The sequence below is a fragment of the Candidatus Lariskella endosymbiont of Epinotia ramella genome (assembly GCF_964019805.1).
Classification (GTDB): domain Bacteria; phylum Pseudomonadota; class Alphaproteobacteria; order Rickettsiales; family Midichloriaceae; genus Lariskella.
Genome location: NZ_OZ026472.1, coordinates 230687 through 461372, shown reverse-complemented (window position 1 = coordinate 461372; position 230686 = coordinate 230687). Strand labels below are relative to the sequence as shown.

General features: G+C 35.0%; 196 protein-coding genes, 3 tRNA genes and 5 pseudogenes (1 of these 204 only partly in view). 86 read left to right on the top strand and 118 right to left on the bottom strand.

The features are described from left to right. From AACL20_RS01975 to AACL20_RS01960, 4 genes are all read left to right on the top strand, one after another. Window positions 1-369: the final stretch of an Rpn family recombination-promoting nuclease/putative transposase gene (locus tag AACL20_RS01975; protein WP_339052435.1), read on the top strand. The gene continues 567 nt to the left of window position 1, outside the view; 369 of the gene's 936 nt are visible here — the last part of the coding sequence; its start codon lies beyond the left edge, outside the window; it ends in the stop codon at window positions 367-369. Window positions 370-447: 78 nt separating this feature from the next. Next, complete coding sequence (gene coaBC, locus AACL20_RS01970) at window positions 448-1629, top strand: bifunctional phosphopantothenoylcysteine decarboxylase/phosphopantothenate--cysteine ligase CoaBC (RefSeq protein WP_339052434.1); 1182 nt, start codon at window positions 448-450, stop codon at window positions 1627-1629. Window positions 1630-2001: 372 nt separating this feature from the next. Further along, window positions 2002-2862 carry a motility-associated protein gene (locus AACL20_RS01965; protein WP_339052433.1) on the top strand — a complete coding sequence of 287 codons (861 nt, stop codon included), beginning with the start codon at window positions 2002-2004 and terminating at the stop codon, window positions 2860-2862. 21 nt (window positions 2863-2883) lie between these two features. Further along, window positions 2884-3792, top strand: a complete 909-nt coding sequence (locus AACL20_RS01960) for a flagellar motor protein MotB (protein WP_339052432.1) — start codon at window positions 2884-2886, stop codon at window positions 3790-3792. Between the two features lie 233 nt (window positions 3793-4025). On the opposite strand, the gene AACL20_RS01955 is transcribed toward AACL20_RS01960, so the two are convergent. Both AACL20_RS01955 and AACL20_RS01950 read right to left on the bottom strand, forming a co-directional pair. Then, complete coding sequence (locus AACL20_RS01955) at window positions 4026-5270, bottom strand: hypothetical protein (protein ID WP_339052431.1); 1245 nt, start codon at window positions 5268-5270, stop codon at window positions 4026-4028. Between the two features lie 493 nt (window positions 5271-5763). Next, on the bottom strand, window positions 5764-7095 hold the full coding sequence (locus AACL20_RS01950; protein WP_339052430.1) for a ComEC/Rec2 family competence protein: 1332 nt from the start codon (window positions 7093-7095) through the stop codon (window positions 5764-5766). A gap of 53 nt (window positions 7096-7148) precedes the next feature. Here AACL20_RS01950 and AACL20_RS01945 point away from each other — a divergent pair, with 53 nt between their 5' ends. Both AACL20_RS01945 and AACL20_RS01940 read left to right on the top strand, forming a co-directional pair. Continuing rightward, window positions 7149-7592, top strand: coding sequence for a hypothetical protein (locus AACL20_RS01945; RefSeq protein WP_339052233.1), 444 nt, complete (start codon window positions 7149-7151; stop codon window positions 7590-7592). Continuing rightward, window positions 7496-7729 carry an IS1 family transposase gene (locus AACL20_RS01940; protein WP_339052649.1) on the top strand — a complete coding sequence of 78 codons (234 nt, stop codon included), beginning with the start codon at window positions 7496-7498 and terminating at the stop codon, window positions 7727-7729. Before AACL20_RS01945 ends, AACL20_RS01940 begins: the two co-directional genes overlap by 97 nt. A 120-nt stretch (window positions 7730-7849) precedes the next feature. Here the strand turns inward: AACL20_RS01940 and AACL20_RS01935 are convergent, their stop codons facing one another. The 4 genes from AACL20_RS01935 to AACL20_RS01920 form a co-directional block, all read right to left on the bottom strand. Further along, window positions 7850-8707 (bottom strand): ComEC/Rec2 family competence protein, encoded by an 858-nt coding sequence (locus AACL20_RS01935; RefSeq protein ID WP_339052658.1) that lies wholly within the window; start codon window positions 8705-8707, stop codon window positions 7850-7852. Window positions 8708-10247: 1540 nt separating this feature from the next. After that, a complete protein-coding gene (locus AACL20_RS01930; RefSeq protein WP_339052429.1) occupies window positions 10248-11123 on the bottom strand; it encodes an IS982 family transposase in 876 nt (291 codons plus the stop codon). 1040 nt (window positions 11124-12163) lie between these two features. Further along, window positions 12164-12931, bottom strand: a complete 768-nt coding sequence (locus AACL20_RS01925) for a Bax inhibitor-1/YccA family protein (RefSeq protein WP_339052428.1) — start codon at window positions 12929-12931, stop codon at window positions 12164-12166. 185 nt (window positions 12932-13116) lie between these two features. After that, a complete protein-coding gene (locus tag AACL20_RS01920; protein ID WP_339052427.1) occupies window positions 13117-14874 on the bottom strand; it encodes a class I poly(R)-hydroxyalkanoic acid synthase in 1758 nt (585 codons plus the stop codon). A gap of 707 nt (window positions 14875-15581) precedes the next feature. On the opposite strand from AACL20_RS01920, the gene AACL20_RS01915 reads away from it, so the two are divergent. The 5 genes from AACL20_RS01915 (at window position 15582) to gltX (ending at window position 21354) form a co-directional block, all read left to right on the top strand. After that, entirely contained in the window at window positions 15582-16016 is a 435-nt protein-coding gene (locus tag AACL20_RS01915; protein WP_339052426.1) for a DUF3857 domain-containing protein, read from the top strand. Between the two features lie 7 nt (window positions 16017-16023). Beyond that, entirely contained in the window at window positions 16024-16638 is a 615-nt protein-coding gene (locus AACL20_RS01910) for a hypothetical protein (protein WP_339052425.1), read from the top strand. Further along, entirely contained in the window at window positions 16625-17497 is an 873-nt protein-coding gene (locus tag AACL20_RS01905) for a hypothetical protein (protein WP_339052424.1), read from the top strand. Before AACL20_RS01910 ends, AACL20_RS01905 begins: the two co-directional genes overlap by 14 nt. A 412-nt stretch (window positions 17498-17909) precedes the next feature. Continuing rightward, window positions 17910-20009: a DUF3857 domain-containing protein gene (locus AACL20_RS01900; RefSeq protein ID WP_339052423.1), complete on the top strand. Its 2100-nt coding sequence runs from the start codon at window positions 17910-17912 to the stop codon at window positions 20007-20009. Between the two features lie 4 nt (window positions 20010-20013). Further along, on the top strand, window positions 20014-21354 hold the full coding sequence (gene gltX / locus AACL20_RS01895; protein ID WP_339052422.1) for a glutamate--tRNA ligase: 1341 nt from the start codon (window positions 20014-20016) through the stop codon (window positions 21352-21354). Between the two features lie 230 nt (window positions 21355-21584). Here gltX and acpS read toward each other — a convergent pair whose 3' ends face one another. After that, window positions 21585-21968 carry a holo-ACP synthase gene (acpS, locus tag AACL20_RS01890; protein ID WP_339052421.1) on the bottom strand — a complete coding sequence of 128 codons (384 nt, stop codon included), beginning with the start codon at window positions 21966-21968 and terminating at the stop codon, window positions 21585-21587. Between the two features lie 419 nt (window positions 21969-22387). Here acpS and infB point away from each other — a divergent pair, with 419 nt between their 5' ends. The 8 genes from infB (at window position 22388) to tsaD (ending at window position 35375) form a co-directional block, all read left to right on the top strand. Then, a complete protein-coding gene (infB, locus tag AACL20_RS01885) occupies window positions 22388-25084 on the top strand; it encodes a translation initiation factor IF-2 (RefSeq protein ID WP_339052420.1) in 2697 nt (898 codons plus the stop codon). A gap of 105 nt (window positions 25085-25189) precedes the next feature. Beyond that, window positions 25190-26010 (top strand): IS5 family transposase gene (locus tag AACL20_RS01880; protein ID WP_339051669.1). Its coding sequence is split into 2 segments (ribosomal slippage): window positions 25190-25577 and window positions 25577-26010, totalling 822 coding nucleotides; the frame shifts between segments, so codons are not numbered across the junction. A 21-nt stretch (window positions 26011-26031) separates the two neighbouring features. Further along, window positions 26032-27288, top strand: coding sequence for a lipoprotein-releasing ABC transporter permease subunit (locus tag AACL20_RS01875; protein ID WP_339052419.1), 1257 nt, complete (start codon window positions 26032-26034; stop codon window positions 27286-27288). Between the two features lie 707 nt (window positions 27289-27995). Continuing rightward, entirely contained in the window at window positions 27996-29159 is a 1164-nt protein-coding gene (gene sucC / locus AACL20_RS01870) for an ADP-forming succinate--CoA ligase subunit beta (RefSeq protein WP_339052418.1), read from the top strand. Window positions 29160-29191: 32 nt separating this feature from the next. Continuing rightward, window positions 29192-30064 carry a succinate--CoA ligase subunit alpha gene (gene sucD / locus AACL20_RS01865; RefSeq protein ID WP_339052417.1) on the top strand — a complete coding sequence of 291 codons (873 nt, stop codon included), beginning with the start codon at window positions 29192-29194 and terminating at the stop codon, window positions 30062-30064. A gap of 877 nt (window positions 30065-30941) precedes the next feature. Continuing rightward, on the top strand, window positions 30942-33731 hold the full coding sequence (locus tag AACL20_RS01860; protein ID WP_339052416.1) for a sodium:solute symporter family transporter: 2790 nt from the start codon (window positions 30942-30944) through the stop codon (window positions 33729-33731). Window positions 33732-33768: 37 nt separating this feature from the next. After that, window positions 33769-33858, top strand: a tRNA-Ser gene (locus tag AACL20_RS01855). Window positions 33859-34364: 506 nt separating this feature from the next. Continuing rightward, window positions 34365-35375: a tRNA (adenosine(37)-N6)-threonylcarbamoyltransferase complex transferase subunit TsaD gene (gene tsaD, locus AACL20_RS01850; protein WP_339052657.1), complete on the top strand. Its 1011-nt coding sequence runs from the start codon at window positions 34365-34367 to the stop codon at window positions 35373-35375. Between the two features lie 185 nt (window positions 35376-35560). Here tsaD and sdhA read toward each other — a convergent pair whose 3' ends face one another. The 4 genes from sdhA to AACL20_RS01830 form a co-directional block, all read right to left on the bottom strand. Next, window positions 35561-37354 carry a succinate dehydrogenase flavoprotein subunit gene (gene sdhA, locus AACL20_RS01845; RefSeq protein ID WP_339052415.1) on the bottom strand — a complete coding sequence of 598 codons (1794 nt, stop codon included), beginning with the start codon at window positions 37352-37354 and terminating at the stop codon, window positions 35561-35563. A 61-nt stretch (window positions 37355-37415) separates the two neighbouring features. Then, window positions 37416-37802, bottom strand: a complete 387-nt coding sequence (gene sdhD, locus AACL20_RS01840) for a succinate dehydrogenase, hydrophobic membrane anchor protein (protein ID WP_339052414.1) — start codon at window positions 37800-37802, stop codon at window positions 37416-37418. Beyond that, on the bottom strand, window positions 37792-38220 hold the full coding sequence (gene sdhC / locus AACL20_RS01835) for a succinate dehydrogenase, cytochrome b556 subunit (protein WP_339052413.1): 429 nt from the start codon (window positions 38218-38220) through the stop codon (window positions 37792-37794). Before sdhC ends, sdhD begins: the two co-directional genes overlap by 11 nt. Before the next feature lie 627 nt (window positions 38221-38847). Further along, window positions 38848-39252, bottom strand: a complete 405-nt coding sequence (locus AACL20_RS01830) for an EVE domain-containing protein (protein ID WP_339052412.1) — start codon at window positions 39250-39252, stop codon at window positions 38848-38850. A 69-nt stretch (window positions 39253-39321) separates the two neighbouring features. Here AACL20_RS01830 and AACL20_RS01825 point away from each other — a divergent pair, with 69 nt between their 5' ends. Next, window positions 39322-39888, top strand: a complete 567-nt coding sequence (locus tag AACL20_RS01825; protein WP_339052411.1) for an HK97 family phage prohead protease — start codon at window positions 39322-39324, stop codon at window positions 39886-39888. A gap of 7 nt (window positions 39889-39895) precedes the next feature. Here the strand turns inward: AACL20_RS01825 and AACL20_RS01820 are convergent. Beyond that, window positions 39896-39972 (bottom strand) — tRNA-Val (locus AACL20_RS01820). 45 nt (window positions 39973-40017) lie between these two features. Then, complete coding sequence (locus AACL20_RS01815) at window positions 40018-41232, bottom strand: IS256 family transposase (protein ID WP_339051897.1); 1215 nt, start codon at window positions 41230-41232, stop codon at window positions 40018-40020. 639 nt (window positions 41233-41871) lie between these two features. On the opposite strand from AACL20_RS01815, the gene AACL20_RS01810 reads away from it, so the two are divergent. Continuing rightward, window positions 41872-43062, top strand: coding sequence for a phage major capsid protein (locus AACL20_RS01810; protein ID WP_339052410.1), 1191 nt, complete (start codon window positions 41872-41874; stop codon window positions 43060-43062). Between the two features lie 770 nt (window positions 43063-43832). Here AACL20_RS01810 and rpsE read toward each other — a convergent pair. The 26 genes from rpsE to secG form a co-directional block, all read right to left on the bottom strand. Next, complete coding sequence (rpsE, locus tag AACL20_RS01805; RefSeq protein ID WP_339042054.1) at window positions 43833-44360, bottom strand: 30S ribosomal protein S5; 528 nt, start codon at window positions 44358-44360, stop codon at window positions 43833-43835. 59 nt (window positions 44361-44419) lie between these two features. After that, window positions 44420-44785: a 50S ribosomal protein L18 gene (gene rplR / locus AACL20_RS01800; RefSeq protein ID WP_410519914.1), complete on the bottom strand. Its 366-nt coding sequence runs from the start codon at window positions 44783-44785 to the stop codon at window positions 44420-44422. A 22-nt stretch (window positions 44786-44807) separates the two neighbouring features. Beyond that, window positions 44808-45365: a 50S ribosomal protein L6 gene (gene rplF / locus AACL20_RS01795; RefSeq protein WP_339052409.1), complete on the bottom strand. Its 558-nt coding sequence runs from the start codon at window positions 45363-45365 to the stop codon at window positions 44808-44810. Between the two features lie 732 nt (window positions 45366-46097). Then, window positions 46098-46481, bottom strand: coding sequence for a 30S ribosomal protein S8 (gene rpsH, locus AACL20_RS01790; RefSeq protein ID WP_339052408.1), 384 nt, complete (start codon window positions 46479-46481; stop codon window positions 46098-46100). Between the two features lie 37 nt (window positions 46482-46518). Next, the gene (gene rpsN / locus AACL20_RS01785) at window positions 46519-46824 is read right to left on the bottom strand and encodes a 30S ribosomal protein S14 (RefSeq protein ID WP_339052407.1); all 306 of its coding nucleotides are present in this window, start codon (window positions 46822-46824) and stop codon (window positions 46519-46521) included. Between the two features lie 21 nt (window positions 46825-46845). Further along, the gene (rplE, locus tag AACL20_RS01780) at window positions 46846-47379 is read right to left on the bottom strand and encodes a 50S ribosomal protein L5 (protein ID WP_339042046.1); all 534 of its coding nucleotides are present in this window, start codon (window positions 47377-47379) and stop codon (window positions 46846-46848) included. A 22-nt stretch (window positions 47380-47401) separates the two neighbouring features. Continuing rightward, window positions 47402-47731 (bottom strand): 50S ribosomal protein L24, encoded by a 330-nt coding sequence (gene rplX, locus AACL20_RS01775; RefSeq protein WP_339052406.1) that lies wholly within the window; start codon window positions 47729-47731, stop codon window positions 47402-47404. Window positions 47732-47733: 2 nt separating this feature from the next. Continuing rightward, window positions 47734-48102 (bottom strand): 50S ribosomal protein L14, encoded by a 369-nt coding sequence (gene rplN, locus AACL20_RS01770; RefSeq protein WP_339042042.1) that lies wholly within the window; start codon window positions 48100-48102, stop codon window positions 47734-47736. Window positions 48103-48138: 36 nt separating this feature from the next. Then, window positions 48139-48369, bottom strand: coding sequence for a 30S ribosomal protein S17 (gene rpsQ / locus AACL20_RS01765; protein WP_339052405.1), 231 nt, complete (start codon window positions 48367-48369; stop codon window positions 48139-48141). Window positions 48370-48373: 4 nt separating this feature from the next. Beyond that, window positions 48374-48541 (bottom strand): 50S ribosomal protein L29, encoded by a 168-nt coding sequence (gene rpmC, locus AACL20_RS01760; protein ID WP_339052404.1) that lies wholly within the window; start codon window positions 48539-48541, stop codon window positions 48374-48376. Between the two features lie 3 nt (window positions 48542-48544). Further along, window positions 48545-48961, bottom strand: a complete 417-nt coding sequence (rplP, locus tag AACL20_RS01755) for a 50S ribosomal protein L16 (RefSeq protein WP_339052403.1) — start codon at window positions 48959-48961, stop codon at window positions 48545-48547. 18 nt (window positions 48962-48979) lie between these two features. Further along, the gene (rpsC, locus tag AACL20_RS01750; protein ID WP_339052402.1) at window positions 48980-49630 is read right to left on the bottom strand and encodes a 30S ribosomal protein S3; all 651 of its coding nucleotides are present in this window, start codon (window positions 49628-49630) and stop codon (window positions 48980-48982) included. A 4-nt stretch (window positions 49631-49634) separates the two neighbouring features. Further along, complete coding sequence (rplV, locus tag AACL20_RS01745) at window positions 49635-50003, bottom strand: 50S ribosomal protein L22 (protein WP_339042032.1); 369 nt, start codon at window positions 50001-50003, stop codon at window positions 49635-49637. A 9-nt stretch (window positions 50004-50012) separates the two neighbouring features. Further along, window positions 50013-50294, bottom strand: a complete 282-nt coding sequence (rpsS, locus tag AACL20_RS01740) for a 30S ribosomal protein S19 (RefSeq protein ID WP_339052401.1) — start codon at window positions 50292-50294, stop codon at window positions 50013-50015. 13 nt (window positions 50295-50307) lie between these two features. Continuing rightward, the gene (gene rplB, locus AACL20_RS01735; RefSeq protein WP_339042029.1) at window positions 50308-51135 is read right to left on the bottom strand and encodes a 50S ribosomal protein L2; all 828 of its coding nucleotides are present in this window, start codon (window positions 51133-51135) and stop codon (window positions 50308-50310) included. Between the two features lie 14 nt (window positions 51136-51149). After that, window positions 51150-51440, bottom strand: a complete 291-nt coding sequence (gene rplW, locus AACL20_RS01730; RefSeq protein WP_339042027.1) for a 50S ribosomal protein L23 — start codon at window positions 51438-51440, stop codon at window positions 51150-51152. Then, complete coding sequence (gene rplD, locus AACL20_RS01725; RefSeq protein ID WP_339042025.1) at window positions 51437-52054, bottom strand: 50S ribosomal protein L4; 618 nt, start codon at window positions 52052-52054, stop codon at window positions 51437-51439. Before rplD ends, rplW begins: the two co-directional genes overlap by 4 nt. Before the next feature lie 34 nt (window positions 52055-52088). Next, complete coding sequence (rplC, locus tag AACL20_RS01720; RefSeq protein WP_339052655.1) at window positions 52089-52760, bottom strand: 50S ribosomal protein L3; 672 nt, start codon at window positions 52758-52760, stop codon at window positions 52089-52091. A gap of 19 nt (window positions 52761-52779) precedes the next feature. After that, window positions 52780-53088, bottom strand: a complete 309-nt coding sequence (gene rpsJ, locus AACL20_RS01715) for a 30S ribosomal protein S10 (protein ID WP_339052654.1) — start codon at window positions 53086-53088, stop codon at window positions 52780-52782. 12 nt (window positions 53089-53100) lie between these two features. Then, complete coding sequence (tuf, locus tag AACL20_RS01710; protein ID WP_339052400.1) at window positions 53101-54276, bottom strand: elongation factor Tu; 1176 nt, start codon at window positions 54274-54276, stop codon at window positions 53101-53103. 33 nt (window positions 54277-54309) lie between these two features. Further along, on the bottom strand, window positions 54310-56412 hold the full coding sequence (fusA, locus tag AACL20_RS01705; RefSeq protein ID WP_339052399.1) for an elongation factor G: 2103 nt from the start codon (window positions 56410-56412) through the stop codon (window positions 54310-54312). 10 nt (window positions 56413-56422) lie between these two features. Continuing rightward, window positions 56423-56896: a 30S ribosomal protein S7 gene (gene rpsG / locus AACL20_RS01700; RefSeq protein WP_339042019.1), complete on the bottom strand. Its 474-nt coding sequence runs from the start codon at window positions 56894-56896 to the stop codon at window positions 56423-56425. 25 nt (window positions 56897-56921) lie between these two features. Next, window positions 56922-57293, bottom strand: coding sequence for a 30S ribosomal protein S12 (gene rpsL / locus AACL20_RS01695; protein ID WP_339052398.1), 372 nt, complete (start codon window positions 57291-57293; stop codon window positions 56922-56924). Window positions 57294-57501: 208 nt separating this feature from the next. After that, window positions 57502-58764 carry a serine hydroxymethyltransferase gene (glyA, locus tag AACL20_RS01690; RefSeq protein WP_339052397.1) on the bottom strand — a complete coding sequence of 421 codons (1263 nt, stop codon included), beginning with the start codon at window positions 58762-58764 and terminating at the stop codon, window positions 57502-57504. A gap of 117 nt (window positions 58765-58881) precedes the next feature. Continuing rightward, a tRNA-Leu gene (locus AACL20_RS01685) sits at window positions 58882-58967 on the bottom strand. Window positions 58968-59104: 137 nt separating this feature from the next. Further along, window positions 59105-59428 (bottom strand): preprotein translocase subunit SecG, encoded by a 324-nt coding sequence (gene secG / locus AACL20_RS01680; protein ID WP_339052396.1) that lies wholly within the window; start codon window positions 59426-59428, stop codon window positions 59105-59107. Window positions 59429-59889: 461 nt separating this feature from the next. Between secG and AACL20_RS01675 the strand changes: the two genes are divergently transcribed. The 3 genes from AACL20_RS01675 (at window position 59890) to AACL20_RS01665 (ending at window position 61764) form a co-directional block, all read left to right on the top strand. Next, entirely contained in the window at window positions 59890-60123 is a 234-nt protein-coding gene (locus tag AACL20_RS01675; protein ID WP_339042009.1) for a hypothetical protein, read from the top strand. Between the two features lie 147 nt (window positions 60124-60270). Further along, window positions 60271-60933, top strand: coding sequence for a heme exporter protein CcmB (locus tag AACL20_RS01670; protein ID WP_339052395.1), 663 nt, complete (start codon window positions 60271-60273; stop codon window positions 60931-60933). Between the two features lie 51 nt (window positions 60934-60984). Further along, a complete protein-coding gene (locus AACL20_RS01665) occupies window positions 60985-61764 on the top strand; it encodes an N-acetylmuramoyl-L-alanine amidase (RefSeq protein ID WP_339052394.1) in 780 nt (259 codons plus the stop codon). A 166-nt stretch (window positions 61765-61930) separates the two neighbouring features. On the opposite strand, the gene AACL20_RS01660 is transcribed toward AACL20_RS01665, so the two are convergent. After that, window positions 61931-62751, bottom strand: a protein-coding gene (locus AACL20_RS01660) for an IS5 family transposase (protein ID WP_339051669.1) whose coding sequence is annotated in 2 segments (ribosomal slippage) — window positions 61931-62364 and window positions 62364-62751 — 822 coding nt in all. Because the reading frame shifts where the segments join, the coding sequence is not laid out codon by codon here. On the opposite strand from AACL20_RS01660, the pseudogene tnpA reads away from it, so the two are divergent. Next, window positions 62750-63169: pseudogene (gene tnpA, locus AACL20_RS01655) on the top strand (IS200/IS605 family transposase); the annotation flags it as partial. The gene AACL20_RS01660 and the pseudogene tnpA sit on opposite strands and share 2 nt — an antisense overlap. 39 nt (window positions 63170-63208) lie before the next feature. Here the strand turns inward: tnpA and AACL20_RS01650 are convergent. Continuing rightward, entirely contained in the window at window positions 63209-63412 is a 204-nt protein-coding gene (locus AACL20_RS01650) for a transposase (protein WP_410519930.1), read from the bottom strand. 114 nt (window positions 63413-63526) lie between these two features. Between AACL20_RS01650 and AACL20_RS01645 the strand changes: the two genes are divergently transcribed. Continuing rightward, window positions 63527-64347, top strand: a protein-coding gene (locus AACL20_RS01645) for an IS5 family transposase (RefSeq protein WP_339051669.1) whose coding sequence is annotated in 2 segments (ribosomal slippage) — window positions 63527-63914 and window positions 63914-64347 — 822 coding nt in all. Because the reading frame shifts where the segments join, the coding sequence is not laid out codon by codon here. A 5-nt stretch (window positions 64348-64352) separates the two neighbouring features. On the opposite strand, the gene AACL20_RS01640 is transcribed toward AACL20_RS01645, so the two are convergent. The 3 genes from AACL20_RS01640 to AACL20_RS01630 form a co-directional block, all read right to left on the bottom strand. Next, window positions 64353-65324 carry an IS256 family transposase gene (locus AACL20_RS01640; protein ID WP_339052393.1) on the bottom strand — a complete coding sequence of 324 codons (972 nt, stop codon included), beginning with the start codon at window positions 65322-65324 and terminating at the stop codon, window positions 64353-64355. Window positions 65325-65411: 87 nt separating this feature from the next. Beyond that, the gene (locus AACL20_RS01635) at window positions 65412-65948 is read right to left on the bottom strand and encodes a DUF5394 family protein (protein WP_339052392.1); all 537 of its coding nucleotides are present in this window, start codon (window positions 65946-65948) and stop codon (window positions 65412-65414) included. Window positions 65949-67425: 1477 nt separating this feature from the next. Beyond that, window positions 67426-68246 (bottom strand): IS5 family transposase gene (locus AACL20_RS01630; RefSeq protein ID WP_339051669.1). Its coding sequence is split into 2 segments (ribosomal slippage): window positions 67426-67859 and window positions 67859-68246, totalling 822 coding nucleotides; the frame shifts between segments, so codons are not numbered across the junction. Here AACL20_RS01630 and AACL20_RS01625 point away from each other — a divergent pair. Then, window positions 68245-69495, top strand: a complete 1251-nt coding sequence (locus tag AACL20_RS01625) for an IS256 family transposase (RefSeq protein WP_339052391.1) — start codon at window positions 68245-68247, stop codon at window positions 69493-69495. The two genes, AACL20_RS01630 and AACL20_RS01625, sit on opposite strands and share 2 nt — an antisense overlap. A 93-nt stretch (window positions 69496-69588) precedes the next feature. Here the strand turns inward: AACL20_RS01625 and AACL20_RS01620 are convergent, their stop codons facing one another. The 4 genes and pseudogenes from AACL20_RS01620 to mfd form a co-directional block, all read right to left on the bottom strand. Further along, complete coding sequence (locus tag AACL20_RS01620; RefSeq protein WP_339052390.1) at window positions 69589-70005, bottom strand: helix-turn-helix transcriptional regulator; 417 nt, start codon at window positions 70003-70005, stop codon at window positions 69589-69591. Between the two features lie 518 nt (window positions 70006-70523). After that, entirely contained in the window at window positions 70524-71519 is a 996-nt protein-coding gene (gene lnt, locus AACL20_RS01615; protein WP_339052389.1) for an apolipoprotein N-acyltransferase, read from the bottom strand. Between the two features lie 198 nt (window positions 71520-71717). Next, a pseudogene (locus AACL20_RS06875) lies at window positions 71718-72347 on the bottom strand (hypothetical protein); the annotation flags it as partial. A 101-nt stretch (window positions 72348-72448) separates the two neighbouring features. Continuing rightward, a complete protein-coding gene (gene mfd / locus AACL20_RS01605; RefSeq protein WP_339052387.1) occupies window positions 72449-75955 on the bottom strand; it encodes a transcription-repair coupling factor in 3507 nt (1168 codons plus the stop codon). A 359-nt stretch (window positions 75956-76314) separates the two neighbouring features. On the opposite strand from mfd, the gene ccmE reads away from it, so the two are divergent. Beyond that, complete coding sequence (gene ccmE / locus AACL20_RS01600) at window positions 76315-76791, top strand: cytochrome c maturation protein CcmE (protein ID WP_339052386.1); 477 nt, start codon at window positions 76315-76317, stop codon at window positions 76789-76791. A 118-nt stretch (window positions 76792-76909) separates the two neighbouring features. Beyond that, window positions 76910-77787, top strand: a pseudogene (locus AACL20_RS01595) (IS630 family transposase). A gap of 271 nt (window positions 77788-78058) precedes the next feature. Here AACL20_RS01595 and AACL20_RS01590 read toward each other — a convergent pair. From AACL20_RS01590 to AACL20_RS01515, 16 genes are all read right to left on the bottom strand, one after another. After that, the gene (locus AACL20_RS01590) at window positions 78059-79357 is read right to left on the bottom strand and encodes a M48 family metalloprotease (protein WP_339052385.1); all 1299 of its coding nucleotides are present in this window, start codon (window positions 79355-79357) and stop codon (window positions 78059-78061) included. Between the two features lie 329 nt (window positions 79358-79686). Further along, window positions 79687-80370 (bottom strand): CADD family putative folate metabolism protein, encoded by a 684-nt coding sequence (locus tag AACL20_RS01585; protein ID WP_410519929.1) that lies wholly within the window; start codon window positions 80368-80370, stop codon window positions 79687-79689. A 38-nt stretch (window positions 80371-80408) separates the two neighbouring features. Further along, window positions 80409-81149 (bottom strand): ABC transporter ATP-binding protein, encoded by a 741-nt coding sequence (locus AACL20_RS01580; RefSeq protein WP_339052383.1) that lies wholly within the window; start codon window positions 81147-81149, stop codon window positions 80409-80411. A 168-nt stretch (window positions 81150-81317) separates the two neighbouring features. Next, window positions 81318-82091, bottom strand: coding sequence for an MlaE family ABC transporter permease (locus AACL20_RS01575; protein WP_410519928.1), 774 nt, complete (start codon window positions 82089-82091; stop codon window positions 81318-81320). 17 nt (window positions 82092-82108) lie between these two features. Further along, entirely contained in the window at window positions 82109-83227 is a 1119-nt protein-coding gene (gene alr / locus AACL20_RS01570) for an alanine racemase (protein ID WP_339052382.1), read from the bottom strand. A 355-nt stretch (window positions 83228-83582) separates the two neighbouring features. Next, window positions 83583-84515, bottom strand: a complete 933-nt coding sequence (locus AACL20_RS01565) for a hypothetical protein (RefSeq protein ID WP_339052653.1) — start codon at window positions 84513-84515, stop codon at window positions 83583-83585. Continuing rightward, the gene (gene mltG, locus AACL20_RS01560) at window positions 84472-85290 is read right to left on the bottom strand and encodes an endolytic transglycosylase MltG (protein ID WP_339052652.1); all 819 of its coding nucleotides are present in this window, start codon (window positions 85288-85290) and stop codon (window positions 84472-84474) included. Before mltG ends, AACL20_RS01565 begins: the two co-directional genes overlap by 44 nt. 343 nt (window positions 85291-85633) lie before the next feature. Beyond that, complete coding sequence (locus AACL20_RS01555) at window positions 85634-86650, bottom strand: NAD(P)H-dependent glycerol-3-phosphate dehydrogenase (RefSeq protein ID WP_339052381.1); 1017 nt, start codon at window positions 86648-86650, stop codon at window positions 85634-85636. Further along, on the bottom strand, window positions 86643-88436 hold the full coding sequence (gene recJ / locus AACL20_RS01550) for a single-stranded-DNA-specific exonuclease RecJ (protein ID WP_339052380.1): 1794 nt from the start codon (window positions 88434-88436) through the stop codon (window positions 86643-86645). Before recJ ends, AACL20_RS01555 begins: the two co-directional genes overlap by 8 nt. Window positions 88437-88569: 133 nt before the next feature. Further along, entirely contained in the window at window positions 88570-89802 is a 1233-nt protein-coding gene (gene hemH, locus AACL20_RS01545) for a ferrochelatase (protein ID WP_339052379.1), read from the bottom strand. A 527-nt stretch (window positions 89803-90329) separates the two neighbouring features. Continuing rightward, entirely contained in the window at window positions 90330-90833 is a 504-nt protein-coding gene (gene fliW / locus AACL20_RS01540) for a flagellar assembly protein FliW (protein ID WP_339052378.1), read from the bottom strand. A gap of 18 nt (window positions 90834-90851) precedes the next feature. Continuing rightward, on the bottom strand, window positions 90852-91913 hold the full coding sequence (locus AACL20_RS01535; protein ID WP_339052377.1) for a hypothetical protein: 1062 nt from the start codon (window positions 91911-91913) through the stop codon (window positions 90852-90854). An 88-nt stretch (window positions 91914-92001) separates the two neighbouring features. Further along, window positions 92002-94476 (bottom strand): FlgK family flagellar hook-associated protein, encoded by a 2475-nt coding sequence (locus tag AACL20_RS01530; protein ID WP_339052376.1) that lies wholly within the window; start codon window positions 94474-94476, stop codon window positions 92002-92004. 26 nt (window positions 94477-94502) lie between these two features. Next, window positions 94503-94976 (bottom strand): hypothetical protein, encoded by a 474-nt coding sequence (locus AACL20_RS01525; protein WP_339052375.1) that lies wholly within the window; start codon window positions 94974-94976, stop codon window positions 94503-94505. Between the two features lie 28 nt (window positions 94977-95004). Beyond that, window positions 95005-95316, bottom strand: coding sequence for a hypothetical protein (locus tag AACL20_RS01520; RefSeq protein WP_339052374.1), 312 nt, complete (start codon window positions 95314-95316; stop codon window positions 95005-95007). Between the two features lie 4 nt (window positions 95317-95320). After that, the gene (locus AACL20_RS01515; protein WP_339052373.1) at window positions 95321-96427 is read right to left on the bottom strand and encodes a flagellar basal body P-ring protein FlgI; all 1107 of its coding nucleotides are present in this window, start codon (window positions 96425-96427) and stop codon (window positions 95321-95323) included. 598 nt (window positions 96428-97025) lie between these two features. On the opposite strand from AACL20_RS01515, the gene AACL20_RS01510 reads away from it, so the two are divergent. The 4 genes from AACL20_RS01510 to AACL20_RS01495 all read left to right on the top strand — a co-directional run bounded on the left by AACL20_RS01510 (window position 97026) and on the right by AACL20_RS01495 (window position 111664). Further along, on the top strand, window positions 97026-102488 hold the full coding sequence (locus AACL20_RS01510) for an ankyrin repeat domain-containing protein (RefSeq protein ID WP_339052372.1): 5463 nt from the start codon (window positions 97026-97028) through the stop codon (window positions 102486-102488). Window positions 102489-102574: 86 nt separating this feature from the next. Next, window positions 102575-107245 (top strand): pentapeptide repeat-containing protein, encoded by a 4671-nt coding sequence (locus AACL20_RS01505; RefSeq protein WP_339052371.1) that lies wholly within the window; start codon window positions 102575-102577, stop codon window positions 107243-107245. A gap of 1686 nt (window positions 107246-108931) precedes the next feature. Then, window positions 108932-110386, top strand: coding sequence for an Npt1/Npt2 family nucleotide transporter (locus AACL20_RS01500; RefSeq protein ID WP_339041964.1), 1455 nt, complete (start codon window positions 108932-108934; stop codon window positions 110384-110386). 444 nt (window positions 110387-110830) lie between these two features. Further along, the gene (locus tag AACL20_RS01495; protein ID WP_339052370.1) at window positions 110831-111664 is read left to right on the top strand and encodes a hypothetical protein; all 834 of its coding nucleotides are present in this window, start codon (window positions 110831-110833) and stop codon (window positions 111662-111664) included. A 52-nt stretch (window positions 111665-111716) separates the two neighbouring features. Here the strand turns inward: AACL20_RS01495 and AACL20_RS01490 are convergent, their stop codons facing one another. Then, window positions 111717-111842: a hypothetical protein gene (locus tag AACL20_RS01490; RefSeq protein WP_339052369.1), complete on the bottom strand. Its 126-nt coding sequence runs from the start codon at window positions 111840-111842 to the stop codon at window positions 111717-111719. Between AACL20_RS01490 and AACL20_RS01485 the strand changes: the two genes are divergently transcribed. The 4 genes from AACL20_RS01485 to virB9 all read left to right on the top strand — a co-directional run bounded on the left by AACL20_RS01485 (window position 111841) and on the right by virB9 (window position 114845). After that, window positions 111841-112661, top strand: a protein-coding gene (locus AACL20_RS01485; RefSeq protein ID WP_339051669.1) for an IS5 family transposase whose coding sequence is annotated in 2 segments (ribosomal slippage) — window positions 111841-112228 and window positions 112228-112661 — 822 coding nt in all. Because the reading frame shifts where the segments join, the coding sequence is not laid out codon by codon here. The two genes, AACL20_RS01490 and AACL20_RS01485, sit on opposite strands and share 2 nt — an antisense overlap. 406 nt (window positions 112662-113067) lie before the next feature. Continuing rightward, window positions 113068-113535: a protein-export chaperone SecB gene (gene secB / locus AACL20_RS01480; RefSeq protein WP_339052368.1), complete on the top strand. Its 468-nt coding sequence runs from the start codon at window positions 113068-113070 to the stop codon at window positions 113533-113535. A 20-nt stretch (window positions 113536-113555) separates the two neighbouring features. After that, complete coding sequence (locus tag AACL20_RS01475) at window positions 113556-113828, top strand: flagellar biosynthetic protein FliQ (RefSeq protein WP_339041958.1); 273 nt, start codon at window positions 113556-113558, stop codon at window positions 113826-113828. Window positions 113829-114026: 198 nt separating this feature from the next. Next, a complete protein-coding gene (virB9, locus tag AACL20_RS01470; RefSeq protein ID WP_410519927.1) occupies window positions 114027-114845 on the top strand; it encodes a P-type conjugative transfer protein VirB9 in 819 nt (272 codons plus the stop codon). Window positions 114846-114935: 90 nt separating this feature from the next. Here virB9 and AACL20_RS01465 read toward each other — a convergent pair whose 3' ends face one another. From AACL20_RS01465 to queC, 6 genes are all read right to left on the bottom strand, one after another. Beyond that, window positions 114936-115760, bottom strand: a complete 825-nt coding sequence (locus AACL20_RS01465) for a TatD family hydrolase (RefSeq protein WP_339052366.1) — start codon at window positions 115758-115760, stop codon at window positions 114936-114938. 1146 nt (window positions 115761-116906) lie between these two features. Continuing rightward, on the bottom strand, window positions 116907-118367 hold the full coding sequence (gene gatB / locus AACL20_RS01460; RefSeq protein ID WP_339052365.1) for an Asp-tRNA(Asn)/Glu-tRNA(Gln) amidotransferase subunit GatB: 1461 nt from the start codon (window positions 118365-118367) through the stop codon (window positions 116907-116909). A 754-nt stretch (window positions 118368-119121) separates the two neighbouring features. Further along, window positions 119122-120900 (bottom strand): glutamine--fructose-6-phosphate transaminase (isomerizing), encoded by a 1779-nt coding sequence (gene glmS, locus AACL20_RS01455; RefSeq protein WP_339052364.1) that lies wholly within the window; start codon window positions 120898-120900, stop codon window positions 119122-119124. Window positions 120901-121712: 812 nt separating this feature from the next. Continuing rightward, entirely contained in the window at window positions 121713-122372 is a 660-nt protein-coding gene (locus AACL20_RS01450; protein ID WP_339052363.1) for a hypothetical protein, read from the bottom strand. A gap of 483 nt (window positions 122373-122855) precedes the next feature. Beyond that, window positions 122856-125912, bottom strand: coding sequence for a hypothetical protein (locus tag AACL20_RS01445; RefSeq protein WP_339052362.1), 3057 nt, complete (start codon window positions 125910-125912; stop codon window positions 122856-122858). Between the two features lie 802 nt (window positions 125913-126714). Continuing rightward, window positions 126715-127392 (bottom strand): 7-cyano-7-deazaguanine synthase QueC, encoded by a 678-nt coding sequence (gene queC / locus AACL20_RS01440; protein WP_339041936.1) that lies wholly within the window; start codon window positions 127390-127392, stop codon window positions 126715-126717. Between the two features lie 691 nt (window positions 127393-128083). Between queC and AACL20_RS01435 the strand changes: the two genes are divergently transcribed. The 7 genes and pseudogenes from AACL20_RS01435 to AACL20_RS01410 all read left to right on the top strand — a co-directional run. Next, window positions 128084-128809 carry an RMD1 family protein gene (locus AACL20_RS01435; protein ID WP_339052361.1) on the top strand — a complete coding sequence of 242 codons (726 nt, stop codon included), beginning with the start codon at window positions 128084-128086 and terminating at the stop codon, window positions 128807-128809. 17 nt (window positions 128810-128826) lie between these two features. Further along, complete coding sequence (locus tag AACL20_RS01430) at window positions 128827-129651, top strand: 2,3,4,5-tetrahydropyridine-2,6-dicarboxylate N-succinyltransferase (RefSeq protein WP_339052360.1); 825 nt, start codon at window positions 128827-128829, stop codon at window positions 129649-129651. Window positions 129652-130002: 351 nt separating this feature from the next. Further along, a complete protein-coding gene (locus tag AACL20_RS01425) occupies window positions 130003-130767 on the top strand; it encodes an MBL fold metallo-hydrolase (RefSeq protein WP_339052359.1) in 765 nt (254 codons plus the stop codon). A gap of 127 nt (window positions 130768-130894) precedes the next feature. After that, window positions 130895-131092, top strand: coding sequence for a hypothetical protein (locus tag AACL20_RS01420; RefSeq protein WP_339051839.1), 198 nt, complete (start codon window positions 130895-130897; stop codon window positions 131090-131092). A 21-nt stretch (window positions 131093-131113) separates the two neighbouring features. Next, window positions 131114-132328, top strand: a complete 1215-nt coding sequence (locus AACL20_RS01415) for an IS256 family transposase (protein WP_339051785.1) — start codon at window positions 131114-131116, stop codon at window positions 132326-132328. Window positions 132329-132549: 221 nt separating this feature from the next. Then, window positions 132550-132864: pseudogene (locus AACL20_RS06870) on the top strand (IS1 family transposase); the annotation flags it as partial. Then, a pseudogene (locus AACL20_RS01410) lies at window positions 132810-132962 on the top strand (IS1 family transposase); the annotation flags it as partial. The pseudogenes AACL20_RS06870 and AACL20_RS01410, both read left to right, overlap by 55 nt. Window positions 132963-133059: 97 nt before the next feature. Here the strand turns inward: AACL20_RS01410 and AACL20_RS01405 are convergent. The 3 genes from AACL20_RS01405 to AACL20_RS01395 form a co-directional block, all read right to left on the bottom strand. Beyond that, window positions 133060-134331: a pitrilysin family protein gene (locus tag AACL20_RS01405; RefSeq protein WP_339052358.1), complete on the bottom strand. Its 1272-nt coding sequence runs from the start codon at window positions 134329-134331 to the stop codon at window positions 133060-133062. 905 nt (window positions 134332-135236) lie between these two features. Beyond that, window positions 135237-136436 carry a 5-aminolevulinate synthase gene (hemA, locus tag AACL20_RS01400; protein WP_339052357.1) on the bottom strand — a complete coding sequence of 400 codons (1200 nt, stop codon included), beginning with the start codon at window positions 136434-136436 and terminating at the stop codon, window positions 135237-135239. A 484-nt stretch (window positions 136437-136920) separates the two neighbouring features. Then, on the bottom strand, window positions 136921-137208 hold the full coding sequence (locus AACL20_RS01395; RefSeq protein ID WP_339052356.1) for a hypothetical protein: 288 nt from the start codon (window positions 137206-137208) through the stop codon (window positions 136921-136923). A gap of 192 nt (window positions 137209-137400) precedes the next feature. Here AACL20_RS01395 and hisS point away from each other — a divergent pair, with 192 nt between their 5' ends. From hisS to tyrS, 4 genes are all read left to right on the top strand, one after another. Further along, entirely contained in the window at window positions 137401-138663 is a 1263-nt protein-coding gene (gene hisS / locus AACL20_RS01390) for a histidine--tRNA ligase (RefSeq protein WP_339052355.1), read from the top strand. Next, window positions 138664-139458 (top strand): division plane positioning ATPase MipZ, encoded by a 795-nt coding sequence (locus AACL20_RS01385; protein ID WP_339052354.1) that lies wholly within the window; start codon window positions 138664-138666, stop codon window positions 139456-139458. A 620-nt stretch (window positions 139459-140078) separates the two neighbouring features. Then, window positions 140079-140654 carry a demethoxyubiquinone hydroxylase family protein gene (locus AACL20_RS01380; protein WP_339052353.1) on the top strand — a complete coding sequence of 192 codons (576 nt, stop codon included), beginning with the start codon at window positions 140079-140081 and terminating at the stop codon, window positions 140652-140654. Window position 140655: 1 nt separating this feature from the next. Next, the gene (tyrS, locus tag AACL20_RS01375) at window positions 140656-141900 is read left to right on the top strand and encodes a tyrosine--tRNA ligase (protein WP_339052352.1); all 1245 of its coding nucleotides are present in this window, start codon (window positions 140656-140658) and stop codon (window positions 141898-141900) included. A gap of 347 nt (window positions 141901-142247) precedes the next feature. Here the strand turns inward: tyrS and AACL20_RS01370 are convergent, their stop codons facing one another. Next, a complete protein-coding gene (locus AACL20_RS01370; protein WP_339052351.1) occupies window positions 142248-143300 on the bottom strand; it encodes a hypothetical protein in 1053 nt (350 codons plus the stop codon). A 770-nt stretch (window positions 143301-144070) separates the two neighbouring features. Here AACL20_RS01370 and AACL20_RS01365 point away from each other — a divergent pair. The 3 genes from AACL20_RS01365 to bioD all read left to right on the top strand — a co-directional run bounded on the left by AACL20_RS01365 (window position 144071) and on the right by bioD (window position 148526). Continuing rightward, complete coding sequence (locus tag AACL20_RS01365; protein ID WP_339052350.1) at window positions 144071-146944, top strand: PD-(D/E)XK nuclease family protein; 2874 nt, start codon at window positions 144071-144073, stop codon at window positions 146942-146944. A 370-nt stretch (window positions 146945-147314) separates the two neighbouring features. Next, window positions 147315-147869 (top strand): Holliday junction resolvase RuvX, encoded by a 555-nt coding sequence (ruvX, locus tag AACL20_RS01360; RefSeq protein ID WP_339052349.1) that lies wholly within the window; start codon window positions 147315-147317, stop codon window positions 147867-147869. 54 nt (window positions 147870-147923) lie between these two features. Beyond that, window positions 147924-148526 carry a dethiobiotin synthase gene (bioD, locus tag AACL20_RS01355; RefSeq protein ID WP_339052348.1) on the top strand — a complete coding sequence of 201 codons (603 nt, stop codon included), beginning with the start codon at window positions 147924-147926 and terminating at the stop codon, window positions 148524-148526. A gap of 47 nt (window positions 148527-148573) precedes the next feature. On the opposite strand, the gene smpB is transcribed toward bioD, so the two are convergent. From smpB to dnaJ, 7 genes are all read right to left on the bottom strand, one after another. Then, a complete protein-coding gene (gene smpB, locus AACL20_RS01350; protein WP_339052347.1) occupies window positions 148574-149044 on the bottom strand; it encodes an SsrA-binding protein SmpB in 471 nt (156 codons plus the stop codon). A 21-nt stretch (window positions 149045-149065) separates the two neighbouring features. Next, window positions 149066-151105: an NADH-quinone oxidoreductase subunit NuoG gene (gene nuoG, locus AACL20_RS01345; RefSeq protein WP_339052346.1), complete on the bottom strand. Its 2040-nt coding sequence runs from the start codon at window positions 151103-151105 to the stop codon at window positions 149066-149068. 498 nt (window positions 151106-151603) lie between these two features. Further along, window positions 151604-152518, bottom strand: coding sequence for a ParB/RepB/Spo0J family partition protein (locus AACL20_RS01340; RefSeq protein ID WP_339052345.1), 915 nt, complete (start codon window positions 152516-152518; stop codon window positions 151604-151606). 310 nt (window positions 152519-152828) lie between these two features. Then, window positions 152829-153602: an AAA family ATPase gene (locus AACL20_RS01335; RefSeq protein ID WP_339052344.1), complete on the bottom strand. Its 774-nt coding sequence runs from the start codon at window positions 153600-153602 to the stop codon at window positions 152829-152831. Further along, entirely contained in the window at window positions 153589-154200 is a 612-nt protein-coding gene (rsmG, locus tag AACL20_RS01330; RefSeq protein WP_339052343.1) for a 16S rRNA (guanine(527)-N(7))-methyltransferase RsmG, read from the bottom strand. The genes AACL20_RS01335 and rsmG overlap by 14 nt, the downstream gene beginning before the upstream one ends. 221 nt (window positions 154201-154421) lie before the next feature. Then, window positions 154422-155330 carry an FAD-dependent thymidylate synthase gene (gene thyX / locus AACL20_RS01325; protein ID WP_339052342.1) on the bottom strand — a complete coding sequence of 303 codons (909 nt, stop codon included), beginning with the start codon at window positions 155328-155330 and terminating at the stop codon, window positions 154422-154424. 816 nt (window positions 155331-156146) lie between these two features. Next, entirely contained in the window at window positions 156147-157301 is a 1155-nt protein-coding gene (gene dnaJ / locus AACL20_RS01320) for a molecular chaperone DnaJ (protein WP_339052341.1), read from the bottom strand. 918 nt (window positions 157302-158219) lie between these two features. On the opposite strand from dnaJ, the gene AACL20_RS01315 reads away from it, so the two are divergent. The 3 genes from AACL20_RS01315 to AACL20_RS01305 all read left to right on the top strand — a co-directional run bounded on the left by AACL20_RS01315 (window position 158220) and on the right by AACL20_RS01305 (window position 160374). Next, complete coding sequence (locus tag AACL20_RS01315; RefSeq protein ID WP_339052340.1) at window positions 158220-159074, top strand: transglycosylase SLT domain-containing protein; 855 nt, start codon at window positions 158220-158222, stop codon at window positions 159072-159074. Between the two features lie 422 nt (window positions 159075-159496). Then, a complete protein-coding gene (locus AACL20_RS01310; protein WP_339051860.1) occupies window positions 159497-159910 on the top strand; it encodes an IS630 transposase-related protein in 414 nt (137 codons plus the stop codon). Window positions 159911-159918: 8 nt separating this feature from the next. After that, entirely contained in the window at window positions 159919-160374 is a 456-nt protein-coding gene (locus tag AACL20_RS01305) for a transposase (RefSeq protein ID WP_339051861.1), read from the top strand. 299 nt (window positions 160375-160673) lie between these two features. Here the strand turns inward: AACL20_RS01305 and AACL20_RS01300 are convergent, their stop codons facing one another. The 4 genes from AACL20_RS01300 to AACL20_RS01285 form a co-directional block, all read right to left on the bottom strand. Continuing rightward, complete coding sequence (locus AACL20_RS01300) at window positions 160674-161237, bottom strand: TIGR00730 family Rossman fold protein (RefSeq protein WP_339052339.1); 564 nt, start codon at window positions 161235-161237, stop codon at window positions 160674-160676. A 458-nt stretch (window positions 161238-161695) separates the two neighbouring features. Continuing rightward, on the bottom strand, window positions 161696-162388 hold the full coding sequence (gene uppS / locus AACL20_RS01295; RefSeq protein WP_339052338.1) for a polyprenyl diphosphate synthase: 693 nt from the start codon (window positions 162386-162388) through the stop codon (window positions 161696-161698). Between the two features lie 14 nt (window positions 162389-162402). Next, window positions 162403-164535 (bottom strand): ATP-dependent helicase, encoded by a 2133-nt coding sequence (locus AACL20_RS01290; RefSeq protein WP_339052337.1) that lies wholly within the window; start codon window positions 164533-164535, stop codon window positions 162403-162405. 134 nt (window positions 164536-164669) lie between these two features. Further along, window positions 164670-165212: a hypothetical protein gene (locus tag AACL20_RS01285; RefSeq protein WP_339052336.1), complete on the bottom strand. Its 543-nt coding sequence runs from the start codon at window positions 165210-165212 to the stop codon at window positions 164670-164672. Between the two features lie 75 nt (window positions 165213-165287). Between AACL20_RS01285 and AACL20_RS01280 the strand changes: the two genes are divergently transcribed. Continuing rightward, a protein-coding gene (locus AACL20_RS01280) for an IS5 family transposase (RefSeq protein ID WP_339051669.1) occupies window positions 165288-166108 on the top strand; the annotation gives its coding sequence in 2 pieces (ribosomal slippage) (window positions 165288-165675 and window positions 165675-166108; 822 coding nt in all). A gap of 5 nt (window positions 166109-166113) precedes the next feature. Here AACL20_RS01280 and AACL20_RS01275 read toward each other — a convergent pair. Beyond that, entirely contained in the window at window positions 166114-166689 is a 576-nt protein-coding gene (locus tag AACL20_RS01275; RefSeq protein ID WP_339052335.1) for a hypothetical protein, read from the bottom strand. Between AACL20_RS01275 and AACL20_RS01270 the strand changes: the two genes are divergently transcribed. Both AACL20_RS01270 and AACL20_RS01265 read left to right on the top strand, forming a co-directional pair. Further along, a protein-coding gene (locus tag AACL20_RS01270) for an IS5 family transposase (RefSeq protein ID WP_339051669.1) occupies window positions 166688-167508 on the top strand; the annotation gives its coding sequence in 2 pieces (ribosomal slippage) (window positions 166688-167075 and window positions 167075-167508; 822 coding nt in all). The genes AACL20_RS01275 and AACL20_RS01270 overlap by 2 nt on opposite strands. Before the next feature lie 65 nt (window positions 167509-167573). Next, window positions 167574-168659: an IS481 family transposase gene (locus tag AACL20_RS01265; protein WP_339051889.1), complete on the top strand. Its 1086-nt coding sequence runs from the start codon at window positions 167574-167576 to the stop codon at window positions 168657-168659. A 35-nt stretch (window positions 168660-168694) separates the two neighbouring features. Here AACL20_RS01265 and AACL20_RS01260 read toward each other — a convergent pair whose 3' ends face one another. After that, window positions 168695-169093: a hypothetical protein gene (locus AACL20_RS01260; RefSeq protein ID WP_339052334.1), complete on the bottom strand. Its 399-nt coding sequence runs from the start codon at window positions 169091-169093 to the stop codon at window positions 168695-168697. 168 nt (window positions 169094-169261) lie between these two features. Beyond that, window positions 169262-169648, bottom strand: coding sequence for a hypothetical protein (locus tag AACL20_RS01255; protein ID WP_339052333.1), 387 nt, complete (start codon window positions 169646-169648; stop codon window positions 169262-169264). 587 nt (window positions 169649-170235) lie between these two features. Here AACL20_RS01255 and AACL20_RS01250 point away from each other — a divergent pair. The 3 genes from AACL20_RS01250 to AACL20_RS01240 all read left to right on the top strand — a co-directional run bounded on the left by AACL20_RS01250 (window position 170236) and on the right by AACL20_RS01240 (window position 173629). Further along, window positions 170236-170688, top strand: coding sequence for a hypothetical protein (locus AACL20_RS01250; RefSeq protein WP_339052332.1), 453 nt, complete (start codon window positions 170236-170238; stop codon window positions 170686-170688). A gap of 506 nt (window positions 170689-171194) precedes the next feature. Then, window positions 171195-172979 (top strand): ABC transporter ATP-binding protein, encoded by a 1785-nt coding sequence (locus AACL20_RS01245; RefSeq protein ID WP_339052331.1) that lies wholly within the window; start codon window positions 171195-171197, stop codon window positions 172977-172979. An 11-nt stretch (window positions 172980-172990) separates the two neighbouring features. After that, entirely contained in the window at window positions 172991-173629 is a 639-nt protein-coding gene (locus AACL20_RS01240) for a CatB-related O-acetyltransferase (RefSeq protein ID WP_410519926.1), read from the top strand. Window positions 173630-173691: 62 nt separating this feature from the next. Here AACL20_RS01240 and AACL20_RS01235 read toward each other — a convergent pair whose 3' ends face one another. Together AACL20_RS01235 and AACL20_RS01230 are read right to left on the bottom strand one after the other, a co-directional pair. Further along, window positions 173692-174777 (bottom strand): IS481 family transposase, encoded by a 1086-nt coding sequence (locus tag AACL20_RS01235; protein WP_339052329.1) that lies wholly within the window; start codon window positions 174775-174777, stop codon window positions 173692-173694. A 176-nt stretch (window positions 174778-174953) separates the two neighbouring features. Beyond that, window positions 174954-175460: a hypothetical protein gene (locus AACL20_RS01230; RefSeq protein WP_339052328.1), complete on the bottom strand. Its 507-nt coding sequence runs from the start codon at window positions 175458-175460 to the stop codon at window positions 174954-174956. Between the two features lie 939 nt (window positions 175461-176399). On the opposite strand from AACL20_RS01230, the gene AACL20_RS01225 reads away from it, so the two are divergent. Together AACL20_RS01225 and AACL20_RS06865 are read left to right on the top strand one after the other, a co-directional pair. Then, complete coding sequence (locus AACL20_RS01225) at window positions 176400-176759, top strand: DUF2793 domain-containing protein (RefSeq protein WP_339052327.1); 360 nt, start codon at window positions 176400-176402, stop codon at window positions 176757-176759. A 22-nt stretch (window positions 176760-176781) separates the two neighbouring features. After that, window positions 176782-177111 carry a phage head closure protein gene (locus AACL20_RS06865; protein ID WP_410519913.1) on the top strand — a complete coding sequence of 110 codons (330 nt, stop codon included), beginning with the start codon at window positions 176782-176784 and terminating at the stop codon, window positions 177109-177111. A gap of 21 nt (window positions 177112-177132) precedes the next feature. Here the strand turns inward: AACL20_RS06865 and AACL20_RS01220 are convergent. Then, window positions 177133-177953 (bottom strand): IS5 family transposase gene (locus AACL20_RS01220; protein WP_339051669.1). Its coding sequence is split into 2 segments (ribosomal slippage): window positions 177133-177566 and window positions 177566-177953, totalling 822 coding nucleotides; the frame shifts between segments, so codons are not numbered across the junction. Here AACL20_RS01220 and AACL20_RS01215 point away from each other — a divergent pair. Continuing rightward, entirely contained in the window at window positions 177952-178416 is a 465-nt protein-coding gene (locus AACL20_RS01215; RefSeq protein ID WP_339052326.1) for a hypothetical protein, read from the top strand. The two genes, AACL20_RS01220 and AACL20_RS01215, sit on opposite strands and share 2 nt — an antisense overlap. A gap of 533 nt (window positions 178417-178949) precedes the next feature. Here the strand turns inward: AACL20_RS01215 and ftsH are convergent. The 4 genes from ftsH to AACL20_RS01200 all read right to left on the bottom strand — a co-directional run bounded on the left by ftsH (window position 178950) and on the right by AACL20_RS01200 (window position 182425). Then, window positions 178950-180893 (bottom strand): ATP-dependent zinc metalloprotease FtsH, encoded by a 1944-nt coding sequence (gene ftsH / locus AACL20_RS01210; protein WP_339052325.1) that lies wholly within the window; start codon window positions 180891-180893, stop codon window positions 178950-178952. Window positions 180894-181282: 389 nt separating this feature from the next. Next, complete coding sequence (locus tag AACL20_RS01205; protein WP_339052324.1) at window positions 181283-182137, bottom strand: pyruvate, water dikinase regulatory protein; 855 nt, start codon at window positions 182135-182137, stop codon at window positions 181283-181285. A 4-nt stretch (window positions 182138-182141) separates the two neighbouring features. After that, on the bottom strand, window positions 182142-182267 hold the full coding sequence (locus AACL20_RS06860) for a hypothetical protein (RefSeq protein ID WP_410519912.1): 126 nt from the start codon (window positions 182265-182267) through the stop codon (window positions 182142-182144). Further along, window positions 182267-182425: a hypothetical protein gene (locus AACL20_RS01200; protein ID WP_339052323.1), complete on the bottom strand. Its 159-nt coding sequence runs from the start codon at window positions 182423-182425 to the stop codon at window positions 182267-182269. The genes AACL20_RS06860 and AACL20_RS01200 overlap by 1 nt, the downstream gene beginning before the upstream one ends. Here AACL20_RS01200 and AACL20_RS01195 point away from each other — a divergent pair. Together AACL20_RS01195 and AACL20_RS01190 are read left to right on the top strand one after the other, a co-directional pair. Beyond that, window positions 182424-183244 (top strand): IS5 family transposase gene (locus tag AACL20_RS01195; protein WP_339051669.1). Its coding sequence is split into 2 segments (ribosomal slippage): window positions 182424-182811 and window positions 182811-183244, totalling 822 coding nucleotides; the frame shifts between segments, so codons are not numbered across the junction. The genes AACL20_RS01200 and AACL20_RS01195 overlap by 2 nt on opposite strands. Before the next feature lie 43 nt (window positions 183245-183287). Next, a complete protein-coding gene (locus AACL20_RS01190) occupies window positions 183288-184502 on the top strand; it encodes an IS256 family transposase (protein ID WP_339051785.1) in 1215 nt (404 codons plus the stop codon). A gap of 252 nt (window positions 184503-184754) precedes the next feature. Here AACL20_RS01190 and AACL20_RS01185 read toward each other — a convergent pair whose 3' ends face one another. From AACL20_RS01185 to AACL20_RS01175, 3 genes are all read right to left on the bottom strand, one after another. Further along, window positions 184755-186236: a UDP-N-acetylmuramoyl-L-alanyl-D-glutamate--2,6-diaminopimelate ligase gene (locus AACL20_RS01185; RefSeq protein ID WP_339052322.1), complete on the bottom strand. Its 1482-nt coding sequence runs from the start codon at window positions 186234-186236 to the stop codon at window positions 184755-184757. 258 nt (window positions 186237-186494) lie between these two features. Continuing rightward, on the bottom strand, window positions 186495-187220 hold the full coding sequence (locus tag AACL20_RS01180) for an ABC transporter substrate-binding protein (RefSeq protein ID WP_339052321.1): 726 nt from the start codon (window positions 187218-187220) through the stop codon (window positions 186495-186497). Next, window positions 187210-188007, bottom strand: coding sequence for a VacJ family lipoprotein (locus AACL20_RS01175; RefSeq protein WP_339052320.1), 798 nt, complete (start codon window positions 188005-188007; stop codon window positions 187210-187212). Before AACL20_RS01175 ends, AACL20_RS01180 begins: the two co-directional genes overlap by 11 nt. Window positions 188008-188961: 954 nt before the next feature. On the opposite strand from AACL20_RS01175, the gene AACL20_RS01170 reads away from it, so the two are divergent. The 3 genes from AACL20_RS01170 to AACL20_RS01160 all read left to right on the top strand — a co-directional run bounded on the left by AACL20_RS01170 (window position 188962) and on the right by AACL20_RS01160 (window position 191088). Further along, window positions 188962-189828, top strand: coding sequence for an RNA polymerase factor sigma-32 (locus tag AACL20_RS01170; RefSeq protein ID WP_339052319.1), 867 nt, complete (start codon window positions 188962-188964; stop codon window positions 189826-189828). Between the two features lie 679 nt (window positions 189829-190507). Further along, window positions 190508-190951, top strand: a complete 444-nt coding sequence (locus AACL20_RS01165; RefSeq protein ID WP_339052233.1) for a hypothetical protein — start codon at window positions 190508-190510, stop codon at window positions 190949-190951. Then, window positions 190855-191088 (top strand): IS1 family transposase, encoded by a 234-nt coding sequence (locus AACL20_RS01160; protein WP_339052649.1) that lies wholly within the window; start codon window positions 190855-190857, stop codon window positions 191086-191088. Before AACL20_RS01165 ends, AACL20_RS01160 begins: the two co-directional genes overlap by 97 nt. A 134-nt stretch (window positions 191089-191222) precedes the next feature. Here AACL20_RS01160 and AACL20_RS01155 read toward each other — a convergent pair whose 3' ends face one another. After that, complete coding sequence (locus AACL20_RS01155; protein ID WP_339052318.1) at window positions 191223-191576, bottom strand: hypothetical protein; 354 nt, start codon at window positions 191574-191576, stop codon at window positions 191223-191225. Between the two features lie 454 nt (window positions 191577-192030). Between AACL20_RS01155 and AACL20_RS01150 the strand changes: the two genes are divergently transcribed. Beyond that, window positions 192031-192540: a hypothetical protein gene (locus tag AACL20_RS01150; protein ID WP_339052317.1), complete on the top strand. Its 510-nt coding sequence runs from the start codon at window positions 192031-192033 to the stop codon at window positions 192538-192540. A gap of 137 nt (window positions 192541-192677) precedes the next feature. Here the strand turns inward: AACL20_RS01150 and AACL20_RS01145 are convergent, their stop codons facing one another. The 4 genes from AACL20_RS01145 to yajC all read right to left on the bottom strand — a co-directional run bounded on the left by AACL20_RS01145 (window position 192678) and on the right by yajC (window position 194882). Continuing rightward, on the bottom strand, window positions 192678-193472 hold the full coding sequence (locus tag AACL20_RS01145; protein WP_339052316.1) for an NAD kinase: 795 nt from the start codon (window positions 193470-193472) through the stop codon (window positions 192678-192680). Window position 193473: 1 nt separating this feature from the next. Then, a complete protein-coding gene (locus AACL20_RS01140; RefSeq protein ID WP_339052651.1) occupies window positions 193474-193914 on the bottom strand; it encodes a nucleoside deaminase in 441 nt (146 codons plus the stop codon). Between the two features lie 331 nt (window positions 193915-194245). Beyond that, window positions 194246-194593 carry a ferredoxin family 2Fe-2S iron-sulfur cluster binding protein gene (locus AACL20_RS01135; RefSeq protein WP_339052315.1) on the bottom strand — a complete coding sequence of 116 codons (348 nt, stop codon included), beginning with the start codon at window positions 194591-194593 and terminating at the stop codon, window positions 194246-194248. 19 nt (window positions 194594-194612) lie between these two features. Next, window positions 194613-194882, bottom strand: a complete 270-nt coding sequence (gene yajC, locus AACL20_RS01130; RefSeq protein ID WP_339052650.1) for a preprotein translocase subunit YajC — start codon at window positions 194880-194882, stop codon at window positions 194613-194615. A gap of 16 nt (window positions 194883-194898) precedes the next feature. Here yajC and AACL20_RS01125 point away from each other — a divergent pair, with 16 nt between their 5' ends. The 4 genes from AACL20_RS01125 to AACL20_RS01110 all read left to right on the top strand — a co-directional run bounded on the left by AACL20_RS01125 (window position 194899) and on the right by AACL20_RS01110 (window position 199476). Then, window positions 194899-195051 (top strand): hypothetical protein, encoded by a 153-nt coding sequence (locus tag AACL20_RS01125; protein ID WP_339052704.1) that lies wholly within the window; start codon window positions 194899-194901, stop codon window positions 195049-195051. 670 nt (window positions 195052-195721) lie between these two features. Beyond that, a complete protein-coding gene (locus AACL20_RS01120) occupies window positions 195722-197770 on the top strand; it encodes a hypothetical protein (RefSeq protein WP_339052314.1) in 2049 nt (682 codons plus the stop codon). A gap of 604 nt (window positions 197771-198374) precedes the next feature. Then, a complete protein-coding gene (locus AACL20_RS01115) occupies window positions 198375-198626 on the top strand; it encodes a hypothetical protein (RefSeq protein ID WP_339052313.1) in 252 nt (83 codons plus the stop codon). Window positions 198627-198655: 29 nt separating this feature from the next. Next, window positions 198656-199476, top strand: a protein-coding gene (locus AACL20_RS01110) for an IS5 family transposase (RefSeq protein ID WP_339051669.1) whose coding sequence is annotated in 2 segments (ribosomal slippage) — window positions 198656-199043 and window positions 199043-199476 — 822 coding nt in all. Because the reading frame shifts where the segments join, the coding sequence is not laid out codon by codon here. A gap of 405 nt (window positions 199477-199881) precedes the next feature. On the opposite strand, the gene AACL20_RS01105 is transcribed toward AACL20_RS01110, so the two are convergent. Beyond that, window positions 199882-200022: a hypothetical protein gene (locus AACL20_RS01105; protein WP_339052276.1), complete on the bottom strand. Its 141-nt coding sequence runs from the start codon at window positions 200020-200022 to the stop codon at window positions 199882-199884. Here AACL20_RS01105 and AACL20_RS01100 point away from each other — a divergent pair. From AACL20_RS01100 to AACL20_RS01090, 3 genes are all read left to right on the top strand, one after another. Continuing rightward, window positions 200021-200841 (top strand): IS5 family transposase gene (locus AACL20_RS01100; RefSeq protein ID WP_339051669.1). Its coding sequence is split into 2 segments (ribosomal slippage): window positions 200021-200408 and window positions 200408-200841, totalling 822 coding nucleotides; the frame shifts between segments, so codons are not numbered across the junction. The genes AACL20_RS01105 and AACL20_RS01100 overlap by 2 nt on opposite strands. 7 nt (window positions 200842-200848) lie before the next feature. After that, window positions 200849-201241: a hypothetical protein gene (locus AACL20_RS01095; RefSeq protein ID WP_339052312.1), complete on the top strand. Its 393-nt coding sequence runs from the start codon at window positions 200849-200851 to the stop codon at window positions 201239-201241. A gap of 478 nt (window positions 201242-201719) precedes the next feature. Then, complete coding sequence (locus AACL20_RS01090; RefSeq protein ID WP_339052311.1) at window positions 201720-202160, top strand: ribose-phosphate pyrophosphokinase-like domain-containing protein; 441 nt, start codon at window positions 201720-201722, stop codon at window positions 202158-202160. Here AACL20_RS01090 and AACL20_RS01085 read toward each other — a convergent pair. Together AACL20_RS01085 and AACL20_RS06855 are read right to left on the bottom strand one after the other, a co-directional pair. Continuing rightward, window positions 202123-202943 (bottom strand): IS5 family transposase gene (locus AACL20_RS01085; protein ID WP_339051669.1). Its coding sequence is split into 2 segments (ribosomal slippage): window positions 202123-202556 and window positions 202556-202943, totalling 822 coding nucleotides; the frame shifts between segments, so codons are not numbered across the junction. The two genes, AACL20_RS01090 and AACL20_RS01085, sit on opposite strands and share 38 nt — an antisense overlap. 42 nt (window positions 202944-202985) lie before the next feature. After that, window positions 202986-203150 carry an rRNA adenine N-6-methyltransferase family protein gene (locus tag AACL20_RS06855; protein WP_410519925.1) on the bottom strand — a complete coding sequence of 55 codons (165 nt, stop codon included), beginning with the start codon at window positions 203148-203150 and terminating at the stop codon, window positions 202986-202988. A 1011-nt stretch (window positions 203151-204161) separates the two neighbouring features. On the opposite strand from AACL20_RS06855, the gene AACL20_RS01075 reads away from it, so the two are divergent. The 5 genes from AACL20_RS01075 to AACL20_RS01055 all read left to right on the top strand — a co-directional run bounded on the left by AACL20_RS01075 (window position 204162) and on the right by AACL20_RS01055 (window position 208742). Next, window positions 204162-205349: a hypothetical protein gene (locus AACL20_RS01075; RefSeq protein WP_339052309.1), complete on the top strand. Its 1188-nt coding sequence runs from the start codon at window positions 204162-204164 to the stop codon at window positions 205347-205349. 531 nt (window positions 205350-205880) lie between these two features. Next, on the top strand, window positions 205881-206183 hold the full coding sequence (locus tag AACL20_RS01070) for a YerC/YecD family TrpR-related protein (RefSeq protein ID WP_339052308.1): 303 nt from the start codon (window positions 205881-205883) through the stop codon (window positions 206181-206183). Between the two features lie 38 nt (window positions 206184-206221). Continuing rightward, complete coding sequence (locus AACL20_RS01065) at window positions 206222-207151, top strand: ABC transporter substrate-binding protein (RefSeq protein WP_339052307.1); 930 nt, start codon at window positions 206222-206224, stop codon at window positions 207149-207151. Then, window positions 207151-207993 (top strand): ABC transporter permease subunit, encoded by an 843-nt coding sequence (locus AACL20_RS01060; protein WP_339052306.1) that lies wholly within the window; start codon window positions 207151-207153, stop codon window positions 207991-207993. The genes AACL20_RS01065 and AACL20_RS01060 overlap by 1 nt, the downstream gene beginning before the upstream one ends. Then, window positions 207987-208742 (top strand): ABC transporter ATP-binding protein, encoded by a 756-nt coding sequence (locus AACL20_RS01055; protein ID WP_339052305.1) that lies wholly within the window; start codon window positions 207987-207989, stop codon window positions 208740-208742. Before AACL20_RS01060 ends, AACL20_RS01055 begins: the two co-directional genes overlap by 7 nt. Before the next feature lie 129 nt (window positions 208743-208871). Here the strand turns inward: AACL20_RS01055 and AACL20_RS01050 are convergent, their stop codons facing one another. The 4 genes from AACL20_RS01050 to lptC all read right to left on the bottom strand — a co-directional run bounded on the left by AACL20_RS01050 (window position 208872) and on the right by lptC (window position 212320). Then, a complete protein-coding gene (locus AACL20_RS01050) occupies window positions 208872-209348 on the bottom strand; it encodes a GNAT family N-acetyltransferase (RefSeq protein ID WP_339052304.1) in 477 nt (158 codons plus the stop codon). Next, window positions 209345-210301, bottom strand: a complete 957-nt coding sequence (locus AACL20_RS01045; protein ID WP_339052303.1) for a GNAT family N-acetyltransferase — start codon at window positions 210299-210301, stop codon at window positions 209345-209347. Before AACL20_RS01045 ends, AACL20_RS01050 begins: the two co-directional genes overlap by 4 nt. Before the next feature lie 53 nt (window positions 210302-210354). Then, complete coding sequence (locus AACL20_RS01040; RefSeq protein ID WP_339052302.1) at window positions 210355-211647, bottom strand: pyruvate dehydrogenase complex dihydrolipoamide acetyltransferase; 1293 nt, start codon at window positions 211645-211647, stop codon at window positions 210355-210357. 76 nt (window positions 211648-211723) lie between these two features. Continuing rightward, complete coding sequence (gene lptC, locus AACL20_RS01035) at window positions 211724-212320, bottom strand: LPS export ABC transporter periplasmic protein LptC (protein ID WP_339052301.1); 597 nt, start codon at window positions 212318-212320, stop codon at window positions 211724-211726. Between the two features lie 418 nt (window positions 212321-212738). Between lptC and AACL20_RS01030 the strand changes: the two genes are divergently transcribed. Next, window positions 212739-213559, top strand: a protein-coding gene (locus AACL20_RS01030) for an IS5 family transposase (RefSeq protein ID WP_339051669.1) whose coding sequence is annotated in 2 segments (ribosomal slippage) — window positions 212739-213126 and window positions 213126-213559 — 822 coding nt in all. Because the reading frame shifts where the segments join, the coding sequence is not laid out codon by codon here. 213 nt (window positions 213560-213772) lie between these two features. Here the strand turns inward: AACL20_RS01030 and rsmA are convergent. Next, the gene (gene rsmA / locus AACL20_RS01025) at window positions 213773-214576 is read right to left on the bottom strand and encodes a 16S rRNA (adenine(1518)-N(6)/adenine(1519)-N(6))-dimethyltransferase RsmA (RefSeq protein WP_339052300.1); all 804 of its coding nucleotides are present in this window, start codon (window positions 214574-214576) and stop codon (window positions 213773-213775) included. Window positions 214577-214648: 72 nt separating this feature from the next. Between rsmA and AACL20_RS01020 the strand changes: the two genes are divergently transcribed. Continuing rightward, window positions 214649-215560 carry an aminotransferase class IV gene (locus AACL20_RS01020; protein ID WP_339052299.1) on the top strand — a complete coding sequence of 304 codons (912 nt, stop codon included), beginning with the start codon at window positions 214649-214651 and terminating at the stop codon, window positions 215558-215560. A 74-nt stretch (window positions 215561-215634) separates the two neighbouring features. On the opposite strand, the gene AACL20_RS01015 is transcribed toward AACL20_RS01020, so the two are convergent. Together AACL20_RS01015 and AACL20_RS01010 are read right to left on the bottom strand one after the other, a co-directional pair. Then, window positions 215635-216993, bottom strand: a complete 1359-nt coding sequence (locus tag AACL20_RS01015; RefSeq protein WP_339052298.1) for a S41 family peptidase — start codon at window positions 216991-216993, stop codon at window positions 215635-215637. A gap of 588 nt (window positions 216994-217581) precedes the next feature. Next, window positions 217582-218763 (bottom strand): YifB family Mg chelatase-like AAA ATPase, encoded by a 1182-nt coding sequence (locus tag AACL20_RS01010; RefSeq protein WP_339052297.1) that lies wholly within the window; start codon window positions 218761-218763, stop codon window positions 217582-217584. A gap of 53 nt (window positions 218764-218816) precedes the next feature. On the opposite strand from AACL20_RS01010, the gene AACL20_RS01005 reads away from it, so the two are divergent. Then, complete coding sequence (locus tag AACL20_RS01005; protein ID WP_339052233.1) at window positions 218817-219260, top strand: hypothetical protein; 444 nt, start codon at window positions 218817-218819, stop codon at window positions 219258-219260. Further along, complete coding sequence (locus AACL20_RS01000; RefSeq protein WP_339052649.1) at window positions 219164-219397, top strand: IS1 family transposase; 234 nt, start codon at window positions 219164-219166, stop codon at window positions 219395-219397. The genes AACL20_RS01005 and AACL20_RS01000 overlap by 97 nt, the downstream gene beginning before the upstream one ends. Before the next feature lie 120 nt (window positions 219398-219517). On the opposite strand, the gene AACL20_RS00995 is transcribed toward AACL20_RS01000, so the two are convergent. Continuing rightward, window positions 219518-219877 carry a magnesium chelatase domain-containing protein gene (locus AACL20_RS00995; protein ID WP_339052296.1) on the bottom strand — a complete coding sequence of 120 codons (360 nt, stop codon included), beginning with the start codon at window positions 219875-219877 and terminating at the stop codon, window positions 219518-219520. A gap of 357 nt (window positions 219878-220234) precedes the next feature. Here AACL20_RS00995 and AACL20_RS00990 point away from each other — a divergent pair, with 357 nt between their 5' ends. Next, window positions 220235-222487: an FtsK/SpoIIIE family DNA translocase gene (locus tag AACL20_RS00990; protein ID WP_339052295.1), complete on the top strand. Its 2253-nt coding sequence runs from the start codon at window positions 220235-220237 to the stop codon at window positions 222485-222487. Between the two features lie 610 nt (window positions 222488-223097). Here AACL20_RS00990 and AACL20_RS00985 read toward each other — a convergent pair. The 3 genes from AACL20_RS00985 to AACL20_RS00975 all read right to left on the bottom strand — a co-directional run bounded on the left by AACL20_RS00985 (window position 223098) and on the right by AACL20_RS00975 (window position 229970). Continuing rightward, window positions 223098-224537, bottom strand: coding sequence for a porin (locus AACL20_RS00985; RefSeq protein WP_339052294.1), 1440 nt, complete (start codon window positions 224535-224537; stop codon window positions 223098-223100). A 1254-nt stretch (window positions 224538-225791) separates the two neighbouring features. Next, window positions 225792-227069, bottom strand: coding sequence for a glycosyltransferase (locus AACL20_RS00980; RefSeq protein ID WP_339052648.1), 1278 nt, complete (start codon window positions 227067-227069; stop codon window positions 225792-225794). Between the two features lie 201 nt (window positions 227070-227270). Beyond that, window positions 227271-229970, bottom strand: coding sequence for an AsmA family protein (locus tag AACL20_RS00975; protein ID WP_339052293.1), 2700 nt, complete (start codon window positions 229968-229970; stop codon window positions 227271-227273). Window positions 229971-230686: the final 716 nt, after the last annotated feature.

The following is a 230686-nucleotide window of genomic DNA, read 5'->3' as shown; positions in this document are numbered from 1 at the left end:
GCAGATCAAACATCTGAGTCTGATTTGCAAAAGATAATAGAAAGCGATTTAATAATCAAAAGAGCATATGAAGCACTAGACCAGTTTGGTTGGTCAGAGCAAGAGTTGCTGTCATATGAAGAGCAGCAAAAACGTATCCTAGATCATCAATCTATGCTAGACGCGGCTCTGGATAAAGGAATGAATATAGGTCTTGAGAAAGGTATAGCCGAAGGCCTTGAGAAAGGCAAAGTAGAAGGCAAACTCAAAGAAAAAAAAGCCCTTGCCATGCGCTTGCTTGCTAAGAACACTGATATTCAGTTTATTTCAGAGGTTACTGAACTTTCTGAAGCAGAAATACTTAAGCTAGTATGCGCTGCAAATTCTTGAAGTATAGCATATATTGACCTTGATTCTATGTTTCAAGGTATACTTACTGATAGCTTTCAAACATATGACTTATGATAAATGCAACAAAAGATAATTTTGGGTGTTACTGGTAGCATAGCTGCTTATAAATCTATTGATTTAGCAAAACTGCTATTATCTGCCGGATTTGACGTGATTATAGTACTCACTGAATGCGCAGAGAGCTTTATTTCGTCTATGACATGGCGTGCACTTTTTCCAAATAGAGTATATACATATGATGCAACGCTGCAAAGTGATGCAATGCTTCATATAACGCTGGCAAAAGATGTAGATTTGATATTAATTGCACCTGCATCTGCAAATTTTATTGCAAAACTAGCACATGGTTTTGCAAACTGTTTGTTGTCATTAATATGTCTTGCGGCGCGCTCTAAAATCATGCTAGCTCCTGCTATGAACACCAAGATGTGGGAGAATTTTATTGTTCAAAACAATGTAAATATCTTATTAAATAACTCTATTAGAATTATTGGGCCAGAATTTGGATCTCAAGCGTGCGGAGATATAGGAATGGGCCGTATGAGTGAGGTTGATAATATATCACATCACTGTATTTTAGAAACACGAGATCAACTGCTAAGCGGTAAATCTGTTGTTATTACCTCAGGTCCAACTAGAGAAAAACTAGATCCTATTAGATTTATTAGCAATTATAGCTCTGGTAAAATGGGTTATGCGCTTGCATTATCATCTTTTTATGCAGGAGCTAAAGTTTCATTGATTAGTGGTCCTACTGATATAAATTATCCAAGCTTTTTAAATGTTACTTATGTTGAATCTTCAGAGAAAATGTTGGAAATATCATTATTAGAATGCAGAAATGCAGATATTTTCATAGGGTGCGCAGCAGTGTCAGACTATAAGCCACTAAATTATTCACGGCATAAGATCAAAAAGCTTGCTGGCAAATCTTCAATGAATTTGGGGTTGTCTGTAAATCCTGACATTATATCAGAAGTAAAAATTGCATTTCCTAACTTATTTTGTGTGGCATTTGCAGCTGAGACGAATGATCTCATTAAAAATGGCCATGAGAAGCTTGTAAATAAGAATGTTGATATGATTGCAATAAATGATGTATCAGAAAATAAAGTATTTGGAGAAGACTTTAATGAATTGCAAGTTATTACTAGAGACAAAATAATACACAATATACATAGAGCAAATAAAAATATGATTGCTGATAAGTTGCTTGAGATAGTAATGCAGTATCTTTGATTGGATACTAAATACAATTTGATGGCAAATTATAGAATGATTTGCAACTCACATTAACAAATAGCAAATCTTAGAAATATAGAAATCTCTCATATATAATTCTGTACACAATTTCTTGCTAAGCAATATGGCAAATTATATAGCATAAGAGTTGTGATAAAAGCATTGCAATTGTAGACAGCGCCAATTACAATCCAGGATTGAGGGTGGTGTATTTTTAATATAATTGGTGCTGCATGGTTTGTAGACCTTGTCAGTTCTCTTTTTGTTGTAAATTTTCTGCCTTGATTTGTCACGTTTGTAGGTTCGTTCTAGCTTTTGTTTTTTCTTTTACTAAAGAGTTAATCATTTAAATATAAGAGAGCTGAGAAAATGTCTTTTGGCTTAGGATTGTTTGTAGTTTTTGCGTCGATGATTACAGGCTATCTAGGTGGCGGTGGGAATATTATGGTTATTTTTCAACCATTTGAGTTGCTACTTATAATTGGTACTGCAATTGGTAGTTTTATTATTTCAACTCCTAAACATTTAAGGGCAGAAGTAATAAGTTGTTTGAAAAAAATTGGTGCAAAACACCAGTATCATAAAGAACACTATACAATACTCTTGTTGTTTTTGTTCAATTTTTTGAAAAAAGTTCGTACTGCTACAGCTATTGAAATAGAGAGCTATTTAGATAACCCTGAAAACAGCAGTTTATTCGATGACTTGAGAACATTACCTAATAGTGAAGCTATTACTACCTTCTTCTGTGATAGCTTCAGAATGGTTATGCTAGGAGTCGATAATCCACATGAAATTGATAACATGATTGAATGTGTTATACAACGTACTTTTGACAAGATGAAGGAAGCAGGTGCTGCAATTCATACGCTTGGTGAAGCATTACCAGGACTTGGAATTGTTGCAGCTGTAACAGGAGTGATTATAGCGATGGGAGCAGTTGGTGCTGATGCTGCTACACTTAGTATTAAAATAGCATCTGCTATGGTTGGAACGTTAGTAGGCGTCTTCCTCTCTTACGGAGTAGTATCTCCGATAGGGACGCTATTTGAAAAAATAGCAAGTGATAATATAGTGCCGCTGGAATGCATAAAAATGGCGATTATAACATATGTTGCAGGTCACCCACCGTCTCTTTGTATGGAACTTGCTAGACAGATATTACCAGCTGAATCTAAACCATCCATAATTGAGTTGGAGAATGCAGTAAATTTATTGAGTAATCAGTAACAAGATTAATAGAGCGCATATATGGCAGAAAAATCACCTCAAGATAAGCAGGTCATAGTGATTAAAAAGATCAAGCGCAATGTATCACATGGCAGACATGGTGGCGCTTGGAAAGTTGCATATGCCGATTTTGTCACAGCTATGATGGCTTTTTTCTTGTTACTTTGGTTATTAAATTCTACACCCTCTTCTAAACTTCAAGGCATCGCTCAGTTTTTTGAACCAACCATAGGTATAGTAGGCAGAAGTGGATATATGGATGGTAGCTCTCAGAAAAGCAATGAGACCGAAGTAGATTCTGAAGGCAGTACTGTGAAAGGAATAGTGTATGGAGTCAAGAAAGCTGGTGAAGTTATAAGTTCTGAACAAGGTAGACAAAATATTACAATTGAAGAGGAAAACGAAAAATTTACCACTATAGAAAATGAATTGAAAAGAGAGATAGAAAAAGATCCGCAGCTTAGCCAGTATAGAGGAAACGTATTGTTTGAACAAACGCCAGAAGGATTAATAATAAAAATAGCAGATAATGATGGCAAACCTATGTTTGAGCGCAGTAACGCTCAAATGACTCCTCAAGCACTTGTAATATTGAATAAAATAGCAAAGCTGATTAAATATGTACCTAATTTTATAGCGATAGGTGGTTATACAGAAAAGAATCCTGAGAATTTATTTGCAGATTATAGTAACTGGGAGTTATCAGCCGACAGAGCAAATTTAGCAAGGCGAGAACTTGTGAAAGATGGAATATCACCTGATAGAATAGCAAAAGTCACTGCGTTTGCTGATACAAATCCTGAGATTCCAAGTGATCCTTCTGCGTCTCCAAATAGGAGGGTATCTATCATGCTGCTTAGAAATTCAGTAATGCCATCGTATAAAGTATCAACACCTAGTGATTTTGACAAGAAAAGTACAGGAAATTAGTGTAGCTATGTAGTTGCTATATAGTACACACGCCAAAAATTAGCTTTTAGAGCGGCCCCTGTACTAATCTAATATACTTATGGCACTTGCTTGGCAGTGCATAACAAAATCCATAAGGTTTTTGGCAATTTTCTCACTTTTTCTGCTGAATTTTCCAGCGTGCCATAGTTGCTTGCAAGGCCAAGATCAATCCTCCTGCTTCTTAGAAAGTGATGATACATGCGACTTAAAACTCAATCAAACGTGAGCCAAGTGTAATTACTTGCAGCAATTTCATCTAATAATTCAAGTTCAACTGGCAAGTAATTATTAAATATATATCTACCAGAAGTCCAACCTGCTGTGAATTCGTGGTTAAGATACATGTTAATAGCCCCATTCCCATCTAGTTTAGGAGTTCCAGTAAAAGAACTGCAGATACGCGATAATATAGCAGGGAAACCTGTTCCTGAGCCTAGAATATTAATTATACTCACAGTATTTGTATTGATATCGAAAGCTTTCACACAAACATCAGAAAATTTATTACCAATATCTATTTGAGAAGTAGCAGAATTAAACTCAATACATGCCTCTCTAAGTCTCTGATGAAGTTCACCTGATTGATCGCTCGCAGCAGCAACATACCTCTTACAAGTAATATCCATAGCAAACATAGACTTCTGATAAGCACTGATCTGATTTAATATTGACGCAGCTTTAACTGGCAAATCTGACAGTTTATGCTTCTCATATAGCTCAGTATTTAATGCAATGTTCGAGAAAAAGTTCTTCTCAGCATCAATTAGGTTTTGTATTTCACTTGCAACATATGTAGGATTTGAATTTGCAGGAGTTGGTGTGATTCCAAGCTTTGCTAGTATACCATTTTCACCATAAGCACTCTCATTTGAGGCGACTTGAGCGGCGTAAAGCTGATTAAAATTTGACTCAATTTTAGATGCGGTATCTGCATAAAGTGCTTTTTTAGATGCATTTCCACTAAGAGTCTGACCAACTTTGTTTAAAGCATCTGTGAATATCTTTTTAGTTTTAGCATATACTTGAAAAAATACAGTATCAAATGACAAAGGGCCTTCTTGTGCCTTGCCTGTGATAAGCTCAAATGCACTATCAAAAGCCTCACTTTTGTAAGCTTTGTGTTTTATTACTTGATGTGCTGTGGAACTTGTGTTGCTTGCTTCAAGTGCGCTTAAAATTTTATTTGGTAATAATGAGAGTGTTTTAAGATGAAGATTGAGTTCGCTTAGATCAGACAAACTGCAATCATTTGGAAGCATAGAAATTTGTGAGCAAACACTTTGTTTTATATCATCCATAGACAAAGGCTCGAGCCGATTTGTCATAGTAAATATCTGAGAATCCGTAAGATTTGTTGCAGAAAAAGTCGCAAAATCCCGCCCAGAAGACTCAAATTCCTTGCGTACTGATGCTGCATTCCTTGCTTTAACAAAACCTGGATTACTATAATCTACCATGTTTTTACCTGTCCTTTATTGCAAATAGTTTTTTTAAGTCTTAAGCATTACGTTTAAGATCTCTTAATAAAATTATAAAACATGATGTTGGATATATAGTCAATTACTAAAATTATATGAATACGAATAATTTATAGTCGCTTGCGTCATCACTTCCTAAGAAGCGGAAGAATTTATCTTTGCCTGCAAGCAATTATGAGGCAAATGAATCCAGCAGGAAAAATACCAAAATTGCGATTTTTGATGGAAAGACTTCATATAGTCGATATTTTGCACCATGGATGGAATCAGAATAAGTATGCAAATCAGTTTTTGAAGCAGTGGATAAAGTGCATATTACCTGAGGTCAATGCAGAATTGCTCTTTTATTTATATTTCTACAAAGTGAGACTTCAAAAAGAGCTAGAAAGAATTGTAACGCAAGTGATAGTGAACATAAGGACCATTCTGCACTAAGCCAATTTTGAAAAATATGGCAAGTACATATAAGCAGTTATTTAAAAACTCTCTCATCCTCCACATTTACTATCACCATCTCAGTGCCAGAAATTTTCACTAAATGCGCACCTTTTTGATTCAAATCTGATAGATTTATACTTCTTTTCGCACTACTGCAGACAAAATTCTTATCTGCAAGGTTTACAAATAAATCTACAGCTTCACATTCCTCTTTCAAACTATCAAGTTTGCTTACTATAACAGCTCTAATACTATCTTTGGTATATTTACAAATATCAGCATTGCAGCCTTCTATTTTTGATTTTGCAAGTGTTTTGAGTGATTCTACTCCAAGCTCATTCATCCATATATTTCTTATATATCTCTCTTTAACACCACTTGAAAACAACACTTCATTCTTATCTCTAACTGCAAATAACTTCCCAGATTCACTAATTAATATAGAAGGCTGCTCGTGAAAAAAAAGCGTGGCGATAGAATATACAAACATCGGAATACCTAAATACCGAACTTTAGTTCTACAAAATGATATAAGCAAAGCGCCAAAAACCATTACTGCAATAGCATAATTGCTAAAACTAGGCACATAAAATGACGAATTTGGTAGAATATAAACTAAATTCGCAACATATAGCATTATGTTAATACCAAACTCCATCGGGATTATAGCAATTTTCTCAAGCCCAAGCGGCATTAAAAACATAGATAAAATTCCAAGTGGCATTATAAAAAAGTCATTTAATGGAATACAAATTAGATTTGCAATAACACTATATGTAGAAAATTGGTGAAAGTGATATATTATAAATGGCGCAGTTGCAAGACCTGCAGCAAGAGTAGAAACTGTAATATTAAGCAAATAGAAGAATACTCTTTTTACATAATTTTTTTGCTTCAAGTTAATAAATAAAAACTTACCAAGAAACCTGTAACATACTATTAGACCAAGACAGGCACTAAGCGACATCTGCAAGCTCGGACTAAAAATAGCTTCTGGTTGAAATAATAATATTAAAGAAGCACCTATACATAGTGAATTTAACGCGTTTGGCTTTCTATCTATGATAATACCAATTAGAAATATGTAAGAAACAACCAATGCACGCTGCCCAGAAACAGGCATTCCAGCAAGCACAAGATACATAGCAGAACCAATCATTGAAATGAACGCTGCTATTTTATCACTATAATATGTACCTACTACTTCAAAAATTGCTATTCTTGTATATTTGCCATTTTTATTATTTAAATTGCTTTCTGCTTTTATATCTCTAGATTTTTTATGCTGATAAGCTGCAAACCTTGCTTGTATCACAAGTATTCTGATAATTATAAACCTTGTGCTTATAAAAAGGAGAGTTTTCACAATTAGATAGAGATATGATATGATCACTGTTTTAAGAACTAAATGGTGGTTTTATGGTTTGTTGTAAGGGATGTGGTTCCGATAGCTTTATAAAAAACGGCATTGTGAGGGGTGTACAGCGTTATAAGTGCAGATCATGCCTTCTAAATTTTGTTGAGGGCGATCTGCGCAAAAAGCCTCAAACAGCCGTTAAGAAAGCACTATGTGTTATGCTATATAGCCTTGGCAAGGCCTCTTTTTCTATGTTAGGCAGGATATTAGGACACTCACCGTCCATAATTTATCGCTGGTTAGTAGAGGCGATGAACAAGACTCAGGAGCCAATCATCTCTTCGGATATTATGGAGATGGAATTTGACGAGATGTGGCATTTTATTGGTTCAAAAAAAACAAGCTTTGGATCATCAAGGCGGTTGATCGTAGCACAAGGAGAACTGTTGCATGGGTTACAGGCAATCGTGATACTGCAACATTCCAAAAGCTCTACGACAAAGTGAGTCATCTGAAAGAATGTCATTTTTATACGGATGATTGGAATGCTTTTTCTAAAGTTTTACCAAAAAAGCGTCATACGATTGGCAAGTCTGGCACAGTATCTATCGAGAGAGATAATAGTAACACGCGACATCATTGACACGGCGTACTAAGATCGTTTCAAAGAAGGAGTCAATGGTCTACGGATCCATCAAGCTTTGGTGCGCTCTTACAACACCACAAATATTTACACAATATCAAGAACAAACCTTATCTATCTTTATGTGAAAACTCTCATAAAAAGTATTGTAGAAATTAGTACGATATGCATACCTGAGATCGCAATTATATGCGCTATCCCAGCTATTCTGAGAGCTTTAAAATCACTATCTGTTATGCTTGATGCATCTCCAACTAAAAGCCCAGATGCAACACCAGTAGTTCTTTTTTGCATATGTGAGGATAATATGCCAACAATCTTTGCTCTTACTTTATTAACAAAAACTACCAACTCTATAAAAATGCCATGTCCAAATGCAAGTTTTTCATATAACTCTTCTTCCACTTCTTTGAACTGAACATCATGTTCACCAAATAAAGCTTCATCATTTAACTTATCATCTATATACAGCTCATCTTGTTGTTCATTTTGATGTCTCTGTGACTTAGACAGCACTCTAACTTTACCAGTCGCATAACCAACAGCACCTATTTGTTTAAAATACGCATGTCTACTAAAATCAAAGCCCCAAGGTAACATCGGCCTTGGAGGTGGCAATATATTACACCTAACCTCTATTTTATCACCGACATTCAGAGCTAAATTTTTCTCCCTTGTATTAATCCTGATCTTCACAGGACTGTTAGCCTGCTCCACTTTGTCTATACTTAAATCATAAAGATATAATCTCAAATCTCTCGATCTTACCTCTATATTTTCTATCTTGCCAATCACTAATACAGAATCAATCTTTGTATCTATCATATGTGTAAAAGCACTGTCACTTCTAAATCTTGCAGCTAGATAGCCGATAGATATACAAAGTACTGCAGCAAGAACGCAATAAAGAATTACATTTCTTTTTGAGCACATCATCAGTATATATAAACACACTAAAAGTATGAGTAGCTGGTACATTTTCATAAATGCACCAACATAGAAGAAATAGAGTATTCCGAGTCCTGCGAAGAAAGGAACCCACAGCAGCCTATTTTTTATTTCTTCAGAGAACCAAGACAAGTTTTATAGTACAAGAGTTAATTGATATTAAAGCTTCACAAGTATAGTCAAGAAGATTGAAAGTATTATAGAGTAAGTATGTAGCACAATCTGAAGTTATATCTTTAGCACACAATTTTCAAACATTTTAGCAAGCTGCTGATTTTGCTTTCATAAATAATATAATGCCTTCAAATTCCCTGACTATATTTTAAAAATTAGGCTAAAAAAGTCTGCGCAAATAGCTTTGATGAGCAGTGCTATTATATATTGCAATTTTTTCAAGTACAGAGACCAATTATCTTAATTTTACAAAAAAATATCAAAACTACGAAAGCATCTCTATTTATAATAAGGCAGCATGACCTCTCCTAAAGCACTATATTTTATAGATTGCTTGCTATGATCTTGATTTTCTATTTCGATTTCAAAATTCCAATATATAATGTCACTTCCTATAGTAGAAATTTTCATATACATTTCTTTCGTCACTTTTAAAGCATTTTTACACCTTCGCAGTCTCCATATAATCAGATTGATCAAAAAAAGGACTAGTTGCTTGGACTATATTTAGCTCTTCATTTATTGCATTTATATCAATATCAAACGTATTATTTACCTTATTAAATTAGCACGAGTTGCCAATTAATATTAAGCATCTAAGCTACTAATTACCGGTAATGCGGATCAATAGATCTTTCATCAAATCATCAAAACCAGTACCTTGATGCAAAAACCTTTTTCATATGTTATTTTTATTTATTTGCAAAAACCCTCAAGCAACATATAGGGCTCTAAAATCTGCCACACAGCAAGCAATTAATTGACAACTCGCGTTAAATTATATCAACACATATACTGCCGCTTTATATTAGACCTCTTTTGAAACTCTACTTCCCTTTTTGAGAACTGGTGCGTTGATTTCGTACCTAGGATCCTAATGTATATCAAATACACTCCTATCCTTCTTGCGCCTAAATCTCCTGCCATTTCTTTGCCAGAAGCTAGTTTCAAAAGAGGTCTATTATTTATGTTATTGAGATGAAGGCATAATGGGCAATATTCTGCTGATTTTCTCATAAGCAGCATAATATTTAAGCGGCCAATAGAATGCACAAGCACAGACTAGTGGATCATCTCCCATATCTCAATATTTTTGCTCGCAAATGAGCTTAAAAACTCATCTTTTTTTAGAATATGTTAAATATTTGCGATATTTGCAATGCTAGGCTGTATCTTGCAATCATTACATATGATAAATTAAGTTGTAGTTTATGTATATACATAGATATGCGTTACACCCAAAGGAAAATAGCATCCTCATCCAGCGAAGATTTTTGGAAAAAGTAATAACACATGTATGTTTTGGTTCAATTCTTTAATGCGCAAACCTCAGCTCAATTTACTATATAGCATTGCCGGCAAAGTGCACAAGCATATCGCTTAATATAAACCCGAATTATGGATTAGCAATATGGTATGTATTAGTAATAGATGGTTTTTTATCCTTTAGTTGATAAGCAATTAAAGTAGCAATTATATGAATAAAAGCATTAACTGGTGACCTATGCCTTGAATGTTCTAGTTGTAGTTTGTTTTTTAGATAGTCAAAAACAGTTTCTAAGGTAGAGCGCTTTCTTAGGAATATTTTTTCTTCTAGAGATAAAAGACAGTTTTTCATCCCTTTTTTTAATCCAGTGACTAATTTGAGTCCTCGCTTATATAAAGCTAAAAATAACGATTTGGAGATATAACCTTTATCACCAAACAAGAGTCCTTTGATATTATTACTCATTATCATAACTTGCGATCTATCATCTTTGTTACCTTTGCTCATTGATACTTTTACTAATCCTCCTTTTTCATTAATGATAATATGCAGCTTAAAACCAAAAAACCATCCCTTCGTAGTCTTTCCTAATGCTGCTATCCCTTTGAATACTTTGTTTCTAGAGATTCTTTTATAGTGACAAACGGATATGGAGGTAGAGTCTATATAAGAAATGTTGCTACTTTTAGAAAGTAAAGTATGTAACAAAACAGATAATGTAATTACTACCCTTGGCATTAATGCTACAAATCTTTCATAACTTGGCATCAATGGAAATTCTGCTCTATATAACTGCAAATATGAGTTATAGAAAAATTTAAAATTTTTACACGGCGATTGTTGAAATAGTATTATTATTGTTATTATTTCAGACTCATAAAGTCCTGGTACTCTAGTCGGATTTACGCTTGTGCCATCTGAGATCGATCTTTTATCCATCTCTTTTTTACACTCGTTGCTAAAATCATCGATGAAACAAAATAAATTTGTGATATCTTTTTTCATAGGTAGGTCTCGATTGTTTACTCAAACCTTATCTTTACCTACCTATTCATATGATGGCAACCTCTCTTAATCCATAATTCGGGTTATAAGCAAAGGCCTTGCCTTTGCTTGCACGCACTTTTAAAGAACAAGGTTTTTAGAAATTCGTTTTAGTATGCTGCTTAAGGTGAGCTAGCAAGAGAGTCACTGAATATTCTCAGAATATTGTAGTGTTAGAGGCAATCGATAGCTTTCATTCTGCATGCAACACACAGATTCCTTATGTCAAACTTGGATTTTGATAGGAAAATTAAGATGAGATTTAAAATGAGCTATACTAGAATTACAGCGACAAAGAGCACACTTAAATTAAAAAAAAGACGAAGCTAAAGTGTTCTGTTATTTGTGTGATTTTGTATAAGCTATTAGCATGTATAGCAAAGGAAGTTAAAGATATGACAAACTGACATATGGTTTTAAACTTCAACTTCCTTGACTATAGTACAGCCCTATCATTCTCTTTCAGCTAGAGGATACTCGCCATACTTTATAAAATTGGTGCCTTTTAAAGACCACTCGTTATAGATTATTACACACATACCACAAAGTTCTTCCTAGCTCTTATTTGAAGTCTAACTTCGTATGTGCGTATCATTAAATAACCAACTCTTCATTTTATCTGTGGTATATAGATCTCTTCCTATGAACGCACGAAACACACAAAGAGAATAATAAATAGAAACTTTTAACAAGCAGACTTTTCACACTAACAACAATATTACTTGGATGAGCTTGCTACCAATGAAAACTACCTATAAATCACACGTCTACATGTAAGTTAATCATCTTCCTGAGTTTTTCAAATGATGGCAAGAAAAACCGCAATGGCATACAACAATTAAATAATGAACAATAAGGCTACCTACTTTTGTTGTCACTGACAAAGCTATAACTATTAAAACCCTAAGCAGCAGAGAAAGCATCATTTTCCCTGCCGCCCTTAGAAATGCCAAAAGATACAAACATGTTATGAAAAAAATAGAAAAGACCTCTATATAGATTTAATCTCTTCTGTTTCCCATGATGCGCAACAAGGATATAAACAGATTTATGAAATCCATGTATAGGTTTAGAGCTCCAAATACAGCAACCTTTGAAACGTCAGCACTAGCACCACCAAGAGCATAGTAAGAATCCTTAATCTTACGAACATCATAAGCAGTAAGACCAGTAAATATCAATACACATATGAATGATGTAATGTAATGCAGCCCACTACTACGCAAGAAAATATTCACTAAACTAGCTATAATGACCCCAAACAAGCCCATCATTAAAAATGAGCCAAAGTTAGTCAAATCTCGCTTGGTTGTATAACCATAAATGCTCATGGCACCAAAAAGTGAAGCAGTAATGAAAAAGACACGAGCTATGCTCTCACCAGTATAAGAATAGCATATTATAGCAACTGACACACCAAGCGATGCAGCATACGCGAACAAACAAGCTCTAGCAGCTTGAAAACTTATTGTGGCAGACTTTATACTCATGAACATCACAATGCCTATAGGAGCAAAAACCGCAACCCACCACATAGCACTCGACATAAGAGCCACAACCAACTGCGGAGAGGAAGCTATATAAATAGCAACAGCACCAGTTACAGCAAGCGCAAGCATCATGTAATTATAAACAGACAACATATAAGCACGCAAGCCCTCACCGAAGGTCGTATGCTTATCTGCTGCAACACTAGAAATATTCGATTTTAGCTTTATATAATCCATACCCATATCACAAAATAAAATTTTACAACAACAATCTAACATAATCTATCACAATTTGCAATCAGCACATTGATCAAAATTCCCATGCATTTCTAAATTTATAAAAATACAGCGCCATTTTTATTCTATTCAGCTTTTTAAGCTATGTTTTATTCATAAAAGCTTAGGCAAACTAGATTGCTCAAAACACTGCAGGACACCAGTTGTGATTGATCGGCAACTCAATGTTAAAAAGATAATTTCTTTTTAACATAGCTACCCGGCGCATCTTCTACTACCATTTTTTTATCAATTGATCTCTGTGGAATTTTAGCAGCCCCATGTTTTTGCATCCAGACTAACCAATCGTTCCACCAAGAGCCTTTAAATTCTTTAGCTTGCTCTAACCATGCTTCTGGCTCTTTCCCCAGCTTTTCATTGGTCCAGTAGCAGTATTTCTCCTTGCTAGGGTGATTAATGGCACCTGCAACGTGACCTGAACCACTCAACACAAATCTCTTATCGCCTGAATACACCGAAGTTGCTTTATAAGCTGATTTCCAAGGCGCTATATGATCATCCTTTGTAGAAAGTATATAAGCTGGAATTTTTATATTTCTCAAGTCAATAGATATATCACCAAACTTAAGCGCGTTTGGCACGACAAGCGCATTGTCTTGATACATTCTCCGCAAATATAATGAATGCATTGCAGCAGGAAGGCTCGTAGAATCAGAATTCCAGTAAAGTATATCAAATGCTCTAGGTGATTTTCCAAGCAAATAGTTATTTATAAAGAATGACCATATCATATCGTCAGCTCTTAGCATGCTAAACGTTTGATATAGATAATATCCATCAAGAATCCCATCCTTTGCCATTATACTTTCGATAAAGCGGAGCTCAGGCTCATCTATGAATACTCCAACATCTCCACATTCAGCAAAATCCACCAGCGTCGTCAAAAATGTTACTGACTGTACTATATCAATTTTCTTTGCAGATAAATACGCCAAAGCTATAGCAAGGAGCGTTCCACCCAAACAATATCCTGCACAGTGTATTTTCTGTTCTTTTGTGATTTCTGCAACTTTCTTGATTGCAGTCACAGCGCCATCCATCAAATAATCTTCAAAAGTTTTATGCGCAAACGATTTATCAGGATTCACCCAAGATATCATGAAAACTGTATAACCCTGTTCTGTTAGCCATTTAACATATGAGTTGGCAGGCTGCAAATCTAAGATATAAAACTTGTTTATCCAAGCTGGAATTAGAAGCAGTGGTGTTTTATGCACTTCTTTTGTAACAGCTTCATACTGAATCAGCTGTATTAATTCGTTCTGATATACTACTTTTCCAGGTGTAATAGCTAAATTTTCTCCAACTGCAAATGCAGTTTTATCAACAGTTGGTATACTAAACTTACCATTTTTTTGTGCAGCTTTTAAATCTTGAAGAAGGTTTTCCATACCTTTCACAAAATTCTCGCCGTTGCTTGCAATCGCTTCTCTCATTACTTCAGGATTAGAAAAAGCGAAATTTGCTGGAGATATTGCATCACTAAAACGTTTTGTATAAAATTCTAGCTTTTTCTTTTGTTTCTCATCTGAGATATTTGAGCATTTGGCGATGTTGTTTAGCCAATCGGATTGCTTTATGTAAGTATCTTTCATAAATGCAAAAAATGGATTGTTTGTCCATTCTGAATCTGCAAATTTTCTGTTGTTTGAATCTGTGCTTTTTACCGAGGACAAGTTATTCAATGCACAAGAGGATGCAAACTGCTGAATCATAGGCATGATAATGGCAGGATTTGACCAAAACTGCATCACAGGAAGCATTACTTGCGAAAGCTCTTGTATCATAGAGCCTGGAGCATCGGCCTCTTGATTTGCGCAAATTGACATAAATATTCCCATCACTTCCTGATATTTTAGGTAAGCTGACGTAAGATTTGAGCTAAATTTTTGAAAATCATATACGCTTGGATCCATTGTCTGCATAACTTCCACTTCCTGGTATCTTGTGTTAAATCAAATTTTTGCCTTGAAGCCTTCTAAACGCCTTAAAATAAAAGTTGGCAGAGAATTTCAGGCAGCAAAAATGGCTTCCTAAATCCAATGAGGCATTAGCTAGTACTGGAGTTTATATAAAAACAATAGGAGCTGCAAGCAATAACAAACTATTCATGAGTACGCATGAATATTATTATGTAAATATCAAAAAGATATAAATACTTAAAGTTTTGATACTTGTTTTCTGCAACCAAACATCTTAAGTTTTCTTTGCAATAATTATTTGCCTGTAACAATAGACCTCTTGCATAACCTCATTCTGAGCTAGAAATTTTTTGCAAAACGTCGCAACAATGATCTCCGTGAGTATTTTTATGTATTGGTGACAATAAAATCATAGTTTTGAACAGGTTATGCAAGAGGTCTAATGGAGAAATAAGGCCTTATCGTGTTAAATTTATTTTGCTAAATTATTAGCAAATTGATACAACCATATGGTGAATGTTGTTTCGCATGCTTGGTATTGGCATGTGCTTGCGCTTCACTATTGCTAATTAAGTCGTTGTTAAGTGACGTGTTCTTGAAAACTGGCGGCGCTTGTGTACTTGCGCGTGGCTTGATCTACCACGTGCAAATTATGCACTATGCAATAACTCAAAAGTATTAACGTGTAATTAAATAAGAGGATTTAATATATGCTTGCTCCAATTTTACTTTTTACTACACTAAATGGCCTTTGTTATGCGAGATTTACTTCATTTGATGATGCAGCAACGCTAACATCTACATCAGAAATTACCACAATTGCAGAAGATGGAAGCAGTGTAATATTATACGAGAGAAAATCTAAAATCCTCAAAGAACAAGGAAGAGCCGTATATACAAATTTTCACTTTAATTATAATGCTGGAAGAAGTGAAGTTGAAATAATAGAGGCAAAAACTATATTTAATGGTAGTGAATACCATGTACCTAAAGAAAATATAGAATTTAAGCCACTTGCTAGCTCTCCACATGGGTTTGATCAGCAAATGCAAGTCCTGATAGCATTTCCAAATGTTGAGGTGGGTGCTGAGATATACATAAAAGACGTAAAAAAACTCAAATCAATATTTGATGGCTTACTTTAGCACGAGTATGTTGCTTAACTCTCCACTACAGAGCTTTAGCAGCAAATTCATCTCAAAGATTCCATTACATATCAAAGTTAATGATCCGGAAAATGTACTAGATATCGCGACAGGCAAAAGTAATTTCTTTCATGAATTGGATATATCTTTGAAAAAGCCTGTATACAGAGATTTTATAGGAAAATCAGAAAATCGTGGGATCATAAACGACGAAAAGCTAATATCCGTTTCTCTCTCAAGTGAAAAGAATTGGAATACGCTAAACGATAGAATAGTCCCTCATTATGAGAAAGTCTTATCACAAAAACTTCCAACAATTTTTGAGGAGATTGCAAAGCAAGCCGCTGAGTTTCAGAATGACATTGATGTGATCAATGCTGTCACATCATTGCTAAGTGAAAAAATCCAATATATGGGGGATTGGCGCTCTATATCTGGAGGATATTTCCCAAGAGATCTAGAACAAATAGCTTCTTCTAAGATAGGTGATTGTAAAGATATGTCTTCAAGTGCAGGAGCAATCTTGCGCAGCTTAGGCTTTAAAGTAAATTCTGCACTAGTTGCAAGAGGCTCAGATATACATCCAAATTACATAGGACTCCCCCTCTTTGGGCGCCTTTAATCATGCTTTTCTTAAAGTAACTGCAAAAGATGGAAGTGTATATTGGATAGAACCAACTCACGATATCAGCATGGCGCAAAGTACCTTCAAAGACACAGCTGGAAAAATGGCGCTTGTGCTTGATACGCAGAGCCCATCATATGAACGTGTTTCTTATATAGATTATGAGAACGCTGTATCTTTTACCGAAAAAAACATAACATTACTTAGCGAGTCAAGAGCACTTTATGATATTGAGCTCTCGCTACAAGGAGCATCTGCATCAAGATATACAGCAGCTGCTCTTTACTCCTCTAATGATGTGATAAAAGATGGGCTTACTACAAGATTAAGCGGAAAAAGTTTGAATAAAAAGGATATAAAGTATGTAAAACTTCCAGATCTCAAGTCAAGGATAGTGCAGGATTTGCTGTTTAAATTTTCTTTTAATACAACGAATGCATTTTATAAAACCAATTCTGGCTTTGGAATGATGTTTGCATATTTTGATGATCTTGAAACGTTATTTAAGAATTCAGAAGAAAGAGTCACAGATATTTTAATGACTCCGGGGACAACAATACAAAAAACATTATTAAAAGGAATGGTTGTGCCTAATACCGAGTCTCTGAACTTCAATGCTAGCAATGACTGGTTTGATTTAAGTCGAAATATAAGCCACAGCAGCAACGGCACAGAAGTCCTGACTAAGCTAGTTATGAAGCATGCAATAATACCAAGTGAGTTTATAGCAACAGAAGATTTTCAAGAATTAAGAAATGATTATCTGGAAAATTTTTCAGATTCTTTCATTTTTGTTGAGCCGCAAATCCACCTAGATCAGTGTAGTATGGTGGATCAGTGTGGTATAGCATTATAGTGTAGATTTATTCTAATAAAGCTTTAACGCTAGTACTAAGCTGCATACTAATGTAATTTGTCCAGTGCCTAAAACACTACTTTTGCAAAATCCGTAAGTTTTTGTGCTTGTTAGAACATTTGCTTACGGATTTAAAGCGCTATTTTGACACTCTGAGCAGCATTTTATGCTTGCTCCGAGACTTATGACGCGCGTGCAATTGTAAAAATTGATATTTTTAGCAAAATCCGACGCTTGAAGTTGTTATAGCTAGATGTTATAACAACTTTTCAATTATGCAATTTTTTCTGATTTTTCAAATATTTATAGAAGAATAGTGGCAATGACAAAAGTGGTATTGTTTTGTGCGAGTTTACGAGTGACTCAACTTTTTATTACAACATGTGATATTTTCCTAAAGCATGTTTTTCAAATGTTACAATATTGCGCCGCTAGCTTTCTGAGAGTTCAAGCTGTATATAATAGATCTTTTTCGAAGCAGGCTTCTGGCAGAGGAATGGTAGGGGATTTATGCGCAGAGTGCGGGAGTGTATTTGATATACATGAGAATCTTAGCACGAAATTGACGCGCCAATTATTATCAGAAGTAGAGTTGCGAAAGAGGTCTAATGTTGCATCTTATAGGATATTTATCTTAATTCTGTTTCTTGCTACGCTAAGCAGTAATTGCTACGCTAGATTTACATCGCTTGATGACGCTGCGGTTATGCAATCAACATCTAGAATTACAGAAATTGCGGAAGATGGAAGCTACACTACCTTATCTACAAACAAATTTAAAATTCTCAAAGAACAAGGAAGACAGTTCGCGAATTTTCACCATCATTACAACGCTGGAGACACTGAGATTGAAATAATAGAAGCAAAGACAATCGTAAATGGGCGAGAGTATAATGTACCTAAAGAGAGTATAGAATTTAAGCCGCTTGCTAGCGCTCCACATGGATTTGATCAGCAAATGCAAATCCTAATAGCATTCCCAAATGTTGAAGTAGGCGCAGAAATACAATTGAAGACTGCTTCAAAATCCAAAGCGCCACTTGAAGGGTACTTTTCTGACTACATTGTACTTGATGCACCATTCCATAGTTTAAACCATAAGTTTATTTCGAAAATTCCATTGCATATCAAGATTAATGATCCAGAAAATGTACTAGATATTAAGAAAGATAAAAGCGATTCTTTTAACGAACTGGAGATATTTTTGAAAAGGCCTGTGTACAGAGGTATCATTGGACAATCAGAACAAGGTGGAATCATAAACGAAGAAAAGCTGATAGTTGTTTCTATCTCTAGTGAGTCGGATTGGGAAGTATTAAACAAAAGAATAGTATCTCATTACGAGAAAGTCTTATCACAAAAACTCCCAACAGTTTTTGAAGATATTGCAAAGAAAGCTGCAAAGTTCAAAAATAACGTTGATGTGATAAATGCTGTCACATCATTGCTAAGCGAAAAAATCCAATATATGGGAGATTGGCGCTCTATATCAGGAAGATATTTCCCAAGAGATCTTAAAACAATAGCCTCTTCTCAAATAGGTGATTGCAAAGATATGTCTACCAGTACCGGTGCTATCTTGCGCAGCTTAGGTTTTAAGGTTAATTCTGCGCTAGTCAATAGAGGCTTTATGCATCCAAATTATATAGGACTTCCTGATCTGGATGCCTTTAATCATGCATTTCTGAAAGTAACCGCGAAGGATGGGAGTGTATATTGGGTGGATCCAACTAACGACATTAGTATGGCACAAGGTATATTCAAAGACATAGCTGGAAAGATGTCGCTTGTGCTTGATACGAAAAGTCCATCCTATGAGCGTGTTCCTTATATAGATTATAAACGTAATATATATTACAACAAACAAGATGCAAAATTGCTTGGTGAATCAGGTATGCTTTTGGATATTGAGCTATCGCTACAAGGAGAAGATGCATCAATGTATACAGCAGCTGCTCTCTACCTTTCTGATGATGAGATAAAAGATAGGGTTATTGCGCAATTTGCTGGAAGAAGTTTAGATAAAAAGGATATTAACTATGTTGAGCTTCCAGATCTTAAGTCAAGGGTAGTGCAGGACTTGTTATTTAAATTTTCTTTCAATGAAAATAACTTGTTTTCTAAAACAAATTTTGGTCCTGGAATATCACTAGAAAGTTTTGATATACTTGATGCATTGCTTAACGCTCCAGAAGAGAGAGTAACTGATGTTTTAATGCCAGGGCCAGAAACCACAATACATAGAACATTATTTAAAGGAATGATTATACCTAATCTTGATGCTTTGAGCTTCAATATTAGTAATGATTGGTTTGATTTAAGTCGCAGCCTCAAGTATAATGGCGCCGATACTGAACTGCTAACTAAATTTGTGATCAAGCGTATGATAATACCAAACGAATTCTTGAAAACAGAGGAATTTCAATCTTTGAAAAATTATTATTTGAATGCTTTCTCAAATGCTTTTTTAATCCTAAAGCAGCAAAACAGTGAATATAAGGATAGAAAATAGGTAGTTGTTTATGCTGGTCACTAGGTTTGCTCCAAGTCCAACGGGTTTATTGCATGTGGGAAATATAAGAACTGCACTAATAGCTTGGCTCAATGCTAGATCAAGTGGTGGACGATTTATTCTTAGAATAGATGATACAGATAGCGTTCGTTCATCAGTTGAATATATTGAGGCGATAAAGGAAGATCTGAGCTGGTTAGGAATCACTTGGGATGCTTTCTTTATGCAATCTGAGAGGGTTGAAAAGTATGAAAAAGCAAAGCAAAAGCTGATAGAAACTGGGCGACTTTACCCATGTTATGAAACACCAGAAGAACTAGAGATTAAGAGAAAAACTCTGCTTTCTAGAAATTTACCACCTATATACGACCGTGCCTCTTTGCATCTGACAGAGTCAGAGAAAGGAAAATTAGAAAGCACAGGAATTAAACCACATTGGAGATTCTTGTTGCAAGGCAATAGGATATGCTTTCATGATAAGGTGCGAGGATTAATCGAGTTTGATACAAATAAATTGAGTGATCCTATTCTCGTTAGAGCAGATGGCACAATGACCTACGCAATAGCATCTGTGATAGATGATATAGAATTTGGCATTACAGATATAGTACGCGGCGAAGATCATATATCAAATAGTGCAATACATACTCAGATGTTTGAAGCTCTAGGGTCTGTTGCTCCTCACTTTGCACATATCTCACTTTTAAAATCCAAAGAAGGGGAAATGTCGAAACGTGTAGGTGGATTTGACATACGTTCTATACGAGAAAAAGGTATAGATCCTATGGCAATCAACAGCTTTCTCGCAAAGCTAGGAACATCAGAGGCGCCAGAAAGCCCATTTACTATGGAATCGTTGATAGATCAATTTTCTCTAGGTAAATTCGGAAAATCTGCAGCAAACTATGAATATCTAGATCTTGAAAGAGTAAATCGCAAACTGCTGCATGTTGCAAAATATGATGATGTAAAAGATAAGCTTATCACTCTTTGCATGCTTGACGTTGATGCAACATTTTGGCAAAGCGTTCAGTTAAATATTACGACGCTTCAAGATGTGAAAATTTGGCATGATATATGCAAAGCAGTTGTGAAACCTGTAATCATAGATTCAGATTTTACTGCAGCAATTGTGGAATTATTACCTGAGTCTGAATTTTCTAATGACACTTGGGATTTATGGATAAAACGCATAAAACAAGAAACCGGAAAAGCTTCAAAGGATTTATTTTTGCCGATTCGTCTTGCATTAACAGGAATGGATAATGGACCGGAGCTGCAAAATCTGTTGCCACTTTTAGGGCGCAACAAAGTCATAGCTAGACTAAGCGGTATTGCTGCTTAAAATAGACAATAACCTCGGAAGGGCTATAAAATGCTGCTCGGAGTGTCGAAATAGCGTTTTCAATCCGTAAGAAAATTGTTATAATAAGCGCAAAAACCTTACGGATTTTGTGAAAGTAGTGTTTGCTAGCATAGGACCAATTAATATATCCAAAAATTAGCGCAGTGTAGCTCTAATGGCTAATTTTTGCACATTTCACTTCTCTACAAAAATTTATTTGCGCAAGCGAATCAATTTTTTGCGGATAGAATTGCTATGACATATGCAAGCGCTATATCATTTTCGTCAGAAAGCGATAAGTGGAATTTGTAGTTGCTCCACACTCTGCTTTCTATGTTGATGTATGGCGCACCAACTTCATCTTTTCGCACCTCTATTTCTTTAAATGATAGCTTACCTATTCCTATACCAAGTGCCTTGGCACATGCCTCCTTTGCTGCGAATCTTTTTGCAAAATAAGAATAATACCCCAAATTCTCAATTTTTGGTCCAAACTCTATCTCATAATTTGAAAATATTCTACTTATAAATCTCCTACCAAACCTCTTGATACACCCTTCTATTCTCGATATACTCACTATGTCACAGCCTATCCCAACAATCTGTATTTGCACCTCTACCTCATAAAATGCAGCATATTTTTAGTTATCTATAATATTTTAGTCCTTTAACACATCAAAATGCTTGGAATCAAAGCCGTAGTTATTCACAACTAAGCACTTGCTTTGATAAAGAATAAGGAAAAATGCGATTAACTAGGGCCACATCTAACTTCCATTTTCAAGTTTTTAGTGTATCATATACACTGGCTGGACTTAATATTAGATTTTTAACTGTCTTGATCTTCCTAAACGAAATAACAAGTCTTAGTGTTTTTATTCCATTAATACTTTTGACTTAGGTATATCTTGCATTGTTAAATTTTAACAAATAGGACGCGAGAATTTTATGATTTCCGGCTTTTTCGCAGCTCTACATTCCATTAAAAATCTATGTAGAGACGCTAAGTTATTTCCCAAATAGGCTTGATTGCATGACACAAGAAAAGAAAAGTGACAACAAAAAAACCCTAAGTATACATTCTGGCAAGCTCGGACTTGCCAGTCAAGATGCTTCTCGAAATTTTGGTATGAAGACCGATGTGACTTATTCTAGAGTACAAACTGGAAAAAGCAATAACAACACAGTAATGATTGTGACCAAAAATAAAGGGACTAGAAGTGGTGTCGCTGCTCATTCTATAAAAACATCACTCACGCAGCGTGAACAAGAAGATCGCATAAATGCTCTGCTTTCAGCAGAACGGGAAAAACGCGAATCAGCTTTGTCTCATGAATCTAAAACAGCATCTGATACTCAAAACCCTGAAGTTACTGCTGCACCTGAAGAATTTACAAACGTAGAGCTAAGTGAAAACTTGCAGTCTGACTTAAAGAATGATGTTCATGAGCAAGACACTCTTCCTAAAGAAAGCGAAGCTGATGTAATAGATAAGTCAAGCGAAGCTGATTGCACTGTACAACAAAAAACTGCCGATTTAGAGGAACCAGCTAAAAAAATAGTAGATGCTTTCGACTCAAAAAGAAGTGATAGCATCAAACTAATGATTAGTAGCAAAGGTAAAGTTAGAAATCTCAATAATATCAACGTTGAATCTAAAACCTCATCTCATTCCGATGAAAGCTCTTCGAGCACACAGCAAACGAAAGAGCAAATAGAAATCAAGAAACCTGTGAGCAAAAAGGATTCCGAGCTGTCAACCATAAGAGAGAAAGATAAAGATGTCGAAAGTACGACTGCATCAAAAAAACATGTTGCTGTTAAACGCGCAAGTAAAAAGATTTCTGTGGCAAGCTTACGTATATTAGAAAGAGAAGATGACGTTGATGGCATAACGATAGGACATCACGCACGTTTCAGAAAATTAAAAAACAAAGCTGCTAAACAACAGAAAAATGTTGTTATTGAGAAGGTAATTCGCGAGGTTATGATTCCAGATGCCATTACAGTACAGGAATTATCTAATAGAATGGCAGAAAAAGCCGCAGATTTAGTCAAAGCTTTGATAAAATTGGGAATAATGGCAACAATCAATCAAGCAATAGACGCTGATACTGCTGAATTAATAGTTTCAGAATTTGGTCATATACCAAAACGCGTGACAAATGCTGAACTTGAAAGAGCAATTTTCTCAGAAAGTGAGGATTTTGAATCCACTCTTGTACCAAGAGCACCAATAGTTACAGTGATGGGGCACGTTGATCACGGAAAAACTTCGCTTTTGGATGCACTCCGCTGTACAGACGTTGTGACCGGAGAATTTGGTGGGATTACACAACATATTGGTGCTTATCATGTATCTTTGGAAAGTAAACACAGTATCACGTTTTTAGACACTCCAGGTCACGAAGCGTTTACCGCAATGCGTATGCGCGGTGCTAAAGTGACAGATATAGTTGTACTTGTAGTAGCTGCAGATGATGGAATCAAAGAGCAAACAGTTGAGGCAATTAGCCATGCGAAAGCTGCAAACGTTCCAATTATTGTCGCAGTAAATAAGATCGACAAAAAAGAAGCTGATGTTCAAACTGTAAAATCTGCAATGCTCGTTCATGGTCTTATTCCAGAAGAGATGGGTGGAGATACTATGATAGTTGAGGTATCTGCAAGAAATAAGATTGGACTGGATAAACTAGAGGAAGCAATATTACTACAAGCTGAGCTGTTATCTCTGAAAGCAAGAGAAGAAGGCTCTGCAGCTGGAGCTGTTGTAGAAGCAAAAATGGATAAAAACAAGGGTGCTTTAGCGACACTTTTAGTTCTAAAAGGCACTTTGAAGGTAGGAAACATAGTGGTCGTCGGAAATTCGTATGGTAAAATACGAGCGCTGATTAATGATAAAGGCGAACACTTAAAACAAGCAGGCCCATCTATTCCAGTTGAAGTACTCGGTCTAAATCAAGTACCATCCGCAGGAGATGAATTTATTGTTGTTCAAGATGAACGCCACGCTAGAGAATTGGTTGATTTCAGAATCCAGAGAGAAAGAGCTAAAAAATTCATTGCAGGTCACTCTTCAATGGATCAGTTATTCCATAAAGTACAACAGGCTAAAATAGAAGAATTACCGCTGATAGTCAAAGCAGATGTAAACGGCTCTATAGAAGCAATCGTCTCTAGCCTCATGAAATTCTCTAATGATGAAGTCAAGATACGATTAATGCATTCTGGCGTAGGTGCAGTAAATGAATCTGATGTAACACTCGCTGCAACATCAAACGCACTTATACTAGGCTTCAACGTTAGAGCAAATCATCAAGCTAGAAATCTAGCAAAACAGTTCTGCGTTGATATTAAATATTACTCTATAATATATAATTTGATTGATGATATTAAGGCTGCTGTTTCTGGCATGCTTGCCCCTACCATCAAAGAAAAATTACTAGGTTATGTAGAAGTACGCCAAGTATTTGATCTAACTAAAGTTGGTAAAGTAGCTGGTGGATATGTTACCGAAGGCGTAGTACAACGCAGTGCAAATGTAAGATTAATTAGAGATAACATAGTTATACATGAAGGAACGCTGAAAACTTTGAAACGCTTTAAAGACGATGTCAAAGAGGTAAAAAGCGGATTTGAGTGCGGACTTGCGCTTGATAGATATGATGATATAAAGAGCGGTGATAAACTTGAAGTTTTCTTAGTCACTGAAGAAAGCAGATCTTTATAAAAAGGAATTTTATAAATTTAATTGAACTATTTATCTTTCCAATGTAATAGACCTCTTGCATAACCATATAAATTGATTAAAATCCTTGATTTTATCAAGGATAACATGAAGTTTGAAAACATCAAAGATGAATACGCAGAAGAGTTTCGCAGGCTTACTGGCATTAAACGAGGAACGTTTGAAGTTATACTAAGTATATTAAAAGAAGCTGAAGCTATTTTAAAGTCTCAAGGTGGAAAACCCAATAAATTGGCTTTAGAAGATCGATTACTCATGACGCTTGAGTACTTGCGTGAATACAGGACATATTTTCATATTTCCCGCAGTTATGGAATAAGTGAAAGTGCCTGTTATCGTAATATACGTTGGATTGAAGATACTCTAATTAAAGATAAACGATTTTCACTACCTGGACGTAAAGCATTACTAAAAAGCGATTCTGAATACGAACTTGTGTTAATTGATGCTACTGAAACACCGATAGAACGACCTAAAAAAAACAGAAGCACTTTTATTCGGGAAAAAAGAGGCGACATACTCTAAAAACTCAGCTTATTGTGGATAAAAGGAAAAAAGAAATCATTTGCACTAATTTTTCTAATGGCAAGCGTCATGATTTCAGGTTATTTAAAGAATCCGGAGTTCACATCCACCCTGAGATTAAAGTTCTTACAGATACTGGTTATCAAGGCATTGATAAGTTGCATTATAATTCAGAGTTACCAAAGAAAAAGACAAAAAAGCGACCACTAAGCAGGAAAGATAAAAAGAAAAATCGTCAATTGTCTAGTGAACGTGTTTTAAATGAAAACGTCATAGGCATGATCAAACGATTTAAAATTATCGCTGATCGTTATAGGAACAGAAGAAAACGATTCGGTTTAAGGTTTAATTTACTTGCTGGTATCTATAACTTTGAGCTTTAAATAGGTTATGCAAGAGGTCTAATGATAAAAAATTTTGAGTGGCAGATTGCATGCCGCTATTTATTAACAAAAAAAAAAGACGGTTTTATTTCTGTTATCAATACCCTTTCATTAATTGGAATCGCGATAGGTGTTAGTGTTTTAATTATAGTAATGTCTGTAATGAATGGATATGAAACTGAGCTTATTAAGAGGATTTTAGGCATCAATGGCCATATCACTATTATGGCACCAGGTAATAGACTTATGTCATTTGATAAGTCACTATCTCAGCAAATTCAGGATATTCCAGGCATAAAATTTGTAGCGCCAATCATCACTGATCAAGCTATGGTTATGGGTAGAAATGCAACAGGCGTGATTATTCGGGCAATTGATGGAGTGGATTTAGAACAAAAGCCAATCATGACAAATTCTTTATTAGGTGAAGGATTTAGTCCTTACAGGCGTGGAGAAGGCATTCTCATCGGAGTAGAACTTGCTAAACAACTTGATGTTTCTGAAGGGGATAGCATTAAACTAATATCGCCTGAACTTGATAACCTTGCAATAGGTGCTATACCAAGAGCAAAAACCTTTAAGATCGTTGGGGTTTTTGATGTTGGTATGTGTGAGTATAATAGTAGCATTGTATTTATGCCGCTAAAGTCTGCTCAGTTATTTCTAGGAATCAACCAAAAAATTAGTGGTATAGAGGTTATATTGCACAAACATACCGATCTGCAGCATATAAAAAAGGCAATATCTCAAGTTCTAGAAAGTAATTCTAAAGATCTTGCAATAGTTGATTGGACGCAGCAAAATGATTCACTAATGAATGCATTGCGTATAGAAAGAAATGTTATGTTCTTCATACTTTCCCTCATTGTTGTTATAGCCGCATTCAATATTATAACTAGCTTAACAATGCTAGTTAATGATAAAAAAACAGGAATCGCTATATTTAAAACAATAGGGATGGATCAATCTTCAATAGTAAAAATATTCATGTTATGCGGCTCTATAATAGGAATTACAGGGACTATAATTGGCTGCGTTTTGGGAGTGCTTTTTGCGGTCAATATTGAAAAAATCAGAGAATTTCTTGAATCTTTAACAGGCATTACATTGTTTGACCCTGTAATATACTTTCTAACTAGTCTTCCGTCAGAACTCTCTTTTGTAAATGTAATGTTTATTTTCTTAATTTCAGTATTGCTATCACTTGTTGCCACAATTTATCCTGCTATAAAAGCATCAAAGCTCTCTCCAGTCGTGATATTTAGATCTAGTAGCTAAGATTGGTATTTCATGATTATTGTCACTATTTGTGCTTCTTAATTTAAGGCACTGCAGGCAAAATAATTGTATAGACCTTTCTATCCTGATTCTCTATATTACTTCGTTAATTTCTTCGCAAATATATAAAAGTATAAAAGTATTTGATTCAGAAATTAACTGGTACTCTAAAAAATCGTACTATTAAAATTCATGCGCTTGCATTTACTTGAGCACAGAGCCATATTTTTACTATGATTTTTACTGAAATTAGAATATTATTGATAGTATACTCGTCACACTTCAAAAATTGGCGTCATCAAAATGTTTCTTTAATAAATACTAACTCTTCATATATCTGTGGATATTTAACTCTCAAGTATTACTTGAATTATATTGATTTATTACTCATTATATCCTCAACAAAATTGTAGTTTTTTGATTCACGCTATAAATACCGAAACTTCATAAAGTGTTTCAAAAATATTTTTTAGAAGTATGAAATTTTTAAAACATTGATCATGTTTTTTTTCCAAGATATGCTTCTAAAATTTATTTTTTGTTGCGCATAGTATAACTACTGATATGACGAAATTTTGCGTGAATATAAATAGCATTACATATTACAAAATATTCTTGTTATAAATAGTTATAATGTGAATGTGTGTAAAACGCGCTATCTTAAAATTATAGGCTGTTTTATTGATCATGACCGAAATGAGGTAAAAATGGATATACACGAATATCAAGCAAAAGAGATACTTAAAAAGTACAACATTAATGTTCCAAGTGGAGGGCTTGCGCTAAGCGCTGATGCTGCAGTTGATGTCGCAAAAAACTTACAGGGTAATGCCTGGGTAGTTAAAGCACAGGTCCATGCAGGCGGCAGAGGAAAAGCTGGTGGCATAAAACTTGCAAAAAGCATTGATGAGGTGCACTCCTTAGCAAGTCAGATACTTGGCATGCGTCTTGTCACAAAACAAACTGGTAAAGAAGGAAAACTTGTTAGGAAGGTATACATAGAATCTGCTTCTGAGATAGATAAAGAATATTATCTTTCTTTGGTCTTAGATCGTAATAGCGCATCCATCGCCATAATATTCTCTTTGGAAGGAGGGATGGATATAGAGGAGGTAGCACACAAAACTCCAGATAAGATTATTAAGGTGCACGTTGATCCTGCTATAGGACTGCAAGATTTCCATATTAGGAAGCTAGCTTTTGGCGCTGGATTTGATGTTGCAACTGCGAATAAATTTGCATCTGTGCTAAGACCGCTTTATAATGCTTTTTTAGAAAATGATGCAAGTCAAGTTGAAATAAATCCGCTTATTGTTTCAAAAGCTGGTGACTTCATCGCACTTGATGCAAAATTTAACTTTGATTCTAGCGCACTATTTAGACATAAAGATATAGCAGCATTAGACGATATAGATGAGAAAGATCCGCTTGAGGCAAGAGCTGAGTCGAGCGATCTTAACTATGTCCGCATGGAAGGAAATATAGGTTGTATGGTAAATGGCGCTGGTCTTGCGATGGCGACTATGGATATAATCAAGCTGTTTGGAGGGTCTCCGGCAAACTTTCTAGATATTGGAGGAGGCGCAGATACAGAAAGAGTACGTTCAGCATTTGATATCATTGTATCAGATAGTGGCGTACGTGGGATTCTTATAAACATATTTGGTGGCATCGTTAAATGTGATATCGTCGCAAACGGCGTAATACAAGCAATGAAGGATTGCAAAGTTACTGTCCCAGTAGTTGTAAGGCTTGAAGGAACGAATGCAGATGCTGGAAGAGAAGTGATCGAAAAAGCTGGCATTGGTAATATCCAAGCAGCAGAGAACTTATCTGATGCAACACAGAAAATAGTCAATGCTATAAAATAACACGCAATGCAAAACAGATCATAAGGAGATTTATGTCAATACTTGTTAACGCCCATACAAAGGTCATATGCCAAGGGTTCACAGGCCGTAACGGTACTTTTCACTCAGAGCAAGCTATCGAATACGGAACGCGTATGGTAGGAGGTGTGACGCCTGGTAAAGGTGGGACAATGCACCTGAATTTACCTGTCTTTGATACAGTTTACGATGCAAAAGCGAAGACTGGTGCTGATGCATCAGTTATATACGTTCCTGCTCCATTTGCAGCTGATGCTATACTTGAAGCGATAGATGCAGAGATTCCGTTAGTAGTTTGTATTACAGAAGGTATTCCTGTGCTTGATATGCTGAAAGTGAAGCGAGCACTTCTAAGATCAAAAACACGCCTAGTTGGTCCAAACTGTCCTGGTGTTATAACAGTTGGTGAATGTAAAATAGGAATCATGCCAGGGTATATACATAAGAAAGGAGTCGTGGGTATCGTTTCAAGGTCTGGTACATTAACTTATGAAGCTGTCGCTCAAACAACTGCAGAAGGTTTAGGTCAGACTACTTGTGTTGGAATAGGTGGAGATCCACTCAACGGAACAAATTTTATCGACGTCATAGAGATGTTTTTAAATGATGCAGAAACACAAGCTATAGTTATGATAGGAGAGATCGGTGGGAGTGCAGAAGCTGATGCTGCGCATTTCATAAAAAATCATAAGATTAAAAAACCAACTGTTGGGTTTATAGCTGGAAGAACAGCTCCTCCCGGCAGAAGGATGGGACATGCTGGCGCCATTGTATCAGGGGGAGATGATACGGCAGAAAGCAAGATAGAAGCATTAAAAAGTGCTGGAATCAAAGTCGCTGATTCTCCAGGCTTGATAGGCAAAACTATGTCCGAATTGTTAAAGTAATATCAGTAGATAACATACTTGATGTAATAAGCTGCAGCTTCTTTTCTCAAAATACACGTTACTTTCTAACTTTAAAATAGTGCTAAAAACACGTAATTTTGAGAATTTGAAGCGCTAATTGCACTTGAGCTTATCAAGCTCTATTATTCAAGAAAGGTATATTGAACCACCTTAAGTAAGTGCACGCGTGTGGATTTTGATGGCATAATTTTTTAGTGTACAAAGTTAATTTCTGAATCAAATACTTTTATACATTTGCGAAGGAATTAACGAAGTAATAACCAACTCCTTAAATAACAGCGTATATTTGCTGCGTATTCTTTAGAAAAATTAAGATGAGATTTGAGTTTAGCTGTACTAGAAGTAAAGCTGCCATAAGCGCATTTAAATTTTAAAGAAAAGACGAAGCTAAAGTGTTCTGTTATTTGGGAGAGCTAGTATAATATGGAAAATCAGGCCCAAAAAAGTCTGCACAAGTGACTTTGCCGGCAGCACCATATCACAGGTAAAATGAAGAGTTGGTATTTCATGAGACTTCAAAAATAGCTAGGAAGAATTTAGGCGCAATACGTTTAACGAAATACATAAGACGCATTCTCACAAAGCGCCAATTTTGAAAAGCATGACGAGTATACAGCACTTTTGTATAACACACATAGGTTGCATCATTGTTATATGGGGGTATTGCGTATGCAAGATAAAAATAAATTAACAACACATTACAATGTTATTAAAAATGCTCGAAAAACTAATCAAAAGAGTCTATTCTTTAATGTTACGCAGGGCATGCTACGCTTTACTTTTAATACTAACATAGTCAGACTTAGAGTTGTTTTATTAAAAACTGTATAAAATACCATTTATAAATTTTCAAACTATGATTAAGGGATTACATACAACCGATATTGTCATAATAGTGCTGTATCTTGCTGTATGCTTGATTCTTGGGCTTTATAAATCTAGAGCAGTATTAAACATCAAGGAATATGCCGTTGGAAAGGGCTCTTTTCACGATGTGCTGATGGTTTCTACAATCTTTGCAACTTTCGCTGGAGCAGCCTATACAATAGGGACAGTAGATAAAGTATATAGTATTGGACTCTTATTTGCTGTACCTAGAATGTTTGCACCGCTGTTTTGGCTCATTACTATTCGTATTTTTGCAGTCAACATAGAGAAATTCCATGATTGTATTACAATCAGCGATATAATGGAAAAACTTTATGGTCATGTTGGCAAATGGGTTACTAATTGTACAGCTCTAATTGTTGCAATAGTTGCAACATCAATTCAAGCACTAGCAATTGGTCAAGTTCTCAATTATTTCTCTGGCATTGCACTACACTATTCCGTTATAATCGGCATGATGGTAACAATATTATACTCTGCTTTTGGTGGTGTAAGAGCTATTGTACTAACAGACGTATTACAATTTGCAATCTTTATGATTGCAGTACCAATTGCATGCTCGTTTCTATATCATGATCTTGGCGGCTATTCAAACATTATAGATAAAATTCCACCACAGCATTTAGAGCTTAATTTATCTTCTGCACAAAACCTTATTTTTTTTGTTAGCCTTATAATATACGGCTTAGTACCAGATGTAGGTGGGGCTTTTATACAACGCTTTCTTATGGCATCTAGCAGGAAACAGCTAAGCAGGGTACTGAAGATAGTTGCACTTGTCAACTTTCCATTTTTAGGCGTCTTATGTATTATAGGGTTCCTAATACAAATAAAAGCACCCGATATCGCATCTGACACTGTATTTGTCTATTTTATAGACAATTATCTCTCACCAGGTTTAAAAGGCTTATTGATCGTTGCACTGCTCGCGATTTTGATGTCAACTGCAGATTCATGGCTGAATTACTCAGGTGTACTGACGGCTCGTGATATAATCAAGCACTTATTTCCAAATTTAAGCGATGCTCAAGAATTACTTGTTGCAAGAACAACAACAGTCTTGATTGGTTGTATTGCTATATATCTTGCTCTCTATGGGAAGGGATTGGTAGAACTTGATTGGATAGCTAGCAATTTTTGGGAACCTCTGGTTTTAGTTCCGTTAATAGCAGGATTCTTGAGTCTCAAAACAAACTATATATCATACATAGCCTCCGCAATATTTGCAGTCATTTCTACGTCATCTATTGCTTACTTCAGGCAGGACTTTGATCTAATCAGTTTTATAGGAGGATTAGTTGGTAGCACAATAGGGTTATTTGGATCACATTACCTGCAGTTGCACACAGGGCTTTTGAGACAAACTCTCGAAGATGATGAACTAAGTAACTCTCATCCTAACTTTGTAGAAGTGATGAAATTTTACAGCACACTATCTAGAAATTTGTTTATGTCATCGCTATTTTACCTAAGCAACTTTCGCATAGTACTGGATATAGTAAGAAATCGTATAAAACGTAATGAGATAAGAAATTATACTTTTAGTATTTTTGTTATTTTTCATTATCTGATTCCATTTTTTATTACTAATATCACATTTAACGACCCAGATAATGCATTAGTATACTTCAGAACTATTGCAATATTCTTATGTGTAGGCTTAATATTTGCAGATTACTGGCCTCACAACATTAAGAAGAAATTTTTCGCATTTTATTGGTATATATCTCTTCTGTTTTGCCTTCCATTTGTCGCAACTTACACTTTTTTTGTAACTGAAATGGATGAGTTTTGGTTACTCAATACAGTACTTTCTGTAATTCTTCTTGGACTTCTAGTTGATTCTCTAAGCTTTGTAGTTTTAACCTCAATAGGAGTCGCTCTAGGTTATGTCTGCTTTTATGTAATCAGCCCAAACCAGATCACAAGCAACCTTACATCACATGACATATATCTCATAGGATATTTGTACGCATTTTTGATGCTTATAATCATAGTGTTTATAAGAGGAAAAGAAAAGGCTGCTGCTCACAAAGTAACACAAATGGAAATATTTGGAGGCGCGATTGCTCATGAAGTGAAAACACCACTTGCTGCAATACAGATGCTTGCTGAGACTTTGGATATTGTAACAGCAGATTTTAAAATCAGAGCTCAAAAAGTTGAATCTGAAAAAGGTGTAGAATATCACTGTGCATTTGATGAAAGAGATTTCCATATTTTATTTGATTTTTTGCCAAAGAATCTTGTAAACACTTCAAGAGAAGGACAAAAAGTTGTTGAACTTCTTCTACTGTTGCTCAAACATAAGGTAGCGCAAGATGATAAAGTGCATTCAATGCGAGAAACTATAAATAGTGCACTTGATGATTATATAATGACATACTCGCTTAGCAAGGCACAGCGAAATAGGATTATCTTTGATAAAGCAAACGACTTTTACTTTTGTGGTCCAAAACAGTATATTAAACAAGTCTTTAACAATTTAATGACAAATGCTCTGAAATACGCAGGAGATCATGCAACCATTAAGATATGGATCGCAGACAATTCTCTGCATTTTCAAGACGACGGCTACGGAATTAAACCTGAGATGCTATACAAATTATTTCAGCCTTTTTATAGCGGCAACGCTGCAGGTAATGGTATAGGCCTGGCCTTCTGTGAAATACTGATATCTAACATGGGTGGTTCTATAGAATGCATTTCTGAACAAAATGTATTTACAGAATTTGTAATTAAGTTGCCTTCTGTGTAGTAATTTTATATAATTCCATTGGTTCAAGCTAACTGTTGGAAGAATGGCCGAGTGGTTTAAGGCGCACGCCTGGAAAGCGTGTTTACCCGCAAGGGTATCAAGGGTTCAAATCCCTTTTCTTCCGCCATATGTAATGTTTGTTTTCCCTTTGTACTATAAAAAATCTGCCATACATTCGTGTTAAGAAGAATAGGTATGCGCATGTGTATATAAAATACATAATGAGCATTTTAAGTAGTACGCGCGCCAAAAATCTCAGAAGCGGCATAAAATAATGTTTAGAGTATCAAAATAGTGTTTTAAATCCGTAAGGAAATGTTATAACGGATTTTGTGAAAGTAGCATTTACAGCATATGGCCATTAATATATCCGAAAATTCGCGTAGGGCAGATCTACAAGCTAATTTTTGTACATTTAACTTATCCGCAAGAATTGATAACATCAATTTTGAAAAGTATTATGAGTATCCAATGAGTAGCTTACTAGTTTTTTAATCTGCTAAAACAATTTTACTACTTGAAAACTCAAGGCTCAAACACGCTTATAGACATCTTATCGTTTACAAATGTATTAGCATGTCAATTTGTAGTGATACATTTAGTACTAATTCAAATGTATTAGAAGTTTATTATATGATAGTTCTTGGAATCGAGAGCAGCTGTGATGATAGTGCAGTTGCAATAGTTGACTCAAATCGGAATATAATCAGCAACCAACTTTTCTCGCAAATCGAGGAACATATAAATTTCGGTGGTGTAGTTCCAGAAATTGCAGCACGTAGTCATATGAAGATGTTGCCAGAGCTTATGATTAGAGCACTAAATGAATCTTGCATCCCTCTTGATAAATTAGATGGTGTAGCCGCAACTGCAGGCCCAGGACTAATAGGAGGTGTAATAGTTGGCCTTATGTTTGCAAAGGGTATTGCATCTGCAATAAAAAAACCTCTAATTGCTATGAATCATTTAGAAGGACATGCTCTTTCGATTAGGCTGCTTGAGGACATACAGTTTCCATATCTATTGATGATGCTTTCTGGTGGACACTGCCAAATTTTAATAGCAGAAGGCATTGGTACTTATAAAAAGCTGGGACAAACTAAAGATGACGCTGTTGGCGAAGCTTTCGATAAAATATCAAAAATGTTAGGGCTCGGATATCCAGGCGGCCCAATTATTGAAAAAATTGCCAAGACAGGTGATCCACATTCATTTCGTCTTCCAATGCCACTCTGTTCTTATCGCACGTGCGATTTTTCATTTTCTGGACTTAAAACTGCAGCTCGTCATGTAATACTAAAGTTAGACCTCAATAATCAAAAAGATGTTGCAAATATGTGTGCCTCCTTACAGCATACAATTTCAGAAATATTGGCTAAAAAACTAGATGTTGCAATCGAAATTTTCAGCTCACTTTACCCTCATTCAAAAGATGTAGTCATAGCAGGTGGAGTTGCTGCTAATAGATATATATATTCAAAATTAGAGAATTTTTGCCAAAGCCATGGTTTTACATTACATTCCCCACCTATTCACTTATGTACAGATAACGCTGCCATGATAGCTTGGGGTGGAATTGAAAGGTTAAAATTAGGAATGCACGATAATCTTGATGCTATACCAAGGTCAAAGTGGTCACTCTAATAGGTCCATCCGCCAAAAGTATGTATTTTAGCTTTTGCAATGCATTGATATAACTTTATATTCTGTATTTTATTACTCAGCCGATGCTATTTGTGTCAATTTATTGTGATTTTTTTGTCGTACGCGCGCCAAAAATTGATTTGTGCAGCAAATTAATTTTTGATAATTAATTTTTGATGGATAGACTAGTACACTCTTTTCTTTGGAGGAATTGATGGGACTTCACCAGTCAGTGTTTCCAAATGCACTGCCCTATAGTCTATAGAAGTCTTTGCATTTTCTAAATCCACACTAGTTAAAGTATGCTTTAGCCAATTCTTGTCATCACGCTCAGGAAAATCCTCCCTTGCATGTGCGCCACGGCTTTCTTTCCTATTTAGCGCAGAACTGATAGTAGCAAGAGCTTGCAATCTCAAATTATCGAGCTCAAGTGCCTCTACCAAATCACTGTTCCAAACCATCGTTCTATCTTGAATTGAAATATCAGCATATGACTTGAAAATCTCAGTAACTTTTTCTACGCCTTCCAGAAGCACATCATGTGTCCTAAAAACACTAGCATGGGCCTGCATAGCGCTTTGCATTTCTGCACGAATTTTTGCAGCGGGCATTGCACCACTTGCATTTCTTATACAATCAAACCTTGTAAAACTTTCCTCCCAAACAGATCCAGGAAGTGGAGCATGAGACTTACAATTACTCAAAAGTTCAGCAGCTCTAATGGCAGCAGCCCTTCCAAAGACTATCAAATCTAATAATGAATTAGAGCCAAGTCTATTTGCACCATGCACAGAAACACATGCTGCCTCTCCTATTGCCATCAGCCCCTTAACACATTTCATCGAACCATCTGCTGCTTTCTGAACAACTTCACCATGGTAATTTGTTGGAATACCACCCATGTTATAGTGTACAGTTGGGATAACGGGGATTGGAGATCTAGTCACATCGACACCTGCAAATATTCTCGCGCTTTCAGATATTCCAGGCAGCCTTTCATGTATGGTCTTTTGATCAAGATGTGATAGGACAAGATGTACATGATCTGCCTTAGGCCCACACCCTCTCCCCTCTCTTATCTCTATTGTCATAGCTCTACTCACAACATCACGAGAGGCTAAATCTTTTGCACTTGGAGCATAGCGCTCCATAAAACGCTCACCTTCTGAGTTAATCAAGTAACCACCCTCACCGCGCACTCCCTCAGTTATCAGACATCCAGCGCCATATATTCCAGTTGGATGAAATTGTACAAATTCCATATCCTGAAGAGAAAGACCAGCTCTTAAAACCATACCATTACCATCACCAGTGCAGGTATGTGCAGATGTTGCTGAAAAATATGCTCTGCCGTACCCACCTGTTGCAAGCACCACAATGTGAGCTTTGAATCTATGCAGCGTACCATCTTCTAAAGAGTAAGCTGTGATTCCCCTACAAGCCCCCTCATCATCCATTACTAAATCTAAAGAGAAGTACTCGATAAAGAACTTTGCATCTAATCTAAGGCACTGTTGATAAAGCGTGTGGAGTATAGCATGACCAGTTCGGTCAGCTGCAGCACAAGTTCTTTGAGCTGCTTTACCTTCTCCAAAATGCGTTGTCATACCACCAAATGGCCTCTGGTATATTTTACCATCTGAGGTTCTTGAAAACGGGACACCATAACGCTCCAGCTCTATAACAGAGTCTTTTGCATGCCTGCACATATATTCTATTGCATCCTGATCGCCTAGCCAATCTGAACCTTTGACGGTGTCATACATATGCCACCTCCAATCATCTTCTCCCATATTGCCAAGAGCAGCACTAATCCCGCCTTGTGCAGCTACCGTGTGACTGCGAGTAGGAAAAACTTTCGTAATACATGCTGTCTTCATACCTTTCTCAGCCATACCGAGCGTTGCGCGAAGACCTGCACCACCTGCACCAACAACTACAACATCATATTCATGATCAAATATCTGATAAGAAGACATTTATTCCTCTAAAATACACAAAACAAAATATAAACGAATACAAATGGCGGAATGAACGCACCTAAATACTTCGCATTATTATAAAATGCAAGTATATCAACGTCACTATTGCAGCAATAAATGAAATAAGGCACACAAAAGTCAAACAAATGCGTAAAAACTTTTTTAGACATGGAAGATGAACATAATCATCTATTATAATTGATATCCCCAACTTTGCGTGATACAAGCCTAATGTTAGGAATAACAATAAAAACGTTCCATTCCAAGGAGATAAAATAAGATTACCTACCTCTCGAATATTACCAGCACTAGAAAGCTTCACAATAAAAAACACAAGCCAAAGCGCGCATGGCACAAGGCCAATTGCTGTCACACGTTGCGCTATATAATGTCCCGTCCCTTTCATACCATCAATACGTCTTACAATTGTTAACCTAAACAACATACCAAAGAACTATCGTCATCAAAAGCGACAACGACAAGATTAACCAAGCTGAGCAATTTACAGCAGAAAGTGAAAACCCTTTTCCGCAACTCCAAAATAGATATCTCACTCCAGCACACATGTGAAAAAATAGACAATAGGAAAGCACAACTAAGATGCACTTGAAAAACATACTCTCCATAACTATCGCAAGACATGGAGACATTTTCAGCATAAAAGGATGCGGTATACCTCTAACCATAAAGCTGTGCAAAGCTTCCACAGAATATACAACCAGTATTGAAAACCATAAAAGAAATAACATCCCAAAGAACAATGCCACACCCGTTATCCTATGCGATATCGACATAACAGAGGTTATTTGTGGTTTATATATGCTAAGGTGCGGAGAAATAGGCCTAGATTCTTCGTTTTTCATACTGCAAACAGATATTCATTTTACATGTAATATGAGGCCAGAATGCAAGGGATACGATACTCTTTTCAAACCGTACTAACCTCAAAGAGCAAGCCACACATGACAGGATATGTTTTTCAATAAGAAAGCGCAAGCAATAATGTTCTATATTCCTTAGTCGCATGCGCCATAGCTCTAAGAAGCGCAGGGTTTGTCTCGGTTACAAGCAACTATGGCGCACAGAAATCCAGCAGAAAAAGTGGTAAAATTGCCAAAAACCTTATGGATTTTGCTAAGCACTGCCTTCAGTAAGTGCACGCGCGAGGATTTTTTAGAATACCAGTTAATTTCTGAGTTAAATATTATATATATTTGCGAATAAATTAATGAAGTAATACTTGAAAATCAGGCCATAAAGGTATGCGCAAGTGGCATTCCCGACTATACTTAAGTAGTATTTGCAAATATCGAACAAATTATATATCAGAAAATTAGCGCAGGACTGCATCTTTAGGCTTATTTTTATACATTTAATTTTCTGCAACATTTATTTGCGCAGCAAATCAATTTTTGACTGATAGACTACATAAAGAGCATTTTAAAAGCGCCAATTTTGAAAAATATGATGATTATACTACTCACACTTATCTAAAACACTTCTGATAGCTCAATTATTCGCTTCCAATTCCACTCAGAAACAGGCATAACAGAGAGTCTCGGCTGCGTTGTCAGTATTAATCCTTCGATCTCACAATCTTTTTTTATCTGCTCTAACCTCACTTGTTTTCTGAGAGATTTAACATATTGCACATCTACTACAACAAAATTCTCATCATTTTTGTCTTGATAATATGTTTTTATCACTTCAAGCACTCCCATAATAGCTTTTGTTGGACTAGACTCGTAAAAAAGACATAAATCTCCAATTTGCATCTGTTTCATAAAATTTCTTGCTTGAAAATTTCTAACACCATCCCAAACCGTGGTTTTGTCAGATTGTATATCAAGCCAAGAATAACACGCAGGTTCTGATTTTAAAAGCCAACATTGCATATAAAGTGTAAATTTATGAAAGATTTTCTGATAAACTCGCAAAACTTAAATAATAACGCAAATTTCCGTATGAAACATACATATACAACATACGGAGCATCAATCCAATATGATAATAAAACTCTTATTAAACAAGCAAATAAAATAAATGAACAATCCAAAGCCATTGATGATGAAGGAAGATTTTCAGGATACGCAAGTGTATTCAATGTCAAAGACAATACAAATGATTTAGTCATGCCAGGAGCATTTAGAGACAACCTCAAATATCCAGAGAAAATACGACTACTTTGGCAACACGATACATTAAAGCCAATAGGAAGAGTAAATACGCTATATGAAGATAAGCACGGACTCTATGTCGAATGTCAAATATTATTAGACCTGTCACAAGGAAGAGAGGCATATTTTCTTATAAAAAAAGGCGTAATAAAACACATGAGCATAGGATATAACGCAGAGGACTTTTTTCACAAAGGAAACATTAGATATATACGCAAGATAAAATTATGGGAAGTAAGCCTCGTGACTTTCGCAGCTAATAAAGAAGCAAAGATTACAGATATAGATCTAAAAGCATTAAGCGAGAACGCAAAAAAGCTTGAGCAAGCTGCAACGAAACTAAATTGGATTTAACAATAAATGGTGGGCGGTAGCGGATTCGAACCACTGACCTCTACGATGTCAACGTAGCGCTCTAACCAACTGAGCTAACCGCCCCAAATTAGGGTCTTTCTCATTGATTGTGTAAATTTTTTAGAGCCATTAAATTCTACCATCAAATTTGATTATAAAATGAGCCATAGCTTCATTCCAGTTAGAGATAGGCATGGTCCATTTCTTGGTAATATAATCAATCGTTAGGTATAAAACCTTGAATACCGAATCATCATTTGGGAAAACACGCTTATTTCTTGTAACTTTTCTCAACTGACTATTCAGCGATTCTATAGCATTTGTAGTGTAAATTATCTTACGGATACTCTCTGGATATTGCAGAAATATTACAAGATTCTCCCAATTATTATACCAGGATTTTGCTATATGTGGATATCGTTTACTCCATTTCTTATCAAAAGATTCTAGGGCAAGATGCGCTTCATCTTCAGTAGCAGAGCTATAAATAAGCTTTAAATCTGATGCCAATAATTTTCTGTCTTTATATGATACATACTTCAGGCTATTTCTAATTTGATGTACTATACAAAGCTGATGCTCAGTTTTGGGATAACTTGCGCATATAGCTTCAGACATACCAGTCAGGTTATCACTACAGGCAATTAATATATCTTTTAATCCTCGATTCTTCAATTCAGTAAAATTACTAAGCCAGAATTTAGATCCTTCATTCTCACTTATCCATAATCCTAAAATATCTTTCCGGCCCTGTAAATCTATACCCAGCGCAACATATACTGATTTATTAATTATCTGTTTATCTTGCCTTACCTTAACTATTAAACAATCAAAATATACTATAGGATATAATGGTTCAAGAGGTCTACTCTGCCAAATTCTAACCTCATCAATTACATCATCTGTAACCCTACTAATTAAACTCTCACTAACTTCTGCTCCATATAATTCTTGTAATTGGATCTTGATATCAGACAAACTCATCCCCTTGGCATACAGAGATATTATCTTTTGATCTAAACCATCTATTCTTGTTTGATTCTTGGAGACAATTACAGGTGCAAATTTACCTTCTCTATCTCGCGGAATATTTAACTCGATACTGCCATTCTCAGTAATCAAATTCTTATTATAATGACCATTCCTGCAATTCTCAGTTTCAGACCTATCATATTTGTTATAACCTAAGTGTTCAGACATTTCTGCCTGCAAGGCTCTCTCCAAAATACTCTTCGTTAATTCCTTAATCAATCCATCCTGCTTCAGTACTGTCTTTAAATCCGCTCCTCCTTCTATCAGTAAATCTATCGCTTCATTTATTTTCTTATTCTTTTCTGTCTTCATTCTAATTACCTATATTCTTTATTAATTCCAAATATAGGCTCTACTATAATTTACACAATCTTTGATAAAGACTCCAAATTATTTACATATATACTAAAAGAGTATGTAGTCTACCCGTCAACAATTGATTTTCTGCACAAATAAATTTTTGCAGAAGGTTAAAATTACCCTAAATAATGAAACATTCGCAAATCAAATGCTTAATTAACACAAGCCACTGTTTTAGATCAACTTTATTATTTCTGCAACTAAAAATTAGAAATATCACAAATGAAGTTTGAACACCAATTCTAAAAAATAACTTAGTGAATGACTAGTTACTTACTTGTTCTTTATACAACTCTTTGAAATACATATACATCGCAGGCAACTGAATAATTTGTATTTATTCAGTATACATACGAAGTCAGACTTTAAAAAGAACTAGGAAGAATGGTGCGCAAGTATGAATGAATACATAAGGAACATTTTTACGATGCTAATTTTGTAAGGTATGACTAGGCACTATTAACAAAAGAATAGTATGAGAAACTTTTAAGCAATATAATTAAAGCACTAAGTTATTTTTAGAATTTATAAAAATATACAATTAAACATCAGATATCACTTTATCACTCAACATAAAAATATCCATAATCTATGAATTTACAAGAAATAAACGAAACAATAAATAGAATTGCATCTGAATGGGAATATTTCAAATCAATAAATGATAGAAAAGAAAAAGAGATTGAAAAAAAAGGAAGTGCAGATCCTCTCACCCTAGAGCATATAAAAAAGATTAACGATTCAATAGATGAACACAAAACGAGCTTGGAAAGAATTGAAACAGCCCTTGCTCGTCCACGCTTTAATACTGCACCAATGTATAATCTCTCTTCATCAGAATTAAAATATCAAAAGGCATTTAATAGTTATATTAAAAAAGGCACAGAAAGTGAAATATCTTCACTTGAAACTAAAAGCTTCAATGACTTTAGTGATGCAGGATATAGCATTACCAATCAAATGTCTTCACAAATGTCAAATTTCATGGAATCTATCTCTCCAATGCTCAAAATATGCAATGTTATGGAGATATCTACTGATTCACTTGAACTAATATCTGATGATTCAAACACATCAGCCAGCTGGACTCAAGATTTTGAATCGAATTCTGACAAAACAGACACAGTAAAAATAAGGAAAAAATCCATAGTTGCACACAGAATATATGCTCAACCAGAAATATCACAAGCCATTATAGACGATCCAAGAATAGATATAGAAGAATACATAGTAAGAAAACTATCTAACATATTAGCTTCAAAAGCAAACTCAGCTTTCATAAATGGAAACGGAACTGGCAAGCCTATGGGAATACTTTCGTATCCAAATGGCTCTAGCAATAGTAAAGTAGAACAAATAAACTCTGGGATAGCTGGTAATTATAACATAGACAGCATTTTGAAGCTATTTTTTAGCATTGATGAGAAATATGCGCATAACGCAAAATTTTTGATGAGTAGAAGCGCACTTCAAACTATCAGAATGCTAAAAGATAAAAACGAGAATTATATATGGCAACCTAGCACTAGCTCAGGCTCACCTGATACACTTTTTGGTGCCGCAGTTTTACAATCATCTGATATGCCACAACTCAAAGAAGGAAGTTTATCTATAGCATTTGGCGACTTTTCTAGGTTTTACACTATAGTTCGAAGGGGAGAAGTAAAAATACTACGAGATAACTTAACAAGCAAACCCAATATCAAGTTTTTCGCTAGGACTGCTATTGGCGGAGATATTGATGATTTTTCTGCTGTAAAACTTCTCAAAGCAAGCGCTTAGATCACATCAACTGATCAACAACGGCACTGCCGGTACAGTGCCATTGCTAAAAAAATCTGCTATATACTCACATTATTAATTAGAATGCACCGCACACCAAAAATCTCAGAAGCGGCATAAAATGATGTTTAGAGTGTCAAAATAGTGTTTTAAATCCGTAAGGAATTTTATGAAAGCAGCGTTTACAGGGCACATGAGTAATAATATATACAAAAATATATCCAAAAATTAGCGCATGGCTAAATCCTGAGCTAATTTTTGTACATTTAACTTCTCCACAAAAATTGATTTGCTACGCAAATAAATTTTTGGCGGATGGACTAATTAGCAATTCATGTTAGCTACGGCACTACTGGCAAAGCCACTTGCGCAAACATTTATGGCCTAATTTTCAAGCATTACTTCGCACGCGCAAAAAAACTTAGGGATTTTGTGAAAGTAGTATTTGCTAGGCATAGGGCCATTAATAATCTCGGAAAATTAGCGCAGGACAGATATAAAAGCTAATTTTTGTATATTTAACTTCTGCGCAAAATCAATCTTTACGGATAGATTCATTAATTTCTTTGCAAATATAGTTAAGTAAGTTGAAGACATTATATATTGTGAAAGCAAAATCGGCAGCATGCTGAAGCGTTTGGAATCTATGAACTAAAGATCTCACTTTAGATTTAAAATTTCAAGCTATACGCTCACTCTATAATGTTTTCAATTTCCTTAAGCAGATTAAGGCAGCATAAAAGAGTTATGCTGCCTTAGCTATCATAACACTAAACAGATTTTTCTCTACTTCCAACAATTTCAGATATTTTCTTTCCACGCTTCTCAGCAACATAGCGAGGTGACTTCATCTTTTTCAAGCCAGCAAAAGTAACTCTAATTAGGTTATGCGGATTTGTAGAACCAACAGACTTTGCAACAACATCTTTCACTCCTAAAAGCTCAAATATCGCACGAACCGCTCCTCCAGCTATTATACCAGTTCCAACAGGAGCCGCTCTCATTTCAACTTTACCAGCACCAAATTTAGCTTTTATATCATGATGCAAAGTCCTACCTTCTCTCAAAGGAACTTTAATCATACTTTTCTTAGCAACAGATAAAGCCTTTTCTCTAGCATCCACAACCTCCGCGGCTTTCCCAAGACCAAATCCTACTTTACCCTTTCCGTCTCCTACTACTACAACCGCTGCAAAAGTAAACTTACGCCCACCTTTTACAACTTTTGCACACCGCCCGACATATACCAGCTTCTCCATAACATCAGCAGATGCTGAGCCACTCTTACTTTTAACCATTCAATTTCAACTCCAAACTCACAGTAAATAATAAGAAACAAAAAATAAGTTACGCACAACTAAAATAACAAGCCACCATCACGCGCAGCATCAGCTAAAGCCTTTACTTTACCATGATAAATATAACCACTTCTATCAAACACAACTTTCGATACATTCAACTTTTTCGCACGTTCAGCAACCATCCTACCAACAGCTTTGGCAGCTTCCATATTATTAGTAGAACCTTTTATATCAAGTTGCTTATCTAAAGTAGAAGCAGAAACAACAGTAGAAGACTTAGAATCGTCTATCAACTGAGCATAAATATGTTGATTTGAGCGAAAAACAGTAAGCCTCAATCTAACAGAGCCAGCTTTTTTCTTCAAAGCAAATCTTATTCTTTGCCTACGCTTTACAAATAAACTTCTTACCTTACCTGACATCAGAACTACCCATCGCACTAAATTATTTTTTCTTACCTTCTTTACGTCTTATGACCTCATCATCATACTTGATGCCTTTGCCTTTATATGGCTCAGGTTTTCTAAGCTGCCTAATCTCAGCAGCGACTTGCCCAACAAGCTGCTTATCACAGCCTGAAATCAATAGCAAAGTAGGCTTTTCACACTTTATCTCAATCGAAGGAGGAATAGCATAAATGACCTCATGACTATAACCCAAGCTCAGAACTAAAAAACCCTCAGATGCAGTAGCTCTATAGCCAACGCCATTAATCTCCAAACGCCTAGTCCAGCCTTCACTTACACCTTTTACTGCATTAAATAGTAAACTCCTAAATAACCCCCACATAGCACGTGATACAGAGGATTCATCAGACGGTATGATTGTAACCTGGTTACCACTCATATTCACAACGATATTACGCACCTGAAGAGACAAAGAACCCTTTGGACCAGTTAAATTAATATCACTACCATCAACCTGAAATTTCACAGAACCCGGTATACTGATCGGTAATTTACCTACTCTAGACATAATAAAAGATACTCTCAAGTTATGCACATTAAGCTCTGCTCTCGCGAAGCCTAATGTAATATATAGAATAACACAAGCAATCTCAACAAAAAATCACTGTGCAAACGAAAAATCTGTGCCACCATCCAAATCTTCAATTATTCACAAAACAGAAAAAATAGAAGACAACGATATGGCAACAACACCTCAAGTCATTATATACTTCAAATCACTCAAGCAATGTCGTTCAAAATTATCACTCCAGCAGGAGTATAATTAGTCTGTCCGTCGAAAATCAATTTGCTGCACAAATAAATTTTTCGGAAGGTTCACTGTATAAAAATTAGCTTTTAAAACTGTCCTACACTAATTTTTGAACATATTAATTTGTTTGATAATTATAAATATTACTTAGGCACTGCCTGGAATGCCTAACAAAATTCATAAGGTTTTTAGCAATCTTGCCACTTTTTATGCTGCGCTTCAACAGTTATGACGCATGCGACTAATAAAACAGCTATCTCAGGAAATATAAATTTATAATGAAATATTATAAGTTTAATAAATTAGCTCATAAAACGAAAGATACAGCAAATCTCTAGTAAAAGAGCAAACTATGTAACACAGCAGCTTTACAGGCAATCTACGATATCAAACTATCATAATAAGTAAATGTACTAAGGATAAAAATCAGTCAAAACACAACATCTTTAACAACCAAAGCGTATTAACAAAATCCAAATAACACCAAATGATGCCTGAAAAATATATTCAGTATCTTTAAAATACCTGACAAAGCACTTCACCACCAACCTTCAATGATCTAGCTTCAACATCAGAGATAACACCTTTAGAGGTAGATAATACAAAAATGCCTAATCCTCCATAAATTTTTCCCAAAGACTCTATAGAAGAATAGACTCTTCTACCAGGCTTTGATACCATTGACATTTCTTGTATAACTGGAAGCCCTTTATAATAACGAAGATCAATCTTCACTCTTTTTACGCCTTTTCTTTCTTCAAATTCTTCATACCCCTTAATATATCCTCCGGATTTTATAACTTCCAAAACAGAAGTAATAAATTTAGAAGTACTAGAAACAACAAAAGGATGCCCAGCCTTCTGCCCATTACGCACTCGAGTTAAGACATCAGATAACAAAACAACATTAGACATTTTTATACCAAATAATAAAAACTTACCAACTAGACTTAACAACTCCAGGCAAAGCACCCATAGCAGCATATTCCCTAATGCAGATACGCGACATCTTAAATTTTCTATAATATCCACGCCCTCTACCAGTAATCAGACACCTATTTCTCACTCTTACAGGAGAAGCATCGCGTGGCATCTCACTCAACGCAAGCTGAGCTTCAAACCTTTCTTGCAAAGGGAGTGATCTGTTATAAGCAATAGACTTTAGAGTGGCACGCTTCTTAGCACAACTCTTTACCAATTTAATTCGCTTAAGATTTCTTTGCACAACACTAGTTTTAGCCATAAAGTAAAAACTCTATAATTCTTATTTAATAAAAGGCATATTAAAAAATTCCAAAAGCGCTTTGCCTTCAGCATCAGTTTCAGCAGTTGTAACAATCACCAAGTTCATGCCACGAGTCTTATCCACCTTATCATAGTTAATTTCAGGAAACACCAGCTGTTCTTTTAAACCAAAAGCAAAATTTCCTCTTCCATCAAACTGCTTTGAGATTAGACCTCTAAAATCACGCACTCTAGGCAACGCTATATTTACAAAGCGATCCAGAAAATTGTACATCATATGCCTACGTAATGTCACAACACAACCAATTGGCATACCTTGTCTTAGCTTAAAACCTGCAATAGATTTCTTCGCATTAGTAACTACAGGTTGTTGCCCTGTTATTAATTTCAGCTCTGAGCTGACTACTTCAGCGTCATTACCATCCTTAATACTGCTACTCACAACAATCTTTACAAGCTTTGGAACCTGCATTGAGTTGCTATATGAAAACCTACTTCGTAAAAAGCTCACTCCCTCTTTGAGGTAATGGCTATATAACCTACTATTACTCATAAAAACGCTCCACCGGGAAAAATTAATTAGCGATATCTATAATTTCGCCAGATCGCTTAGAGTATCTAACTTTTCTGCCATCTTCAAGCACTTTATATCCCACTCTAACTGGTATACCAAGCTTCGGGTCATCATGCATCACATTTGATACATGTATTGGCGATTCCTTTCTTATAACTCCTCCAGAACCATGTGCGACAGAAGGCTTCACATGTTTACTAACAATATTTATACCAGAAACAAGAACCCTAGATTCTTTAGGAAATACATTTAAAACTACACCTTTCTTACCTTTATCTCTGCCAGCAATAATGACAACCTTATCATTTTTTTTCACTTTTAACTTTAACATCTTTACAAAACCTCCGGGGCTAAAGAAACAATTCTCATGAATCCAGCTGAACGTAATTTTCTATCAACAGGTCCAAAGACACGAGACCCCATTGGCTCACCTTGCTTATTGATAAGCACTACAGCATTTTCATAAAATTTTATCGAACTTCCATCATGTCTTTTTACTTCTTTAGCAACACGCACCACCACTGCTCTACAAACATCTCCCTCTTTCACTCTAGCATTAGGAACAGCATCTCTAATCGAGACAACAATCACATCCGCTACACTAGCACAGTCTTTATGAGATCCACCAAGTACCTTAATACATTGCACCTTCTTAGCGCCCGTATTATCAGCTACCGCCAAATTTGTCTTCATATATATCATCTGTCATCCATCAAAAACTAATAGTTCTCACCCAGCCTATACTTTATAAACCACCCAACGCTTAGTCTTAGAAAGCGGACGAGACTCTATTATTTTTACTGTCTCTCCCTCGCTATACTCATTCAAAGCATCATGAACAGCATACCGCTTACTCCTTTTTATCATCTTACGATATCTAGGATGTTCAACATAACGATCAACCAAAACAGAAATAGTCTTATCCATTTTCTTGCTGATAACGGTTCCCTGTAATATCTTCTTAGGCATCTTTTCACTTCATATTTAACGTAGTATAAAACCTAGCAACTTCTTTCTTCAAACGCCTTATTTTGCTAGTATCCTTTAACTCACCAGAAGCTTTCTGGAAACGCAAGCCCATCAACTGCTTCTTTAAGCTCAATAATTGCGAAGCCTTTGCCGCGCTAGAATTCTCACTCATATCCTAATCCTCACCTAACCTCTTAATAAACTTGGTCTTTATAGGCAACTTAGCAGATGCTTTCTCAAACGCTCCCCTAGCTTGCTCTTCATCCACACCATCTAACTCAAACATTATATGACCTGGCTTAATTCTACATACCCAAAACTCAGGACTACCTTTTCCACTACCCATCCTAACATCAGCAGGCTTTCTTGACACTGGAATATCAGGAAACATTCTGATCCACAACTTTCCTACACGACGCAAATGCCTCATTACAGCTTTTCTAGCAGCCTCTATCTGCCTGGCAGTAATACGTTCTGGCTCCATTGCTTTTAGACCAAATATACCAAAGTCTAACTTTGTAGCACCTTTGGCACTACCATGAATCCTTCCTTTGAATGCTTTTCTAAACTTAGTTTTTGCTGGACTTAACATATAAATAACTTACCACTACTAATCATCATATAAACCGTCGGAAGAAACTCTTTCTCCGCGATAAATCCAAACTTTCACTCCAAGCACGCCATAAGTTGTGTGCGCTGAAGCACAAGCATAACCAATCTTTGCTCTTAAAGTATGCAGAGGCACCCTTCCTTCTTTATACCACTGAGTCCTAGCAATTTCAGCACCACCTAGCCTACCTGAAATATTTAAACGCACACCTTTAGCACCAAGCCTCATAGCAGACTGAATAGCTCTCTTCGCAGCTTTTCTAAAAGCTGTACGCTTTTCAAGTTGCTGCGCCACACTAGTAGCAACAAGATTTGCATCAATTTCTGCTTTCTTTACATCTACTATGCTTACTACCACCTCGTCAGTAGTAGTAATTTTTTCAATCATAGATTTAATTTTTGCTATATCTTCACCCTTCTTACCTATTATCATTCCAGGCCTAGCACTTTTAATTATTACACGTACCTTTTTGGCCAATCTCTCTATTTTTACTTTACTAATTCCAGCAATAGCAAAAGATGAAGTAATATACTGCCTAATTTTAAGATCTTGATGCAACTTATCAGCATAGCCTCTATCAGCATACCATATCGAATCCCAAGTATTTATTACTCCAAGCCTAAACCCAACAGGATTTACCTTTTGCCCCATACAATTAACCTCTTGCTTTTAAAATAATTTCTACACGGCTATAAGGCTTGCTTATCCTAGCCGCACGTCCCCTAGCTCTAGCATGTAAACGCTTTAAAACGAAAGCTTTTCCAACTAAGACAGAAGCAATATACAGTTTATCAATATCAATACCAAAATTATTCTCTGCATTAGCAACTGCAGAATTTAATATTTTCTTCAAATCATACGCAACTTTCTTCTTAGAAAACTGCAATTGTAGAGAAGCATCCGCAACACTTAAACCTTTAATCATTTTCGCAAGAAGGTTCACCTTCCTTACACTAGACTTTATTGCTATGTGCTTAGCATTTGACTGTTCAGAATCAAAAAAATTCGATGTACTACTAATCATATAACAACCTCATGCCCTATTAGCTTTCCTGTTTGCGCTGTGACCCGAGAACACTCTAGTCGGGGCAAACTCGCCCAATTTCTTTCCAACCATACCTTCAGTTACCAACACAGGTATAAATTTCTTACCATTATACACGTAAAACGTAAGACCAACAAACTCTGGCAATATAGTCGAGCGCCTAGACCAAGTTTTTACGACTTTATATCCATCTGAATTTAAAACCTCATTTACCTTTTTCAAAAGATGACTATCTATGAAAGGTCCTTTCCAAGCAGCTCTTTTTCCCATGATACCCTATTAATTAATTTTTATGCCTCGAACGCACAATCCATCCGTCAGTGCGTTTACTGTTCCGCGTATGCTTACCCTTTGTAGGTTTACCCCAAGGAGTAACAGGATGTCTACCGCCAGAAGTTTTTCCCTCACCACCACCATGTGGATGATCAACAGGATTCATCGCTACACCTCTAACAGTAGGCCTAACACCAAGCCATCTGTTTCTTCCAGCCTTACCTATCTTTATATTTTGATTATCAGGATTAGAAACAGCTCCTATAGTTACCCTACACATTAAAGGAATCTTTCTTATTTCTCCCGAACGCAATTTAAGTAGAGCATAAGCAGCATCCTTTCCTATTAACTGTGCATATGTACCAGCGGCCCTAGCAATCTGCGCTCCTTTTTTAGGTTTCAACTCTATATTGTGTACTATAGTACCAATTGGCACATTTCTAACTAACATTGAATTTCCTACCTTCACATCAGCCAGATCTGCGGAAATAACACTATCTCCAACACTTAACTTCTGTGGTGCAATTATATACGAAAGCTCACCATCCTCATACTTAATAAGCGCAATAAAAGCACCTCTATTTGGATCATATTCAAATCTTTGAACAACCGCAGATTGATCCAATTTAACACGAAAAAAATCTATTAATCTATACTTTCTCTTATGCCCACCACCTTTCTTCCAAGATGTTGTACGCCCTAAGTTGTTTCTACCACCAGTAGAACTCAATCCAACAGTCAAAGACCTTTCTGGCTTTCCTTTCCATAATATCGCTTTATCAACTGACACTAAGTGTCTCATGGAAGGTGTAACGGATTTATAAACTTTAAGCCCCATATCTTTACGCTAATTTACATTTTTAAAAAATCAATTGCAGCACCTTTCTCGACACTTACTACAGCTTTTTTAAAAGCGCCGACCACACCACGTATACCCTTAAAAGTTCTTGTGTAAGGTTTTACATTCAAGATATTTACATGCCTAACCTTAACATCAAAAACCTTTTCGACAGCCAACTTTACCACATCTTTAGAAGCTCTCGGATGAACCTTAAACACATACTTAGAAAAAGCAGTACAATTCACAGCCTTCTCCGTATTGATCGGAGCTAATAAAACATCATATAAACATTTACGCGTCATAATACTCTATCCTCTACCCCCTTCACTGCATCAACGGTAAATAATACCTTTTCTGCTTTTAGCACATCCAACACATTTAAACCTACTACAGGCAGTACTCTACAATTTTTTAAATTATGAACTGCAACCCATGACTTCTTATCAACACTAACATCAACTATTAATACTGATTTAAAATTTAAATTTCTCAACAGTGATTGAAACTCAGAAGTTTTTGCTGGCACTTTCAAATCCTTAGAAACTAACACTCCACCTTCACCATACTTCAATGAAAGTGCAACTTTCAACGCCAACTTTCTAAATTTTTTATTGAGCTTAAACTCATGCGACCTAGTATGCGGCCCAAAAATTACCGCACCACCACGAAACTGTGGAGCCCTATTACTTCCGTGTCTAGCTCTACCACCACCTTTCTGATTATATATCTTCCTAGTAGAACCAGAAATCTGAGTTACGCCTTTCGTACTATGATCTCCACACCTACTCTTAGCAAGCTGCCAAGTGACCATTTTATGTAAAATGTCCAACCTTATTTCTTGCCCGAAGATATCATCACTAACCTCAATATTTTCTTCAACTATAGAGGTAGACAAATCTATCACGTCCAACTTCATTTTAATACTCTGCGCTCCACAAAAATATTATCTATCACTCAAATGCAGCAGGCATCTCTGTACCACAAGGCACAGACCTTTTGACAGAATCACGCAATACAAGCAACCTGCCTTTCTTTCCTGGAACACAACCTAAAACAGCTATAATACGCAAAGACAAATCAACATCAGCAATCTTCAAGTTTTGTACCGTAACAGATCTGCATCCCATATATCCAGCCATTTTTTTATTCTTAAAAACTTTTCCAGGATCTTGCCTCTGTCCAGTAGAACCATGTGCCCTATGACTTATTGAAACACCATGACTAGCCTCAAGCCCACTAAATCCATGCCTTTTCATAGCACCAGCAAAACCCTTACCAACACTCTTTCCAGCAACATCTATATACTGTCCCATGACAAAATGCCCAACAGAAATTGCTTTGCCTAAAGCAGTAGAATAGTCCGATGAAACCACAAACTCCTTTATACCCTGTACAGGAGAAACCGAAATCTTCTTAGTGACACCAAGTAAAGGCTTTGACGTCTTAGACTCCTTTGCCTCGCCATACCCCACTATTACAGCATTATACCCATGCTTTTCAATACTCTTCACACCGAGTATAACGTTGCGTGGCACATGCAGCAGAGTAACAGGCAACAACTTGCCATCTTCGTTGAAAATCTGTGTCATACCTATTTTCTTAGCAACAAGACCACACCTCATCATAAATCACTCATTACCATTAATAATTAACCTCCGCATCTACCCCTGAAGGCAAATCCAACTTCATTAATACATCTATAGTTTGAGGAGATGACTCTATAAGCAAGAGACGAGAATGCTCCCTCATCTCAAATTGCTCACGCGACTTCTTATCAACATGAGTAGATCTATTCACAGTGATCTTGAAAATATCATTTGGCAAAGGCACAGGACCACTTATCTTAGCACCTATCAGTCTCAAATTATACACTATATCAGCTACTGCATGATCTAGCAAACGATGATCAAAGGCCTTAAGCTTTAGCTTGATCTCTTGTTTTATAGCCATCTCTCTCACCACTTATTTTATAATCTCTAGAACAACTCCTGCCCCAACAGTCTTACCACCTTCTCTAATAGCGAACTTTAATCCTTTATCCATAGCAATTGGGGCAATCAATTCAACGGTAATCTCTGTATTATCGCCAGGCATCACCATTTCAACACCATCTTTTAAAGTAATGGTACCAGTTACATCTGTAGTTCTAAAATAGAACTGCGGCCTATAATTTCCAATAAACGGAGTATGACGCCCACCCTCATCTTTAGATAAAACATATATCTCAGCTTTAAAATGAGTATGAGGAGTAATACTACCAGGCTTAGCTAATACTTGCCCTCTTTCGATTTCCTCTTTATCAACACCACGCAATAAAATACCAGCATTATCACCTGCCATACCTTCATCAAGCTGCTTTCTAAACATCTCGATACCAGTACAAACAGTCTTCTTAACAGGCTTTAAACCAACTATCTCAAGCTCTTCACCCAGTTTTACTTTCCCCTGCTCGATCCTACCAGTTGCGACAGTACCTCTACCTGAAATAGAGAATACATCTTCAACAGACATCAAGAATGGTTTATCCACTGCACGCTCAGGAGTAGGAATATGGCTATCAACTGCATCCATCAACTGCTTCAATGCTTCCGCTCCAAGCTGTGGATTACTTCCTTGAAGTGCACATAAAGCAGAGCCCTTAATTACAGGAATCTTATCACCATCAAAACCATACTTACTAAGCAATTCTCTAACTTCCATCTCCACAAGATCTACAAGCTCTGGATCATCCACCATATCTACTTTATTGAGAAACACAACTATAGCAGGAACTCCAACTTGCTTAGCAAGCAGAATGTGCTCTCTTGTTTGAGGCATTGGACCATCTGCTGCACTAACAACTAAGATTGCTCCATCCATCTGCGCAGCACCAGTTATCATATTTTTTACATAATCAGCGTGTCCTGGACAGTCCACATGCCCATAGTGCCTATTATTAGTTTCATACTCAACATGCGCTGTATTAATTGTGATCCCCCTTGCTCTCTCTTCAGGAGCTTTATCTATCTCATCATATGCAACAGCACTCTTACCATAGATAGCTGTCAAAGCTGCAGTCAAACTCGTTTTACCATGATCAACGTGTCCTATAGTTCCCACATTGACATGCGGCTTATCGCGCAAAAATTTCTCTGCCATAAAATCTCCAAATTAATAATAAAACATATCTCTTTATTTATTCTTTGCAATAATTTCATCTGCAACGAACTGAGGTACTTGCTCATAATGTAGGAATTGCATGCTATACTGAGCTCTACCTTGAGTCATAGAACGCAAAGTATTCACATATCCAAACATCTTAGCCAGAGGCACTTTGGCATTTACAACTTGTGCATTACCACGTGGCTCCATACCAGAAATTTGACCACGAATACTATTCAGATGCCCTATAACATCCCCCATAAACTCTTCCGGGGTTACTACTTCAACCTTCATTATAGGTTCTAGCAGCTTAGGACCTGCACGCATTACACCCTCTTTGAAGGCAGCTTTAGCAGCTATCTCAAATGCAAGAGCACTGGAATCAACATCATGATAAGCACCATCCAATAACGTGGCTTTAAAATCAATCATAGGATATCCAGCTAAAACACCAGTCTTGCTAATAGCATCTATCCCTTTATTAACAGCGGGGATATATTCCCTAGGGATATTCCCGCCAACAACCTTATTTTCAAATTGATATCCCGTCCCCTGCTCAACAGGTTCAAATAATATTTTTACCCTGGCATATTGCCCTGCACCACCAGTCTGCTTCTTATGAGTATAATCAACTTCATAACTAGATGTGATAGTTTCACGATAAGCAACCTGAGGCGCTCCAACATTTGATTCAACTTTGAATTCACGCTTCATCCTATCAACTATAATCTCCAGATGCAATTCTCCCATCCCAGCAAGAACAGTCTGATTTGTTTCAGGATCAATCTTCACTCTCAAAGAAGGATCTTCCGCAGCTAGCCTAGAGATCGCTATCCCCATTTTTTCTTGATCTGCAGTAGTCTTTGGCTCAATCGCAATCTCTATCACAGGCTCTGGAAATTCCATTTTTTCCAAAATAATATCATATCCATCTTCGCACAGAGTGTCTCCAGTTGTAGTATTCTTAAGACCTGCAAGCGCTACTATATCTCCAGCATGAGCTTCTTTCACATCCTCTCTATTGTTAGCATGCATAAGTAACATTCTGCCAACACGCTCACGCGTACCACTACGAGTAGTATTAACAACAGCAGTTCCAGACTTGAGCACACCACTGTAAATTCTAATAAATGTCAAAGACCCAACGAAAGGATCATTCATAATCTTAAAAGCAAGCGCAGACATCTTTTCACCATCATCCGCCTTCACCAACACTTCTTGCTCAGTCTTATTATCTATTCCCTTAATTGATGCGACATCAACTGGGCTAGGCAAATAATAAACCACCGCATCCAAGAGAGGCTGCACTCCTTTATTTTTAAAAGCAGAACCACAAAAAACCGGCACTAGCTTACTAGCAACAACCCCAGCTCTAATACAGCGCCTTAAATCTTTAATTGAAACTTCTTCTCCGCTCAGATATGACTCCATCAATTTATCGTCAAACTCAACAGCAGCCTCTATTAACTTCGCTCTATATTCCTCAGCCTTCTCTTTTAAATCTTCAGGGATTTCTTCATAGCTATACTTTGCACCTAAATCATCACCCTTCCAAACAACAGCCTTCATCTTACAAAGATCGATCACACCTACAAATGCGTCTTCCGAACCTATAGGAAGCTGCATAACAACAGCACTAGCACCAAGCCTATCCACTATCATATCTACACATCTGTAGAAATCAGCACCTGTTCTATCCATTTTATTGACAAAACAAAGCCTAGGGACACTATATTTATCAGCTTGTCTCCAAACCGTTTCAGATTGCGGCTCAACACCAGCAACACCATCAAACACTGCGACCGCACCATCCAATACCCTAAGAGATCTCTCAACCTCAATAGTAAAATCAACGTGACCAGGAGTATCTATAATGTTAATCTTGTAACTCTTCTTTGGCTCATCTTCATCAGACCAAAAACATGTAGTAGCAGCAGAAGTAATTGTAATGCCGCGCTCCTGCTCCTGCTCCATCCAGTCCATTGTCGCTGCACCATCGTGCACCTCACCAATTTTGTGAGATCTACCGGTATAAAATAAAACACGCTCAGTAGTAGTAGTCTTACCGGCATCAATATGGGCCATTATACCTATATTACGATAATCTTCAATTCTAGTAGCTCTGCCAGACATAAACACCCAATTACCACCTATAATGCGTAAACGCTCTATTCCCTTCAGCCGTCTTATGGACGTCCTCTCTTTTCTTCACAGCCGCACCGCGCTCATTACAAGCATCAACTAATTCAGCAGCCAACTTTCTAATCATAGTTCTCTCAGCCTTTCTAGAGTGTGCAGCACGCACAATCCACCTCAAAGCAAGAGCCAGCCTTCTCTCTGGACGCACTTCAGTAGGAACTTGATAAGTAGCACCACCAACTCTTCTGGAACGAACCTCTATCAATGGAGTAACATTAGCAACAGCCTTCTCTAAAACATCAGCAGGACTAATACCTAATTTTTCAGAAGCACCTTCCATAGCGTTATACGCAATCCGCTCAGCTACGCTTTTCTTACCAGCAAGCATTATAACATTGATTAGCTTTGCCACCACAAGATGACCATACTTGGCATCTGGCAACAAACGCTCCCTCTTAGCTGCTCTACGACGTGACATAAATAAAAAATTCCAAAATATTCAATTACTTAGGCTTTTTAGAGCCATACTTAGAACGCCCCTGCTTACGCCCGTTTACACCGTGTGTATCCAAAGCACCACGTACCACATGGTATCTAACACCCGGAAGATCTTTCACTCTACCACCTTCTGCAAGCACAACAGAGTGATCCTGAAGATTATGCCCTTCGCCACCTATATAGCATGTCACCTCATATCCATTTGTCAACTTAACCCTAGCAACCTTACGCATCGCTGAATTTGGCTTCTTTGGAGTAGTAGTGTACACACGCACACAAACCCCCCTCTTTTGAGGACATCTCTCAAGAGCAGGAACGTTGCAACTAACCGGCTTACGTTTCCTAGGCCTCGCTATCAACTGATTAATTGTTGGCATAAAGCCCCCACTTCTTACTTCTCATACCGCAATCACACATATTCACAAGCGCTAATCAATATAAAACAAAATAAACATCCACAATCCATGGACATCAGTTGAGTGATAATACTTGAAAACCCTCAAACTGGTCAAGGCTTTTTTAGCATGAACTAACCATATACCACTTTAAGAAACAATCAAAGCAGTACACAATAGAGAACACTACTTAAACTAACTCTCCATAGATTGGAAAAGCAGTACATATCTCTATGACCTTCTCAGCCAAAGCATCCTTAAAGCCTTGATCTAACTTTCCAAATCTCAATCTATCCATTACATCGGCGATCATAGCGCCTATAATTCTAAGCTCACTAGCCCCCATCCCACGAGTAGTCACAGCAGGAGTCCCCAGCCTCACACCAGAAGTAACCCACGGCTTTTCTTCATCAAATGGCACACTATTTTTATTGCATATTAAACCAAGCTCACAAAGCGCCCTTTCAAGAGCAACACCAGTGATACCATATCCTCTCAGATCTAGCAACATTAAATGATTATCAGTACCACCACTAACTAAAGAATACCCTCGTTCTATTAGAACAGAAGACAGAACACTAGCATTCTCAACAACACGCTTTATATATACTCTATACCGCTCACTTAAAGCTTCTTTAAAAGCTACAGCTTTAGCAGCTATCACATGCATTAATGGCCCTCCCTGCAAACCAGGAAAGACCGCAGAATTTATACGACTTGCAATGTCAGGGTCGCTCATCAAAATCAATCCACCTCTCGGCCCACGAAGCGTTTTATGAGTTGTTGAAGTAATCACATGCGCATGCCCAACTGGAGTTGGATGAACGCCACATGCAATAAGCCCAGCAATATGGGCCATATCAACCATTAGATATGCACCAACACCATCTGCAATTTCTCTAAATTTCGCAAAATCTATCTCACGAGGATAAGCAGAATAACCGGCTATAATCAACTTCGGTTTATGAGCATGAGCAAGTGCATCAATTTGATCATAGTCCAAAAGGCCAGTCTCTTTTGAAACACCATAATGAACTACATTAAACCACTTCCCAGACTGATTCACTGAAGAGCCATGTGTAAGGTGCCCGCCACAATTCAAAGAAAGACTCAAAACCACGTCATATGGCTTTAAAAGAGCCATAAAAGCCGCTTGATTAGCTTGAGACCCAGAGTGCGGCTGCACATTAGCAAATTCAACACCAAAAAGCGCTTTTGCTCTTTCTATAGCCAGATTTTCGACAACATCAACATATTCACAGCCTGCATAATACCTTTTGCCAGGATATCCTTCAGCATATTTATTTGTCAAAACAGACCCTTGCGCAGCTAAAACCGCAGGACTAACAATATTTTCCGAGGCAATCAATTCAATTTCATAGCGCTGCCTATTTAGCTCTTTAGAAATAGCGGCAGCAACCTCAATATCAAAATCTTGCAATATCTCTTTCAAGTCAGCAACTCACCATTTAACAAAATCATTTCACCAAAACCCCCTAACACCCAAAAGCAGCTACGCTCTACTAAAAAGCAAGCATAAAAGCTTATACAAAGAAGCTTGGAGTGCATATGGTACCCGCGGCCGGACTTGAACCGGCAAGAGATTGCTCTCCACGGATTTTAAGTCCGTTATGTCTACCATTCCATCACGCGGGCATGAAAAATTCACACCTGAGATATTATCAGAAAATGCACAAAGATTGCAATCATTTTTTCACATTTTTCACAAAATAAAATTTGAAAATTATTGCAAGTCAATCAGCTAAGGCAATAGATTCGAAAGAAACAAGAGCCTATTCAATACTAGGGACAGTCGGCTCAACATGCAGAGTACTATCTTTCTCAGCTTCTTTTTCTATATCCGAGATAATGGCACTAGCAGCATTAGAATCTCGCATGATTCCTCTAGCAAGTAGTAGGCTATTCATCATAAATGCAATTGCTAGAATTATCGTCACCTTTTTCAGCAAACCACTAGATGACCTACTAGAAAAAACGCTTGGACCAGCTGAAGAAAGCCCAGAAATAGTATCATTTCCCGTTTTTTGCAGTAGCACCACAAAAATCAACAACAACGTGATAATAACCTGAAAAATACACAGAAGATCTACAATCATTTCACCCTTCGAATTTTCACACTTTTTATTTATGGAAAAACAAAGACAACTTATAACGCTTTATACTCATCTTTGCAAGCACAACACTTGCAAACCAATATTATTTAAACAAAACGTAAACATATATCCTATCTCTCAGGTATAGCAAAAGTAATATGACAAAATAACGTGCTATACTACAAACCTTCTTTAGCTTAGTTTATCTAGTCTGCCCATCCAAAATTAGCCTAAAGACGGGACCACCCTGGGCTTATTACGCATCTGGCCGGAATATAACACAAATTTAGTAAATAGAGGTAACATTTATTTTTTATTCGAAAAGCAATAGATCATCCAATTAAATATTATGGCAAAGGATATCGTAATAATATAAAAACGGTAAAACGCCATCTGGATTAAAGTTTGCTTACTATAACCTTGGTTTAGCAACATTTAAAGATTTGAATGAATCGATTAAGTATATGAAAAAGCATAAAGATAAAAAAGAAGGATTAAAGCTTTGGAAGCGAAGTACTGGCTATCATAGACGTTCAAGAATAAAAGCATATTTTGTCAGCTTTAAGCGAACTTTTGGTAGATATTTTGCTGCTAAATATGATATCACAAGACAAATTGAGATGATTATTAAGGTCAATACTCTAAATCTTTTAAGAAAAGACTTTATACTTCGCTCTTCTAAAGTAACTTCAGACTAGACGATTTATACTACGCGCCTTTATAAAATATAATAGCATAGCTGCTTTTGCAACAAAGCCGGGCCGCACCTAAAAGCTAATTTTTGTATATACTTCGTATCAAAAGTCCGAAATGCCAACTCTTCATTTATCAAAGGTATATATTGCATGAAGGAAGTGAGAGTAAGAGATCTGTTTGTTGCGATTTTAAAACGCGATGTCAAACTTATGTTTAGTAACAGACAACAAGTTACTCATACTTTGTTATTTTTTGTTATATCAATTACTATACTACGTATTGCAAATGAACAAAGTGTTATCAGCATTTCTTCTGCTCTAGGTTTTTCTGCTATAATGCTTTTATTTAGTCTTATACTCATTAACCAAAATCTATTAAATGATGAATATAAAAATGATTTTATTTCTCAGTATATATTAACAGGAGTTGGGCTTGAAATAGTGATTATCGCTAAATGGCTTGCATATATGATAACTATAATTGTTCCAGTTATGCTTGCTGTTCCAATTGGAGTTTACATGCTATGTAATGAGATAATGAATTTTGAGCTTTTCTGCGCTGTATTCGTCTTTTCAGCAAATTCCAGTTTGATTTTGCTTTGTACCGCGTCTTTACTACCAGATTATAAAAAATTCTTGATCCTTGTCATTGCTACACTACCATTTCATATCCCAAATATAGTTTTTTTGCTGCTAATATGCCAAAATTATCAATATATATGGGCTTCCGCGTCATTATTTTTGTTTTATTTCCCTGTATGCATAATATTATCAAATTTATCAACAAAATTTATTGTGCGTCTATCGCAATAGTGATACACTAAAACTCCCGGTGGTATATTAACTTATAACATGAGGTAAATAATGGATATACAATATAAACCTTCACCCAATTTTGGTGATCGCAAACCGCAAGATGCAGATGTTAACATACTTGTTTTACATCATACAGCAATGAATTCTTTTAATTCTGCTGTGGACTGGCTTTGTAATAAAGAAGCTGGAGTTAGTGCACATTACGTGATAGGAAAAGATGGGGAAATTGCAAAACTAGTTGATGAAGATAAAAGAGCATGGCATGCTGGTCGTGGTAGCTGGAATGAAAATAATGATGTTAATAGTTATTCAATAGGTATAGAGCTTGATAACAATGGCTTTGAACCTTTCTCAGCTAAGCTGATGAAGTCTTTAATAGAGCTTTCTAAGGATATAATGGCACGCCATAATATTCCACAGTATAATGTTATAGCTCATGCTGATATGGCGCCAGCTAGGAAGGAAGATCCAAATCCTTACTTTCCGTGGAAAGAGTTAAAAGAGAATGGTGTTGGGCTATTTCCGGAAGTGCAAAAGTCTGAGCGTGTTCTTTTTGAGCCGGGGTCTAAAGGGTTTCTACCAGTTCAGACGAAGCTGAATAATTATGGGTATGATATACCTAAAAATGATGTTTTTGATGGAGACAGCCAAATTGTTGTTACCGCATTCAAGCGACACTTTGATTCTGATGCTTGTACTTTATTAAAGAATGAAGACAATAAACCGTATTGGAAGGTTGATTTGAGTTGGACAGAGTATGATGATAACATGTTAAATGCACTATATGATTTAAAGCAGCAAGCGCTAGATACTAATACTGAACTTTAGTTTTTGATTTTAATGCCTCGGTGAGTATTTGTCTTACCGAGTAGTTTTATTGTCCCACTTTGGGAGAAAAACCCTGCACTTGCAGTGCATCGTTTCAACATATAGAATGTAGGAATGGAGTATTATAAAAAAACAAATCATACAATAGACCTCTTGCATAACCTATTTAAAGCTCAAAGTTATAGATACCAGCAAGTAAATTAAACCTTAAACCGAATCGTTTTCTTCTGTTCCTATAACGATCAGCGATAATTTTAAATCGTTTGATCATGCCTATGACGTTTTCATTTAAAACACGTTCACTAGACAATTGACGATTTTTCTTTTTATCTTTCCTGCTTAGTGGTCGCTTTTTTGTCTTTTTCTTTGGTAACTCTGAATTATAATGCAACTTATCAATGCCTTGATAACCAGTATCTGTAAGAACTTTAATCTCAGGGTGGATGTGAACTCCGGATTCTTTAAATAACCTGAAATCATGACGCTTGCCATTAGAAAAATTAGTGCAAATGATTTCTTTTTTCCTTTTATCCACAATAAGCTGAGTTTTTAGAGTATGTCGCCTCTTTTTTCCCGAATAAAAGTGCTTCTGTTTTTTTTAGGTCGTTCTATCGGTGTTTCAGTAGCATCAATTAACACAAGTTCGTATTCAGAATCGCTTTTTAGTAATGCTTTACGTCCAGGTAGTGAAAATCGTTTATCTTTAATTAGAGTATCTTCAATCCAACGTATATTACGATAACAGGCACTTTCACTTATTCCATAACTGCGGGAAATATGAAAATATGTCCTGTATTCACGCAAGTACTCAAGCGTCATGAGTAATCGATCTTCTAAAGCCAATTTATTGGGTTTTCCACCTTGAGACTTTAAAATAGCTTCAGCTTCTTTTAATATACTTAGTATAACTTCAAACGTTCCTCGTTTAATGCCAGTAAGCCTGCGAAACTCTTCTGCGTATTCATCTTTGATGTTTTCAAACTTCATGTTATCCTTGATAAAATCAAGGATTTTAATCAATTTATATGGTTATGCAAGAGGTCTAATATACGACTGTACCTATCACATTGTTTGGGTCACGAAGTATAGGTATAGAGTATTGGTGGGTGATATCGGTAGAAGAGTAAAAGATCTTGTTCAAGAAGTATGCAAAGATAATGGAGTTGAAATAATAAGAGGTAAGGTTGCGTCGAATCACGTTCATATATACGTGTCAGTTCCACCATATCAAAGTATAAGCAAGTTAGTGCAATATCTCAAAGGTAAGAGTTCGAGAAAGATACAGCAAGAATTTCCAGAATTAAAGAAGAGGTATTGGGGAAAACATCTGTGGGCTGTAGGATATTTTGTGAGAACTACTGGTAATGTAACTGATCAAATGATTAAAGCTTATATAGAGAAACATGGGGTCTTTCTCATTGATTGTGTAAATTTTTTAGAGCCATTAAAATCTCCCATCAAATTTGATTATAAAATGAGCCATAGCTTCATTCCAGTTAGAGATAGGCATGGTCCATTTTTTGGTAATATAATCAATCGTTAGGTATAAAACCTTGAATACCGAATCATCATTTGGGAAAACACGCTTATTTCTTGTAACTTTTCTCAACTGACTATTCAGCGATTCTATAGCATTTGTAGTGTAAATTATCTTACGGATACTCTCTGGATATTGCAGAAATATTACAAGATTCTCCCAATTATTAGACCTCTTGCATAACCATATAAATTGATTAAAATCCTTGATTTTATCAAGGATAACATGAAGTTTGAAAACATCAAAGATGAATACGCAGAAGAGTTTCGCAGGCTTACTGGCATTAAACGAGGAACGTTTGAAGTTATACTAAGTATATTAAAAGAAGCTGAAGCTATTTTAAAGTCTCAAGGTGGAAAACCCAATAAATTGGCTTTAGAAGATCGATTACTCATGACGCTTGAGTACTTGCGTGAATACAGGACATATTTTCATATTTCCCGCAGTTATGGAATAAGTGAAAGTGCCTGTTATCGTAATATACGTTGGATTGAAGATACTCTAATTAAAGATAAACGATTTTCACTACCTGGACGTAAAGCATTACTAAAAAGCGATTCTGAATACGAACTTGTGTTAATTGATGCTACTGAAACACCGATAGAACGACCTAAAAAAAACAGAAGCACTTTTATTCGGGAAAAAAGAGGCGACATACTCTAAAAACTCAGCTTATTGTGGATAAAAGGAAAAAAGAAATCATTTGCACTAATTTTTCTAATGGCAAGCGTCATGATTTCAGGTTATTTAAAGAATCCGGAGTTCACATCCACCCTGAGATTAAAGTTCTTACAGATACTGGTTATCAAGGCATTGATAAGTTGCATTATAATTCAGAGTTACCAAAGAAAAAGACAAAAAAGCGACCACTAAGCAGGAAAGATAAAAAGAAAAATCGTCAATTGTCTAGTGAACGTGTTTTAAATGAAAACGTCATAGGCATGATCAAACGATTTAAAATTATCGCTGATCGTTATAGGAACAGAAGAAAACGATTCGGTTTAAGGTTTAATTTACTTGCTGGTATCTATAACTTTGAGCTTTAAATAGGTTATGCAAGAGGTCTATTATACCAGGATTTTGCTATATGTGGATATCGTTTACTCCATTTCTTATCAAAAGATTCTAGGGCAAGATGCGCTTCATCTTCAGTAGCAGAGCTATAAATAAGCTTTAAATCTGATGCCAATAATTTTCTGTCTTTATATGATACATACTTCAGGCTATTTCTAATTTGATGTACTATACAAAGCTGATGCTCAGTTTTGGGATAACTTGCGCATATAGCTTCAGACATACCAGTCAGGTTATCACTACAGGCAATTAATATATCTTTTAATCCTCGATTCTTCAATTCAGTAAAATTACTAAGCCAGAATTTAGATCCTTCATTCTCACTTATCCATAATCCTAAAATATCTTTCCGGCCCTGTAAATCTATACCCAGCGCAACATATACTGATTTATTAATTATCTGTTTATCTTGCCTTACCTTAACTATTAAACAATCAAAATATACTATAGGATATAATGGTTCAAGAGGTCTACTCTGCCAAATTCTAACCTCATCAATTACATCATCTGTAACCCTACTAATTAAACTCTCACTAACTTCTGCTCCATATAATTCTTGTAATTGGATCTTGATATCAGACAAACTCATCCCCTTGGCATACAGAGATATTATCTTTTGATCTAAACCATCTATTCTTGTTTGATTCTTGGAGACAATTACAGGTGCAAATTTACCTTCTCTATCTCGCGGAATATTTAACTCGATACTGCCATTCTCAGTAATCAAATTCTTATTATAATGACCATTCCTGCAATTCTCAGTTTCAGACCTATCATATTTGTTATAACCTAAGTGTTCAGACATTTCTGCCTGCAAGGCTCTCTCCAAAATACTCTTCGTTAATTCCTTAATCAATCCATCCTGCTTCAGTACTGTCTTTAAATCCGCTCCTCCTTCTATCAGTAAATCTATCGCTTCATTTATTTTCTTATTCTTTTCTGTCTTCATTCTAATTACCTATATTCTTTATTAATTCCAAATATAGGCTCTACTATAATTTACACAATCTTTGATAAAGACTCGTGAAAAATAGTATTATAACCCTCTACCTTTTCCTCTGAATCCAGTTTCTTTTAGCATCTCAACAAAGCTTTGCCTATGTGATTCTAGATTCTCAAGCTCATCTTTTGTAAACATTCCAGCATTTTTCGCTCCTTCATATTGTAGCGCAACTTCAAGGCCTCTAGTTTGCACGTTATTTATGAAATTTTCTAGAGCAGTTTCTCCAGCTAACTGGTGAGGATTCGTAATTTTGTAGATTTCGTATATAATTAGCCGTATCACTTGTTTTTTCCTTTCCTCAGATAGTTCTTCTTCCTGTTCGAGTTCCTTTTCATTTTCTCTTTTCTTTTTTACAGCTCGCATACTAATTCCAAGGATCTGCATAACTATGCGTAGTAGGTTACTATCGATGTTTGGATTCTCCATATTCATCACTAGATAATCAAACAATGCTGAGAGCGTTGGTATTGAAGCATTCCATTCTTCTTTGCTAAGCTTGCCTCCAGCTGCAATTTTATCATTAATCTGACGAAGTAATTTTAAGGCAACAGAGAGAGAATGAGCATCCATACTTAGACCTCGCTCAATATAATATGACAAAAATTAACACAATTTAAATAATGATAATCCAGATTTCTAGGAGGTGCTATGGCTCTGTTTATTAAGTCATTATACGGACTCTTTTGGCCTAATTTTCAAGTATTCTTCGTTAGTTTCTTTACAAGTATGTAAAAGCATCAGGCATAGAAATTAACTAGTACTCTAAAAAATCTTCACACAAGCACTTTGCCAGCAGCGCAATATATAAAATCTCCTTCAAGAAACAGTAAGAATTATACTTGTTAAAATAGTTAAGCAACTTCACTTTGAGTATACGTATCATCGTTATACTTCAACAATTAGAGTTATCAAAGTCTTTATGTATTTTTGTTTATACATGCACTTTTCCTAGCTCTCTTTGAAGGCTAACTTCGTATTTATAATTCAATACCAACTCTTCATTTATCATAGGTATATCACATACTTATTATACTAATATATTGCAAAATCATTTACTAAGTCCAGCATTCAAAATTGTTTTTGAAAAAGCAGTCTAGCTTATGGAAATTTAGATAAGCAATCTGAACATGTGACTATACAGTATTTCTTGCTACTTGTAAGACATAACAGTACAAAGCATAGACAGCATTTTTTATATAAAATATGTGAGGAGAATAATTTTGTTTCACTTCACAATAAATCCTGCAGTATGGAAGCGCTGAGTATACATATAAAAAATTGCATATCGTCATACTTTGCAAAATTGGCACCTTTAAAATGATCACTTATGTATTTTGTATATAGCGGTTGCCGGCAAAGTATTACTTATTAATTTTTTCGTAAATATATATATAATATTTGATTTAGAAATTAACTGGCACTCTAAAAAATCATGTCATTCAAATCCTCGCGCGTACACTGATGAAGGTAGTGCGATAGTCAAGGAAGTTGGAGATATTATATATTTCAAGCGAAATCTATTATGTACTAGAAGGCGTAGAAATCGTGGATTAAGGCACTAAATTTTAGCTTCAAACTTAAAAGCAATATTAGTCTATAACATATTTAACCTTCTTTACTATATAATAAATATACTTGAGTTGCTGGTTAGTAATACAAGTATATAGTGGATTTTTTGTAATACAAAGAGGAGTATATATGCTATTTTGTCACTTTAGTAGCAGCTACAATATATTTGTTCTTACAAAAATGGTTGAATTTTGTATTTCGAAAATTGAAGCATGCAGCTCTGGACTCACCTTTCGAAATATTGAGACAAGTTGCCAATTATAAAATAATTGGCAACTCGCGTTAAATACTAACCCTTTATTTTACCTGCGGTACATAACCTGCAACAGCAAAGAATAACACGCTCTACAGCAAAAAGGAGTCTTTATCAAAGATTGTGTAAATTATAGTAGAGCCTATATTTGGAATTAATAAAGAATATAGGTAATTAGAATGAAGACAGAAAAGAATAAGAAAATAGACCTCTTGCATAACCTATTTAAAGCTCAAAGTTATAGATACCAGCAAGTAAATTAAACCTTAAACCGAATCGTTTTCTTCTGTTCCTATAACGATCAGCGATAATTTTAAATCGTTTGATCATGCCTATGACGTTTTCATTTAAAACACGTTCACTAGACAATTGACGATTTTTCTTTTTATCTTTCCTGCTTAGTGGTCGCTTTTTTGTCTTTTTCTTTGGTAACTCTGAATTATAATGCAACTTATCAATGCCTTGATAACCAGTATCTGTAAGAACTTTAATCTCAGGGTGGATGTGAACTCCGGATTCTTTAAATAACCTGAAATCATGACGCTTGCCATTAGAAAAATTAGTGCAAATGATTTCTTTTTTCCTTTTATCCACAATAAGCTGAGTTTTTAGAGTATGTCGCCTCTTTTTTCCCGAATAAAAGTGCTTCTGTTTTTTTTAGGTCGTTCTATCGGTGTTTCAGTAGCATCAATTAACACAAGTTCGTATTCAGAATCGCTTTTTAGTAATGCTTTACGTCCAGGTAGTGAAAATCGTTTATCTTTAATTAGAGTATCTTCAATCCAACGTATATTACGATAACAGGCACTTTCACTTATTCCATAACTGCGGGAAATATGAAAATATGTCCTGTATTCACGCAAGTACTCAAGCGTCATGAGTAATCGATCTTCTAAAGCCAATTTATTGGGTTTTCCACCTTGAGACTTTAAAATAGCTTCAGCTTCTTTTAATATACTTAGTATAACTTCAAACGTTCCTCGTTTAATGCCAGTAAGCCTGCGAAACTCTTCTGCGTATTCATCTTTGATGTTTTCAAACTTCATGTTATCCTTGATAAAATCAAGGATTTTAATCAATTTATATGGTTATGCAAGAGGTCTAATAAATGAAGCGATAGATTTACTGATAGAAGGAGGAGCGGATTTAAAGACAGTACTGAAGCAGGATGGATTGATTAAGGAATTAACGAAGAGTATTTTGGAGAGAGCCTTGCAGGCAGAAATGTCTGAACACTTAGGTTATAACAAATATGATAGGTCTGAAACTGAGAATTGCAGGAATGGTCATTATAATAAGAATTTGATTACTGAGAATGGCAGTATCGAGTTAAATATTCCGCGAGATAGAGAAGGTAAATTTGCACCTGTAATTGTCTCCAAGAATCAAACAAGAATAGATGGTTTAGATCAAAAGATAATATCTCTGTATGCCAAGGGGATGAGTTTGTCTGATATCAAGATCCAATTACAAGAATTATATGGAGCAGAAGTTAGTGAGAGTTTAATTAGTAGGGTTACAGATGATGTAATTGATGAGGTTAGAATTTGGCAGAGTAGACCTCTTGAACCATTATATCCTATAGTATATTTTGATTGTTTAATAGTTAAGGTAAGGCAAGATAAACAGATAATTAATAAATCAGTATATGTTGCGCTGGGTATAGATTTACAGGGCCGGAAAGATATTTTAGGATTATGGATAAGTGAGAATGAAGGATCTAAATTCTGGCTTAGTAATTTTACTGAATTGAAGAATCGAGGATTAAAAGATATATTAATTGCCTGTAGTGATAACCTGACTGGTATGTCTGAAGCTATATGCGCAAGTTATCCCAAAACTGAGCATCAGCTTTGTATAGTACATCAAATTAGAAATAGCCTGAAGTATGTATCATATAAAGACAGAAAATTATTGGCATCAGATTTAAAGCTTATTTATAGCTCTGCTACTGAAGATGAAGCGCATCTTGCCCTAGAATCTTTTGATAAGAAATGGAGTAAACGATATCCACATATAGCAAAATCCTGGTATAATAATTGGGAGAATCTTGTAATATTTCTGCAATATCCAGAGAGTATCCGTAAGATAATTTACACTACAAATGCTATAGAATCGCTGAATAGTCAGTTGAGAAAAGTTACAAGAAATAAGCGTGTTTTCCCAAATGATGATTCGGTATTCAAGGTTTTATACCTAACGATTGATTATATTACCAAAAAATGGACCATGCCTATCTCTAACTGGAATGAAGCTATGGCTCATTTTATAATCAAATTTGATGGGAGATTTTAATGGCTCTAAAAAATTTACACAATCAATGAGAAAGACCCGCAAAAAGTGAATTTTACTTATAAAAAAGTCTCTTACTTTTTTAATAAAAGAAAACTAATTTAGTGCTAAGTTTTGCACTATATTTATTATACTTTTCTTCAACTCTTTCTGCTTTATAGAATCGAATGCATCTTGTAATTCTGCAAAGTCTGAATTATGAGATTTATACTGAGATCCATTCTCATGCAAAGCAGCTCCGCTTGGAACGTTTAGCAATCTACTGTTATCATATTCTTCTAGACCACTAAAGAAATACTTGATATCAGTTTTCAAAAACTTCGCAACGTCATGTAGCTTGCTACAGCTGATTCTATTTAGACCCTTTTCATATTTTTGAATTTGTTGAAAAGTAAGATCAACAGCATTAGCCAAAGTTTCCTGGCTAACGCCTAAATCTTGTCTTTTTTTACGTAGTCTCATGCCAACATATATATCGACTGGATGTGCTGATGTAGCCTTCTTTTTACTCATAAAATTAAATTCCCCAAAAAAACCTTCCCTTGGTTTGACTCACATGATACTTAACAAAAAAGAAAAATGCACGAACAATTATTCATAATATTGTAATAAGATATTAACATAATATTCATTTATATATGTGCATTTTCTATATAGGCGATATAAGCTAAGATGGAGAGCTATTTAAAGCATTGAGCAATTATACGCAGCCAGCTTCCATGTAAGAAATTTAACCGTAGTATGAAAAGCTGCAAATACGCTCTCGAATTTTATTAGTATCTGTATGTACTTGTAATACTTTGCAAAATTTGTGCTTTACAAAATGCTCTTGATGTATTGTGTTTTTGTATACACATGCACCTGCATTCTTCCTAGCTCTTTTTGAAGTCTCACTTCGTATATACATAATCAAATATTAACTCTTAATTTTTCAAAGGTATCTCCAGGTTTCTTACTACTTTTTGCATTCTTTAGTTATATTTCGCCTATACCGCTTTCTTTTTAGTAAAAACAATCAGCAATAATATATATTATTGCATATTATAAAATGACTTATATTTAATAAGCTTCTTATACACTCTAATCTTCAGTACCAGTAGGCAAGTACACATAATAAAGATAAAAGATATTGTGATTATTATTAGCAAACTGTTTTTATCATAAAAAGTTTTTTGTTCAACTATAGGTAAGTACAAATCAATGGAACATTTTGTGTTTAAATCACTTTGTAGTATAGGTATACCATATGAATCTATGACTCCAGATATACCATTATTTGCAACACGTAAAAGTGTTGAGCCTCGCTCTATAGCACGTATTTTTGTCATTGAAAAGTGTTGAATCGGCCCTAAGGTCTCTCCAAACCAAAAATCATTGGTAATATTTAACAAAAATATTACATTTTCTGGATTTTGCCTGAAAAATAAAGTGCTAAAAATTCCTTCATAGCAAATTAGCGGCAAGATATAGCCAAAGCCAGATAATTCCAGAGGTTTTGGCGATGAATTGCTGCTAAATGAAATAGAGCCATATGTTATTTTATCTAAAAATATGAAGAGATTTTGGAATGGAATATATTCTCCAAATGGCACAAGTATGCTTTTATCGTAGAAACCCATTATAACTCCTTCATTATCAATTACAACCATAGAGTTAAATACTTGTAGTTTGTTATTTTGATCTTTTGTGAATCTATCTGTGCCTGTAATTAGAAATCCATTTTTTGGTACGACATCAGATAAGGCTTGGAATATCTCATGATTTACTCCAGTGAAGCCAAATGGAAAGGCTGATTCTGGCCAAACTATTAAGTCTAAATCATATTCGCTTTTCCTTTTAGATAATTCTACGAGAGTTCTTAAAGCCGCAAGTCCGCGTTGTTTGTCTCCATTATACAGTTCATGAATATTGGGCTGCACCATCCTTACATAGATTCCTTTTTTCATATCTGATTGATTTAAAGAACGTTCTATGATTTCTGGTTCGTTATTATATTCTGTTATTTTTTCCTTCTCGTCTTCTGTCAAGCATACTTGTTTTCCATAGATTGGATCCAGGTTCATCTCCCTCCCTCTTTCTTGCAGCCTGAATTCTCCATATATATAAGCAAAGATCATTATTGATGAAAAAATTGCTATGGTTGCTATGTTTCTTGTATAAAATGCGAAACCAAAGCAAGATATAATGAAGCTAAGGCCATATATACCAACGACTGAAGCAAGCTGCATAATTTTATTAGAAGCATTACTTGTATATCCTATTAAATTCCATGGGAAATCAAAAGCATAGCTTCGAAATAGTTCAATCAGCGTCCAAGAGCTTCCAAAAAATAAAACGCACGTTAGTGAGAATATAACTTTTTTGCTGTATGTAAGATTTTCCTGCTGCTTTGTGTCAATTAGAAAAATCTTAATAAATGGATGCCATATTATAGGTAAAATACTAATAATGCAGGATAATCCAGCTGGAATTCCAAATAGTGCAAATGGTATAAGCCAGAGAAATTTGTCAGGCTCAACAAGAAGTGAGTTTGATATCCAGTATAGACTTGTAGTAAAATGTCCAAATCCAAAGCAAAATCCAATCATGAATCTTTCTTTTATGCTGGATGTTTTGCATGTGATAAATAGAAGTGACGATAAGCAGATCGGTACAAATATAAAAAGATCGAAAGGCGGAAATGCTAAAGAAAAGAAGAAACCTAGAAATATAGATGATATATAGCGGTATAACCCAATATTTTTTACATTAAACCGCTTCGGAAACTTTATGCCAGTAGCCAATTGCTTTGTTGATCCTGCGTTCAGATGCTCATGTACTTCGTGTACAACTTGAGCTCCTTGCACTTGTCTCATTGGAATAAGTTTCAGAAGAAATCTATTGGAAATAAAACGGTGAAAAAATTTGAAACCTGTTTCTTTAAAGAATAGTTTGAGAAGGAGGGAATTTTGTCTTTTCATTTTGTCTTAACAAATTGCATAGTTAACGAAGCTATGAGTTCTTTTATCATCTCAATATTTTCTATATGATTTTCTTTTCGTACAAACTCCACAAAAAGAGAATTATCAGGTCTTAATTTACAATCATTGCGTAGTGTAATAAAACTCATAATCCTCTCATGATCAATTAAATCCTTATCATGAAACTTTAAAAGCATCCCATTCTTTCCAAGGTCAAGCTGTGCAATATTTGCATCTTTGAGATATTGCTTCAGCTCTACGACTTTAAAGAGATTTAATGTTTCTTGCGGGACTTTGCCAAATCTATCAGTCATTTCAGATATCAACGATTCTATCTCTTGATGATTTGCTAAATTTGATATCCTGCGGTATAAAGAAAGCCTGAGAGAATCATCAGCTATATATGACATTGGAATTTGTATTGCGATATCAAGGTTAATTACAGGACTCCATTCCTCTTTGATACTAGTACTTTCTGGGTCTGACTTTAGTGCTTCTATAGCTTCTGCTAGCATCGTTTGATATAATTCGATTCCTACCTCTTTAATATGTCCAGATTGTTCCTGGCCAAGTAAGTTTCCAGATCCTCTAATATCCATATCATAACTTGCGAGATTCATGCCAGATCCAAGCTCACTTAGTGATTGCATTATTGATAATCTTTTCTCTGCCATATCAGTAATTTTGCCGCCTTTTTGTATAGTAAGATATGCAAACGCGGGTATGTTACTTCTACCGACTCTTCCTCTTATTTGATAGAGCTGCGCAAGTCCAAACATATCTGCGCGATCTATAATTAGTGTATTTGCAGAAGGGATATCAAGTCCAGATTCTATGATAGAAGTACTTAGCAATATATCATATTTACCGTCATAAAAATCATTCATTATATCATCCAGTGCCTTTGCATTCATCTTGCCATTTGCAATCGCAATCTTCATATCAGGCACAAGTTTTGATAACTGCAGCGCTATTTTGTCTAGATAAGCAATTCTAGGGGTGATGTAAAATACTCTACCATTTCTTGCTTTTTCGTTAAGAAGAGCAGTTTTAATCGTTATTTCATCGTATGGAATGACAAATGTCTTCACTGCTTGTCTTTCTACTGGTGGAGTTGCTATAATACTAAGTTCCTTAATTCCAACAATAGACATTTGTAGGGTTCTTGGTATAGGTGTCGCAGAAAGCGTTAAAATATGTGCATTCTTTTTGAGTTGCTTAAGTTTTTCCTTTTGTTCTACCCCAAAATGCTGTTCTTCATCTATTATTACAAGCCCTAAATTTTTGAATGCTAGATCTTTTGCAAGCAGTGCATGAGTGCCTATTACTATATCAACTTCACCTTTCTTAATAGATTCTTTAATCTTCTTTGCTTCACTGTTTTTTGTAAATTTTGAGAGTTGTGCTATTGATACATGCCATCCTTCAAATCTTTTTTTGAAAGTTGACATGTGTTGTCTTGATAAAAGCGTTGTTGGAACGACTACTGCAACTTGTACATTGTTTATCCCCAAGACTGCAGCAGCTGCAGCTCTTAGTGCAACCTCAGTTTTCCCAAATCCAACGTCTCCGCAGATTAGTCTATCCATTGGAGTATCGGATGCTATATCGTTTAGTGTATCCTCAATAGCACGCTTTTGATCATTGGTTTCGGTGTGAGGAAACCCTAAGCAGAACTTTTCATATATTTGGCTATCTATATTGATAGGTGTTGCTGTAGATTCATTTCTAAGCGCAGCTGTTTTTATTAATACTTCCGCTGCAAGTTTGATTCGCTCTCTGAGTCTTGCTTTGCGCATTTGCCAACTAGCAGCGCCGAGCTTATCGAGTTGTATATTTGATTCGGTTTGTCCGTATTTACTGAGCAGTTCAAAATTTTCTACCGGAAGGTAAAGCTTATCGTCATTGAAGTATGATATCTCAAGAAAATCGTGTATAACATGATTAATTTCAAGCTCTTTTAACCCTTTAAATATACCAAGGCCGTATTCTGAATGTACAACAGGTTCTCCTACTTGTAGCTGACTTAGTTCTTGTATAATACGTTTTGCATCTTTTTGTTGTTTATTCTTCCTATAATGTTGATTGGATGGAAATATTGCATGATCTGCTATGACCAATATCAGATTCTTGTCTAATTGATATGTGAAGTTTTCATCCACATGCATTTTTATGATGCCAACTTTTTTTCCAAGCAATGAAATTTCATCAATGTTGCAAATCTCTAAAACTTCAGTGCCATAATGCAGAAATTCTCCCTTTATTCTTTCTATGCTGGTTATATTGGCACTTGCTATTAAAACGCATGAATAGGGATTCTCTTGTATAAAGCTATTGATGTACTCTGCATATTTCTCAATGCGTGTCTTATTTTCCGAGTTTGTATATGCAAGATGCACTTGTACAGCAGTGATATCTGTGTTTTCACTGCGCGCGCTTGGATTCTTGGTAAATAATACCGTCTTATTCTCCAAATTTTCTAACTTCTCTTTCAGCTCTGTTTCCATCAAAAAAAGCTTAGACGGAACAATTGGTCTGTATGTTAGTTCCTGTGGTGGAGTTGCTATTCTAAAATTGTAATTTTCAACTATCTTATTATAAAGAGGCTCTATTTTAGAAAGTATGTTGTTATCAAAAATACAGAGATATTGTTTTGGCATGTATTCAAGCAGACTTTCTGCTTCTGTATAAAACAGAGGTAGCCAATTCTCTATCCCGTATTCCCTTACTTTAGAAATAGTTGAGTTATGTGATGGGTTGCTGCCCATGCCGAAGTATTTCTCATACTCCTTTTGAAATGTAGAGATGTTCTTGTTATTAAAAACAATCTCACTCATAGGTAATATAGTTATTTTGTCTACTTTTTTATTACTCAGCTGCGAAGCTGGGTCAAATAATTTTATACCTGATATGGAGTTTCCGAAGAAATCTATCCTATATCCATGGCCAGTTTCATCAGATACTATGTCAATTATGCTGCCTCTCGATGCAAATTGACCAGAATACATTGCAGTATCTGATCTAATGTATCCAGCTTCTGCAAGATACTCTGTTGTAAACTTGACGGATTTTGATGAGTCTTTGGTAGAAAGCTCAAGTACGTTATCTATAAGTGACTCTCTTGGCGGGAGTTTTTGTAGTAAATTATTGATCGTAGCAATGACTATGAATTCTGAGTTTGATCTTTGCTGCAATATATCCCAAAGAGCACGTATTTTTAGATGTGCGTCGATAAGATTTGGTGAAATTGGTTCATAGGGATAAAAGCCTGAGTCTGGTATCCTGATTATTTTTGAGCAATCTATAAAGCATGCAAGGCTTTCTTCGATAGATGATGCTATTTCATCTTTTTCTACTATGTACAATATACGTTTGTGCTTCTTATATAGCTGAAATAATACAAATGGTTCAGCGCCAGTTATCATATTCGATTTGATATCTTGCCTATCTTGTGAAATCAAAAAATCCTGCATTTTTAGTAACTCATTTAACTCTTCGGTCATACTAATTGTGTATATAGAAAAAGTCTAAACACTAATAACGATAAAATCATTTGTATGCAAGTTAATAAAATCCTAGTTGAGTGTGTCTTTTAAATCTGTCATATAAGTTACTGATGCTTAGAACTTTATGTTTTGGCATAGAGCTTTGATTTGAAATTTTCATCATAATAAAAATCGCATAATTTTTTGTGTCTTGAAATGTTTTAAGTTAATTTGGATGCAGCAAATTTACTGAAAATATAAAGTTATACTGATGTAGTCATTACGTCATAATTCTAAAAGGATAGGTGTCTCATCTGCAAGCAAATGATGATACACCAAAAGTCCTGCAGAAACAGTGAAAAATTGCCAAAAACCTTATGGATTTTGACGGACAGACTATGTGGTTATGTGATATATTACAACATAAATTCTATAATGTTCCTAATATGAGGAGATCAACCTACAGAAAATTAATAGTCATTAGTGCTTTGTCGATGGTGTGTATAGCAGTATTCATAATATTGAAAGTATTTGATGATAACATAGTGTTTTTTCTATCACCATCTGAAGTATATGCGGAAAAAAGTGGCTCAGATAAAAGCTTCAGAGTTGGTGGACTTGTAAAAAAAGATTGTGTTTCTTATCTCAATGATGGAGCCATCAAATTTGTTTTAACTGATAACTTAGCGGAAATTACTGTTATATACAATGGAGTCGTGCCGAGTCTTTTTAGAGAGGGAAGTGGAGCAGTCGTCTTTGGTAACATAGATTATTCGGATAATATATTTTATGCAACTGAATTGCTTGCAAAGCATGATGAAAATTATAAGCCAAAGTACAAAAAGAGTGAGTAGCTTTTTAATGAAAGCAGCTTTTATATTGCCTTGACTAGATAGTCACCTGTGTTATACAGCATCGAGCTATAAGGTGTAGACTATTAATAGTATGATAGTTTATAGTAAAATAAAAACTATGGCATCATCATATTCATACGATTTAAGAGTTAAAGTAATTAATTTTCTTGAAAATAAAGGAACAATTAAAGAAGCGAGCAGATTATTTAATATAAACCGCAACTTAGGTAATCGCATGGAAGAAACTAAAGAAAACGACTGGAGATGTGAAGGCAAAGACTGGCTATCAGGTAGGTCATCGCTTAATTATTAAAGATACAGAAAGATTTAAGAGATTAGTAGAAGAGCATAATGATAAGAGCTCTGTAGAGCTTGCAAAGTTATGGCATGAGCCTGTAAGTCCTACGAGTGTGCTGAGGTTATTAAAGAAATTAGGCTACAGCTATAAAAAAAACTTTTGTGCATCCCAAAAGGGACGATGGAGCAAGGAGTGAATTTATAAAAGCACTCAACAAGTTCAATAAAGAACAGTTGGTGTTTTTAGATGAATCAGGGATAGATGATAATGCTTGTCCATTATATGGCTGGAGTACGAAGGGTAGTAGATGTTATGGCAAGAGAGCTTATCAGCATAATAGACGAGTTAGTATGATTGCTGGACTCTGCAGCAAGCAGATCATAGCGCCTGTATTATTTGAAGGTACTTGCAATACTGCTGTTTTTTTATCCTATGTGGAACATGTACTTATTAAAGAATTAAAGGAAGGTCAGATAGTTGTTATGGATAATATTAACTTTCATAAGAATACTAAAGTTAGAGAATTAATAGAATCTGCAGGTTGCAGTATATTATTTCTGCCTACTTATAGCCCAGATCTAAATCCTATAGAACACTATTGGTTTAAAATTAAACATGCAATACACAAAGTGGCTAATCAGTTTCAGGATTTTCTTGATGCAGTGTATTCTGTATTACAAAAAGTCTACACCTTATAGATTTATGCTGTAACTCTAAGGCGCGCAAGATTTATACTGATTGCAAGCAATTATGATGCACCTAAAGTCCAGCAGAAAACATGGTAAAATTGCCAAAAATCTTATGGATTTTGTAGGTAGTGGCCGGCAAAGCCATTTGCGCGTACTTTCTTGGCTTGATTTCACATATTACTTCATTTATTTCTTCGCAAATATATAAAGTCTATACGCCAAAAATTGATTTTTAATACTCTTGAAGAAGCGCTAATTTTTGAAATATAGCGAATATACATTAAGACTGTTCCATTACATCAAGATCTTTAGATAAAGAATCTTTATCAATACCAATAATTTTTGCCTGTTTATTATCGTTAATTGAATGCTTACTGCACTCTGCAATCTTCAACAAACGTTTAGCCAAGCTTTTGTCAGACTTCAAAATAGCATTCTTTGCTAAAGCCAAATTTGCCATGTATTCATTATCCAACTTGAAATAAGCAATGCTAAGTTGTGTGAATGCTTCAATATTTTTTGAATCTCGCACTACTATCTCATGGATGGAACTTAAAGCCTTACTTATTAAATGTTTATCACCAACTGCAAGCAATGCTACTGCAAGCTGAAGCCTTATACCATTTACAAATTTTGAGCTATCCTTCTGCAGTTTTAAAGCCTTCTTATAATATGAAACCGCAGATAAAAAGTTACCATTCTTATAAAAAACATCACCTTTTAATTCATTATAGTATGGCGATTTTGGATTGATGCGCATTAATTCATCAATTTGTGCTAATACCATTTTTGTATCGTCATGATTGTAATAATTGATTGCATTTGCATACTTGGTTGCTTCAGCATTTTTTCCATTTATAACATTATTACATGAGTGGTTATTTTGCTCAGCAAAACATTTTAGTTTCGCGTTCAGCAGCTCATAACGTCTTTGTAGATCTTTATAATCATAAACAGGTTGCTGCTTTTTAGGCGTAATAAAACTTTGCAGGGCATTAATCCTACTAACAGAGCTTGGATGCGTTGCCAAGTACCGCCCTTCTTTTGAATAAAAATCACCATCATTACTCGCAGCAATTTTTTTAAGTAAATCAATCATTGGCTGCATGCTGACTCCAAGCTTTGCAAGATATTTTGCAGAAGCTCTGTCTGCCGCATATTCCTGCGTTCTGGAATAACTAAGAAGCAACCTATGTTGGACATTATATTGTCCCAAAATAATTCCAGCAGTTACTTCAGGACTATTGGCAGCAGCCCCCGCAAGTATAGCTGCTATACTAGTTAGAGTCATATTTTGTACGGCTGCTATTAAATTATCGCTCATTTTTAGAAAATGTCCTTCAGCAATATGACCAGCTTCATGTGCTATTACACCTATCAACGCGCTCACATCATCAAGCTCACTTATGAGACCAGTATGTAAAAATAGTTTTTTATTATTTGTAACAAAAGCATTTAACGTAGTATCTTGTACTATATATACCTGTATTTCACTACTATTTAATCCTGCAGTATCAAATATTGGCTTTGCAATATCATATATAAATGATTCTATTTCATCATCTCTTATTATAATCATTGAAAATGCAATATTCGAACTCAAAAGGTAAAGCAGTAAAGAGAGAGCTGCTGCGAGCAAATGTTTTATACATGTCATTGAATTAGTCTCTCTCTAATAAATGAAGAGTTGATATAGAAATACATGATATCTTTCTCTATCCTAAACTAGTCGCCTGCGTCATAACTATAAGAAGTTAGAGGATTTATGTTGATTGCAAGTATCAGAATTAATACTATACGAAAAATAGCATATAAATCAAATATCCACACTTCCTCATTATTTAAATTCAATATACGTAATCCACTACTTTGCAAGAAATATTCTTTACTGGTTTTGTGAAATGCTTACTAACAAGCAACTGAACAATAGCGTTTAAAAACCTCAGATTCACAAATACCATCAAGAAACTGCCAAAGCAACTTTGCACCCTTTACAGCACCCTTATAAGCCACTTCTCGCGAAGACGGATCCAAAGCTTCAATAAGCTGAGCGCACTCTTGGGAATGCCACTCATCAGCCTCTATATGCACATAGAAAAATTTCAACCCAGCATCACTAGATGAGAAGTTATAAAATTTACAAAGACCATCAATTTTTGATTGCGCAATCTCAGGAATCTGCCTCTCATATGCAAAAAGGGCTCCTATACCTGCCGCAACAGAGCTTTTGCATATATTAAAAAAACCATCAATCAACTCTTTAGTTTTCGCATAAGGAACACTACTTTCAATCATGCTATCAGAAACCCCAAGACTTCTTGCAAATCTTTTCCAAAGCTCAGGATGATTTTCATCTCCACTTTCCTCTTCAACCAGATTACCTAGCAGAACCTGTCTAATTTTGATATCGTAACACCTAGAATGAATAGTACTTAAGTATCTCGGAAAAGCATCAACATTATGGAAATATTGACATGCGTAATCAGCTAATATTTCCTTGTTTAATATACCATCATTCCAAGCTTGGTAAAACGGATGCTTTAGCAAACTTAAACTTTCAAGTTCCTTAATTAACTTATTTATCATTATCAATGCCTCCATAAATCTTTACCAAATTTTTTATGAAAAATTCAAACTGCTATGAAATCCTGTATATAGCTATTTTGAACTTTTTCTATATCTGCTATATTGCCATGCCAAATAATTTGACCATCTTTTATTACAGCAACTTTATCAGATATATTTCGCATACAAAACATATCATGTGTAATTATAACAGTTGTTGCATGTAGATGTCTTGCTAAATCCTTAATCAACTTAGTAATTGATCTTGCGGTAATTGGGTCAAGACCTGATGTTGGTTCATCAAAGAATATTATTTCTGGCTCAGTTGCAATCGCTCTTGCAAGAGCGACTCTCTTTTGCATTCCGCCAGAAAGCTCAGATGGATATAAATCTATTATGTTACTATTCAATTCCACCATTGTAAGCTTGTCTACAGCAATCTTTCTTGCTTCATCCTTACTAAATTTTCCTACTCTCAGTAAACCAAAGGCAACATTTTGCCATATTGGCAAACTATCAAACAAAGCTCCATTTTGAAATAACATACCAAATTTTTTAGCAAAACTGGTACGTTGTGATATATGTTTATATGTTACAATTTCATGATCTATTGTAACGGAGCTTCCATCATCAGGAATAAAAAGGCCTGCTATACATCTCAGCAACACAGATTTACCACTTCCTGAGCCTCCAATTACTGCAAGCGACTCTTCATATCTAATATCAAGATCTATATTTTTTAGAACATGATTAGCTCCAAATGTCTTATTCAAGCCTTTGACTTCTATTTTGACTCTTGAATGCATATAATAATTTAAGCTGAATACCCCACATTAAATATGGACAATAAAATATAGATTTTACCCATATTAATCACTTTACTTAACATACTTTAATAGATAGAACAAATTTTATAATTAAACAACGCAAATTTAATCAATGAATTAGATTGCAATTTTCAGTTAATACTCATCTTAGAATAATAATCCAGTAATTATGTAATTTGCTAATAAAATCATTATAGAAGATAGCACTACAGCAGATGTTGTAGCACTGCCAACTCCTTGAGCTCCACCTTTTGAGAAATATCCACAAAAACACCCAATCAATGAAACTATGAACCCAAAGACACAAGCCTTAATTACCCCAGAAAAAATATCACTAAACTCAAGTATATTAACAGTATTTATTAAATACATCTCGGGTGAGAAACCTAATTTATAGGCTGCGATCAAATATCCACCAAAAACCCCTATTATGTCTGCAACCAAAACCAAAATTGGAAGCATTAATACTCCAGCCAAGACCCTCGGTACCACTAAATATTTCATTGGATCAGTACTAAGAGTATAAAGCGCATCTATTTGCTCTGTTACACGCATAGTTCCTATTTCAGCTGCAATCGCTGCCGAAATTCTACCAGCCAACATCAATCCTGCAAGCACAGGACCAAGCTCTCTAGTAATTGAAAGTGCAACGACCGAAGCAACAGCACTTGAAGCATTTATTCTAGCAAAACCAGTGTAACTCTGCAAAGCCAGTACAGCACCTGTAAAAAGTGCAGTCAGACCAACAACTGGCAATGAATAATACCCGATTTCTACCATCTGCCTTAAAAAAGCTCTAAGATGGAATGGTGGCTTCATAACAGAATATAAAACCCCTGCAGTAAAGATTGCTACTCTACCACATGCCGCAGATAATATGGAACAAAGAAATCCAATCATTTGCAGAAAATTAGGTCTCATCCAAAAATTATTCATCTTCAGTCTATATAAATCCTATTACAACGCTTACCAAATTTTGTCGCGATAATCTCATAAGATATAGTGCCAGCATGTTTTGCAACTTCGTCTATCTTTATATTGTCACCTAATAATTCTACATGTTCAACAGAATTAAACATTTCTTCTGAAAGCTTAGAAGCATCAAACACTACAAGATCCATACTAATTATCCCAACTACAGGCAGATAAGATCCACCTGCATAGCAAAAACCTTTATTACTTAAACCTCTACTATATCCATCTGCATATCCACACGATACTACAAAACACTTAGTTCCAGCTTCTGCTCTATGAGAATTTTTGTAACCGATATATCCACTTCTTTCCAGGACTTTTTTTTGTATTACTCTAGCAGTCGCACTAATTACACCCAACATGGGATTATCACCACCTGAGATCGGGTTAATGCCAAAAAGTGCACAACCAGATCTCACTAAATCAAAGTGATACTCTGCACCTAAAAAGACCCCTGAAGAATTTGCAAAAGAGAATTTTGTATCTTTAAAATATTCTTGATACGACACAAAGAGCTCAAGCTGCTCTCTATTTCTTGGATTATCATTTTCCTCAGCACAAGCAAGATGACTCATTACATATTCAAGCTTTATGCCACTTGGTTTATTCTCCAAAAATTCTAGCAACTCACTATGATTAACTCCCAGCCTATTTAGACCAGTATCTATATGCAGTATAGCATTCAACCTCTTGTCCAATGCTTTAGCACAATCATCCCAAACAGATACTTGATACATATTATTTAACACAGGAATTAAGCAATGACTCTCACAGGCTATAGCTTCTTCCTTGTTGTCAATTCCATGCAATATATAGATATTTGGATTACAATCAACAAGACCTTTTCTCAGAGATATAGCTTCATCCAAAGTTGCTACGAAAAAACTTTTACATCCAACACTTGTAAGTTTTTCAGCTATCTTTATTGCACCCAGCCCATACGCATCTGCTTTCACGACTGCGGCAACATCAGCACCATTCTTTTTTCGCTCAACTGGACATACTATTCTCTCCAAAATTTCAAAATTCCTTGCTACTTTTCTCAGGTCTATCTGTACAGTAATTTTAGGAAAACTAAGCATTTTTTGTGTGTATTGTAACTTATAGATTGTTGCTTTTCAAGTTTGTATAATAAACTACTCCATCCACCAAAAATTGATTTGCCCAAACAAATAAATTTTTGTGGAGAAGTGAAATGTGTAAAAATTAGCTCAGGACTTAGCCATGCGCTAATTTTTGGATATATTATTACTCATGTGCCTTGCAAACCTTTCACAAAATCCGTAAGGTTTTTGCATTTATTATAACATTTTCTTACGGATTTAAAGCGCTATTTTTGCGCTCCAAGCACCATTTCATACTTACTAATGCTATATTTTATTATCAATAGATATATGATTTCTTGATATACGAGGGAAGTGAAGAGTTGCTATAAAATTATAATAAAGTTAAACAGAAGGCGCGCTGCATAATATAATCGAAATTATGCTCATTTTTTGCTTCACACACAGAAGTTGCAAGTGGAGTAAGAGAGTATTGAGGATCGTAGGCATTGCCATATAGCCTTGGAATTGGCAGTAATCCTTCTTCTACACCAGTAATTAGTGAAACCAATAAAAATAATACACTGCGGTATATATCTGAGCTCGAAGATGGAAGACGAAACTCAAATCGCCTATTCTGCTTTGGAGAGTCCGGAATCCTAACAAGCGCAGTTCTATTATTTCCACCCCATGCTATATGAGTTGGAGCTAAAAATCCACTGCGAAACCTTTTATATTCTGCTTCAAGGTCTCCTATTAAAAAATAAGTGGCTGCTTTAACATTCTTTAAAATTCCCGCAATAAAGTTCAGCAGCAACTTATTTTTCGCTATTTCTCCTTCGGAAAATAAGTTTATATTATCCTTGATACACATTGCACTAACATGAAAATGCGTAGCAGAACCATAATCATTCTCATATGGCATACCATCAAAAATGGTATTTATACCATATTTTGCGCTCGCACTCTCTATATACGCCTTATACCCTGAAATATGTTGCAGGAATTGCTTTGAAATTCTCTGGTACGGTACTATAACTTCGTACTGATTCTCTCCTCTTTCTTTTTGACAATTGATACCTGTAGATTGCAGCTCAGCTAAAAAATGTTCAAGATTTTCAGATGAAACATTTAATACATAAAACTCAAGCTCTACACCAACTTCGAGGTAAATGGCATACCGCCTTTCAATAAAATCGATAAAATGAGGGATTAGAAAATCCTCAAATGAGATATAATTATCATTTAACAGCCAATTATCTGCATTTATGAAAGAGTTGTTACTAATCTCTATTTCTGATTTCTCTAATGCTTGCTTTATGTTCATCAAAAGTCTTAGAAAATACATGTCCACCAGATCCATCAGCAACAAAGTAAAGCGCATCACTTTCAGCTGGATGCATAGCTGCAAGTATAGAAGCTCTACCAGGATTACAAATAGGCGTCGGTGGAAGTTCACGAGTTATATATGTATTATACGGCGAATCATATTTTAAGTCATTAAAAGTCAACTTTCGATCAAATACTCCTCTACCACCTGTTATGCCGTATATAACAGTAGGATCCGCTTGCAAAGGCATACTTTTTGCCAATCTATTTAGATAAACTCTAGCTATTAATGTTCTCTCACTATCAAGCCCTGTTTCTCTCTCAACTATAGATGCAAGAATCAAAGCATTATCCTTTGTCCCAAGTAATGACCTTGAAAATGCGCTACAACCTTCCCACGCTTCTTCTAAGAATTTTTCCATTTCAAGTGACATCTTTTCAAGCATAATATCACTTTCTGTACCATATGTATAAAGATAAGTTCCAGGTAACAATGACCCTTCAACAACTTTAATAGCATCATTAGACTTCTTTATTCCTTCCGCAGCATCCATAAGAAAATTAATCTGTGAAATGGTATACCCTTCAGGTACAGTTAATTTGCGTATAAATACTCTTCCATTAACAATCTTGTCTAAAATCTCTGGCTGAGTCAGATTACCCTCAAACCTATACTCCCCTGCCTGAAGCTTCTTTCCATGCATAATCTGTAAGTACCTTGCCACAATATAAAAAAAGTATCTATTTTTTATGAGCTCTCTTTCTTCAAGCATTGAAGCTATAGCGTAAGTTTTAGTATATGGTTTTATTATAATTTCAACACTCACTCCAGACTCATAATGTAACACTCTTAAATAAAAATTATACACCATATAGCATAACCCAACAACTACACAGAGAAATATAACGGATATTTTACGGCTTCTCATTTAAGCTACACAGCAATTATAATTAAAACAAATACAATAAAATTGTCTTTGCCGATATAAAACCCATTTCAAAAACCAAAACAATAGAAAAATCCGCCGTATCATTTGTATCTTTCCAGCACATTGCAAGTTTAGACGAACAATTCATATTTCTAATAGATATTGTTACTATAATACATTATTTGCTTTATAAGCTATAAAAATGCGAATCTAGCGATAGAGGCCTGCTCAGCACTCTTTCAATCACAGAATGTGCATCACCACCTTCATAAAGCAATTCATATATGCATTCAACTATAGGTATGTCAATATTTAACCTCTTGCCAAGATCGTACAAGCTTTTTGCAGTATAATATCCTTCTACAGTACTTTTTGATATTAGGTCTTGTATGTTACTTTTTGTTGTTATGATATCAGAGCCAAATTTTCTATTCCTTGATTCATTACTACCGCATGTCAATACTAAATCACCAACACCTGCAAGTCCATTCAGTGTTTTATACTGCCCACCACGCCTTGTAATGAGCCTTCCTATTTCTACCAAGCCCCTTGCGATAAGTGCAGCATGAGCATTTTGTCCAAAATCCAGTGCTGAAATGACACCTGCTGCTATAGCTATTACATTTTTCGCAGCACCACATATCTGAACACCATATATATCATCTGAGTAATATGGCCTGAATATTTGACTGGAAAATGCATTGATAATTTTAGCTGCTACATCTAACTTTTGGCATGCAATTACTGTTGCTGCTGGCTTCCCAAGCATAACCTCACTTGCAAAATTAGGCCCAGATAGCACAGCAACAGGTGCATTATTAGATACTTCATCACTTATGTCGCTCATCAAAGCACAAGTCTCATTTTCTATACCTTTTGAACAAATCAGCAACGTCTTACAACCAAGATCAACGCTCAGCGATAATTCCGACATTACAGACCGAAAAGCTTGAGCAGGCACTGATATACATATTAAATCCACCTCTCTCAGTGGCAAGAAAGAATCAACAACCTCTATTTTATCTTGATATGGCAGAAGCTTGCTATGTAACTTTTCATAATTTTTTGCATAACAAACTATACTAGCTGCTTTTGGTGCGGCAAGTAAAGCAACAGCAGAACCCCAAGCACCCATACCAATTATTCCTACTCTTGCAAATGCTGAGAAGTTCTCAAGATTTCTTCTGAATTCTATATCATCCATGAAAAGTAATATCTTCTATAATAAATTTTACCTTACTTCTTTCCCAGTCGTCACTCTGAAGAGTACCAACTACATCTAACGTTTTATTTACTGAATTAAGCAATAGCTGCCCATAATCTTTTTCCAAAGCTTTAAAAAATAGACACTTAAGAGTCTTGCGTGAAATTATATCGTCTTGATCTCGAATCAATAATGATATATGCGAAGACCCAAATTGAGTTGCGCGCAACACTATAGCATTCAGTATAGCAAATCTAGGCTGAGGATTACCATTACCAAATGGCTCTGCTTTTTCCAAAATTTCGATAAGATTATCATTTGCAGTATGAACAGTTATGACAGAATCTACTTTAAGCTCAAGTGCTTCTTCAAATAAGTTATCTATATATTTGATAGCCATTATTTTTTTTTGTACGAAATCCTTAAATTCATTAACTTTCGATAAGTCTATTGTGAATCCGCCAGCCATCGCATGCCCGCCACCATCTATCAACATATTCATTTCCTTAGCAGACTGTATAATTAAGCCAAGGTCTATACCATGTATAGACCTTGCAGAACCTTTACCTACTCCACCACTTACAGAAATCACTATTGACGGCTTATTATACTGCTCTTTCACGCGACTTGCTAAGATCCCAAGAACTCCAATATGCCAATTTTCACCCACAGCAAATATTACTGGCGATTCACTAACCTCTAGCTCGATTTGTGAGATTATTTCATCAAGCGCCTGCTTTTCAATCTCCCTTCTCTCTTGATTGAGCATATTCAGCTTACTTGCTATATCATGAGCTTCTATAGGGTCTATAGTTGTTAGTAGTGCAGCACCAAGTTCTGGCTTGCTTATCCTACCACCTGCATTTATCCTTGGTCCTATTATGTATCCAAGATGAAAGCTGCGAGGTTTTGCGTCTAACTTTACAACATCAGCAATCATCCTAAGCCCTAAATTATTCCTCTTTGCAATAAGTTGCAATCCTTGAGCAACAAATGCTCTATTTAAACCAGTAAGAGGCATAATATCACAAACTGTACCAAGTGCCACTAGATCTAAATATTGAATTAAATCTGGCTCCTTATTAGTTCCAAACCAGTTTATCTTTCTTAACTTAGTACGCACAGCTATCACAGTCATAAATGTTACAGCAACAGCTGCTATACTTTTGTATGGAAAATCGTCATCTAACCTGTTGGGATTCACAATTGCAAGCGCGTCAGGCAGCTTTCCATCTGCCATGTGATGGTCAAGTACAATGACATCAAGACCTATTTTCTTTGCTTCACTCAGCGGCTCAAATGCTGTTGTTCCACAATCAACTGTAATTAAAAGACTTGTACCATTTGCTTTTATCTGTTGGATAGCACCTACGTTAGGACCATACCCTTCATTGATTCTGTGCGGAATATATATGCCAGGTAAAATTCCACACTCACAGAGAAACTTCTTAAGCAATGCAGATGAGGTTGCGCCGTCTACGTCATAATCTGCAAAAATGGTTACCTTCTCTTGATTCTGTATTGCAGAAATTATACGATCTGCTGCAATATCTATGTCTTTCAGAAGAAATGGATCTGGAAGAGAGTCTTTCACTTTAGGAATAAGAAATTTAGCAGCCATATCTGGATCAGAATAACCACGATTTACAAGCACTCTAGATAGCACCTCATGAATACCAAGCACTTGGCAAAGATAAAGCACTTTTCGCTCATCTGCTTCAAGCACACACCATGAGAGCTTTCTTAAAGAAGGCCTCAATTCTAAACCTAATCTTCTACTATCCATTGTTATATAAACTGCAGCTCCGTGTTTTGACTAATAACCACCGCTTGCATAAAGCACAAAAAATAATTCTGCTATACATTGCATTAATAAATGCTTGCACAACAAAGTAATCACTTGCATTAGTCACTTTTAACTAACAACTATTCCTTTTAAAGCATTTTATAAAATCACCACATCTTTTCTTTTTATAATACGAAGCATTAGCTTCACTTTGATAATCATCACCTGAGCAAAACTTTACATTATCCTGCTCTAATACTTCACCGTCACAATTATAATTATTTGTGCATAACCTTGCAAGACAATCAATAAATTTTTTATTTGTTTGCAACGCAGACACCCTAAAATAGTGCTCAATTCCTAATTTACTTGCAAGCTTCTTATATTCTATATCAAGCTCAACCAATGTTTCAATATGCTCAGAAACAAACGCTATAGGGACTATCACAACTGGACATTTCTCACTCGCAGCAGCAATGATTTCAGATTTTGTAGATGGCGACAACCATTTCATTGGCCCAACCTTGCTCTGGTAACATACTCTATAGTCTATACTTCCAAAATGCTCTTTTAGCTTCTTAACTATTAACTTAGTTGTTTCCTCCACTTGGAATTGATATGAGTCACCTGAATCTATTATGCTCTGTGGCAAACTATGCCCAGAAAATAATATACGCGGTCTTCCATACTTTATAGCTTTATTATATTCTTGCAATATAAGTTCTGTGTGTGCTTCTATAAATTTCTCATTATTATAATAACAGCATATGTAGTGACTCTCTACATTTTCTAGTTTTGTACCGCGTATAATTTTCTTCCAAGCATTAAATGATGATCCAGTTGTTGTGGTTGAAAATTGAGGGTATAGCGGCAATAGTATGATTTTCTCTGGAGAGAAATTAAGCACATCATGCACTATACTCTCAATAAAAGGATGCCAATATCGCATCCCTATGAATACTTTATACGTATTATGGTACTGTCCTTGCTTTGAAAATTCCATTACATTTTCTATGATATCTTTAGCCATCATAGATACACCAGTATTTATGTTCTCTTCAAATATCATGTCAGCATAAGGGCAACAATAATCAGATCTTTTAGTAGCGTTAAGCAAATCCTCTAAAGCCTCCGCTTGCTTTATAGTATGTGAAAGTAGAGGGGAACTACCACCAATTTTCATATATGCTTTTATAGCATTTACTTCACGCTTATATGATATGAATTTCGCAAGCAAGAACCTGAAGGGATTTGATATTCTAATGATTGCGCGATCATAGAATAAATTAAATAAAAATGGCTTTATAGCGTCTCTACTACTCGGCCCTCCTAAATTAAACAATACAACCGCTATTTTTTTATCCATGTATACCTCAGGGAAATGAAGAGTTGGTATGTAACTTGCATACATATGAAATTAGACTTCAAAATTGACATATGTAGAATGCTCTTTATGTATTTTGTATATACACATAAGTCATATTTTTCCTAGCTCTTTTTGAAGGATGATGAATATGTTAGAGAGACTTGATCTTGCCACACTAAAACATGACAAAGAAACATTCGTAGATAACACCTTACTCTTCTTGTCTTTTACTTTATCTTATGTGGCGGCAAAGAAGATTATAAAGTAGCAACAAGCATTTTAGATTTGTTTCCAAACCTTAACCGAGCAAGTAAAATAATCAGAGATATCCAAGTTTGAAGGTAGGTAGTCAAATTCCTGCGCTTCTTAGAGCTATGAGGCAGGCGACCTGGTAAGCATTATAGCACTGCTAATAGTTTATAAAAAGTATTGTCACTTCAAATGCTTTGAATTTAGATTCTACATTATCCTGATTTTCACTCAGCAAAAAATCAAACTAGCAAGAGAAGCACTGATAATACCTACAATCACTGAGTTATCCCTACACAATATTTATGCTTTGTGTTATAATGCGAAGATTGTAATACATATTGCATAGCTATATTGTTAGACTTATCCACAAAAATTGGAGCTTTAGTATTTAGCGTTATGTTATATTTACCATCTTCTGAAAGCTGAGGTGTAGCTACCAATAATACTTGTAAATTGATGATTTTTACATTCATAACTTCCGCTATAAATTCAATATCTGAAACGCTCATGACAGAGTTAAAAGGATTCAACTGCAACACTAAAAAAGCTATTCTGGAGTTTTCAACACTCTGTAAAACCTTAAAATTTGCTAAATTTCTATATGGTACATGTGAAAGCACATAACTATGATAACCACTACAACCTATCAATCCAGATGGAATCAGAAGTGATTGACGCGTACTGGAACCTGGACACGCTCCAGCAAATCCCTCTGAAATTGAACCAGCATATGAGCCAGTATATGTTCTGCAGCTTCCATCCATATCAGTACTTTTCATACATATACCCCTCAAGTATTATGACATTGACGCCAAATTATTAATAAAATTATTCTCTAATTTATGAGAAAGCATATATATATTCGATAGTGCATTTAGCTGCTCATAATATGCCATTAAAAATCTATATAGATCTATTTGATTATACGTCATTAAATCGTTAAGCGATCCTTCTGTTTCACTCAACATTCTCTCGTTTTCTCCTTTATCTATCTCAATATGCTGTAAAACCATTGCAATATCTGAAATCGACACGCCTAGCGACTTCACAGCCTCATCACCAACTTTTTCAGCGCGTTCCATACGCGTGATATATTCATGCTCATCTATATATTCATCATCCTTTATGCCATTTTTCTGAGGATCTATACCACTTTCCTTTATTTGATTAAACTTATTAAACTTCTTTTCAGCGTCTATGCAATAATGTAATGCAGCAATTGCCTTGCGCACACCAGGATCTGCAGCATTAAAATTCAATTTTATGCTATTAGAATTGCCAATTGTATATGAGATAGCAGGATTAGTATCACCATTATAGTACACGCTAGTAACAGTATCATCAGCTAACATCCCACTTTCAGATGAGATAATATTACTGTTTTTCACTATTTCACCAACAGGAGTAGCATCAGACCTAGCACCACCAAATATATATTCACCATTACTATGTTTTGCATTTAGAGATTCTTCGATCCGCCCTAAGTAATATTCCATCTGTTGTATGCGCTTCTCACGGTCTTCCCAAGACAAATCGAGCGGCTTATATTGCATAGACTCCACAGCATTTTCCACATTCTCTCTTATATCATTTACTCTATAGTGCATCATTCCAACATTTTTAGATAGCATCTTAAGTGACGAAGTATGTTGCTTATAATTTGCAGCTAATTGCTGCTTATGTAACGCCTTCCCTACTTCATCACTTTGCATATTATGCCAACCACCTGCAGCTTTTGAGCCTTCTTTGGAAGATAACGTTATACCTTCATATTCTTTTTTCATATTTTTAAAAGCACTAGAATAACTAGCACCAATTCCTATAGTTGAACTACCTATCGGATTACCACCAAAACTCATAACAACACCTCTTTTATAGAAATTAGAATATTTATAAGTAAAGTAAGCTATCTTTTTTTAATCAACGTTCATGCATAATAATAAAAATCTATACAGAGACGCTAGATATTACTCTTATTATATTATCCATAACCTGAATGGATTTCTGAGTAGCAGACAGTTGAAAAGACATCACTTGAGCCTCCTCCATTATCTTGATCATCTCAGTTTCTTTGCTTATACCACTTTTCTCATGCAAAGCTGATCTTAGGTTTACCTCTCTATTATCACTCTCTATCTTCTTAGCAGCATATCTAGATGCTTTGCTTGCCACTGAAACAACAACTTGCTGTGAATATTCTAAAAGACTTGCATACAAAACATCACCGTCACTTTGTGACACAAATTCAACACGTGTATCAATAGCTTTTGCAATCTCATGCACATTATGACTATCACCTGTGCTCACTGAATAAAGTGGAGCAGATGTTGTTGCCTCCTCATTATTTCCATGCTCAACAAATTTTTCCAGCTTCGCTCCTGAAAAAAAAGCATGATTTCTTGCAATATCATCTCTCACTTTGATGTTTAGCGCTGTATTCCTCACGGCATGCCAAAGGGCTATATCACTATCACCTCTCACTAGAAGATCATTCAAACCAAAAAATCCACTTAGTCCAAGGCCTTGTAAAGTCTTTCCATTGCCACTTACTCCACTGAGTGAACTACTATCTTGATATATAGCAAAACGCCACTTATCACTTCCAGACTTCAGAGTCAATCGTCCATTTTGTGTTGTGTCATTATCTGCGAGCGCAGCATTATTTTTATCTATCAAAGAGGCTATCACCCCTTCCTTGCCAAGCAATGGTGGAGCAACGCGTGAACCCGGCCCATAAGGCCCTGACATGCTATCAATGGAAAATTTAAACTCATTTAACCCGCTTAACCCTAGATTATATGAAGATGGATCATTTATCTTATACGTCAAAGTTCTAGTTATTGACTTATCACCCTCACTGACCTCAACATCAATGGCCACTTCATAAGGATAATCTAAAGAAGTCGGCACAAATGATGCAGCAAGTTCTATCCTGTGAGGACCTCCTTTTTCAGCCACGTGCTTCTTAGAATCGAAATGAACAGGTATACTAACACCAAGAGAATCTTTCATAATGCAGTCTTTAATTTTAAAACCGATATCAGCTAGTGAATAATTACTTAACTCAATTCCTAAGGAAAAAGTGGAACCAACCTGCATATCTTGATTCTTTGAATACAACTTGACGTCAGAAAGAACATTATTACTCACGCCAAGCTCAGCCCTATTGTTGCCAGATAGCTCATCTCCAAAATACCTATTGATAGTATTCATTATATCTTGCACGCGCAGCTGCCCTATGCCCTGTCCAAAGTCCAACTTATCAAAGTCTATAATAAGTGGAGGAATAAATGTATCACCATTACTCTGCATCTCCTTTAAAGGCAGACCATCTAAACCAACAAGTGCTATAATTGCTTTACCAGAAGCAGTTATCACATCTCCTCCGCTCATAAGTCTTGTTGATTTCAGCTCTGGTGCTGGCAGATAACCTGCCCCTTTATTGTGCGCGCTATTCACAAGATTCTGAGAGTTATATGCTAGCTGATCCAACTGATCTATCAACCTTGGAAGCTCTTTATGTATCATTTCAATCTTTGTAGCTATAATACCACCCTTAATATGACTTATTACACTTGCACTTGTTCCACCGGATACTATATCACTAGCAGGAAGCGTAAATCCTCTATGCATAACTTTCTCTAAAGTAACAGGAGAAAATTCTTTATCATCTATGATATGCTGTACTGATTTCATGCTCTGGTAGCCTAAATAATATGAGATATCTAGAGAAAATAGATCGGAATTACTCTGATCTGTAACCAACTGAGCTGATGGTATATTATCTTGATCAGTATAGACTTTAATCGGTATATACTTAGAAAGCCTATCGAAAGCTTCAGCAATATCGTTCTTCAGATTTGCAGATTCCACATCACTACCAGAAAGCATTAAACTCTCTCTCATATGTTTTATGCTTTCTATTTCATCGTTTGCAGCTTTTATATCATTTACAATACTTTGATCTAATTCGAAACGTATGTCGTATAGCGCTTTAGATTTCTCTTTGATCGCAAATGAGAATTTGTCTAACGAATTTAATACTTTTTCTCTTAGTACTTGTTCTGTAGGCTGAGCTTCTAAGCTTCTGATCGATGTAAAAAGCTCACCAAATAATACCTGTAAACTTTTACCATCTCCATCTCTAGCTATTATAGGACTAATTCTCTCTTGAAAAAGCTCAGATAATAAACCAAGACTCTTGGATTCAGAATTGGCAGATAACACATCTTGTTGCAAAAACTCGTTTAACACCGAATTCACAGATGCAACTATACTGGAAGTCCCAGCAACTCTCTTCTCCTGAATATCCATTCTACCGCGACTTGTGCTCTTAGAATAAGCAATATTCTGCTGTCTGACATCTGACTCTTTTTGATTTACTCCAGCTGCATTAATAAAAGAATTCCCAATTACGCTCATATCAAACCTACTAAGAAAAATAAAAGTTAAACACTCTCACTCATCACCACATATCCTTGATTCTCGCTTCCGCTCACATGCTTGCCTTTTGCTTTATAATTTATATTGTTTCGAGGGCTACTCTTTGCTAAGACTTCTTGTACAGCTTTCAGCATCATTTCATTTATATATATCTTACTTTCTAGCACAGACTTCACAGTGTTAATATTTTTTTGTAGCTCTATAGCAAGCTCCTTTATTTCAGCACAGCGCGTCTTACCTATATGCTCATGCAAGCTACCACGTTCTAAAAGACCACTTAGAAGAGCACTCTGCGCATCTAGAAATTTCAGCACTCCATTCTTCTTATTTTGTACAGCTATCACTTCATTAATTCTATTCTGAATCAAAAGATCATATTCAACTTTCAGCAGACTGATCAGATGCCTCATGGCTTTTTCCAGCATCTTATCACTTACTATATTACCCCTAATAGAATCTATATCTTTCATAACTAACACAAATACTAAGTTTACAAGTTAATTATTTTCATCCTTTAGCTCTTAAAGAAGCTTCATTATAATGCTGAACGGACAACTGTTTTTCTATAGCATTTGTAAGAATTCCGCCGCTATCTACTATATGTTGGCTCATTATATCCACATGCATTTTACTCACAAAGCTTTGCAAAGCAGGATCCTCATCTCCAATACCTTCGCTCTTCCAAGCGCGCTCTAAAAACATAGAAAGAAACACCTTATCCAAAGACTTGGCTGCTTCACGTACACCACTTTCGCCAAGCGAGCTTTCTTTCAAATTACTATCAATTGCAGCGATTCCAACGGTCATAATATCACTCATAAATCTACCTCACCTCTATAGTAGCTTGCAAGGCACCTGCCTGTTGCATGGATTTTAATATCGCAACAAGATCTTGCGTCTTAACAGCTAGTGCATTTAACCCCTTCACCAAATCACTCAAGCTAGTAGCCTCTTCCATTACAGCAAGTTTCGTGCCAGGCATAATAGCTTCTTCATCTTTTTTATTAATTATTAGACTGAGAAGTCGTTCATCATCCTGCACTTTAACAATCAAATTACCTTGAGAAATTGCAACTGGACTAATTCTGACATTATCGCTAATAACTATGGTGCCGCTTGCTTCATCTATGACAACTTTTGCAATACTTTCCGGTTCCACCTCTAAATTTTCTATATCCGCAAGAAGTCCAAGCACATTGTTTAGATATTCGACTGGAACAACAATTTTGACTGTTCCTGGATCAGTCGCAGTAGACAAATTTTCACCAAGCGAGTTATTTATAGCTGTTGATATTATCCTTGCTGTTGTTACATCAGGATTCTTCAGAGCTAGTCTGACTTCTCCTAGAGAATTCAGTGAGAAGTCCAGCTCACGCTCTACTATAGCGCCGCTATTTACATAGCCAGCCGTTGGAGTAAACTTTGACTTACTAACCACTGGATCAAAATCAGTTGGTGTACCAAGACTCACAGTTCCTTGAGCAACTGCATAAACATTACCATCTGCGCCAAGTAAAGGAGTAGCAACAAGAGTACCACCTCTTAAACTCTTTGCATCACCAAGTGTACTAATATTCACAGAGATTCTACTTCCAGTTCTGGAAAATGGTGGAAGGCTTGCCGTCACCATTACTGCCGCGATGTTTCTAGTCTTAAGATTTGCTCCTCTAGTATTAATTCCAAGCTTCTCTAAAAAATCAACAAACCCCTTCTCAGTGAACGCTGAATTCCTCAAATTGTCTCCAGTACCGTTTAATCCAACAACCAATCCATATCCAACAAGCACATTGTCCCGAATTCCCTCAAAAGCGACTATATCTTTTATCTTAGCTGCTTCCGTAAAGCGGTATGAAAAACAGAGGAGCATAGAAAGCATCGCAGCAAAGATTATGAATCTTGACATAAATCTCCGAATAAACATACTGAGCATAACAACCTTAAATGGTGAACAATCTTCATCTTATGCATTATTTAGATAAATGATCAAGCTCAACTTACAAAAAAAACAGCGGTGAAGTCTTGTAAAACAAAAGTTGTAAAAAGAATATATTCTGGTTATTAATAAGTGTATGTATACTTCTAATAAATAAAGGGTTGATTTACCGTATCGCCACTTTAGTAGTGGCTTGCAACATATCTACTCTACCAAAATAGTTGGATTTTATTATTTCGAAAGCTTTAGAAATACTGTTACTGGCTTAATTTTCGCACATATTCAAACGAGGTACCCATTATAAATTGGGCAACTTGTGTTATTTATACACTCTTAAAATATAACTTTGTACAATCTATGATATCAAAATTTGCTACCTAGTAATGTAATTAAGCCAAAAGTGTAGAGTTCCTTTAACGGGAAAATAATTTGTTTATTTAGTAAACAAATTATGAAATTATCTTACTTAGAATGTGAAAAGTAAGTGTGAAGACGATACTCCAGAATGGACTATCATTTTCCATGTGGTTATATCTATATACTCTGCTCATTCCAACCAACATGGAAAAACTAATTATGGGTGAGGCAAGGGCTTATGAATGATATCATAAAACGCGTGATAGGATTTGATGCTTATGGATATATTAGTAAAGCAATAAAAAACGGAGACATCCAAAACATTGATGTATGGTTAAATTCGCCATCACCAACAGGGTATAAAGGAACACAAGATCTTCAAGAAGCTGCAAAACGAGTAGACGAATCTCTACTGGATCTAGCATTTGCAACACAAAATAAAGAGATAATTCAAAGAATACTCAAGAGTGAATGTGCAAACCTGCATTCAGTAAATAAGAAGGATTCGCATAATGCCCTTGCAAATATACTATTGCAAGAAAAGCAAGAAGATAGAGAGGAATTTTTTCAAATTATTAAAGATAAGCTAAACGAAAGAGATTATATTAACCTTCTTGCAGCAAATAAAGTGACAGATTTGCTTCCTAGATTGTTTAAGTTAGCAGGTGGTATTGATCCAAAAATAGCTCAAGCAATGTTTGAAAAAGCTGTAAGAGATGGATATCAAAAATCTGCGCTTCTACTATTTAACCAATTTCCAGAAATCGATTTGTCTTTTAAAACAGACATAAAAATGAGAGCTACAAGTCTGTATGATGATAATATTGATGAAAAGAACATAAGCCCGTTAAAAAATCTGATTTATAAGATTCAAAACTATAGCATATTCCACAAAGATGATAATGACGATCAAGCAGAAATAAGAAGTTTGTTACTTACACTTTTAAAGAATGGTGATCTTAATAAACTAGAAAACAATTTGCTATATAATTTATTTGCAGGTAGCGAAACATCATCAGACCTTGAGCTTATTGAATCTTTATTAAACAATAAAACATATACCTTAGCACAATATGACGTCAAAGAAGCACTGGAAACTATAGCTGCTTTTAACGAAATTCCAGATACAGCAACAATATTGATACGTGATGTATTACAGAGGTGGAATAAAGATAATTTCGATGACCTAAGGTCAATCTCAAAACCTCTAATGACTATTTTATCAAAGATGCAAGAAGATAAAATGCGAGAAATCCTCTCCATTGTTCTCAAAAAAGATTTAACAACGCAATTTATATCGATCAAGGATTATCATAGTCTCTTTATAAAGTTCATAGAACAACATGGAAACAAAAAATCTCTGATACAAGCGCCACTAAAATACGCAAAAACCATCATGGCACACTGCTTCTGGCGACAAAATTTGAACTCCGAAGAACATAATGAAGACAAATTTGACAAAAAGCAGATAAATTTATTATGGCAAAAGTTTCAAAGTACAGAAGATAAAGAGATTCTAAAAGCAGCGCTTAAAGCAGAAGTGATAAATCTAGATGATATATCCATGCAAGACAAAGGTTTGATCAATTCTTTCACAGCGCCACTTTTAAAAATATTCAATTTAAAAGGATCGCTTAATCAAGATGCAGCTTTGTTCAAAGCACTTGCAAAATTTCAAGATATAAACCTAATAAAGAGGTTAATACGCACAAAAGGATTCAAGATAAGCGATGAAAATCAATTTGCAGGTGAGCTTTTACAGACTACAGATGAAATTTTTCATGCATCAATAACGGAATTACATAAGAAGAACATGCTAAGTGAGAAATTGATTACAGCGCTTGTACAAAAAATATCCTTACAATCTACACCAGCATATAAAAAGCATGAAATACTATTTCATGTAGAATCTAAGCTTACAATAAAAGCATTGCAGAAAAAAACAAAGCAATTCACATCAAACTTGCTAGAACTATATAAAAATGGCTGCTCTATTGAGTATATTCAAATGATTGCAAATCTAAACACCGATATTAAACCAGTTGACAATAATGACAACACGCTACTACATGCTACCGCTGCTTGCGGGATAATAGAAGATGTAAGAGATGCACTACAATGCACTGCAAAACAAATTAATACTAAAAATAATCAAGGTTTTACTCCGCTCATGTTGCTTTGTGGTTCAAACACAGAAAATAAATTAGAAATTGCAAAGTGCATAATTAATCATGCAGATTTTAATTGGGCAAGAGAACTTCATCAAACACAAATCAATCACCTCTTGCTGGCATACCTTGCAGATAAAGATGGTTTTATAAGCTCTGGCATAGCTGAGTATTTACTCAGCATCCCAGAAGTTGCTACAGAAAAAAATATAAGAGATTTACTTTTAGTTGCGCTTACAGATGACAAGGTAAGCTTAATATTTCCAAACGATGCAACTATAGATGCTATATCGAACAAAGTAAGAAACAGCAAAAATTTTTTAAAAGATGCAATTGCCTCAAACAATCGAGACATGAGAAGACAAGAGATCGTCCATCGCATCATAAAGGAAACAACAATTGATAAGCAAGAGTTATATGATGTGATGTTTGATACATACACAATATACATGCGTCACAAATTGAACAATAATACAAATTCATCATCAGACAAAATATCACATTTAGTTCAAATAGCACAAAAGCCTGAGATAGACGTTAACATTCAAAGAGAAGAACGTATTATCGCACCAGGCAAAGAAAAATCTAGATCGTACGCTCATACTTCTATCTTGGGAATGGCATGTGCACATGGTGCAAGCGATGTTGTAATGGAGCTTATAAAACTCAAAAACATAAATTTAAATTGTGGAATAACAACAAGTGGCGATCAAATCTCCGAAATACCACCTATTATGATGGCATATAATGCTTTAAGAAATAATCAAGAGGATACAACAAAAGGCGCAACAGATGCCAAAAAAGATATAAAAGATCTCAATAAGCCCTATATCGATATCATACAAGTTTTGCTAGAAAAAGATGGTGTAGATTTATCAAAAGAGTTCTCACACCATGACGTAGGAAATATCAGCATTGCTGAGATCTTATATAATGATCCAATATTGAGTCAACATGAATCTATTGGATCTATCAGAAAAAATATTATAAACAATATATGCAAATCCAAAGACCCTTCACATATTAAAGATCGCCTCTTAATGCTAGCTTGTGCAGCAGGAGATAATACTTCTGTGCAAACATTACTAGATAATAATGCATCACCACTTACAAAGAATGAATACGGATGTCATTCACTAGCAATCGCAGCAATGAATTTTGCAAAAGACCCTAAACAATATATCAAAGTAATAGAACAACTAACCAGGAAAGTCAGGATAGAAGAATACAAAATTAACGAGAAAGATAAAACAGGCGCTAGCACAGCACATTATATTGCAGCCCACTGTGACAGTCAAACAGTCAAACAGATCCTAGAAGGTATAAATGATTTTCAAGACGATTCTAAGCTCTTGATGTCTGCATACTCTGGAGGCAATGCAGACGTAATCGAGTATGTCTCTGGCATTACACAAATTAGCGATGAAATGCTTAAAACACTTACAAATTATGACGGCAATACAGCTCTTCATTATAGCGCAGCTTCAATGAAACCTGGAATTGATAACACACTCAAAATTCTTATAGAAAAAGGTCTAGATGTCAATGCAAGCAACAAGCATGGAATCACTCCATTAATGCTGGCTATAGCAAGTCAAGACTTAAGTAAAATTGACGCTCTGCTCGCAAGAAAAGAATTAGATCTAAATGCATGTGAAAAAAACGGCAGCACACCATTGATGATTGCATGCGCGCTCGGTAACCGCGAAGTTATAAGACGTATACTGAATGATCCAAGAGTCAATGTAAATCAAACTAATAGTTCCGGCATGAGCGCCCTCATGATCACAGCTTACAAAGACTGGACTCAGCAATTCAGTAGTATAAAAGATGCCACCACTGCACTGGAAAATCCTGCAGAAAAGCTTATATGGCGATGTGATAAACAAATTGCAACTGAATTAATAAGACGCGGCGCAGACCCGTTATTCGGTAAAAACAGCGAAGCTTTTACCACTAAAATGCTGCTTATCATGATGAAAACAAGTCTTTTAACCCTAGCAAACCACTTTTTACTTATGTTCAATCCTATATTACAAAGGATTGGTTCGGCTGGTATCGCTTGGAATACAGCAACAGAAGTCGGAAATACTTTTGGCGATCTGATTACTAAAACAATAGCAAAATATGTAACAGACAATAAGATAGACTTAAATGGCTTTCCGATCATAGGTAATTATCATATAGATAAATTTGGAAGAGTAATTGCAGGCGATGCACTGAAAAATGCGATAAATAAAGCTCCTCAGTATGAAAACGGGAAACAAAGTATTGCAACTGCAAGTGACCTTGAAAATGCTTTTAAAAATGCAAATATAAACAATGCGGCAAAATGGCAAATACACAATGATTTACTGTATAAATACCAACACATTCAAAATGTTCTACAAAATAGCAATCTTCTTCCATGGACTAGGAGAGGCCTTGAAAGAGTAGCAGATGAAATAGTGCGAGCTGACAGAAGCTTAACGTTCAATGTCACTACCGAAACACTAGGTAAAATGCAAGTTAAAGACTTTCGAGACAACTTCAAAGATGTCTGCAAAAGCATTAATGATCAAAATAGATATATTACAATTGACTTGATGCTAAAAGATGATGCTATAGATTTGACAAAAGGTACAAAGGAAGGCTTTAAGAGTTTACTTCAAAAAATAGCAGGTGGAGAGATAATAACAGATGCAAAGATAATGCATAATGCCAAAGCTTTCCTGGATGAATATAAAAAAGAGATAGATTATAAAACACATATCAGTTTGTTTGCAGCTTTCAAGCTACAAATAAAGGATTTGCTCAAAAAAATTATACCAGGGATTAAGCCAAGCAAACAATTGCTGCAAAATGCAATAGCATCTACAGAAGAAAGACGCAGAATATTGGAAAAATTTGAAGAAAATAGAAATAATACAATCCAAATAGCGCAAACGGAAGAGCCCAATATGAAATCTCTTCAAGCACATGATAAAGAAGAAGGAACATTCAGCAAAATTGTCAGTTACTTTAATTATTTTTGTGGCAGTAATACAGAAAAAGAAGAAGTTGCCGAAAAAATAGCATATTCTGCCGGAATGCTTGCAAACATTGGCGCACGCCTTGCAACTTTCACTACAATGGAAAAAGATTTAACACTTAGTGTTGCATCACCTCTTTTGTATTATGGGACAACATCTACAGCGCTTTCTCTTGCAGGTGTTGGCGGCGGCATAGCAGCAGCTTACGGACTATATAAGGGAGCAAAATGGCTTACTGACAGCAGTATACCTGAACAACAACAAAATATCGATGTAGCAGATGACTGCAGCACAAAAGCAAATGCAACATTCCAAGTTAATCAATCCATTACTAAGCAATATGCAACTCGCAAATTTAGAATGTATAAATTAGGAGCTACTTTTGATGACGAAAACGTTAGCGAATCTGATTTATATTATTTAGATATGTTGTCAGGCAATACTCAAGAACAAATGACAAGTATGGCATTTAAAGATAAACTTCTTGCTGAACAACAAGGATTTATACAACAATCTATATGATCAACTCAATTTATGCATAAATTAAGATCATAACGAAATTTACACTCTTATAATTTTTTCTTATCATGATTATATCAAGAGGTTTTATGTCAGGGAATAACATAGCACAAAATGAGCAAGTAAAAGAACAACACAGCGGTGCAATAACAAACAAAGCATTAGATGCTCTTGATAGCTTACTTGTAAAAAATGGGTATATAGCTAGAAACATCTTACAAGATGCAGCTCAGTTTTATCATGAAAGACAAGAAGGTAATACATTAAAGTCCATGTTCACTGCTTTAAAAGTACTTCTTGAGTTTTGTGCATTTGCTATTATGCATCCTATACATACTTTTGAACTAATTAAGCTCGGCAAGACCTTATCAGACCCTAACAATACAAAAGAATTTCTATCTAGCGAGAAGACGCAAAAAATACTTCAAGAATTCTTGAGTGATGCAAAAAATAAAGACGCAGTTGACAATATCGCAAACGTATTTTCAGGACTAGGACAAGATACAAAAGAAGCTCTAAAAGATGGTGGATTTGCACTATTATCTATTCTCGCTAACGCGCAGAACTTTGGGAAATTTATTAATATTGCCAAAGACTCCGTTGCTGGAAAATTAGATCCTATGGCTAGAGCAGAAGATGTTCTAGAGATGATGAAAGATGATAAAGAAATGACAGCTTTTTTAAAGAAGCATAATGCAAGAATAGGACAGTTTATTGTAGACACAGCTAAAGGCGATGGTACGAAAGAAATGTTAAAGAAGTTTGGCCTTGATGTCGATTTTGGAGCTGATGGAAAAAGAGATGTTCTATTGCAACATGCTGGAGCATTTGTAAAAGATCCTGGAGAGTTACATGAGTTTGTTAGAAGACTCAATAAAGAAGGGTTATTTAGCTGGGCTGCCCAGGGTGTAAAAATTATAAACAGTGACACCAAGCTCAAAGAACACGTACAAAATCATCCTGAATCTATCACGAATATAGCAAAAGCTGTTAGCACTGAAGTTTTTGGCGTCAGTGAAGCAATGAAAAAATTTCATTGTAATCCTGAAATCATGGATGTCATCACACCAGCGCTCAAAGACACTGAAAAAGCGCAAGCAATCTTAGATGGTCTGAACAGTGGCAAGATAGATGAAGTTGCACACAATACACTTGAAGTGTTAAAAGATAATAAAGATTTGAGTAAGTTTTTTAGCGAAAAAGGACAGCATTTTGTTCCGCTTACAGCTGCTATAATTAGCATGCCAACTACAAGCGAGCCTATGCAAAAAATACAAAGATATTGCGCAGGAGATGATCATCAAAACGCGATTGATGCAATAATAAAATGTTTCGCTCAAGAGGATGAAGTAAAAAAAGGCATCTTAACAAAACATCAAGACACACTGGTTCCGTTATTTTCACATATAGCAAGAAGACATGCTTATGCTGAAGAGAACGCAGAACTTTTAAAAACAAATAATCAAAAGCCAGAAAATATTATACAAGATGACCTTGGTTTTATTCTATCTTTAAAGGATAATGCGAAATATACAGCACTCATAGAAGAATTCAACACCTCTATACTTAAAAAACAGACCGAATCAACAAATTCGGAACAGAAAAAGATCGAACCACAAGATAAGGTTAAAGATTTCTTGAAATACGCCCAGAAAACGCTAGAAAATAATCCGGAACTAAGAAGCACGCTTGCAGCATATGATCAGTCTTTGGAAACAAAATTAAACAAATTAGCTAGTCCTATAGCATCAATCTCTCAAGAAATACTTGGCAATCAAGAAGTAACCAAGAAACTTTCAAATGCTTTATCAGCACATAAAGAGACACCAAAAATAGCTGCACTTGGTGCAACGTGCGCTTCCACTCTTTTTAATAGCCCCAAGGTGATTCACTCTATTACAAGCAACTTAGATGACTTCAAAGGCATTGCAGCAGAATTCAGCCCACAAATTAATGAAACCATCGATAAATTCAAAGCAAGAGAAATAGTAGACATTGTACTAGCCAATCCTCAAATGCTCTCTCCTTTCATTCTTTTAACAATGAATATATCAGAGAATCCTGAAATCAGCGAAGCAGTACAAAATGCCACTTCTAATATGACACCAGAATCTATGGTAAAACTTGTAGAGCTTGCTTTCTCTGAAATCTCTAAAAATTCACTAATACAAAAAGATATATCTAAAAATGCAGAAAATTACTCAACAATCACCAAACTTGCTTTAGGCAGTAATCCAATAATACAAGAAGTTTTTAACAACCTTGATCCTGCGAAACTTTTTGCATTTATGGGTGATTCTCCAAAGTCTTTCGTGAATTTAATGAATCCTCTCGGCGAGATGGCGAAACTCTACGAAACATATCAAAACCCAAGTAACGATCAGGAGAAGAAAGAAGCGCTGCAAAATCTAATTTTTAAGACTGCAGATCTTCTAGATATCATACAAAAAGATCAAAAAATGATGGAGTTCGTAAGAGAGAACAAATCTAATATAAAACAGATCATTGTTGAATTTGTTCCAAGCGCTGATATTGCAGATACAACAATTACGCAAGCACTAGAAAATCCCGGAAACTTTTCAAATACATTGAGAACGGTTGGAGAAGGAGGATTAAGTTATGTAAAATTTCTTGCAGATCCAAATGTATGGTCAGCGATAGGCAATACTGTCAGCATGCGCGTAGGCAAAGCGTTCTTGGGAAATTATATAAATATAAATGTCGGCGATGAAGAATTGCTAAAAGTTGTAAAAGATTCATTTGATTCAGGTGTTGACGGAAAAGATATCAGGAAAACACTTGGAGAAAATATTCAAAAAGCTAATCTTGGTACTAAGAATGCAATAAAAGATATTCAAAAGATATCTTTCAATGGTGCAACGCAGGAGTGGGCTCAAATACGATATGGAATCCAAGACTTAGAGCTATCTAAGATCAATTTACAAAACACAGAATTTAATGGGGCATCGCTCAACAATGTCAAATTCACTGAAGGCTCATTAGACAAAATCACGTTTAAAAATAACAAAGGCAACAACCTAAGTTTAGCAGCGCAGCTGAATGGCGTTGTTTTTGAGAATTCAGATATACCACATATTAATTGCAGTGGCGCTGTAGTCAACGATTTACAATTCAAAGGTGGAAAATTGTCAGAATTGGATCTAAGCAAATCTACTGTCAATAGTATAAAACTAGAAGGAACTGAAATCACTGAACAGGTAGTAAATTCGCTATCAACAGCACAAAAAAGTCAAGGCGCTAAAATCGAAACTACCAACCTGAAACTCACTGGAGAATATAAGAACCCTGATTTCTCTGGAATGAATATGAAAGGCGCTGATTTTTCTAAAATGAAATTAGCAGATGATGCAGTATTAGACCTTACAGGCACTGAATTGGAAGGCGCCACGATTCCTATGGAATTCTTGAAGCGTGCCAAGGGTCTAAACCCAGAGAAACTAAAATCTGTTAAAGATGAAAACTATAACGATATTTCTAAAGATGTTATTTTAGAAATTATAGACAATCAAAGGAATAAAGCATTACAAGCCATTGTTACAAATGTTCAAAAGAAAGTAAAAAATGATGAGACTGAGTTCGAGAAGGATTATGCAAAAATAGAACCAAAAAATAACTTAGGTGATGTAGATTTACAATCTCATATCAATAAGTTACCAGATCGCGTTAAGAAGACTATCAATTCAGCAGTTCATGCAAATCATAGAGAAATTGAGCAAGAGAAATTAGAATTCGCTCCACAAGTTGGAGCTTGGTGGGAATCAGCATATCCGAAGGAATTATCTGATTCGCAGTATTATATCTATGCTTTGGAAAAAGCAGTACAAAAATCAGCTAGCGCTCCAAGTGAGCTTGATACAAATATTCAACGTGCGACTGCCGCAGTTATGATAGCAAATGAAGTGGCAGGACGTCTCTTTCCAGGCGATGATACGCAGATTAAATACAAGCTACATATGATAAACTTCTTAGAAAATTTAGCGTCCAAGGATGCTAAAATAGCCGAGCAATTTTCTCAAATATTTACAGAATATAAAGGCGAAATCAAAGCATCTGAAAAGCTTAGCGACGTATGTGATTTGCTTGAAACAGAATATGGTAAGTTAGTACAAACTGCTACAATATACCGCACTCAATATATACCAGATTTAGCGCTAGATGATAATCTAGCAGAGAAACTTTCTAACAAACTTTCTACGGCACTTACGCTAGGGAAGGGAAACATCGTAATAATCGATCAGTTAGCTGATCAAGTAGCTGAGCAACTTTTCCAAACAGGGAAAGATAGCACGAGATCTGAAGATAAAAGCATGATTGCTGATCACTTAAAGGGTATTTTTGCTAATATGCTGAATGATCCACAGCTTAAGAAACAACATAAGACTTTAGGAGATGTGAATATAGAAAATCTGATTGGAAGAGTGACATTTGGAATAATGGGTAGAGTTCAGAATAAATCAGGCCTTGCTGAACTATACTATGATCAAACAAAATATACCAAAAGTGGCATGTTAAGTGGAGGCATATACCTACCTCCAGAGGCGTTGAATAATAAATTCACACAAAAAGTTAGTGATTATATTGTAAGTAATGTAAAAAAAGAAGAACCTGTTTTGGCCCATCATACTAAAGATGAACGCATTTCACATAATACAAAAGAAGAAAAAGCTGTTGTTGGACATTACACCGAAGAGGAAGTAATGCGTAAACATAATGACCATGCCACTGTTCGGCATCACTAACAGCATCAATGGATATAGTTAAGGAAATATATAATATCTCCAACTTCCTTGACTAAGCTGCCTATGTCATAACTCTAAGGAACATAGGATTTATCTTGGCCTGCAAGCGATTATGATGCGCCAAAAGTCCAGCAGAAAAAATGGCAAAATTGCCAGAAATATTATGGATCTTGTTAAGTAATATTTGCTAGGCACTGCCTTAAGCAAGTGCACGCGCATGAATTTGAATGGCATGATTTTTTAGAGTACCAGTTAATTTCTAAGTCAAATATTATATATATTTGTGAAGAAATAAACGAAGTAATACTTGAAAATCAGGTAAAATAGGTCTGCGCAAGTGGCTTTGCCAGCAAGTGCCCTAGGTACAGGACAAATCATATATCAGAAAATTAGCACATGGCCAGTCTAAAAGCTAATTTTTGACGGATAGACCACATAATCTTCATATCTACTTAGCAAACAATTTTTATATCTTTAATACTAAGCATATCTTGCTTAGTGTTAAGAATATTCAATAATCAGTTGTAATACGCTCAATCGCCTTCAGCTCGAAGAATTTATCAAAATAATCAACTTCAAACTCCAAACTAATTTCAAGTTGAAAATAGTGTAAAAAGCGCTATAATACTGCACCTATGCTTATGTAGGTATATGCTCCTGATAAAATGAAAAGTTGGTATTTATTATGTGCATATGAAGTGAGACTTCAAAAAGAGCTCAAAAGAATGTGGATGTATATGTGGCATTATTAATAAAGTGTTTTTGTGCAAGGATTTTAGAGTACAAGTCAATTTTTGCCTCAAATATTATACATATTTACAAAACAATTAACGAAGTAATATGGAAAATTAGGATAAAAAGACTGCATAATGACTTGGTTAATAACAAAGCTGTATACACATACATAAGTGGCATTTTGACTATGTCAATTCTTGAGGGATGACAAGTATTATATATATTCTTCAAATTAGGACTATGAAAGCTCATGTAATTTAAATGCATATTATACTTGTTAATCAAAATTAAGCTTTATATATGAATTAACTAGTGTTAATGTCGTTTTTATGTTTTCAAGTGAAGATAACACGCTAAAAGATAGTTGAATTCCAATCAATGGTTGCATGTACATAAGCTGTTGCATTGTTTTTAATCAAATTTTCTGTGTTACAGTAGTTTTTGCAACTTTAATAGTGCAAATATATCAGCAACTCATACTTAGAGTGGCAATTTTATCTTCTCGATATTCTATATTTTACTAAAGAACTACAAGCTAGCGGTTTTACTTCATTGTTTCTTTAGTATTTGTAATTTGAGATATGTTTGGTGTGTTTAATTTACTAATATTTATTACAAATTTTGTGCTAAGCCTCTTTTTTAAGTTAGATTCTTGTAGTCAATTTACACAAAATTTTAAGCAATAAAGTATAAGTACACAAGGAGGTGCGGTTTTGCGATTCAGGCATTAAACAGCGCAGCAGTTATCAGTATGTGTAACATTTGTGAAAAATAGCATAAATGATAATTCGTAGAGACTCTCTTATTTCAGCAAAAATATTTTAGTGTTTTTGCTAGTAAAGCTTCAGAAAAACACATGTTTGTACCACCTTTATTAAGCCTTGGTTGTACAACTTCGTTATCTGAGGCAATAACAGATGTGATTTTATCAATTCAAAATAAATAGATTGTATGAGTAGTTTATCTAAAGTTTTATCCTATTGCCCTATACAGAGACATGAGTGGCAGAAATTTATATTCACTTCTCTTCTTATGATGCTAACAATATATGTTTATAGCATTTTGAGAAATACGAAAGATGTTCTTATAATATCACTTGTAAGCGCAGAACTCGTAAGCACTATTAAGCTTTATGGCGTTCTGCCAAGTGCTGTGCTTGCCATGTTAATATACACAAAGCTGGTCGATATTGCACATAAGTTAACAATATATCACGCTATTAACATATTCTTTATCTCGTTTTTTGTTCTCTTCGCTTTGTACTTATACCCTAATGCATATCAACTACATCCAGACATGAGTAATTTAATGGAACGTCTTCCACACTTTAAATATTTCTTCATGATGATAAATTACTGGACGTATGCACTATTTTTTATACTTTCTGAGCTCTGGGGCAGTGTGATGCTTGCTCTGCTATTTTGGCAGTTTGCAAACCAAACAACTGAAATCAAAGAAGCGAAAAGATTTTATCCGCTCTTTGGACTATTCGCTCAAGCAGGTTTGATACTTGCAGGATATAGCGTAACATGGTTTTCTTCTATACAAATTTCACACGATTGGCAAAGCACACTTAATAAGATCACTGCTTCCATTGTTGTTTCTGGCATTTTGTTAAGTTTTTGCCTTTGGCATCTGAGCGAACACATTCTTCCAAAAGATCTAATAGATGCTCCAGCAACTACCAAGAAGAATAAAGTAAAAATGTCGCTTATGAGTAGTTTACAACTTATATTCTCTTCTAAGTATATAGGCTTGATTGCAATTTTGATATTGTCATACGGCATATCCATCAACTTAGTTGAAGGAGTTTGGAAGAAAATGTTGAGTATACACTTTGCAGGAGATGCTAATGCTTATGGAGCATTCAATGGAAAAGTACAAATCTATACTGGTATTGCAACATCCATTTCTATGCTTTGCAGCTCTTATTTATTAAGAATTCTGAGTTGGCGCACTGCTGCCGTCTTTACTCCGATTATCATTTTATTTACTGGAATAGGATTTTTCTTGTTTGTTATCTTTAAGTCTGGCCTTGAAGGCTATGCAGTTGCACTTGGAACAACCTCTGTAGTACTTGCTGTATATTTTGGTGCTATACAGAATGTCTTAAGTAAAGCTATCAAATACTCATTCTTCGATCCTACAAAAGAAATAGCATATATCCCTCTTAATGATGATTTGAAAGCTAAGGGTAAATCTGCAGCTGACGTTGTCGGTGGAAGGCTCGGGAAATCAGGCGGCGCTTTCGTACAATGGGCTCTACTCTCATTTTTCCCTGGTACCACTCTGCTCAGCATTGCCCCTACACTTTTCGCAACCTTCATGGTAATTCTTGTTATATGGTTCTTTGCAGTTATTGGACTTTCTAAACAGTTTGAAAAGCAAATACATGTTGAACAATAAGGCAAAAATCAAAGCTGATATAAAACTTAGCATACTAGTATGCTAAGTTTTATCTTCTCTTCACAAAAACATCAAATCATACACTGATTTCATTAGATTCTTAATGCTGCAACACTATAAACGGCCTGTCCGTAAAAATTTATTTGCTGCGCAAATCAATTTTTGTGAAGAAAGCTAAATGCATAAAAATCAGCTCAAAGACGTGGCCTTATACTAATTTTTTGGTATACAATTTGTCCTGTACCTAACAAATATTACTTAGGCACTGCATTTATAATGCGCTTAACAAAAGCTATAAGGTTTTTGGCAATTTTGCCACTTTTTCTGCTATATTTTTATGTGATATGGTTGTTGCTTGCAACCAAAATAAATCCTCTGCTTCTTAGAGTTATGACGATGCGTTAATTCATCATTTTATTTTATAACATAATTCTCTCTATGCAAATGCAATATTCCTTTTTAGAAAGACGTACAGTATTTGGAATATCAGGAGAAGATAGATATTCTTTCCTGCAAGGTATTATTACAAATGACATATACAAACTAACATCAAAGAAGAAACTTGTTCCAGCGAAGCAAGTGCAAGGAGCATACGAAGCGACAAAGCAATTGGCCACTGGAATAGAGTTTACGAAAAAATCTAAAGAAAAAGAATCTGATGCAATATATGGACTAATCCTAACTCCCCAAGGCAAGCTGTTATATGATGTTTTTATAATAGAAAAGTCCGATATGCTGCTAATAGATTGCCCAAGTGAGTATATAGGGGATATAATTAACTACTTAAAAAGATACAAATTACGCGCAAAAGTAGAAATGATAGATCTACAAAATCAAATGAAAGTGGTAGTCAGTTTTCAGAATATTGAAGTAGACTCCTGTTTCCGTGATCCGAGAAATCCTGAAATCGGATATAGAGCTATAGTTGATTTTAGTTATCCAGTTTGTAGCAATACATTTTTAGAAGAATACGAAGAAAAAAGGATCTCACTTCTAATACCAGATGTAATTAAGGACTTCTCACCTATGCAGTTTTTCCCTGCGGAGCTAGGAATGGATCTGCTTAATGCCATTGATTACCAAAAAGGTTGCTATATAGGGCAAGAAGTAACAGCTAGAGTAAAATATAGAGGAACCGTTCGGAAGAAACTTTGTCTAATAACATCAGAAGATAAAGATTTTGAAAATGTCGCGAGCAAGGAATATGACAAATTCAAGATTCTTGGTTCAAGCGACAAGAAAGCACTGGCTATGGTTTATATTAATGCTTTGTTGTAATAAATGTATAAAGGTGAAGCAGCTTTTTGTATTCTGATTTTTGATTCAGCTATTAGATATTCCATCCGTCAAAAAAACTCGATTCCACTTTCTCTAGCTTTATTGCTATCGCCATCATTAGACCTCTTGCATAACCATATAAATTGATTAAAATCCTTGATTTTATCAAGGATAACATGAAGTTTGAAAACATCAAAGATGAATACGCAGAAGAGTTTCGCAGGCTTACTGGCATTAAACGAGGAACGTTTGAAGTTATACTAAGTATATTAAAAGAAGCTGAAGCTATTTTAAAGTCTCAAGGTGGAAAACCCAATAAATTGGCTTTAGAAGATCGATTACTCATGACGCTTGAGTACTTGCGTGAATACAGGACATATTTTCATATTTCCCGCAGTTATGGAATAAGTGAAAGTGCCTGTTATCGTAATATACGTTGGATTGAAGATACTCTAATTAAAGATAAACGATTTTCACTACCTGGACGTAAAGCATTACTAAAAAGCGATTCTGAATACGAACTTGTGTTAATTGATGCTACTGAAACACCGATAGAACGACCTAAAAAAAACAGAAGCACTTTTATTCGGGAAAAAAGAGGCGACATACTCTAAAAACTCAGCTTATTGTGGATAAAAGGAAAAAAGAAATCATTTGCACTAATTTTTCTAATGGCAAGCGTCATGATTTCAGGTTATTTAAAGAATCCGGAGTTCACATCCACCCTGAGATTAAAGTTCTTACAGATACTGGTTATCAAGGCATTGATAAGTTGCATTATAATTCAGAGTTACCAAAGAAAAAGACAAAAAAGCGACCACTAAGCAGGAAAGATAAAAAGAAAAATCGTCAATTGTCTAGTGAACGTGTTTTAAATGAAAACGTCATAGGCATGATCAAACGATTTAAAATTATCGCTGATCGTTATAGGAACAGAAGAAAACGATTCGGTTTAAGGTTTAATTTACTTGCTGGTATCTATAACTTTGAGCTTTAAATAGGTTATGCAAGAGGTCTATTAAACTTTTAAAATTATTTTAGTAACAGTGCTATAGAAATAGGCGAAAAAGATTTGGGTTTAGATTTAATCTTATTTCTGGAATTTATAATTTGGAGTTGCTATCAGTGAGTTTCCAGAGAGGTCTAATTTATAATTGTGGACTCACATCAACGTTTAAATTGAGTCAGGAGCGGCTTTTCTAAAGTTCTCAAAATATGAAATTCAATGATCTTTTGCATGGCAGATATGTTACAGCCTCTACTAAAGCAGCAAAATTAATATATGCAACTCGTTTAGATGAGTGTAAATTTCATACAAATGTAGAAATAAAATTGTCAAGTGCAAATCTAGAGGTTATATTCGATTTAAAAATATGAACAAGGCAATATCGGATATTTAATTTATGGATAATAAAATAGCTATACATAGCGAACCTATAGTGCTCAATACTCAGTATATTAGAGATTTTTCTTTTGAGAATCCACAAGCTCCAGCAATCTTCTTGAAAAATGAGCAGCCAAAAGTTGAGATAGATCTAGATATAAATGCTAAGTCTATTGGTGACAATGTATTTGAAGTTATTCTCGGAATACAGGCAAAAGCTTCCATAGAAAACGATGTCATCTTTCTGGTAGAACTTCAGTACGCTGGTGTTTTTACTGTCAACACAATAAATGAAGCTGAAAAAGAAATGTTGCTACTGGTTAATTGTCCTGGCATTATATTCCCATACGCAAGACGTATCATCTCTGATATCACAAGAGATGGTGGCTATCCGCCATTAATGATCGCGCCGATAGATTTCTTAGAGTTATATGAAAAAAAACGTAAGCATAATGATTCTAGTGCTGGCAACGTTACTATCAATTAATCAATTTTAGAGGTTTTTATATGGAACCCTCAATAGTAATTGATATATCCAGAGAGGCTTTGGTTGTATTGTTTAAACTAGCCATTCCTCTATTGTTGGTAGCACTCGTTGTTGGTCTATTCATTTCTCTTCTGCAAGCACTGACGCAAATACAGGAACCATCTCTTGCTTTTGTGCCAAAGATATTTGTTATGTTATTAACATTATTTATTATGCTTCCGTATATTGGTGTCGTTATGGGTGACTTTTCAGAAATGATATACGCCACGATAATAGGGTTAACAAAAACATAACTGATTTATCTTGAAACATTTACAATATTGCTCTTATATTTTATTTGTAATATACACATTTATGTTTTGTTATTGCGTTTAGTAAATTTTTACAAGATTGGTGCCATAAGTTAATTGATTAAGTATAGGAATTCTTCGCGGATGGATTGTCAAAATGACTATTTTAAAAATTTGCAGCGTTTGTTGACGACAACAATCATAACTGTGTTGTTATTTTTTTTGACGCTTTTCTTATATACAGTGATTTCATGCACTGAATGTCACGCTGGTGCTATACCAAGAGCTCTTGGAAATGAACAAAGAATCAAAATAATAAACTACAAACCAAATACAGTATTTGTATTTGTCGGACACTATACTTATCAATCAATTATAGAATTTGCTCTTGATGAGCAGATTGATACTATCAGTATGGGGACTCCTACTCCATGGCAAATTGTTCCAGCTGTAAACAGAATTTTCCTCAAACCAATTGAGGATGACGCAACGACAAATATGACGGTCATTACTAATAAACGTATGTATTTCTTTGAAATGCACGCTGAGGAAGCATCTGGAATAAATGACCCAAATCTCTCGTTTGTAGTCAAATTTGTATATCCTGATGACATAAATTATAGTGCGATTAGACACGTACAAACCAGTAGTGGTCCTGATTTAAGCAAACCTGAGCTTTACAATTTCAACTACACTATAAGCGGAAAATCCAAAGAGATTGAACCACTGCAAATATTTGATGATGGAGAATTCACATATTTTAAATTTAGAGATATAAATGCAGAATTACCTGCTATTTTCTTGGTGAATAATGATAGAACAGAAGGACTCATAAACTATAGAATTAGCAATCAATATGTTGTGATTGAACGTGTCGCTTCTAGGTTCACTCTTAGACATGGTAGTGATATAATATGCGTCTTTAACGAAGACTATGATGCAGAAATGTCTGGAAGCAGTAAAACACTAGCACTCGATCATCAGAAGAGAGAATCAAATGTAACGCAAAATAAGCCATAGTTCTATCTCGAAAAACAAAACAATCTTTTTATTACCTGTATTTTTACTAGTACGCGCGCCAAAAGTACTATTCATTTACCTGCGGTATGCTTAAGTCCAAAGATCTGCTTTGTTAAATAGCGTGAAAAAATTTTTAGTCGTAGTTTGTACAACTTCATTATATGAGCAATCTCGTAGTTTTGCTAAATGCTCAGCTGTATACACAAGGTAAGATGGTTCATTTGATTGCCCACGTTTTGGTAACGGTGCAAGGAATGGAGAATCAGTTTCAATTAATATTCTATCCATGTGAGTATGTTTAAAAACATTATTTATGTTCTGAGCATTTTTAAATGTAATAATGCCTGATGCTGAGAGATAAAGACCCATCTCTAAACAACTTTCAGCTAACCATTCGCTTGCAGTAAAGCAATGTATCACTCCACAAAACGGACCATCTGCAATGAGCTCTTTCATTATTGTGACTGTATCAAGATCTGCTTCGCGTGTGTGTATTACAAGTGGGAGTCCTGTTTGCTGCGCAGCTCTTATATGGTTTATAAAAGATTGTCTCTGGATAGCTCTCGATTTTCCACCATTTCTATAATCGAGACCTGTCTCTCCAATACCAATGACTCTTTTATGTTCACTGAGCTTTATAAGAGCTGCAGCATCTACAACAAGTTCTTCCATAACATTCAAAGGGTGAACGCCAACTGAACAAAATATCTGTAATCCAGAGTTTTCAATGCTGGATGATGGATCAATATCAGATGAATGTTGCTTGGCAATTAGAAGTAATTTTTCTACATCTGCTATTCTAGTTCCTATAGTATGCAAGAATCTAACATCTGCTTGCTTGGCTCTTTGCAGTACACCTTCTATATCGCTTTGTAATTGCTGAAAATCTAAGTGGCAATGGCTATCAACTAACATATTTTATAAATCACAAATTTTTATATTTTTTAAAAATTCTAAAGTAACCATATAACGACTTTAGACATGTTAAAGTAAAAAGGATCAAATTATTTCTGATATATTTTTAGCAAGTATATCGCAGGTAAATGAAGAGTTGGTATTGATTATATACATATGAAGTTAGAGTGAAAAAAGAGTTAGAAAAAATGTGAAATGTGTATATTGCATTGTTAACCAAGTCATTAGACTTCTTCTTAAAACTTTTGTTCCAGGTAGCCAACTGCTCTGTCGCATCCTTGGCTTAAGATGCTCATGTACTTCGTCTGCACTTGTGTTTCCTCGCGCTTTCATATGCTCCTTGTACTTGCATCGCTAGAACAAGCGTTTTAAGAAGAAGTCTATTATATAAGTCTTTTTGTCCTAATTTTCCATACTACTTCGTTGATTTCTTTGAAAGTATCTCAAAGTATCAAGCACAGAAGTGAACTTATATTCTAAAAAATTATGCCATCAAAATCTGCGCTCGTGCACTTACTTAAGGCAGTGCCATGTTTAGGCTTTTAAAAAAAGAGCCATGAAGAATATGTCACATGTGTATACTCGCTATATTTTTCAAAATTGGCCACTCTTGTAAGACCGCTCGTTATGTATTGATTATACGCTGCCTTTGCGTTCTTTCTGTCTCTTTTTGAAATATAGCTTCGTATCAAAATCCTAAATGCCAACTCTTCATTTATCAGAAGTATATGAGTATTTTAAAGGCATCAATTTTGAAAAGTATGACGAATATACAAGTATTTAATATATCAGACTATATGTGGAAATAGCATTATGTCCTCTTGAAATAGTGTATGTATTGGATAATTGTAAATTTGTCTAAGCTGTTTAGTTTGAACACACTATTTTAAAATATGATTAAAATAAGTAGAGTAAAAGTAGCAGGTATAATAAAGTATGACATAATACTTCTATTATTTGCTACATTTTTGATAGTTTATAATCAATAAGAAGTGGAGAAAATATTATATGTTTGTTGAAATGCAAAAACAACTTATAGTGTAAGTGCATAGCACTATTAGTATCACTTAATTTTGCAATATCAGCACTGCTAAGCTGATCTATCATATTTTGGTTTAATAAAAAATATATTGTTCATATTGAAAGTTAATCAGCTAACTTTTGCTTTAACAAATCATTTACAATACTCGGATTTGCTTTACCTTTAGAGATCTGCATAACTTTACCTACAAGGAATCCAAATAGCTTTTCTTTTCCTGCTTTATACGCTGTAACCTCAGAAGGATTATCTGCGATTACTTGATCGATAAATAATGCTATTTCAGATGTATTAGTTACTTGCACCAAATTCTTTTCTTTCACTATATCAAGCGGATCGCCACCAACTTCAAACATGATATCAAAAACTTGTTTAGCAATTTTTCCTGAAATCACATCTTGTGATATTAAATTTATGAGTGCGGCAAGCCCTTGAGCAGAGACAGGAGAATCTTGAATATCTAATCCGCTCTTATTAAGCTTAGCAAATAATTCTGCAACTATCCAGTTAGCAGACGTCTTTGGGTCAGCTGACTTTGCAACGTTCTCAAAATATTCTGCAACAGCTTTATCTGCCACTAGTACTGCAGCATCATATTCTGAGATTCCCATCTCACTGATATACCTTGCTTTCTTTGCATCTGGCAACTCAGGTAGATTTTTCTTGATAGACTCAACATATTCTTCCGTGAGAATAAGAGGGAGAAGATCTGGATCCGGGAAATATCTATAGTCCACAGTATCTTCTTTTAACCTCATTGTTCTTGTCTTTGCTGATTCTGCGTCAAACAGCCTTGTTTCCTGTACAACAGTGCAGCCGTCTTCAATTAGTTCGACTTGTCTTGATGCTTCAAAGTTTATTGCTTTTACTAGATTTTTTATTGAATTAACGTTTTTTACTTCAACACGTGTCCCAAGATTTTTGTTACCAACTGTGCGTACTGAGATATTTGCGTCACATCTCATGGAACCTTTCTCCATATCACCATCACAAGTGCCAAGGTATCTCAAAATTGAACGCAGCTTTTTCATGAACTCAGCAGCTTCTTCACTGCTTCGCATATCAGGTTCTGTCACAATCTCCATAAGTCCTATACCAGCTCGATTTAAATCTATGAGTGTACAGCCAAGCGCAGCATCATGTATACTTTTTCCAGCATCTTGTTCTATATGTATTCTTGTAATTCCAACATTACGAACTGCAGAATCCTGCGTGACAATTTCGACATCACCTCTCCCAACTATTGGATAAAAAAACTGAGATATCTGATATCCTTGTGGTAAGTCAGGATAGAAATAATTCTTTCTATCAAAAGCTGAGCACAAATTGATCTTTGCATTTAAACCAAGACCTGTCTTCACAGCTTGTTCTACACATTTTTTATTAAGTGTTGGAAGCATTCCTGGCATTGCAGCATCAACATATGATACCTGCGTATTTGGTTCTGCACCAAAATCTGTTCCAGCATTAGAAAATAGCTTCGAAGATGAGACAATCTGAGCATGTACTTCAAGCCCAATAATTACTTCCCAATCTCCAGTTTTTCCTTTTATAATTTGTAACGCCATAGAAACCAGTTTTTAGTTTATATATAAATGAGCCTTTACTTTTAGCAAGACTATAAAAAGTTTATTAGCACCAATTAATAATGCAATCAAGCACACAAAGCTCTAGCTCTTTTAAAAATCATTATAAAATGAACAGCAGAGACAATTGAATAAAAAGCTAAATTGTCCCATTCTTGCAATTTACACATGTTTATCAAATAAGATAACAACACGAAATTTCAAAAGTGTATACCGCAGGTAAATGAAAAGTTGGTATTTATCATGTACATGCGGTATGGAATAAGTGCACGCTTGGGGATTTTAAAAGCATGATTTTTTAGAGTGCCAGTTAATTTCTCAGTCATATATTATATATATTTGCGAAGAAATTGACAAAGTAGTCTATATGTCAAAAATTGATTTTGCTGCGCAAATAAATTTTTGCGGAGAAGTTAAATGTACAAAAATTAGCTTTTAGATCGGCCATGCGCTAATTTTCTGATATATAATTTGCCCTGTACCGCAAATATTACTTAACAAAATCCATAAGGTTTTTGGCTTTTGCCACTTTTTCTGCTGGACTTTCGGCGTCTCATAATTGCTTGCAGTCCAATATCAATCCTGCACTTCTTAGAGTTATGATGCAATGACAAAGTAATACTTGAAAATCAGGTAAAAAAGTTTGCACAAGTGACTTTGCAGGCGGCATATACAAAATGCATAAGGAGCATTTTAAAGGCGCAAATTTTGAAAAGTATGTAATACTTAATACTACTTACTCCACTGTGACAGATTTGGCCAGGTTTCTAGGCCTGTCAACATTGCATCCTCTAGCTATAGCAACATGATATGCTATCAGTTGCAAAGGTAAAGAGTAAAGTATTGGTTTTAAAAAATTATCTATATCTTGTAATAATATATTATATTTACAAAACTTTGCTAAGTTTTCAAAACTGTACTGATCAGAAATTAGTAGGATATCACCACTACGTGCATTTACTTCTTGCACTGCTGATGCCATTTTAACGTATGTTTCATCGTGTGGCACAAGAGCGATGATTAATGTTTTACTATCTACCAGTGCAATTGATCCATGTTTTAACTCTCCTGCTGCGATTCCTATTGCAGGAGCATAAGAAAGCTCTCTCATTTTAAGTGCACCTTCAAGACAAATAGGATACATAGTGCCTCTGCCTATATATAAAAATTTATCATAGTTGCTGATCAAGTGTGCAATTTTTTCGATATTTATCTCTATCTCATTAATCAATGCAGTATTAAAAAGCTGTAGCTCTGCAAGCTTTGCTTGCGAACTTTTATTCTTTATTTCAAAAGAGAGCAGCAGAAGTATAAGTAATTGTGCTGTGAATGTCTTGGTTGCAGCAACTGCAATCTCAGGGCCAGCTTTCATTTCAATAACATGATTAGAAGATCTACCCAAAGTGCTAGAGGCAACACTAGTAATACAAGCTGTTTTTGCATTAAATTGCTTTACATAGTTTAGAGCAGTTACAGTATCTGCAGTTTCCCCAGATTGTGATATAAAAAGATATAAAGTGTCATCGTAAATCTTGGGTTTTCTTGTTGCAAATTCTGATGCTATATCAACTTCAACAGCTATATCGCAGTTTCCTTCAATAAAGTATTTTGCTGTATATCCTGCGTAATTAGAGCTGCCACATGCCAATATGCAAATCTTGTTAACATTCCTCCAGTATATGTTAGATCCCTGATATGAGCTTAATATATCTTTCAGTATGTCACTCTGCTCATAAATTTCCTTTTTCATAAATGTAGGGAAGTCACCTTTGTTTGATGTATTGTACCGTTCTATGTGATGCAATGTGTATTTTACGTTAGAACCACTCAAGTCATTTATTTTTAAATTGCCATTGAGTTTTATTTCTGCAATTTGCTGATCATCTAAATAGACAACACTATTTGCAAATTGAGAAATTGCGATTGCATCTGATGCAATGTAGAGCGTATCCTCTTTATTTCCTATTCCAACAAGAAGAGGCATTTTATGCTTAAAGCCAATTAAGGTATCTGGAAATTCTTTCGATATAACGGCAACTGCAAATGATCCTTCAAGTTTTAGTGCGGCCATTCTGCACGCCTCAAAGATATCTAAACCATTTTCAATATTCACTGTTATTAGGTGTGCTATTACTTCTGTATCAGTATCCGATTGAAACTGAATTCCGAGAGTTGTAAGCTCATCTTTCAATTTTTGATAATTTTCTATGATGCCATTATGTACAACAGCAACTTTATGTGTTGCTATTGGATGTGCGTTTTCTAGCTTTGGTGCTCCATGTGTGGCCCATCTTGTATGACCTATACCAATCTTGCCTGTAATAGCTGGAGTATGTGAATCTAGCGAAGATTTCAATTGATCAAGATTTCCTACTGCTTTGCATACATGTAATGTACTCACATCTACTGTTGCAATTCCTGCGGAATCATATCCTCTGTATTCCAAATTTTCAAGTACGGAAACCAAGTCGGAAACAATTGACTTAGAGCCTGTGATACCTATTATTCCACACATATATCTCTGATAAATGAAGAGTTTGTATTGATTATGTACATATCGTTAAATAAGTGGTGTTCTAATAAAATTTAGAACTTAGTGAAGCATTAGAAAATGCATCAGCTAAAGAGATCTGCTAATGCACAATATATGGTTAGCGCTTTTAAATCAACTACAACAACAGCATATTTTAATAGATTTCTCCTCAAAAAAATGCTTGTTTCAGCAGACAATTTGCTCAGTATGTTCCTTGCACTTGCCTAAACTGGAATCGAGTTTCCAGAAGAAGTCTAATATAAAATGACCAGAGTCTTAACTTTTTTCTCAAAGGCAGCGTGTTTATATAAAAAATATTTTAAATCGCAAGGTAGGTTAGCTATTGATATAAAGCATAAGGGTAATTAAGCATTTTGAGATATAAAACATAAGCTATTAAGATGGCAGTATTGCAAAGTTTTTCTAAGTGGCCATACTATCTCCAATATTTAATTTATTTACACTATTCTATTTTGAGTATTATTAATTTTCACTTCTTCTGCCGATATATAATGCAAATTCGCAAGTTTTTTTTGCGCTTATTATAATATTTTCTTAGGGATTTAAATGCTATTTTGACACTATAAACAGCATTTCATACCTCTTCTTGAGACTTTTGGTGCGCGTACTGTTTCAGTGAAGTAAGAAGAAGCATATGGAGCGCGCGAATAGCAGCAGTTGTAATGTAAGTAACATGAGCATCCTTATCACTCAAACACCCCACCAGACGCGACAAAGCAATTAGCCGCTGGCACAAGCGTTTGAAGAAGAAGTCTAATGAAATATTTAATGTTCTAAAAGTGTATAGAAGCACCTATTGAAAAGATGTATTCACTATTCTTACTTTTTAGTTCATATTCGATAGAACCATCTCTAGTCTTATGCTTATCGCTTTCTCCAAAATTATATACCTTAAATCCCACGCTTGCATTTATACTAAAAAACTCGTTTATGAACTTTGTCGTTTTAAGTTCTATACCGTAGTACATACCAGGACTGAGCAGATATTCTTGCGCTAGACTCTGATAAATAATGCGGCAATCTGTGTTACGTCCTATAAATGCCTCTTGTGACAATACCCATCCTTCACCTACTAAACCGTTATGTATGATGCCAATTCCATAAGTTGCATGAGTAATTGAACGCACCTCTTCATTTAAAGTATCTCCTGATTTTTCCACACCTCTTGCACTAAATTTACGATGTGCTGCTTTGAAGTAAGGAATAACTTGACTCCTTTCTGCAACATCAAATGCATATCCTAAATTTACCTCTATATTGTTAAGTGTACCTTGATATTTAATATCTTCCTTTTCATTTTCTGTTTTATATGTAGAAAAATCACCAGAGCAGTATAAATTGTCAAGTGCAAGTATACTTAAATTTGCCCCTAATCCTTTCTGCATACCAGAATACTGCAATTGTTTAACATCACCATATCTAAAACTCTTCATTGAATATCTTGCACTAATCTGATTGTTTAGAATCTCTAGCAGATCAAAATCACGTAAATTATTACCTTGAGATATGGATGAAAATAGAAAATACAGCAATATCAAAGCGCAAAATATACGCAATTTTCTTATAATACAGAGTATACGCAACATTATATTAATCATAAAGATGATAGCTTGCTACAAACATATAAAAATATACGCTCATAAAGCATGACCACGCCAAAATACCACAAAATTTTTGCAGATTCTAGCGATAGAATATAATATATTGTAAAAAAGGTGAGCGTATAAGCAAGAAGAGCAATCAAATGGAAACTAAATATCAACATATTTAGTTGATTAAATATGGCACTGCCTTAAGTGCATGCGCGAGATTTTTTTACTCGTCTTTTCCGTCAAAAATCGATATCTGCTATGCTAATTTTCGTATATGGCAACTGCGGCTCACCTTTGGTGGGCAGCGCCATATAATATTCTTAATCATCTATGCACATCTGAGCCTAAAGATACTTTTGTCACTTTAAGTTCCCATGAAGCACTTTTTTGCTTCTTTGACGACTCATTATTTATACTACTAGAAACAGAATGTTTTTGAGCAGTATTTTTATCTGCAAATGAATCCTTCTTCTCAGGACCTCCTTGCACTTTGAGACTAGCAGCAGAATTATTACGCTTTTGATTTGTACTTTCCACAAAAGGATTTTTTTCTTCTGGATACTCTTGTGTTTTGAGGCTACTTACAGAATTGCTACGCTCTTGATTTGCACCATCTACAAAAGGATTCTTTTCTTCCGGATAATCTTGCAAGTTATGCATAGAACTGCTGCGCTTTAAGCTAACATTCTCTGCAAAAGGATTCTTTTCTTCTGGATATCCTTGTAGATTAGGCATTGAATCACTACGCTTTAGCGCTTTCACTTCATCAGAGCGTCCCTGTTCTAGACCTGCTTGCTGCGACTCACGCTCTCGCGTCACGATTTTTACTTCCTCAGATTGAGGTGTAATCATACATACAAAATGTTTAGTATCTTTCTTATAATATGATCTCCGCTCACCCTTCATCCAGTCATTTATCGAGCTGTATATCTCAACAGAAGTATCAATTATAAACTTGACTGGAATTATCACAATGGCAAGCGCTATTTTGAGCAATACGCCAAGGATAGAATGGCTTCCTCTAACCCATTTTACAAAACTTTTTGCTTTATTAAACAGCTTAATGCCAATTCTTATTACTTTATTTTGATTTTTTATTGTTCTGCTTGTGTTATCTTTATCTACGACAGCCGCATAAATTGGATCTGCTTTCTTAAGAATTCCTTTCACATCCTTTTTATCTATTCCTTGCACACCTTTCATTCCCATAGAAGCAACTGCATGCTTCGTATGCCCACCAGCCAAGTGTGATTTACAATTTTTCTTAATCATTTCAGCTTCAGATGCATTCATTTGGCTTAAGCCAAGTGCAACAGAGACTGATTTTTGAGCAGACCTCAAAGAAAGCAAAGCAGTGCGTCCTACCATTGCACTAGTTGTGATATTAATTACATCATTTGTAGCTTCTACTGCTTTAGTGCCAAGCTTAGCGTGCACTCTATTTACTGCCTCCATAACCATAGGACGCAGTGCTATTAATTCCTGAGCCCTTGTGGATTTATCTATGCCACCAGAAGACATTCTTTTTATAAGTCTTATTGCTTCAAGCATCTGAGCCAGCTCTATTTTACTAACAACTTCGTTATCCAAACCAGTCAAATTATTACACAAAGCAATAGCATCTCTTAGATGATTCGCATTTGTGTTAGACGCTATACATCCTGCAATTTTTTTTATATCATGCAGATTTCTCTCTCTTTCATGTACACGCTGTATTTGTGACTCTACTTCCAGACGTTCAGGAGAACCCACTGGCATTTTATGCGCCTTATTAGTTAAGCTTTTAACTTCTTTCTTTAATGTTTCTGATTTCTTTATACAATCCTTTCCTATAAAGTGTCCTACTTTTTTAATCGCGTTTTCTAGATCACTAAAGTCGCCAGATTTCATAGATGCAGCATCCACAGAGACGCTCGAATCAATTTTGCTATAACTATTTACTGCATTATAAACAAGACGATTCTTGCTAAAAAGATTCACTAAACCAAGCTTCAACCTAGGCTCACCAAGTATAGTGATATTAAGCTTTTGTCCATCAGCAAAGAACCCTTTTAGTTGTTCCATCCTGCTATTAATAGGTTGTTGCCCACTAAAAAAGCTTTTAAATCTCTCTCTAGTATCTTTAGTAAATACTTTACTAGCTGTAACTTTTAATGTTTCATTAAGTCCATCTATAGAATAAGAATGCCCAATCTCAGAGGATTTGACCTCAGGCGGCTTATTTGGCGCTCTAAATTCTTGGTGAGCGACTATTACATCAAGTCTTGGATTTTTTATACAATCTATCCCATCACTGCAAGATGGAACTACTCTATCTTGGTTCATTACATGCTCAGCAGCAGCGTTACTTATTATTTTACGCTGCTTAGCACTCATTTTATTGTAATGACTAATGATTTCAAGCGCATTCTTATACTCCACATCATCTTTATGATTCCCAGTATTAGGATCTTTAAGACTAATCTTTTTCCCATGTGATTCGTGTATTTTTCTATAAGCTTCAACTTGGGCTCTAGTAAACCCTAGCATCATTATACTGGATTCTGAAATGATGACTGGAATACCATCTCTGTCGTTTTGCTTTGTGAGAGTCGTAGTATGGTATTGCTGATCTTGGATAGATACATTATTTCTTGTCCAATCCATTTTTGAGTTCTTATTTTTCACACCACTTTCAACCTTTATCGCATGTCTTAAGGATGCTATGTAGTCTTGCTCTTCAAAAGAGTATCCACCATTTATTTTTTGGGAAACGCTATCTTGAATTGCTTCTACTAAAACTTTATTACATTTAAATATCTCAGTTTCACGTACACCTTGTTTACCCTTTTGACTCTCTGATTTTGAATCATCCTCTTGTTCTTCAACTCTGCTATCTCTCTTTTTGCTTCTAGATAATTTTGAAATATTATGTGATATATCAGACTCTATGAAATGTGACTTCTCCACTGCTTGCGCGCCACGCGCAGTAGTCTTCATTACCTCTTCTGCACTGCGAAGCAATGAAACACAGCGAACAAGTTTCATTACATGTTCTTGTGCTGCAGCATCTTGCGATACATGTTCCTGCATTGTAGCATCACGTATAAGGTCAACACTTCCATCATGATGCTGAGAATCTTTCAGCTTAACCCATTTAATTCCACATGCAGCATCCTTTGCTTCTTCTAATATATCTATCGCATCTGAATATCTCTTATTATCTATCGCAGAGGCAGCTTTCTCTAATAAGCTATCAAACAATTTATTAAACTCTGCTTGAATATCACTGCTTACTTCATTAGATAATGCATGTGGCAAAATCTTCTTAGCATATTCCTCCACATTGCGCATTGTTGTCTCTTTATTAGATCCTAATCTATCTGCATTTACTTCAGGCATAAACAAAATCTCCTACACATTGCTTAATCATTCTTCAACAGTGATACTAGTAATCGTATAATATATTAAGGGCTGTGTACAGATGTTATTACAACATAAAGTTGTATAAAAATTATTCATTAAGGCGCAAAGAAAAAGCTAAGCAACATCTATCGAGCTTATACTCCATATAAAAAAAACTAGGCAATTTTGCTGCAATGCATAGATATTACTGTAAAAATAACAAATGTTTTGCAATATATGCATATGAAATATACCATACATTTATTATCTAAATACTATAAGTTTTATAGCAAATTTATCTCAACTAAAAATTGCGCAGATTGATTCTCTATTCGCTTTATGCAATAACGCATAATCTTTTCTTCCCATAATCTGTTTATGCGATTTCAATACCAATTTACTAAAAATATTATTCATGTTCTTCTTTTAGTCTTGCAAATATTTATAGATAATGAAAAAGAATGTATATTGCAGGTAAATGAAAAGTTGGCATTCAATTAGGTACTGCCTTTATGAGCGCACGCGCGGATTTTAAGAGCATAATTTTTTAGAGTGCAAATTGAATTTCCGAGTCAAAATAATTATATATGTATTTATTATTTGCAAAGAAATATATGGAAAATCATGCCAAAGGAGTCTGTGAAAGTGGCTTTGCTGGCAGTGCCTAATACGAATGTATACTTCAAAAAGAGCTAGAAAGAATGGTATGCAAAGTATGTTAACGAAATATATAAAGAGCATTCTCACAATACGCTAATTTTGAAAAGTATGACGAAGTGATCACCTTAGCAATATCAAATTAGGTAACATTTTGATATAATGCAGGATCTTTTGCACCAGCTTCTGCAAAAGCCTTCAATCTAAAAAAACATGAAGAACACTTACCACAAGCTTTCCCTGCAACGGAAGGGTTATAACAGCTTAAAGTTTTTCCATAATCCACTCCTAGATCTAACCCAAGCTTCACAATTTCTGTTTTTGTAAAATTTATAAAAGGCGCTACTGCAGATACACGAAGATCTTGTTTAATCGCAGTTTTGGTAAAGTCATTAAATTTTGCCACGAATTCTGGCTTGCAATCTGGATAATCGACATACCCAGCAGAATATATTCCTATAAATATATCCTGTGCTCTTACAACTTCTGCATATGACAAAGCATAAGATAAAAATATAGTATTTCGTGCTGGTACATATGTAATTGGAACACTATCTGTTAAGTCTTCGTAATTTGGTACTTTGATATTATCAGTTAACGCAGAGCCCCCAAAAATCCTTAAATCTATTTCTGCTGTTTTATGTTCTTTGACTTTTATTGTCTTTAGAAATTCACTTAAAAAGCTTAGCTCTATATTATGCCTTTGTCCATAATTAAAGCTCAAAACATATATTTCATATCCCAGATTTTCTGCGTACTTTAACAGCGTTGAGGAATCTACACCTCCACTTGCAAGAATTACAGCTTTTTTATTATTCATCTTTTAAAGTAAATATATTTGTAATAAGTGTTAATTGGTTGTTATAATCAAATTTGTTCTCGTTGCTTCAAAAGGAGCACTATCTTGTTATTTCATGCTATAAACAACATAACAATTTCATATAATCACTTAAAGAAGAATTATGTAACAGCTCTGTAATAACGCGCGTAGTAATAAGTCAACAAATGCTATAGAGACAAAGTATAATGTTTATCCTGCTACTTCAAAATTGTAAAGGTAATGATAATATATAATTTGATATCAATATACTTTAGTTATATATAGCTGAAAAAAATAATAATTAAAAAAATATTAAACTCTAGTTCTACCATGTTGCCTTAAATAGCAGAGTTAACACCCAACTTGCGATAAAAATTCCTCAGCATTTTCAGCATAATACTGCATTTCTTCAGCCCCTTTCCTTTTAAAATTATCTTATAATATATTTAATGCATAGATATATTATAAGAAATTTATAAGTATCATAATATGTTTTACGTGTATGCTAAATGCAAAAAATATGCAATATTGCAAGTTATAAAAATCTGATGTAGATTTATCAAAAATGTATTCATAATAAATAACCCATATGGAGTGCACTTCGTATTGCGCCGGAAGGCTATATGATCTTCCTTTAATCTCTGAGTTTCTAACAAAAATCAGCTGTGTTCATAAAATATACGGAGATGACGTGCTGCACATTGAGCTCGATCATCTCGGTTTTATAGCTGGCGATAAGCAAGGTGGAGATGTCTTTGTCTTTAGCTATGGCTGCGTTATATTGTGGGGTCTAGAACAAAGCGCTGAAGAGAAATTTCTTGAAAAGATTTCACAATTTCTTCGTGATCCTCTTTCAGAATATATAACAGATAGGTGTTATTATGTTGTAGGCTCACAGAACGAGACATATGTTGATGAAGAAAACGACACCATTATGCTGGAAAGTGCAGACGCACAAATTAAGCTCTCCTTCTCTTATGGCTTTTCTCAATCAGTGAAGCTAAGTGCTTTCGAAAATTCAGTTGAGAGAACAATCCATGAAAATAATAAAATTCCTGAGGAATTAGTAAGAACTGGAAAAATATCTCTATCGCGAAGAGAGCTTGCCAGAAAAATAGGCATACTCTTTGTCGAGCGTAACTTTATTAATCTAAATAGCGACATACTTGATACTCCAGATTTCTTCTGGCGAAGACCAAAATATGAGCCGTACTACATCATGTCTATGGATTTTCTTGACATTAAGCAACGCATAGAAATCTTGAATACACGCCTTGATATAATACATGAGCTTTATGAGATATTATCCACTAAACTACATCATATACACTCAACAAGGGTGGAACTAACAATTGTTGCATTAATTTTTATAGAAGTGGTTTTTCTCATATTGAAAGACCTTTTGCATATAATTTAATATTCACATACTGTTTAATGATTGAAAATAATACTGCAATGCAGTTAAAAATAGAAAAAGCTTGGGATGATAGAAAATTACTTAAAGCTGCTGCATCACAAATGCAAGAGTCTGTGATTGCGATAGAAGAGGCAATATCAGGACTTGATTCTGGCTCTCTAAAAGTTTGCGAACTAATAAATGGAGTTTGGGAGATAAATCAGTGGCTCAAGAAAGCTATACTGCTATTTTTTTTAATACGAGAGAATGAGTTGATGCAGCAAAGCTTATTTAGCAGTGCATTTGATAAGATACCACTAAAATTTCAAAACTGGGGCTCAAACGCATTTATTTCTTCTGGCATCAGAGCTGTACCAGGTTCAATTGTCAGATATGGTGCATACATAGAACAGAATACAGTGCTCATGCCGTCTTTTATTAATATAGGAGCTAGGATTGGTAGCAGCACAATGATAGATAGTTTTGCGACAGTTGGAAGCTGCGTGCATGTCGGAAGTAGCTGCCATATCTCATCTAGTGTAGTTCTGGGTGGCGTGCTTGAACCTTTAAATACAAGACCTGTAATAATAGAAGATAATGTTTTCATAGGCACAGGCAGCATTATTGCAGAAGGTGTTTTAGTTGAACAAGATGCGGTAGTTGGCTCCGGCGTCTCTATAACTTCTTCAACAAAAATATATAACAGAGAAACAAAAGAAATTTTTTACGGTGTAATCCCACGTGGATCAGTAGTTGTGTCTGGTATAGCGCCAGATTCTGCTACTATGTGCGCCGTTATAGTTAAATCAGTTGATGCTGTAACAAGGAGCAAGGTAGGAATAAATGAGCTGCTTCGCGCTTAAAAAGTATAACTCTTTACGATTATTCTCCAAAGAATAGAGTCTAGACATTTTAAAAATCTTTGCTGTTTAGTATGATACTGCTAGAAAAATGCTTTGTGCTAAGGTTTTGATGTCATAGCTTTTTAGAGTGCAAGTTAATTTCTACTCCTAATACTCTTTACATATTTACAAAAAATTAACGAAACAATATGGAAAATTAGGAAAAAAGTCCTGTACAATGACTTTGCTGGCAGCGCCATATACCTCTGATAATATGAGAGTAGTCGAAATAAGTGACTGCCACATAAGAAACTGAAGCTCCTAGATTCAAATCTTGCTTATAGCAACTTAATTTCAAATATTAATATCGATATGTTACAAGTAACTGTGTTAGGATGTGGTTCTTCTACTGGTGTACCTCAGGTTTCCTGCAATTGTTCAGTATGCAGTTCTGCTGATGAGAAAAATAAAAGACTTCGTTCTTCAATTCTTCTAAATGTTAATGGAAAGATTATTATCATAGATACATCCCCAGATTTTCGACAACAAGCATTAAGGTATGGCATACCTAAACCAGATGCAGTACTATACACTCACGACCATGCGGATCACATAGGAGGAGCGGATGATATCAAAACTATGGTCAATGATGATGAGACTATACCAGTTTTTGCAACCGAATTAGTCGCTCACACTTTAAAATTGAAATTTCGTTACTTATTTGAACATGTTACTCGATTTTACAATAAGAAAATGTCTATTAATATATTCAATCATGAATCATTCTCAGCAGCAGGAGTAAGTGTTACTCCAATTTTGCAAACTCACGGCGAATCTGTCTCACATGGCTTTAGAATAGGGAATTTTATGTATTCTACAGACGTAAACGAACTTAGTGACGATGCTTTCTCATCTATTGAGGGAGTTCACACTTGGATAATAGGCTGCATAAGGTATTGTAAGTCGCCCACTCACTGCAATGTTGAGAAAGCTCTGCGCTGGATTGATAGAGTGCAGCCAAGACATGCTATAATAACTCACATGGGACATGAAGTTGAGTACAATGAACTTGCATCTTTATTGCCAAAAAATGTAGAACCTGCATATGACGGCATGATATTAAATTTGGCAAACTAAGCCATTAGCGAAAGCATACAGCGATCAGTTAAAAGACACATACTTGCCAATTTGAGTCTTTATCAAAGATTGTGTAAATTATAGTAGAGCCTATATTTGGAATTAATAAAGAATATAGGTAATTAGAATGAAGACAGAAAAGAATAAGAAAATAAATGAAGCGATAGACTTACTGATAGAAGGAGGAGCGGATTTAAAGACAGTACTGAAGCAGGATGGATTGATTAAGGAATTAACGAAGAGTATTTTGGAGAGAGCCTTGCAGGCAGAGAGAGTCTTTATCAAAGATTGTGTAAATTATAGTAGAGCCTATATTTGGAATTAATAAAGAATATAGGTAATTAGAATGAAGACAGAAAAGAATAAGAAAATAAATGAAGCGATAGATTTACTGATAGAAGGAGGAGCGGATTTAAAGACAGTACTGAAGCAGGATGGATTGATTAAGGAATTAACGAAGAGTATTTTGGAGAGAGCCTTGCAGGCAGAAATGTCTGAACACTTAGGTTATAACAAATATGATAGGTCTGAAACTGAGAATTGCAGGAATGGTCATTATAATAAGAATTTGATTACTGAGAATGGCAGTATCGAGTTAAATATTCCGCGAGATAGAGAAGGTAAATTTGCACCTGTAATTGTCTCCAAGAATCAAACAAGAATAGATGGTTTAGATCAAAAGATAATATCTCTGTATGCCAAGGGGATGAGTTTGTCTGATATCAAGATCCAATTACAAGAATTATATGGAGCAGAAGTTAGTGAGAGTTTAATTAGTAGGGTTACAGATGATGTAATTGATGAGGTTAGAATTTGGCAGAGTAGACCTCTTGAACCATTATATCCTATAGTATATTTTGATTGTTTAATAGTTAAGGTAAGGCAAGATAAACAGATAATTAATAAATCAGTATATGTTGCGCTGGGTATAGATTTACAGGGCCGGAAAGATATTTTAGGATTATGGATAAGTGAGAATGAAGGATCTAAATTCTGGCTTAGTAATTTTACTGAATTGAAGAATCGAGGATTAAAAGATATATTAATTGCCTGTAGTGATAACCTGACTGGTATGTCTGAAGCTATATGCGCAAGTTATCCCAAAACTGAGCATCAGCTTTGTATAGTACATCAAATTAGAAATAGCCTGAAGTATGTATCATATAAAGACAGAAAATTATTGGCATCAGATTTAAAGCTTATTTATAGCTCTGCTACTGAAGATGAAGCGCATCTTGCCCTAGAATCTTTTGATAAGAAATGGAGTAAACGATATCCACATATAGCAAAATCCTGGTATAATAATTGGGAGAATCTTGTAATATTTCTGCAATATCCAGAGAGTATCCGTAAGATAATTTACACTACAAATGCTATAGAATCGCTGAATAGTCAGTTGAGAAAAGTTACAAGAAATAAGCGTGTTTTCCCAAATGATGATTCGGTATTCAAGGTTTTATACCTAACGATTGATTATATTACCAAAAAATGGACCATGCCTATCTCTAACTGGAATGAAGCTATGGCTCATTTTATAATCAAATTTGATGGGAGATTTTAATGGCTCTAAAAAATTTACACAATCAATGAGAAAGACCCGCCAATTTATCTTTCTTGTACGCCTTGCATTCTAAAACGAAGTGCAACAATGCCACGCTGTGTAACAACACTACAACTAAACAAGCTAAAGGTTTTCCTTATTTGTGAGGTTGATGAAATGTGTGCATTTGTAAGAGATAAGAGGTAAGAAGCTACAGCGATGGCTGTGGGTATGCCTGGGAACCGAGACTTAAGCGTATCATATCTCATGCTTTCGGTGAGAGAACTACAGAAACTCTAAATATTGTACTTAAAAGAATGGAAAACTTTAAGGTTGTATTCTGGTCTACAGACAAATTCGGTGCTTATAATCGACCTCTTTCGAAACTCTACTTCCCTTGTGAGAACTGGTGCGTTGATTTCGCGGCTCGGATCCTAATGTATATCAAATACACTCCGTTCCTTCTTGCGCCTAAATCTCCTGTCATTTCTCTGCCACACATGAAAAACACATTGTTGGCAAAATATACACTCAGCGTATTGAAAGAGAGAATCTAACACTACGAAATAGACCAAAAAGGTTGAATCGTAAAACACTAGGTTATTCAAAATCTGCTGAAATGTATGATAAAGTCATCGGAACATTTATTGAATGACAATACTATGTTTAAACACTAATCAACATATTGAATATATGACCTGAAAACTTATAAGCAAAACTTAAATTCCCATGAGTTATGATGGCAAGACTAGTTAAGCTTGAAAGCCAAACATAGTAGCCACTTCTTCTCTCGCACATACTTTATCAATATTGCCTATACTAGAAAAAGTGAGTTTTCTATCTTGTATAAGAATCTTATTCATAACACTACGCAATGACTCTGTGCTAACAGCATCAATTTTTGAGATAATTTCATAAATCGGCACAAAACGACCAAATACAGCATAGTTGCTCGCCATTTTTTCTGCACGAGCCATAGAACTTTCTTGAGCCATCAGAACGCTTGCTTTCAGCTGAGCTTTCGCTCTCTGTACCTCATCTTCTGATATGCTAGTCACCATATCATGTAACTCACTAGCAGTTGCATCAAGCAGCTCATTTACCTTATCCTCACTAGTCGCAGAATAAACACCAAAAATACCGCAATCAGAATAACTTGAGTTAAACGCTGATATGTGATACGCAAGTCCTCTTTTTTCCCTTATCTCTTGGAATAACCTTGAAGACATACCTCCTCCAACTACCATGGAAAGCACTTGTATATCATAATAATTAGGATGCACATAAGAGAGACCAGGAAAACCTATAACTAAGTGTACTTGTTCAAGATCACGTTTTACTCTTTTATCACCACCTACATAGAAAGCAGGTTCATATACATCAATTGATTGTGTTGAAAGATTATTAAATTTGCTAAATGCATGTTCAGTAAATTTATCATGATCTAAACTTCCAGCAGCTGATATTATGGTATTCCTATATCCATATCTTTCACCAACATATCTGAAAAAGTCATCTCTTGTGACACTTTTTATAAAACTTTCTTTTCCCAAAATTGATCTACCAATAGGCTGCTTTGGAAATGCAACTTCTTGAAAATAATCAAAGATTATATCATCAGGAGCGTCATTAGTCTGAGCTATTTCTTGTAATATTACATTTCGCTCGCTATCTAACTCTTTTTGATCAAACGTAGAGTTTTGTATTATATCTGCAATTATGTCTAAAGCTTTCTGCCAGTCTTCTTTGAGTACCTTAGCATGATATACTGTTTTTTCGCGGCTAGTATAGGCATTGAACTTACCGCCTATCATATCAAACTCTTCTGCAATCTGACGTGCCGTTCTAGTATTAGTACCTTTAAACGCCATATGCTCCAGGAAATGTGAGATACCGTTATACTTTTTTTCTTCATGTCGACTTCCAGTTTTGATCAATACACTGATTGATACAGTTTCAATACCAGTCATGTGATCAGTCAACACTCTTAAGCCATTTGCATTAGATTCAAACTTATGTGTCATTTTTAAATAAAGGAATAGAATTATATTAATTTGATTTTAGCAAGTATGCAGGATCAGATCTGCTATATTAGGCAAGATTTAGAATTAAACATACTAAAAATAGAATAAGAACCACTTAAAACTCTTAATCAAACATAAAACAGGTAATGATATAAAGAGATGTAAGTCAATCTTTTAAACTAGCTTTAATATACCAAAAAACTAGGGTGTGTCGATATATATTAGAGAGTGTAGCTTGCAGCAAATACATTTTGCCAGTGTATAAAACATGTACTACAATGCCGTAAACCTCAAATAGTAGATGTTATTAACATTATAAAGTCATTAGCCATTTTAAATACATACTGCATTTTTAAACTCATTTCTGCACTTTAGAATATGTGAGATAAAAATTAACACATAAAATCTATATTGGCACTTTTTAGCATAAACACTACGTAAAACGAGTTATGCATAACACGAATATAATACTCGTCATACTTTTCAGAATTTGCGTTTTTAAAATGCTCATTATATATTTTATTACGGCACTGTTAACCACGTCATTATATAAAGTTTTTTATCCTAATTTTCCATTATTACTTCGTTAATTTCTTTACAAACATGTAAAAGTATTAGGCGCAGATATTAACTGGTACTATAAAAAATCATGCCATTACAATTCTTGTACAATCACTTTGCCCGCAATACCTAACAAAATCCATAAGGTTTTTGGCAATTTTGCCACTTTTCCTGTTAGACTTTCGGTGAATCATAATTACTTGCAGCTGAGATAATACATCCCATCGAGAGTTATGACGAAGACGACTTTGTATTGGCAAAAAATCTGCCATACACTCGTGTTATTAATCAGTCGATAGAGTGACATAATATCTATTTTTTATTTATCATCTCTCTATCAAGGACTAAATGATATTATGTTTGCGAAGTACTTTATTCAGCTTCTCTCCTAATGCACCTATCATATTTTCATTGTGCAGTTGTGATGGAGTAATTCTGAGACGCTCAGTGCCACGTGGAACTGTTGGAAAATTGATATGCTGAACATATATCCCATAGTCATCAAAAAGATCTATAGAGATAGACTTCGCTGCTGCAGGATTTCCAACTATAACAGGAATAATATGCCTATCATTTAGAATACAAGGAATGCCATAAGAATTAAGAGCTTCTTTCACACTCCTAATAGTGCTTTTATGTTCGTTGCGTTCATGTTCCTCTCTTCTTAAATACCTTATACTTGCAAGAGCAGCTGCGGCAACTGAAGGCGGAAGAGTAGTGGTAAATATAAAACCAGGCGCATAACTCCTAATAGCATCGATCATATCAAATTTTCCTGATATATATCCTCCGATGACACCAAACGCTTTAGCTAAAGTTCCTTGTATTATATCTACCCTATCTGCAAGACCGAGTTCAGCACAAAAGCCAGCGCCCTGCTCACCGTAAAGACCTACAGAATGCACCTCATCTATATAAGTCATAGCATTATATTTTTCTGCAAGATCACATATGGTAGATAGCGGAGAAACAGTACCACTCATAGAGTATACTGATTCAAAAACTATTATTTTATGTCTTTCTTTCGGGTAAAGTGCAAGGAGTCTTTCAAGATCACCTGTGTCATTGTGTTTAAAGACATGTTTTTGGAGCCTACTTTCCTTTATACCATGTATGATAGAAGCGTGATTGTCACTATCTGAAAAAATCACACAATCTGGCATTATCTTTGCAAGCACAGAAAGAGTAGATTGATTTGCTATATATCCAGATGTAAATACAAGTGCAGCTTCCTTTCTATGAAGGGAAGCAATCTCCTCTTCAAGCTCCACTATATAACTATGCGTACCGGAAATATTTCGTGTCCCACCCGCTCCTGCTCCTGCTGATTTAGCAGCATCAACCATAGCTTCCACCACAACTGGATGTTTGCTCATACCAAGATAATCGTTACTACACCAAACAGTCACATTCCTTTGGAGTTTCGGACTATATACAACAGGGAATGCTCCACATATATGCTCAAGCTCAAAGAAAACTCTATACCTATCCTCCACTTTTACTTTTTCAACGGCTTCGCGAAAGATCTGAACATAACTAGACATACGACACCAAAAAAATAAAAAAGCATACAAATTCTATGAAGTCTGTGCGTCAAAAATTTATTTGCTATGCAAATAAATTTTCGCGGAAAGTGCAATGTACAAAAATTAGCTTAAAGATGCGGCCCCGCGCTAATTTTCGGATATCAATATCAACTCCCTAAAATAAAAGAATACTTTAGCTTCGTCTTTTCTTTAAAAGATACGCAGCAAATATATGCTGTTATTTGTGGGAATTGGTATGATTTGTTCGATACTTGCAAATTATTACTTTAAGCACTGCTGTCAGTGTTTAGAAAAAATCCATAAGGTTTTTGGAGATTTTGCCATCTTTTCCTGTTGGACTTTCGGTGAATCATAATTGCTTTCAGCCAAAAACACATACCACACTTCTTAGAGTTATGACATAGGCGACTATGAAATGGCCGAAACAAAAGAGCAAGCAGCATGCACTACTACATACTGCTACAAAAGATCCAATACATAATTAGAGAGCTTTAGTAACAAGCTTACTTCTAACTAGTTTAAAAGCCACACCAACTAAGGTAACAACATAGCCGTAACAAGGATCAAATAACTCAATGTGCGCAAAGCCATTTTCATGTATGAAATGCCCAGCACCAAGTCCAAGCGATGCAAGAACAAGTAAGAGAGCCATAATTACTTCTGAGCCTACTCTCTCAACAACTTTACTATGTGTAACAGCAGCAGTCACTATGAACACTATAAGCGCTATAGGCGCTGCATGAAGGTATTGCAAAAATGTCGCTAACATAATGATAATTTCTCCATTTTAAATAAAAATCGCTAACGTTCCTAATACATCAAATTGATTTATGTGGTCAATAGAATACTTGTAAATTCTAAAAACCACAATAAATATATTGCAGAATTAGTATATTAGGAATCGCTATTCTAACGATTAGATGATACAAGCTTATTAAAAATAATACAATAAAGTAGCAAAATGAGCGAAAAAAATTTGCAATCTATTAGAGGAACGCAAGATATATTTGGGAAAAATCTTGAGATAATGAACCAGGTTATCGACGTTGCACGATGCAAAGCCCGCATTTTTGGATATCAAGAGATTATTACGCCCATCTTCGAAAATTCAAACGTGTTTTTCAGAACGCTCGGAGATACATCTGATATAGTATCAAAAGAAACCTACACTTTTCTTGACAGAGATAAAACAAGTATAACGCTAAGGCCAGAATTAACAGCTCCAATAGTGAGAGCTGCAATATCGAATCACTTATTGCAAGATTTGCCACTTAAATTATTTTCGGCAGGTCCACTCTTCAGACATGAAAGACCTCAAAAAGCAAGATATAGGCAATTTAATCAAGTCAGTTACGAATTTTTTGGCTCAGATTCCATAGCTTCAGACGTTGAGACAATAGCTATGGCCGATTCTATAATCGAAGCACTTGGAATTTGCGACACAACAGAGCTAAACATCAATTCTATGGGAGATATAGAATCCAGAAAAAAGTATGAACTTGCTATCAAGGATTATTTGGGATGTTATAAAACCAGCCTATCACATGAAAGTAAAATACGTCTTGAGCGAAATCCGCTAAGAATTTTGGATAGCAAAGATAAGACTGATCAGGAGATATTAAATGGAGTGCCAAAAATAATTGATTTTTTATCAAAAGAGGTTAGAAGTAAATACGAGCGTTTGCTATCATATCTAAATGATATCGGAATAAAATATAAGCAAAACCACAAGCTTGTTAGGGGATTAGATTACTACACTGGAGTAGTTTTTGAGATCATAACAGATAAATTAGGTAGTCAGGGAACTGTCATTGCCGGCGGCAGATATGATGAATTAGTCAGTGCCATGGGCGGCTCTTGTGTTCCTGCAATTGGTTTTGCTCTTGGAGTTGAGAGACTTGCTGCGCTTCTGGAAACAAGAGTGGTTATAGCAAATAAGAAATTGGGAATCCCAATCATTCCTATTGGAGAAGATGCTGAAGAATATTCAATCAAGCTTATCCACTCACTGAGATCATTTGAGCTACCAGTTTATATAGATTATGGACTCAGCCTCAAGAAACGCATGCAAAAAGCGAATAAGAGAGGAGCAGATTTTGTTATTATTTTTGGCGATAGTGAACTTATAGAAAAAAACTGCATAGTAAAGAATATGACAACTGGTATTGAGCAGATAGTGAAATTTGAAAATTTGCCAAGTTATTTGGAGGGATTAAAGGTATAAATGGCTAAAGTCATTGTGTTTGGGAATGAAAAGGGTGGATCAGGCAAGACTACGTCAGCTATGCATACAGCAGTGACGTTGCTTAAGATGGGATATAATGTAGCTGCGCTTGATTTAGATATCAGACAAAAATCTCTATCTACATACATAGAAAATAGAGCAACTACGGTAAAAAGCAATAATCTTACACTTGCAATGCCTATATGTATAAAGCTTGAGATATCAGATTTGACATATGATGAAATTATCTCTGGTATGATATCAATATATGACACAGCTTGCGACTTTATCATCATAGATACTCCAGGAAGTGATACAGAACTAAGCAGAGCTGCACACTCTTACGCTGATATTATAGTGACTCCTATCAATGATAGTTTTGTAGATATTGATTTACTTGGAAGATGTGAGCCAAGTGCACTAAATGTAGTAAAGCCTGGAGTATATAGTGCTATGGTATGGGAGCAAAAAATAAAGCGTGCAGCTAGGGATAAAAAAGAAGTAGACTGGGTTGTAGTGAGAAATAGAATTTCGTCACTTGATACAAATAACAAAAAAAATATAGAAGTTGCTATCGGAAAGTTATCAAAGAAGTTTGGTTTTAGAGTAGTGCGAGGTTTTGGAGATAGAGTAATCTTTAAAGAACTTTTCCTAAGTGGGCTTACTTTACATGATATAGGTATTACAGATAAAATAAAGCTTACGCATTCAGTTATAGCTGCAAGGCAGGAGCTAAGGGAGTTTGTAGCTGCACTTGCCATAGAAAATCGACTTCTTGATAATGCTACGTGTTAAAATCTTATTATGATGCATTAGACTTCTTCTCAAACTTGTTCTAGCGGCCAATTGCTCGTGTTGCATCCTCAGCATTCAGGGAAGTGCATGTAATTCTTGGACACTTAGGCTTCCTCGCGCTTTCGTATACTACTTGCACTTGCCTAAACTGGAACAAGTTTGAAGAAGAAGTCTATTAGTTATTGGCGACTTTTCCAGGTGGCAGGTATATAATAACCTTTAGTTGCTGATTAATAACTTTAGTATATGGTAGATTTTCTGTAAGTATTACTGCCGGCAGTGTTATACAAAGAGGTGCATCATATACTCGCCACACTTTTCAAAATTGAGTGTTGTGCAGAATGCTTTTTATGTATTGATTTTATATACATGCGCACCCATTCTACTTAGCTTTTTTTTGAAGTCTAACTTCGTATGTAAATAACAACGCTTCATTTACCAGAGATATATGACATTTTGGCACTTCTACCATGCAAAAATAGTTGAATTTTATATTTTAAAAACTTTAAGAAGTTCATTCCTGACTCAATTTTTGAAACATTTAGAAAAGTTGCCAATTGATAAAATAATTTGTAACTCACATATAATAAGTAATTGAATGATTAATTTTGGTCTTTAAAATGCAAAACTCTATGCAAAATGCAGCAAAGAAGAGGCAAGTCCATATCTCAAAAGCAGAGTATGATAGTATGGTAAGAGTAAATCATGCTGGAGAATATGGCGCAAAACGTATATACGAAGGACAAATGCATGCATTAAAACACTCTAAATGTTATGATGAAATACGTCATATGTATGAACAAGAACTTATACACCTGGCTTATTTTGAGAATCTTGCAAAACAAAAACGAGTAAGGCCAACTTTTCTTTCTCCAGCTTGGCATTTTTTAGGTTTTGCACTTGGAAAAATCTCTGGACTTCTAGGAGATAAATATGCGATGGCATGTACTGCAGCTGTCGAAGAAGTTATAGATGATCACTACTATAAACAGCAGAAGTTACTATCCAAAGTTCCTGGTGAAGAGAAATTGTTGCAGAAAATAACACAATTTCGTAATGAAGAAATAGAACATAAGAGCAGAGGGCTTGAATATGTTCATTCGACTGCACAATCCAATTCTGTTGGAGTGAATATTTTTATGTTTGGCGTAAAAACTGCTACTAAAATTGCTATATCGCTTTCAAAGAGAGTATGAAATGAAATCTGAAATACTAAGAATTTTGCAAACTCGCGGTTTCTTGTACCAAAATACAAATATACAAGATCTAGACAATTTGACACATAACTCAGAAGTTGTGCTTTATTGCGGATTCGATTGTACAGCAAAATCCTTGCACGTTGGAAATCTTGTGAACATTATGATTCTCAGATGGTTTCAAAAACTAGGGCATACTCCAATAGTGCTAGTTGGAGGCGCAACAACCATGATAGGGGATCCATCTGGTAAAAGTGATGCAAGGACTATGCTCTCATATGAGACTATTCAGGAAAATAAAGAATCAATTTCCACTGTATTTGAGCGCTTCATAAACTTTGATAAAGCTCATTTTGTAGACAACAATGATTGGCTTTGTGAGATTAAATATTTAGAATTTCTACGTGATTATGGTAGGCATTTTTCAGTAAATAAAATGCTTACCTTTGAAAGCGTTAAATCACGCTTAGATGCAGAACAAAGCCTCAGCTTTTTAGAATTTAACTATATGCTTTTGCAAGCATATGATTTTTTAGAGCTATATAAAAGATTTGGCTGTAGGTTACAAGTAGGTGGTTCAGACCAATGGGGAAATATAGTAAATGGCGTCTGGCTTGCGCACAAGGTAATAGATAAGGAACTATTTGGTCTTACTTGTCCTTTAATTACAATGGCATCAGGCGCTAAAATGGGGAAAAGCGCAAGCGGTGCAGTTTGGCTGAACTCTAGCATGAAGTCTCCATATGATTATTGGCAATTCTGGCGCAATACCGAAGACACTGATGTTATAAGATTTTTAAGGCTTTTTACAGAATTAGACGAACAAGAGATCGAGAGGTTATCAAAGCTCAAAGGCGCAGAAATTAATGATGCAAAAATTATCCTTGCAAATGAAGCAACAAAGCTTTGTCATGGAGAAGAAGCATCAGAAAAGGCCTTTAATACTGCAAGCAAAGCTTTTGAGCGTAGTTCTGAGCTATCAATCGATGATCTTCCAAAGATTAATATCTCAAAACAAGATATAGAATCTGGAATAAAGTTTCTTCAGCTTTTTGTCATGACTGGACTTGCAGAATCTAATAGTGCAGCAAAGAAACTTATTATAGGTGGCGGCGCAAAGTATAATAATAAAGTAATACAAGATCCAAGTCAGCAAGTTAGTATAGTTGATTTTCTTAATGGGAAGATAGTGCTTCTCGCAGGAAAAAAACGCTATGCGATTGCAGTTTATACAGAGTCTCTCTAGTCTGTCTATCATAACTCTAAGGAGTGAATGGTTTATCTTAGCCTGCAAGCAACTATGGCACACTGAAAATCCAGCAGACAAAGTGGTAAAATTGCCAAAAACCTTATTGATTTTGTTGGTGGTGCCTAAAGTAGTATTTCAAGTATAGGACAAATTATATGTATAAAAATTAGCGCAAGTCAGTGCTCGAGGCTAAATTTTGTACATTTAATTTTCCGCAAAAATTTATTTGCGTAGCGCGTAGCAAATCAATTTTTAACGGAAAGACTCCTTAGAGTTATGACACAGGCGACTCTTTAAAATTCATCCGCTTTTCAATCTTCTTTACACCTTATCACCAAACTCGATCAAGCTTTTGAAAACACCATGATACCAATTTTTTGACTTCCAGATACTTTGTTTTCACTTTCATCCAATAATGTAAGACCATTTCCTTCCGCAATGCTTTTAATGCTTTGAGCATTATGTGTAAATCTTTCAGTTTGTCTGATAAAAACTGGAGTTTTGCCACTAGATTTTTCGAAGCTTATCAATACAAGACTTTTGCTATGTAGCAAAGGATTTAAAGATGAAAGTACAGATTCAACATCAAGTAAGTAAGAAAGAATATCAGATAAAATAACTATATCATATTGAACGCCAGAGTATAATGCGAGGCTCTTAAAATAATCTTCAAAACTCCTAGAAAGGCCTATATGCGTATATATTCTAACGTTTTCATGCATCATTGTGGCTGCAATCTTACACATAGCTTTAGAGACTTCAATGCCATTTATCACATCTGCGATTCTTTCACTGCGACAAAGTCTGCCAACTCTTCCCAATTTTGAACCTATATGCAATATATTGTTACCAAATGGTTTCTCTGATACCTTTACTATATTCTCAAGAATTTCAAATTCACTCAAGGAGCAATCAACAGGTGAAACTTTACTATTTTCTATATAATTATATGCTAGCTTGTCTAAATTATGTGCAACTATACTACCTGGCAAGCTTACGATCGATCCAAGTTCATTTGATATGAGTTTTTTGCAATATTTACTTTCACTAGCAAATGCAGAATCACCGGATGCAAAATAATGCGATAAAAAAATAGCCGCTCTTTCATATTTGAATTTTTCTATATAGCATCTTGCAAGATAATAATTAGACGCAGGATATTTATCACAAAATATTTTCAAAAGTTTAAATCTAAATATCGCATCATTTAAATATCCTCGCTCAAAGTGATATACTCCTAGCTTAAAATTCGTCTCTGCTAAATTTTTTAATTTATCAGCATACGTATACCACATATCAAGTAACTCTTTATTTAACTTTCCTATGCTAATACGACTCACAATATCTTTTGTTAAAGATATATATTCCACTACTCTTGCTTTCAGGTTATTAAGCATGTCATTATCAAAGATTAATATTTTGTAAGCTAAAGTTACATACTAATCTTGAAAAATAGTTTTTGACAACCAATTTCGGAAGATAATAGCCGATTATATCAGCTTTTAATAAATACATAATGCGTGCTACCATAGATTGATTGCAGGCAGCAACAGATTAGAGCCGTTCACAAAAATAGTATAATTATTAAGATATGTTACTATGACACTGCTAGCGAAGCCACTTACGCAGATCTTTTTGGTCTGATTTTTAAAGTATGACTTCGTTCATTTCTTTATAAATATATATTTGATTCGAAAATTAACTGGTACTCTCAAAAATCATGCCATTAAAATCTTCGCGCCTGCACTTGTGAAGGTAGCGCCATATTTGTATAGGTTGCTAACTTTGTCGTTCAAAATTATCCAAACTGCCTTCATACTTATATCAAATATTCTAAAATTACCCGAGTTGCCATATACTCGTGCTATTAAACAGCAATTCGTATTAACAAATAAGTAGTGACTAACAAAGAATGGCTAAATTTTTGAGTATTCCCTTTACACGCAATGTTTTCAATATATTACTTTCTCAAATAGAGAATATAGCAGCAAAAAACGCATCCTATATAGCATATTCATCTAAACTATATTCCAAACTTGCACTATCAGATTATTTGGTTATTCTGCCAAATCATAGATCTATCAGAGAATTCCATGAATTCATAAGAACACAAGGTAATTTAAGCATCTTGCCTTCTATACTTTCATACTCAGATCTTGCGGATAATATGTTAGAACTTATAAGCAGAGAGGAGAAGTTAAGTGAATTAGAATTACTGCAACTACCAAATACATTCCAAAAATCACAACTAAACTTCGCTATTTACACAGATTATATTGCTTACATAAATAAGGAAGGTGAAAACTGTCGCCTCAAAACATATGAATCAAAAGATCAATTGAAATTTAAAGAATCAGAATTAGCAGAAATTACAAGGGCGTTATCTGAATATTATCATAATCAATATGATATTGAATTATTAAAATCTGGTAGTGATAAAGAACAGCTATTGAGTTACTTAATAGAGAATTTAAAGCAACGTGGAGAAACAGATGGAGTCGTTACAGAACAACAAAGACAAGTCATAGCAGCACAGCGCATAGAAAAGATACTCAGCATTTACAAGAAAAAAACTATATTTGCTTTGTTACCAGCAAATAATACTCCCTACATTAAACAAATTGTAAAAGCTATATCCAAGCTTGAGAACTCATATATATTTATTCAAGGCACGCCAAGTAATAGTATTGTGAAAACAAACCAAGAATTTCATACAAATCGAATAAAACCCAACACATCACAGCAATCATTAGATTTTGATGTTAGCGATTCACAAAGTAGTTTTTTATCTGGCAAATTAGACGCTCAAGGCAGTGGTCATTTTGCAAAATTCAGCACGATGAATGTTCATCAAAAACATTACACATGGCATATTGTTAACCATTTAAGCGCTCTTATAAATAATAAAGATGATGTACTAGATGTTGCTTGCGAAGTGCAAGACCAAGGATTTCATAATATATTAGAGCTTTTCATATCACAGATACTATATCCACCTGAACTTATGGGAAACTTGATAGGGACAATACAGCATGAGTATGTTGCTGCTCTAGATCATGTTGAAATAGTAGAAGCAAAAAGTCAAATTGAGGAAGCAAAAATCATCTGTAATGCAGTACAAATTGCGATGCAAGAAGATGAAAATGCAAGGATTGCTATTGTAACAAATAACAGAGAGGTAATAAAAATTATCTCTGCACTGCTTGATGCGCATGTGATTCGCTATGATGACTCAACACCAATGCAGCATGAACAATCACATATAATACAGCTTTTTATATTAATACTGAAAGCTGCAACTGAGGGCAGTTCTGACTTTAAGATTTGGTTATCATTGTTCAAACATCCATCTTCTATAGTATTTGAGGAGCTTCGAGAAAGTGTATATATGTTTGAAAAAAGAATCATACGTCATTCTGAATATACACAAAATATAGATTCATATTTCAAACTTTCTAGTAAAAATAATTTGTCTTGCGATATAGAACCACTAAGGAACTATTACGAAAGAATAATGCACTTTAGAGACGTGATGCAAAAAACGTCATCTTTTAATCAAGTTCTCGTTGCTCATTTTGAAACATTTTGTCATTTGATACACCCTCAAGCTCGTGAATCTCAGCACTTTTATATTTTGGAAGAATTAGTGCACAGCACTACATCAAATCCTGTTGTTACTTGCAACTTATTATTTAAAGAGGATTATAATGAGCTATTAAAGTCTCTATTGAAAAATCTAGAATTGCGTAAATGTGAAAAAACTGAGCATTGTGTTGAAATTTTGACTCCAATGGAGGCAAGGTTTTTAAAATTTGATTTTGTGGTAGCAGCGGGGATGCAAGAATCCTTTTTTCCCAGTTATCTCATAGATCACGGATATATATCGCAAGAAGTGAGAGCAAAGAAGAATGACAATATTATAATGAAAGATGTAGAAATTGGATATGCAGCTTTTGATTTTGCACACTTGCTTGCACAAAAACGAGTCTTATTTTCTTATTCCAAATCAAGCAAAAGCGGCGCGTTACAAGCTTCAAGATTTATTGATCGCTTAATTGCATATATAAGACTCATGAAGAAAATTAATTTAGATGATCTGATATATCATAGCAAAGTCAGAGCAGAATATTCAAGAATTCCAAGACATAGTGCTAAAAGGCCAATTTTTAAAATTGCAGCACTTGCTTCGAGTTGCACATCGTTTCTTAATATTGATGTGAATGAAATTATGCCAAGTAAAATATCTGTTAGTGGTATAGAACGATTGATGAAAAGTCCTTACTTATACTACGTGCATGATGTGTTAAAATTAAGACCATTAGAACCAATACCAACTCCTGGTATATCAAAAAAGCGTTTTGGGATTATTTTACACGATCTACTGTCCAATGCTGTAGAGAAAGACATATCGTCAGTAGATAATCTTGTGTCCCTTTTTTACAGCAAATTTGGCGCTTGCACAAATGACCAACTTAAGCAGCAAGTGTTGGAATATTTCTTCAAAGACTACATAAATCAAGTTGCTGATCTATTCTTGTGTTACAAAGAAAAAAATCTAAATTCTATAAAGCAGAGTGTCACAGAAGTAAAAGGTACTATAAAGTTTTTAACAGATGAAGGAAAATTGGTCTGTGTTACCGCAATAGCAGATAGAGTTGATTTGCTAAAAAACGGAGATGTCAAAATAATTGACTATAAAACAGGCAACATACCAAGCTCTAGTGAAATAAAAAGAGGGCTTGCACCTCAGCTTCTTATAGAGGGTCTCATATATTTATATGGCGATGCCTTTGGTATAAAAAAGCAGCTAGTACAGAAAAAAGACGTGGATCTTTATTATATCTCACTTCATAGAAAATCTATTTTAAATGAGAGGATAATTACATGCGATTTTCCATCCACTTATGATGCACTGACAAAGTTAATAAATAAATTTTTTACACATGATGCTGTTATATTTCCCTCTATGTCTGCTATAAAAAGTTATGAGAGAGAGCTGTATTCACATATCAGCAGAGATGAAGAATGGCTGGGTAGATGATATAATTCAAATAAAAAATAAATGTTACATCCATTTTCTAAATTTGTGTTATATTCCAACCAGTTGTGTATCTTATATTGACCTGCCATTTATTCACTAGCTTTATTCGTTCTTTAGCTTATCTATTTAGCAGATAAACATAAGATACGCATCTCGTTGCTTCTTTTGCAACAAAGTCTAGGTTCTGTGTGCGCTGAAATTTTAAAGAAAAGACGCAGCTAAAGTGTTCTGTTATTTGGGGATTTGGTATAATATGGAAAATCAGTTCAAAGGAGTTTGCGCAAGCGGCTTTGCCGGCAGTGCCATATACCCCAGGTAAATGAAGAATTGGTATTTATTATATATTTTAACGACGCCAATTTTGAAAAATATGACAAGTATATACGATAATTTTTCAAAAGTACTCAGCATGCAAGATTCCGATATGATAGCGCTATTTCACCAAGATTCTGTGCAACGTGCAGAGTTTACTGATCTTATAAAATACAATCCAAACTCTGTGATTTTAGGACTCGATGTTGGACAGAAAAAAATAGGAATTGCTAAGTGTAACATGTCTATTAATGTTGTTCTGCCACTCATGGTGATGAAGCGTCACTTTGCGATTGAGGAAGATCTTATTGAGATAAATAGTATAATAAGCTCAACAAGCCCAGAAAAAGTGATTGGATTTGTTCTAGGATTGCCTCGCCAGATGAATGGAACACTTGGCCAACAATCGGAATATATCATTTCATTTGCTAATGCTTTAAAAGAATTTTTCAAAATGCCAGTCGCTTTATATGATGAAAGACTGTCTACCAAAGCTGCAGATAAGCTTTTAAGTGAAACTCAACTTAGCAGGAAAAAACGCAACTCTATAGATGATAAATTTGCTGCAGCTCTGATATTAGATTCCTTTTTAAAGAGTCTTTCTATATTTTGAACTTGAATTATCTTCAATTGCTGTTAAAAGAAATCATTCAAGCATTTCATAAACATGAGAATATTTATCACAGGAACAGATACAAATGTTGGCAAGACACTTGTATCTGCTTGGCTTTGTCTTCATTTTGGGTTTTCTTACTGGAAGCCTATACAATCTGGATCTAGTGAAAGTCTTGATAGCGATATTATAAAAAGCATAGGAATTTTTACGTATACTGAAGCATATACACTGAAAGCTGCAGCTTCTCCACATTTAGCAGCACGTTCTGAAAATATTAAAATTAATTTAGATAATATTTTAGAAAATATTCCAGATTGTAATCGTTTGCTCATAGAAGGAGCTGGAGGCGTGATGGTTCCTCTGAATGAAAATGACTTAATAATAGATCTTATAACAAAACTCAAAGCTCAAGTTATAGTTGTTTCTAGAACAACTATTGGAACCATTAACCACACTTGTCTTACTATCAATGCACTGCGCGCGCGCAAGATTCCAATTCTTGGTGTGATTATGAACGGAGAGCCAAATCTTGAAAACAGAATGGCTATAGAAAAGTACAGTAAAACACGAGTATTACATGAGTTACCTTTTTTGAATCTAATCTGCCGCGAATCCTTAATCGAATCTAAACCTTCACATAAATTATGCTTATGAATTAGAGGTTATTTCTAAATTATGCGAATATACTGATCAAACTCTATTCAAGAATTGGCATCACTTCTCTTCTGGCGTGCTTTCTCTCTTTCCCAATCTCTTTGCTTGATTGTTTCACGTTTATCATGTTGCTTTTTCCCAACTGCAACTCCTAGAGATACTTTTGCTCGGTTTCTATGGTTAAAATAAATGTTGAGAGGGACAAGGGTAACACCTTTTTTCTTAATGAGGCCTATGAACTTCTTAATCTCACTTGCATGCAATAAGAGCTTTCTTGGGCGCAGCGGGTAATGGTTAAACCTGTTGCCCTCGGTATATTCAGGAATATGCGCATTTAAAAGATAGATCTCACCCTCCATCTGCGTCGCGTGAGATTCTGATATGCTGACTTTACCATTGCGCAATGACTTCACCTCTGTGCCAGTAAGTACGATTCCAGCCTCCATTGTTTGCTCTATAAAATAATCGTAACGAGCTCTCTTATTCTGAGCGATCAGCTTGCGTATATTTTTATCCATTTCAAGATCACATAATACAAATTAACTCTCTCCTCCTGAAGAAATTTTTGAACATTCAAGCATTGTCTTAGAATGTCTAGAGACGGAATTAGTCATAAAATAATTGTGAATAGGGTTTTCTATCACATCACTCTGAAATTCTCTAACTTTTTTTACAGCTTCCATATTCATTTCATTCTTCACTATACATCCAACATTATCAAAAACATTTGAGATGGAGCACATCTTCTTTCTCACATCTTGAATTGAAGTATATTGTAAGTCATGGCCTAAAAATTTTGCTAACTCATTAATTATTTCCCAATCAGCCTTGGCATAGTTTGGTGGATATGAAGCAATACGAGTTCTTTGAGCTCTTCCCTCAAGGTTCACATATGTTGCATCCTTCTCAGTATAAGCAGCGCCAGGAAGTATCACGTTTGCTCTATGCGCTCCTAAATCACCGTGATGTCCTTGATATATTATAAAAGCATCTTCTTTCACTGTACTAAAATCTAATTCATCCGCGCCAAGCAACATGATTATATTTGCATCTGTCATAATCTGCTTTGTACTTAAAGCACCAGAACCTGGTAAAAAACCTATATCTAAACCACCAACTCTTGACGCAGCACGCTGCAAAATATTTAATCCATTCCAATCTTCGCGCACCATTCCAGTATTTTCAGCAATAACTCTTGCGTAATGTAGGAATACTTCATAATCAGGGCGAGCCAAAATACCTGATCCGATTATAATCATCGGATTCTTTGCATTCTTTAAGTCAGCAAAATAATCATGCTCGGCATCTGCTATCTGTTTTAAGATCCATGGGTTTACACCTAGATGCTTATACCTATACGTTAAATCAACTTGCTCTCCGATCAATGCAACATTCATGCCATTATGTATGCATGCCTTCCTAAGACGTGCATTAAGTATAGTCGCTTCATGTCTTGGATTGCTACCAACTATCAAACAAGCATCAGCATCTTCTATCCCTGCAATCGTAGTATTAAAAGTATATAATGCACGCACCTGATTTCCAAGAAGACTTCCATCCTGCCTGCAATCGAAATTATAGCTGCCTATTTTTGTTAATAATTCTTTAGTGAGGAGCATTGTTTCAACATCTATCAAATCTCCTGCGATCGCAGCAATCTTGTCAGGAGACGAAGCAGAAATTGCAGCGCCAATCGCCTGATAAGCTTCAAGCCATGATACTGTTTTAAACTTACCTCCAGCTTCCCTTATCATAGGGGTGTCAAGCCTTTGATATTTCAGCCCATCATATGAGAATCTGGTTTTGTCAGAAATCCATTCTTCATTAATATCTTCGTTTAGTCTTGGCAAAACTCTCATTACTTCGCTACCTCTTGAGTCAACTCTAATATTTGAGCCAACTGCATCCATCACATCTATAGTTTCTGTATTGCGAAGCTCCCAGCTTCTTGCTTTAAATTCGTATGGCTTTGACGTTAGTGCACCGACAGGGCAAAGATCTATGATGTTTCCAGATAACTCTGACGTTATGGATTTCTCGATACATGTAGAGATTTTCATATGCTCACCTCTACCAAGCGCTCCAAGCTCTTGCGTTCCTGCGACATCTTCTAAAAACCTGATGCACCTAGTGCAATGTATGCACCTTGTCATATGTGTAGTGATCAATGGACCTATGTTTTTATCTTCTACGACTCTCTTACATTCATTATATCTACTGACGCCTCTTCCATATTTTATGGCTTGATCTTGAAGATCACACTCTCCACCTTGATCACATATTGGACAATCTAGCGGATGGTTTATAAGTAAAAATTCCATTACACCTTCTCGTGCTTTTCTCACCAGTGGAGTGTTTGTGTGCACAACCATCCCATCTGATATAGGATGAGCACAGCTGGCCACAGGCTTTGGAGACTTTTCAACCTCAACAAGGCACATCCTACAATTTCCTGCTATCGCCAGTCTTTCGTGGTAACAAAATCTTGGAATCTCTATACCAAGCATTTCACATGCTTGAATAACAGTAGTCCCATTCTCTACTTCTATATCTAACCCATCCACCACAATCTTTGGCATTGGCCGAATTCCCCTTGTTAAATTAGTATTTTATCAAAATCCCGCTTGAGTAAAAATTAATAATGCAGCAATACAAGGACATAACCTTCAAAATAAAACCGGTTATCAGCGCATTTCAAAAACATAAATCACAAGAAGGAAAGTATGTATATTGCTAATAATATATAATGTATCCCTTAAGTGCAGCTAAATTTTATATTAAACCAAAGTATATAGCTATAAAGCTGCACTTAAATAAAAAGTTGCCTGCGTCATAATTCTAAGAAGCCCAAGGATTTATCTTGGCCTACAAGTAATTATGATGCAGGCAAAATCCAGCAGAAAAAGTGGCAAAATTGCCAAAAACCTTATGGATTTTATTAAGTAATATTTGCAACTATTAGAAATTATATATCCGAAAATTAGTGCATGGCATTCCCCAAGCTAATTTTTGTACATTTAACTTTCCGCAAAAATTTATTTGCGAGAGGCAAAAGAGATTTTTGACGGACAGACACATTAAGACATATCAGAAATTTGCCTACAGAGAGCATAAACCAATATGTCAAATTCTTCCAATGTTTTAAATGATAGTGTGATTGAGCCAGAAGAACCACTTAACTTTATCTCAGTTTTGCAACCAAGATTATTGGACATTTTCTCCTCCAGTGATAGTAAATCTAGATCTTTTTCTTCAGGAGCGTTTCCAATATTCTCAGAAGATTTAATACGAGTCACAGTTACAGAATCTTTCTTAACTTTTTTTGCTCTTGCAAGTTGCTCGGTCTCCCGCACGTTAAGTCCACGGTCTATAACCTGCTTTGCGAATTCTACAGGCTCATCGCTTGTGAATATAGCTTTTGCATGCCCGACAGAAATCTGATTTTGATCGACCCATCCTTGCACTTCTTGAGGAAGCCTTAGTAGTCTTATCATATTTGCTATATGACTTCTGCTTTTGTTCAGCTTCTCTGCAAGCAGATCTTGTGTATAACCAAATTGATCTATTAATTGCTGATATGCTTTTGCTTCTTCAATTGGAGTTAAATCTTCTCTCTGTATATTTTCAAGGATCGCAATCTGCAAAAGCATAAGATCGGAGCAATTCTTAAAAATCACAGGTATTGTCTTGAGACCCGCAATAATAGAAGCTCTCCATCTTCTCTCGCCGGAAATTATGCAATATCTCTTATTTTTGCCTTTAGCAACCAAAATAGGCTGAAGCACTCCATATTCTTTGATAGAATCACTCAACTCCTGAAGTTCATCACTTGTCATAGTACTCCTCGGCTGGTATGGATTAACCTCCACATCATCTATCGAGATATATATCATATGCTCATGATTTCTTTCATCTAACTGCAGCAGTGATGCTGCATCTGTAGAAATCAATGCTGATAATCCCTTACCAAGGACTTTACGTTCAGTTGTCATTATAGTAAATTATTTTTAATATCTACATGCATACTAAATCATACTTCAAAATTGGCGCCTTTTAAAGATCGCTTGTTATAGGTGTTGCTGGCAGTGCTTGTATTGATTGATTATACATGCAACCTTAGTTCTTCCTAGCCCTTTTTGAAGTCTCACTTCGTATGTGCGTAAGTTAAATACCAATTCTTCTCTTCTCAAGAGAGGCAGTACAAAAAGAGAAGTAACCAAAATATGTTGTGACAAATCATCAGATCTTTTTGATGCTCTCTTTTCAGGGCTGCAGTGCTTACCTAAGCTACATGCTAGTTAATTAATAAGTATTTTTAGCTAAAAATTCTTTTGCAAGCATCATATAAGCTATGGAGCCAAGGCATACAAAATCATACAAAATTGCTGGCTTGCCATGCGAAGGAGCTTCAGACAATTTGACGTTTCTTGGTATAACAGTATCATACACTAGTTTTTTCAATTTTTCTCTTACGTCTTTTGCAACTTGTTGAGATAACCTATTTCGCTTATCACTCATTGTTAGCAAAACACCCTCTATATAAAGGTCACGATTTACTGCCGATTTTATAAGTTGTACAGTATTAAGTAGATGTGCAAGTCCTTCAAGCGCAAGAAACTCACATTGCAAAGGAATAAGTACGGAATGAGCAGCTGCCAATGCATTCATTGTCAGAAGTCCAAGAGAAGGGCAGCAATCTATAAATATATAGTCGTAATCTGCATTCATATGCCTTAGCCTTGATTTGAGCAAAAACTCCCTTCCATCAAGATCAGCAGTTTCAGATTCTATAGCGGCAAGGTCGACAGTTGCTGGAATAATATCAAGGTTTGGAATCTGAGTTTTTACTATAGAAGATTCTACTGCAAGTCCATGCGACAATAATTTATATACATCATTCTCTCTTTGTTGGTTTGATAGACCAACGCTTGTACTAGCGTTCCCCTGTGGATCAAAATCTATGAGTAATATAGAACTTCCAACCGCGGCAAGCGCAGTGGACAAATTAACAGCAGTAGTGGTTTTACCCACTCCACCTTTTTGATTAGCAATAGCGATGATCTTAGAGCGCGTCATGTCTATTTTTCTGCAGATTAGAAATCGATATAATACTAGAATTCGGCTTATGAATATTATTATAATTTTCGAGATCAAAATGCCAATCTCTCATAAGGCTACTTACTTCTTTCTGCCAATCCTTTCCTTTATGTAGCAGATAATTAGTATTTTGCCCAGCAATGTGTTTCGTATAATCAAGCAGCATCACAGTATCACAAAATGCTCTTGATACTATCACATCAAATACACTGCTTTTTGCATCTCTAACATCTCCACAGACCACTTGCGCATTAATTTTAAGCATTCCCTTGACTTCTAATAAAAACGCAGTCTTCTTGCTGTTTTTCTCAAATAATACGCAATTATAGCCGAGTATTGCAAGTATCATTCCAGGAAACCCACCTCCGCTTCCTATATCTGCTATACTAAAATGCTTATTTTGAATAAATCTGCTCAAAAGTGCAGAATCTAATATATGTGGAATTAGATCTTCATATGTCAAGACAGAGCGGGAGACAAGATTTATTTTTTTATTCCAGAGCAGCAGTAGTTCAGAATATTTCTGCAATAGCTCTAATTCTCTTGTACCAAAATAATCATTTAAACTTTCTTGCATATTCATTAATAAAACATAAAACAAAATGTAAAAGTTACTTATAGATAATTATTTTTAGTTTATGATGTTTAATCACTATGAATATAGAACATATCTACTCTGCAAAAACATCGATTTTAAAAACCTTAGTAAGATTGCTCACGGCTCAATTTTTGCACTTATTTAAATAATTTATCCATTATAAAATAATTAACATAACTAACAGCTCTCGTTAAGTTAATTCATTTCCCAAGCAAAGCCATCAAATCTGACCATTCACGTTTAGATATGCCGCTTTCTTCTTGAGCAACAATCTTACCATTAATCATCGCTCTTATCACATTTAACGCAGCTTCCGATATGTGAGCCCCACCGAGTTTATAATTGCTGAAAGCTTCGTATGTGTATGGCACCCATTTCTTCACAAGTTCTAGTATTACACCAGCATATTCTCTAATCTCAAACTGCGCATGAGGATCAGCGCGCAGTTTCAAGAAATGCAGCAGATTATGTAAATCTATCTTCCAATACCACTGTGTATAATAATTTAGTGATAGATTCATCCTTGCAAGTTCTCTAGTAAGTCCATCTCTTCCTTGATCTATGACTTCACCAGTTGCGTCATCCATATTCAGCATTCGCATATAATTGCGATATAGCATGCTTGCATCATGTTTTAGAAGCTCTAGCACTTCATTTGCTTCGTGATCAGAGAGCAATGCATCGCGTCCCTGTTTATTTAATGAAGATTGTTTTGCTAAATGTTCACGCTTTGGAATATAAAACTCTCTATCTAAAACAGAATAACGCGCTGAATATTCATTCACACTTGCAGTTCTATGTCTAATCCACTGACGTGCTATAAATATAGGAAGCTTTATGTGCAACTTTATCTCACACATCTCAAATGGCGTGGTATGAGAATGCCTCATCAAATAATTTATTAAGCCTTTGTCTTCATTTGCTCTTTTTGTCCCGCGGCCGTAAGAGACGCGTGCAGCTTGCACTATAGCTGCATCATCTCCCATATAGTCTATAAGCCTTACAAACCCATGATCTAGCACAGGCAAAGTTTTCTGCAACATTTCCTCTAGTGCTGGGACTGTAGGGCGCAACGTCTTATAAGACTCTCCTTGCAATTCTTCTGACATGAAATTTAATTAGATTAAATATGAAGCTCTAAAACAGCAAAATCATGATAAAAATAGCTTTCATAACTTACTGCATAGAGACAAAACAAATAGAAATTTTTGAGAATGTTAGCGCAAGTCAAAAACTTTTCCAATAATTAAATACAGAATTAGCATGTAAAATTAAATATTCAAGATATTACCTGTATTATAAGCGCTGCCTGTAAAGTTATTGTGCAGACTACTTTGGCATGATTTTCCATATAATACCAACTTCCCAAGCAACAGAATACTTTAGTTTAGTTCTTTTCTTTAAAATTTAAGTACGCGCATGGTAGCTTGTGTTTTTAGTGCAGCTAAACTCCAATCTTATCTTAAATATATAAAAGTATTTGATTCAGAAATTAACTTGCGCTCTAAAAAATCATGCTTTTACAATCCTCCAATCCTCGCGCGTGCACTTACTTGAGTCCAGCGCATAATTCGACAAATGAGCAAGCAGAAATACTCACTGTACTACTAGGCAATCTTTTTATCATCATTAATCTTGCAAAATTCCCACATGCTTTTCAGACAAAATGTAACCAGCTATATTATTTAATATCAGGTACACACATCAATATATATAATCATCATACTTTTCAAAATTGACGTCTTGTGAAAATGATCTTTATATATTTCGTTATACATTGCATATTAATTCTTCTAGCTCTTTTTGAAGTTTAATACCAACTCTTCACTTACTTGCGGTATACATCAGCTTTTTCTTATTTATTAAATAATTATTTTGGCTGTAGATACTGCTTTTCGTATATATAAAACTATAAACACAATAGTTTATTTATTGTCATTCTTATCGTTTGTTATCTCACTCCAAAAATTCTTTACCTTACTAAACAAACCTTCATCTTCGGACTGTGCATTTGTGTATTCATTGTCAAATTCTTTCAGCAATTCCTTTTGGCGAGCTGTCAAATTTGAAGGAACTTCCACTTTAACACGCACAAACATATTGCCAAATTTATTTGATTTTAAAATTGGCATGCCCTTTCCAGTCACTTTCAATTGCGTATCAAACTGCGTTCCTTGTGGTACAGCGACTTTAACCAAAGAACCATCCAAACACTTTACTTGAATTGCGCCACCAAGCGCTGCGGTAGTCATTTTTATACTCACAGTACAATAAAGATCATCTTTTCTTCTCTCAAAAATAGGATGTTGTAAGATATTAATAAATATATATAAATCACCTGCAGCTCCGCCACGCACTCCACATTCGCCCTCTCCAGCAACTCTGATCTTTATGCCATCTTCGACACCAGCTGGGATATTCACAGTAATCTTCTTCTCATTTTCAATTCTACCTTGACCGTGACAGCTTCTACACGGATTTTTAATTACAACACCCGCTCCTCCACACGTTGAACAAGTTCTTTCAACCATGAAAAATCCTTGTTGTGAAACTGTTACACCTTTTCCTCCGCATGCTAAACACGACATGTTTTCATTATTTTTGTCAGCGCTGCCACTCCCTGTACAGCTCTCGCAACGTACTGCAGTTTTATACTTAATATCGTATTTCTTACCAGAGCAAGCTTCTTCAAGAGTAATAGATAGATTATATCTCAGATCTGAGCCACGTACCTTAGTTTTTCTCTTATTGCCAGATCCTCTTGGTCCTCCACCAAAATCCTGAAAAATTCCATTAAATATGTCTGCAAAATCTGAGAAGTCGTGTGAAAACCCAGCTCCAGGCTGTCCTTGCATGCCATCAAACGCAGCAGAGCCATATCTATCGTAAGCAGCTCTTTTATTCTCATCTTTTAATACATCATATGCTGCTGTTAGCTCTTTAAACTTTTTTTCAGCTTCTGGGTTCCCCTGATTACGATCTGGGTGATACTGCATTGCAAGCTTTCTATAAGCTTTTTTAATCTCATCGGCAGATGAATTTCTACTGACTCCAAGTAGAGCATAATAATCTTGTTGCACAGGTTCTCCCTAATTTTAATCCTGTTAATTTTTCAAACTTACAACCAGCAATATGCTAATAAAAGGTTGCAAGCAAAAGCTCCTTAATATGCAAAACAATCAGCCAATTTGCAATATAAAAAGTACAATATCTTGCTTCAGACGAGCCACAGAACTACATCTTACCCTGTGTCACATGTGGTTTCGCAGCCTTATATATTCCTTATACTTTTCAAAATTGGCGCATTTAAAAAGCTCATTATGTATTTTATATACACACGCGCTACAATTCTTCATAGCTCTTTTTGAAGGCTAACTTTATATATACATAATAAATATCAACTCTTTATTTATCTACGGTATATAAGTGAAATGACACTGTTTTAGATAGTGCAAAAAGTGAAAAATTCAATGGCTCATCAAGATAAAATATATCTTTCTACTAAATATATTGCTTGTATAATATCAACTCTTCATTTACCTGCGATGTACACATGATTATCTTTAAGGTGTGAAGTACTATATTATTGCTTGTAATATCTACACTCGCTAAATTTGCAACAAAACTCTATTTCATTGAATTTTTATCATATCAAGATAAAAATTTGAGATCTAGCAGCGATTTGTTAATATATGCTTAATATATTTAATGCGACAATGTTGCTCAAACCTACTGCTGCAAAGGCTTATCAAGCAAAGTTATCATGAAGAATAAAAAATTATCGTATTAATCATCAAAAGAATATATTATTGATATCTGAAGCCTGAATTTTAGGACTCCTTACATTTATGACATTAATATTCACATTTTATTTGTAGACTTCACTGTGAGTTTATCGCATAATCACCTCCCGCAAGGTTGTCATCAAAAAATGTAGGACGATGAGGGTGTATAATTATATTTTACGTTTTATTTATATTACGATATTCCATTCTATTTTGTGCTTTTATACTACTTGTTACGCATCAGAAAATGTAGCGATAGGCAATAACTCTTTAAAAAGCCAATTGCACCAGAATGCTGCTGTAGTAGATCTAAATAATGCTATATATAGCGCTCCTGTAGTTAATCAGGCTCAGAATATTGAGCCACAAGATCACAATCACTGTGTTAGTGCTATTTCTATATATGAAAAAAAGTATGGTTTACCTAGAGGTTTGCTTCAGTCTATTGCTCTAGTTGAATCCGGTCTATGGAGCAAAAGTAAGAAAAAGCTGTTGCCACATCCTTGGTCTCTAAATATAAACGGTAAAAGCTATTACTTTAAAACGCAAGCAGAAGCTTTAGCGTTCTTTAAGTCTTCTCTTGCACGTGGAATTGAGAATATAGATGTAGGATGTGGTCAGGTGAATTGGCGTGTACATGGCAAGTATCATTTCAAGAAACCTGAAAATGCTCTTAATCCAACTTATAATATAGCTTATGCTGCTTATTTTTTATCAAAAAACTTTGCAGAAACTAGAAACTGGAGAGGAGCAATAGCAATGTATCATTCCAGAAGCAAGGAAAAAGGGGAAGAATACTATGCGAAAGTAAAGAACGCATGGCAAACAGTCAATAAATCTGCTCCAAGCGTGCTTTATGCTGCACATTCTAATACTAAAACTCCTATGTTGAATGGCTCTAGGACGCATCATAAGCTGCTTGTACAAAATACACAAAAAACGCTTGATAAAAAAACAAAGTCTAGCACTACTGTAAGCGTTGATTCAAGCGATGCACTGTCAGACGATATTATAGTTTTTGCTCGTAGTGGTGTAAATTCATCTGAAAGACCAGCAGTAATTCAGTAGATCTATATCAAATTTTGATTGATGAATTAGTACGTGCGCTTATAAAAGTCTCGAAAGTGCGCATGAAATAGTGCTTTGGGCGCAAAAATAGCGCTTTAAATCCGTAAGAAAATATTATAATAAACGCAAAACCCTTACGTATTTTGTAAAAGTAGTGTTTGCGCGCGGTACATGGCAAATTATAATTTTTGGCGGATGAGCGAATTAACAATAAATTATGTTTTTACTTATAACAAACATGTCAGTTTAAGTGAGACTATGTTTATGGGTACTTATTTAGCGTAAGTATGCTTGCTTATGTTCTATAATATGGAGAAAGAGGAGTATGTGTCTCTTTCTTAGCTCCAAATTATTTATTTTTAACTACCAAACCTTGCATTTGATAAATCATTTATAGCAAAAGCGTTATAAAAGGAGTATGAGTGAAGGATTTGCTATGCTATGCTATCAAAGGTATAACTATAGAGAAAAAAATGACCTATCCGCTCTCATTCAGAAAAAAGATATTAAAGATCAAGGCAAAAGAAGAGTTATCATTTTCTGAGGTTGCGAAGAAATTTGGAATATCCAAAGCTGCAATATTTCGTTGGAGTCAAAATATTGAACCACAAAAGTATAGGCATAAGAAATGGAGCAAAATAGACGTTGTAGCACTCAAGAAGGATATAGAAGAGTATCCAGATAGCTATTGCTATGAAAGGGCAGCACGCCTGTGTGCTAGTACAACCGGGATAAGAGATGCGCAATATCGCTTAGGTGTTAGCTATAAAAAAAACTCTAAATCATCCAAAAGCGGATCCAGAAAAAAGATCTATGTTTTGCCAAAGGATTGCTGATTTGGAAAATGAAGGGAAGCAAATTGTTTATATTGATGAAAGCGGCTTTGCTCACGATATGCCTAGAACACATGGTTATTCGATTAAGGGACGGCGTTGCTATGGCAAGCATGATTGGGGTGCCAAAGACAAGAACGAATGCTATTGGGGCTTTGATGGGAAGCACTTTAGTTGCTATTGGGTTGCTAACAGGATCGGTTGATACATCAGTGTTTACATGTTGGGTGGAAAACATTTTATTACCCAATATTCCCCCAAATTGCGTGATTGTAATGGATAATGCAACTTTTCATAAAGGTGTTGATATGCAGCAATTGATTGGAAATTCTTGCCACACATTGCTTTATTTGCCTCCATATTCTCCAGATTTAAATCCTATTGAGAAAAAATGGGCCCAAGCTAAACAAATTCGACGTAATACCAACTGTACGCTTGATGAACTCTTTACAAACTATTTGTCATAATCTTTTTATGACGCTTTAGCTATAATAGTCAGTTGAAAAGAGCAGGGAGCTTTATGTTTAAGGTCAAGTAAAAGATTTTTATGACATTAAAAGCTTCATCTGCTTGCAAGTGCTATTTAGATAGAAACTAAAGATATAAAGCTCATGTAGTGTTTTTAGCAAAAACTTTGCTATTTTTTCTAGGGAGCTTTGACATGAAGCCGTGAATCACGGCAACTTTCAAACATTGCGTTTTGACGATTATCTATTTTTAGTATGCACTGATGAAGGCAGTGCTATATGGCTAAAGCGTTATAATACTATTTCTCTCTAATGCAGTCAAAAATTGAAAGCCAATTTTGAAACTCTTCTATATTATTTACTATAATTGGTGCTTTGCTGTCATGTTGGCTTAAGAATCCTTCTTGTTGTATTCGATCCATCTGCTTTATTATATCATCCCAAAATCCTAGATAGTTGAATAGCACTATTGGTTTTTTGATCATAGCAATTCTATATAATACCATAATTTCAAAAAATTCATCTAAAGTTCCATATCCCCCAGGTAATATTAAAAATGCATCAGCAATTTCAATCATAACTTTTTTTCTAGTTTGCAGGCATGGTGTTTTAATGAGTTTTGTGCTATTGGTATTTGGAACTTCAGATTTCAAACCATCAGAAAGAATACCTGTTACAAAACCACCTTCAGAGACAGCTGCTGCAGTTACAATGCTCATAAGACCTGTGTTGCCACCACCGCATACTAGATTTATATTCTTCCTTGCGATTATTTTGCCAACAATTGTTGCAAGTTCAATAATTCTGTCATTACGACCTTTTTTTGCTCCACAAAATATGCAGATAGTTTTTGTGATTGGCATAAATTTTTATATTTTATAGTCCATCCGCCAAAAATTTATTTGCACAAGCAAATCAATTTTTGCAGAGAAGTTCAATGTACAAAAATTAGCTAGGGAGCTGCCATGCACTAATTTTTGGATATATTAATTGCTCCTGTGCCGCGCGCAAACACTACTTTCACAAAATCCGTAAGGTTTTGTGCTTATTACGGATTTAAAGCGCTATTTTAACACTCGTGGCAGCATTTTATGCTGCTTCTGAGACTTCTGTGGGTGCGCGTACTTTATAAGAGCTATAATACTTGAGATATATTCTTCGTCATACTTCAAAAAGAACTAGAAAGTCTTTCTGTCTGTCAAAAATCGATTTACTACACAAATAAATTTCTGCTGAAAGTTAAATGTACAAAAATTAGCTCTTATATCAAATTGAAGTTAATATAGATTTTTAGTTTTTTCTCAAGCTGCTAGGATGTTTTCTATTTTCCATATCTTCTATCACGAGAGCTAAAGTCTTTAATTGCATCAATCAAATCAGCTTCAGAAAAAGCAGGCCATAGTTTATCGCTAAAATAGAGTTCAGTATATGCAATTTGCCATAGCAGAAAGTTACTAATCCTTCTTTCGCCGCCCGTTCTTATAAGCAGATCAGGATCTGGAATATCACTACTCATAAAGTTATCAAATAACTTGCTTGTAATCGTGTTAGGCTCAATTTTATTTGAAATAACGTATTTACACATTTCGAGCGCAGCATTTCTTATTTCATTTCTTGCACCATAACTAATAGCAATTACTAGGTGAAATTTATTATGTGCAGAGGAAGATTCAGCTATTTGCATTAATTCTTGTATTGCAGGATCTAAGCTTGATTTATCTCCTATGAATATTACTTTGACGCCACTGGATATTAGATCTTCTGTGTTATTTAGTAAATACTTATGTAGCAAGTTCATTAAATTTGACACTTCACTATTTGGTCTTGCCCAATTCTCAGAAGAGAAAGCATATAGTGTTAAATATTTGACGCCATTTGCTATGGAGGCTTTTAATATTCTTTCTGCCGCTACTATTCCCTCTCTGTGTCCTTCTTCCTTCCTTAGTCCATTTTGTAGAGCCCAGCGCCCGTTTCCGTCCATGATGATTGCGATATGTTTAGGGATCTTTTGCATTTTAGCTAACTATATTATTCCTCACAATCTTTCAAATAATCTATAGAAACTTTTTTGAGACCTGTTCGATCGAATAGGACTTGAGCTATACTATCATATACATTTAAGATTATTCCAGTTCCGAACACATTATGTTCTACTTTCTTACCAGATTGAGTATTGATTGGCTGTTTTGTTCGTTGAGCGTTATTGATATCTTTTTTCTTCTTCATCAGCAGTTCTGACATATCTTGGCAGCTTTCGCTAGGTAGCTCATCTAAAAATCTAGATGGCGTGGAAGATTGAATTGACCCATATACGCTTCTGGTATTTGCATATGAAATGTATAGTCTTTCTTTAGCTCTTGTGATTGCAACATACGCAAGGCGTCTTTCTTCTTCTATTCCGGTATTTCCAGATTCTGAGACCGTTCTTGCACTAGGGAATAACCCTTCTTCCCATCCAGGAAGAAAAACATTAGAAAATTCTAGTCCTTTTGCGGCATGTATGGTCATTACGTTCACTTTATCATCATTATAAATCGCGTCTGTATCTCCAAGGAGGCTTACATGCTCTAAATACGTTGACAAACCTGGAAACTCTTTAATGCTATTTACTAATTCTTTGATATTGTCCAGTCGCTCTTTTGATTCTTCTGTATCTTGATTCTTCCACATTTGCTTATATCCACTTTCGTCAAGCATGATATCTATGACTTCTGTGTGATTCATATTGTTCAATAAACTTCTCCAGCGTGCCAGTTGTTCAAAAAATGATAGAATTGCGGCAGCTGTTTTCCCCTTGATAGTTTGATTTTCCACCATATTGGATGCTGCTGCAAATAAAGATATACTATGAGTTTTTGATGTCTCATATATTTGCTGCATTGTTGCATCTCCTATTCCTCTTTTTGGAATATTGATTGCTCTCTCTAGTGCAAGACCGTCATCTAAGTTAACAAGCAATCTTATGTACGCAATGATATCTTTAATTTCTGTGCGCTCATAAAATTTTGTACCTCCGACTATACGATATGGTATTCTAAAAGCGTTTAAACTTTCTTCAAAATTTCTTGTTTGATAACTCGCGCGCACAAGGATTGCGACTTCTGAAAGTGGTTGTTTATGTAATCTATGCAATACATCTATCTCATCTGCTACAAATCTTGCTTCATGCTTATCATTAAAGAAGCTGTATAGCTTTATCATTTCCCCATGAGAATCTGCTGTCCATAAGGTTTTGCCATGTCTTGATCTATTATTTGAGATGAGTTGAGCGGCGCAATTTAAAATATAAGATGTGGATCTATAATTTTGTTCTAGTCTTACAACTTTAGCATTGCGAAAATCTTTCTCGAATCTCAGTATATTCGCAACTTCAGCGCCGCGCCATCCATATATTGCTTGATCATCATCTCCAACGCAGCATATGTTACTATTGCTTTGCGTCAGTATTCGTAGCCACAAATACTGAATTACATTTGTATCTTGATATTCATCTACAAGTATATACTTAAATTTTTCCTGATAATATGATCCGACATCAAGGTTTTCATTAAAAAGAACTACATTATATAGTAGAAGATCACCAAAATCCAAAGCACCAAGTGATAACAACCTATTTTGATATTCCGCATAAAGCTGGCGCATCATCCCTCTTGCAAACCCACCAACTTCAGATTCTGGAACTTTATCTGGTGTCCAGCTTTTATCTTTATATCTGCCGATGATGTATAGCATTAGTTTAGGAGGATACTGTTTTTCATCAATACCAATATCTCTTAGAATTTGTTTTGCGATTCTCAATTGGTCTTGAGTATCAATGATTGTGAAATTATTTGACAATCCCACTTTACTCGCATGGTAACGCAATATCTTTGCAGCTATAGAGTGAAAAGTCCCGATCCACATTCCATCCACAACGTCACCAACAAAGCTTCTGATTCTCGATTTCATCTCGCTTGCAGCTTTGTTTGTAAATGTCACTGCAAGTATTTGATTTGGTGAAGCTGCGCCAAGTGATATAATGTGTGCTATTCTAGTTGTAAGCACTTTTGTTTTTCCTGTGCCCGCTCCTGCAAGAACAAGTATTGGGCCGTCAATGTGTGAAACAGCATCCATCTGATGCTCATTTAGTCCGTATGGATATTCAAGTTGTGCTTTATTCATCTATTTGTGCCATTTGTTGCATGTATATTGCAATTAAACTAATGTATTAGTTGGGAATTAGGAGTTTGTTAATGATAAGGGAAATTTGCAAATATAGCTTTGATATTTTACATGAGCTATGAATGCTATGCAAGTTACATTACTACATCATACTTTCTATGTTCATATGCATCTTCTGAATCATCGGTTACATGTTCATACTGAGCATCAAATTCTTGATGTTGAATATGTGAAAACAAGATTTTTCCTTGCAGTGTTAATGCCTCACAACAGTTGGAAAAAGCGCTATGTATTTCCTCTTTAACATAATATGGGAATCCATGTTCTGTTTGGATTTCACACTCTAACTTTCGTAGGCCAGACTTACTAGTGAATTTGCCATCCATGACAATTGGTCCAAGATTACGCAAATCTATTTCTAATTTAAAATTTAGTGTTTTATCTGGATTTTGAGAATTATCGTCATCTTTTTTTTCTTCTTCATTCTTGATATAAATCTTGCAGAACTCAATTTTCCCGTCATAAAAGAAAGGCAACATTATAAGCTGATACTCTAGAGATGCAGTTTGTGTATAAACCTCTCTCAGCAAACTTAATATATTTGTTTTTTGTGTTGATGGTGTGTTTTCTGTGGATTCATCTTTAGAGGTTCGCTTTATTCCAGCAAGTAGTGCCATCATTTCAAAAACAACATTAGACCTCTTGCATAACCATATAAATTGATTAAAATCCTTGATTTTATCAAGGATAACATGAAGTTTGAAAACATCAAAGATGAATACGCAGAAGAGTTTCGCAGGCTTACTGGCATTAAACGAGGAACGTTTGAAGTTATACTAAGTATATTAAAAGAAGCTGAAGCTATTTTAAAGTCTCAAGGTGGAAAACCCAATAAATTGGCTTTAGAAGATCGATTACTCATGACGCTTGAGTACTTGCGTGAATACAGGACATATTTTCATATTTCCCGCAGTTATGGAATAAGTGAAAGTGCCTGTTATCGTAATATACGTTGGATTGAAGATACTCTAATTAAAGATAAACGATTTTCACTACCTGGACGTAAAGCATTACTAAAAAGCGATTCTGAATACGAACTTGTGTTAATTGATGCTACTGAAACACCGATAGAACGACCTAAAAAAAACAGAAGCACTTTTATTCGGGAAAAAAGAGGCGACATACTCTAAAAACTCAGCTTATTGTGGATAAAAGGAAAAAAGAAATCATTTGCACTAATTTTTCTAATGGCAAGCGTCATGATTTCAGGTTATTTAAAGAATCCGGAGTTCACATCCACCCTGAGATTAAAGTTCTTACAGATACTGGTTATCAAGGCATTGATAAGTTGCATTATAATTCAGAGTTACCAAAGAAAAAGACAAAAAAGCGACCACTAAGCAGGAAAGATAAAAAGAAAAATCGTCAATTGTCTAGTGAACGTGTTTTAAATGAAAACGTCATAGGCATGATCAAACGATTTAAAATTATCGCTGATCGTTATAGGAACAGAAGAAAACGATTCGGTTTAAGGTTTAATTTACTTGCTGGTATCTATAACTTTGAGCTTTAAATAGGTTATGCAAGAGGTCTATTGATTTGTGAATGATGATTAGTTTCTTTTGAAAATGATGGAAGTAAACCATAATCCATGTTTTTTATGTCGCTTACGTTTCTAATAGTTTCTTCCGCTTTCTGAATTAAATTCTTAAGTAATTCGAAATTCTCAGCAATTTGTACTTTAGTTGGGCTGGTTATGGTAATGTTATCTTTGTTCATTTCAAGTGATGTGAGTTGAATCACTAAGAACTCATCTCCTTTTTTCATGTGCATCCAGGAATAGCTGTCGTGGATAAAGCAGCCAAGCATAGTTTTGATAGATGTTACATTATATTGTTCATGAGTGATCAAATTGCATTTTAAGTATAGTGCTCCATCTTCATTTATCAAAAACTCTTTTCCAGCCATACGAGAAATAACATTACTATCTCTGATTATAACAAAATTTCCTTTTATTTTATCTTCTGGTTCTATATTTGCCGATAACAATTCATTTGAAAGTAGTTTTCTTGCCGGTGAATTTTCCGAAAATATTAGACCTCTTGCATAACCATATAAATTGATTAAAATCCTTGATTTTATCAAGGATAACATGAAGTTTGAAAACATCAAAGATGAATACGCAGAAGAGTTTCGCAGGCTTACTGGCATTAAACGAGGAACGTTTGAAGTTATACTAAGTATATTAAAAGAAGCTGAAGCTATTTTAAAGTCTCAAGGTGGAAAACCCAATAAATTGGCTTTAGAAGATCGATTACTCATGACGCTTGAGTACTTGCGTGAATACAGGACATATTTTCATATTTCCCGCAGTTATGGAATAAGTGAAAGTGCCTGTTATCGTAATATACGTTGGATTGAAGATACTCTAATTAAAGATAAACGATTTTCACTACCTGGACGTAAAGCATTACTAAAAAGCGATTCTGAATACGAACTTGTGTTAATTGATGCTACTGAAACACCGATAGAACGACCTAAAAAAAACAGAAGCACTTTTATTCGGGAAAAAAGAGGCGACATACTCTAAAAACTCAGCTTATTGTGGATAAAAGGAAAAAAGAAATCATTTGCACTAATTTTTCTAATGGCAAGCGTCATGATTTCAGGTTATTTAAAGAATCCGGAGTTCACATCCACCCTGAGATTAAAGTTCTTACAGATACTGGTTATCAAGGCATTGATAAGTTGCATTATAATTCAGAGTTACCAAAGAAAAAGACAAAAAAGCGACCACTAAGCAGGAAAGATAAAAAGAAAAATCGTCAATTGTCTAGTGAACGTGTTTTAAATGAAAACGTCATAGGCATGATCAAACGATTTAAAATTATCGCTGATCGTTATAGGAACAGAAGAAAACGATTCGGTTTAAGGTTTAATTTACTTGCTGGTATCTATAACTTTGAGCTTTAAATGTATTAGTCGATATTTTATCTTACATTTGGTAAACTAAATTAGTTATTAAATGGAGATAAGCAATGAACTTAAATCAAAAAATAATCAAACCTAAAATTGGTTTACTTGAATTGGCCAAAAGCCTTGGTAGTATATCATCTGCATGTAAGGCAATGGGTTATAGTAGAGATAGCTATTACAGATTTAAAGAACTATATGAAACAGGAGGAGAAGAAGCGCTATACGAAATAAGTCGTAAGAAGCCAATAATGGCTAATAGAGTAGATCCTAATGTAGAAAAAGCAGTAATTGATATGGCGATAGAGTACCCAGCATATGGACAACTTAGAGTATCAAATGAGCTGAAGAAGAGTGGTATACTTGTCTCACCTGGTGGAGTCAGGTCAATTTGGTTACGTAATGATTTAAATAATATCAATAAAAGATTGAAAGCATTAGAAGCTAAGATGGCCCAAGATGGTATTATTTTGACTGAAGCACAGCTGCAAGTACTAGAGAAACGTAGTAATGAAAAAGAAGCACATGGAGAAATTGAGACACAACATCCAGGTTATCTAGGTTGCCAAGATACATATTATGTAGGAAATTTCAAAGGGATAGGAAAGGTTTATGCTCAGGTGTTTATTGATAGCTACAGTAGATTTGCTGATGCTAAACTGTATACTGAAAGAACTGCAATTACTGCAGCTGATATGCTAAATGATCGAGTGTTACCATGGTATGAGAGTCAAGGGATACCAATGCTTCGTATTCTTACAGATCGTGGAGGAGAATATAAAGGGAATATAGAGCACCATGCTTTTGAGTTATTTCTCAGTATAGAAGGTATAGAGCATACTACAACTAAAGCATATTCACCTCAGACTAATGGTATGTGTGAACGTTTTAATAAAACTATGAAACAAGAATTCTTTGATACAGCTATGCGTAAAAAGATTTATACAGCATTAGATGATTTGCAATTAGATCTTGATATTTGGTTAGAACATTTCAACAATGCAAGACCTCATTCTGGTAAATATTGTTATGGAAAAACTCCTATGCAAACTTTTTTGGATAGTAAAAAGTTTGCTGTGGAAAAGAATAATGAAATCTTGTATCTCAGTTACATATCTGACAGTCAAAACTTAACTGACAAGCAGATATAAAATTTATAACTGTCTGTAAGATCAAATATTGACTTCTACACTTTAAATAGGTTATGCAAGAGGTCTATTGAATTCCAAAACTGTTTATCTATGTAAATGCTTTTTAGTTCTACTTCTGGTCTTTGTATTCCCATGCTTATTTTATCTCGAATGACTGGGATTTCACTATATTTCACTTGACTATCTGCGTTTGTTGTAGCATTACTTGCGAGATTTTTATTTATTCTAATTTCAAGCGTTTTAGGAGTTTGCGGCCTTTCTTGATGTATGTCTGAGATATTTTGTTTTTCTTGTGTTATTTTGAGTGTTATTAAAGAATCTGTTAATTGTTCCACTTCTATTTGAATGGCTCCGTTAAAGATTGAGTGTCTTCCTTGGCGCGTTAGTACTATTTCTCCAAAATTTGTTTGAATTAGAGTTTCGCCATTTTGCATTTCTTTCGCCAAGCCTTTGAAACTTGCACCGTTTTGCAGATTTTTGAAGCTGTCTGAGATTGTAACGATACTACTTGTGTCAATATTAATCTTTCCGGTATCAGATACTTGTAATTGTGCGTTTATAGGCGTCGTTGTGTGCATTTTATTTTAGTAAAAATGGTTTTACTAGTTGAGATGTAAGTTTCCTACTTCAATAAAGCTGGACATTATACTGTAGCTTATACAAAATGTAAGCGGTATAATTAAATTATCATCTAGCATTCTACTTGCGAGGTATAACTCAGCAAATGTGGTAATGATGATTGAAACAAGCAGTACAGCTATAAATTGTAGATTAGTGTTATTGTATAATATTGCAGTAGGAAAGACAGCAAAAATCGATGCTATAAAAAATGCACATGTTCCTTCTAAAGTTTTCTCTCTTATCTTATATTTGCCATATGTCTTCCCTATAAGTGCTGCTGCAGAATCCGCAACTGCTAGTATGAAGAATGCCATAACAAATATAATTTTTGGTACGAATGTTATACATATGACTGCGCCTAAAAGCAAATAACTTGCTCCGCTTATTCTTTCGTTTTCATGTTCTCTAAATATTGAGGATATTCCTGTAATATTTATGAGGTTTTTAAATATGCTGGAGTCTTTTAATACCCTCAGTCTTAATAAATCGAATATTAAACATAGATTTAATATAATGATAAATATAATGATAGAAGTGGAAAAATCGGTTAACATATAAAAGATAGGTATCAAAACCGATGTCATGTGTACAGATTTTCTTATTACCTCTTTTTTGAGTGATCTATTCATTTGAGCTACTAGAATTTTTAGTGTTTCTCGTGATTACAATGATTCGAAATTTGGAATATTAGTTAAATATAGACGAAGATTGTTTGAAGAAAAGTATTTTAGAATATAGGTTGCACTTTCCTTATTTCTGCATACTCTAGTATATCATATATATATAAAGGAAAGAGATGTAGTAATAAATCTATCGTATGTCATATGTAACCTGAGTGGTCGATTAATAACTCGTGTTACCTAAAACAGATATATAACAACAAAATTCTATGAACTATTATTACTACATGTTCTTTATTGCCTCAATAGCATGCCTGGTTACTATAGGATTTTATATGCTAGTTGTGTATCTTTATAGGATGTATAGCGCAAAGCAAGTGGACAGAGCTATACAGTCGATAAGGTCATCGTCACAATATTTGTCAGAGCAAGGAAAGAAAAAAAATGGTAGCGAAGGTAAGTCTTCTAAAATGCGTGATGTAAAACTTGAGAATGCTGAAAAGTCTGTAGTAAAATCAGAAGATATGTTATATGACATAGAGCAGACTCAAGGTGTCACTAAGTATGACCCACATATGGAAAAAGGCAAGGTTCAGGTGGAGGTTAGCGAAAAGATTGTAGGAGTGGTAGAGCCAAAGGGATTTTGGTCAAAATTTATAGCTTCACAAAAAATAGGATATATTCTCGCTAGAATGAGTATGCAAACTGCTGCGGAAAATGGGTTTTGGGTTAATTTGATAAAAGCACAATCTGCATCTCGTGGAAAAAATCAAGGAAAGGGGCGTTAGTAGCTGAAGTAGTTGCTATAAAATATTTATAGATCAGTTATAGCGCATTTGATTGCAGAAATCGTCACGCGGCGCTTTGGGAGACACTCATAAATTAGATAATATTCAAGGAATTCTACTTCCTTTCGAATAGTAGAGAAATATAGCGATGATATATACAGCCGGTAAATGAAGAGTTGGTATTGAACTTGCGCACATAATGAAGTGAGACTTCAAAAAGCGCGAGGTAGTATATAATCAATACATAACTAGCATCTTTAAGGCGCTAATTTTGAAAAGTATGACTATTATACATATTCACTGCATCACCTCTAGCTAATTTTGAATATTTATAAATAAAACTTGTATTTTATAAATCGTTTATTTAATTACTTATGGAGATATTGCTGAATATGGTGATCTTTAATCGTTTGATTTTTTTATATTATCATTCAATAAAGCGCCAGAATTTGTAATGAGATTATATTTTAAATAGATTATGTAGTATTTTTGCGGAGGTAAAAGTTGTGGTAGACAGAGGGAAGATATTGCCAAAAACACTTTTTCCATTCATATGGTATTTTTTGCGAGAATATCAATCTATAGTACTGGTTTTTGTTTTACTGGTTTTTGCTGCAGGGTTTTGGGGCCCATTTAACAGCATACTTGTGAAGCATGTAATCAATCTTCTTCCGCAAGTGAGTGATGGCGATGTATCAATTCTCTACTTCCCTGCCAGTCTAATTGTTTTGAATTTTATCGTGTTTGATAATTTTACTTGGCGTGGAGTTGGATATATAAGCTATAAGTATCGTGGAGTTATCAAAACAAAGATTGTTAAGACAACATTTGAACATGTAATTGATGGTTCACATCAATTTTTTCAAGATAATTTAGCAGGACGTCTTTCAAATCAGATTACTACTCTTGCAGATAGTATCGAAATGATTTTGCATAGGATTTCAGTTGATTTTATAAGAGGTACCTCGTTGCTGCTGATGTCTTTTGTAGCAAGTTTTAGCGTGAATCCAACGTTTTGTTACATTTTGCTCATGTGGTTTATTTGTTTTTCATCGTTTAGCGTTTGGATGTCGAAACGCTTAATCACACTTGCTGATTGCCATGCTGCAAGTGAATCTTCAGTATCTGGTCAGTTGGTTGATGCTATTTCTAATCACGCCAGCATTCGCATTTTTTCGCGCAAAGTTTTTGAACTTGCTAGAATGGATGATTTCTTTAGAAAAGTCTTGAAAGCGTCTAGACAAAAAGAAGGGTTTATAGTGATCCTGCATACCACTCAAGGTGCAATGATTGCAGCTATGATGTGTTTTAGTGTTTATTTTCTTATTTATTTTTATAAACTGGGAATTGTGAGTGTTGGTGACTTTGCTCTTATTTTAGGTCTTTTTATGGAACTAGGGCATATGATGTGGTATACAATGTCTCGCGTTGATGATTTCAATCAGGCTTATGGAAAGTGTAAACAAAGTCTGTCGGCTTTAATAATGCTTTTGGAAATTCAAGATAAACCAAATGCAAGCATTTTGCAGTGCAATCGTGGTCAAATAATCTTTGATAATGTTAAGTTTAATTACAAGGGGAATGAGACTCTTTTTCAAAACGAATCTGTTGAGATACTTCAAGGCCAGAAGGTGGGGCTTGTAGGCTATTCTGGTAGTGGAAAATCCACTTTTGTGAATCTAATACTTAGGCTTTATGATGTAATAGATGGTGCTATTCTCATAGATGGTCATGATGTTGGAGACATAACACAAGAGTCGCTACGTACAAGTATTGCTATGATTCCACAAGATCCAAGTCTTTTTCACAGGAGCTTGATGGATAATATTCGTTATGGTTTGATTGATGCAACTGATGAAGAAGTGATAAAAGCGGCTAAAAAGGCTCATGCACATGAATTTATTATAAAGCTCCCGCAAGGTTATAATTCACTGGTTGGGGAGCGTGGTGTTAGGCTTTCAGGTGGGCAGCGTCAACGCATCGCAATTGCAAGAGCAATTCTGAAAAATGCACCAATTCTTATTTTAGATGAAGCAACTTCACAGCTCGATTCGGTAACAGAAAGTTTTATTCAAGAAAGTTTATGGGAATTGATGAAAGACAAAACAACGATTGTAATAGCGCACCGCTTATCTACCCTGCTGCGTATGGACCGCATACTCGTCTTCGATCGAGGTCGGATTATAGAGGATGGTGCGCACAATAAATTACTTGCAAAGAACGGTCTCTACAGGCGGTTATGGAATGCACAAGTCGGTGGATTTTTAGGTGATGAGAAATACGAAGATTAAATATGGCTAATATGGCTGAGCAAAGATATCCTAACCCTAATACAGTGTATCCAATAAATGGTATAACACGAACTGTATATCTTAAAAATATCATTAATAATCCGCAAATTATAGTTGGTGACTATACATACTATGATGACCCTGATGATGTATATAATTTTGAGAACAATGTGCTTTATCTCTTTGAGTTCATTGGAGATAAGCTAATATTTGGTAAGTTTTGTCAAATAGCAACAGGTGTTCGGTTTATTATGAACGGAGCTAACCATGCGATGAGTGGAATCTCGACATATCCTTTTAAAGTTTTTGGTGGAGATTGGAAAGAGAAAGATCCAATGCATGTGGTAAGCAGAGGAGATACGATAATTGGGAACGATGTTTGGATCGGAAATTCTGCTACAATTATGCAAGGTGTAGAAGTTGGTGATGGTGTCATAATTGGCAGCAACAGTACAGTGACAAAGAGTGTGGCACCTTATACGATTGTTGGTGGCAATCCAGCAAGGGAAATTCGCAGGAGATTTAATGAGGAAACAATAGAGTTTTTATTGAAGCTTAAGTGGTGGGATTGGTCAGTAGAAAAAATTACAGAACACCTAGATCTTATCACAAGTGGAAATATTGATGGATTAAAAGCAATTTATGACTAAATAACTCGAATTGTCGATTAATTGTAGAAGTCAAGATTTGATCTTACAGACAGTTATAAAATTTATATCTGCTTGTCATTTAAGTTTTGACTGTCAGATATGTAACTGAGATACAAGATTTCATTATTCTTTTCAACAGCTAACTTTTTACTATCCAGAAAAGTTTGCATAGGTGTTTTTCCATAACAATATTTACCAGAATGAGGTCTTTCATTGTTGAAATATTCTAACCAAATATCAAGATCTAATTGCAAGTCATCCAATGATGTATAAATCTTTTTACGCATAGCGGTATCAAAGAATTCTTGTTTCATAGTTTTATTAAAACGTTCACACATACCATTAGTTTGAGGTGAATATGCTTTAGTTGTGGTATGCTCTATACCTTCTATACTGAGAAATAACTCAAAAGCATGATGTTCTATATTTCCCTTATATTCTCCTCCACGATCTGTCAGAATACGAAGCATCGGTATCCCTTGACTCTCATACCATGGTAACACTCGATCATTTAGCATATCAGCAGCAGTAATTGCAGTTTTGTCAGTATACAGTTTAGCATCAGCAAATCTACTGTAGCTATCAATAAACACCTGAGCATAAACCTTTCCTATCCCTTTGAAATTGCCTACATAATATGTATCTTGGCAACCTAAATAACCTGGATGTTGTGTCTCAATTTCTCCATGTGCTTCTTTTTCATTACGGCGTTTCTCTAGTACTTGCAGCTGTGCTTCGGTCAATATAATACCATCTTGGGCCATCTTAGCTTCTAAGGCTTTCAATCTTTTATTGATATTATTCAAATCATTACGTAACCAAATCGATCTTACTCCTCCAGGAGAAACAAGTATACCACTCTTCTGCAGCTCATTTGATACTCTAAGTTGTCCATATGCTGGGTACTCTATCGCCATATCAACTACTGCTTTTTCTACTGCAGGATCTACTCTATTAGCGATTATTGGCTTCTTGCGACTTATCTCGTATAGCGCTTCTTCTCCTCCTGTTTCATATAGTTCTTTAAATCTGTAATAGCTATCTCTACTATAACCCATTGCCTTACATGCAGATGATATACTACCAAGGCTTTTTGCCAATTCAAGTAAACCTAGTTTCGGTTTGATGATTTTTTGATTTAAGTTCATTGATTATCTCCATTTAATAACTAATTTAATTTACTAAATGTAAGATAAAATGTCGACTAATACAGATTAATAACATAAGTGTATTCCCATTTCTTAAGCAATGACAATGATTAGTCCATCCGCCAAAAATTGCTTTGCTACGCAACTAAATTTTTTGCGGATGGACTATATAAGACTTATGACTGTAATGCTATATAATCAAATATAGAATCCATTTTTGTTACACCGTTGACGTCAATGAGCTCTAACTCTAAATAATCTTCAACAATTGTGTTATGATATAAATTATCATCCTGATATTTTTTATATGACTCATACTTCGTGTCATACTCTTTACTAATGGAAACACATGTTACGCTTTTAGCTATTCTAGATACAGCTTCTGTGCCAGCTATAGTAGCAACAATATTAGAATTTTGTTTAATATTATTACAGCATTGCACTAGTTTATATATTATAAATCCAGCAAGGCTAATGGCCGCAATAGCCATAACAATCTCTATAACCTCTTTAGCACTTTCTTTAGCGCTTGTCTCAGCATCTTCTGGCAATACCTCTTGCAAATCTTCTAACTTTCTATGATATTTATTTAATTCTTTATAATATCCTATATTCTCCAAATCATTCACAGCTATATCTATATGATCATAAATTTTAAAATCAATATTTGTAGAATTTAACATAGTATTACTTTTATTAGCCAGAAACATCATCATAAATCCTCATAAGTAATAGTTATATTCAAGTTATTAGTAAATGCTATAAGCAAGGTATTATAAATTTTTCAAAACACTACAAAGAATGTGTTTCAAAATAACCGCTTTAATAAATACGATCACTATCTCTAAAACAATAGAAGTTAGTCATATAAAGCAAAAACTAAGCTTACTCTCATATGAATATCTGTTCATAAAACCACATTAGATACGACAAAATCACTTGCTAAAAACTCTAAACTTATTGAAATACAAAATAACATATTTCAAAAATCTAAGCGTGATACATCTTTATGTTATCATTAAAAATAGAATATTTTCAAATAAATTACACATATACTTATCATTTTATGAGAAATAAATAATTAATATCGCCAATACATCTGGCAATATAACAAAATTTGCAATTTTTAGAAATATCTTAATATAATTTCAATTTATATTGTATTCTTCCAGACTCACACTTTATACTATACCTCTAATAAAGGAAGAGTTGGTACTTTAATGATGCGCACATATGAAAGTTAGAGCTATGCAGTGCCGGCAAAGTCACTTGAGCAGACTCCTTTGGCCTGATTTTTAAATTATTACTTCGTTAATTTCTTCGCAAATATATATAGAGAAATGAACTGGCACTCTAAAAAATCATGCTCTTCAAATTCATGCGCGTGCACTTACTTAAGCGCAGTGCCTAAGAGGTGCAATTAAAAGTATGATGAGTATATAACATTGCTGAACATATCACTTTCTGATACTTACTTTTCAAAAACAGCTAATTGATTGAAATATAGATTTTCAACAATTTTTATGCCACTTTGCCGGCAACGCCTACTTATGCAGATATCAAAATATCTTAGTTATTTTCTAAAAACAGTATTAATACTAAATATTAAGAGTTACATCACTATGAAAGATTATGTATCCAAAAGACTAGAGCTAATATTTTTAGCGCAGAATCAAGCTCAAAAAGAGTTAGTAGCAAACGAAAATTTTCAAAAGATGGAGTGTTTGATTAATAATGGCATTATTTCCACTACTATGACATCACCACCTATAAATCCTAAATACTCAGATTTATATCTACTATCAGATAACAGCTCCGGCGAATGGAAAGGGGCAGATGGAAAACTCGCTTTTTTTACTAATAAATGGAATTTTATAACACCAACTCCAGGAATGATTTTTGCAGTTCTAGATGAAGAAAAAATCATTTTCAGAACAAGACATCACACATGGAAAGGAATGACAATCACTGAGATAAAATAACAAAATTAAATATTATAACAACATGCTACAACCAAAATTTTGTAAACTGAATAAGCGTATCATACTAGAATCTTATCATGAGCAATATGACGATATGTATGAGTCATTTAAACCAAACTGCGCATTTCGTTATAAGATATGGGCAAATATTACACCAATTGGTTTTAAAGAAACATATCAATTTGGAAGAGTTGAACAAAAATATTCTCATCAAATACTAACAAGATATATAAAACTTCCAAATCTCCGTATTATGGCAATTTATCAACAGAGAATCTTCCATGTTCTTTACTATATTGATTATCAAGAAAATAAAAAGTTTCTCACATTGTTTGTAGAAGAGGTATTATAATAGACCTCTTGCATAACCTATTTAAAGCTCAAAGTTATAGATACCAGCAAGTAAATTAAACCTTAAACCGAATCGTTTTCTTCTGTTCCTATAACGATCAGCGATAATTTTAAATCGTTTGATCATGCCTATGACGTTTTCATTTAAAACACGTTCACTAGACAATTGACGATTTTTCTTTTTATCTTTCCTGCTTAGTGGTCGCTTTTTTGTCTTTTTCTTTGGTAACTCTGAATTATAATGCAACTTATCAATGCCTTGATAACCAGTATCTGTAAGAACTTTAATCTCAGGGTGGATGTGAACTCCGGATTCTTTAAATAACCTGAAATCATGACGCTTGCCATTAGAAAAATTAGTGCAAATGATTTCTTTTTTCCTTTTATCCACAATAAGCTGAGTTTTTAGAGTATGTCGCCTCTTTTTTCCCGAATAAAAGTGCTTCTGTTTTTTTTAGGTCGTTCTATCGGTGTTTCAGTAGCATCAATTAACACAAGTTCGTATTCAGAATCGCTTTTTAGTAATGCTTTACGTCCAGGTAGTGAAAATCGTTTATCTTTAATTAGAGTATCTTCAATCCAACGTATATTACGATAACAGGCACTTTCACTTATTCCATAACTGCGGGAAATATGAAAATATGTCCTGTATTCACGCAAGTACTCAAGCGTCATGAGTAATCGATCTTCTAAAGCCAATTTATTGGGTTTTCCACCTTGAGACTTTAAAATAGCTTCAGCTTCTTTTAATATACTTAGTATAACTTCAAACGTTCCTCGTTTAATGCCAGTAAGCCTGCGAAACTCTTCTGCGTATTCATCTTTGATGTTTTCAAACTTCATGTTATCCTTGATAAAATCAAGGATTTTAATCAATTTATATGGTTATGCAAGAGGTCTAATGGAGTACTTTGAAATAATACAACGAACTATAATAAAAAATATTCGCTTCAGCAGAACTGATAATGAAGAACTACTACCTGAGATATACTCTTATGTTCCAGAGAATGCAAAATACCCATTTATCAGATTATCAGACTTTCGCTCGCTTCTTGTTCAACATGCAGATCAAACATTCACACAATGCAAAGTAGCACTTGAAGTATTCTCAAATCACAAAAACAATCTAGATTGCGCTAGCATAATGACAAAGCTTCAATACATCTTGCAAAGCCTCAGCTTTTTTAGCAATAAATATGAATTTAGCAACCCTAAAATTGCAACTTCATCTATAAAACAACTAAATACATCAATTTGGCACGGAGAAATATTGCTTTCAGTTTATGTGCTAGAAAATTCAGTGTAGGTACCAGAATCTCTTATATGGTATAAGGAAGTTGAAGATGTTATATATTGTAAGCTCTAATTTTAGATTTTAAAATTCAAGCTATACACCCATTCTATAATATTTTCAATTATACGCATCAAAAATCTCAGAAGCTATGGTAAATTAAGTTGTAGTTTGCGTATATACATAGATATGCGTTACACTCAAAGGAAAATAGCATCCTCATACAGCGAAGATTTCCGGAAAAAGCAATAACACATATATGTTTTGGTTCAATTCTTGAATGCGCAAACCTCAGCTCAATTTACTATATATAAAATAGCGCTTAAAGCGTCAAAATAGTGTTTTAAATCCGTAAGGAAATATTATAATAAGCGCAAAAACCTTACGGATTTTATGAAAATATTTGCAGCATAGTGCCAATTAATATATCCAAAAATTAGCTCAGGGCAGATCTAAAAGATAATTTTTGTACATTTAACTTCTCCACAACAATTTATTTGCGCAGCAAATCAATTGTTGACGGGTATATAAAAAGATGCCGAAGCTAACTAAGCTTCCTGGGGTCTTTGCCTGCTGGTACTTCCAACACCACTAGTAGGTGCAGAACCTAAAGGACCATTACCATCTGCAATCGGAACAGAAGGCTCAATAACACTATCATCATTGTAATCCTCTCTCTGCACAGGTTTACCTTCGATTAAACCTCTAATCTCATGACCAGTAAGAGTTTCATACTTTAACAATGACTTTGCTATAGAGTGCAGCTGATCTATGTTTGAGGAAATTATATCATGCGCGACTCCATATGCACTATCTATCACTTTCTTAATTTCCTGATCTATCTTCTTCGCTAGTTCTTCTGAAATATGAGTACTACGTCCCATGCTATAACCTAAGAACACCTCCTCTTTATCATCACCAACAAGAATAGGCCCTATCTCATCGCTCAGACCACAATGCATTACCATATGACGCACTATCTTAGTCGCAGCTTTAATATCGCCACCAGCACCTGTTGTCACTTTTTCATAACCAAAAATCAACTCTTCTGCAATACGTCCACCCATTGCAACCGCAATATCAGCCTTTAACTTCTCCCTGGTAACAGAAAACCTATCGTCCTCAGGCAATCTTATAGTAACACCAAGCGCTCTACCTCTAGGGATTATAGTCGCTTTATGCACAGGATCAGAAGCGGGCAAATAGCAAGCTACCAGCGCATGCCCAGCTTCATGATATGCAGTAAGAGCTTTCTGCTCATCTGTCAGAGCCATAGATTTTCTCTCAGCACCCATCATAACTTTATCTTTGGCAGATTCGAACTCATTCATAGTAACCATCTCACGCCCAATCCTCGCGGCAAGTAGCGCAGCTTCATTCACTAAATTCTTAAGGTCAGCTCCAGCAAAGCCAGGAGTTCCTTGAGCCAGCACTCTGGGATTTACATCAGGCGCAATAGGAATATTACGCATATGAACTTTCAGTATCTTCTCACGCCCCTGCACGTCTGGAGTTGGCACTGTAATTTGTCTATCAAACCTTCCAGGCCTTAGCAACGCAGGATCAAGCACATCAGGTCTATTTGTAGCTGCTATCACTATGATTCCGTCATTTTCAGCGAAACCATCCATCTCTACAAGCAACTGATTCAATGTCTGCTCGCGCTCATCATGACCACCTCCCACTCCTGTACCACGATGTCTTCCAACAGCATCAATCTCATCAATAAATATTATGCAAGGCCCCTGTTTCTTAGCTTCGGAAAACATTTCGCGCACGCGACTTGCACCAACACCCACAAACATCTCAACAAAATCAGAACCTGAGATAATAAAAAATGGCACACCAGCTTCTCCAGCTATAGCCCTTGCCAAAAGCGTCTTACCAGTACCAGGAGAACCTATTAGCAAACAACCTTTTGGAATTCTAGCACCCAGTTTCTGAAATTTCATAGGATCTTTTAGGAAGTCAACTATCTCCTGCAGCTCAGCTTTAGCTTCCTCAATGCCAGCAACATCAGCGAAAGTCACTTTGTTTTTCGCATCCGAAATTAGCCTCGCTTTAGATTTTCCAAACCCAAGCGCCTTGCCACCACCACCTTGCATATTTCGTATGAAGTATATCCAAACTCCAACCAATAACAAAACAGGAAACCAAGAAAGCAGTATATTAAACAGATAACCAAAAGAACTTTCTGTAGGAACAATCTCTATTTTCACCTTACTCTCAGCAAGTTGGTCTATTAACCTTGGATAAAAATTAGGTGCAAGCGTTGAGAATCGCTGCCCGTTTTGATAACGACCATCTATTACATTGCCTTTTATGCCAACCTCACTAACAGCACCTTCATGAACTTGCTCAAGAAAATATGAAAAAGGGACCCGCTTACCACTCAGCGCAGCATCATCCAGCAAATTATATAGCATCAGCAAAACGCCGACTATCACAAGCCAGATCAACAAATTATTCCTGTTATTTCTTAATTGTTTCATCTAATACCTAACGACCATCAACTCTAGTAAATACAAATAAATTAATTCCTATCACACTTAAAGAAATTAGTTATACGAAAACAGTAGCTCTAAACAAATTAAATCAACTCAGCAAATTTGACTCAATACAAAGCATCAGCTATGAACATACACTACAATATGCGAACCAATGTCAGCTCGCATCATTATAGCTAAATATTTATAAATACAACAGCTTTTATAACAAATGATTCAAACAAAAAATTATTTACAAATAAGCTTTACTCTTCAAATTGTAATATAGAGCAATACAAATTCTAAAGACTGAATCTTCAAAAACTTCAGCAAGCAACAAAGAGCCATATATAAAATGATATATTATTCTCTGATAAAACTCATTATAAAGCTGATCAAACTTTCATTCTATGATCTCCTCTTTTTTGACAATATAAGTTTATCACCTCAGCAGCAATTTCTTCAACAGCTTTCCTTGTTACATCCACTACAGGTATGTTGAACTGTGAAAATATTTTCTTAGCATATCGCAACTCATCTTTTATATCAGCTAAACTAACATAAACATCATCTTCTTCAAGCAAGCAAGAACCAGCTCTCAGTGCTCTATTAGACCTAATCTGCGCAAGCATATCTGCCGATATCATAAATCCAACTATAACCGGCTTTTTTATAGCTGCCAATTGAATTTCTAAGTTTTTCACAATCGGAATATTCGCAGTCTTAAACCCGCGCTGAGCCAAATACAAAGCAGTTGGAGATTTTGAAGTCCTAGAAATTCCAAGCAATAGTATATCAGCATCGTCATAGTCATCTGAAACCTGTCCATCATCATGCTGAACAGTATAGTTTATCACATCTATTCTCCGATAATAGCTCTCATCAAGTACTTTATATTTCCCTGGCGCACCAGTTATAGGTGTCTTTATTCCTAAAACACCAGCAATAGCTTCAAAACACTGCTTTAGTAAGAATATAGAAACAACACCTATTTCGCGACACCGATGCTCAAGATAATCCCTGAGCTCTTGATCTGTGACTGTATAAAAAACTACTCCGTTATCTTGTTGCTTTATCTGGTCAATCGCGTCATCTATCTGAGTTTTTGATCTAACAAGTGTCCATATATACTCTTCTATAGCGGCAATATCACAAAACTGAGCAATGACAGCTTTACTAACCGACAAAACAGTTTCGCCAGAGGAATCTGAAATTAAGTAAATCGCAACGCTCTTTTTTTCACTAAACATCATGCTATAAATCTAATTGCTCTGCTATTATACTCAATTTATTATTATAAGTACGCTCAATTATTCCAGCTAGTTCAAGTTCAATAATAAGAAGATTAAAAATATGTCGTGGGATATTCGTTACCGCCATCACATCTTCAATATGTGTTGGACTAAAAGAAAGAGAAGATAACAAGAGTCTTTATCAAAGATTGTGTAAATTATAGTAGAGCCTATATTTGGAATTAATAGACCTCTTGCATAACCATATAAATTGATTAAAATCCTTGATTTTATCAAGGATAACATGAAGTTTGAAAACATCAAAGATGAATACGCAGAAGAGTTTCGCAGGCTTACTGGCATTAAACGAGGAACGTTTGAAGTTATACTAAGTATATTAAAAGAAGCTGAAGCTATTTTAAAGTCTCAAGGTGGAAAACCCAATAAATTGGCTTTAGAAGATCGATTACTCATGACGCTTGAGTACTTGCGTGAATACAGGACATATTTTCATATTTCCCGCAGTTATGGAATAAGTGAAAGTGCCTGTTATCGTAATATACGTTGGATTGAAGATACTCTAATTAAAGATAAACGATTTTCACTACCTGGACGTAAAGCATTACTAAAAAGCGATTCTGAATACGAACTTGTGTTAATTGATGCTACTGAAACACCGATAGAACGACCTAAAAAAAACAGAAGCACTTTTATTCGGGAAAAAAGAGGCGACATACTCTAAAAACTCAGCTTATTGTGGATAAAAGGAAAAAAGAAATCATTTGCACTAATTTTTCTAATGGCAAGCGTCATGATTTCAGGTTATTTAAAGAATCCGGAGTTCACATCCACCCTGAGATTAAAGTTCTTACAGATACTGGTTATCAAGGCATTGATAAGTTGCATTATAATTCAGAGTTACCAAAGAAAAAGACAAAAAAGCGACCACTAAGCAGGAAAGATAAAAAGAAAAATCGTCAATTGTCTAGTGAACGTGTTTTAAATGAAAACGTCATAGGCATGATCAAACGATTTAAAATTATCGCTGATCGTTATAGGAACAGAAGAAAACGATTCGGTTTAAGGTTTAATTTACTTGCTGGTATCTATAACTTTGAGCTTTAAATAGGTTATGCAAGAGGTCTATTAAAGAATATAGGTAATTAGAATGAAGACAGAAAAGAATAAGAAAATAAATGAAGCGATAGATTTACTGATAGAAGGAGGAGCGGATTTAAAGACAGTACTGAAGCAGGATGGATTGATTAAGGAATTAACGAAGAGTATTTTGGAGAGAGCCTTGCAGGCAGAAATGTCTGAACACTTAGGTTATAACAAATATGATAGGTCTGAAACTGAGAATTGCAGGAATGGTCATTATAATAAGAATTTGATTACTGAGAATGGCAGTATCGAGTTAAATATTCCGCGAGATAGAGAAGGTAAATTTGCACCTGTAATTGTCTCCAAGAATCAAACAAGAATAGATGGTTTAGATCAAAAGATAATATCTCTGTATGCCAAGGGGATGAGTTTGTCTGATATCAAGATCCAATTACAAGAATTATATGGAGCAGAAGTTAGTGAGAGTTTAATTAGTAGGGTTACAGATGATGTAATTGATGAGGTTAGAATTTGGCAGAGTAGACCTCTTGAACCATTATATCCTATAGTATATTTTGATTGTTTAATAGTTAAGGTAAGGCAAGATAAACAGATAATTAATAAATCAGTATATGTTGCGCTGGGTATAGATTTACAGGGCCGGAAAGATATTTTAGGATTATGGATAAGTGAGAATGAAGGATCTAAATTCTGGCTTAGTAATTTTACTGAATTGAAGAATCGAGGATTAAAAGATATATTAATTGCCTGTAGTGATAACCTGACTGGTATGTCTGAAGCTATATGCGCAAGTTATCCCAAAACTGAGCATCAGCTTTGTATAGTACATCAAATTAGAAATAGCCTGAAGTATGTATCATATAAAGACAGAAAATTATTGGCATCAGATTTAAAGCTTATTTATAGCTCTGCTACTGAAGATGAAGCGCATCTTGCCCTAGAATCTTTTGATAAGAAATGGAGTAAACGATATCCACATATAGCAAAATCCTGGTATAATAATTGGGAGAATCTTGTAATATTTCTGCAATATCCAGAGAGTATCCGTAAGATAATTTACACTACAAATGCTATAGAATCGCTGAATAGTCAGTTGAGAAAAGTTACAAGAAATAAGCGTGTTTTCCCAAATGATGATTCGGTATTCAAGGTTTTATACCTAACGATTGATTATATTACCAAAAAATGGACCATGCCTATCTCTAACTGGAATGAAGCTATGGCTCATTTTATAATCAAATTTGATGGGAGATTTTAATGGCTCTAAAAAATTTACACAATCAATGAGAAAGACCCGCAAGGTTTGATACAGATCACTTAGCTTCATCAATAGAAGCTCAAGGAATATACTCTTGGAATAATATTCCAATAGTCGAAATTAGAGTGTAATTTATTGCAATGGCAGATAAACTTAAGGATATGCTCTACGCATTTGCAACAATGCCGCACCGCATCTTGGGTTAATTTTTGCATATTTAACGTCTCCGCAGAAATTTATTTGCGTAGCAAATCAATTTTTGGCGGATAGACTATTTAATATGTATTCTAAATTTCTTAGAATATCCTTTGCGGTTTCTGCATCGCTAAATTTGTATTTTTGATCCCCTATGATTTGATACTCTTCATGGCCTTTTCCAGCTATTAACAGCACGTCTTCATCTTGCATCATTTTTATGGCTTCAGTAATTGCGTCTTTTCTATTGCTTATCTCTATAACTTTACGCTTATCACTAATTCCTGCAATTATATCTGCACGAATTTTTGCAGCATCTTCATTTCTAGGATTATCATCTGTCACTATAACAGAGTCCGCTATACTCCCAGCAATGCGGCCCATAATTATACGTTTTGATTTGTCTCTGTTTCCGCCGCAGCCAAATAATACGTGCAGTTTATTTAAGCAACCTTTGCGCAGTGCAAGTAGCACAGTATGCAGCCCATCTGGTGTATGAGCATAATCAACGTATATAGTTTTTCCATTTGCATTTGAAATTACTTCTAGTCTGCCAGGAGCAGCTTTGATTTTTTCAGTAGATGCTAAGATATCATCTATATAAAATCCTGCAGATATTGCAAGTCCAACCGCACACATTATGTTGTATATCTGAAATTCATGTTGTATCTGCAGCATTATTTTATAGCGCTTACCAAATACATCTAGCAGCACATGACCGTTATCATGACCAACAAATCTTATGTCATTTGCGTTTTTACCATACTGTAATACATTAATTTTTCTAAGTGAGCAGCAACTGTATAATTTATTAAATACATCTATGTCAGCATTCAGAACTGCACTTGCATTAACATCAATAACTTCATGAAATAAGCGTAATTTTGCAGCAAAGTAAGAATCTAGAGAATCATGGTAATCCAGATGATCCTGAGAAAAGTTTGTAAATCCAGCCGCTTTAAAATTGATTTCATCTATTCTATTTTGATCAAGGCCATGACTAGAAGCTTCGATAGCAAGATGTGTGACGTTGTTTTGTGCGAGCTTATCTAAAAAATATCTCAAGCTTATGTGATCTGGTGTAGTTAAAGTCTGCGAAGCGGCTAATATTTCACTGTTTGCAGTGAAATCGACAGTCTTGTCAGATACCTCAACACCTAATGTTCCTATGGAAGCGCTTTTCATATTGAGTAGTGCGCAGATTTGCATGTAAAAACTAGCAACAGATGTCTTGCCATTCGTCCCCGTGACAGCGACTGTAAATTCTGGCTGCTTAGGATAAAATAAAGCAGCGAGTTCTCTCATGCAAAGGAGCGGATCTGCTACGGTATAGTAACGAATATTGGGAAGTTTATCAACTTTGAGTTTGTCGCTTAAAACAATTGCAATTGCTCCATTTTGTGCTGCATTTAATATATACTCATTTACTAATTTTTGATCGCTGGAGCTTGTAACATATATATCTCCAGGGCGCACTAGCCTTGAATCATTTTTGAGCGTCCTTACTCCTGAAGTTTCTATAAAGTTTATACTAGACATAACAACCAAATGGCTTAATTATTCATTAACTAAGGCAAGCTCAAATTTCAAGCAAGCAACAAGCATCAACTAAATATATACTTGTCATACTTTTCAAAATTGGCGCCTTCAGAAGGCGAGCGATGTATTAGTATTAACACTTATACAATTTTCTTAGCTCTTTTTGAATTCCAACTTCATATGCATGTGTATATAATTGCATTAAGCACCAAACCTTCATTGCATTAGAGATATGTGTATGGCTAAGTCTTTAGTTGATCAAGAATTGATAGCATTCCTCAGATTCTCTATAAGTATAGGAACTCCGCTACGAGTGATGACAGAGTTGAAATCTTCGCGTTGAGTCGCAAGCAGGCTGACATTATCTGCTATTATATCTATAATTTTGATACTGTTTTTTGAATACATCTTTAGCCTATAGAGAATATTTATCGGAGCAGCATCGGAGTTTTTCTGTGCAATTGTCACTGAAACCATGTATTGTCCATCATAGTTTGATGTATTCACCTCACTGATAGATCCAAATTCAAAGCGCTGACCATTGTACTCATTAAAATGTTTCACATAAGAATGAGCCAAGTAATGCTTATAGGCCTCAATATAGCTCTGCTGCTGTGTCTGACTCATACTACGCCAATGTCTTGCTACGACAAACTTTGCCATCCACTCATAATCTGCGATTGAATAAAAAATTTCTGTTAGTTGTTGGGACTTTGCATTAGGAGCGATTTTAGAATTTAAAACTGCTGCAACTTTATTTGCGACATCCTTAACAAAATCTCCAACGATTTTTACTCCATCCTCTCTATCTTTTGCTGCAATCTGGTTGTTATCAGATGCTTTACTTCCTTTGTTGTGTTGATTTGCAAGCCGTGTATCATTTCCAGCAACTGTAACAGAAGCATGAGTTAAAAATACAACGAATACAAATGAGAATATTATTATTAAGAAAAGTTGAAAACGTATTTGTATGTTATTTTTCATCGGCCATATCTCTAAAATATTGCTGCGCATAAAAGCTTCGCATAAAAGCATATTCATCCAGGGCAATCCCAGCAATCTTATCATCATACCTCAGTAAGTACTCGCGTTTCACAACGCCGTCAACAATTATTTTAACTATGATAAACTCAATATTATAGCTAATAGCGATATCTAGAGGATCTACTACGAAATCTAAAACAGTACATATACTATCTCTCACTGTGGATGGGCCAAATATTGGAAGCATTATATATGCTCCAGAGGGAAAGCCATATTTTGCAAATGTATCTCTTGAGGTCTTTCGCTTTTGCCCCAGCCCATGCATCTTTGCAACATCAAACAGTCCCAAAACTCCAAATATTGTATTTGCTGTAAACCTAGAAAAGGATTGCATTGCTTTTTTTGGTTCCAAAGTTAGAAGATTATGCAGGCAATATAGCGGTTCTTGTAAGTTAATTAGAAATGAGGAAATTCTATTTCTTACAAATTGCGGGAATATTCTTCTATAACCTAGTGCTGCTGGTTTTATAAATACTCTATCCATAAATTTGTTGAATGCGAAAATTTTTCTATTAAATTTTTCGTATGGATCATGTATTGTAGATGCTTTTTCGGATTGAAAAGTGTGATCATGATCTGGCATTTCTACTATAATCTGAGCACTGCTCCAGTCTTCAGATTCTATATTTTCGTCACTTCCTATTGCGATATTGTTGGCTAAAAACAACACAATTAGTATTAGTATATAATTTATTGTTGCTAGTTTCAGTAGGTTGTAGGGCGACATAAAAACGTCTTTAATGACAAACATTATAATTCTCAAAATACCTTATCATGCTAATGCTGTATTTCATTGGCTATATTATTCAAAAATAGCGCTTCAACTGCGATTTTGCGAAATAATTTTTACTGTATAGCGTTTTAGCTGTTTTAACCTAATATATTAGATTTGCATTTTATATTAATATTATATACTCGTCATACTCCAAAAGTTAGTACTTTTAAAATGTTCATTATTTAACGTGAGTTGCTAATTATAAAATAATAATTCGTCTAAATACGTATGAAAATTGAGTAAAGAGTGATATTACTAAAGTTTTCAAAATACATAATATAATTATTTTTGTAGAGTCAATATGTTATAGCAACTACTAAAATGATAAAATAGCATATGTACATCTTCTTCGCATAACACTACTCGTAAAGTCATTGTGTAAGCTTTGCTGGCACAGTTTTCCATATTACGACGTTGTTAACTTCCTTGCAAATATGTCAAAGCATTTTGATGTCAAAGCATTTGATGTAAAAATTAACTTGTACTCTAACAAATCATGCTCAAAATCCTCACACAAGTATTTATTGAGCACAGTGCCATATATAAATGTTCATAGAGTATCTTGGTATTAATACATGATAAAAATTTATTCTTATTTTACAAAATGAACAAAGCATCAAGGGTTACCATCATAGATAGATGATGTATCATTTTATGTGATTTTATAACTAGCCCGGTGTTATATGTATATAAACTGAGAGTTTTTTGCAACATCTATTCATTTCATATATGCAATTTATACATTTTTATATATGGATGTGTTAAAATTATGACCTTCTTAGTAAAGAAATTACAACTATATTATTAACTCAATATAATTTATCGCATCCTTAATCTTGCAAATCATCAAATCTTATTGTATAATAATTTCGCGCTTCAACTGATCAAAAATATAAAGGAGGGCTTATGGCTGCAAAAGCTTTTTTACCTACTATAGTACAGGAGAGTGGTGTTGCTGCGTACCTTAAAGAGATTCAGAAGATCCCAATGTTGAGTGCAGAGGAAGAGTATTCTCTTGCGGTGCGTTGTAGAGATCATGCAGACTTAGGAGCTGCACACAAGCTTGTTACATCACATTTAAAACTTGTAGCAAAAATTGCTATGAGATTTCGTCATTATGGCATCCCGCTGATAGATATAATTGCAGAGGGGAATATAGGCCTCATGCATGCAGTAAAGAAATTTGATCCTGATATGGGTCATAGACTATCTACTTACGCGATGTGGTGGATAAAGGCTGCAATACAGGATTATATACTCAAGTCGTGGTCCTTGGTTAAGGTTGGGACGTCTGTCATACAAAAAAAGCTATTCTTTAACCTGAAGAAAGCACGAGATAGGATAGGATTAGTTAGCGGCAGGAAGGATGAAGTGGCTACCAATGCTGAGGTTTCAGAAGAACTCGGCATTGAAAAGAAATATGTAGATGCTGCAGTTTTTAATGCAGGTTGTGTTTCATTGCATGGTCATGCGTATGGTGACGAAGATGATGCAGAAATTATTGATACGCTTCCAGCTTCTGAGGAAACACAAGAAAATATGATCATCGAAAAGTACGATACGCAAAGTAGGATGAAACTGCTTAGTGCTGCTTTAGATTCTCTAAATGAGCGTGAGAGAGATATAATAACGGAAAGGCGTTTGAGAGAAAAGCCAAGTACTCTAGATGCGCTAAGCGTACGCTATAATGTGTCAAGAGAGCGTATTCGGCAGATTGAGGAGCGTACTTTGCAAAAGATAAGAGATTTTATGAGAGTAAGCTGGAATAGCTAGGATTACAAGAATGTAATAATTTGTGTTACATGAGGTTTTATAGTCTGTCCGCCAAAAATTGATCTGCTTGCGCAAATAAATTATTGCGGAGAAGTTAAATGTACAAAAATTAGCTTTTAGATCTGCTCTGCTCTAATTTTCGGATATATTAATTGACCTTATGCTGCATGCTACTTTCACAAAAACCTTACGGATTTGTATTATATGCCAGCAGAAGAAGTGAAAATTAATAATACTCAAAGTAGAATATTTTAGGAAAGATTATCTGATAGTTTGAATCCACAACATAAGTTATATAAATTAAGATCAGCAGTTGATTGGTGTTGTCTTTTAGGAGCGAATTTTTGGTACAGTTTCTGCGAAACGATATGGTAGCGCGAATTGCCAATTAAAATTGAGCCTCCTAAGGTGCTAATTACCAGTAATACGGATCCATAGATCTTTCATAAAATCATCGACAAAACAGTACGTTTATGCAAAAACCTCTTTCATATGTTGTTTTTGTTTATTTGCAAAACACTCAAGTCACATATAGTGCGCTAAAAATCTACCATACAGTAATCAATTAATTGGCAACTCGCATTAAATTGAATACCATTATCGGTTAGAACTTTGAGAGTTTTCACAATTAGATAGAGATATGATATGATCACTGTTTTAAGAACTAAATGGTGGTTTTATGGTTTGTTGTAAGGGATGTGGTTCCGATAGCTTTATAAAAAACGGCATTGTGAGGGGTGTACAGCGTTATAAGTGCAGATCATGCCTTCTAAATTTTGTTGAGGGCGATCTGCGCAAAAAGCCTCAAACAGCCGTTAAGAAAGCACTATGTGTTATGCTATATAGCCTTGGCAAGGCCTCTTTTTCTATGTTAGGCAGGATATTAGGACACTCACCGTCCATAATTTATCGCTGGTTAGTAGAGGCGATGAACAAGACTCAGGAGCCAATCATCTCTTCGGATATTATGGAGATGGAATTTGACGAGATGTGGCATTTTATTGGTTCAAAAAAAACAAGCTTTGGATCATCAAGGCGGTTGATCGTAGCACAAGGAGAACTGTTGCATGGGTTACAGGCAATCGTGATACTGCAACATTCCAAAAGCTCTACGACAAAGTGAGTCATCTGAAAGAATGTCATTTTTATACGGATGATTGGAATGCTTTTTCTAAAGTTTTACCAAAAAAGCGTCATACGATTGGCAAGTCTGGCACAGTATCTATCGAGAGAGATAATAGTAACACGCGACATCATTGACACGGCGTACTAAGATCGTTTCAAAGAAGGAGTCAATGGTCTACGGATCCATCAAGCTTTGGTGCGCTCTTACAACACCACAAATATTTACACAATATCAAGAACAAACCTTATCTATCTTTATGTGAAAACTCTCAAAAATCGGAGCATTTAAAACAAATGGTTTGAATTAAGGGTGCAGTATAAATATCAATGTGAAAATATCCAATAGGGTATTGTTTAAACTTCTTTTTATCAGAACCCGCTGCAACTTGCTTTTTAGGTAAAACAGAGCAGCCATGACGCTGCTTGGCATCTATGGCAAGCTTTGATCTTGTCAAGTTAGGAATGGGTTCCTGAGGGCTGTATAATACGTCATCTAAAGGTAATTGTGTAATTTTTCTGAAGGCGACTATTGATCCTGCCTCAGCTTCAGAGAGTACTGTGGATTTAATCTTTTTCGGTCCCATTGGAAGATCTTTTGTATCTTCTCTTTTTCTCCATTTCACAACGATTTTTGGGTTAACATTAAATCTCTTTGCTGTTTTTATTATGCTCTCTTTACAATTACGTATTTCTTTATGGATTACCTCCGTTGTTCTGGCATTAGCGTGCAGTATTTGTCACATAAACTTTCCATCCATGAATCTGTATTTTTATATATACCATAATTCTCAGGGACTAAACAGCTACCTCACTTGAATCGAGTTTGAAGAAGTCTATTAGAATCATTTAGCTTTTTCTATATTAATAGGCAAACATACATCTTGCCGCAACAATCGAGAATGAAATTATATAAATGACACGCTTTATTCATATTTTTTCATTGCCGATGAGAAAATCCACTTTATAATACTTAAAGCGAATGCTTTTTATGCGCAGCTCTATTGTTGCGCAGCTAATCGCGCATATATCTGTAAAAATAAACTTTCATCTATATTTACTCTTTGTATATACAATTTTATGGGGAAAATGCGCATCTTTAACGACATGCAATTAGCATTAAAGCTAAAAAATGATGAAATTACAGAATCAACTATGTGGAAGTACTTCATAGCAAGTATAGCTTTCTCTCCTATATTTGATTTTTTTACTGGAATTCTCTTATGTTTTTTATCTAGACATATAACTTTACAGGATTATGTAATTGGTGGAAATTTTGCTCAATTAATGATTAATCCAATATCTATTGCGATCCATATATTTGCTATATATCTAATACGTAATACAAATCTTGGTTTTGCAAAATCTGTACAATACTACGCATGTCTATCTCTTCCAGCTGCAATACGCATGGCTTTGATATACATTTGCCTACTTCTTTTTACTGATTTAATGGATTCATCTATACGAGATTCAAATGGAGAGATCAATGAAGTAGTCTATTCTGTATGGATGTTTTGTTTTGAAGTATTTCCTGTATTCTACTTTTATAGAAGGATTTTAATCTGTTTTAGGCTGATCTCGGCTTAAAGCAGTCTATTAAAATGATAAATAGTATATCAGTCAAAAATTTATTTACGTAGCAAATCGATTTTTGACGGAAAGACTAAATTAATAACCCTTTATTTACTTGCGGTATATAATGTACATATCTTATGATCAAAATATCATATACAAGCAAACTGCTCTTTGATTACTTTTTCTTCAAATCTTTCATCTTGATCAAATAATAGTGTCATATTGATATCGGAGCGCTCAAAAATTCTCACCTTTACAACATCTCTAATCTCTTCTGAATCAGCTGATGCACTAACAGGTCTTTTTTGCGGCTCAACAATTTCTAAATCTATTATATTTTTCTTTAATAACAACGCACCATGCCATTTCCTTGGCCGAAATGGGCTGATCGGCGTAAGAGCCAATAAATTTCCGTTTAAAGGAATAATAGGACCGTTAACAGCCAAATTATACGCAGTACTTCCTGCAGGTGTTGCAACCAACAAGCCGTCACTAACCAAGGAATCTAACCTAACTTGACCGTTTATTTTAATGATAATCTTTGCAGTTTGACTAGTTTGTCTAAGTAGAGATACTTCATTGATAGCAAGCGCACTTCGTTTCTCACCAGCTAATGTTATTGTATCCATCTGCAATGGAAATAAATTAATCGGAGCCGCATTTCCAATCCTTTCCAACAATCCTTCAGCACTATAGCGATTTAGCAGAAAACCAACAGATCCTCGATTCATTCCGAAGACTGGTATATTAGTATTCATCACTCTGTGCAGCGCACGCAACATTACTCCGTCTCCTCCTATAGTAATTGCAACGTCACAAGCTTTTGAGTCTTCCTTCCACATATCAATTAAATCATATCTGGAAGCAAGCTCTTTATATGCAGTCATTGCGAGCTCAGAGGCGCTATCAAAAAAGCAGCCTATTTTATACTTTTTTTTTATCATGCTAATTTTTTAGTGTACGGTGTTTTAAAAAAAAATCCTTTAATATAGCAGCTGATTCCTCTTTATAAAAACCTCCATACACCTCAGGAATATGATGCGCAGAAGTGGAGTGAAATATCCTAGGGCCGCTATCGACACCACCGCTTTTGCTGTCATAACTGCCGAAGAAAAGTTTTTTGATTCTTGATAGTGAAATCCCATGTGCGCACATTGGACATGGCTCAAGAGTAGTATATAAATCGCATTCAGCAAGATAAAATGATGATAAAAAAGATGATGCCTTTCTAATTGCTAAAATTTCAGCATGCGCCGTTGGATCATTCCTAATTATAACTTCGTTATGTGAAGCAGAGATTATATCATGGTTTAACACAACCACTGCGCCAACTGGCACTTCTCCAAGCGATGCAGCAATTTTTGCATACTTTATCGCTTCCTCCATATAATGATTTTTAAAGTACTGCATAACGGGCCATAAGTATGCATATAACGGTTGCTGATTTTTAGCAACAGAACAAAAAACACATGTTATCTAATAGACTTCTTCAAACTTGTTACAGTTGAGATAGGTGCAAGTAGCACACGGAGCGCTATGAGAGCGATGTATGTGAAATACACAAGCGTCTTGTGAGCCTCAAGGTATGCAAGCAAAGCTTAAACAAGCGTTTGAAGAAGCAGTCTAATATAGAATTAATTATCTTATAACACTAATTCATTTAGTGTATCTAGTGTGCAGTATATAACTAAATAATAATTTTTATAAATATGTATTATTAATTTTTAAACATTATATTACGTGTTGCTCCAGGAAGCCGTACTTCAAGACCATCCAATGAGTTATCTACTATAATCTGACACCCAAGTCTTGATGTTTTTGTCAAGCCAAATGCAAGATCTAGCATATCTTCTTCTTCATCTTTTGCTTGTTCGAGTTTGTCAAACCATTCTGGAGAAATTATCACGTGACATGTAGAGCATGCAAGAGAGCCTTCACAAGCCCCTTCAATGTCAATGGCATATTTATGCGCAACTTCAAGTAAGGAAAGTCCTACAGGAGCTTCTACAGTTTTTTTATTACCGTCTCTTTCAATGAAGTGAATCTTAGGCACAGCAACCTCCATACTCTTGCATTATTTGTTACTACTTGGCTGGGCTTGTAACTTCAGTATTCAAAACTTCAAGTACAGCATCGCGCCTTACTTTTATTTTGACATTCTCAGCAATTTCCACATTCAATGTTTCGGAAGTATCATCAATTTTTGCAATGCTACCGAATATACCACTAGACAATATAACTTTCTCACCTTTTTTTAGTTCACGCAGCATCTCTTGATGTCGTTTCATCTTTTTTTGTTGTGGTCTAATTAACAAGAAGTAAAAAACTACCATGATGAGCAGAAGTGGTAGCATACTTTTTAAAAAGTCTATGGAAGTAGAAGGTGCAGTAGAAACTGCTTCGCTGGCAAAAGCAACTGAGGAAAATAATCCAGATAACATAATTGAAAGACCAATAATTAATAATTATCAAACAATAGAAATGTCTAATTGCAGTTTATTATGTAAAAGTAATACATCTTAGATTTGCACGCTCATGTCTAACTCATGACAAAAGAAGTTATATGTCTCTCAAATTTTTCTCTAGAGTAAGTTGAGGTCTAAATCTTTAAAATGATGCAAAACATTCATGATTCATGTGCAATGCATGAAGGTAACTCACATAAAATGCTGGTATTGTCTCTGTGGTAGTGTCAAAAACAAAAAATGTCACATGTTGCAATCACATGTTGACGAACTTTTTATTTTCCGATGGTCGATCTGTCATGTAGAGATTTCTGACTTTGCAAAATATTGAAAAATACAATTATTTCAAAATACCATTCAACGTAACAACGCAAGCCTTGAACACAGGAAGAGCAACTACAATCCAATTAAGTACACAACGCCATAAGATTCAATACTGAAGGGAATTATATAGCATGTGTAGAAAAAGGCAAGCTATAAGCTCTGCAATCAGATTTTGAGAGTGCGGCACAATAATATTGCGAAAATATTAAATTTATATTGACCTTGTATTAAGATGCATGTTCTCATATATGCTATCAAATTAATAGCGTCAATATTTGCTGCGAATCGCGCCTTTACAACTAATAGTTGCGATTTTAGCGAATAAAAGTAATAGAAAACAACAAATCTGCGGTTATTTTATGGGGCTGTGGTCAACTAAGCTAGCTGAATGTTGCATATATAACATGCTAGAGAGTATTGCAAATTATAGCCATGTTAAAAACGGTGTAATGGAAAAGTGTTATGCAAAACTATTTGATATTCTAAATGATACCGAATTATTTGCTAAAATATTGCATCTTAAAGAGATTGAAGACGTAAATATAGTAAATCAATGGAAAGAATATATCACATGTTTTGCTAACCTTCAAATTGAAGAATTAGAGTCTTATTATTATACAATGCAGTATGGGATAACTCGTGGCTTTATTAACACTAGCTATTCAAGCGCAGAGATTGCTTTATTGTTTAAATTCTTTCAAGCACTAAATCAAAGTAAGCGCGCACTTGAGGATGGTAGTATCGTACCGAAAGATACTATAGAGTTCTTTAATACTATTTTTGCAGGTCTTTTCCTTTCTACATTACAAGAAGAGATATTAACACCAAACTTGCAAGTATTAAGGTGCTTTGATTGTGTAGCAGTAAAAAGTATATACATTGGTATTTTAGAAACACTAGCAGTGATAATGCGTAGCAAAGATGCTTCATACGAGGTGCTTAATCACTACTTTTCCAAGTTAGTTTTTGATACTCAAAGAATAGAAAAGCTCTTGAAGCAAAGAACGCTAAATCATCATAGTAATAGATATAACAAAGCTGAACTAGATCTATTAAGCATTATATCTAAGATAGTAGAGCGTTACTTGGTGCTTAGTAGAAATGCCACAAAACAGGAAGAGCTGTCCTTTATCGTTAGTGCTATTGAGAAAGTATATGACAAGCGATTTGAAATAACAAGCATTGTGCTTCCAATGGAAGAAGAGCACGCATATCAAGATAGCATGGATTATATAACACATAATTTAGAAGTGATGCTAGAGGTTATGCATGGCTTTGCAGCTCATTTAAATACTAAAGCTATAAACAAGCAAATTTTAGATCTTTTACTTAAAGTGCGAGAAATCACTATCTCTAAAGAAATTAGCACTTCTATGCAAGAAAAAATACTCTACATAATTGAATCTTATAAAGAGCTTTTTTGTCAGAGAATTGCAAATCAAGTTTTGCTAGATCATCATTCGGATCTTAATATAAACCGAGTGAGAGTTGATTTGAACAGAGGTATAGAATTCACACTTCAGCTGTCGCTTGAGGAGTATATTAGATCTATAACACGTTTGAATAAATTCGTTATCACATGCCCACATAATCTACATAATGAACTAAATGTTGATGCAATTCTTAAGGTATTGCAAACACAGCTTGAAAAAAGACTAGCAAACAACGCAGAGCTGAGCGTATTAGAAATATGCGATGCGATTCTTTATCTTTGTGAATTTAGCGATGAAATGACAGAGAAGGAAAGGATATATTATAATATACCGCAATTCCTTGGTGATTTGATATTAAAATGCACAGAAGCGTTGAATATCATGAATAATTTGGGACATATACTTTATCTTTTTTGTACTCTGAAACGTTTAGATAGAGCTATATCGAGTGAAGAACGTCTAATTAACAAATTAAGAACTCTATACAATAATATTGCTTATAAGAAGAAATCCAAGGTAAACAATCTAGATGGTTCTATTATTGCTTTAAATGAAGCTATATTTTATTTAGACAGATTATTGTTTTCAATTCATGCAGAATACCTAGATGACTTGAAGCAACTTCTTGCAATGCTAAAGCAAAAACATAGCGAGTTAGTTGTACAATGTTCTACGTCAGCAAGCGATATATTTGCGTCACTAGAACGATGCTCTCCACACGAAATAGGATTTACATTACAAAGATGCGCTAGTGCAGCTGTAGCAAATGAAGGTTTGCAGCCAACTTACTTTGATGAAGAAATGCTAATAACTACACTGCCTCCAATGCTAATAAATAAAATAGTTATAGCAGAAAGTTTAATTGGAGAATTTGCATTGCCAGAGTGCAAGGATTTCATAATCTTATTAGAAAGATTGACTAAAAGATGCAATTTTATAGCTTACAACATAAAAAGTGTTCCTGTAGATATGCAAGAGCTTCCAATAGTGCGACTCATCAAAGAAATGTCAACGTCATAGCTAATTTAACATGCAATATCTTCAACAATTCCTTTGTGAGTATATACCGCAAGGTAAATGCAGAGTTGGCATTTTGGATTTTGATACGAAGCCATGGCGCTGCCTTAAGTAAGTGCACTAAGCGAAGATTTTAAGGGCATGATTTTTTGAAAGTACAAATTAATCGCTGAATTCAATATTATAGACATTTGCAAGGAAATTAACGAAGTAATACTTGAAAATCAGGCAAAAAGGTCTGCGCAAGTGGCTTGACCTATAGTGCTTAAATACGAAGTGATACTTCCAAAAGAGCTAGAAAGAATGGTGTGCAGTGTAACATAAGGAGCATTCTAAAAGCCCAATTTTGAAAAGTATGACAATTGTACAAATTATCTGGGTACTTTGTCAGCGCAGCATAGTCAGTTTTTTATTTGCAGTAATAACAATAGAGCGCTTGCAGAAGTTATTTCTAAGGAGCAAGTGGTAGGGGCTTGAGACGCGCAAAGGAGGTGTGTATTCTAATATACATAACCTACCCTTTAGCATTGATGCGACTCAAACCATGCATCCTCAGAAATTGAGTTATGCAAGGGGTGCAATCTAATTATTTGTATCCATTATTCATATGTTCAAAGTAATTTGTGATGTAAAGCTATTACCATCTAACAGTTGGCACGATGATTTTCCAAACCATAACATTGCACATGCAGCACTAAAATACAGAAGAATTATAGGGTACAATAATTGTACGGCATGTGATATTGGCAGCTTAAAACTCACGAGCGCATCGGATGTTCCAAGACATTCTGAGATGCTAACGCTTATAAAACGATGGAGCATTAATATATTAGACCTCTTGCATAACCATATAAATTGATTAAAATCCTTGATTTTATCAAGGATAACATGAAGTTTGAAAACATCAAAGATGAATACGCAGAAGAGTTTCGCAGGCTTACTGGCATTAAACGAGGAACGTTTGAAGTTATACTAAGTATATTAAAAGAAGCTGAAGCTATTTTAAAGTCTCAAGGTGGAAAACCCAATAAATTGGCTTTAGAAGATCGATTACTCATGACGCTTGAGTACTTGCGTGAATACAGGACATATTTTCATATTTCCCGCAGTTATGGAATAAGTGAAAGTGCCTGTTATCGTAATATACGTTGGATTGAAGATACTCTAATTAAAGATAAACGATTTTCACTACCTGGACGTAAAGCATTACTAAAAAGCGATTCTGAATACGAACTTGTGTTAATTGATGCTACTGAAACACCGATAGAACGACCTAAAAAAAACAGAAGCACTTTTATTCGGGAAAAAAGAGGCGACATACTCTAAAAACTCAGCTTATTGTGGATAAAAGGAAAAAAGAAATCATTTGCACTAATTTTTCTAATGGCAAGCGTCATGATTTCAGGTTATTTAAAGAATCCGGAGTTCACATCCACCCTGAGATTAAAGTTCTTACAGATACTGGTTATCAAGGCATTGATAAGTTGCATTATAATTCAGAGTTACCAAAGAAAAAGACAAAAAAGCGACCACTAAGCAGGAAAGATAAAAAGAAAAATCGTCAATTGTCTAGTGAACGTGTTTTAAATGAAAACGTCATAGGCATGATCAAACGATTTAAAATTATCGCTGATCGTTATAGGAACAGAAGAAAACGATTCGGTTTAAGGTTTAATTTACTTGCTGGTATCTATAACTTTGAGCTTTAAATAGGTTATGCAAGAGGTCTATTAAATCCAGCCAACATAAATTACCATTCTACATATCACGATATATTAGAAGAAGCTGCAAATCACTCATTCGATGTAAGTAACTTGCGATTTATTGGGATATTTGAGAAAGACATAATTGTAGATCAACGAGTTGGTGAAACTGTTTTTACGCAAATATATGAAGCCATAATAGATGTAAATTCACCGAAATCTATGTATGAGGTATACAACACGAGCTCAAGTCCAAGAGCTCATATGGCTTATACAACAGGATATGAAACATATCATCAAAAGACTCACTTCATCAGCGCAGATGCAAGAAAAGATATTGTTTTCGCTGATACAATATTTCAAACAACGGAGGATGGAAGAAAATATGTGTATACAAGTATTATAGCGTACTTATTGCGTGGACAAGATGCTTTGAATTGCAAAATGCTGAATTTTAAACGAAAAATATATGATATGGACTTGTACATGCATTAGACCTCTTGCATAACCATATAAATTGATTAAAATCCTTGATTTTATCAAGGATAACATGAAGTTTGAAAACATCAAAGATGAATACGCAGAAGAGTTTCGCAGGCTTACTGGCATTAAACGAGGAACGTTTGAAGTTATACTAAGTATATTAAAAGAAGCTGAAGCTATTTTAAAGTCTCAAGGTGGAAAACCCAATAAATTGGCTTTAGAAGATCGATTACTCATGACGCTTGAGTACTTGCGTGAATACAGGACATATTTTCATATTTCCCGCAGTTATGGAATAAGTGAAAGTGCCTGTTATCGTAATATACGTTGGATTGAAGATACTCTAATTAAAGATAAACGATTTTCACTACCTGGACGTAAAGCATTACTAAAAAGCGATTCTGAATACGAACTTGTGTTAATTGATGCTACTGAAACACCGATAGAACGACCTAAAAAAAACAGAAGCACTTTTATTCGGGAAAAAAGAGGCGACATACTCTAAAAACTCAGCTTATTGTGGATAAAAGGAAAAAAGAAATCATTTGCACTAATTTTTCTAATGGCAAGCGTCATGATTTCAGGTTATTTAAAGAATCCGGAGTTCACATCCACCCTGAGATTAAAGTTCTTACAGATACTGGTTATCAAGGCATTGATAAGTTGCATTATAATTCAGAGTTACCAAAGAAAAAGACAAAAAAGCGACCACTAAGCAGGAAAGATAAAAAGAAAAATCGTCAATTGTCTAGTGAACGTGTTTTAAATGAAAACGTCATAGGCATGATCAAACGATTTAAAATTATCGCTGATCGTTATAGGAACAGAAGAAAACGATTCGGTTTAAGGTTTAATTTACTTGCTGGTATCTATAACTTTGAGCTTTAAATAGGTTATGCAAGAGGTCTATTTTTTTAAGAAAGATGCAGTAGAAAAGCTGAAAATAGAAATTGCTCTTTTTAGAGCAGATTACAGTCTATGTGATATTACAGGAAAAGGAGATTACATTCCTCTAAATTATGCACCCAAAGCACTTGCAAAGTCTACATTAGATCAGTGCAGAGCAATAGGAGGAAAGCAAATTTCTGCAAAAACTACTATAGAAATGATATGCAAGATATTCAACTCAGAGCATACTTTAGGTGCTTATATAAGCGATGCATTTAAAATGACATGTGCAAACTATCACTCATTTATCCACTTTGATACAATGGGAGAAATTATTGGACTGAAGATGTCGCATCACGATATACTAAAACAATATGCAATTGAGCACTATGAGTTTTAGTATGTTTTAATATTAGAAGCAGAAACAAGCGCATTCATTTTATAGATAAAAAGTTATCTATACTCGTCATACTTTTCAAATTGGTATCGTCAAAATGCTCCTTATGTATTTTATGGTCTTAATTCTTTCTAGCTTTTCTCGAAGTTTAATTTCATATGTACGTAAGCTAAATATCAACTCTGCATTTACCTGCGGTATATATGTTGAATAATAGACTTCTTCTTCAAACTTGTTCCGACGGCCAATTGCTTTGTCGCATCCTTTGCCTTCATTTGGATGCTCATGTACTCCTTGTACACTGCATTTTCTCGCGCTTTCATATGCTACTTGCACTTGCTTCACTGGCATCTTCTTTTAAGAAGAGGTCTAATAAATAAAATACACATAAATACGATAAAAAATTTTTGCTGTTAGTCTATTTGATGATCAGCGAGTAACCTTTAAATATCGAAACACTTTAAGCAAACTAGCTAAATATATGATACAACAAGAAACAGTAGTAGTAGCTGGAAGCAATAGTAAGGCTTTTGCATATACACTGAGCGACCACTTAGGATTTAAATATATAGAAGCAGAATTAACGAAGTTTGCAGATGGAGAATTGAAAGTAAGAATTTCCGAGCAACTGAATTGCGAAACAGTTATTATAGTACAGTCCACAAATAGTTCGGCATCAGAAAACGTAATGGAGCTACTTTTGATAGCGGATGCTGTTAGACAATCTAACAATATAAAGAATGTAATCGCCCTAATTCCCTATTTTGGTTATAGCAGACAAGATAAACAACTAGTTACACAAGAAGCGGTTGCTATGAGAGTGCTTGGAAAAATAATTGCTGCAGCAGGAATAGATCATATATTAGACCTCTTGCATAACCTATTTAAAGCTCAAAGTTATAGATACCAGCAAGTAAATTAAACCTTAAACCGAATCGTTTTCTTCTGTTCCTATAACGATCAGCGATAATTTTAAATCGTTTGATCATGCCTATGACGTTTTCATTTAAAACACGTTCACTAGACAATTGACGATTTTTCTTTTTATCTTTCCTGCTTAGTGGTCGCTTTTTTGTCTTTTTCTTTGGTAACTCTGAATTATAATGCAACTTATCAATGCCTTGATAACCAGTATCTGTAAGAACTTTAATCTCAGGGTGGATGTGAACTCCGGATTCTTTAAATAACCTGAAATCATGACGCTTGCCATTAGAAAAATTAGTGCAAATGATTTCTTTTTTCCTTTTATCCACAATAAGCTGAGTTTTTAGAGTATGTCGCCTCTTTTTTCCCGAATAAAAGTGCTTCTGTTTTTTTTAGGTCGTTCTATCGGTGTTTCAGTAGCATCAATTAACACAAGTTCGTATTCAGAATCGCTTTTTAGTAATGCTTTACGTCCAGGTAGTGAAAATCGTTTATCTTTAATTAGAGTATCTTCAATCCAACGTATATTACGATAACAGGCACTTTCACTTATTCCATAACTGCGGGAAATATGAAAATATGTCCTGTATTCACGCAAGTACTCAAGCGTCATGAGTAATCGATCTTCTAAAGCCAATTTATTGGGTTTTCCACCTTGAGACTTTAAAATAGCTTCAGCTTCTTTTAATATACTTAGTATAACTTCAAACGTTCCTCGTTTAATGCCAGTAAGCCTGCGAAACTCTTCTGCGTATTCATCTTTGATGTTTTCAAACTTCATGTTATCCTTGATAAAATCAAGGATTTTAATCAATTTATATGGTTATGCAAGAGGTCTATTATCCGCAGCAAGAAATAACATATGCTCATTACTCTCAATTGCAGTAACACTTTTAACAATCTTTGCAAGCAGGGCGATCGAATAGCCTGAACCAAATCCTACATCTAAAACTGTCGCATTATCCTTCAAATTACAGCAAGACAACATCTTTGCAAGTAAAAGCGGCGAAAGAAGCTTGCGCGCCCGACGCAAGCTGGAATATTTTCATCTACATATGCAACAGGACGCCACTTTTCTTCTACAAAAATATGTCTAGGTATGCTCTCCATAGCATCTAATATGCGACTATCATATATTTGATTTGGAATCAGCTGGTTTCTCACCATATTTGTACGCTCCAAATAGAATGCGTCTTTTGCAACTTTCATATCTCTCCAAATTCCAAGTAACTCTGCCAATTATTTCACATTAGCTCTCAGTATAATAAATACACAACTGCACATCAATCTAATTGAGAAATTTATTTTTCTAAATAAAGACGAATATCACACATAAAAATATACAAGAAAACAAAAATTTATACACAACTATAGCTATAATTTGACAACAAAACATTTATAAACATTTTTGATAAACCATAAATTAAGATTGTTTTATTTGCTTTACACTACCAAATATGCAGTATAGAATCCCTAAAATTTGCTACATCAAAGCAAACAAGCATAATCGAAAGTAAAAGAGACAATATAAAAACATAGATTAACCAAATTCAACTAAAAGGAGAATGACGCAGATTATTAATAATATCTAACAATCTGCCAGTTTCTATTATTTATGAATGTTAGGATATTTACTAATACCAACCTCTCCAAATAACATCATATATTTGCTACGTATTTTTTGAAAAATTTAAGATGAGATTTAAGTGAGCTATACTAGAAGTACAGCGGCAAAGAGCGTGCTTAAATTTTAAAGAAAAGACGAAGCTAAAGTGTTCTGTAATTTATGAGAGTCGGTATAAGCTATGTCTCATGTATATAGCAGGTAGAGGTTACTATCCAATCATTTTTGATAGATCACTTTTTCCATGATGAAAATGATACTGAGATTATATTTTATGTATCATCTGCAAATGAAGGATAAATAATTCTTTCAGGTAAAAAGGTCGATCTGCCAAATTTTATTAAGCTGTATTTATTATTTTATTTATCAAAAGACATGTCACAAACTAATACAAAAGCAAAAACAAATACGTGGAACGATTACATCGATGCAATGCCATTAATTGGAAAATTCACGCAGAACTACAGGTATGAACCTAAAGAGATGTTCTTCAAGCATATTTCAGAAGAATTTCCTAATACAAAAGAAATATTTGGTTTTGCCCCACTTAAGTTTTTTGTCAAAGGCTTTATTCAGTTTATTGGCTCAACTCTAAGAATAAACTTAGAACAACTCAATAGTGACTCTACATACTTCGGTAGCTTTGTTGGAGACTTCACCAAAGTAGCTCAGGCCTCGTATGCTTACTATAGTGGCTGGGATTATGGCACACAAAAATACGAATGGTATAGACCTGCAGGAGATGCAATCAAAGGAGTATGTAAACTCTCTCTTCTTGCATCCGGCTTGGGTAATTTGCACGCAATAAGAAACTCAGCATGCGACCTAACAGGGCAAGCGTTCGTTGATATCATGACACAAGTACATCCTCAAGTAAAAGCTATACAGCAAGATGGAGAAAGTTATATAAAAGTCCTTGCTGATGTTATGTGGGAAAACGGATTTACTAAAATATACGACTCCATCAATTGGAGTGCAAATATTAACAAAGTAACGATTGGCAGAGTACTTGCAGCAAAAGCCGCTGTTTATGTGACAGGTAATATCATTGATATTACAAAAACAACCACGAATTATATAGGCTCCATTAGCACTACTGCAGATGCAGCGTTCAATCTTTTGACTGCAAAATTTGGCGGCCTCAGTTTTATGCCTAGTATAGCAGATTTTCCAAAAGAATACTTAACCAGTGCGATCATGATGTCTATAAGCAGAGTGAGTGCTTATACACCAAAGAAATTAGTGAATATGGAGGATGCAAACATATGCAAAGCACCAAGGATAATAGATATATATAGAGATAAAGAATATGCTGAGCATAAAAGACTATATTATAAAACCTACGACGAATATGCAAAATTTATGAATCATACCAGTCATACAGAGCAAAACCAATCTGCAATAGAAGAAGACGTGATTTTAATATATGACGCACCATTTAATTCTTATATGGAACCTTTTAACAATGCTGCGCGTAGCACATATAATTATTGGTCATCACAATTTGAACTATTTGCTCATGTATTGGATGATACACTAGATACCATTCTCTCATATGTATAGCTAAAGCACTATAAAGCAAGCATGACAAACAAGTATTTGGAATAAATTTTTATTTGCTTGAAGGCAGTAACATAACTGCTGTTTTATGGAAGAAGCTGACTTAAAATTTATCAAAAAGACAAAGTTTAGCATGACTCTTTTATGCTACTTTAGCCATATCTCTCAGGCAAATGAAGAGTTGGTATTGAGTCTATCCGTCAAAAATCTATTTGCTACGCAAATAGATTTTTGCGTAAGGTCAATGTACAACAATTAGCTTTTAGCCGCGGTCCTGCCATAATCTTTGGATATTATACTAACTCTCCCAAATAACAGAATACTTTAGCTGCGTCTTTTTAGAAAAATTAAGCGCCCCCATGGCCGCTGTACTTCTAGTAAAGCTTACTTTAAAGCTCATCTTAAATTTTCTAAAAAATATACAGCTACTATATTCTGTTATTTGGGAAAGTTGGTATTAGTATTTATTTTTCTTGACTTATTAGACCCGCCGTACTACTTTAGTAGCATACTAGTTTAGTAACAAGGTAAGGCATGACTAATGATCATAATAAAAATATAAAAGAATTGTGCCAAGCTCTACTTTTGCTAGAAACAGATAGAGAGGCATATAATTTTTTAAAAGATTTATGCACACCAGCTGAATTAATTGCACTCACCGAACGATGGCAGATATGCAAAGCACTGAATAATGGCTTATCATATCGCGAAATTCATGCTCAAACAGGAGCAAGTTTAACAACAATAGGACGGGTAGCAAGATTTTTAAAAGATGAGCAATATCAAGGCTATTCTGCCTTACTACAAAAATTAAAAAATAAAAAAACCTCAGCATGAAGAAAGTACTGACATTTGCAATATCTATATTTTTTGCAATGAATACATTTGCTGCTGAAAATATGAAAAAGGTATTCATTAACAAATTAGTTGAACACCCGGCACTAAACATGACTATAGAAGGAATTATTGATGGTTTGGAACAAAATGGGTATGAGCGTGGTGTCAATCTAGATCTGCGAGTTGAATCCGCACAAGCCAACCCCGCTTTAGCTTCTCAAATCGCAGCAAAATTTGTTGGTAAAGGAGCAGATGTTGTAGTCGGTGTTGCTACTATTTCCGCTCAAAGCTTTGCCAAATACGCAAAAGAAAATAAAATAAAGCTAGTGTTTAGCTCAGTCACAGATCCCATAAAAGCTGAGCTTGTACAAAGTTTATCAGAGCCAGGAAATAATACTTCAGGCGTATCAAATTTTGTTGAACTCAAGCCTCAAATCACGTTATTTCAACAAATCCAACCAAATTTAAAGCGACTAGGATTTTTATATAATCCAAGCGAAATTAACTCTTTAAGTTTGATAGAAAAACTAGAAGAATTGTGCCATAAACTTGGCATAACCTTGGTATTGCAAGCTGCAAATAAAACTTCAGAGGTAGCTCAAGCATCAACTAAGCTAGCTGCGAACGTCGATGCTATATTCATCAGTAATGATAGCACAGCACTTTCTGCTTTGCAGACAATCATTAATGTTGCAACTAAAGTGAAGATACCTGTTTATGTAAGCGATACTGATGCTGTAAAGCTAGGCGCTTTAGCAGCACTTGGACCTAATCAATATGAAATAGGCATACAAACAGCACAAATTATTGCTCGAAGCCTGAAAGGCGAAGATGTAGGTATGATACCTGTAGAGTTTCCAGCTAGCACAGAACTTTTTCTCAATGAAGATACTGCGCAGAAAATTGGAATGCAATTACCAAATGACATTAAAGCGATCGCTACAAAAATCATTACAAAGAGTAAGTGATGACACTAAACGAAATTATAATGAGCCTAGAAATCGGAATCATTTATGGAATTGTTGCAATTGGAATATACCTAACATTTCGTATTATAGATTTTCCAGATTTAACTTGTGATGGCAGCTTTGTTTTAGGCGCTGCTGTTTCAAGTATTATGATCAAATCTGGGTTTGATCCTTGGCTATCTTTGATAGCTGCCATATTTGCAGGTGGTGTTGCAGGATGCATTACAAGCATATTATATACCAAATTCCAAGTCACTAATTTACTTTCTGGGATATTGGTAAGTTTTATGCTTTATTCAGTTAACCTGCGTATTATGGATGGCATTCCCAATATTACTCTTATTAACGACGCTACTATCTTTTTTGAGTCTCCTATAGTTGCATTAACTATTATCATCTTATCAATATGCGCTATTGTCACATACTTGCTCATGACAGATTTTGGCTTGGCATTGCGCAGTATAGGTCAAAACAAGAGGTTAGCACAAAACAGCGGCGTAAATTTTAAGCTTATGGTCATAATAGGACTTGTTTTCAGTAATGCAATTATTGCTCTAGGCGGTGCATTGTTCAGTCAACATCAAGGCTTTGCTGATGTTGGAAGCGGAATAGGCACTGTGATTGTAGGACTTGCTTCAGTAATGATTGGCGAAAGAGTCATGTCAAGTCAGTCTATTTTAGTACAAACTATCAGCTGTTTAATTGGATCTATCATATATAGATTATTCATCAGTTTTGCGCTTTATAGTGATTCTTTAGGTCTTGCAACTGCTGATTTAAACTTGCTCACAGGACTTATGGTGATAGCAATAGTGTATTTATCAAAGAGGCGTGCATGCTAAGACTTGAGAATATTAATATTGTTTTGGGTAAGAATACTAAGCTAGAGCGAAAAGTCTTAAATTACTTAAATTTAGATGTTAAAGAAGGAGAATTCGTTGTTGTGATAGGTGGCAATGGAGCAGGTAAATCTACAATGTTTAATATAATCTCTGGGTTTATAAAACCAGATTCTGGTAAAGTATTCATTCTAAAACAAGACATTACCAATACATCGCAGATATATAGAGCCAATCTAGTATCCAAAGTGATGCAGGACCCAAAATCTGGTACAATGGAAAATATGACTATCTTGGAAAATATGGCTTTTGCACTAAAAAGAGGACAAAAAAGGGGGTTACAGCTGTTTACTAACAAAAATCGTACTCGGTTATTTAGAGAAAAATTAAGCACAGTAAACATGGGGCTGGAGAATAGGATTGATGATCTGGTAAGCAACTTATCTGGTGGTCAAAGGCAGGTGCTTAGTATTGTCATGGCTATGCTACAAGATTCTAAAATACTGCTATTAGATGAAATCACAGCAGCCTTAGATCCTGCAAGTAGTGAATATACCATAGAATTAACAAATCAGATTGTGCGCAAGCAAAAGCTTACTTGTATCATGATTACACACAACATGGCACATGCTATCAAATATGGAGATAGGTTATTGCTCCTGAAAAATGGCTCTTTTGTTAAAGAGTATGATAAAGTTACAAAATCTGTGTTAACACCTGCTGAGCTTGCTGCTGAATTTGGCGAAATATGATATATACTGGTCATATTTCAAAAATTGTCGTCGTTGAAATGCTCATTAGTCTTATTCGGCGCATTCTAATTTGAAATTTAAACTATGCACATACCCCATAATACACAAGTTCGACGTAAGTAAGTCCACCTATATATGCATTTCCATAACAAAATTGGTCAGCTCCACACCACACCTCGTAATGGTTTGTTGCCTGACAAGATTAAATCCTTTCGCTTCAAAAAATGGCTTTGCTGTAATACTGACCTCTGCATAAATCCTAGGAATTGATTTATAGCGCGCTTCTTTCTCTATCTCGCCCATGAGCAATGTCCCAACACCAATACCTTGAAATTCATGATGCACATAAAAACAATCAATATGTCCACTTGGTTCAAATTCTGCAAAGCCAACTATTGTTTCGCCTATTTGCGCGACAAATGGAATTAAAGTAGACCACTTCTTTTGCCATCTCTCAATCTCAAGACAAGTAGTAGGACAGCAAGCATTTAGCTGTTCTTTTGTGTAATCTTTCGCATTAACAATGTGTATTGTGTTGTAAAAAATCTGAATTAAAAATTGTGCATCATCATCTTGATAACGCCTAATTTTAATCTTATTGCTCATAGTATTTTACCAATTTGAATGTCATCTGTATCAGATTTCTTACCTTTAAGATCATCAAACGGCATTTTTGTATAGCCATTTTTTAGATAAAACTTCAAAGAGCTTTCTCTTGATTTTGCATGAATGCTTTTGATGCCTAGGCTCCTAAGCCACTTTTCGCTTAAAGCCAATAATCTACTACCTGCATTTTGATTTCGTTGATTCTCATCTACAACAATAATCCGTATGGCGGATCTTGACTCTGGCAAAAACTGAATATGTGTATAACCAATAATCTCTGTGCCTTTATATAAAACCAAATGAGCATGCTCAGAGTGTTTCAATGTCCAAATATATGGATCATCTGCGTAACTAGAAGCAGAAAAATACTTATCACGAAAATACCTCACAGCATCCCATTCAGTAGTATGTGCACATAACACGAATCTATACCTGTTAAAACCAGACTGGTTTAATACATTTTGAATAAAATCATTTTTACCCAAAGTATAACCTCTATAAATAGAGTCGTTTTTCTTATGGGAAGAGTCTTCTGCAATGAGTCTATATTTAAGCAGCTCGTATTCCTCTCTAGCACTTGAACTTCTGCACAAATGATCTCTAAATAAGATATTTAACTCAATTTCAGGATCGTTTTCTTCAAAAACGTGAAGATTGATGCTTCTTTCCTCAGCTCTGATTGTAAAATACCTTTGCAGAGGAATATTGAAGCCACCTCTATCTCTATATCCTATAGCTTCCAGCTGCGATTCTTTAAAAAATAAATCTAGGACAACGGCCATAATATCTATTTTAGGTTTTGCTGCAAGACCAGGTACTGAAGTTGACCCAATATGATGGATAGCAATGCAGTTACATCCTAATGCCTTTTTGATTTGAACGGCTTCTGCTTCAAAAATTCGTGGCCAATTAGGATCATATTGTACGACTTCAACACGATCTATTTTTTGCATAGGATTTTAACACTAATAAAACTGATAAAATCAGGATATCGGCAATCTTTCCATCAAAGCAAAAGTAAAGCAGGTTTTTCGATGATTTTTCGAACTTCGCTTAAAAATTCGGCAGCCTTTGCACCGTCTATGACCCTATGATCGCAGGATAAAGTCATATTCATAACACTTCCTATTTTCATATCATTACCTTTGACTACCGGTTGCTTTGTAACTGCACCAACTGCAAGTATTGCACTTTGCGGTGGGTTTATAATAGCACTAAAGCTTTTGATGCCATACATACCAAGATTTGAGATACTAAAACCACCACCTTGATACTCTTCTGGCATGAGTTTCCCAGCCTTTGCCTTTTCAGCCAAAGACTTGACTTCCTCTGAAATCTCACCAAGCGATTTTGTGTTTGCAGCCCTCACTATTGGTGTGATAAGACCGTCTTCAATGGCAACTGCGATTGAAATATCTACTCGATCATAGATAACTATTCCATCATTCGACCAAGAGGAATTTACCTCAGGTACTCTTGCCATTGCAAGCGCAACAGCTTTGATAACTATGTCGTTTACTGAAATTTTATAAGCTTTGCCAGATGCTATATTAATAGAAGTAGAATCATTTAAATCCTTACGAAGCTCCATAAGAGAATCTACATCGCAGTCAAGAGACAAGTAAAAGTGCGGAATATTTTGTTTAGACTCCACAAGACGAGTTGCAATCGTCTTCCTAATATTTGAAAGCTTCTGAACTGAAAAAGTGGACTGTGAATTATCATGTGAGGAATGTAATGACGAACTAGATTTTTTAGGGCCTTGCTGCGCTATTTTAGCAACTATATCACGCTTTAAAATTCTACCACCAGGGCCAGTGCCTTGTATGCCTGATATATCCACTCCTTCATTGGCAGCTATCCTCCTTGCAAGAGGGGTTATAAATTTTCTAACACCACTTTGCGCACTCAAAGAGCTAGAAGCTTCATTACTTGTACTGTGAGAGCTTATAATATTATTATCACCAATTAGAAAATTTGACTTGTCTTGCTCAGAATGTACTGAAGAATCATGCTCATATTCTGCAAGCATTTTATCAATTGCTTCCTTTCCTTCGCCATCTTCAAGTATGATAGCGATTAGATTATTTACCTTAACACCAGTTGTTCCAGCATTGACAACAATCTTTCCTAAGACTCCAGAATCTACAGCTTCAACTTCCATAGTTGCTTTATCAGTCTCTATCTCGGCTAAAATCTGTCCTGGTTCTACCAAATCACCTTCTTCTTTGATCCATTTTGCAACACTTCCTTCACTCATTGTAGGAGAAAGAGCTGGCATCAAAACCGCTATAGCCATTCTGATAAAACCTTAATAAATATTGATTATATTTCTAGAATAAAATATGCGCATCATACAGCACTTGCAACAAATTTTATTGCGTATAGTTGGCAATCTCAACTTGCACACCAGAACCAAAGTGCACCACATCATTTTCTATGATTTCAAGACTTCCTGCATTTATTGTTGTAGATTTAGTAATTACACGTAGTGGGCTTGTACTTCTAACAAAATTTTTAGAATAAAAAACATCTAAATTGCTGCACTCAAACATATCACCAGCATCACTCTTCATCTGCACATTGCCATTAAGTTTTAAAAGATGCGTATTTAGATCTACTACACCTTCCTGAGCACTCACATCCACTTTCATACGCTTTATATAAAGAGAAGCATTGATAGACTGTGCAGTTATCAAATTCTTCTCCTCTTTTAAAACAGTTTCAGCTTTTATAGCGACATTTCTACCACTTTCATCTGTTGTGCTCAACGAAAGCCCCTCTATTACAACCTCACCAACAGGATGCTTGTGCAAAGCTAAAATAGCTCCATTAAACATATTTGCCGATGTCATTCTATATAACCATGAGATAATAAGCAACACTCCAAGTAGAGACAAGATGATAAACACCTTGAGAAATGATATAAAATCTTTACGTTTTTTAAAAATATTCAAGTTAAAGTTGACCATACATAGGTACTTATAAATTGAAGCGTTTAAGTGACATAGCTAACTCTACCTAACATATATCTTTTGCTTTGTCATTGTGAAATATTGTCAGTATACCACCTGAGTTGTTAAATCTACACTGCGGAAAAATTCAAAATACACTAAATTATACATAAAAATACCGCCAGAAAACCAAGGGAAATATATTAAAAGTCCTAGCGGTATATACTCTTTAGAAGAGAATATACGATCTCTTAATAAAATTGCAATATATTTTCCATAAAATTTTAATGTATAAATTATGACAAAAGTTAGCGGCTTAAACTATGGACTGCATGAGTGTTTACACATTAGCAAAAATGCAAGTTGCGTAACATATATTAGACCTCTTGCATAACCATATAAATTGATTAAAATCCTTGATTTTATCAAGGATAACATGAAGTTTGAAAACATCAAAGATGAATACGCAGAAGAGTTTCGCAGGCTTACTGGCATTAAACGAGGAACGTTTGAAGTTATACTAAGTATATTAAAAGAAGCTGAAGCTATTTTAAAGTCTCAAGGTGGAAAACCCAATAAATTGGCTTTAGAAGATCGATTACTCATGACGCTTGAGTACTTGCGTGAATACAGGACATATTTTCATATTTCCCGCAGTTATGGAATAAGTGAAAGTGCCTGTTATCGTAATATACGTTGGATTGAAGATACTCTAATTAAAGATAAACGATTTTCACTACCTGGACGTAAAGCATTACTAAAAAGCGATTCTGAATACGAACTTGTGTTAATTGATGCTACTGAAACACCGATAGAACGACCTAAAAAAAACAGAAGCACTTTTATTCGGGAAAAAAGAGGCGACATACTCTAAAAACTCAGCTTATTGTGGATAAAAGGAAAAAAGAAATCATTTGCACTAATTTTTCTAATGGCAAGCGTCATGATTTCAGGTTATTTAAAGAATCCGGAGTTCACATCCACCCTGAGATTAAAGTTCTTACAGATACTGGTTATCAAGGCATTGATAAGTTGCATTATAATTCAGAGTTACCAAAGAAAAAGACAAAAAAGCGACCACTAAGCAGGAAAGATAAAAAGAAAAATCGTCAATTGTCTAGTGAACGTGTTTTAAATGAAAACGTCATAGGCATGATCAAACGATTTAAAATTATCGCTGATCGTTATAGGAACAGAAGAAAACGATTCGGTTTAAGGTTTAATTTACTTGCTGGTATCTATAACTTTGAGCTTTAAATAGGTTATGCAAGAGGTCTATTGATTATCGTATGCAAATTTTAATTAAACCATTCCATTATACATAGTAATTTTGGATACTATAAAATCTGTCTGTCAAAAATTTATTTACTATGCAAATAAATTTTTGCGGAAAGTGAAATATGCCCAATTTAGCTTGGCAACCGAGATAAATCTTTAGCTTCTTAGAGTTATGACATAGGCAGGTGACTATTAAAGCTGTACATATAGCTCAGATAATGTACAAAAATCTTCTATTGATATCTCTTCTGCTCTCTTTGATTCATCAATATTACACTCATGTAGAATTTGAGTAGTATTTTTTCCAAATACAGACTTCAGTGAAGATCTTAACATTTTACGTCTTTGCGAAAAAGCCGCTTTACATACAATTTCCAAAGCATCAAAGTTGCAGTGGAACAGCGGCTTTATTCTTGGAATCATATGTATAACAGATGATAATACCTTAGGTTTTGGGAAGAAAGCCTCTCTAGGGACTTCTATTACCTCTTCGATATCACATAAAAGCTGAGCAATTATGCTAATTCTCCCAAAATCTTTTGAACCACCTTTTGCTACAATTCTTTCTGCAACTTCTTTCTGGACCATTACAGTAATGCTTGAAAATAGGTCAATCAATCCTAACCATTTTACTATAAGCGCGGTCGATATATTATAAGGTAGGTTTGCAATAATCTTATTATTTCTTCCACTAAGAATTGAACGTTCATCGAATGATAGCGCATCTCCATTTATGATTTCTAGCTTTTCACTTGATGATAGAAGATTTGAGGATTTTAATGCTGTAATACATCTAATGTCTCTCTCTATAGCAATAATCCTACCTGCTTTTGATGTGAGAAGGTAGTTAGTTAAAGCTCCAGTTCCTGGCCCTACTTCGAATACTGTTGTATCGTCATTAATTTCTCCAGACTTTGAAACAATCAGTGAAGCAATACTATGATCTATCAAGAAGTGTTGACCAAGGTTTTTTTTTGGTTGCAGTTTGTAACGCATACTATGTATAATTTATTGTTTAATCATTATTGTTATAAGTATTATATCAAATATTGAGTCTTTAAAATCTATATGCAGATACTTTCAGATTTATTTCAAGGAAAATGTTGGCTAAACGGAAAAATATTATATGCAGATTCTGCAAATATTTCAATATTTAACCATTCTTTGCATTATTCAGGTGCTATATTCGAAGGTATTAGAACATATAACTATGTTCCATTCAAGCTGCAAGAGCATATGGAGCGTTTTCAACAATCAGCTAGTATGATGGGCTATACTCTACCATATAGTGTACTTGAACTAAATAGTGCTGTTTTGCACATTATCAAGGAAAATGATTTGAAGTCTGGTTATATCAGGCCTGTTGCTTGGCGTGGCCCAGAAACTCAAACCATATATAGCAAGAAATGTAGTATACAAACTGCGATTTTAGGATGGAGAGCATTCGATGATGCAAAAGAGTATACAAAAAATAGTCATGAGCTCTCAATTGAAATTTCTACTTGGAGAAAAATATCAAAAGATATGGTTCCAATTCAGGCTAAAGCTTCTGGACTTTATATGATGAACACAATTGCAAAAAATGACGCTGTATCAAGAGGGTTTGATGACGCTATTATGTTAGATATAGATGATTTTATTACAGAAGCTACGACATCAAATTTCTTTTATGTGAAAGATGATGTGCTGTATACTCCGATCGCTGATTCTTTCTTAGATGGAATTACTAGGAGAACCGTGCTAGAACTTGCAAAAAACTGCAAAATACAAAGTAAAGAAGTTAGGTGTAGCATGTCTGATGTAGAATCTGCTGATGCTGCTTTTCTCACTGGAACTGCAATGGGAATTACACCAATTAGAGAAATCTATTATTACAAAAATAAAAAGCTAACAAAGCTCAATATAAATAACAAGGTAATGCTAGAACTTATAGCACAGTATAATTTACTTACTACTGGTCAACTTTGTAATGATAACTAGTCTGTACCGCATGGCAAAAATTTATTTTTGACGTATAGACTTTATAATGATTAGTGACTAGCAAAATTTTTTGATCATCTATAAAGCGCCATCACCTTAACTGTGTCTATAGCTCTTAACAATTGAAAATCTTGAGATTCATCCAAATTCATTAACGTTCTTATGTTTTCTTTTTGTGCATTTGTCATGCTATCAGATTTTTTCCGCAAATGTCCTTTTAGGGAAGCTTCAGATCCTATTATATTACTACCATCCTCTACTTGCTTTACTATCGCTTCTGGCACTATTATGTCCGGAGTGATACCAGCAGCCTGTATAGACGTACCAGAAGGCGTGTAGTAAAGAGCTGTGGTAAGCTTTATTGCTCCACCACTGCTTAGCGGAATCACTTTCTGTACAGAGCCCTTCCCAAAAGACTTAGTGCCAACCACAAGCGCTCTCTTATTCTCTTGCAATGCTCCTGCAACTATCTCTGCAGCAGATGCAGAACCTCCATTAATTAACACAACTATAGGCATACCACCAGTAATGTCGCTATTCTCTGCACAAAAAACTTGGTTCATCTCACTATTTCTGCTTTTTATTGACACGATTACACCTTCTCTAAGGAAAAGATCAGCCACCTCTTTTGCTTGCTCAAGCAAACCTCCAGGGTTCCATCTTAAATCTAGCACAATTCCAGATATAGAAGGATTTTCTTTAATTAAATTCGCATATTCTTTTTTTATAATCGACGCAGTCCTTTCATTGAAATTAGATACGTTGAAATATCCAACTGACTTCCCTCCAACAAGCTTTGCCTTCACAGGAACCAACTTTATTACTTCTCGAACTATTTTTGTATCCAGTACACCGTAATTCTCTCTATAAATTTTTATGTTCACTGAAGTACCAGGCTCACCACGTAATTTATCCACAGCTTCATTAATCGACATCCCCTTCACCATTTCTCCATCGATTGCAATAATACTATCGCCTATTTTTATACCAGCTCTAAATGCTGGTCCATCTTCGTAAGGCGAAATTATCCTCAGCATCCCATTTTCCATCGTCATTTCTATACCAAGACCACCAAACTCACCTTTAGTAGCTATTTTCATCTCGTTATACGTCTTTTGGTCCAAGTACATCGAATGCGGGTCAAGAGATGTCAGCATACCTTGTATTGCCGATTCTATCAGCTTTTGTTCATCTACATCTGCTACATACTCCTGCTTGACATACTCCATTACAGCTTGAAAAAACCTAAGAGAGTGATATCCGCTAAGTCCACTTTCTGCAGCCGCGACATTACAAATGAATACATTAAACAAAAATAATACTGCATAAAATGTATTACACAAACTTCTGATTACTTTTGTTATGATCTTGACAAGAGAATATGCCATAGAAGAATTTGTATACTTAATATATTGATTATTTTTATTAGTCATAAATATCTCGATTTGCAATGCAGCAACATGAGTGAATATAACGTCTTACATCTGTGTTTTCAATTTCTGCTTTTATAAGAATGTATTTTTAATATTAATCTTGCTGATGAACTGAACTTTCTCTACTTAGATTTATTTTTTTATCACTTTCTGATTTCTCAAATACACTATTCCATATATATTTGTAAATGGCCCGTTGAGATCAAAACATTCGATATTGATTAGCACGTGCACCAAAAGTCTCAGAAGTGGCATAAAATAGTGTTTAGAATGTCAAAATAGCGTTTTAAATCCGTAAGGAAATGTTATAAGTCAGCGCAAAAAACTTACGGATTTTGTGAAAGTAAGATTTCAGCATAAGGCCAATTAATACATCCGAAAATTAGCGCAGGACAGATCTAAAAGCTAATTTTGTACATTTAACTTCTCCGCAAAAATTGCTTTGCTGCGCAAATAAATTTTTGGCGGATAGACTGATTAGAGGTTTTAGAGATTTTGCTTATCATTTATAACATAAAAGGTCACTCACTTATTGTCGTATAGATGGTATTTTGGTTGGATATCGATGCTTGAAATACCATGGCACCATTACTTTCTTGCCACTCTATAACCTATTGCTTCTGCAAGGTGCAGCACATTTACTTCTTTTGCTTGCGAAAGATCAGCGATGGTTCTTGCTACTCTCAGAATTTTATTAAAGCCGCGCATTGATATATGCATCTTTGTACACGCTTTTTTCATCAAGTTTTTTGATTCCTCGTCCATCTTGACAACATCATATAAAAGCTCACCATTTAACTCAGAGTTAAGCTTAATTCCAAGATTTTCATAGCGTTCTAATTGTGTAATTCGAGCTAACATTACTCGTTTTGCAACAACTTCAGATGATTCACCGCGTTCCATTTCATCGCTTAGAATATCAACTGCTCGAACCTCGATTTGCATATCAAATCTGTCAAAAAGTGGTCCAGAAATCTTATTTTGGTAATCTTCAACACAGCTTGGAGCTCTACTACATTGCATATTGTTAGGCTCTCCATAATATCCACATCTACATGGGTTCATCGCTGCTATCAGTTGAAAGTTTGCAGGGTAAGTAACGTGGTTATTTACTCTTGCTATTGTAATGCACCGGCTTTCTATCGGCTGCCTTAATGCTTCTAGAGTATTTCTTGAAAATTCTGGAAGCTCATCTAAAAATAGGATGCCTAGGTGCGCAAGTGTTATTTCACCAGGTTTAGCATTTTTTCCTCCACCTACCATTGCAGGAAGAGAAGAGGAACAGTGAGGTTCTCTAAACGGCCTTTCTTCTACTAGCATATTGCTAGAGAGTTCACCTGCTATGCTAGCAATTATACTGGATTCAAGTCTTTCTTCATGTGAAAGTGCTGGCATTATCCCAGGCAATCTCTTAGCGAGCATAGATTTGCCAGAACCAGGGGGACCTATCATTAGCATATGATGCCCGCCTGCAGCTGCAATTTCCAACGCCCTTTTAGGAATTATTTGGCCTTGTATGTCTTGCAGATCCGGCTTTTTCTCTCCATGCATTCTAATTTCAGGTAATATCGGAGAGCACATCTTTTGTTTTCCAGTAAAGTGATTAAGCACCTCCAATAAACCATTTGCTGCATATACATCACTATTTCCAGACCATGCTGCTTCTAAGCTATTTTCTGCTGGATATATTAGTCCTTTATTTATGGAGTTTGCTTTTATTGCGGCCGGAAGTATTCCTGTCACTTTCGTAAGTTTTCCGAGAGTTTTCACAATTAGATAGAGATATGATATGATCACTGTTTTAAGAACTAAATGGTGGTTTTATGGTTTGTTGTAAGGGATGTGGTTCCGATAGCTTTATAAAAAACGGCATTGTGAGGGGTGTACAGCGTTATAAGTGCAGATCATGCCTTCTAAATTTTGTTGAGGGCGATCTGCGCAAAAAGCCTCAAACAGCCGTTAAGAAAGCACTATGTGTTATGCTATATAGCCTTGGCAAGGCCTCTTTTTCTATGTTAGGCAGGATATTAGGACACTCACCGTCCATAATTTATCGCTGGTTAGTAGAGGCGATGAACAAGACTCAGGAGCCAATCATCTCTTCGGATATTATGGAGATGGAATTTGACGAGATGTGGCATTTTATTGGTTCAAAAAAAACAAGCTTTGGATCATCAAGGCGGTTGATCGTAGCACAAGGAGAACTGTTGCATGGGTTACAGGCAATCGTGATACTGCAACATTCCAAAAGCTCTACGACAAAGTGAGTCATCTGAAAGAATGTCATTTTTATACGGATGATTGGAATGCTTTTTCTAAAGTTTTACCAAAAAAGCGTCATACGATTGGCAAGTCTGGCACAGTATCTATCGAGAGAGATAATAGTAACACGCGACATCATTGACACGGCGTACTAAGATCGTTTCAAAGAAGGAGTCAATGGTCTACGGATCCATCAAGCTTTGGTGCGCTCTTACAACACCACAAATATTTACACAATATCAAGAACAAACCTTATCTATCTTTATGTGAAAACTCTCAGTTTTCCATCCAACGAAAGCTCTCCCATTGCCACGTAATTTTCTAATTCCTCTTGTGGGATTATTTCAAGGTCTACAAGCAATCCAAGCGCAATGGGCAAATCAAAATGACTTCCATCTTTATTTAGATCTGCTGGAGATAAATTCACAGTAATTCTTTTAGTTGGCAAGGAAAGTCCCATACTAGAAAACGCAGCTCTAATTCGTTCCTTGGACTCCGCAACCGTTTTATTCGGAAGCCCTACTATACAGAAACTTGGAAGCCCTTGAACGATGTGAGTTTGAACATCTACCTCTCTTACTTCAATGCCGATGAAACAAAAAGTAGTGATATGTGAGACCATATGATATAAGTGAGCTTATTGGATACTGAATTATTAATATATCTTTATAAAAGATTATTTGTGTAGATCTCGTATAACTGTCCTTACACTTGTAGTTTTATTTGCGTGAAATCTATCAACTTTGCTTGCCTTTTAAATTTTTTCTGTGTCAATGCAGTTCTATAGGTCAATTCAATTTGCTGCGCTAACTTATATGAATTAGTTCGATATTTATGACGCATGTTGTTTAGCCTTATTTTTATCTATTAATTATTTTATTGATGACATATTGTTATGTAGCATAAGATAAGATTACATAAAATATATTTTTTCAACTAATTATTTAGCGCGATATAAAATTTTTATATAAAAAATATAATGATTGATATATTGTTTAGCTCTATACGCAGAGCGCTCGGTGTGTTTTTATTTATAATTTCAGCATGTTTGATATTTGCTATATCTACATTCTCACCTGAAGATAGTTCAATATTGCATGCTTCTTTAGCAACTCCTAAAAATTTGATGGGATGGTATGGAGCATACGTTGCAGAACCTATGATGCAAACATTTGGTTATGCAGTATTATTTCCAATTACCTTTTTAGTGACCATTGCACTCAAAATGTTGCAAAACAAACCTTCATGTTTTCATATATTGAGAATAAGTGCATTATTTTTAACATTACCAATTTTCGCAGGACTCTGCACATTCTTAGATATTTCTACAGAACCGCTTTTAAGACAAGGTGGCGGTTTTGTTGGTTTTTTTATCAAAAATGAATTAATGTGGCGCTTCAATCATGATATTGGTTTTACATTAGCAGCAGTTATCTCTTTAGTTGGCATTATAATTTCATTGCATATTACATTTTCAGAGTGGCGCTCTATCGTGGTATTTTTTACAAAAGCTGTATATAGAGGCACTGTCTCTTGTGGCATTTTATTCAGGAAGTTAAAGTCTATTTACATGCGCAATAATAAAGCATCACACGCCATAGATGATGTTATCTACAGTCATGATGAAAGTAAAAAAGTAGCAAATTCATCCCGAGAAAAAATCAAAATTCCTGATAAAACACGCTTCAAACCTATGTCTCAAACAGAGAATGAAGGAAAAGTGCAAAATAGCATCCTATGCGATGACAATTATAAATTACCGAATACTGGCTTACTAGATCCAATATCAACAATACAATCCAAAACTCAGGTAAACCAGCAAGCATTAGATTTAAATTCCGCTGCGCTAAAACAGGTTTTGGAAGATTTTGGTGTGCGTGGAGAAATTACCAACATATTCCCTGGACCAATAGTAACATTATATGAGCTTGAACCGTCAGCCGGAACAAAATCCTCACGTGTTATTAATATAGCAGATGATATAGCCCGCTCTATGAGCGCAATATCTGCTCGTATTGCAGTAATACCAGGGAAGAATGCAATAGGCATAGAGCTACCAAACCAAAAGCGAGCAGTTGTATATTTGAGAGAACTTTTAGAAAGTAAAGAGTACCATCAAAATAATGGAGGGCTGCCGATAATACTTGGGAAGAATATAGGAGGAGAAGCTGTTATTGCAGATCTTGCGAAAATGCCGCATTTGCTGGTTGCTGGAACAACGGGGTCAGGTAAATCAGTCGCGATAAATACAATGATACTATCCTTGCTTTATAAGCATTCTCCTAAGACTTGCAAACTTGTAATGATAGATCCAAAGATGCTTGAGCTTTCTGTATATGACGGAATTCCTCATCTAATAGCACCAGTTGTCACCGAACCAAAAAAAGCAGTTTCTGCATTAAAATGGGTAGTGCGTGAGATGGAAGAGCGCTATAGGATGATGTCGCTTATGGGTGTACGCAATATTAGTGGATACAATCACGTTATATCTGAACATATACAAAGTGGAAAGGCATTCTCAAAGCGAGTACAAACTGGTTTCGATCAAGAACTTGGTACACCTGTTTTTGAAAATATTGAAATGAAGAATGAGCTGCTGCCTTACATAGTTGTTATTGTTGATGAGATGGCGGATTTAATGCTTGTGGCTGGGAAAGATATAGAAGCTTACATACAAAGACTTGCTCAAATGGCTAGAGCTGCAGGTATCCACATAATTATGGCAACACAAAGGCCTTCTGTAGATGTAATCACTGGTGTAATTAAGGCAAACTTTCCTACTAGAATCAGCTTTCAAGTTACATCAAAGATAGACAGTAGGACAATTCTTGGAGAACAAGGTGCAGAGCAACTGCTTGGTATGGGCGACATGCTATACATGGTGCCTGGCGGGCGTATAGAACGCGTTCATGGTCCATTTGTACATGATAAGGAAGTAGAAAGCATAGTTGCTTTTTTGAAAGCACAAGGCGCTCCAAACTATATATCTGAAGATGAATTTATTGACAAAGAAGATGGAAATACTAGTGCTGCTCCTGAAGAAGTCTCAAGTGATCTATATGAAAAAGCAGTTGCAATAGTATTGCAAGATAGAAAAGCAAGTACGAGTTACCTGCAAAGATGTTTGAAAATAGGTTATAATAGAGCGGCCTCTTTGATTGAGAGGATGGAAAAAGAAGGTATCATAAGCCTTCCAAATCATGTTGGAAAGCGCGAAATATTAAAGGGCTAGCCTGTTTATTATGCAACATAAATCAACATTTGAAGAAGTTCTCCTGACTCGTACGCGCGCCAAGAGTCTCGAAACAAGCATGAAATGATGTCCCGAGTGTCAAAATAGCGCTTTAAATCCGTAAGAAAATGTTATAATAAGCGCAAAAAACTTACGGATTTGTATTATATACCATCAGAAAAAGTGAAAATTAATAATACTCAAAGTAGAATATTTGAGGAAAGACTATCTGACAGTTTGAATCCTCAACATAAGTTCAAATGCCACAAAGTGGCAATAGAGGACGAGCATTGTTGCATAATGAGACTATTTCATTATCGGTACATATAAAATGCTAAAGCTTCTCACTTCAAGAAGCTTTAGAAGATATAAGAATGAAGTCTTTTTTCAAGAGATTTAGAGTGTTTACCTTAATAATCATTTCAATTTGCCTTTTGTGCATAATTCACCAACTATTCATTTTACCTGCGGTATACACTGCGCTCCGTATGCTTCTTGCACTTGCCTAACAGGAACAAGCGTTTTAAGAAGCAGTCTATTGTGTCACACAAAAAAATAATCTCCTAAAGACAGAATCTTTAGGAGATTGTGATCACGCAATATCAAATATTTAGAACTTCAACTTAGCTCCCACTAAAAACACAATGCCGTTATTACCCTTAACGTTGTTATCATCGGGTCTATTGTAACTAAAGTGTGTCACCTCTGCATAAGGTAAAAAGCCAGGAAGCACTGAATAATCCATTCCTATACTAAAAATATTTGCTTTGTTATACGAAGTGATATACTGCTCCATGTTTTCTGGTTGGTTTATAACAAGACCAGCGCTTTTGGATTGCATATAAGTCACGCTAATGCCGAAGTCTTTGTATTTATAAGCAGCTCCAGCAGTCCAATAACTTCCGCCATATTTATAATCATCAGATGCAACTTGAGGCTTTGGATTTTTTGTTGTGCCAGATTTCCCAAGATCTCCGTATGAACCTGCAATACTGAAACCTTCATAATCAAATCTTGTTCCAATCTCCCATGCAAACAAGTTATTTCTTTCGATAATATAAGGAGTGCCTGGAGTTGGATTTGGATTTGCATTAGGATAAGATCCTTGCTTTGCATTTCCAAACTCTGTAATTCCAGAAATAGTCCAATTAACATCGTTTATTTTTGTGCTGTATCTTATACCAGCCTCTACTACGTCTTTATAACCTCTGCCACTATCTGAGGTAGAAACGCCATCTTTAATTTGATCCACAGTGCCGGTATATTCTGCATCCGGAATATAACTTACACCAAAAGTGAATCCATTCAGTTTTGGTGTATAATAAGTAATTTTATTTGCTCTAACATAATCTCTATTAACAGGTAACTGTGCTGAATCAATGAATGAGCGGCTTATATTTTGTTTTGTTGTTCCATAATAAGCTTTTGCACTTAGCCAATCACTCCAATCTCCTGCTATACCATCTGTCGCTCTTGCAACTGAACTCCCAGAAACCTTGATTCTATCATGTGCCCCATCATAGCTTCCAGCTTCAAGACGACCAAATTGTCCTTCTAAAAATAGCATCATTTTATCGCCTACAGGGTTTGATATCTGACCTCTACCTAGATCTATATCTATTGGTTTAGAAGTATCTGCATTAATTTTGACATATGCTCCATATTTCAGGCCAATTTCTTCTTTGCCACCTTCTGCTTGAAATATTATCTTGTTATTTGTAACAAAACCGTGAGAGCGCTGCTTACCTTTTGCTTTATCAAAATCTTTGTATCTAAATCCATCACTTTCATTATTTGCAACAGATCCATATTGTACATTTGAACTTAAGCTTACTGTCATATTAATACTAGTTGCACTTTGTGGCGCTTTTTTAAGCACGGCAACATCACTGCTAGTATTATTTCTGGTGGTGCTAAATTTTTTTTTATCAGCGTCTGAAGTTTTTAACTTCGAAACTTCATCCCCAGCAAAATTGCGCGGAACATCGGCAATTGCAGAACTCTGCATAGCAATAAATGCTGTACAAAGTAATAAAAAGTTGTTCTTCATGAAATGACCTATAGAAATGACTAAATGTTGACTTTGTGTTGAAACATCTTGTATGGAAAAATTAAGTATACTTATCATACTTTTCAAAATTAACGCTTGTAGAATGCTCATTATGTATTTTATATGCATATTATGCCCGCATTCTTCCTAACTCTTTTTGAAGTCTAATTTCATATGTACGCAAGTTAAATACCAACTCTTCATTTTATAAAGGTATTATTGCCTTGTTCATTAAATCATCGTGCAGGTCTTTTTAGCCTAATTTTCCGTATTACTTAGTTAATTTCTTTGCAAACATATAAAAGTATTAGACACAGAAATTAACTAGTACTCTAAAAAATCATGCATGCAAAATCCGCATGTCTACACTTATGAAGGCAATACCATAGAAAAACCTACTATAAAGCCTTGTAGAAAAGTAAAAGCTTTAGATGTTTTAGAGAACTTTTGCAATATAGTTAAAAGAGTTAAGTTTTATTATAAAACCTAAAAATAACTGACTTAAAAAATAAATCGCCACTATTGTTCTCAAATTCTAAAATATCCAACACTATAATAAACAAGCATTCAAAACCAAGCATATATTGCCATATTTCAAAGCTATATCTTCTAAATGTACTTTAATAGAACACAACTTGAACTCTTACTAGAACTACTTAGTGCATAAAGAACAAGAAATATGCAAAGAAATTAAGCATTGATAAGTTGTCAAAACACATTCATTAGGTTTTAAAATATACCTCAACTCAGACAAGAAACTTACCATACGTACTTATACCATAAAACCAATATAGTCTATAGAAATCTGTCATTTGTCATAAATATTTTTAGCATAGTGAAATTAACTGTAAAATCTAGCAATATTAATAGTGCTATAGTATACAGGTTTTCCAATCACCCACAAAAACCCATTGATTATTCTATGTTCCTATGGTCATGCCTTCATAAGTACGCGCGGATTTTAATGGCATGATTTTTTATAGTACCAGTTCATTTCTGAGTCAAATATTATATATATTTACGAAGGAATTAACGAAGTAATACTTTAAAAATCAGGCCAAAGGAGCCTGCGAAAGTGACTTTGCAGGCAGTGCCATATATACTAATCATACTTTTCAAAATTTGCGCCTCTTAAAGACAGCTTGTTATGTATTGATTAACATATTTTTTAAACAATACACGGCGACTATATGCTGTGATTTGTGGGATTTTGCATTAAATATGCGGATGATGAAGTAAATATTATAGCGGAATTCATTTATCAGAGATATATCTTCTTTTTTTTGAAAGACCATGCGGTGTTTTATTCCAAAAAAATGGAGCTTTATAAAGCTGGTATATAGAAAACAAACTTGCAACACTATGTAGCACAAAATAAATTGGAAATAAAAACCATAACTTTGTCTCGATATTGAGATTTTTATTAAACATAGTAATGAATGAGAGAGCTGCAATGCTCATTATACCGAATATACCGCTGAATCTCAGTGCAGTTCTTGTGAATTCTCCAAGATCAGCAAAAAAAAATACAATAAAAATTATCGGAGATATAGCAAAGAAAATTGTAGGCATTCCTATCAGACAAGATATAGATACAAAATCTAGTATCTTCATTATACAAGAGTTATATAATGTACTAGTTGTAACATTTTGAGACTTTTTTGTATTTTGATAACGTTTAGATATAGCTGATATTAGATCCAAATACGTCTTTAAGTGTCCCTTCATCCAACGCATTCTTTGTTTTATCCAAACGCGAACATGTATCGGAGCTTCCTCAAGTGTATATGAATCTATAATTCCAACCTTGAAACCACTTGATTTTATTCGAATGCCAAGCTCTGCATCTTCAGTTACATTTAAGGCATCCCATCCGCCTATTTCTTTCAGCACACTGGTTTTAAAGTGATTGCTGGTGCCACCAAGTGGAATAGAAAAGTTAAATTTTACAAGCATTGGAATGACATAATCAAATAAAATTGCATATTCAATTGCAAACATTTTCGTTAAAAAATTCTCATTCCAGTTATAGTAATTTAGCTTTGCTTGCAAGCATACATAACTTGCATCTAGAGCATGAAATTTCTGCACAGCTTTACTTAGTTGATAAACATCTGGTTTATCTTCAGCATCGTAAATTACGCAATATTCGCCTTTAACAAAATTCAGTGCATAGTTACATGCATTTCCTTTGGTTTGAATATTTGATCTTGGAACAATGATTACTTGAAAGAACTCTGGTAGCTTTATGGATTTTATAGAATGTTGCATTATCACATCTTCTTCTTCAAGCACTATCAGTACCTGCATTTTATCTTTTGGATATTTTATTGCAGATATGTTCTCTATCAATTCTTCAAGAACTTCTTGTTCCATAAAAAGTGGCATAATTATTGAATAGTTAGGCAAATCTTCAAGTAACAACTTTTTATGATTACATGTAGGTGCAAGATAATGCGACGGCCTTATATAAAAAGGTAGACCTCTAGTGAAACTGCCATAAAAAATTGGGAACAGCCTATATATAACCATCGTTGTATATATAGTGTTCAACGCACATAAAAATAACTCAGGAGCATTCACTAAGATGTATGCAAGAAGCAGAAAGTATAAGAAATAACGACTTCTTCGTATCAAAAAAATCATGAATGTTACACTAAAATCATATGTCTATCGCAATGTTGCTGATGTAGCTTTTTGAAAACTGTTTTTATTTATCATTTTTAATAACTTTTATCTTTTTGCAAATTTATTTTTTAAAAAAATGACAAGGTTTTGTGTATCAAATGCTACTTCTGTATTAGGTAATCCACCCTTATTGGTTACTTGCAATACTATTGGCGCACTATTCCCGATTGGAATAAAAGAAAATTTAGCCAGAGAGTTGAGCAATTTATTTGCTATATCATATCTTGCAACGAACATTCCTTTAAAGCGTCTATTATCCAGTTCTATATCATCAAGTCCTGCTATACCACCTACTACATCTATTTTTCCACTTACATTGTCAAAGAATGTAGAACCATATTCTGTATAGTAAGTTAACCTATGCATCACATCATCAAACGAAGTATTGATTTCAGGGATTTTAACAATTTCATCCATGCTAAATCCTTTCCAAAGTAAATTGCGGCCAGAAATTTTAATACTACCGCCTATCCTTGATAGCAACACATCTTGTGTTCTTCCAGAGAAGGAAAGTGAACCACTCATACTCATATATCCTGATAAATTATCAATCCCTATGATGTCTTGCATCAATTCACCTGGATTAATATTATTTAAGGCAAAGCCAATAACATATTGTGGCACTATATCTGCACATACTATACTCCCGACAAGATCCAAATCACCACCATATATCTTACCATTCAGAGATTTTATGGTTGCAATTCCATTATCAAGTGCCAAATTCAATGCTAATTCTTCCGCCTTATTAGAACTACCTGTCAATTTTTCAATATTGATACTGATATTGCCATCAAAATTGTGCGCACTCATCAAATTTATTGGCCTTTCAGCATCTAAAAAGCTATCTTGCAAAGATTTAGGAACTATTCGCTTGAGAAATTTAGTATCTAAATATGAAAAATTCCCATACAGCTCTATATGCGGCCTAAAAGCAGGAAGAGAAAGTGTAAATTTACTGTCAAATTTTGCTAAATCTGACGCAACTTTTAGGTTATGCACCGCTAAGAAACCAGGCGTAACCTCAAGCGACATAATAACATCATTCAAACTAACACCTTTTATTTTGCAATGATCAGCTATTATTTCACTATTCAAATTCATTGGGAAATATCTAAGCCATCCACCATCATGAATTGCTTCAAAATATTTTGCTCCTGTTTTATCATCATCAGAATTGTATAATAAAAACAATATGCTATCTAATCTTTCACTGATTCCTATCTGATCTAAATCCAAATCATTAAATCTAATACTAGATGTAGCATTCATCTTATTATTGCCATCTCTCATTAGAGTCCATCTTCCAACTAAGAAAAGATCACCAAACGCAGCCTTGATATCAGTAAATTTCATCCTATGCTGTGTCACAGAAACATCTGACTTGAACAATAACGTTTTTGTCTTTTGTAAAACATCCTCACTGAGATTGAGACCAAGCCACCTATTAAATCTCTCCATAGATTTTATTGAAAGCCAAGCGCTTCCCTTAAATTTTTTTCTTACCTCGTCTGTATTAGTTGCGCCATACATCGAAAACTCACCTATATCTTTTACATTGAATGCTATTGAATTGACGTATATATCATCATCTACTAAATCAGCATTTAATATGAAGTTATTTATTTCTCCAGAGTAAAGTTTTACGCTGTCTGCTTCGATGTTTAAAAATGCAGTAAATGTTTTAAGAAAGCCTGGACTAATATAAATACCTAAAGTATTTGTAATCACTCTAAGTGCACTAGCAATAGATAAATCATTCATCGATGGCTTGATGTTAAACATTAAATCAAGATCTAAAGCACGAAACTTAAGGTCTAATATCACTTCAGCTGGAGCTTCTGCATAATCTACTGCAAGACTACCCCTTATGTCATCTGCATGATTGGTAGAGAATTTGAGATTATCCATTCGCATTATAGAATTGCTGATATTCAAACTGCTTTCCAGGTATACTTTTGTATTCTCAGCATCTTCTGACTCACTCGATGAAAGCTTCTGCATATTAGCTATATCTACTCTAAAATCTCCTGTGAATTTGAAGTTACCAAAAAGATCTTTCCCAGAACCAGTAACGCTTAGATTGATATCACTTCCATTAATAGAAATTAAGAACTCACCAATATCCCCTTCTTTTGTAAGATCTTTTATATGTATCTCTGCATTTTGATTGCTGCCAGCAATATCATAGTTTGTCTCTAAGCTATAACTAGCAGAGGTTTCATCACCACTTCCTGTTACTCTTTTTTTTATTACGATAGAATGAAGTGGTACGTAATTTCCTTCAAATAGTATATTTGCATCATTTAGTATGATATCAGGGATCTCAGAGCTTAAATCAGACTTTATTTCTTTTACCAGTACGCCTTTAAGACGCTCAAAATTACACTTTGCACCATCAAAAGAGATAGAACCAGGTGATGTTACTCTTTCTGTAAAAAAATCTATAAAGCTATATGAAATAGTAAGGGACTCGCTTCTAATCATCCTGGCACCTGCATCTAGCAAGACCACATTACCTAAAGTCAAACTAGGAAATGGTAGTAATCTTACTGAGACATCGCCATTTATAAGTAACTTTAACCCATATTTTTTGTTTGTAGCTTCCACCACTCGCTCCTTCAAATAGTCAAAATTGACTAAATGCAAAGAGACATGTAAGCAAAACAAAGCTGCTATTAAAAACAGTGTTATCTTGACCAAGTACCTCAAATTCACTCCTACATAATAGACCACTTGCAGCATACATTCATTTTAAGAACCATGAAAGTAGCGACAATAAAACTCCACATTGTACCGTAGTTTCAGTTATAACATCTGTACTATCCCTAAGTCAAATCTTGCAAAAATCATTAACATTTTGCACATTAACTAAATATTAATATAAACAGCTTAACATAATGATACATACATCATTTAATTAAATTTTAACATCTGCAGACTTATTTTTCGAATTCAGACTATTTCTTGATAATAATTGAGACAGCAAAATTTTTTTGCGCTATAAATATAGTACGCTAATGCTAGTTAATGTTTTAGGATGTGCGGTAACGACGGTTTGTTAAACAGTAAAATTCCAACACAGCTTATTGAGCGAAATCACAATAACTTAGAAACAATTGTATTAATCTTTATGCAAATTATAACTTGCTAATTCATATTAATGCTTTAGTTTAGCCAAATGATTGTTTAAAAATGAACATTGCATGGATATATACCGCAGATAAGTGAAGAGTTGGTATTTATTCAGTGTATACGAAGTTGGAGTTCAAAAAGAGCTAGGAAGAATGTGAGCGTATGTATATACAAAATACATAATTAGCGTTTTTAAAGCCGCCAATTTTGAAAAGTATGACGTATATGCTGCCGATAACATCAGTGCACACTCGAGGATTTTGAAAGCAGGATTTTTTATAGTACAAGCTCATTGTCGTCTTGAATGCTTTTATACATTTGCAAGA

Coding starts and splice junctions, on each gene's coding strand:
- AACL20_RS01015 (WP_339052298.1), bottom strand. CDS start 216,993: ATGACTAATAAAAATAATCAATATATTAAGTATACAAATTCTTCTATG.
- AACL20_RS01500 (WP_339041964.1), top strand. CDS start 108,932: ATGAGTAGTTTATCTAAAGTTTTATCCTATTGCCCTATACAGAGACAT.
- AACL20_RS01960 (WP_339052432.1), top strand. CDS start 2,884: ATGGCAGAAAAATCACCTCAAGATAAGCAGGTCATAGTGATTAAAAAG.
- AACL20_RS01075 (WP_339052309.1), top strand. CDS start 204,162: ATGTCACAAACTAATACAAAAGCAAAAACAAATACGTGGAACGATTAC.
- AACL20_RS01920 (WP_339052427.1), bottom strand. CDS start 14,874: ATGCAGACAATGGATCCAAGCGTATATGATTTTCAAAAATTTAGCTCA.
- mltG (WP_339052652.1), bottom strand. CDS start 85,290: ATGCTTGAAGAAAGAGAGCTCATAAAAAATAGATACTTTTTTTATATT.
- nuoG (WP_339052346.1), bottom strand. CDS start 151,105: ATGCCAAAGATTGTGGTGGATGGGTTAGATATAGAAGTAGAGAATGGG.
- rpsG (WP_339042019.1), bottom strand. CDS start 56,896: ATGTCACGTCGTAGAGCAGCTAAGAGGGAGCGTTTGTTGCCAGATGCC.
- AACL20_RS01930 (WP_339052429.1), bottom strand. CDS start 11,123: ATGAAAAAAGATATCACAAATTTATTTTGTTTCATCGATGATTTTAGC.
- AACL20_RS01530 (WP_339052376.1), bottom strand. CDS start 94,476: ATGAGCGTAATTGGGAATTCTTTTATTAATGCAGCTGGAGTAAATCAA.
- AACL20_RS01060 (WP_339052306.1), top strand. CDS start 207,151: ATGACACTAAACGAAATTATAATGAGCCTAGAAATCGGAATCATTTAT.
- queC (WP_339041936.1), bottom strand. CDS start 127,392: ATGAATAATAAAAAAGCTGTAATTCTTGCAAGTGGAGGTGTAGATTCC.
- recJ (WP_339052380.1), bottom strand. CDS start 88,436: ATGGATAGTAGAAGATTAGGTTTAGAATTGAGGCCTTCTTTAAGAAAG.
- AACL20_RS01180 (WP_339052321.1), bottom strand. CDS start 187,220: ATGAAAAATAACATACAAATACGTTTTCAACTTTTCTTAATAATAATA.
- rsmG (WP_339052343.1), bottom strand. CDS start 154,200: ATGCAAGAAAGTTTAAATGATTATTTTGGTACAAGAGAATTAGAGCTA.
- sucC (WP_339052418.1), top strand. CDS start 27,996: ATGGATATACACGAATATCAAGCAAAAGAGATACTTAAAAAGTACAAC.
- mfd (WP_339052387.1), bottom strand. CDS start 75,955: ATGACCGAAGAGTTAAATGAGTTACTAAAAATGCAGGATTTTTTGATT.
- bioD (WP_339052348.1), top strand. CDS start 147,924: ATGAGAATATTTATCACAGGAACAGATACAAATGTTGGCAAGACACTT.
- AACL20_RS01380 (WP_339052353.1), top strand. CDS start 140,079: ATGCAAAACTCTATGCAAAATGCAGCAAAGAAGAGGCAAGTCCATATC.
- AACL20_RS01580 (WP_339052383.1), bottom strand. CDS start 81,149: ATGCATTCAAGAGTCAAAATAGAAGTCAAAGGCTTGAATAAGACATTT.
- AACL20_RS01635 (WP_339052392.1), bottom strand. CDS start 65,948: ATGGATGCTCATTCTCTCTCTGTTGCCTTAAAATTACTTCGTCAGATT.
- AACL20_RS01165 (WP_339052233.1), top strand. CDS start 190,508: ATGGTTTGTTGTAAGGGATGTGGTTCCGATAGCTTTATAAAAAACGGC.
- AACL20_RS01170 (WP_339052319.1), top strand. CDS start 188,962: ATGGCTGCAAAAGCTTTTTTACCTACTATAGTACAGGAGAGTGGTGTT.
- AACL20_RS01140 (WP_339052651.1), bottom strand. CDS start 193,914: ATGGAGGAAGCGATAAAGTATGCAAAAATTGCTGCATCGCTTGGAGAA.
- yajC (WP_339052650.1), bottom strand. CDS start 194,882: ATGCTACCACTTCTGCTCATCATGGTAGTTTTTTACTTCTTGTTAATT.
- AACL20_RS01370 (WP_339052351.1), bottom strand. CDS start 143,300: ATGCTTAATAACCTGAAAGCAAGAGTAGTGGAATATATATCTTTAACA.
- AACL20_RS01215 (WP_339052326.1), top strand. CDS start 177,952: ATGTTATCCTTGATAAAATCAAGGATTTTAATCAATTTATATGGTTAT.
- AACL20_RS01965 (WP_339052433.1), top strand. CDS start 2,002: ATGTCTTTTGGCTTAGGATTGTTTGTAGTTTTTGCGTCGATGATTACA.
- AACL20_RS01810 (WP_339052410.1), top strand. CDS start 41,872: ATGAATTTACAAGAAATAAACGAAACAATAAATAGAATTGCATCTGAA.
- rpsL (WP_339052398.1), bottom strand. CDS start 57,293: ATGCCAACAATTAATCAGTTGATAGCGAGGCCTAGGAAACGTAAGCCG.
- hemH (WP_339052379.1), bottom strand. CDS start 89,802: ATGGATAAAAAAATAGCGGTTGTATTGTTTAATTTAGGAGGGCCGAGT.
- AACL20_RS01045 (WP_339052303.1), bottom strand. CDS start 210,301: ATGCAAAAAATAGATCGTGTTGAAGTCGTACAATATGATCCTAATTGG.
- AACL20_RS01575 (WP_410519928.1), bottom strand. CDS start 82,091: ATGAGACCTAATTTTCTGCAAATGATTGGATTTCTTTGTTCCATATTA.
- AACL20_RS01055 (WP_339052305.1), top strand. CDS start 207,987: ATGCTAAGACTTGAGAATATTAATATTGTTTTGGGTAAGAATACTAAG.
- AACL20_RS01300 (WP_339052339.1), bottom strand. CDS start 161,237: ATGCCAATCACAAAAACTATCTGCATATTTTGTGGAGCAAAAAAAGGT.
- AACL20_RS01175 (WP_339052320.1), bottom strand. CDS start 188,007: ATGTCGCCCTACAACCTACTGAAACTAGCAACAATAAATTATATACTA.
- sdhD (WP_339052414.1), bottom strand. CDS start 37,802: ATGTTGTTTAGGTTAACAATTGTAAGACGTATTGATGGTATGAAAGGG.
- AACL20_RS06855 (WP_410519925.1), bottom strand. CDS start 203,150: ATGTTGTCTTGCTGTAATTTGAAGGATAATGCGACAGTTTTAGATGTA.
- AACL20_RS01675 (WP_339042009.1), top strand. CDS start 59,890: ATGAAAAAGCATAAAGATAAAAAAGAAGGATTAAAGCTTTGGAAGCGA.
- fusA (WP_339052399.1), bottom strand. CDS start 56,412: ATGTCTGGCAGAGCTACTAGAATTGAAGATTATCGTAATATAGGTATA.
- sdhC (WP_339052413.1), bottom strand. CDS start 38,220: ATGAAAAACGAAGAATCTAGGCCTATTTCTCCGCACCTTAGCATATAT.
- rplP (WP_339052403.1), bottom strand. CDS start 48,961: ATGTTAAGTCCAGCAAAAACTAAGTTTAGAAAAGCATTCAAAGGAAGG.
- AACL20_RS01040 (WP_339052302.1), bottom strand. CDS start 211,647: ATGGCTATAGCGGTTTTGATGCCAGCTCTTTCTCCTACAATGAGTGAA.
- AACL20_RS01185 (WP_339052322.1), bottom strand. CDS start 186,236: ATGTCTAGTATAAACTTTATAGAAACTTCAGGAGTAAGGACGCTCAAA.
- AACL20_RS01125 (WP_339052704.1), top strand. CDS start 194,899: ATGGAAGTAGAAGGTGCAGTAGAAACTGCTTCGCTGGCAAAAGCAACT.
- AACL20_RS01120 (WP_339052314.1), top strand. CDS start 195,722: ATGCTAGAGAGTATTGCAAATTATAGCCATGTTAAAAACGGTGTAATG.
- AACL20_RS01365 (WP_339052350.1), top strand. CDS start 144,071: ATGTTAGAACTTATAAGCAGAGAGGAGAAGTTAAGTGAATTAGAATTA.
- rpsE (WP_339042054.1), bottom strand. CDS start 44,360: ATGGTTAAAAGTAAGAGTGGCTCAGCATCTGCTGATGTTATGGAGAAG.
- AACL20_RS01430 (WP_339052360.1), top strand. CDS start 128,827: ATGATTGAAAATAATACTGCAATGCAGTTAAAAATAGAAAAAGCTTGG.
- AACL20_RS01495 (WP_339052370.1), top strand. CDS start 110,831: ATGCAATATTCCTTTTTAGAAAGACGTACAGTATTTGGAATATCAGGA.
- AACL20_RS01405 (WP_339052358.1), bottom strand. CDS start 134,331: ATGACACATAAGTTTGAATCTAATGCAAATGGCTTAAGAGTGTTGACT.
- AACL20_RS01625 (WP_339052391.1), top strand. CDS start 68,245: ATGTTATCCTTGATAAAATCAAGGATTTTAATCAATTTATATGGTTAT.
- lptC (WP_339052301.1), bottom strand. CDS start 212,320: ATGGTCAACTTTAACTTGAATATTTTTAAAAAACGTAAAGATTTTATA.
- AACL20_RS00980 (WP_339052648.1), bottom strand. CDS start 227,069: ATGGTTATATATAGGCTGTTCCCAATTTTTTATGGCAGTTTCACTAGA.
- AACL20_RS01935 (WP_339052658.1), bottom strand. CDS start 8,707: ATGTACCAGCTACTCATACTTTTAGTGTGTTTATATATACTGATGATG.
- tsaD (WP_339052657.1), top strand. CDS start 34,365: ATGATAGTTCTTGGAATCGAGAGCAGCTGTGATGATAGTGCAGTTGCA.
- alr (WP_339052382.1), bottom strand. CDS start 83,227: ATGCTTAGTTTTCCTAAAATTACTGTACAGATAGACCTGAGAAAAGTA.
- AACL20_RS01230 (WP_339052328.1), bottom strand. CDS start 175,460: ATGTTAAATTCTACAAATATTGATTTTAAAATTTATGATCATATAGAT.
- AACL20_RS01150 (WP_339052317.1), top strand. CDS start 192,031: ATGGGGAAAATGCGCATCTTTAACGACATGCAATTAGCATTAAAGCTA.
- AACL20_RS01510 (WP_339052372.1), top strand. CDS start 97,026: ATGAATGATATCATAAAACGCGTGATAGGATTTGATGCTTATGGATAT.
- AACL20_RS01665 (WP_339052394.1), top strand. CDS start 60,985: ATGGATATACAATATAAACCTTCACCCAATTTTGGTGATCGCAAACCG.
- fliW (WP_339052378.1), bottom strand. CDS start 90,833: ATGAAAAGTACTGATATGGATGGAAGCTGCAGAACATATACTGGCTCA.
- AACL20_RS01305 (WP_339051861.1), top strand. CDS start 159,919: ATGAAGGGAAGCAAATTGTTTATATTGATGAAAGCGGCTTTGCTCACG.
- rplB (WP_339042029.1), bottom strand. CDS start 51,135: ATGGGGCTTAAAGTTTATAAATCCGTTACACCTTCCATGAGACACTTA.
- rsmA (WP_339052300.1), bottom strand. CDS start 214,576: ATGCGTTACAAACTGCAACCAAAAAAAAACCTTGGTCAACACTTCTTG.
- AACL20_RS01860 (WP_339052416.1), top strand. CDS start 30,942: ATGATTAAGGGATTACATACAACCGATATTGTCATAATAGTGCTGTAT.
- AACL20_RS01285 (WP_339052336.1), bottom strand. CDS start 165,212: ATGGCACTACTTGCTGGAATAAAGCGAACCTCTAAAGATGAATCCACA.
- AACL20_RS01425 (WP_339052359.1), top strand. CDS start 130,003: ATGTTACAAGTAACTGTGTTAGGATGTGGTTCTTCTACTGGTGTACCT.
- AACL20_RS00995 (WP_339052296.1), bottom strand. CDS start 219,877: ATGGTCTCACATATCACTACTTTTTGTTTCATCGGCATTGAAGTAAGA.
- AACL20_RS01815 (WP_339051897.1), bottom strand. CDS start 41,232: ATGAAGACAGAAAAGAATAAGAAAATAAATGAAGCGATAGATTTACTG.
- AACL20_RS01290 (WP_339052337.1), bottom strand. CDS start 164,535: ATGAATAAAGCACAACTTGAATATCCATACGGACTAAATGAGCATCAG.
- AACL20_RS01265 (WP_339051889.1), top strand. CDS start 167,574: ATGAACTTAAATCAAAAAATAATCAAACCTAAAATTGGTTTACTTGAA.
- AACL20_RS01335 (WP_339052344.1), bottom strand. CDS start 153,602: ATGACGCGCTCTAAGATCATCGCTATTGCTAATCAAAAAGGTGGAGTG.
- smpB (WP_339052347.1), bottom strand. CDS start 149,044: ATGGATAAAAATATACGCAAGCTGATCGCTCAGAATAAGAGAGCTCGT.
- AACL20_RS01250 (WP_339052332.1), top strand. CDS start 170,236: ATGCTAGTTGTGTATCTTTATAGGATGTATAGCGCAAAGCAAGTGGAC.
- rplV (WP_339042032.1), bottom strand. CDS start 50,003: ATGATTAGTAGTACATCGAATTTTTTTGATTCTGAACAGTCAAATGCT.
- AACL20_RS01875 (WP_339052419.1), top strand. CDS start 26,032: ATGATAAAAAATTTTGAGTGGCAGATTGCATGCCGCTATTTATTAACA.
- AACL20_RS01235 (WP_339052329.1), bottom strand. CDS start 174,777: ATGAACTTAAATCAAAAAATCATCAAACCGAAACTAGGTTTACTTGAA.
- rpsQ (WP_339052405.1), bottom strand. CDS start 48,369: ATGCCTAAGAAGATATTACAGGGAACCGTTATCAGCAAGAAAATGGAT.
- AACL20_RS01415 (WP_339051785.1), top strand. CDS start 131,114: ATGAAGACAGAAAAGAATAAGAAAATAAATGAAGCGATAGATTTACTG.
- AACL20_RS00990 (WP_339052295.1), top strand. CDS start 220,235: ATGATTGATATATTGTTTAGCTCTATACGCAGAGCGCTCGGTGTGTTT.
- AACL20_RS01420 (WP_339051839.1), top strand. CDS start 130,895: ATGAAGACAGAAAAGAATAAGAAAATAAATGAAGCGATAGACTTACTG.
- AACL20_RS01475 (WP_339041958.1), top strand. CDS start 113,556: ATGGAACCCTCAATAGTAATTGATATATCCAGAGAGGCTTTGGTTGTA.
- uppS (WP_339052338.1), bottom strand. CDS start 162,388: ATGCAAAAGATCCCTAAACATATCGCAATCATCATGGACGGAAACGGG.
- AACL20_RS01640 (WP_339052393.1), bottom strand. CDS start 65,324: ATGAAGACAGAAAAGAATAAGAAAATAAATGAAGCGATAGATTTACTG.
- AACL20_RS01395 (WP_339052356.1), bottom strand. CDS start 137,208: ATGTTAGCGACATTTTTGCAATACCTTCATGCAGCGCCTATAGCGCTT.
- rplW (WP_339042027.1), bottom strand. CDS start 51,440: ATGACGCGTAAATGTTTATATGATGTTTTATTAGCTCCGATCAATACG.
- ccmE (WP_339052386.1), top strand. CDS start 76,315: ATGGATTTTGACGGACAGACTATGTGGTTATGTGATATATTACAACAT.
- AACL20_RS01620 (WP_339052390.1), bottom strand. CDS start 70,005: ATGAGTAAAAAGAAGGCTACATCAGCACATCCAGTCGATATATATGTT.
- AACL20_RS01825 (WP_339052411.1), top strand. CDS start 39,322: ATGAAACATACATATACAACATACGGAGCATCAATCCAATATGATAAT.
- AACL20_RS01065 (WP_339052307.1), top strand. CDS start 206,222: ATGAATACATTTGCTGCTGAAAATATGAAAAAGGTATTCATTAACAAA.
- AACL20_RS01515 (WP_339052373.1), bottom strand. CDS start 96,427: ATGCTCAGTATGTTTATTCGGAGATTTATGTCAAGATTCATAATCTTT.
- rpsJ (WP_339052654.1), bottom strand. CDS start 53,088: ATGGCTATAAAACAAGAGATCAAGCTAAAGCTTAAGGCCTTTGATCAT.
- AACL20_RS01565 (WP_339052653.1), bottom strand. CDS start 84,515: ATGAACATAAAGCAAGCATTAGAGAAATCAGAAATAGAGATTAGTAAC.
- hisS (WP_339052355.1), top strand. CDS start 137,401: ATGAGCGAAAAAAATTTGCAATCTATTAGAGGAACGCAAGATATATTT.
- ruvX (WP_339052349.1), top strand. CDS start 147,315: ATGACAAGTATATACGATAATTTTTCAAAAGTACTCAGCATGCAAGAT.
- AACL20_RS01590 (WP_339052385.1), bottom strand. CDS start 79,357: ATGATTATAATAAGAGATGATGAAATAGAATCATTTATATATGATATT.
- hemA (WP_339052357.1), bottom strand. CDS start 136,436: ATGTCTAGTTATGTTCAGATCTTTCGCGAAGCCGTTGAAAAAGTAAAA.
- AACL20_RS01670 (WP_339052395.1), top strand. CDS start 60,271: ATGAAGGAAGTGAGAGTAAGAGATCTGTTTGTTGCGATTTTAAAACGC.
- AACL20_RS01830 (WP_339052412.1), bottom strand. CDS start 39,252: ATGCAATGTTGGCTTTTAAAATCAGAACCTGCGTGTTATTCTTGGCTT.
- AACL20_RS01465 (WP_339052366.1), bottom strand. CDS start 115,760: ATGTTAGTTGATAGCCATTGCCACTTAGATTTTCAGCAATTACAAAGC.
- AACL20_RS01910 (WP_339052425.1), top strand. CDS start 16,024: ATGTTGCTTAACTCTCCACTACAGAGCTTTAGCAGCAAATTCATCTCA.
- rplC (WP_339052655.1), bottom strand. CDS start 52,760: ATGAGGTGTGGTCTTGTTGCTAAGAAAATAGGTATGACACAGATTTTC.
- AACL20_RS01095 (WP_339052312.1), top strand. CDS start 200,849: ATGCAAGAGGTCTATTTTTTTAAGAAAGATGCAGTAGAAAAGCTGAAA.
- AACL20_RS06865 (WP_410519913.1), top strand. CDS start 176,782: ATGCTACAACCAAAATTTTGTAAACTGAATAAGCGTATCATACTAGAA.
- thyX (WP_339052342.1), bottom strand. CDS start 155,330: ATGTCAGAAGAATTGCAAGGAGAGTCTTATAAGACGTTGCGCCCTACA.
- AACL20_RS01490 (WP_339052369.1), bottom strand. CDS start 111,842: ATGTTATCCTTGATAAAATCAAGGATTTTAATCAATTTATATGGTTAT.
- AACL20_RS01005 (WP_339052233.1), top strand. CDS start 218,817: ATGGTTTGTTGTAAGGGATGTGGTTCCGATAGCTTTATAAAAAACGGC.
- AACL20_RS01915 (WP_339052426.1), top strand. CDS start 15,582: ATGCTTGCTCCAATTTTACTTTTTACTACACTAAATGGCCTTTGTTAT.
- secB (WP_339052368.1), top strand. CDS start 113,068: ATGGATAATAAAATAGCTATACATAGCGAACCTATAGTGCTCAATACT.
- glmS (WP_339052364.1), bottom strand. CDS start 120,900: ATGTGTGGAATAATAGGTATCACAGGCTCTAAGTCAATTGTTTCCGAC.
- coaBC (WP_339052434.1), top strand. CDS start 448: ATGCAACAAAAGATAATTTTGGGTGTTACTGGTAGCATAGCTGCTTAT.
- AACL20_RS01105 (WP_339052276.1), bottom strand. CDS start 200,022: ATGTTATCCTTGATAAAATCAAGGATTTTAATCAATTTATATGGTTAT.
- AACL20_RS01135 (WP_339052315.1), bottom strand. CDS start 194,593: ATGGAGGTTGCTGTGCCTAAGATTCACTTCATTGAAAGAGACGGTAAT.
- rplE (WP_339042046.1), bottom strand. CDS start 47,379: ATGAGTAATAGTAGGTTATATAGCCATTACCTCAAAGAGGGAGTGAGC.
- rplX (WP_339052406.1), bottom strand. CDS start 47,731: ATGTTAAAGTTAAAAGTGAAAAAAAATGATAAGGTTGTCATTATTGCT.
- AACL20_RS00975 (WP_339052293.1), bottom strand. CDS start 229,970: ATGCTGCAAGTGGTCTATTATGTAGGAGTGAATTTGAGGTACTTGGTC.
- rplN (WP_339042042.1), bottom strand. CDS start 48,102: ATGATATATATGAAGACAAATTTGGCGGTAGCTGATAATACGGGCGCT.
- AACL20_RS01555 (WP_339052381.1), bottom strand. CDS start 86,650: ATGGATGATATAGAATTCAGAAGAAATCTTGAGAACTTCTCAGCATTT.
- tuf (WP_339052400.1), bottom strand. CDS start 54,276: ATGGCAGAGAAATTTTTGCGCGATAAGCCGCATGTCAATGTGGGAACT.
- ftsH (WP_339052325.1), bottom strand. CDS start 180,893: ATGAAACAATTAAGAAATAACAGGAATAATTTGTTGATCTGGCTTGTG.
- AACL20_RS00985 (WP_339052294.1), bottom strand. CDS start 224,537: ATGAAGAACAACTTTTTATTACTTTGTACAGCATTTATTGCTATGCAG.
- infB (WP_339052420.1), top strand. CDS start 22,388: ATGACACAAGAAAAGAAAAGTGACAACAAAAAAACCCTAAGTATACAT.
- AACL20_RS01340 (WP_339052345.1), bottom strand. CDS start 152,518: ATGACAACTGAACGTAAAGTCCTTGGTAAGGGATTATCAGCATTGATT.
- rpsC (WP_339052402.1), bottom strand. CDS start 49,630: ATGGGGCAAAAGGTAAATCCTGTTGGGTTTAGGCTTGGAGTAATAAAT.
- AACL20_RS01190 (WP_339051785.1), top strand. CDS start 183,288: ATGAAGACAGAAAAGAATAAGAAAATAAATGAAGCGATAGATTTACTG.
- sucD (WP_339052417.1), top strand. CDS start 29,192: ATGTCAATACTTGTTAACGCCCATACAAAGGTCATATGCCAAGGGTTC.
- gatB (WP_339052365.1), bottom strand. CDS start 118,367: ATGGCGTTACAAATTATAAAAGGAAAAACTGGAGATTGGGAAGTAATT.
- AACL20_RS01070 (WP_339052308.1), top strand. CDS start 205,881: ATGACTAATGATCATAATAAAAATATAAAAGAATTGTGCCAAGCTCTA.
- tyrS (WP_339052352.1), top strand. CDS start 140,656: ATGAAATCTGAAATACTAAGAATTTTGCAAACTCGCGGTTTCTTGTAC.
- AACL20_RS01240 (WP_410519926.1), top strand. CDS start 172,991: ATGGCTGAGCAAAGATATCCTAACCCTAATACAGTGTATCCAATAAAT.
- rpsS (WP_339052401.1), bottom strand. CDS start 50,294: ATGGGAAAAAGAGCTGCTTGGAAAGGACCTTTCATAGATAGTCATCTT.
- AACL20_RS01945 (WP_339052233.1), top strand. CDS start 7,149: ATGGTTTGTTGTAAGGGATGTGGTTCCGATAGCTTTATAAAAAACGGC.
- AACL20_RS01505 (WP_339052371.1), top strand. CDS start 102,575: ATGTCAGGGAATAACATAGCACAAAATGAGCAAGTAAAAGAACAACAC.
- AACL20_RS06860 (WP_410519912.1), bottom strand. CDS start 182,267: ATGGCGGTAACGAATATCCCACGACATATTTTTAATCTTCTTATTATT.
- AACL20_RS01925 (WP_339052428.1), bottom strand. CDS start 12,931: ATGTTAGATTGTTGTTGTAAAATTTTATTTTGTGATATGGGTATGGAT.
- rpmC (WP_339052404.1), bottom strand. CDS start 48,541: ATGAGTGAGAATTCTAGCGCGGCAAAGGCTTCGCAATTATTGAGCTTA.
- AACL20_RS01275 (WP_339052335.1), bottom strand. CDS start 166,689: ATGTTATCCTTGATAAAATCAAGGATTTTAATCAATTTATATGGTTAT.
- AACL20_RS01955 (WP_339052431.1), bottom strand. CDS start 5,270: ATGGTAGATTATAGTAATCCAGGTTTTGTTAAAGCAAGGAATGCAGCA.
- AACL20_RS01200 (WP_339052323.1), bottom strand. CDS start 182,425: ATGTTATCCTTGATAAAATCAAGGATTTTAATCAATTTATATGGTTAT.
- AACL20_RS01385 (WP_339052354.1), top strand. CDS start 138,664: ATGGCTAAAGTCATTGTGTTTGGGAATGAAAAGGGTGGATCAGGCAAG.
- AACL20_RS01225 (WP_339052327.1), top strand. CDS start 176,400: ATGAAAGATTATGTATCCAAAAGACTAGAGCTAATATTTTTAGCGCAG.
- AACL20_RS01450 (WP_339052363.1), bottom strand. CDS start 122,372: ATGAAGAGTTTTAGATATGGTGATGTTAAACAATTGCAGTATTCTGGT.
- secG (WP_339052396.1), bottom strand. CDS start 59,428: ATGATTGTAGATCTTCTGTGTATTTTTCAGGTTATTATCACGTTGTTG.
- rplR (WP_410519914.1), bottom strand. CDS start 44,785: ATGTCAGGTAAGGTAAGAAGTTTATTTGTAAAGCGTAGGCAAAGAATA.
- AACL20_RS01205 (WP_339052324.1), bottom strand. CDS start 182,137: ATGTTTAGTGAAAAAAAGAGCGTTGCGATTTACTTAATTTCAGATTCC.
- AACL20_RS01115 (WP_339052313.1), top strand. CDS start 198,375: ATGTTCAAAGTAATTTGTGATGTAAAGCTATTACCATCTAACAGTTGG.
- AACL20_RS01260 (WP_339052334.1), bottom strand. CDS start 169,093: ATGCAAAATGGCGAAACTCTAATTCAAACAAATTTTGGAGAAATAGTA.
- rpsN (WP_339052407.1), bottom strand. CDS start 46,824: ATGGCTAAAACTAGTGTTGTGCAAAGAAATCTTAAGCGAATTAAATTG.
- AACL20_RS01445 (WP_339052362.1), bottom strand. CDS start 125,912: ATGCCTGAAGTAAATGCAGATAGATTAGGATCTAATAAAGAGACAACA.
- AACL20_RS01020 (WP_339052299.1), top strand. CDS start 214,649: ATGCAGATACTTTCAGATTTATTTCAAGGAAAATGTTGGCTAAACGGA.
- AACL20_RS01520 (WP_339052374.1), bottom strand. CDS start 95,316: ATGAGTGATATTATGACCGTTGGAATCGCTGCAATTGATAGTAATTTG.
- rplD (WP_339042025.1), bottom strand. CDS start 52,054: ATGAAGTTGGACGTGATAGATTTGTCTACCTCTATAGTTGAAGAAAAT.
- AACL20_RS01145 (WP_339052316.1), bottom strand. CDS start 193,472: ATGATAAAAAAAAAGTATAAAATAGGCTGCTTTTTTGATAGCGCCTCT.
- AACL20_RS01050 (WP_339052304.1), bottom strand. CDS start 209,348: ATGAGCAATAAGATTAAAATTAGGCGTTATCAAGATGATGATGCACAA.
- AACL20_RS01090 (WP_339052311.1), top strand. CDS start 201,720: ATGATACAACAAGAAACAGTAGTAGTAGCTGGAAGCAATAGTAAGGCT.
- AACL20_RS01535 (WP_339052377.1), bottom strand. CDS start 91,913: ATGAGTTTTGGTGGTAATCCGATAGGTAGTTCAACTATAGGAATTGGT.
- AACL20_RS01900 (WP_339052423.1), top strand. CDS start 17,910: ATGTTACAATATTGCGCCGCTAGCTTTCTGAGAGTTCAAGCTGTATAT.
- sdhA (WP_339052415.1), bottom strand. CDS start 37,354: ATGTCTTCTTATCAGATATTTGATCATGAATATGATGTTGTAGTTGTT.